Source organism: Aeromonas sp. RU39B, from assembly GCF_900156095.1.
Taxonomy (GTDB): Bacteria; Pseudomonadota; Gammaproteobacteria; order Enterobacterales; family Aeromonadaceae; genus Aeromonas.
The window spans coordinates 282813-513498 of record NZ_FTMJ01000002.1; the positions used below are offsets into that span (position 1 = coordinate 282813).

Below are 230686 nucleotides of genomic sequence, written 5' to 3' on the forward strand. Positions count from 1 at the left end.
GCTCGCGGGCCGAGGTCAGGTGCAATACGTGCAGTTTGGCGCCGTGCTCTTTTGCCAGCTGTACGGCGAGCGAGGAGGAGCGGTAGCAGGCTTCATCACTGCGAATACGGACGTGCTCTTCCATCGGTACCTGCTCGCCCCAGCGCTCACGGGCTGCCTTCTCGTTGGCGGCGATGGTCGGGGTATCCTCGCAGTGGGTGACAATCAACACCGGGCTTTCGCGGAAAATGGCGGCCAGCGTCTCCTGATTGTCGACCAGCATGTTACCGGTGGATGAGCCCATGAAGATCTTGATGCCGCAGTTGCGCTTGGGATCGAGCTGCTTGATCTGCTCGAGGTTGTCATTGGTGGCACCAAGATAGAAGCTGTAGTTGGCGGCTGATGATTTCTCGGCAATGGCGTATTTGGCCTCGAGCGCTTCGATGGTGGTGGTCTGCGGGTTGACGTTGGGCATCTCCATGAAGCTGGTGGTGCCCCCGGCTACGGCCGCGCGCGACTCGCTCTTGATGGTGCCCTTGTGGGTCAGACCCGGCTCTCGAAAGTGCACCTGATCGTCAATCATGCCCGGGATCAGATACTTGTCACGTGCGTCGATCACCAGCGCATCGGCCGGCGCGTCGATCTTCGGGGCAATGCGACTGATGCGCTCACCCTCGATCAGTACATCCGCAGCGTAGATGCGTCCTTCATTGACCAGGGTCGCCTGGGAGATGAGCAGCTTGTTCATGGGGGGTTCCAGTTCCTTTGCTTAAGATCGCAGGCCATAATAGCGCAATACGCGATTTCCCAGTAGGCAAGGCAAACTGATGAAGCTATTTGTAAAAGAGTTGACCGTGATTGATTCCAGCTACCTGTGTGAACGCCGCGGCATGGTGGGCGACAGCTGGCTGGTCGATATCGAAATGGGCGGCGAACTCAACGAGATGAGCATGCTGCTCGACTTTGGTCGGGTGAAAAAGCTCATCAAGTCGATCATCGACAACGAAGTGGACCACAAGCTGCTGGTGCCGGCAGACAATGCCCTGCTGCGCCGTGGCGCGCAGGCGGATGGCGCCCTGACCGTCGACTGGCTGCGCGCAGGCCGCTCTATCCATCTTCATGCTCCGGCCGAGGCGTTTGCCTTTATTCCCGGTCACCAGATCGACAAAGAGAGCCTGACGGCCTATTTGATGGACGTCCTTGCGCGCCATCTGCCAGATAACGTCAACGATCTGACCCTGACCCTGCGCCACGAAAAACTCGATGGTGCGTTTTATCACTACAGCCATGGCCTGAAGAAACACGATGGCAACTGCCAGCGTATTGCTCATGGCCACCGCTCGCCCATCGAGCTCTATGTGGACGGCGAGCGTGACAGCGAGCTGGAATATGCTTTTGCCGAGCGCTGGAGCGATATCTATCTCGGTACCCGCGAAGATGAAGTGGCGCTCGATAGCCTGTCATTGGGCGTCGATGCGGCCGTTGCAACCGCGCAGACCCATATCGCGTTTGCCTATGTCGCCCCCCAGGGGCGGTTTGAACTCGCCATGCCGCGCGGCGACGTGGAAGTGATCGATACCGACACCACGGTCGAGCTGCTGGCTCACTTTATTGCTCGTGAAGTGAAGGCGCAGGTCGGGGAGAAGTTTCTTAAAGTCGTCGCTTATGAAGGGGTAGGCAAAGGCGCGATTGCCTGGGCTTAAATCCTGCTGGCAATATCGGAATGAGGCGCCAATTTGGCGCCTTTTTTGTCGCGGCCGGACATAAAAAAACCATCGCCAATGTTGGCGATGGTTTTTGCTTTTCTCACCCGGATTAGAACAGGGTGGTGGAGAGATCGTAGAGCTCTTGGTCGAACGGACGCTTCATGTTTTCGATGCAATCGATGATGTCATGGTGCACCAGCTCGTTTTTCTGGATCCCGATGCAGCGACCGCCTTGGCCTTCCATCAGCAGTTCAACCGCGAAGGCACCCATACGGCTGGCCATGATACGGTCACGGGCAGTCGGGTTGCCGCCACGCTGGATGTGGCCGAGGATGGTGGCGCGGGTTTCGCGGCCGGTCATGGCTTCGATGCTCTTGGCCAGTGCGTTGACGTCGGTGACGTGTTCGCAGATGGTGATGATCGCGTGCTTCTTGCCCTTGGCTTCCCCTTCGCGGATCTGCTCGAGCAGCTGCTCTTGATCAAAGGCCACTTCCGGTACGATGACGTATTCGGCGCCGCCGGCTACTGCCGCAGACATGGCCAGATCGCCGCAGTGGCGACCCATGATCTCGACGACCGAGATACGGTGGTGCGAGCTGCAGGTATCACGCAGGCGGTCGATGGCATCCACCACCACGTTCAGGGCGGTGTCGAAACCGATGGTAAAATCGGTACCGGCGATGTCGTTATCGATGGTGCCCGGCAGGCCGATGCAGGGGTAGCCCATCTCGGTCAGCTTCTTGGCACCCATGTAGGAGCCGTCACCACCGATGACGACCAGCGAGTCGATACCGTGCTTCTTGAGGTTCTCAATGGCCTCGGCACGTACCTTCTCTTCCTTGAAGGCCGGGAAGCGGGCGGAGCCAAGGAACGTACCACCACGGTTAACCACGTCGGAAACGCTGTGACGTTCCAGCTTCTGGATACGATCCTGGTGCAGGCCCAGGTAACCGTCCTGAATGCCATATACCTCGATGCCATGATGCAGGGCGGCGCGCACAACGGCGCGAATGGCTGCGTTCATGCCCGGGGCGTCGCCACCGCTGGTCAATACACCAATACGTTTGATCTGTTTGGTCATTGTGTGCCTCTGAACTGAGTTTACGAATCAGGATAGCCGCTGTTTGCTGGTTCGGCTTTCCCATCGGCGTCTCCGATGGGAAAACCGTCCATATGGAGGGGGCAGGACGCCCCCTCACACGACTTACTTGGCTGCGCCGGCGATGATTTGGGAGAAATCATCCACCTTCAGGGACGCGCCGCCGACCAGGCCGCCATCGATGTCGGCTTGACCGAACAGGTTGGCTGCGGTCGCGCCAGTCACGGAGCCACCGTACAGGATCTGAACCTTGGCAGCGACGTCTGCGTCGAAGCTGGCCAGATATTGACGGATGTGGGCGTGAACGGCTTGGGCGATTTCCGGGGTCGCGGTCTTGCCGGTACCGATGGCCCATACCGGCTCATAGGCAACGACAGCGTTGACGAAGGAAGCGATGCCGCAACGGTCGATAACAGCCTTGAGCTGGGTCTCAACCACGGTGTTGGTCACACCGGCTTCGAACTGCTCGAGGGTTTCACCGATGCACAGAACCGGGATCAGACCGACTTTCTGGATGGCTTCGTACTTGGCAGCAACGACAGCATCGTTTTCTGCGTGCAGGGTACGACGTTCGCTGTGACCAACCAGGGAGTAGGTGCAGCCGAACTCCTTGAGCATGACCGGAGAGTTTTCACCGGTGAACGCGCCGGCTTCGTGCAGGTCAGCGTTCTGGGCGCCATAGGCGATCTGGGTACCGGCGGTCAGTTGCTCGACCTGGCCCAGGAAGATAACCGGCGGGCAGACGGCGACCTTGACCGAGGGGTGGGCGGCAGCAGCCGGGGCCAGACCCTTGAGGAGGGCTTCAACAGAAGCCTTGGTGCCGTTCAGTTTCCAGTTACCCATTACCAGGGGCTGTCTCATTTTCTCTTCCTCCTGAGATGTTTGACTGCGCGTCATTATAAGAAGTGAACCGAACGCAAGATAGCGTTCCTATTGTCAAATGACGTAATTTTTTTTCGCTTTACCTGATCCAGGTCAGAATCCAACCCTTTGATTGTTCACTCGTTGGTCTGTCCGCGCAGGCGACTCCAGAGCTGACCGATCCACTCGTGCAGGGCCGCCTCCGAATACATTAAATAGCGTCCGCGTGGCAGGTAAGCGTAAAGAGGCAGGGGGAGGCCACTGTCACGGGCGGTGTAGTCGGTCGGCGCCGCAATCGGGCGCAATCCTTGTGCCTGATACAGCGCCATGGCGCGTGGCATATGGGTTGCCGAGGTGACCAGCGCCACATTCTGTCCTTTGAGGACTCGTGCGATGCTAACTGCTTCATCATGGGTGTCCTTGTTGTTTTCAAACAACCGCATGCGCTGGCGGGTAATGCCAAGACTCTCGGCTACCCGGGCGTTCACTTCGGCGTTAGAGAGCGGATCACCCTCGGCATAGCCGGAGAAGATCAGCGTGGCGTTGGGGTAAGCCAGCGCCAGGCGTACGCCTTCCAGCGTGCGTGATTGGGAGATGTTGTTCTGCCAGCTGTAGGGCGGCACGGCCGGATCGCTGACATGGCCGTTACCGAGCACGATGATGGCGTCGAGCCTGGCATGGGCGCTGATGGCAAAGGGCGGATAGGTCTGCTCGAGCGGGCGGGCGAGATCATAGCTGACCGGTTTGGAGGCCAGCAGGCCGATCAGGATAAACGCACCGGTCGCCAGCAGCTTGCCGGTTTTCTGAAAGCGGGTGAACCAGAGCAAAGCAAGGGCAACCAGCAGCAGTGTCAGGCTAAACGGAAGCGGCATCAGCAGGTAACCCAGCCATTTTTTGACGACAAACACAGCAGACGATCCTCGAGTTTTCACAGACCGGCCGAGTATGCCAGAATAAGCGCCCTTTGGAATGGCCCAAAACGGGCTGACTACCGAGAACATTTTTGAAGCACGATCAGAGCTTTGACGGACGAGCTGACAAGTTTGCCCGCAATATTTATGACTCCAGCAAGGGGCGTATTCGCACCACTGTCGTGTGGCGGGATCTGGAAGCGTGCTTGGCACGGTTGGGGCCAAGGCCACTGCGCATCCTCGATGCGGGCGGTGGTTTTGGCTTTTTTGCCCGTCGTTTGGCCGCCCTTGGCCATCAGGTGACGCTGTGCGATCTCTCTGCCGAGATGCTGGCGATGGCTCGCAGTGCCATCGATGAAGAGGGACTGTCAGAGCGCATCACCCTCATCCACTGCCCAATCCAGTCGCTGGCCGAGCAGGTGAGTGGCACCTTTGATCTGGTGCTCTGTCACGCCGTGCTGGAGTGGCTGGTTGACCCCAAGGCGACCCTGCCCACCCTGTTTCCATTCCTGGCGCCGGGCGGCATACTGTCGCTGCTTTTTTACAACCGCCAGGGACTGCTGTTCCAGAGCTTGGTGGTGGGCAATTTTGACTATGTGCGGGCTGGTCTTCGCAAGAAGCGGCAGACGGCCCTGACGCCCACCAACCCCCAGATGCCTGACGAGGTCTATGGCTGGGTCAGCGGGGGAGGGCTCGATATCATTGGCAAAACCGGGGTGCGTGTCATTCATGACTACATGCGCCACAAGGAAGATCAGACCGGTAAGTTCGATGATCTGCTGGCCATGGAGCTGCGCTACTGCCAGGAGGAGCCTTTTGTCTCCTTGGGGCGCTATATTCATGTGCTGGCACAAAAGCCGCGCTAACGCGGCCATCAGGAAGAGATAACAACACGAGATGAACTCATGACCAGTACGTCCCGTCTTGCGCCGGCTAGCGAGCCTTCGCAGCGACCCCAGCCCATGCCCGAGCGTTCGTTGCCGGAAACGGTGGGTTGGGTCCGACAGGAGGGGCTCGCCTTGCAGCTCCCCACCGACCGCCTGGCTTTTCTTGTCGCCATCAAGACCCTGTCGCAGGAAGAGTCCGATCTTTCCGAAGCCGCGCTGCACGATGCCTTTGGCTATGTCAGCAACGCCTTTGGTCAGGTGGATGAAACGGCGACCGCACGCGCGAACAATGCCATCAACGATCTGATCCGCCAGCAGTTGCTGTCGCGCTTTACCACCGACCCGGTGGCCGGTGACAGCCTCTATCGTCTGTCACGGCTGGGTGTCGCCATCGTCGATTTCTTCCTCGACCAGCGTCAGGTTGACTCCATCAAGCTCTCCATCTTGCTTGAACACCTGGCCAGCGAACTCGACAAGGCCTGCAGCGCCGCCCAAGAGACTGACACCCGCGAGCAGTGGGATGCCGAGGTGCTGCCACGTCTGACATTTTCGCTCGAAGAGACCATGGAGCGCATCGATCTGACCCAGCGCGCTATGGATGAGCAGCAAAACAAGGTCAAAGACGAGATTGCTGCGCTGCTGACCCAGAACTGGATGGATGCCATCCACAGCTGCGAAAAGTTGCTGCGGGAAACCGGCCAGACCTTGCGCGAGCTGCAAGACACTCTGGATGCGGCCGGCCACCGCCTGCAAGAGGGCCTGCTCAATATTCAGGAAGCTGCCCAGGGGCGTGATGATCTGTTCCACGTTGAAGAGCTGACCCATGCCCTGCAGGGGCGGCTCGATGTGATCACCAGCTGGGGCCAGCAGTGTATCGAGCTGTGGGCCCGCTACGATCGGCACGTGCACAAGTTTATTCGCACCGCCATCGACATGGATAAAAACCGGGCCTTTAGCCAGCGTCTGCGCGAGTCGATTCGCAATTTCGAGCAGCACAACTGGCTGCTGCGTATTGCCGAAGAGCCGCGTTTGCTGGAGCTGCGCGATGAGACCATCGCCATTCACGACGAAGAGGTGACCGGTGAGGTGCCGACCGAGCTTGAATTCCAGCAGATGGTCGATATCAGTGCCGAGCTGGCCGGGCGTATCGAGCGCCATCTGGTGCGCTACAAAGAGGCCGGCTTGCCGCTCGATTTGGCCGAGGTGCTCAGCGAATACCTGCAGGATTTCCCGGCCCATGCCCACTTTGATGTGACCCGTTTGCTGGTCGATCAGGCCGCCCGTCTCGGCCAGACCAGCGAGCTGATGCCGCATGCCCAGCCGAGCTGGAAACCCGTTAACCAACATGGATCCAAGGTTCAGGCCTATGTCATTGACCAATATTGATTTTCCCCTGCCCGTGCGACTGGCCGAGGCGATCGCCAACCCCTTGTTTCCGCGCCTCGACACGGCCCTGCGCAGTGGCCGCCACATCAGTGCCGATGAATTCGAACAACACTCGGTGCTGGTGGAGTATCACGCCGAGTTCGAGATGTTTTACGGCCGCTATCAAGTCGAGCTTATCAAGGCGCCGGAAGGCTTCTTCTACCTGCGTCCGCGCCCAAGCGCCGACATCGGCACCACGGTGCTCTCCGAGCTCGACATGTTGGTGGGCAAGGTATTGTGTTACCTCTACCTGAGCCCGGAGCGACTGGCCTCGGAAGGGGTGTTTGCCATGGCCGAGCTGCAAGAGGAGATCCTCTCGCTCTCTGATGAAAAGCAGCTGCTGCGTATGGTCAGCAGTCGCACCGGCGGCACCGATCTCGACAAGAAAAAATTGCTCGAGAAAATTCGCACCTCCCTGCGCCGTTTGCGCCGCCTTGGGATGGTCACAGCGCTTGGTAACGGCGACAAGTTCAAGGTCAACGAATCTGTGTTTCGCTTCGCCGCCGACGTGCGCAGCGACGAGGATCCGCGCGCCGTTCAGCTGCGCATGATCCAGGAAGGGGAGGCTATCTTCCACGACGACGAGTTGCCGAGCAGCGAAAGCCTGTTTGATGACATCGAGGCCGATCTCGACGATGAACAACTGGATCTGGAGGTATAAACGGTGAGAGGCAAGTTCAAATCCCTGACCATGGTCAACTGGAACGGCTTCTTTGCCCGAACCTTCGATCTTGACCAGCTGGTCACGACCCTCTCCGGCGGGAACGGGGCCGGCAAGTCCACCACCATGGCCGCCTTTATCACGGCGCTGATCCCCGATCAGACCCTGCTGCATTTTCGTAATACCACCGAAGCGGGCTCAAGCAGTGCCTCGCGCGACAAGGGCTTGTACGGCAAGCTGCAGCGCGGTCACTGCTATTCGATGCTGGAAGTGGTCAATAGCCGTGAGCAGCGTATCTGGGTCGGGGTGCACCTCGAGCAGGTGGCCAACCGTGATAACAAGGTCAACATCACCCCGTTTGCGCTGGTGGATGTGCCAGAAGGGGTGGCGCCGACCGAACTGCTGCTGGAAAAGCTCGACGATGGCAAGGGACGGGTACGTGCTTTTAGCGATCTGAAAGCCGCCGCCGTGCAGCTGGGCTCGCTCAAAGTCGCCAAGTTCAATTCGGTGACCGACTATCACAACTTCATGTTCGAGTTCGGCATCACGCCAAAGAAGCTGCGCGATCAGAAAGATCGCAGCAAGTTCTACCGCCTGATTGAAGCCTCCCTCTACGGTGGCATCTCCTCCTCCATCAGCCGTTCGCTGCGTGAATATCTGCTGCCGGAGAACTCCGGGGTACGCAAGGCGTTTCAGGACATGGAGGCGGCCATCTATGAAAACCGCCGCACGCTGGAGGCCATCAAGGAGACCCAGGGCCAGCGCGATCTGTTTAAAAACCTTATCACCGAGACCACCCATTACGTGGCGGCGGATTATGTGCGCGGCGCCTCGGAAAAGGCGCGCCTCTCCGAGCTGGCCCTCAAGACCCGTCAGGAGCTCTCGGACAAACGCCGCCTGCTGGCTGAAGAGAAGCAGCGTGCCATCTATCTGGCCGATGAGGTGGAGCAGCTGACTAACCGTGAAAAGCTGCTGACCGATGAGCTGGAATCGGCTGCTGAACACCTGGGCAAGGTGCTCGCCGGTGTGGCGCTTGGCAAGAAAATCGAGCTTTATCGCAGCGATCTGCATGAACTGAGCGACAAGCTCGAGCAGCAAAGTGCGGTCGTTGAAGAGATCCAGTGCAATCTCTTGGACGTCGAAGAGCGGCGTGACCGGGCGCTGGCGGAAGTGGACAGCCTCAAGACCCAGCTCGCGGACTACCAGCAGGCGCTGGATATTCAGCAGACCCGCGCCATTCAATACCGCCAGGCAGTGCAGGCGCTCGAGACCGCCCGTGAGCAGTGTGAGCTTGCCGAGCTGACCCCGGACAATGCCGCCAGCACCCTGCAGGCGTTTCGTGAGCAAGAGAGCCGCCTGACTCGCAGCGTGCTCGATGCCGAGCAGCAACTGGCCCTGGCCAGCACGGCCGTCAATGACTACGAGCAGGCGCTGGCGCTGCTGCTGACCGTGGCACCCGGCACTGAGCGCAGCGCGGCTTTTAGCGTGGCCCAGCAGCTCGGCCGTCGCCTAATTGAAGAGCGTGCCCTGTTGTCGCAAGGTGAAGACCTGCGCGCAGCACTGACCCGCCTTGAAAAAGAGCAGGCCGGTCGTGAACAGCTGACCAAGCTGGCTGCCCAGCTCGCCGAGAGCGGTGCCCGCGTGGCCGATAGCGAAGAGCTTGAATTACTGCTCGAAGGGCTGCGCACCCGCCGTGAAGAGCTCGACGAAGAGGCCGAGGGGATTGCCCAGCGCCGCTCACACAGTCGTCATCAAAGCGAGCAGCTTGAGCGCGATATCAAGGAGCTCACCACGTTGGCACCGCGCTGGCTGCAGGCAAGTGACAAGCTCGAGCAGTTGCGTGAGCAAAGCGGTTTGCCGCTGGCCAGTGCCGAGGCGATCTCCCAAGGCATGAGCCAGGTGCTGGCGGACGAGCGGCGCTTTGAGCAAGAGAGCCGCGATATCCAAAGCCGCAAACAGGCCATTGAGCTGCAGGTGAAAAACCTGCAACTGGGCGCCGGTGAGGCCGATTCACGTCTGTCGCGGGTGGCTGAGCAGGTCGGCGGCGTGCTCTTGTCGGATGTGTACGACGATATCTCGATTGACGATGCCCCATATTACTCGGCGCTCTACGGTCCGGCGCGCTGCGCCCTGGTGGTGCTCGATCTGGACGGCGCCATCGAGCGGCTCAAAGCGATCGACGATTGTCCCGAGGATATCTATCTCATTCAGGGCAACCCCGATTCGTTTGATGAAGATCTGGTGGAGGCCGACGAGCTGGGCAACGCCGTGCTGGTTCGCACCAGCAAACGTCAGGTGCGCTACTCCCGTTATCCGTCGTTGCCACTGTTTGGCCGCGCTGCGCGGGAAAAACGCATTGAGCAGCTCGATGCCGAGCGCGATGCGCTGGTTGAGGCATACGCCCGCGCCGCCTTCGAGCAGCAGAAATACCATCGCCTCTACCAGCACTTCAGCGACTTTGTTGGCACTCATTTAGGGATTGCCTTCCAGCCCGATCCGGAAGCCGAGATTGAGGTGAAACAAGCGGCGCTGCGTCAGTTGCAGGGCAGCGCCGGTGACGGGGAGCGTGAATTGCAAGCGCTCAAGGGCGCGCAGGCGCAGGTAGCCCGTCAGCTGCAACTGGCCCAGGCCATGCTGCCGCTGGCGCACCTGTTTGATGAGCCGGTGGCCGAGAAGATGCAAGAGGCCCGCGAGCGCGTCGCCCGTCTCGATGCCGCGCGCGAGTTTGTCGAGCGTCACGGCGTGGCGCTGGAAAAGCTTGAGCCCCTGGCCCAGGTGCTGCGGCAAGATCCGCAAGGCCTCGGCGAGCTGCAGGCAACCTTTGATCGGGAACATGGCGCCCTGAGCGTGCAGAAACAGCGCTGCTATCTGCTCGAGCAAGCGGTGGCCCGTCTGCCGCATCTGGCCTATCAGGACGCGCAGGATCTGCTCGGCCGCGCCTCCGAGATGAGTGAGCATCTCAAAGACAAGCTCAAAGCGGCTGAAGCCGAAGCGCGCAGCACCGGTGAGCAGCACAAGCAGATCGCAGCCCAACATACCGAGGCGCTGCAGGTGCGCACGGCGCTCAACTCCAGTGTCGAGGCCAAGGGCGAGACCCTGCGCGAGTTCGAGCAAGAGTTGTTGGCCATGGGGCTGTCGCTCTCGCAAGACATGGAAGAGAAGGCCCGCAGTCATAAAAAGGAGATCGAGGAGCTGCTGGTTCGCACCCGCTCGCGTCGCACCAGTGCCGAGGCGCAGTTGCAGGTGACCAAGCGCGAAATCGAATCCTTGGGTGGCCGTTTGAAAGTCGAAGGCAAGGATTACTTCACTGCCCGTAAGGCGCTGGTGGGTCATAAAGCCAGTTGGGCCCGGGTGGTGCGACTGGCGCGTGATACCGATGTGGAAAAACGCCTCAATCGCCGCGAGCTGGCCTATCTGGATGCCGATGATCTGCGCTCCATGTCGGACAAGGCGCTGGGCGCCCTGCGCGTAGCGGTGGCTCATGATGACGACCTGCGTGATGCGCTGCGCCGCTCGGAAGGCAGTCGTAACACCGAGCAGAAGGTGGCCTTCTACGTGCTGGTTTATCGCTATCTCAAAGATCGCATCCGTAACGACATCATCCGCTCGGATGACCCGGTCGAGGCGATTGAAGAGATGGAAATTGAGCTGGCGCGCCTTGCCGACGAGCTCAAGCAGCGTGAGAACCATCTGTCGCTCTCGTCGCACGAGGTGGCGGCCAAGATCACCAACATTATCCGCCGTGAGCAGAACCGGATCCGGGTGCTCAACCAGGGCCTGCAGAACATCGCGTTTGGTCTGGTGCGCGGGGTGCGCCTTAACGTCAACATTCGCGAAGCCCACACTCGCTTGCTGACGGCGCTGGCCGATCAGAGTGCCATGCACAACGATCTGTTCGCCGACAAGGAGCTGTCGTTCTCCGAAGCGATGGCCAAGCTGTTCCAGCGCCTCAATCCGCAGATTGAGCAAAGCGATCGCAACTATCAGGTGATGGGGGATGTGCTGCTCGATTATCGCAACTACCTCGAGCTTGAGATTGAGGTACTGCGTGGTGCCGATGGCTGGCTGCGTGCCGAAAGCGGCGCGCTCTCTACCGGTGAGGCGATAGGTACCGGTCAGGCCATTTTGCTGATGGTGCTGATCAGCTGGGAAGAGGAGTCCCGCCGGTTGCGTGGCAAGGATATTGCTCCCTGCCGCCTGTTGTTCCTCGACGAAGCGGCGCGCCTGGATGCCAAATCCATCGCCACCCTCTTTGAGCTGTGTGAGCGTCAGGATATGCAGCTGTTGATTGCCGCGCCCGAGAACATCAGTCCGGAGAAGGGCACCACCTACAAGCTGATCCGCAAAGTGCAGGGCAAGCACGAGCATGTGCATGTGATTGGGCTGCGCGGTTTTGGCTTCACCGACGAGGTGCGCCACAGCGCCTGAGCGGTGCAAGCCGCGCGTGTCTAACCAAGACCCATCGAAAAGCGGGAGGCCACTGGCCTCCCGCTCTGTTTTGACCTATCAGGCAAGGCGAAAGCGTTGAACCAGCGCCTGCTGGGTATCGGCCAGTTGATCGAGCTGGCCGCTGGTGCTGGCGACCTGATCAATGCCCTGATAGTTGTTATTCGAGATCACCGAGATCCGCTGCAGGTTGCTGGCGATGTCGGCGCTGGTGGCTTGTTGCTGCTCGGCGGCGGCCGCAATCTGGCTGGCCATGTCGTTAATGCGGGTGACGATGCCCTCAATCTCCTCCATGGCGCTGTTGGCGAGCGAGCTTTGCTGCATGCTTGAGTCCATCTCTTGCGAGCAGGCGTCCATCACGCTTACCGCCTTGCCGGCAGCCTGCTGCAGAGCGTCGATCATGCGCTGGATCTCGCTGGTCGATTGCTGGGTGCGTGAGGCCAGCGCCCGCACCTCATCAGCCACCACGGCAAAGCCGCGGCCCTGCTCACCGGCGCGCGCCGCTTCGATGGCGGCGTTGAGGGCCAGCAGATTGGTCTGCTCGGCAATGCTTTGAATCACCTCGACAATATTGCCGATGCCATTGCTCATGCTGTCCACATCGCGGATCACGGTGGCGGTATCGGAGAGTCGCGCTGCCAGCTGATGAGTCGTGCTGATATTGCCCGCCATCACCTGACGACCCTGGCGCGAGGCACGCTCGACCTCTTGCACCTGCTCCAGGCTCTGATGGGCGGCGCTGGCCACTTCACGCACCGAGGCCTCCATCTGGGTCATGGCGGTGGCGACCGAGGCGGTTTCACTGCGCTGGCGCTCCAGCTCGCCACGCACCTGCTCGGCCGTGCTACGGTTGCCGTGGGCCACTTCACTCAGCTGCCCCGAGGCGTGGGAGAGCTCGGTCAGCACATCGCCCATCTGGGTGATTAACAGATTGACCTGCCGCGCCAGCTGGCCAAATTCGTGGCGTCCCTGACTGCGCAGACGGCCGGTCATATCACCGTGGGTGACGGCGCCCAGCACGCTAAGTAGCTCTTTGAGCGGATTGCGGATAGCGCGGGTCAGGCCGCGGGCCACCAGCACGGTGATAAGCAGGGCCAGCGCAATGGCCACCCCTTGCTGCAGGCGGCTCTGTGCCAGCACCTCATCGGCCCCTGCCACGCTTTGCCCCATGATGTTCTCGCTGGTGCGATTGACCTGAGCGAGCGTCAGGGTGATCCCCTCCAGCCGCTCGGCGGTGCTGCGACGCAGTTGTTCAAGGGACGCCTGCTCTCGGGTCAGTGCCAGATATTGGGCCAGCAGCCCTTCACCGGCGCTGTCACGCTCGAACTCGCGCAGTTGATGACCAAGATCGTTATCAAAGTCAGGTAACTCGTTACCAAGATCCTTGATGGTGGCATGCAGATCGCCCATCAGTGCCCGGTTGCGCTGCAAGGTGGCATCAATGGGGCCGACGCTGCTCTGGCTCAGCGCCTCCATGGTGGCGACCTCAATGGCGGCGATCTGGGTGGTGAGCTTTTCCCCTAGCATGGTGATAAAGCTGTCGTCGATGCCGGCCATGCGATCAGCTAAGTTCTTTTTCAGTTGCGGCTGGCTGACCTGAAACTGGCTCTTGGCCCGGTTGATGCGCGCGAGCTGATGCAAGGTGGCCTGATGGGCCGGGGGGAGGGCGTCAATCTGCCGCTCATAGTCGGCAAACTGCTCGTCGAGCGTTTGCAGGGAAGCGGTCAGTTGCGGATGTTGCACGGCCAGGGTTTTGAGCGCGTCGAGTGCGTGACCTGCGTCATCACGGCGCTGATCAAGGCGCTCCTGCGCATCATCAAGACGCGCAAGATCGCGCTCATTGAGCACATCCCCGAGCGCACTGTTGGCGGCAAGCAAGGTCACCTGGGTGCGGCTGCTGGCCACCAATAGGGGCATGGATTGTCCGGTGACCCGGGTGAGGGCTTCCTTGAGCTGACTCTGATTGTTGAATGTCAGCGCTGATGCGCCAACCATCACCAGAACGAGGACGCAAAAACCCAGCGCCACCCGTTGCAGGATGGAGAGATTGTCAAATAGCTTTGTCATGTTGTTATTGTCCCGCTGTCTATGATGCCGGTCGCTTCATGAGCTCCGGTCGACCGGCAGTGTAAGCAACAAGGCGTGGCTTGTTGTGTACTCAATGATGAAAAACAGAAGGGGATCACATTTGCGTGGATGACGCCGGCAGTGCTGGCATGCGTGCGCGGATTCCTTTACCCTTTGGCCTCGCCAACCCATTGTTTGCAAGGAGTTATGTCATGGCCGAGGAAACCATTTTCAGCAAGATCATCCGCAAGGAGATCCCGGCGCAGATCCTCTATCAAGATGATCTGGTCACTGCATTTCGCGACATCAATCCCAAGGCGCCGACCCATATTCTGATCGTGCCAAATGTGCTGATCCCCACCGTCAATGATGTGGAGCCCGAGCATGAGCTGGCTCTGGGGCGCCTGTTTACCGTGGCGCGCAAGTTGGCGGCCGATGCAGGCATCGCCGAAGACGGTTATCGTCTGGTGATGAACTGCAACCGTCACGGTGGTCAGGAGGTGTATCACATCCATATGCACCTGCTCGGTGGCAAGTCACTCGGCCCGCTGGTCTGCTGCTGATGCCACAGGTCAGGTCACGCGGCAGATGGGTTGCCGCGCTGCTGCTGCCCCTGCTGCTGGGCGGCTGTGCCAACTGGAAAGACTATTTTGTCACCTATTCCGAGCAGGTCGGTGAGCTTCGCACCCAACTGCGGGCCGGTCACGCCGATGAGGCGCGCAAGGCGGTGCGTGAATCCACCCCGGGTGATAACAACTACCTGCTTGATCGCCTCGAAGAGGGGCGCATCGCCCTGTTAGCCGGTGATATGAACGGCAGCCGCCGTGCGTTTGATGCGGCCGACAAGGCGATCAGCGCCGACGATCTAGCGGCTCGCTATCGGGTGAGCTCGGCATTGCAGCAAGGCGGGAGCCTGCTGACGAACGATCAGACCATCGCCTACCAGCCGGCCGATTTTGAACGCACGCTGCTGCACCACTATCTGGCGCTGGATTATCTGTTTGCCAACGACCGGCAAGGGGCCTTGGTGGAGCTGCGCCGCGCCAATCAGGAGCAGGAGGCGGCGGCTGAACGCCGCGCCCACGACGTGGCCGATGCCGAGCAAGCGGCGCTTAGCCAGCAGTTGTCGCAACAGGCGCCCTCGATGGATCGCCTGATTGGCAGCGCCAAGAGTGGCTTCTGGAACCCTTACACCTTCTTCTTCTCGGCGCTGCTCTATGAAGCCGATGGCAATCTCAACGATGCCTGGGTCGATCTGCAGCGCGCCTACCAGCTCGCGCCCGATCAACCCAGCGTGCAGGATGCCTTGCTGCGTTTGGCCCGGCTGCGTGGCAGTGCCGATGAGCTGGCCGATATCGAGAAAAAAGTGGGCCGCAAGGCGCCGCCTGCCGATCCGACATCGGGCCAGCTGGTGGTGCTCTACGAAGAGGGGTTGATCCCGCTGCGGCGCGAGCTGTGGTTGCCGTTGCCCATATCGACCTCGGCGGGGGATTTTCGTACCTTCACCGTGGCGCTGCCGTATTATGACAACTGGTCCGAGCCAAGCCTGCCGCTGACCATCTCGGCGGGGGGTGTGCACGGCCAAGCAAGTGAGCTCGGCAATATCGAGGCGCTGGCTGCGTATGATCTCAAAGAGCGTCTGCCGGGCATGGTCACGCGTCAGTTGCTGCGGCTCTTTGCCAAAGAGCAGGTGCGCCAGGTCGCGTCCCAGCAGGCCAACGATATCGGCAATCTGGTGGTGGGGATTTTCAATACCCTCTCCGAGCACGCCGACACCCGCAGCTGGAGCACCTTGCCGGCACGTGCATCGGTCTGGTCGACCAGTTTGCCCGCCGGCAGTCAGAGCGTTGAGCTCAATGGCCGACGCGAGCGTGTGGTGATCAACCCCGGCCGTACCACGCTGGTGTGGGTCAACCGTGTGGCGCCGGATCTGCAGATCCGAACCATTTCCCTGTAAATCGGGAGAGGAGTCATCAATGAAAAAGAGTGTGTTAGTGCTGGCGCTGCTGCTGGGTGCCTGCAGCAGTGATACCACCGGCTTATGGATGACCGGTTATGCGGGGGAGGCGGCCAAGGTTGAGCCCGGACACCCGCTGGATCTGGGGGTGGCTGAACGCAGCCGCCTGCGCCAGAACGATCTGCTGACCGTGACGGTTGAGCTGACCAACACCCTGAAAAAAGATCAGACGGTGCAGTGGCAGTTCAGCTGGTTTGATGGTCAGGGTCAGGCGATGGCCGTCGATGGTCAACCCTGGCAGCCCATTACCCTGCATGGTCACCAGAGCCGTACCGTGACCGCCACGGCCCCCAACCCGTCAGTGGTCAGCTATCGTCTGGCCGTTCGTGAAGTCTTGAAGGAGTCCTACTGATGAAGATGAAAACCGCGCTGGCGCTGGGTATTACCGCCTTGATGCTGGGAGGCTGCTCGAGCACCACCGTCTCTTACGGTGATGCCACCGAGACCGAAACCGTGACCGCTGATTATGGCTCCACCGATCTGCAGGGCATTGCCACCAAGATGGTCGACTCCATGCTCTCTTCGCCGGCCGCGGCTGAAATCAGCGCAGCGGGTCGCCCGGTGATGTACATGGACAGCATCCGTAACAAGACCTCCGAGCACATCGATACCGAAGCCATCACCGATACCATTCGCACCAAGCTGCTCTCCTCGGGCAAATTCCGCTTTGTCGATATGAGCAAGGTGGCGGCAGTCAAACAGCAGCTGGAGTATCAATCTTCCAGCGGTCTGGTGGACCCGGCCTCCATGGTGCGCATTGGCAAGCAGACCGGCGCCCGCTACATGATGTATGGCAACCTGTCGAGCATCGTCAAGGATAATGGCAAGGTGAAGGATGTCTTCTACCAGATCACCATGAACCTGATGGATCTGCAAAGTGGCGAGCTGGTGTGGGCTGATCAGAAAGAGATCCGCAAGCAAGCACGCCGCTCCACCTTCGGCTGGTAATGGTTGCGCTGCCGACGCCCTGGCAGGCGGCAACTCGCACGCCGCTTGCCGGGGGATTGAGTAATCAAAACTACCGGTTGCAGCTGGACGATGGCCGACAGGCGTTCCTGCGCATCGGTCATCCGGCGCCAGAGAGTCTTGGCATCGACCGGACACTCGAATGGCAGCTCTATTCGGCTGCTGCCAAGGCGGGCCTTGCGCCCGCCTCTCTTTTTCACGATCTGCCAAGCGGCACCTTGCTGATGGCGTGGTGTGATGAGCCAAACTGGGCGCTGGCGCCGCCTGCGCCGCGTGACGCCATGGCTGCGTTAGCTGGCGTGCTGGTCGCGCTACACCGTCTGCCGCTGCCCACCGGCCAGATGGCGGTGCGCGCCCACAGCGCACGTTATCGCCGGCAGCTCTCATCAATTCCTCCTTGGCTAGGCGCGCTTGAGCGCGCCTTGCTGGCCAGCGCGGCGCCGAGCGATCTTTGGCTCCCTTGTCATCACGATCTCAATCCGGCCAATTTGCTTGGGCCGCGCCCCTGGGTCGTGGATTGGGAGTATGGCGCCGCCGGTCACCCCGGCTTTGAGATTGCCTCCATCTTGCGCACCCATGGCTGGGCAGTGGAAGCCGGTGACCTCTTGTGCGAACACTATCGCAACCAAGGCGGCGTCGCAGAGCACATTGCGTTTCGCCCCTTTTTGCCCTGGGTGGATTACATCGCGCTGCTGTGGACGCTGGTGCGCCGCGAGCAGGCACCAGATGCGGGGCTCGATGAGTGGATTGAGCGCTATCGCCGCCAACTTGAATAAACCCAAGGCGCCCTGTTTGCGTCCACGAGAGGCTGTATGAAACGTGTTCGTGTGTGGCTGGCCGCATTGTGTTGCCTGTTGCTGGTGGGCTGTACGACCCGCCTTATCTATTACTGGCTGGACTGGGTGGTGGCCTGGCAGCTTGATGACTACTTCTCGTTAAGCTCCTCTCAGAGCAAGGCGCTGGATCGCGAGCTACGCGGTTTTATGGTCTGGCATCGCAGCAGTGAAATACCGCGCTATGCCAAAGAGCTGCGACAACTGGGCAAGGCGGTCGCAAGTCCCATGTCCCAAGATCAGGTGTCGCAGGCGCTCAGTCAGCTGGAAGAGGATATCGACCGGGTGATTGGCAACGCGCTGCCGCGCGCAGTGCGCCTTGCCCAGTTGCTTAACGATGATCAGCTGTCGCGTTTTATTCGCGAGCGCCGCGAAAAACTCGAAGATAAGCAGGTGGCGTTTCGCCTCAAGTCACGCGCCGCGATGGAGCGCGAATTTGCCGACAAGATGAACGAGCGGCTCGTCTATTGGCTCGGCTCGGTGGAGCCGGCGCAGCAGCCACTGGTCGCGCGCTGGGTCAGCTGGCAATACGAGCTTTATGGCCCCTGGCTCGATTACCAGCATCAGTGGTGGAATGAGTTTGCCAGCGTTGTGCGCCTTAAAGGCACGCCGGACTTTGCGGTGCGTCTTGGCGCCTTGCTGACCAGTGGTGACGGGTTGATGGGCGGGCGCTACACCGGCTACAGCCAGCAGTCTCGTGAGCGCACCGTGCAGTGGTTATCGGACTTAAGCCAAAGCCTGACATTGGCCCAGCGTGCGCATCTTTATGGTCTGTTCAAAGGCTTCGCCGATGATTTTGCCGTGATGGCGCGCACTAGCGAGCATTAACCCCGGGCTTGTTGCGCTTAGCCATGCCGTGTTATGGTCGGCCGGTTTTCATAAGAGTGATGAATTTGCTGCGTCAGTCCCGTTTTGCCGTCTTAATGTTGTGTGTGCTCATCGCGCTGACCCTGTGGGGTGGGCTGGCGAAGGGCTTGCTGCATGCAGCAAACGGTGACGGTAATGCGGGCCGGGGAGCGGCGATATCACTGCAACTTGAGCAAGCCCTGCAAAGCCAGCTCGATGGCATATTGGCGCAGCAAGGGGCGCTGTTTCGTGCTGATAAGGTGCGCGGCGACAAGGCCAGAGGCGACAGAGCCCAGCGCCATGACGATAAGAGCGATGAGCCGCACTATCAGCTGCTGACAGACTGGGCGCTGCCCCATGTCTTGCTGCTGCTCTCAGGTCTGTTGCTGCTGCATTGCCTGTTTCATCCAAAGCGCAATTTCCGTGAGCGCTTTAGCCATGTTGACCGGCGTCTCGAGACGCGGCGACACCAACAATTTCGCTTCTGCCAGCGCCGCAGGCTGTTGCCTGCGGCCTGATCCTGCCTCGCCAGTGACAGGCCCGGCTTGCCGTGAGCAAGCCTTGGTATTGTCTGCACCGCAGATGATCTCTCCCATGGTTGTTTCGGAGAACTGTCATGACCTCTCTTTTTCGCCCGTCTGCGCGCAGACCGGCTACCTATTTCAATCGCATGAGCCGCTGGAGCTACGCCTTGCTGCTGCTCATGCTGGTGACCTTTACGTTTCACTCCCTGCCCACCTTTTTCGGTGAGCAACCGGCGCTGGGACTGCATGGCCAGCAGGCGCTGACCGAGTCGCAGATTAAGCAGTTGGCTGACCATCAGCTGACGCCACAGCGCGTTAGTCGTGATGGGGAGCGGCTGTTGTTAGTGTTTGCATCCCAAACCGAGCAGCAGCAGGCCAAAGCGTTGCTCGATGGGCAAACGAGCAGCGCTGCCACACTGGAGTTTGCCTCTAACGCGCCCCAGTGGCTCAGTATGCTAGGCGCTGCGCCCATCAAGCTTGGGCTCGATTTACGCGGGGGCAGTCAGCTGCTGATTGGGGTCGATACTGACTTCGTACTCTCGCGCCAAAGTCGGGCGATGGCCGACGAGGTGCGCACACTGCTGCGTGAGGCTAACCTGCGCGGCGCAGCGGTCGCCACCCCATCCCTTGATGCGGTCTCAGTGAGCCTGCCTGCCGGGACCGATGACAGTGCCCTCGTCAGTCAACTACGGCGCCAGAGCCAAGGGCAATGGCAGCTGGATCGCAGTGATGATGCCCTGCGTTTGACCTTGCTGCCCGAGGCTCGCAGTCGGCTGATTGGGGATGCGGTCGTGCAAAACTTAAAAATTTTGCAAAAGCGGCTGCATGAGCTGGGGATTGTTGAAGCCACGGTGCAGCGCCAGGGACTCAATGCAATTCGTATCGAGCTGCCCGGGGTGCACAACCCGAAGCAGGCGCGTGAAGTGCTGGGGGCGACCGCCTCGCTGGCGTTTTACGAAGTGCGCACCGATAGTCACTTCTTGCTGGCCGATCGTCACGGTCAGCCGGTGCCGCTGGCACGAAAAGCGGTGCTGGGCGGTGAGCACATCATCGATGCTCGCGCCAGTGTGGGGGAGACCGGCCAACCGCAGGTGGCCATTGTGCTGGATGGGCAAGGCGGCGAGCTGATGAACCGTTTCAGTCGCTCACGCATTGGCACGCCGATGGCTACGGTGTTTACCGAATACCGCAGTCAGGCTGGCGGCCCGGCGCGGGCCAGCAATCAGGTGATCAATATCGCCACTATTCAGTCGGCGCTTGGTAACCAGTTTCGCATCACGGGCATCAATTCACTGCCTGAGGCGCAGGATCTTGCCATGTTGCTGCGCGCCGGTGCCCTGACCGCCCCCCTTAGCATTATGGAAGAGCGCAGCATTGGCCCGACTCTGGGTGCCCAGAACATTCAGGCCGGCTTTATGGCGCTGGCCTGTGGCATGGCTGGAATGGCGCTGTTTATGATCTGCTGGTACCGCCGTTTTGGCTGGGTCGCTATCACGGCGCTGGTCGCTAACTTATTGATGCAGGTCGGGATGTTGGCGCTGCTTCCTGGCGCTGTGCTGACGCTGCCCGGTATTGCCGGTCTGGTGCTGACCGTCGGGATGGCGGTCGATACCCATGTGCTGATCTTTGAGCGGATCCGCGACCGGGTGAGGGAGGGGGCTAGCCTCGCTGGCGCCATCGACTTTGGTTATCGCTCGGCGTTTCGCACGATTTTCGATGCCAACATCACCACTCTGATCAGCGCAGTGATCCTCTATTCCATTGGCTCGGGCCCACTACAGGGCTTCTCCATCACCCTGATGTTGGGGCTGATGTCGAGCATGGTGACCGGTATCTGGGGCACGCGCGCCATCATCAACCCCCTGTGGGGCAAAAGTAGCCTGACGCTGGCGAGGATTTAACGCATGACTCATCATTTTCATGGTTCCCTGACCCGGGCGCGTTATGTCGGGCTGGGCCTGTCGCTGCTGCTGACACTGGCCTGTCTGGTGTTGCTGGCGACTCGCGGTTTACAGCTTGGGCTCGATTTTACCGGGGGCTCATTGCTGGAGTTTCGTATTGATACCCTGCGCCCGGCCCATGAGCTCAATGCCATGCTCTCGGCGTCACTGCGCTCGGTGGTGGAGCTGCATCCTGCCGGCGCGCTGGGGGAGTGGTTTATCAAGCTGCCTGAGCATGCACTGGCCTGGACGCCGCAAGAGCTGACCAGCCGACTCTCGGATGAGCTGGCGATGTCGGTAGAGCTGCTGCGCACCACGCAGGTGGGGCCGCAGGTCGGGGCCGAGCTGCTTGAGCAAGGGATGCTGGCACTGCTGGCGGCCTCCATCGCTATTTCAGTCTATCTGGCATTTCGCTTTGAGTGGCGTCAAGCCGTCGGGGTGTTGGTGTCGGTGCTGCACGATGCGCTGGTGGCGCTGGGTCTGTTGGCGCTGCTGCAGGTGGAGTTCGATCTGAATATCATTGCCGGCCTGATGGCGGTGATCGGCTATTCACTCAACGACAGCATCGTGATCTCCGACCGGCTGCGCGACATTCTCTGCTCGCGTGAGCCACCGGGCATCCATGAGTGCACCGACCGTGCCGTGGTGGCAACCTTTAGTCGCACCTTGATCACCTCAGGCACGACGCTCTTTACCGTGGGCGCACTGTTGCTGTTTGGAGGGGAGGCGCTGTTTGGGTTTGCCCTGACCTTGTTTGTCGGGGTGCTGGTCGGCACCTGGTCATCGATTGTGATTGCCACGCCGATCCAGGAGCTGCTGGGATTAACCCCGGCGGCCTATCAGGATAAAAAACTGGCTACCGCGTCATGAGCATGACGTAAGAGGCAGGTAAGGCGGGCACAGTCCCGCCTTTTTTCGACCTGCTGCTTGGTGCAACTGGCCCTTGCGATTACCATCCATTCATCGCTATGTATAAGGAAAATATAATGGCAGGCAGTCTGCTTATTCTGCTCGATGATATTGCTACCGTGCTTGATGATGTGGCCTTGATGACCAAGGTGGCGGCCAAGAAAACGGCTGGTGTGCTAGGGGATGATCTGGCGCTCAACGCCGAGCAGGTGAGCGGTGTACGCGCCGAGCGGGAGCTGCCGGTGGTGTGGGCGGTGGCTAAAGGATCGCTTCGTAACAAGTTGATCCTGGTGCCGCTGGCGCTACTGATCAGTGCTCTGGTGCCCTGGCTGATTACGCCGCTGTTGATGCTCGGCGGCGCCTACCTCTGCTTTGAGGGGGCCGAGAAGGTGGCCCATTCGCTACTGCATCGGGGCGAGCAGAGCGCTCATGATATGGCCGAGCCTGAGCCGCCGGTGTTTGATGAAGGGGAGAAAATCAAAGGCGCCATTCGCACCGATTTTATCCTGTCAGCCGAGATCATCGTCATTGCGCTTGGCACGGTACAGGGTGCCTCATTGCCGGTACAGATCAGTGTGGTGGCAGGCATCGCCGTGCTGATGACCTTTGGGGTCTATGGGCTGGTGGGACTTATCGTCAAGCTCGACGACATCGGCTTGCATCTGATCAAACAGGGGGATAGTGGCACATTGGCTGCGCCGAGGCTGGCGCTGGGGCGCTCTCTGCTGGTGCTGGCGCCGCGTCTGATGCACTTGCTGGCATTGGTGGGGACGGTCGCGATGTTTATGGTCGGTGGCGGCATTTTGGTGCATGGCCTGCCGTTGGTCCATCATCTGATTGAAGGGGCGAGCGTGAGCAGTGCCGCGCTGCCGGCCATCGGCGCATTCGTTGCTATGGTGTTACCCAGCGTGCTCGGTGCGCTGTTCGGTTTGCTGGCCGGGGTGCTGCTCTTGGGGGCGATGACACTCATCGCTAAGCTGCGCGATTAACGCCGGTTGCCTTGGTGTCATTGATGACCGTATGGTGATCCATAGCAAGAAAGTACCACGCTGCGGTAGCCGTCACAGGACGCTCTGGAGTAGGGTCAAACGAATGCCATGCCACGTTGTGAAGGAAACAGGCGATGATCATCTATTTGCATGGATTTGATGCAACCAGTCCGGGTAATCATGAAAAGGTGCTGCAGCTGCAGTTTATTGACGATGATGTTCGTTTTGTTCACTACAGCACCGTCCATCCGCGCCACGACATGAGCCACCTGCTTAAGGAAGTCAAAAAGCAGCTGGACATGAGTGATGATCCCAAACCGCTGATTTGTGGGGTTGGGCTTGGTGGTTACTGGAGTGAGCGGATCGGCTTTTTGTGCGGTATCCGTCAGGTGCTTCTTAACCCCAATCTGCATCCGGAAGAGAACATGCAGGGCAAGATTGAGCGCCCCGAGGAGTATGAGGATATTGCCACCAAGTGTGTTACTGACTTTCGTAAGAAAAATTCAGGAAACTGCCTGTGCATCCTTTCCGAAGCGGATGAAGTGCGAGATAATCACGACACTGAACGTGAACTGAAGAACTATTACGACATCATTTGGGACGATCGCGAGACGCACAAATTCAAGAACCTCTCGCGACACCTGCAGCGCATGAAGGCCTTCAAGGAAGGCTGATGCCGGATGACGACCGATTTGTCTTTAGGGAGCCGTTGTGGCTCCCTTTGCTTTTGAGAAACCTAGGAAAACTGCATCATGATGAATATTGTCGTTGTAGGCGGCGGTGCTGGCGGTCTGGAATTGGCCACCGGTCTGGGCCGCAAGCTTGGCAAGAAAAACAAGGCAAAAATCACCCTGGTGGACCGTAACCGCACCCACCTGTGGAAGCCACTGCTGCACGAAGTCGCAACAGGCTCCATGGATGCCGGTATCGATGCACTGAGCTATCAATCTCACGCCAAAAATCACGGTTTTGACTTCCAGCTGGGCACTCTGACCGATATCAAGCGCGACGAAAAGCGTATCGTGCTGTCGCCGATCGTGGATGAGCACGGTGACGTGGTGGTCAAGGAGCGTGAGCTGCCTTACGACTATCTGGTGATGGCGATTGGCTCGGTGTCGAACGATTTCAACACCCCGGGTATCAAGGATCACTGCATTTTCCTCGACAGTCCGTCCCAGGCGCACCGTTTCCATAACCGGATGATGAACCGCTTCCTGCAGTTTGCAACCGAGTTTAAGCCGGGCGATACCGTCAAGATCGCGATTGTGGGCGGCGGCGCTACCGGCGTGGAGCTCTCGGCCGAGCTCTACAATGCGGTCGAGCAGCTCTACACCTATGGTTTCAAAAATCTGACCAGCGCCAGTCTCAAGGTCACTCTGGTTGAAGCCGGTCCGCGCATTCTGCCGGCCCTGCCCGAGCGCATCAGCGGCGCCGCTCATCAAGAGCTGGTGAAGCTGGGTGTGGACGTGCGCACTGCGACCATGATCACCCAGGCGACGGCCGAAGGGCTGCATACCAAGGATGGCGAGCTGATCGAAGCCGACCTGATGGTATGGGCTGCTGGCATTAAGGCGCCGGATTTCATGAAGGATCTGGCTGGTTTGGAAACCAACCGCGTCAACCAACTGGTCGTGCATGACACCCTGCAAACCACCCGTGACGAGAACATCTTCGTTATCGGTGACTGTGCAGCTTGTCCGCAGCCGGATGGCAAGTTTGTACCGCCGCGAGCTCAAGCTGCGCACCAGATGGCCGATCAGTGCCTCTACAACATGCTGGCCAAGATCAATGGTGGCGAGATGAAGCCTTACCGTTATCAAGACCACGGCTCGCTGGTCTCCTTGAGCCGCTTCTCCACCGTGGGCAGCCTGATGGGTAACCTGATGCGCGGCTCCATGATGGTGGAAGGGGCGATCGCCCGTCTGGTCTACATCTCGCTCTATCGGATGCACCAGATTGCCCTGCACGGCTATATCAAAACCGGTCTTATCATGCTGGTGGGCCGTATCAACCGGGTGCTGAGACCGACGCTCAAGCTGCACTGATTTCAGCTGCTGCGATCAGTAAAAGAGAGGGGAAACCCTCTCTTTTTTGTTCTCTGTCATTTCGCCGTCATACTCAGCTTGGTCGAGCCGGCGGCTTTGGGTAAAATCCGCCAATCATTTGTATCGACCCCCTCTATTTTCATGAAACTGATCCAAACCGGCAAATATTCCCGTGTCTATTACGACGCGGCGAGCGAGAGCTTTATCAAGGAGTTCTCCCCCAAGTTTGAAGACAAGCTTCGTTATCTGCTGCGCTTCAAGCCTTATCCTGGGATGAATTTCGCGCACATTGCCCAGCGTTTGGGTCGTCTTGGCGTCGTCACGCCCGAGATCACCGAGGCTAAGCCTTATCGTCTGGTGACGCGGGACGTTCATGCCGATGCGCCCCTTTGTGACGAGATTGCAGACTCTGCAACGCTGCAGCAGCAATATCTCGATGTGCTGGAGTTGTGCTGGCGCAACCGCCTGTTTTGCCGTGGATTGCATACCCGCAACTTTCTGGTTAAGGGTGGACAGCTGGTGGCGATAGATCTTGACGCTTATAAAGATTGCCGCTGGTTACCATTTAATCGCAAAGAGTTCCTCTATTGCTGGGAGAGTGTGCTGGGAAAGAATGAAAAATTCCTTTTTCCTCAATTGCTTATAAGATTGGGGTTGCCAGCTGATTTTATGCACGGCCAATTGAAGGCGGACAAGCGCCATTAATGGTAGGCGACAGTCAGCAGTGAAATGACTAGTCTGTTTCGAGTCTTGTTTCACTCTGGAGAATACCACCATGATTCTGTCTACTACCCCGACCCTGGAAGGCCGTGCCATTCGTGAATACTGCGGTATTGTTGTCGGTGAAGCGATTCTGGGCGCCAACGTATTTAAGGATCTGTTCGCCAATATCCGTGACATCATCGGCGGCCGTTCAGGCGCTTATGAAAAGGAGCTGTCGAAAGCGCGTGAGATCGCCTTTGCCGAGCTCAAAGAACGCGCCGAGGAGTTAGGTGCCAATGCCGTGGTCGGTATCGATCTCGACTATGAAGTTGTCGGTCAAAACGGCAGTATGCTGATGGTCAGTATCAGTGGTACCGCTGTTGTGGTGTGACAGTCCACTGTGTTCAATAGACAGGCTGCCTGCGGGTGGCCTGTTGTTTTTCTAGCATCGGTGTGGTGACAAATTGGGTCTGAAAACAAAAGCAAAGGGCGGTCATTGACCGCCCTTTTGATATTTAGCACATGAATGCCTGTCAGCTTAGCGCTTGTCGAGCGGAATAAATTCGCGCTGGGCTTCGCCGATGTAGAGCTGGCGCGGACGGCCAATCTTGTTATCCGGATCCGAGTGCATTTCGTTCCAGTGGGCAATCCAGCCGATGGTACGAGAGATGGCAAAGATCACGGTGAACATGCTCATCGGAATACCGATCGCCTTCATGATGATCCCGGAGTAGAAGTCCACGTTCGGATAGAGCTTCTTCTCAACAAAGTAGGGATCGGAGAGGGCAATGCGTTCTAGCTCCATGGCAACGTCGAGCAGCGGATCTTTGATCTGCAGCTCTTCGAGCACTTCATGGCAGGTTTCACGCATCACTTGGGCACGCGGGTCATAGTTTTTGTAGACGCGGTGACCAAAGCCCATCAGGCGGAACGAATCGTTCTTGTCCTTGGCACGGGCAATATATTCAGGGATGCGTTCGACCGAGCCGATCTCTTCGAGCATGCGCAGGCACGCTTCGTTGGCGCCGCCGTGTGCCGGGCCCCACAAGGAGGCAATACCCGCCGCGATACAGGCAAAGGGGTTGGCACCTGACGAGCCAGCCAGACGCACGGTCGAGGTGGAAGCGTTTTGCTCGTGATCGGCGTGCAGGGTAAAGATGCGATCCATGGCGCGCTCAACCACAGGGTTGACCACGTACTCTTCGGTCGGCACGGCAAACATCATGTGCAGGAAGTTGCCGGCGTAGGAGAGGGCGTTGCGCGGTTGCATGAAGGGCTGGCCAATCGAGTACTTGTAGCACATGGCCGCCAGGGTCGGCATCTTGGAGAGCAGGCGGAATGCGCAGATCTCGCGGTGCTCCTCGTTATTGATATCCAGAGCGTCGTGGTAGAAGGCGGCCAGCGCACCAACGGTTCCGCACATAACGGCCATTGGGTGCGAGTCGCGGCGAAAACCACGGAAGAAGAAGGCTATTTGTTCATGCACCATGGTGTGACGGGTCACGGTGCGTTTGAATTCGGCAAATTGTGCCTTGGTTGGGGCTTCACCGTACAGGAGGATGTAACACACCTCGAGATAGGTGGCCTCCTTGGCCAGGTTGGCAATCGGGTAGCCGCGGTGCAGCAGGATGCCCTGATCCCCATCAATATAAGTAATGGCCGATTTGCACGAACCCGTGGACATAAAGCCCGGGTCGAAGGTGAAGTAACCGTGTGAACCAAGTTTGCGAACATCAACGACATCAGGTCCCACCGTACCTTCCAAAATAGGCAGTTCGATGGGGTTCTGATCGGGTAGATGCAGGGTGGCTATCTTGTCAGCCATAGCACGTCTCCTTTGCTCTAAGTCTTTAATTTTATTTTTAATGCCAGCACTCACTCTATCCCGAGAGAGGCATGCTGGCAAAGGTTCTGACGCCTTGAAAGGGCATTCGGTTGGCTTAATGCACTATTTGAACCAGAAGCCATTCGAGTTGTCAATTTTGCTCACGATTGGTTAACTCAATGTTAAATCAGTTATGAGATCTGAAGGGTGTTTTTTGTAAAAGTGTGTAGAAGCTTGATTGTCATTGGTTAACAGCGCCGATATACTCCGGCTCGTGGGTGATGGCTGTCGGTGTTTGAAACACTTGTAAAAAAGTGCTGGAACCACGGTCTGCTCCCCAAATCGGGGTCTCACCAGCAATCTGGTCACTTGCAGTGTCAAGGTACCCGTCCGCGCCCAAGTCTGAATCAAGAGAACTATAACTAACGTGCTCAATGGAGCTGAGTGGGCAAGCCGTGAAAAAGAAACAGAGACCGGTCAACCTCGACCTACAGACGATTCGTTTTCCTGCCACTGCCATTGCATCCATCCTGCATCGTATCTCCGGCGTCATTATGTTTGTGGCGCTGTCGATCTTGCTGTGGATGCTGGCCACGTCACTCTCCTCACCGGAGGGATTCGCCCAGGTGACATCCATTTTGGATAACGTCCTGGTGAAACTGGTGATGTGGGGGATCCTGACTGCACTGGCGTACCACATTGTGGGTGGTATTCGTCATCTGCTGATGGATCTGGGTTATGGTGAAGAGCTCGACTCCGGCAATCGCAGTGCCCGTGCGGCATTCGTGATCACCGTGATTCTGGCTGTGCTGGCGGGAGTGCTGGTATGGTAACCAATTCTGCAACCTTCGGGCGCAGTGGGGTGCACGATTTTATTCTGGTCCGTGCCACCGCGCTCATCATGACGTTTTATACCCTCTATCTGGTTGGTTTTATTGCCAGCCACGATGTCACGTACGATGTGTGGGGCGAATTCTTTGCCTCTACCTTCACCCGCGTCTTCACCATGCTGGCCCTGCTGAGTGTGCTGATCCATGCCTGGATCGGACTGTGGCAGGTCTTCACCGATTATGTGAAATCGGCCATGTTGCGCGGCATCCTGCAATTTGCCGTGGTGATCGTATTGCTGGTCTATCTGCTGACCGCCTTTGTCGTGCTGTGGGGGGTATGATGATTCCTGTTCGTGAATTTGATGCGGTCGTAATCGGTGCCGGTGGCGCCGGCATGCGCGCCGCGCTGCAAATTGCCCAGTCGGGCAAAACCTGTGCGCTGCTTTCCAAGGTATTTCCCACTCGCTCGCACACTGTGTCGGCACAAGGCGGCATCACTGTTGCGCTGGGTAATGCCCATGACGACAACTGGCAGTGGCACATGTACGACACCGTCAAGGGCTCCGACTATATCGGTGACCAGGACGCTATCGAGTACATGTGCAAGACCGGCCCCGAAGCCATCTATGAGCTGGAGAACATGGGATTGCCCTTCTCCCGGTTCGATAACGGCACTGTCTATCAGCGTCCGTTTGGTGGTCAGTCCAAAAACTTCGGTGGCGAGCAGGCAGCACGGACGGCGGCAGCGGCCGACCGTACCGGCCACGCTCTGTTGCACACTCTCTATCAACAAAACGTCAAAAACCGCACCACGGTGTTTTCCGAGTGGTATGCCTTGGATCTGGTGAAAAACCAGGATGGCCATGTGGTCGGTTGTACCGCGATCGATATGGAGAGCGGTGACGTGGTCTATTTCAAGGCCAAAGCGACGGTGTTGGCCACCGGTGGTGCTGGCCGGATTTTCCAGTCCACCACCAATGCTCATATCAACACCGGCGACGGCGTCGGTATGGCTCTGCGCGCTGGTGTCGGTGTGCAGGATATGGAGATGTGGCAGTTCCACCCGACCGGCATTGCCGGGGCAGGGGTGCTGGTCACCGAAGGGTGCCGTGGTGAAGGCGGTTACCTGCTCAATAAAGATGGCGAGCGCTTTATGGAGCGTTATGCCCCGAATGCCAAGGATTTGGCGGGTCGTGACGTGGTGGCCCGCTCCATCATGATCGAGATCCGTGAAGGGCGTGGCTGTGATGGTCCCTGGGGCCCGCACATCAAGCTCAAGCTCGATCACTTGGGCAAAGATGTGCTGGAGTCGCGCCTGCCGGGCATTTGCGAGCTGTCGCGTACCTTTGCCCACGTCGACCCGGTTAAAGAGCCAATCCCTATCATTCCAACCTGCCACTACATGATGGGCGGTGTGCCGACCAACGTACACGGCCAATGCCTGATTCAGGACAAAGATGGCAACGATGTACCGGTGACCGGTCTGTTTGCTGTCGGCGAAATTGCCTGTGTATCGGTACATGGCGCGAACCGTCTGGGTGGCAACTCGCTGCTGGATCTGGTGGTGTTTGGCCGCGCGGCTGGACAGTATCTGGTCGATACCCTCGGGCAGATGGAGTTTGGTCGTGACGCCTCGGAATCGGATCTTGATGCGGCACTGGCGCGCTTCAACCGCTGGGAAACCACCCAAAGCGGCGAAGATCCGGTTCAGATCCGCAAGGATTTGCAGCGCTGCATGCAAAACAACTTCTCGGTATTTCGCGAAGGGGCGGCCATGGCCGAGGGGCTGGAGCAACTCAAGGTCATCCGCGAGCGGCTTAAACATGCCCGTCTTGATGACACCTCCAAGGAGTTCAATACCCAGCGTATCGAGTGCCTGGAGCTCGACAATCTGATGGAGACTGCCTTTGCCACGGCGGTTGCGGCCAATTTCCGCACCGAAAGTCGGGGGGCTCATTGCCGTTTTGACTATCCGGACCGGGATGACGAGAAGTGGCTGTGCCACACTCTGTATCACCCTGATACCGAGTCAATGACCACCCGCGGCGTCAATATGGCACCGAAAACCCGTGCAGCCTTCCCACCCAAGGTGCGGACTTACTGATTGCGGAGCAGCTTCAAATGAATGTCACATTCTCGGTCTATCGCTACAACCCGGATATTGATAACGCACCGCACATGAAGGATTATCACCTTGATATTCCTGAAGGTTCCGACATGATGGTGCTCGATGCCCTGATCCTGCTCAAGGAGCAAGATCCCTCCATCGCCTTTCGCCGCTCCTGCCGCGAAGGGGTGTGTGGCTCCGATGGCATCAACATGAATGGGAAAAACGGCCTGGCATGTATCACCCCCCTGTCAGACTTGCTGAAAAAGGGCAGCAAGGTGGTGATTCGTCCCTTGCCGGGATTGCCGGTGATCCGCGATCTCATCATCGACATGACCCAGTTTTATACTCAGTGGGAGAAGGTCAAACCCTTCCTCATCAACAACGATAAGAAACCGCCCGTGCGTGAGCACCTGCAGTCCCCGGAAGAGCGAGCAAAATTGGATGGCCTGTACGAGTGTATTCTCTGTGCCTGCTGCTCCACCTCTTGCCCCTCCTTCTGGTGGAACCCGGACAAGTTCATCGGACCGGCCGGTCTGCTCGCCGCTTATCGCTGGCTGGCAGACAGCCGCGACAGCGCGGCCGCCGAACGGTTAGGTGAACTCGACGACGCTTTCAGTGTGTTCCGTTGCCACGGCATCATGAATTGCGTCAGCGTCTGTCCGAAGGGCCTCAACCCGACCAAAGCCATCGGCCATATCAAGTCGATGCTCTTGAAGCGGGCCGTGTAGCCGGGGCCACAGGCCCGACCTCTGGATAGCCATCCCGAAGGTAGGATGGCTATCTGGCAAACCCTACATGCTGACGACAGTGACAAGAAGTACAAGGGATAGACATGCATAACGGCGTGATGAAGGCCTGGTTGGAGTCATCTCACCTGGCTGGTGCGAATGCAAGCTATATTGAGGATTTGTACGAATCCTATCTTGATAATCCTGACTCCGTAGCCGAGCAGTGGCGAACCCTCTTCGAGGGACTCCCCCAGGTCGATGGCCATGCAGTCGAACAACCCCACTCCCGCGTCAAGGACTATTTCCGTCGCCTCGCCAAGGACACCTCCCGCTTTAGCGCACCGGTGTCTGATCCGGACGTCGATGCCAAACAGGTGCGCGTCCTGCAGCTTATCAACGCTTATCGTTTCCGTGGTCACCAGAATGCCAACCTCGATCCGCTTGGATTATGGCAGCGTGAAACGGTCGCCGAGCTCGATCCTGCATATCACAACCTGCAGGGCGCCGATCTGGACGCCACCTTCAACGTGGGCTCTTACTCCATCGGTCGTGAGACCATGGTGCTTTCCGATTTGCATGCCTCGCTGCGCAAGACCTACTGCGGTCCGATTGGCGCAGACTACATGCACCTGACCTCCACTGAAGAGAAACGCTGGATCCAGCAACGCCTTGAATCCATTGAGGCGCGTGGGACTTACAGCGTGGAAGACAAGGTCCGTTTTCTTGATAACCTGACCGCCGCCGAAGGGTTGGAGCGCTATCTGGGGGCCAAGTTCCCGGGTGCCAAGCGCTTCTCCCTGGAAGGGGGCGATGCCATGATCCCCATGCTCAAGGAGCTGATCCGCCGCGCTGGGGAGCAAGGCTGTAAAGAGGCCGTGATCGGTATGGCCCACCGCGGCCGCCTGAACGTGCTGATTAACGTGCTTGGCAAACAGACGCAGGATCTGTTTGACGAGTTTGCCGGTAAACACGGCGAATCGTGGGGCACGGGTGATGTGAAGTACCACATGGGCTTCTCGTCAGATTTCGCAACCGCTGGGGGCAATGTGCACCTGGCGCTGGCGTTTAACCCGTCGCACCTGGAAATCGTTAATCCGGTGGTGATTGGCTCGGTGCGTGCGCGCATGGATCGTCATGGTGACAAGGACGGTAGCACCGTGTTGCCCATCACCATCCACGGTGACTCGGCGATTGCCGGTCAAGGTGTGGTGGCCGAAACCTTCAACATGTCGCAAACCCGTGCCTATGGGGTGGGCGGCACAGTGCGCATCGTCATCAATAACCAGGTGGGATTTACCACCTCAAACCAGCGTGACGTGCGCTCTACCGAATATTGCACCGACATTGCCAAGGCGGTACAGGCACCCGTGCTGCACGTCAACGGTGATGATCCCGAAGCCGTGGTGCTGGTGACCCAGATTGCGCTCGATTACCGCAACACCTTCAAGCGTGATGTGCTCATCGAGCTGGTTTGCTATCGCCGTCATGGTCACAACGAGGCTGATGAGCCGAGTGCCACCCAGCCTTTGATGTACCAAAAGATCAAGCAGCATCCGACGCCGCGCAAGATCTACGCCGATCAACTGGTCGCTGAAGGGGCTATCTCTCAGGAGAAAGCCACCGAGCTGGTCAACGAATACCGCGAAGCGCTGGATCGTGGCGAGCGGGTGGTCAAAGAGTGGCGTCCGATGACCCAGCATTCGGTCGACTGGTCGCCCTATCTTGGCCATGAGTGGGACATGGAGTTTGAAGGCCGCGTCCCGATGGAAAAACTGCGCAGTCTTGGCGAGCGGGTGTCTCAATACCCGGCTTCCCATACCCTGCAGCGCCAGGTCGAGAAGATCTACGAAGATCGCCGCGCCATGATCGCCGGTGACAAGCTGCTGGATTGGGGGTTTGCCGAAACGCTGGCCTACGCCACCTTGGTTGATGCCGGCTCACGAGTGCGCATTACCGGCCAGGATTCCGGCCGTGGCACCTTCTTCCACCGCCATGCCGTGCTGCACAGCCAAAACGATGCCAGCACCTATACACCGCTTTGCAATATTCACGACAAGCAAGGGCCGTTTGAAGTCTATGACTCGGTGCTCTCTGAAGAGTCAGTGCTGGCCTTTGAATACGGCTATGCCTCGGCTGAGCCGGCCGGTCTGACCATTTGGGAAGCCCAGTTTGGTGACTTTGCCAACGGTGCACAGGTGGTGATCGACCAGTTTCTCTCATCCGGTGAGCAGAAGTGGGGACGGATGTGCGGTCTGACCCTGTTGCTGCCGCACGGCTATGAAGGGCAGGGGCCGGAGCACTCCTCGGCACGCCTTGAGCGCTATCTGCAGCTGTGCGCCCAGCACAACATGCAGGTGTTGGTGCCTTCCACCCCGGCGCAGGTATTCCACATGCTGCGTCGCCAAGTGGTGCGCCCGATGCGTCGCCCGCTGGTGGTGATGTCGCCCAAGTCGCTGCTGCGTCACCCGCAAGCGGTCAGCCCGCTCGAAGAGCTGGCTAATGGTCGCTTCTACAACGCCATCGGTGAGATTGATGAACTCGATCCGAAGGGCGTCAAGCGGGTGGTCTTCTGCTCGGGCAAGGTTTACTACGATCTGCTGGAAGCCCGTCGCAAGGCTGAGCAGAAGGACGTGGCCATCGTGCGTATCGAGCAGCTCTATCCGTTCCCCGAGGCGGAAGTGCGCGCCATTTTGGCTGATTACTCGCACGTCACTGATTATGTGTGGTGTCAGGAAGAGCCGAAGAACCAGGGCGCCTGGTATTGCACCCGTCACCACTACGATGACGTGTTGCCTGCCGGTGCCACACTCAGTTATGCCGGACGTCCCGCCTCAGCATCGCCGGCGGTGGGGTATATGTCGGTGCACCTCAAGCAGCAAAAGGCACTGGTTGAAGATGCCCTGACCCTTGCTTGAACAGAGCCACAGGAACAAGAAGTAAAAGGAACTCAGCGAGATGACTATCGAGATTAAGGTCCCCGACTTACCGGAATCCGTGGCGGATGCCACCGTGGCCACCTGGCACAAGAAACCGGGCGATGTGGTTGCCCGTGATGAGGTGCTGGTTGATATCGAAACCGACAAGGTGGTACTGGAAGTGCCGGCGCCTGACGCCGGTATTCTGGACGAGATCATTGCTGCCGAAGGCGCAACCGTGCTGGCCCGCCAGCTGATTGCCCGTCTCAAGCCTGCCGCCGTGGCCGGTGAAGAGACCCGTGACAAACCGGTTGAGGCAGTCGCTGCCGAAGAGAGCAGCGATCTGAGCCCGTCGGTGCGCCGTCTGGTGGCCGAGCACGGGATTGACGTGAGCAAGCTCTCTGGCAGTGGCAAAGGTGGCCGAGTCACCAAAGAAGACGTGGAAGCCTACATCAAGGGCGCCGGGAAACCGGCTCCGGTGGCTGCCGCAGCAGCGCCGGTTGCCACCGCCTCCGTGGCCCCGTTGGCGGGTCGCAGTGAGAAGCGGGTGCCGATGACCCGCCTGCGCAAGCGTATTGCCGAGCGTCTGCTCGAAGCCAAGAATACCACCGCCATGCTGACCACCTTCAACGAGGTGAACATGGGCCCGATCATGGCCCTGCGCAAACAGTACGGCGAGATCTTCGAGAAAAAGCACGGCATCAAGCTTGGCTTCATGTCGTTCTATGTGAAGGCCGTGGTTGAGGCGCTCAAGCGCTACCCCGAGGTCAATGCATCGCTCGATGGCGATGACATCGTCTATCACAACTATTTCGACGTGAGCATTGCGGTGTCTACCCCGCGCGGCCTGGTTACTCCGGTGCTGCGTGATGCCGACTTGCTGAGCCTCGCTGACATCGAGAAGGTGATCAAGGAGCTGGCAGGTAAGGGGCGTGACGGCAAGCTGACCGTTGATGAGCTTACCGGCGGCAACTTCACCATCACCAACGGTGGGGTGTTTGGCTCGCTGATGTCGACCCCAATCATCAACCCGCCGCAAAGCGCCATTCTGGGGATGCACAAGATCCAGGATCGCCCGATGGCGGTGGATGGCAAGGTGGAAATCCTGCCGATGATGTATCTGGCACTCTCTTATGATCACCGCCTGGTTGATGGCCGCGAGTCGGTTGGCTTCCTGGTGACCATCAAGGAGCTGTTGGAAGATCCGACCCGGCTGCTGCTGGACGTCTGACCCTAATCATAATAAGGGGCCGTTAAGGCCCCCCTTGCCGGGGCTTTGAGAAACACTCCGGCGTATACCAACAAACACGGATAGAGCATCTATGAATCTGCATGAATATCAGGCAAAGCAACTGTTTGCCGAATACGGACTGCCGGTATCAGAGGGCTATGCCTGTGCCTCGGCACAGGAAGCAGCGGAAGCGGCAGACAAGATTGGTGGCAACAAGTGGGTGGTCAAATGCCAGGTGCATGCCGGTGGCCGCGGCAAGGCCGGTGGCGTGAAAGTTGCCAGCAACAAAGATGAGATCCGTGCCTTCGCCCAGCAGTGGCTTGGCAAACGTCTGGTGACCTATCAAACCGACGCTAACGGCCAGCCGGTCTCGCGTATTCTGGTGGAATCGTGCACCAACATCGCCAAAGAGCTCTACCTTGGCGCCGTCGTGGATCGTGGCAGCCGCCGCGTGGTCTTTATGGCCTCCACCGAAGGCGGTGTCGAGATTGAGAAAGTGGCCCATGAAACGCCCCATCTCATTCATAAAGCGGCCCTGGACCCGCTGGTGGGGCCGCAGCCTTATCAGGCGCGTGAGCTGGCCTTCAAGCTGGGCCTTAACGGCGAGCAGATGAAGCAGTTCACCAAGATTTTCATGGGATTGGGTCAGATGTTCGTCGATTACGATCTGGCTCTGCTTGAAATCAACCCGCTGGTGATCACTGCCGAAGGCAATCTGCATTGCTTGGATGGCAAGATTAACATCGACTCCAACGCCCTCTATCGTCAGCCCAAGCTGCGCGATATGCATGATCCGACCCAGGACGACCCGCGCGAAGCGCATGCCGCTCAGTGGGAGCTTAACTATGTGGCGCTCGATGGCAACATCGGCTGCATGGTGAACGGTGCGGGCCTGGCGATGGGCACCATGGACATTGTTAACCTGCACGGCGGCAAGCCGGCCAACTTCCTTGACGTGGGCGGTGGTGCGACCAAAGAGCGGGTGACTGAGGCGTTTAAAATCATCCTCTCTGACAGCAATGTGCAGGCTGTGCTGGTCAATATCTTCGGCGGTATCGTGCGCTGCGACATGATTGCCGAAGGGATCATTGGCGCGGTCAAAGAGGTGGGCGTCAAGGTGCCCGTCGTGGTTCGTCTGGAAGGGAATAACGCCGATCTGGGCGCACAAAAGCTGGCCGAGAGTGGCCTCAATATCATCGCGGCCAACAGTCTGACCGATGCCGCGCAGCAAGTGGTTAAAGCAGCAGCGGAGGCGAAGTAAATGAGCGTACTGATCAACAAGGATACCAAGGTGATCTGCCAGGGTTTCACCGGCGGTCAGGGCACCTTCCACTCCGAGCAGGCGCTGGCTTACGGAACCCAGCTGGTCGGCGGCGTCTCTCCGGGCAAGGGCGGCACCACTCACTTGGGTCTGCCGGTGTTCAATACCGTGCGTGATGCGGTAGACGCCACGGGCGCGACAGCGTCGGTTATCTACGTGCCGGCTCCGTTTTGCAAAGATGCCATCCTCGAAGCCATCGATGCCGGCATCACGCTGATTGTCACCATCACCGAAGGCATTCCGACACTGGACATGCTGGATGTGAAGGTGAAGCTGCAGGAGAGCGGTGTGCGTATGATCGGCCCTAACTGTCCGGGCGTGATCACGCCGGGTGAGTGCAAGATTGGCATCATGCCGGGCCATATCCATAAGCCGGGCAAGGTGGGCATTGTGTCGCGCTCTGGCACCCTGACTTACGAAGCGGTCAAGCAGACTACTGACGAAGGGTTTGGTCAGTCTACCTGCGTCGGTATCGGCGGCGACCCGATCCCGGGCTCCAACTTCATCGATATCCTCGAGATGTTCCAAAACGATCCGCAGACCGAAGCGATCGTGATGATCGGCGAGATCGGCGGTAACGCCGAAGAAGATGCGGCGGCCTATATCAAGGCCCACGTGACCAAGCCGGTCGTCTCCTATATCGCAGGTGTCACCGCACCGCCCGGTAAGCGGATGGGCCATGCCGGCGCCATCATCTCCGGTGGCAAGGGGACCGCTGCCGAGAAATTTGCCGCACTGGAAGATGCAGGGGTGAAGACCGTGCGCTCCCTCGCTGACATCGGCAAGGCGCTGCGTGAAGTGACAGGTTGGTAACACTTGTCACACCACCTAGGGCGGGGAGATCAAGGCGTTGTTATAAACGCAACGACGATTTATCTCCCTATCTAATTGCTAGGGCCCTGCTGGGCCCTTCTTTATTTCAGCTAGGTGAGAGTCTGCTTCCAGATCAAGCTGATAGGGTGGCATGAAAATCTAAAACTGTTTTTTTTGTTGTTTCAGTTGTCCGCATGTCAACTCCAGCCATATTTCACGTTAGCCTGAGACCCTATCTGCTTAAACACTGAGCAAGGTACCTGATGAGTCACATTCCGTAGAATTAATGACTCATTGAATTGTTATATACAGGTAGCTTGCAACCATGCTGCGTCTCATCACCCTGGAGCACAATGTCTCCATCACTAAATTGTCCGGAAAAGCCTTTATTGTCAGTGATGACGGAGAGAAAAGATTACTCAGGGTGGGAGAGGTTTTGCACAAGGGCGCACATATCGCCATCAACCAAGGCGCCATTTTTGAAACTGAAATTCTGGCACCTCATCACACTATTACTGCTGAACACACCCTGTTAGCGTCAGGAGCAGACGCAAGCCGTTACTTAGAAAACCATCCAAAATATGGTCAGACTGAGAATAATTCGCAGCATGCTGCGACGGAAACTGGCCAATCTAAGGAGATTGCGGAGCTTCAGCATCTGGTTCTTGAGGGATTAGACCCAACCAAAATCCTGATGACGGCATCAGGTGGCCAAGACAGTCAACATTCCAGTAGCCGTGGAGAAAGCAACAGCGGCGCTGTTTTGGTTGAGATGCACCTTGATCAGACTATTGCTGAAGCCGGGTTTGATACAACTCATCACGTGCAGCAAGCAATTACAGAGCGAGTACATCAAGGCGACACTATGCCGATGGTGGATGCAACCTTGACGCTCAGTGCTGAGAGCAGTGTCGCCGAGGGTGGAGTTATTCACTTTATCGCAACCGTTGATAACCCCGTGTGGGGCAGCGATCTGCAGGTGCTACTCAGCAATGGCCTCACCCTAGTCATACCTGTTGGCCAAACCACCGGTACTATCACCAGCGCAGCCCCCACGGATGATGTCTATCTCGATGCAAGCCACCAGTTGACTACCATCACTGGCACTCAGGGCGGGGCGTTCGCCCGTCTGGGTTTGCCTTCGCACGGTATTGAAACCGAGATCCCCGATACGATAGATCCCACTCACGTGTCACTGAGTGCCACACCGAGCGTGAACGAAGGGGACCGTATTACCTATAGCGCGACGCTGGACCATGCCGCGCAAGGTCCGGTGACGGTGACGCTCGACAACGGGCAGACCATCACCATTGCCGATGGACAGCAAACCGGCAGTGTCAGTGTGACGGCGGGGAATGATGTGTATGTGGGCCAGCCGTCGGTGTCGGCACATATCACCACCGCGACGGGCGGCAACTTCGAGCACCTGGTGGTGAACAGTGCCCCGGCGGAGACACGGATTGATGACAGTATCGACACCACCACGGTGTCACTGAGTGCCACGCCGAGCGTGAACGAAGGGGACCGTATTACCTATACCGCGACGCTGAACCATGCAGCGCAAGGCCCGGTGACGGTGACGCTCGACAACGGGCAGACCATCACCATTGCCGATGGACTGCAAACCGGCAGTGTCAGTGTGACGGCGGGGAATGATGTGTATGTGGGCCAGCCGTCGGTGTCGGCACACATCACCAGCGCGACAGGCGGCAACTTCGAGCACCTGGTGGTAAACAGTGCCCCGGCGGAGACCCGGATTGGCGATCGTATCGACACCACCCAACTGACGTTGAAGGCGACACTGGCCGTGGCCGAAGGAGGCAGTGTGACCTACACCGCCAGCCTGACCGAGGTTGCTCGTACCGATATGCAGGTAACGCTGTCAAATGGTCATAGCCTAACGATTGCGGCGGGTAGCAGCAGTGGCAGCGTCAGCGTGCCAGTGCCGGATGATGTTTATCACAATCCGCATTTGCTATCAGTGACACTCACCGATGCCCAAGGTGGAGACTTCGAGGCACTGCACCTGGATCGTACACCCGCGGTGAGCCAGGTCGTGGAGACCCTGGATCCGACCCGGGTGAGTTTGAACACCATGACGCCCTCGGTGGCGGAAGGCCATGAAGCCATCATCACAGCCAGCTTGACCCATGAAGCGCACAGCCCGGTCTCGGTGCTGCTGAGTAATGGTATGACGCTGACGATCCCGACGGGCGCGAGCTCAGTGAACATGCCGCTGTTGGCGGGTGGTGAAGATGTCTACCTGGATGCAGGGACACTGAGTCTGACCATTGCCCAGGCCAGCGGAGGTAATTTTGAGCACCTGGTGGTCGATCCGCAGCCGGTTACGGTGCAGGTCAGCGACACCATCGACACGACCACCGTGTCACTGAGTGCCACACCGAGCGTGAACGAAGGGGACCGTATTACCTATAGCGCGACGCTGGACCATGCCGCGCAAGGTCCGGTGACGGTGACGCTCGACAACGGGCAGACCATCACCATTGCCGATGGACAGCAAACCGGCAGTGTCAGTGTGACGGCGGGGAATGATGTGTATGTGGGCCAGCCGTCGGTGTCGGCACACATCACCAGCGCGACAGGCGGCAACTTCGAGCACCTGGTGGTAAACAGTGCCCCGGCGGAGACCCGGATTGGCGATCGTATCGACACCACCCAACTGACGTTGAAGGCGGCACTGGCCGTGGCCGAGGGAGGCAGTGTGACCTACACCGCCAGCTTAACTCATGTGGCTCGTACCGACGTGCAGGTGACACTGTCTAACGGTCATAGTCTAACGATTGCGGCGGGCAGCAGCAGTGGCAGTGTCAGCGTGCCGGTGCCGGATGACGTCTATCACAATCCCCATCTGCTGTCGGTGGCAGTGACCGATGCCCGGGGAGGTGACTTTGAAGAACTGCAGGTGAGTTCTGCGCCGGCGGTGAGTCAGGTGGTAGAGACTATTGACCCCACCCGGGTGAGTCTGAGTACCACGACGCCCACGGTGGCGGAAGGCCATGAAGCCATCATCACAGCCAGTTTGACCCATGAAGCGCACAGTCCGGTCTCGGTACTGCTGAGTAATGGTATGACGCTGATCATTCCGGCCGGCTCGAGTTCGGTGAACATCCCACTGTTGGCGGGGGGTGAAGACGTCTACCTGGATGCAGGGACACTGAGTCTGACCATTGCCCAGGCCAGCGGAGGTAATTTTGAGCACCTGGTGGTCGATCCGCAGCCGGTTACTGTACAGGTTAGCGATACCATCGATACCACCACGGTGTCACTGAGTGCCACGCCGAGCGTGAACGAAGGGGACAGTATCACCTATAGCGCGACGCTGGACCATGCCGCGCAAGGTCCGGTGACGGTGACGCTCGACAACGGGCAGACCATCACCATTGCCGATGGACAGCAAACCGGCAGTGTCAGTGTGACGGCGGGGAATGATGTGTATGTGGGCCAGCCGTCGGTGTCGGCACACATCACCACCGCGACAGGGGGCAACTTCGAGCACCTGGTGGTGAACAGTGCCCCGGCGGAGACCCGGATTGGCGATAAGGTTGACATCACCACCGCCACCCTGACGGCAGACAAGGGCGCGCTGACGGAGGCGGGGGGGACGATTGTTTACACCGCGATGCTGGGCAACCCCGGTCGGGGCGAGACCACGGTACACACGGTGTTGGGCGATATCACCATCGCGAGCGGGCAGACCAGCGGGACGCTGACTCACGTTGTGGCAGCCGGTGAGGATGTGTATGTCGATCCGGGTGTGGTCAGCAATGCCATCACCCGCGTGACCGGTGGCGACTTTGAGCAGGTCAAGGCGGACACCACGCCAGTGACCACGGCCATCACCGATACCACCGACCCTACGACCGTCGCCCTGACGGCAGACAAGAGCACACTGACGGAGGCGGGGGGGGCGATCGTCTATACCGCGACCCTGAGCCACGAGAGCCATGGTGTGACCATGGTTCATACCCAGCTGGGCGATATCACTATTGCTGATGGAGATCGCAGCGGCACGCTGACTCATACCGTACCGACCGGTGAGGATGTCTACCTTGATCCGAGTTCGGTCAGCAATGCGATAACCGGTGCAGAGGGCGGCCATTTTGAGCAGCTGGTGCCTGATACCACACCGGTGACCACAACGATTACCGATACCATCGATACCACCACGATTAGACTGACCGCCCCGAGCTCGGTGGTAGAAGGCCGTACCATCACCTATACCGCACAGGTTGATCATCCGGTAACGGGTAGTGATCTGGTACTGACGCTCAGTAATGGTCAACAGCTCACCATCCCGGTGGGGGCGAGCACTGGATCTCTGGATGTGGCAACGCGACCGGCAGATGTACTGGCACAGGGTGATCGCGAGGTCGAGCTATCTATCTCTGGTACTCAGGGGGGGAACTATGAGCGGCTGGATAGCAGTGCTCATGTGTCGACCACGGTGACGGATAGCGCGTTACCGGTCCAAGTGACGCTCACTGGCTCTGCGGGGGTGAAGGAAGGCGGTGTAGTGACCTGGATAGCGCAGGTGGACCATGCGCCAGCGACGCCGTTGCTCCTCACACTGGATAATGGCTCGGAGATCACGATCAAAGCCGGAGAGTTGACCGGTAGTGTCGAGGTCAAGGTGCATCCGGATACGGTCTATGTGGATGCTGGCACCGTAAACGCCGCCATTACTGCATACACCGGAGGGGGTTACTCCCATCTCGAGTTGCCGAGTGGCTCCAGCACGGTGAGCGTCGGCGACACCATCGACACGACCACAGTGTCACTGAGTGCCACACCGAGCGTGAACGAAGGGGACAGTATTACCTATACCGCGACGCTGGACCATGCAGCGCAAGGCCCGGTGACGGTGACACTCGACAACGGCCAGACCATCACCATTGCCGATGGACAGCAAACCGGCAGTGTCAGTGTGACGGCGGGGAATGATGTGTATGTGGGCCAGCCGTCGGTGTCGGCACACATTACCGCTGCGACGGGCGGTAATTTCGAGCACCTGGTGGTGAACAGTACCCCGGCGGAGACCCGGATTGGCGATAAGGTTGACATCACCACCGCCACCCTGACGGCAGACAAGAGCACGTTGACGGAGGCGGGTGGGTCGATTGTTTACACCGCGACGCTGGGCCATCCCGGCCGGGGCGAGACCACGGTACACACGGTATTGGGCGATATCACCATCGCGAGCGGGCAGACCAGCGGTACGCTGACTCACGTGGTCGCTGACGGCGAGGATGTGTATGTCGATCCGGGTGTGGTCAGCAATGCCATCACCCGCGTGACCGGTGGTGACTTTGAGCAGGTCAAGGCAGACTCCACGCCGGTAAACACGACCATCACCGATACCATCGATACCACCAGCGTGACCCTGACAGGGACCTCTGGGGTGAAAGAAGGGGGCGATATTACCTGGACTGTAACACTCGGTGCGCCAGCACACGGGGAGGTGACGGTCCAGCTCGACAATGGCAAGACGGTGGTGATTGCTGACGGACAAACATCCGGTCAGGTTATTACCATGGCACCGGATGATCTCTTATCTGGCGGCTCTCATGTGACTGCCAGTGTGGTCTCTGCCATGGGAGGCAGCTTTGAGAAGCTGGCTATCGGGGCCACGGCTACTGTATCGGTGGTAGATAATGCTTCTCCAGTCTATGCCCGGTTAGTCAATGTCTCCGGTACAGTGACAGAAGGTGACACCCTGCAACACCGTGTCGAGTTGATCGATAGCAATGGTCATCTCGTGCAGGTGCCAACGGGAGGAGCCGTCACTGTTGCTTTGACTTATGGCCCACAAACCACGTCACCAAGCGATTTTAGTGCGGCATTGATGACGACAGTGACCATACCTGCCGGCCAGAGCAGTGCAGTGATAGAAAACCAGAGTGTGGTGGACTCGCTGTACGAAGGGCGCGAAGGTTATACGCTGACCATTAGCGGGGTAACGGACACTGCTCATAGCTTTGAGTCGTTGGGGGTTGCTAGCGGTACTGGTGCTGCCGTGGATGGTGTGATTACTGATGCGGATTCAGCTCCGGTATTGTCGGTTTCGAGTGCTCAGGTGATCGAAGGTGGTGATCTTATGTTCACCGTTAGCCGCAACGGGGATGCCCAAGCAGCGCAAAGCGTGAAGTTTGCGACATTGGATGGTTCCGCCAATAGTTCGGATTACACCGCAGCCAGCGGGTCGCTCACCTTTAATCCGGGTGAAATGAGCAAGACTGTGACGGTGCACACCACAGCAGATACCCTGTTTGAGGGCAATGAGAACCTGTATCTCACGCTGTCCCAACCCAACTTTGGGTCTGTGGCGCAGGGTAAGGCGATGGGCACCATTATCGATGATGATAGTGCTCCCAGAGTGGCGTCTATCTCGTCGCCGTCTGTAACAGAGGGTCAGTCGCTGGTCTTTGATGTGACGCTGACCAATGCGGCTTCCTCGCTGCAGAGGCTGGCCTTTTCTCTTGGCGGTGGTAGTGCGGGTATTGAAGATTACGGTAAGCCGGTGTTTTCCAACGGGGTGGTCTTGGACCACGGTCATCTGGAGGTACCTGCTGGTATGACCCATTTCTCCGTGACTTTGCCCACCACCGATGATCTGTTGACCGAGCCTACCGAAACTGTGGTGCTGACTATTGGTGGTGTGACGGGAGCTGGCTCTATTCTCGACAACGACGCAGCACCCACTTATACACTGCCGAGCTCACTCGCAGCGGATGAAGATACCCCAAAGGCAGTCCGTGGGATCCAGGTGGCAGACCGCGACAGCACCCATCTGTCAACCACACTCAGTGTTTTGCATGGCACACTCCTGGTAACGGCCGGGCATGCCACTGTGCATGGTAACCATGGGCAGAGTCTGACGATAAGTGGCACGGCTGCAGATATTAATGCAGCACTGGCGACCCTGATCTACACCGGCAAACCCGATTACCACGGCGCGGACACGCTGCAAGTCGAGACCAGTGATGGCGACCACTACGCCACTGGCTCGATACCGATCACGGTTGCATCGGTGGCCGATATAGTGGCGGACTCTTTACATGTTGATGAAGATGCATCGCTTAGTTTTAATCCATTAACTGGCCTGGGCGGCGCATCGGCAGATAACTTTGAAGATAGCGCTCGCCAAGTGACCGGTCATACCAATCCTTCCCACGGCACGCTGACAATTGGCAAGGATGGCGAGGCGCATTACACGCCGGTAACCAATTACTATGGCACAGACAGTTTTACCTACACTGTCAGTGCCGGTGGCAGCACTGAAACCGCAACCGTCACCATTGATGTGAAACCCATCAATGATGCACCTACTTCACCCGAAATCGTGCAGGTTTCAGGTAACGAAGATACGACACTACTTCTAACTTGGGACAATTTCAAAATCAGTGATGTAGACGGTGGCAAGTCGCCAGGCATCAAGATAGGCAGCCTGCCTGCTGACGGTAAGCTGGAGTTTACTGTCGATGGCCAGCATTGGAAGGCTGTTACCGTTGGGCAGGTGATCACCAAGGATATGATGGATGCTGGTCATTTCCACTTTTTGCCAGACGCTAATGAGGCGGGGGATGATGGTTATCACCAGTCTGGGGTGGGTAATATGAAAGACGATTATGCTCAGTTTAATTTCACACCCGTCGACGGTGAGCCGATCAATGGCGAGGGCAAGCTTGCCCATATGCATATCGACATTAGGCCCGAAGTTGATGCTCCACGATTAGCTGTGCACGTGAGTGGGGTGACTCATGAACATGGCCGTACCATTATCGAGATGCATCAGAGTCATGGACTCCAGGGCATCACCATTGCGGATGGCCAGGTTGATTTTGGCCAGAATGCTAAAGTCTGGCATTTGTCAGACATTCAAGGCCAAGGCGGTAATGTTCACGGCACGTCCGACAAATCGGATGTTTTCGTGCTAACCGATGCCAGTGGTGCTATTCGTCCCGAGATGGCTGGAGCCGTGCATAGTTTGGATGGCGCTGGTGATAAGATCGATAGCCCTCAGGATTATATCTATCTGGCCGGCCCCCAGAGTCGATATGACATTAGCTACAGTGCCAATCATGTCAACACGGCTGGTGGTGGTATGGATAATCTATTTATCACCGACACAAGGACCCACCAGACCGTCAGTGTTGGCAACAATATCGAGAACATTATCTTCGGTGATACCCAAGGGCTGATTGGCGGACACGGGCTGATCAGTGCCTCTGGCGCCACCGCATCTACGCGGGTAGAGCCGGGCGTTGATCACTATACCCTGCAGCTTACTGCCGCATTGGTTGACACCGATGGCAGTGAACAGATTTCGGATATTACCTTTAACGGTTTACCGGATGGCAGCACGCTCAATCTGGGGCATCATGGAACGGTTGCAGGAAGCTGGGTCATTACTCATCAGGAGCTTGCGCAAGGCCATCTTGAGTTGACTGTGAAAGAGGGTCAGTCGATTGATGGTATCAACGTAGCTGTTACATCCACCGAGGTTGACGGTGAGCATGCGACATCGACATTAGCGCTTGCCAGAGGCGCTCATGTGTCGGTTAGTCACGATGCTGTCCATGAGGTGCCGGTGGAGAGTGTGGTGCTGCAAGCTGCCCATCATGTTGATGCAGCTCCGGCGCCTGATCATCCGCTGCAGCTTGGCGATCTGATCTCAGGGCAACACGAGCAGGGGCTGTTTGCCGAGTACTCTGGTCAGAGTCACGAACAGGTGCCTCCTGCTGTAAACCCAGTGGATGCCAAGTGGCATATCATGGAACCAACCCCTAATGAGGTGGGCATTTTAGCTAATGCCCATGATGTGGGACATCAGTTGGATGTGTCGACTCATCCAACCAGTCACGCTGGTGCTGATAAAGGGTTGGTACTGGGCGTGCATGATCTGCTTGATGATCACCATCAAGGAAGTGTGTCTTCGTTATTGGGAGGCGATCATCATGAACCAGTGGCCAGTGCCAAGCCTCTCACAAGTTCCGCGCCGCTAGCGCATGGGATGGATTTACCAGGTGCCGCAGATCTGCTCAATCAGGTCGTCCATGAGCTGGTAAATCATCATCTGACGGTGAGCCATCCCTAGGTATATAAGGCCGAGGCGCAATCCTCAGATGTTGTGAGCCGAATGGCAAAAGGCGGGAGCACTCCCGCCTTTTGCTTTTTTCGGTATTCAGTACACCACGTAATTAATTCATTGGTGTTTTACGCACCGATGGCTGCTCGCCGCCTGTGCCTGGGACAGGGGGCAAGGCCGTGACCCCTTGCCAGCCGCCGCCCAGGGCGGCGATAAGCTGGACGCTGGCGACCTGTTGGGTACTGAGCAAAGAGAGCAAGCTCTGCTGCTGGGACAGACTGGTGTTCTGGGTACTGGCCACGTCCAGGTAGTCAATCATGCCGGCCTGATACTGATTGTAGGTCACGCGGGCAGACTCTTTGGCGGCATCAGTGGCCCGGCGCTGGGCGGCGATTTCCTCACTCAGCGTGGCGAGCTGCACCAGATAATCCTCCACTTCACCCATGGCTTCGAGCACGGTTTGCCGGTAAGAGGCCACATCCGCATCATAGCTGGCTTGCGCCTGCGCCACTTCAGCCTTGGTGGCGCCAAAATCCAGCAAGGTGGTACTGAGCGATGGTCCCAGTGACCAGGTGCGGCTCGGCAGGCTCATCAGATTGTGCAATACCGAGCTGGAGACTCCGGCGCTGGCGCTCAGCGTAATATCCGGGTAGTAGGCCGCCTGTGCCACGCCGACAGCTGCATTGGCGGAGGCCACGGTTCGCTCGGCATAGGCGATGTCCGGACGGCGCTCAAGAAGTTGAGATGGCACTATGTTGGGCGGCGTCGGCAGATGCAGATTCAGGGAGCTTGCCACCGGTAAGGAGAACTCGGCCGGCGTCTTGCCCATCAGGATCGCCATGGCATGCTCAAGTTGCGCCCGCTGCCAGGTGAGATCCAGCATCGACGAGGTGGCACTTTCGAGCTGGGTTTGTGCCTGGGCCAGGGTCGCCCGCGACTCGCTGCCAACCGCGTACTTGTTCTCAATCACCTTTAGGTAGCGCTGATACTCCTGCACGCTCTGCTGATAGAGGGCGATGCGCGCATCGAGCACCCGAACCTGAAAATAGTCCTGTGCCAGGGATGACTGGGCGCTGAGGGTGATGTTGGCCAGCTCGGCTTCGCTGGCCTGGGCGCTGGCTTGATACTCTTCGAGCCCGCGGCGCACCTTACCCCACAGATCCAGCTCCCAACTGCTGGTCGCCACATTGGCCGAATAGGTATTGCCGGTGCTGCTCTGCGTGCCGCTGCGGGTTAGCCCCGCATTAGCACTGATAGAAGGGTAGAGGCTGGCGTGCGCCTGGTCGATCAGGGCCTGCGCCTTTTGATATTGGGCTGCGTACTGGGCCACGTTCTGGTTGGAGATCTGCACTTGGGAAAGAAGTTGATCGAGGATCGGATCCTGATAGACCGCCCACCACTCTCCCTTGCTCTGGGTCTCTTGTGGAGTAGCCTTGCTCCAGCCCTTGGCCTCTTTAAACGCCGGGGTCACCTTGATGATCGGCTTGTGATAGTCGGGGCCGACGGCGCAGCCACCCAGCGCCAGGGAGAGGGCTACCATCAGGGTAGAGATTGTCTGTTTACTGTTCATATACATCCTGCACATCAACGGGTCGCAAAACGGTGCCAGAACTGGCGACCGCGCCGACTCATTTCATCGAGATAGAGATACACCACCGGCGTGGTAAAAAGGGTCAGCAGTTGGCTTAACGCCAGCCCGCCAGTGATGGCAATGCCCAGTGGACTGCGCAGATCTGCATCGCCGCCACTGCCCAGCGCCAACGGCAGCGCACCAAAAAAGGCGGCCAGGGTGGTCATCATGATGGGGCGAAAGCGCATCAGGCAGGCTTTGGTGATGGCCTCTTCGGGCGTTAAGTGCTGTGTGCGCTCGGCCATCAGGGCGAAGTCGATCATCATGATGGCGTTTTTCTTCACAATCCCAATGAGCAGCAAGATCCCGATCAGCGCAATCACCGTCAACTGCTGGCCGGTGAGGATCAGCAGCAACAAGGCACCTACCCCGGCGGAGGGCAGGGTCGAGAGGATGGTCAGCGGGTGGATATAGCTCTCGTAGAGCATTCCAAGCACGATATAGACAGCCAGTAAGGCCGCCATAATCAGCCAAGGCATGGCACTGGCGAGCTCGGTATATTGCTGGGCGGTTCCGGCAAAGCCGCGCTGTATGGTATCGGGCAGGCCAATTTGTGCCATGGCCACCTTGATGGCGTTATCTGCGGTCTCCATCGATACCCCGTCTGCCAGATTAAAGGCGATGGTGCTGGCGGCCGACTGGCCCTGATGGTTCACCGACAAAGGGGACGTCCCACCTGAGAAGGTCACAAACGCAGAGAGCGGCACCTGTTCGCCACTGCTGCTGATCACGTAGAGCTGCTTGAGCACCTGCGGATCATTGCTGTACTCGTCGCTTAGGTTCATCACCACGTGATACTGGTTCCAGGTTTTGTAGAGTGTGACCACCTGGCGCTGGCTAAAGGCGTTATTTAAGAAGGTATCGAGCGTGCTCATCGAGACACCAAGGCGGGTGGCCTTGTCGCGGTCAACCGTCAGCATCACCTCCTGGCCGCCGTTTTGTGCATCGGAATCGACACTGGTGAGCTCGGGCAGTTTCTCGAGGACTGCTTTGACCTTGGGGGTCCAGCTTCGCAGCGTGTCGAGATCATCGGCCATCAGGGTGTATTGATACGAGGCATTGGCGCTGCGACCGCCCATGCGCAGATCTTGTACCGGCATCAGAAACATCTGCACACCGGGACTTAAGTGCTGGGTTTTGGCCATCAAGCGGTTGGCGATGGTCGAAGAGTCGGCGCTGCGGTGTGCCACGTCCTTGAGGGCGACAAACAGGGTAGCCGTATTGCGTGAGCCAAAGGCGCCGCTGCCGGTCGAGCCGGTCACCATCTCCACATCCGGGTCGGCCTGCACCACCTGGGTAAAGGCCTGGATATTGGGTTTCATGGCCTGGAACGACACGTTCTGATCGGCCCGCAGCGCCCCCATTAGCAGGCCGGTGTCCTGATTGGGGAAAAAGCCTTTTTGCACCGAGCTGTAGAGAAACACGTTGAGCAGCACGGTCAGTAGCAGGGTCACTATGGTCCAGCGCGGGTGTTTGAGTACCTGATGCAGCCCCTGTTCATAGCAGGCCAGCAGGGCGTTGAGCGCCGATTCGATGGCCTGATAGACCCGGTTGGGCGTGCGCTCGGCGGTCTGTTTTTTCAAAAACAGGGAGCAGAGCATCGGGGTCAATGTGAGCGAGACCACCATCGAGATGATCAGTGCGATGGAGAGGGTAACGGCGAACTCGCGAAACAGCCGGCCGACGATACTGCCCATCAGCAAGATCGGGATAAAGACCGCGATCAGCGACACCGTCATGGCCAGCACGGTAAAGCCCACCTCTTTGGCCCCCTTGAGCGCGGCGCGCAGCGGACTGTAGCCCGCCTCGATATAGCGCATGATGTTTTCCAGCACCACGATGGCATCATCCACCACAAAACCGGTGGCAATGATGAGGGCCATCAGCGACAAAATATCCAGGCTATAGCCAAGCAGATACATAAAGGCGCAGGTCCCAATCAGCGAGGCTGGCAGGGCCAACGCAGGGATGAGCATGGCGTTGACGTTGCGCAAAAAGACAAACACCACACCGATAACCAGGGCGATGGCGATCAGCAGCGTCTCTTCGGTGTCATATAACGAAGAGCGAATCGACTCGGATCGATCAATGACCAGTTTGAGGGTCACATCGGCGGGCAGTGCTTCACGCAGTTGTGGCAACAGCGCCTTGATGGCATCGGCGGTTTCCAGCATGTTGGAGCCGGCCTGGCGGGTGATCATCATCATCACCGCCGGTTGCTGGTTGTAATAACCCTGATTGAACTTGTCCTCGACCGAGTCGTAGACATTGGCCACGTCACCTAAGCGAATGGCCGCGCCATCCTGATAGCTCACCACCAGGGTCCGATATTGCGCGGCCTTATCAAGTTGGCCGTTGCCGGTGATCATCCAGGACTGGCTATCCCCTTGTAAAAAACCCTTCGGCTGATTGGTGCTGCTATTGGCAATGGCGCTACGCACCGTATCGAGCGAGATGCCGTAGTGGGTGAGCTGCTGGGGTTTGAGATCGATGCGCACGGCCGGCAGGGCACTGCCACTTACGCTGACGCTCCCCACGCCGTTCACCTGCGCCACTTTTTGTTGCAGCTTGCTATAGGCCAAATCGTAGAGCTCACCGCTGGTGCGCTGACTGGATGTCAGCACCATGCCCATGATCGGCGCATCGGAGGGGTTGGCTTTGCGGTAGGTGGGCAGCGACGGCATGCTGCTTGGCAGCAGGCTGCGCGCGGCATTGAGCGCCGCCTGCACGTCGCGGGCGGCACCGTCGATATCGCGGCTGAGTTCAAACTGAATGATGATCCGGGTCGAGCCTTGCGAGCTCATCGAGGTCATCTCGGTGATGCCGGCAATCTGGCCAAGCGCCCGCTCCAGCGGGGTTGCCACGGTGGCGGCCATGGTTTCAGGGCTGGCACCCGACAGGCTGGCACTGACCATCACGGTCGGAAAATCGACCTGGGGCAGGGAGGCAACTGGCAAAAAGCGGTATCCCAGGGCGCCAAGCAGCACCAAGGCCAGCGTTAGCAGCACGGTGGCGACCGGTCGCAGGATAAAGGTCCGGGAGATATTCATGCCTGATCCCGCCCGCTGATGCGTTGCCACCACCGCCGGCCGCGCACGGCCAAGCGGTCAAACCACAGATAGATGACCGGTGTTGAGAACAGCGTCAACACCTGGCTAAACACCAGACCACCGACAATCACCAGACCCAGAGGGCGGCGCAATTCGGCGCCCGATCCTTGTGCCAGCATCAGCGGCAGGGCCCCGAGCAGGGCGGCCATGGTGGTCATCAGGATCGGCCGAAAGCGCAGCAGACAAGCCTGATGAATGGCCTCGCGCGGGCTGAGCTTTTGTTTGTGCTCGGCCTCGAGTGCGAAGTCGATCATCATGATGGCGTTCTTTTTGACGATCCCGATCAGCAAGATCACGCCGATGAGGGCAATCAGGCTGAATTCGGTATTGGCAAACAGCAAGGTGAGCAAGGCACCCACCGCCGCCGAGGGGAGGGTAGAAAGAATGGTCACCGGGTGGATGAAGCTCTCATAGAGGATGCCGAGGACCACATACATGGTGACCAGCGCCGCCAGGATCAGCCACAGGGTATTGCCGGTGGCAGACTGGAAGGCCGACGATTCTCCCTGATAGCGCAAGGTGGTGCTGCCGGGCATCGCCAAGGCGGTGGTCAGTTGGCTGATCTTGGCCTGGGCATCGCTCAAGGAGTAGCCGTTATTGAGGTTAAACGAGAGGGTCACCGCCGGCAGCTGGTTCAGGCGCACATGCACCAGCGAGCCGGTTTGCATGCGCACGGTAGCAATCGAGGTGAGCTTGACCATGGGGGTCGTGGTGGTGCTTGAACTCGATGTGCTGGTGCTGGTCGATGAATCGGTGGTCGCAGTGCCGGCCAGATAGATATCATCCAGTGACGCCGGCGATTGCTGGTATTTGGGCGCCACTTCCAGCACCACCCGATACTGGTTGGACTGGGTAAAGATGGTCGAGATCAGCCGCTGGCCAAAGGCGTTGTAGAGCGCCGTGTCCACGTCCGAGGCGGTAATGCCATAGCGAGCAGCGGCATCGCGGTTGAGCTCCACGTAGGCGACCTGCCCTTGATCTTGCAAGTTGCTGGTCACGTGGTTGAACTCGGGCTCCCGGGCCAGGGCGTCAACGAGTTTGGGGGTAAAGCTCACCAGCTTTTCGCTGTCGATGTCATCAAGGGTCAGCTGATATTGGCTCGGTGTCACCTGATCGTTGACCGACAGATCCTGAGAGGACTGCAAGTAAAGCGCGATGCCGCTGACCGCCGCGCTGGTCTGTTCGATCTCATCGATGATCGCGTCGGCCCGTTCGCTGCGCTCATCAAAGGGTTTGAGGGCAATCTGCAGGCGACCGCTGTTCAGGCTGGTGTTGCTGCCATCGACGCCGATGGTCGAGGAGACCTTGTCCACGTTCGGGTTTTGCAAAATCAGCTCAACCAGCTGCTGCTGACGACGGGCCATCTCGGAGAAGGAGATATCCTGAGAGGCCAACGTGACCCCCTGCACCAGTCCGGTATCTTCACTCGGGAAAAAGCCCTTCGGGATCACCACATAGAGCAGCCCAGTCAGTAGCACGGTGCCGAGTGCCACCATCAGGGTGAGCGGTTGGTGATTGAGCACCACCGTCAGCATCCGATCGTAAACCCGGATGATCCGATCAAATACCTGCCCCCCTTTTTTGTAAAAGGTGCTCTGCTTTTCCAGCGGAATATGGCGCAGCAAGTAGGCGCACAGCATGGGCGTCAGGGTGAGGGAGACCAGCATCGAGACAAAGATCGACACCGCCAGCGTGATGGCAAACTCGCGAAACAGCCGGCCGACCACATCGCCCATAAAGAGCAGCGGGATCAGCACGGCGATGAGCGAAAAGGTGAGCGAAATGATGGTAAAGCCGATCTGCTCGGAGCCCTTGAGCGCCGCCTGCAACGGCGACTCGCCCGCCTCCAGCCGCCGGTCGATGTTTTCGACCACCACGATGGCATCATCGATGACAAAACCGGTGGCGATGGTCAGCGCCATCAACGACAGGTTATTGAGGCTAAATCCAGCCAGATACATCACGCCAAAGGTGCCGATCAGCGAAAGGGGTACCGCCATGCTCGGGATAAAGGTCGCGGGCACATTACGCAGGAACAGGAATGTCACCATGATGACCAGTGCAATCGAGAGGCAAAGCTCAAACTGCACATCGGCTATCGAGGCGCGAATGGTCTGGGTCTGATCGGCCAGAATCGAGAGCTTGACCCCTTCGGGCAGCGCCTGTTGCAGGGTCGGCAGCTGTTTTTTGATGCTATCGACCACCTCAATCACGTTGGCGCCGGGCTGGCGTTGCACCTTGATCACGATCGCCGGGCTCTGGTTGGCCCAAGCCGACTGGAAGGTATTTTCCGGTGCTTGCTCGATGGTGGCGATATCGCGCAGGCGCAGCGCTGCGCCATTTTCGTAGGTGAGGATCAGCTTGCCGTATTCGCTGGCATCGCGCAGCTGATCGTTGGCGTCGATGGTGATGGAGTGATAACGACCATCAAAGCCGCCCTTGGAGCCGTTCACATTACTGTTGTTGATGAGGGTGTAAATATCCTCAAGGCTGAGGTGGTGCGCGGCCAGCGCCTTGGGATCGACGCGTACCCGGATGGCCGGCTGATTGCCCCCTGCCAGTGTCACCAATCCCACGCCGGAGATCTGCGAGAGCTTGAGGGCAATCCGGGTGTTCACCAGATCTTGCACCTTGGTCAGCGGCAGGTTGTCGGAGGTGGCCGCCAGGGTGATCACCGCCGTGTCGGCCGGGTTGACCTTCTTGTAGGTGGGCGGATTGGGTAAATCATCCGGCAGTAGGCTGTCGGCGGCGTTGATGGCGGCTTGAACCTCCTGCTCGGCCACATCGAGTGACAAATCGAGGCTGAACGTGAGGGTAATGACCGACGCGCCGCCGGAGCTGGTGGAGTACATCTGGCTTAAGCCCGACATCTGGCCGAGTTGACGCTCAAGCGGCGCCGTGACCGACGAGGCCATGATATCGGGGCTGGCGCCCGGATAGAGGGTGGTGACCTGAATGGTCGGGTAGTCCACCTGCGGCAGGGCCGAGGTGGGCAGCATGCGATAGGCAAACAGCCCAGAGAGCAGCACCCCGAACATCAGCAGGATGGTGGCAACCGGCCGCTGGATAAACAGTCTGGACGGATTCATTGCTGGCCCTTGCTCCCGCTGCTCGCGGTGACGACGCTGACCTTACTGCCGGTATTGAGATTATCGATACCTGCCGTCACCACCTGCTCGCCACCCTTGAGGCCTTCCAAAATGGCCTGTTGATCGGTGCCCAGTTGCGGGCCGGTTTTGACGGCCGTGCGGGTGACCGTGTTATCTGCCCCCACCACATAGACAAAGCTGCCGTCGCTGGAGAGCTGAATGGCCTGGCTCGATACCACCGGCACCTGCCGGTACTGACCAATCTGCAGGCGGGCGTTGACGAACTGGTTGGGATAGAGCGCTTCATCGCTGTTTGCGAACATCGCCTTGAGCTTCACCGTGCCGGTGCTGCTGTCTATTTCGTTGCTGATAAAGTTGAGGCTGCCGCTGGCAAGCTCGGTGGTGCCGTCTTGATCAAGCGCCGTCACTGGCAGGGTAGTGCCTTGATGCAGCGCTTTGAGCAGCGTCTGCACATAGGATTGCGGCACGCTGAAGGTCACGGCAATCGGCTGGATCTGAGTGATGGTGACAAGGCCGGTGGTATCGCTCGAGTGCACGACGTTGCCGGGATCGACCAGACGCAAACCGACCCGGCCGCTGACCGGTGCTGTAATGGCGGCATAGTCAATGTTGAGCTTGGCGGCCGCAATCTGCGCCTGATCGGCTTTGACCGCCCCCTGATATTGACCGACAGTGGCAATCTGACTATCGAGATCCTGCTTGGCCAGCGAGTCTTTGGCGTAAAGCTCTTTGTAACGGGTCAATGTCAGCTTGGCGCTTTTGAGCAGCGCCTGGTTCTGGGCCAGTTCCCCTTCGTATTGAGCCAGCGTTGCCTGGTAGCTGCGTGCATCAAGTTGGGCCAGTAACTGCCCCTTTTTCACCTGCTGACCTTCGCTGAAAAAGACCTTCATCAGTTGGCCGTCCACCTGACTGGTCACGGTCACGCTGGCGTTTGGCACCACAGTACCGAGCGCCGTGACATATTGCGGGACATCGGCAATACCCACTGTGGTGGTTTGTACCGGCACACTGCCGCCCGGCAGCATGGGGCCTCCTCGTTTGCCGCGTCCCATCCCCCCCATCTGGGCGTGTTTGGCGGTTTGGCCGGCGGCAGGCCAGTAGTGAACGATCAATGCGCCAGCAACACCGGTGACGGCGAGCAGAGAGAGGAGGCGCAGGATATTTTTTTTAGTCGTCATCGCGGTGTTTCGCACATTAAAGGAATTTGGATGAAATGAGTGTATGCGTCGTCAATCAATGAGATGGGTCAGGTGAGGCATGGATACCAATATGCGCCGCCACCGTTATCCATTGAGTTAACAGAACGAACCTTAAACCGGGTGTGGGCAGCAGCAGGGATAAAAAACGCAACGGCGATACTGGTTCATTTGGCAATAATGCTCATGTCAGGTGATGCAAGATCTCCAATAGCCGGCGAGACCTTGCAACGACGATATCTGATGGATGCCATGCCAACGAGCGCGCGGGGCCTCTGGCTTTGACGTGCAAAGCCTAGCATCGCAGCGGATAGACGCCTACCGCAGCAAGCGAAAAGAATCGGTAAGGATTGGTGTCAAAGTGTGTCGAGCGCTGCGCTAAATTGGCAGAAACGTTTTTTTATCGCTGCGGCGATTGAATAAAACCGGTGGGATTATTGGTTAACTGGACAATGCGCTTTATTTCAATATGCAGTGAGCGCTGCGGCGTCAATGTATGTCAGAGGGAAATTAAGGCGCGCAGAGCAATAATTTTGATTTGAAGTGGTGATTAATTGTTTTGCATTCGTCACCGCACCGGAAAATAAAAACCCCTCATTAACGAGGGGTCTTATCAATGACAACCTGATAGGTTAATCGCAGGCAACTTGCAGCACCTTGATGGCCAGGCCACCACGGGAGGTTTCACGGTACTTGGAGTCCATGTCCTTACCGGTGATGTACATGGTCTCGATGACCTTATCGAGTGACACCCGCGGCTTGGAGGTGCGGCGCAGGGCCATGCGCGAGGCGTTGACGGCCTTCATGGCAGCGATGGCGTTACGCTCGATGCAGGGCACTTGCACCTGACCGGCCACCGGATCACAGGTCAGACCCAGGTTGTGCTCCATGGCGATTTCCGCTGCTTCACAGACGTGCTCCGGGCTGCCGCCCATCAGCTCGGTCAGACCGGCGGCGGCCATCGAGCAGGAGACACCCACTTCACCCTGGCAGCCGACTTCGGCACCGGAGATGGAGGCGTTCATCTTGTAAAGGATACCGACGGCGCCGGCTGCCAGATAGAAGCGGGCGTACTCGTCACGGCCAACCGGCTGGATGAACTTGTCATAGTAGGCCAGTACGGCCGGGATGATACCGGCAGCACCGTTGGTCGGCGCGGTCACCACACGGCCACCGGCCGCGTTCTCTTCGCTCACTGCCAGCGCAAACATGTTGACCCAGTCAACGATGTTCATCGGATCGTTGGAGAGGCTTTCGTTAGTGGTCAGCTGACGATAGAGCGGCGCGGCACGGCGCGGCACACGCAGCGGACCGGAGAGGACGCCCTCGGTGCGGCAGCCCCGCTCGATGCCTTCACGCATGGTGGTCCAGATCTTGCCAAATTTCTTGTAGATCTCTTCCGGCGTGTTGAAGCACTTCTCGTTTTCCATCATCAGGGCCGAGATGGACAGACCGGTCTGGCTGCTGTGAGCAACCAGTTCAGCCGCGCTCTTGAACGGGTAAGAGACCGGCATGTCGCCGCTGTCGGCCTTGCCGAAGTTCTCTTCATCGACGATAAAGCCACCGCCGATGGAGTAATAGGTCTTGCGATAGGCCGCGTCATCTTCGATGAAAGCGGTCAGGGTCATGCCGTTTTCGTGCAGGGGCAGGGCTTCGTCATGGAACACCATGGCGCTGCGCGGGAAGCTGACAGTGTGGCAGTGCAGGCCGATGGGCAGGCGCTCGGTCTGCTCAACGCGGCTGATAAAGTCGGGAATGGTGTCGATATCGACGGTTTCCGGTAGATTGCCGGCCAGCCCCATGATGATGGCGGTATCGGTGTGGTGCCCTTTACCGGTCCACGACAGCGAGCCGTAGACATCGACCTGGATCCGGGTGATATCACGGATCTTGCCGCTGGCGCGCAACTCATCTACGAACTGCTTGGCGGCCTTCATCGGACCGACGGTGTGGGAAGAGGAGGGACCCACACCAATTTTGAAGATGTCAAACACGCTGATCATGAAATCATTACCTCTGAAAGTGAGGGGCGGACCCGCACTGCTTTTTCTTGTTGTCGTATGACCGGGAGGGGTCAGACATGCCATTCGATACCAACGGAGGCTAGTCTACCTGCACAAAACTTAAAAAAAGTTGAAATAGGTCTACTTTTGTTGAGATTCGGCGCGGAGTATAAAATTAATTTTAGGGTTTCGCCATTTGGCTAAACGTTTTTCATAAAAAAGCCCGGCATCTGCCGGGCTTCTGTATTCAAATGACTCAACATTCGGTGATGTTGACCGCCAGACCGCCGCGCGCGGTCTCTTTGTATTTGGTTTTCATGTCGTTGCCGGTCTCCCACATGGTCTTGATCACCTTGTCGAGCGAGACCTTGTGCTCGCCGGTACCGCGCAGGGCCAGCTTGGCAGCGTTGATCGCCTTGACCGCGCCCATGGCGTTACGCTCGATGCAGGGCACCTGCACCTGACCGCCCACCGGATCGCAGGTGAGCCCGAGATTGTGCTCCATGCCAATTTCGGCGGCGTTCTCCACATTGCCCGGACTGCCGCCCAGTAGCTCAGCCAGTGCACCGGCCGCCATCGAGCAGGCCACGCCCACTTCCCCCTGACAGCCGACTTCGGCGCCGGAGAGGGAAGCGTTCTTCTTATATAAGATGCCGATGGCGGCTGCGGTCAGAAAGTAGCGGACCAGCGCGTCGTCATCGACCTTGTGCACGAAGCGATCATAGTAGTGCAGCACCGCCGGAATGATGCCGGCTGCGCCATTGGTGGGGGCGGTCACCACCCGTCCACCGGCGGCGTTCTCTTCATTGACCGCCAGAGCAAACAAGTCGACCCACTCCATCACCATCAGTGGATCTTTGTTAAAGCCGGTTTCGCTGGTGAGCTGGCGATAGAGCGCCGGGGCGCGGCGTTTAACCTTAAGGCCGCCCGGTAGCATCCCTTCGCTGCGGCAACCGCGCTCGATACAGCTGCGCATGGTTTCCCAGATGCGGCGCAGCCCCTCTTTGATCTTGGCTTCGCTGCGAAACACCTTCTCGTTGGCCAGCATGACGGCCGCCACCGACAACCCCTGTTCATTGCAGTGGGCAAGCAGCTCGGCGCAGGTATCAAACGGGTAGGGAACCGGGTGAGCCAGATCAAAAGCCAACGCGTCGCTGCGCGCGGTGGCAAACTGACTCTCTTCGATAATAAAGCCGCCGCCAATGGAGTAGTAGGTCTGGCTAAACAGCAGGGTCTCACCGGCAAAGGCGCGCAGGGTCATGCCGTTGGTGTGGCAGGCGAGGGTCTTGCGCCGGTTGAAGATGATGGCGCCCTGGCGGGGAAATGCGCTCGGTTGGCTGCCACCGAGCAGCAGGGTTTCGCTGCGATCCAGTTCGGCTAAAAAAGCCGGAATAGCATCGATATCGACCGTGTCGGGTTCAAAACCAGCCAGCCCCAGCATGATCGCTTTGCCGGTGCCGTGGCCTTTGCCCGTTTGGCCGAGTGAGCCGTAGCACTCGGTCTCGACACGGGTCACCTGCGCCAGACGTTGATCGCTACGCAGCTGCTCAATAAACGCGCGAGCGGCCCGCATGGGGCCGACAGTATGGGAGGAGGAGGGGCCAATCCCGATGGAGAAAAGGTCGAACACGCTGATCATGGGCAGAGGCTCCATTATGAGTTTTGTATAATTATTGTAATTTTATTTAACTCGAAAGGAAGCCGGGGGGCGTGAGCGGGGGCGCAAAAAGTAAAGTGGGACCGCCAGGCAGTCCCGCTTTTGTGCGTCAGATCATCAACCTACCAGTTGGAACAGGATGGCAGAGATGGCGATAAGACCCATCACTGTGATGAACACGTTGCTGATTGCGCCTTGATACTTGGCCATCGACGGCACCTTCTTGATGGCGTACATCGGCATCAGGAACAGGATGGTGGCGATGATGGGACCACCGAGAGACTCAATCATGCCGAGGATGGAGGGGTTGATGACCGCCACCGCCCACAGGGTCAGGATGAAGAAGCCGATGATGAACACTTCCAGTTTCTTCTCGTTGACGCTCTTGCCGCTGCTGCGCATCTGCTGCTGCACCAGACCCTTGAGGCCTTCACGGGCGCCAAGATAGTGGCCGAAGAAGGAGGAGACGATGGCCACGAAGGCGACCATGGGGCCGAAGTAGGAGATCACCGGGCTGGCATGCTGGTTGGCCAGATAGGAGAGCACGGCAATGTTCTGCGACTTGGCTTCTGCAAGTTGGGCCGGGGTCAGGCTCATGACGCAGGAGAAGACGAAGAACATCACAAACCCGAGTAGAACCATGGAGGTGCGCTTGAGGATGGCGTCGGTCTTGTGCACAGCCTTGTCACCGTGGTCGCGGCGCTGGGCCAGCGCAAAGCTGGAGATAGCCGGGCTGTGGTTAAAGGCAAACACCAGCACCGGAATGGTCAGCCACAAGGTGGTACCAAAATCCTTGGCGCTCGGCACCTCGGACAGCGCGGCGCCGCTCCAGTCCGGAATGAGGTAGAGCGACAGACCGGCCAGGATAGCGATCAGCGGATAGACCAGAAATTCGGTCACTTTCAGCATCAGCTTCTCACCGGCCAGCATGACCGACATCATGCCCATGATCAGCACAATGGAGAGGATCCAGCGCGGCGGTGCCGAGATGGCCAGCTGATTGACCATGAAGCTCTCAACGGTGTTGGTGATCCCTACGCCATAGATCAGCACGATGGGGTAGATGGCAAAGAAATAGAGCAGGGTGATGAGCTTGCCGGCGCCGGCGCCGAAATGCTCTTCCACTACTTCAGTGATGTCGGCGTTCTTCTGCTTGGAAGAGAGCACGAAGCGGGCCAGGCCACGGTGAGCGTAGTAGGTCATGGGACCAACTAGCAGCGCCATCACGACCAGCGGCCAGAAGCCACCCATACCGGCGTTGATCGGCAGGAACAGGATCCCGGCACCAACGGCTGTGCCGAACAGGCTGATGACCCAGGTGCTGTCTTGTTTCGTCCAACCGCGAGCTTGTACGGAGCGGATCCCTTGCTCCTGACGTTCTGCAATTCCCTGCGCGCTTGTGACGTTCTCGGACATGTGATTCCCCATATTTGGATTGAGTTCGCGGCGCAAGAATACTGATTTTGCTCAGGAAAAAGGTGAGGTGACGCGGGTTTTACCGGATAGACTACGAGCTTAATGACAATCTTGTGATCAGGATTATAAAAATTAAACAAAAATTAAACTTGTTCAATCTTAATTGAATGCCAGCGCTCGGCATCGAGCAGACAAGCAAGCTGCTGGATCATGGCGGCGGTGGCGCCCCAGATCAGTTCATCCTGCCAGGGAATAAACCAGATGGGGTGGCGCTGACCCCGTCGGATCACCACTTTTTGCCGGTAGTGGGCGGGATTGAGCAAGAACGAGAGCGGCACTTCGAACACGCGCGCCACTTCGTCGGGATTGGGGGTGGCGTGATAGGCATGGCTGACGCAGGCCAGCACAGGTTGCACCCAGAAACGCGACACGGTGGGCAGTGCCGGCAGTTTCCCTTGTACCGAGATAAGCGCCGGGGCAATGCCAAGCTCCTCCTGCGTCTCGCGCAGCGCCGTGGCAATCAGGCTGGCATCGGTGCTGTCGCGGCGCCCACCGGGAAAGCTCACCTGGCCGCCATGATGGCGCAAGGTGGCGGCGCGCCGGGTCAGCAGCAGATACCAGCCATCCTGGCGCTTGACCAGCGGCACCAGCACCGCCGCCTGATCCAGCCCCGCAGGATGGGGACGGGCGGCCGGTGGTGGCAGCGTGAGCAAGTAGCGGGTTAACCAGTGGCTCATAGGGATTCCAGCAGCGGTAAAATCCGCGACAGCTTGTCAAAGGTCTCCTGATATTCGCTGTCAACCTCCGAGTCGGCAACAATGCCACCGCCTGCCCAACAGTAGAGCTGTCCGCCTGCGGCAATCAGGGTGCGAATGGTGATGCTGGTGTCCATCCGGCCATGCTGGCTGATGTAACCGATGCTGCCGCAATAGGCACTGCGCCGCACCGGCTCGAGCTCTTCGATAATCTGCATGGCGCGGATCTTGGGTGCGCCGGTGATCGAGCCGCCGGGAAAACAGGCGCGCAGCAGATCGCACGCCAGGTAGGGCGCGGCCAGCTCGCCATGAATGGTCGAGACCAGATGGTGCACCGCCGGGAAACTCTCGATGGCAAACAGATGCGGCACCCGCACCGAGCCCGGCGTGCAGACCCGGCCGATGTCGTTACGCAGCAGATCCACGATCATCAGGTTTTCGGCGCGATCTTTTGGCGCCTGGGCCAGCTCATCGGCTGCCGCAGCATCTAGCAGCGGGTTGGGGTGGCGCGGGCGGGTTCCCTTGATGGGTTTGGTCTCGACGTGGCGATCATCGAGCAGCAAAAAACGCTCCGGCGACAGGCTTAAAATGGCCGCCTCCGGCAGGCGTAAAAACGCAGAAAAAGGGGCGCGGTTGCCCTCCGAGAGGCGCAGGTAAGCCTGCCACTCGCTCCCTTGATAGGCTGCATTAAAGCGCTGGGTCAGGTTGATTTGATAGCAATCCCCGGCCTTGAGGTACTCCTGAATGGCGGCAAATTTCTCGCCATAGGCCTGCCGGCTCATGTTGCTCTGCCAGCCTGAGGTCAGGGTAAACGGGGCCAACGGACCGGCTTGCTGCGCCATCAACCAGTCGTAGCGCGCCTGCCAGGCGGTGGCATCACCGCGTACTAACAACTGGCAACGCTGCGTGGTGCGATCAAACAGCACCGCCCAGTCATAGATCCCCACCGCCATCTGCGGCACGGCAATATCCGCACAGGCCGTGGATGGCAGCGTTTCAAAACGCCGCCCGAGGTCGTAACCAAACAGTCCCATGGCGCCGCCGGTAAAGGGCACTCCCTGCTCTGGCGCATCCTGCTTCCCAAGTAAGCGCTGCTGCCACGCAGCCAGCAGAGCCAAAGGATCGTCGCTACTGTCATGGCGCTGACCGCCATGGGTAATCTCGGTGATGTCGTCCCGGGTTTGCAGGGTGGCGAGCGGATCGGCGCAGAGGATATCGATGCAGTTATCCGGGCCCGGCTGGCCGGCCGATTCCAGCAACATGGCCCACGGCAGGTGTGCCAGTCGTGCAAACAGCTCGCGCGGCGCGCTGGAGGGGAAGGGGGCGATGTGCAAGGGTTGATTCATAATTTTTAAGGAGTTTTTGTCCGGATCGGCAGTTTTGAGAGGTGGTCCCTAGTCCGCCTGGGGGGGGGAGCGTATCATAGCCCGGCAATGTTGAGCAAAGTCGCTGCCTGCCCGCTACATGCCAAAGTAACGTGTGCAAGGTGGTACACCTAGGACGCCCTTGCAGTGCCTGCACCATCACTTAGCAAGGACGAGTGAGGACCACTATGAGCATTATAAAAAAACAAGATTTTATCGACTCTATCGCAGATGCCCTGCAATACATCTCCTGCTATCACCCGCTTGATTTCGTCAACGCCATGAAAGAGGCGTATGACAAGGAAGCGAACCCTGCCGCCAAAGACGCCATCGCCCAAATTCTGCTGAACTCGCGCATGGCGGCCGAAGGCCACCGTCCCATCTGCCAGGATACCGGTATCGTCACCTGCTTTGTGAAAATTGGTATGCAGGTACAGTGGGACAGTGACCTGACCGTGCAGGAGATGGTGGATGAGGGCGTCCGCCGTGCCTACACCCATCCGGATAACCCGCTGCGCGCCTCTGTGGTGGCAGACCCGGTGGGAACGCGCAAGAACACCCGCAACAACGCGCCGGGTGTGGTTCATATCGACATGATCCCCGGTGACAAGGTTGAAGTGAGCATTGCGGCCAAGGGCGGTGGCTCCGAAAACAAATCCAAGATGGTGATGCTTAACCCCTCCGATGACGTGGTTGAGTGGGTGCTGAAAACCGTGCCGACCATGGGCGCAGGCTGGTGCCCACCGGGGATGCTGGGTATCGGCATCGGGGGCACGGCTGAAAAAGCGGCCGTGATGGCCAAAGAATCGCTGATGGAGCACGTGGACATCCACGAGCTTATCGCCAAGGGCGCCGAGACCGCCGAAGAGAAGCTGCGCCTTGAGCTTTTTGACAAGGTTAACCGCCTTGGCATCGGTGCTCAGGGTCTCGGTGGCCTCACCACTGTGCTCGATGTGAAGATCAAAACCGCTCCGACTCATGCGGTCTCCAAGCCGGTGGTGATGATCCCCAACTGCGCCGCCACTCGCCATGTGCACTTTACCCTGGATGGCTCGGGCCCGGCCGAACTGACGCCGCCCAAGCTCTCTGACTGGCCAGAAATCACCTGGGAAGTGGGCCAAAATGTGCGCCGCGTGAATGTCGATGGCATTACCAAGGCCGACATTGCCAGCTGGAAGACCGGTGAAACCGTGCTGCTGTCCGGCAAGATCCTGACTGGCCGTGATGCAGCCCACAAGCGCATTGCCGACATGCTGGCTCGTGGCGAGCCGTTGCCGGACGGGGTCGATTTCAAGAACCGCTTTATCTACTACGTGGGCCCGGTCGATGCGGTGCGCGACGAAGTGGTTGGCCCGGCCGGCCCGACCACCTCGACCCGGATGGACAAGTTTACCGACATGATGCTGGGTCAGGCTGGTCTTATCGGCATGATTGGTAAGTCCGAGCGCGGCCCCAAGGCCGTCGAGAGCATCAAGGAGCACAAGGCGGTCTATCTGATGGCAGTCGGTGGCGCGGCCTATCTGGTCTCCAAGGCCATCAAGAAGGCTCGCGTGGTGGCGTTTGCTGATCTTGGCATGGAAGCGATCTATGAGTTTGAGGTCGAAGACATGCCGGTGGCAGTGGCCGTCGATAGCGAAGGCAACAACGCCCACGCCATTGGCCCGGCCATCTGGTCGGCCAAGATTGCCGAGCTGGATAAAGCCCTCTCCAAGTAAGGTTGTCCCCCTCTTGGCGGATCACCCTCTCCGATCCGCCATGCTCACAGCCGGGCGCTGCTGCCCGGCTGTTTTTTTCCGCGGATTTCCCCACGTCAGTGCACATCACTGGTGCACACTGCGCCAAATTTGACATTTTTGTCACTTTTATATGGCGTTAGAAGGCCATGCCTTGGCAAACGTCGTGCTTGTGCGATGCTGGCATGGGACTTGATTGTTTCCCATCGGTGGTTGGCCGAAAGGGGGTAGGGGATGAGATGGATTAGCGCCACAATCAGACCGTTTAAACTGCATGACGTGCGCCGCTCGCTGGCCGAATACGGCATACACGGCATGACGGTGAGTGACGTGCGCGGGGTTGGCTGGCCGCGCAGTATTCATGATCGCACCCTGGCCAGCGATGATGTGACCGATGGGGTGGCGCGCATCAAGGTGGAGATTGCCGTACCCTACGAGCAGGTGGCCTCGGTGGTGGAGATCATTGTGCGCGAAGCCAACACGGGGCATCACGGTGATGGACGCCTGCTGGTATTACCACTCTCGATGGTGGTGCATATCCGAACCGGTGAGCGCGATCGCTACGCCCTGTAAGCCCATGTGTTACAGGGATGCAGGCTTATCCGGGTAGACGCTGATCTCGATAAGATTCTGGTCAGGATCGAGCAGGTAGACTGAGCATATCTCCCCGGTTGCGCCGGATTTTTTGACCGGACCTTCCACAATCTCAATCTGCTCTTTGGCCAGATGTGCCTGAATGCGTTCCATCTGCCAGTGCGAGATGAGGCAGAGATCCCCCGAGCCCACCGCCGCGCGATTGCGCGGCTCTTGCCCAAGTCGCTGCAAGTTGATTTTCTGATTGCCAAAGCGTAGCGCCCGGCGCCCATTGCCAAAGGTCACCTCCTCAAGCAGTAGCACCCGGCGGTAAAACGCGACTGAGCGTTCAATATCGCTGACAGTCAGCACGATATGGTCGAGATGATCGATCATGGACTCTCCGTGTAGCAATCGGTTGTGCGGATGCGCTCACGCATCATCCAGGGCGCTCTCTTTGGCCGGGGCCGGGCTGCGCGGTGCCATCAACCAGCTGATATGGCGCAGCAGTGCGCGGCGAAAGGCTGCGGCAGAGCCGTCATGCGCTTGTTGCCAGCTTGAATCAAAACAGGCGCGCTCAAGGGCTGTCAATGCCTCGGCCAAACCGGTTGGCTGTGGCACCGAGGCTGGCAGGGCATGGCTCGACCAAGTGCGCCAGCGCGCTCTGGCACTCTCTGGTGTTGCGCCCAGGCTGACAACCAGCCCGAGCACCGAGCCGAGGCGGCGCAGCCGTGGCAGCAGCAGATGCAGCGCCAGTGCCATCAGCAGCACATCCAATACGCCGGGCAGGTGCGCGCTGCCTGCGGCCGGCAGGGCGTTAAAGGTGATGCTTTGGGAGGGGAGGTGTAACTGGCGCACCTCACCGCCTTGGGTATCGAGCCAGCGCAGATCAATGGCGGGCAGCTGATAGTGACCGGGGCGCTCGGCGCTGATGGCCTGACGAATACGCCGCTCGCCGGTCAACTCGCCGCTGGCCAGAAAATGCTCCTCTTCCTGTTGGCCATCCGGCAGCACTTTCAAGCCTGCCACCGACGGCGTGGGTAGCGTCAGAGTAGAGAGATCCCCATCGCGCCAGCGCAAGATAAGGGTGCGGATCAGCGGCTCACCGGGTTGCAGCGGCCGGTCGGGTTGCCGCTCTTCGGTTAATGTCAGGCTGCGGGCCACGGGCAGTGATGGGGTGTCGCGCACGCTCAAGGTCAGATCATTGGCGCGCGATTGGACCGGCAAAGTCGCCCCGCCCGGCAGCGGCTCGGTGGCGGTTAACAGTGGGGCGCTTAAGGTAAACGTGCCGCTGTGCCTTGGTTGCACCAGCCAGCGGCGTATTAACTGGCCGCTGCCGCCGGGTTGCAGTGGGGCGCGCCAGCTGTCTTCTCCCAGACGCCTTATCTGCATGCCATCGACCTGCAACTCATCAAGGCGCGGGGTCTGCAAATTGGCCGGCAGCCACAATACCAGCTGGTAGATAACCGGCTGCCCCACATAGAGCGGGCCCGTCACGCTGAGCGTGGCTTCTTGGGTTATACCCGACAGCGTCTGGCTCTGAGATTGGTCTGCCTGAGGGCTTGGCTGCGCCGCGGGGTTGCCAGCCGGCTGCGCGGCAGGAGAGGGAGTGGGCAAGGAAAGAGGCGCAAGGGTTGCAGCACCGAGTCGCAGCGGCGGGATGCGCTCGGGCGCCGTCCGACCCGGTGGGGTGGCGAGGGGAATGGTCCAGCGATAGAGCGGTTTATCCGGCGCGCCCAATTGTTCTGAGCTGATCTGCCCGACCACAAATTGACGCAGTAACACAGAGGCATCGAGCGAGGCCGGCTCGTCGCTCTCGATTTGCAGCAGCCAGCCATCGGGGGTGGCCAGCACGCTGGTGCGAATGGCCGCCTGAGCGGTAAGGCTCAGCAGCAAGGCGCAGAGCAAGCAAAGCGTGCGCCTTACCATGTCTCCTCCACCCTTGGCGTGGGCCGCTTTTCCGCCTGCTTGCGCAATCGCTCACGCAGCAATACCACGGGAGGGGCCGCCTGGCTGTTGCCCTGCTCGGCCTGCTGTGGGCTGGTGGGGGTGCGCTCGAGAGCGCTTCCCGCAGGTGCCTGTTGCTGCGATTGGGCCGGAGGTTGTTCCAGCAGCGCCAGATTGGCGCGGGCATCCTGATGCTTGGGATCGCGGGCCAGCACGGCGCGATAGGCACTGCGCGCCTCATCAAATCGCCCCTGATAGGCCAAGGCGTTGCCGAGGTTATACAGGGCCGTGATGCTGTCACTGCGTCGGTAGGCCGCTTCGGCTTTGGCATATTCACCGGCGCGATACCAGGCATTGCCCTGCCAGATTGGGTCGGTAAACGCCGCAGCCGCTTCACGGTAGCGCCCTTGCTCGTAGAGCTCGAGCGCGCCTAACTCGCGAGTTTGTGGCAGTGGCTCCGGCTGGGCGGCTGTCTGGTTGACGTTCTCTGCGCTTTGCAGCGGCGGGGGCGTCAGAAGTGGCAGGCAGAGCAGCACCAGCCAGAGCTGACCCCGACGGGCGAGCAGTGCCAACAACAGCAGTGGCAGTAGCAGCCAGGGGCCGAGATCCTGCCAACCGGCGCCCAGTTGGCGGCTGGTGGTTTGGCTAAGCAGCGGCGGCAGCTCGTGGGCGCCGTCATAGAGCTCACCGCCGCTTAGCCGCGCCAGCGCACGCAGCGCGCTGCGATCCGGTGCTGGTAGCAGCGCCAAACCCTGCGCGCCTTCAAGGCGCATCGGGCTGTCGCCCGCCAGCAGCACGATATCGAGCCTGGGGCCATCACAGGGCAACCAGCGCTGCTGACAGGGCAGGGCATGGCGCAGCGCCTTTAACTCATCTTCGCTTACGCCATCGGTGACCAGTAGCAGGCGCGCCGGGCTTTGCCGCGCCAGCGCATCCAGGGCCAGGCGCACCGCTTTGGACGGTGCGCTGCCGGCAGTCGGCATCACATCCGGGCGCAAATCAGGCAGCAGGGCGCGCAGCGCGGCCCGATCATCGGTCGGCGGCAGGGCGAGATAGGCATCGGCAGAGAACAAGATCAGCGCAATCGGCTGGCCGGTGCTGCGAGCAAGCAGCTCTTGCAGTAACAAGCGGGCGCGGGTGGCGCGATCCGGCGCCAGATCGGTGGCCAGCATGGAGGGGGAAAGATCAAGCAGCCAGACATCGAGCGGCGCCTGCATCAGTGGCTGCTGTGCTTGCGGTCTGGCAGGACCGGCCAGCGCCAGAATCATCATCAGGGCCGCAATCTGACGCCAAGGACGTGCCGGCGGAATGCGCGCCAGCAGATAGCGGGCCAAGGGGGGCGCAAACAACGGCGCAGGGCGGCGCGCCTGCCAGCACCACCAGAGCCAAGGTAGCAAAGCCAACAACCAGAGCGGGCGCAGCACGATGATCTCGCTCATGTGGGCTCCTTCGCTGAGCGTGGCCGAAGGCTGCCCGGTAACAGTAACAGCAGGGCCAGCGCCAGTGGCCAGGGATAGAGCTCGAGGGCTTGCGGCAACTGATAACGGGGCAGGGCGGTGGGGAGCAACTGATCAAGCTGGCGCTGCATGTTAGCCAGATCCTCTTGCGAGCGGGCCCGAAAATAGTGGCCGCCCCCCAAGGTGGCCAGTTCACGCAGCAGCGGCTCGTCAAGCTCGGCACTGGGATCGCGTTGATTGGCGGGCAGCAGCGGCGTATCGGGATCGGCGCCAACGCCCAGGGTGTGAATGATCATCCCCTGACTGGTGGCGCGGCGCGCCTCTTCACGCGGATCGGCATTGCCTGAGGTATTGCGCCCATCGGTGATCAGCAGTAGCGCCGCCGGGCGATCACCATCCTGATGCTGGCGCGCCAGTGCCAGCGCCTCTCCGATGGCCGTAGTGCGCCCCACCAGATCAAAGTCGAGCTCATCGGCAAGTTGCAGCAACGCCTGATGATCGCGGGTGAGGGGGGAGAGCAGGTAGGCGTGGTCGGCAAAAACGATCAGCGCAATACGATCCCCCGGCCGCGCCGTGATCAGGGATGTGACCCGTTGCTGTACGGCGCGAAGGCGCGCCTGCTGCTGCCCTCCATCGAGCATGTCCTCGGCGCGCATGCTGTCGGACAGATCGACCGCCACAAACAGATCGCGGCTCTGCTCATAACTGATATGTGGTGGGGTGAGCCACTGCGGCCGGCACAGCGCCAGCACCAGACAACTCCAGGCCAGCAGGGCGATGAGATCGTGGCTGCGCGGGGTGGCCGAGAGAAGGGCCAAACCATCGTGATGCAGGGCGGCCGGGTGGCGCTTGGCGGGCGCGCCGAAGCGGATCAGTAGCGGCAGTGCCAACGCCAGCAGCGCCCAGGGCCAAGCCAGAGAGAGCTGGTTCATCGGCGCCCTCCGCTGGATGCAACCTGGCTGCGCGTGCTTGGCCACAGTGGAAACAGGGCGCGAAACACCGGGCGTAAGGCGCCATCGAGCTGATCGCGGCTAATGGGGCCGGGAGGCATGGGGCCAAAGCGCCAGCCATCCCACTGGGGTTGCCAGCGTTGTAACTGGCTTCCCGTGAGGGTATCGAGTGCCCCTAGCCAGGCCGCGGTAGGCAGCGCGGCAAGCTCGGGCCAGCGTTTGGCGCTCAGTTCGCGCAGTGCATCGTGCAGCTCATCCCAGGGGAGCTCCTGGCTGTGATAACGCCAGTACAGGCGCTGCGTCATCACGCGCAGCAGATGCAGGGCGAGCATCAGCGCCAGCAGGGCCGCCGCGCACATACCCAGTGCCGGCAGCCGGTTCGCCTCGCCCGGCAAAGGGCCCGGATGAATATCGTGCAGGGCTGAGAGCCAGCTCAGATCAGGCGACATGGTCCCTCCTGCCACTGCTCGGCAAACGGTCGGCCGTTATCGAGACGGTAAAGACGGGTCACCAAGGGCAGCAAGGCGGCCAGGGCCGCCTGCTCGCGCGCGTTTGCGGCCTCATGGTAGCGCTTGGCGCGGCCCCCATCGAGCCAGCCGCCACCGTTGTCACGTCGTGCCGGCAGGCGGGCGCCCGCCGGGAGCGCCTCTTCCAGTGGGTCAACTATCTGCCACACATGCAGTGGATAACGGCGACACAGGCGCTGCAACAGCTGGGTGCGCTCATCAGAAGGGGGGCGATGGTCGGTGATCAGATGCAGCGTGGTGCCAGCTGGCAGCCGCTCCAGCGCCGCTCGCCACGGGCGGGTGAGCGGTGTTTCATCCCCGTGTGTGGCCAAGGCACTGCGGTACGCGTCACTAAGATGGCTAAGCAGTGGCTCGGGGCGGCGCCGGTCGTGCTGCAGCGGGCCTGAGCCTGCGCCCAGCCACACCGGTTTGCCGGCCCCTTGCCAGAGCAAGGTGGCGGCTAATTCACAGCCAAGGCGCGCTTTTAGCTGGCAGCGAGAGCCAAAATAGAGCTCGCGGCCAAGATCGACCAGTACTGCCCGAGCGCTGTCACGCTCTTCACTGTAGAGGCGGGTATGGGGCGCGCCGAGGCGTGCGGTGACGCGCCAGTCAATATGGCGCACATCATCGCCGGCCTGATAAGGGCGCAGCTCTTTAAAAGAGAGCCCGGGCTGGCGGCCGCTGGCGCCGTGATGCAGCGGCACCTTGCGATCGGCTGACCAGCGCGCCAGCATGCGTGTCGCAAGGAGTTGCTCAAGGGAGAGGGCCAGCATGGGGTCGGCGAGCAGCGCCGGCTCGCTTAAGGGCATGGCACCCGATCCAGCAGCATATCGACCAGCTCATCACTGCCGAGCTGACGGGCATCGGCCTGATAGCTTGGTAGCAGGCGATGGCGCAGCACCGGCAAAGCCAGCGCGCGAATGTCATCGGGCACCACATAATCGCGCCCCGCCAGCCAGGCCTTGGCGCGGGCAGCCCGCGACAGCCCAAGCGTGGCTCGTGGACTGGCGCCGTAGGCAATCAGCCGATCAGGGTCTTCTCGGCTGGCACACACCAACTCGACGATGTATTGCTCCAGACGCGGCTGCATGGCCACTTTGAGCACTGCCTTGCGGGCGCGCTGCACCTCGTCCTGGGTTAGCGGCTGATCGCGATCGGGTGGCAGCTCACCAAAGCGGTGTTGCTGCAAGATGGCCAGCTCCAGCGCCGGGGTGGGGTAGTTGACGGTGAGTTTCAGTAAGAAGCGGTCCAGCTGGGCCTCTGGCAGCGGATAGGTGCCCTCTTGCTCAATCGGGTTTTGCGTCGCCACCACCATAAACAGCGGCGGCAGGCGCCAGCTCTTCTTGCCCACCGTGATTTGATGCTCGGCCATCGCTTCGAGCAGCGCCGACTGGACCTTGGCCGGTGCCCGGTTGATCTCGTCTGCCAAAATCAGATGGTGAAACAGGGGGCCCGGTTGAAAGACAAAACTGCCATCTTGCGGATGGAACACCTCGGAGCCGGTCAGGTCGGCCGGTAGCAGATCCGGGGTGAACTGAACGCGGGAAAAGCGGGCCTCAAGCGCCGCGCCTAACGCCTTGACGGCCCGGGTCTTGGCGAGTCCCGGCGCCCCTTCAATCAATACATGTCCGTCACAAAGCAGGGCGATCAGTAATCCTTCGATCAGATCCGGTTGTCCCAGGATCTGCCGATTAAGGGTCTCTTTGAGTTGCTGGAAACGGGCCGATGGCATGCGGGGAACTCGTTGTTTTTTATTGAGGTTACTCTTTTTATACTCCAGCCTTGTCAGCTTGGCGAGCCGAGGCGATCACGCTGCAAGAAAATGTTTCAATCAACTGTATGAAACTTGTGAGCGAATTGTTACGATGTGACAAAATGAGGTCAGACCTCTTCGTTATCATCGCAAGGAGCCAGGATGAAACAACCATTGTCACTGACCACGCGCCAGGGTGAGCGGATCGCCGTGGTGACGGGGTTGCGTACACCCTTTGCCAAGCAGGCCACCGCTTATCATGGGGTGCCTGCGGTCGATCTTGGCAAGCTGGTGGTCGGCGAAATGCTGGCCCGTATGGAGCTTGATCCCGCCCTGATTGAGCAGGTGGTGTTTGGCCAGGTGGTGCAGATGCCCGAAGCGCCCAATATTGCCCGCGAGATTGTGCTGGGCACCGGCATGAGTGTCACCACCGATGCCTACAGCGTGTCGCGCGCCTGCGCCACCAGCTTTCAGGCGGTGGCCAATGTGACCGAGTCGATCATGGCCGGCGCCATTGATATCGGTATCGCCGGTGGGGCGGACTCCTCTTCGGTGCTGCCCATCGGGGTGAGCAAGCGGCTGGCGCGGGCATTGGTGGATCTCAACAAGGCGCGCAATCTCTCCCAACGTTTTGCCATCTTGCGCCAGTTAAGCCTTAAAGACTTGTTGCCGGTACCGCCGGCAGTGGCCGAATACTCCACCGGGCTCTCCATGGGCCAGACCGCCGAGCAGATGGCCAAAAGCCATCAGATAAGCCGCGCCGCCCAGGATGAACTGGCACATCGCTCCCACTCGCTGGCGGCCAAGGCGTGGGCCGACGGCAAGCTCGATGGCGAAGTGTTTGCCGCCCACGTGGCTCCCTATAGACAGGCCCTTGAGCGCGATAACAACATTCGTGAAGCCTCCGAACTGGCCAGTTACGCCAAGCTCAAACCGGTGTTTGACCGGGTGCATGGCTCGGTCACGGCCGCCAATGCGACCCCGTTGACCGACGGCGCGGCCGCCGTGATGCTAATGCGGGAAGGGCGCGCGCGCGAGCTGGGTTTTGAGCCGCTTGGCTATATCCGCAGTTTCGCGTTTGCCGCCATTGACGTGTGGCAAGACATGCTGATGGGCCCCTCTTACGCCACGCCGATGGCGCTGGATCGGGCCGGCATCACCCTCGCCGATCTGAGTCTGATTGACATGCACGAAGCGTTTGCCGCGCAAACGCTGGCCAACCTAAACATGTTCGCCAGCCACGAGTTTGCCCGCGACAAGCTTGGTCGCGACCGGGCGATTGGCGAGGTGGATATGGATAAATTCAACGTCCTCGGTGGCTCGCTGGCCTTTGGTCATCCGTTTGCGGCGACCGGCGCGCGGATGATCACCCAGACGTTACGTGAATTGCAGCGCCGTGGCGGTGGTTTGGCGCTGAATACTGCTTGCGCGGCCGGTGGCCTCGGGGCAGCCATGGTTCTCGAAGTGGCGTAAGGAGGCTGAGAATGGAGACCCAAGTAAACAGCTTTACCCTCGAGATCCGTGATGATGGCATTGCCCTGCTGACCATGGATGTGCCGGGCGAGAGCATGAATACTCTCAAAGCCGCCTTCGTCGATGAGGTGCGCGCTGTGCTGGCCAAAGTGCGTGATAACAACGATCTGATAGGCATGGTGATCCGCTCGGGCAAACCCGATTCGTTTATCGCCGGCGCGGATATCAGCATGCTCGATGCCTGCAAGAGTGCGGCCGACGCCGAGCAGCTGGCCAAAGCCGGGCAGACGCTGTTTGGCGAGATCGAGGCGCTGGCCATTCCGGTGATCGCCGCCATTCACGGCCCCTGCCTAGGTGGTGGTTTGGAGCTGGCGCTCGCTTGTCACGGCCGGGTTGCCACCGATCATGGCAAGACGGTGCTGGGTTTGCCGGAAGTGCAGCTTGGTCTGCTGCCGGGCTCGGGCGGTACTCAGCGCCTGCCGCGTCTGATTGGGGTGGCCAAGGCGCTTGATCTGATTTTGACCGGTAAGCAAGTTCGCGCCAAGCAGGCTAAAAAGCTCGGTCTTATCGACGATCTGGTGCCGCCGAGCATCTTGCTGGACGCCGCCCTTAAGCTGGTCAAGCAGGGTAAGCCCAAGCGTCATCTCAAACGGGATCTGCAGGGCAAGCTGCTCGAGACCAATCCACTCGGTCGCAAGGTGCTTTTTGATCAGGCCCGTAAAGGGGTGATGGCCAAGACCCGTGGTAATTATCCGGCGCCGCTGCGCATTCTTGAGGTGGTGAAAACCGGCGTAGAGCAGGGGATGAGCGCAGGACTGGCCGCCGAAGCGCATTACTTCGGTGAGCTGGTGGCAACGGCTGAATCAGCGGCGCTGCGCGCCCTGTTTTTTGCCACCACCGAGATGAAAAAAGAGGTGAACTATCAAGGCGCAGCCCCTGGCAAAGTGAGTCATGTGGGCGTTCTGGGTGGCGGCCTCATGGGGGGCGGTATTGCCTATGTCACCGCCAGCCGCGCCGGTGTGCCGGTACGCATCAAGGATGTGGCCCATGCCGGAATTAGTAATGCCTTGCGCTACAGCTTTGATTTACTGAGTAAAAAGCTCAAACGCCGGCAGATTTTACGTAGTGAGCTGGAAAAGCAGATGAGCATGCTGTCAGGCTCGCTCGATTACAGCGGTTTTCATCGGGTGGATCTGGTGGTGGAGGCGGTATTTGAAGATCTCGCCCTCAAGCGCCAGATGGTGGCTGATATTGAGCAGGCCGGGCAGGGTAAGGTGATCTTTGCCTCCAACACCTCTTCACTGCCGATTGGTCAGATTGCCGAAGGGGCGGCGTATCCGCAGCAGGTGGTGGGTCTGCACTACTTCAGTCCGGTCGATAAAATGCCGCTGGCCGAGATCATCCCCCATGCCGGCACCAGTGCCGAAACGGTGGCCACCACGTTGGCGTTTGCCCGTGCACAGGGCAAGACGCCGATCGTGGTCAAGGATGAGGCGGGTTTTTATGTTAATCGCATTTTGGCGCCCTATATGAATGAGGCCGCGCGCATTGTGCTTGAAGGGGAGCCGGTGGAATCGCTCGATGGCGCATTGCTCGATTTCGGCTTCCCGGTTGGCCCCATCAATTTGCTCGATGAAGTGGGCATCGACGTGGGTGCCAAGATCTCGCCGATTCTCGAGCGTGAACTGGGCGGCGAGCGTTTCCAGGCGCCGGCTGCCTTTGACAAGCTGCTAAAAGCCGAGCGCAAGGGGCGCAAGAACGGCAAGGGCTTCTACCTCTACGGCAAGGCGGCCAAGCGCGGCAAGAAGCTGGTTGATGCCAGCGTCTATGAGGTGCTCGGGATCAAACCAGTGGCCAAGCTGGGCAACGAGGAGATGGCCGAGCGCTGCGTGCTGATGATGCTCAATGAAGCCGCCATTGCCCTCGATGCCGGGGTGGTGGCATCGGCTCGCGACGGTGATATCGGTGCCATCTTCGGCATCGGCTTCCCGCCGTTTTTGGGCGGTCCGTTTCGCTACATGGACAGCATGGGGCTCGATAAGCTGGTGGCTCGCCTTGAGCACTATCAGCAGCGCTTTGGTGAGCGTTTTGCACCGAGCCCGCTGCTCAAACGCATGTCGCTGGAAGGGACGCGTTTCTACCCGAACTAAGTCCGACGCAAACAGCGGGCCGCCAAAAGGTGGCCCGTTGTTTTTTGGGTATGCCGGGGTCAGAAATCCAGCTTTAAAAATTGACCTTGATCAAATGAACATCCGGTTTATTACTTTGGTGGCATGGTGCCAAGTCAGTCTGTCGGGTCAAATGAGCGGGTCACACACAAGGGAGTGTCACCATGAGCGTACTCGAGCAGACTGTCTGGACCATTTTAGGTTACGGGGCCATGCCGTTTATCTTTCTGAGCGGCTTTATCGCCGTGGCCGTTGCCAGCTGCGCCCTGCTGGTGGCACTGGGTGTACAACCGGCTGACGAATAACCCGTTTTTGCTGCGGTGGCGTCGTCACCGCAGCCGCTTTGCAGTACAATAGCGCCACTAAAAAGTCGTTCAAGGTGTGCTATGGCCCTCAAGGCAACCGTATTCAAGGCGCAAATTTCCCTCTCCGACATGGACCGGGGCCTCTATCAGGATTACTCCCTGACCCTCGCGCGCCATCCCTCCGAAACCGATGAACGGATGATGATCCGCCTGGCCGCCTTTGCCTGGCATGCTGCCGAGCGTCTCGAATTTACCAAAGGATTGTGTGCCGACGATGAGCCGGAGCTGTGGCAAAAGAGCTACAGTGACGAGATTGAGCTCTGGATTGATCTCGGCCTGCCGGACGAGCGGCGCATCCGCAAAGCCTGCAACCGCTCACGCGAGGTGGTGCTCTATACCTATGGCGGTCGCGGCGTACAGGTGTGGTGGAAGCAAAATCAGGGCAAGCTCTCCCAATATGATCACCTCAGCGTGATTGACTTGCCCGAGGCGCAAACCCAGGCTCTGGCGGCGCTGGCCGAGCGGACCATGCAGATCACCTGCACCATTTCCGACGGTCAGCTCTGGTTTTCGACCGGGCAGGGTGAAGTCACACTCGAGCCGGTCATCTTGCAGCGCCACAGCGCGTTGGCCTGACCTGACGATGCTCGTCGCCCTGCTTGATATCGTCATCCCGGTGTTTGCCGTGGTGGCCTGCGGCGCCCTTTATGGCCGCTGGCGCCCGGGTGGCGACCTGCACTTTGTCAATCAGGCCAATATTGAGCTCTTTACCCCGGCGCTGGTCTTCTCGGCGCTGGTCAAATACCCGCTGGCGCTCGGCCACTATCTACCTTTGCTGCTGGCTGGCTGCGTGCTGATCCTGCTGCCAGGCCTGCTGCTGCGCGTTTTGCCACTGCCCGGACTGAGCTGGCAGGCGCGGGTCGTCCCGGCCATGTTTCGCAACACCGGTAATCTGGGGATCCCCTTGATGCTGCTGGCCTTTGGCGAGCAGCAATTGGGCGCCATTGTCATGTTGTTCGTGCTCTCCAATCTGTTGCACTTCTCGGTCGGGCTGGCGATTTTATCGAGTGGTCAATCGCGCTGGGTGTGGCTTAAAAATCCCATGCCTTGGGCGGCGTTGGCCGGACTGCTGGTGGCGAATTTGCATATTCCGTTGCCCGGCTTTGTGCTCACTACCGCCTCCATGCTTGGCCAGCTGTCGGTACCCATCATGCTGTTTGCCCTCGGGATCCGGCTGCTTGAAGGGGGCATCGAAGACATCCGGCTGGCGCTGCTGGCTAATCTTGCCTATCTACTGGTGGGCGCCTTGTCGCTCATGCTGGTGTGGTGGTTGCTGCCGCTGCAACCGGAGTGGCTGCCGCTATTGCTGGTCTCGGTGGCGCTGCCGCCAGCGGTGCTTAATTACGTCTTGTGCGAAAAGTACCAGTGTCAGCCCAAGGAAGTGGCCAGCATAGTGCTTGGTGGAAACGCGCTCTCACTGCTGGTGATCCCGCTGGCAGTGTGGTTGGCGCTGCATCTGCCACGTTGAACGTGGCGCATTGGGCCGTGGGCAGCCATAGTGATGGGTAATCTGTTCCCGCCGTACCAAAGAAACAGCATGAAAAAATACCTTGTCCCCCGTTGGCCATTTGGCTCGCTCTGTTTGTTGCTCACGTTATGGGCAATCCTGTGCTCTTCTGCTGTGCTGGCCGATGTGACCGAGTTTCACTATCGGGTGGCGGAAAGCAACAAAGACACGCGCAATGAATATCAGATAGCGGTGCTGCGCCTGGCGCTGGAGAAAACCCGCAAGCAGTACGGTGATTATCGTTTGCTGCCGACTATCCCGATGAATACCGCGCGTGCCATCCAGCAGCTTAATCTCGGCAGTTATAGCAATTTTATGGCGGTCTTTAGCTACAGCCCCGAGCTTATCAATAGCCGGGTGGTGCGCGGTAACCATGATGTCAGCATGGGGGTGACGGGCTATCGGGTTTGCCTGACTCGTAAACAGCTGCTGCCATCGCTGGCCGGGGTGGATTCACTCAAGGCGCTGGGCGCCTTTATCCACGGTCAGGGCGCCGGCTGGGTCGATACCCGGATTTTGCGCTATGCCGGTCAGCAGGTGATGGAGGTGGGCAAGTATGACAGCTTGTTCCGCATGCTCGATTCTGGCCGCTTTGAGCTGCTTTGCCGTGGTCTTAACGAGGTGATGCCGGAGCTCAAAGCCAATGCAGCGCTCAGCTCACTGGTGCTTGAGCCCAATTTGCTGCTGCACTATCCGCTGCCGCGCCTGTTTTTTGCCAACGAGCGTGACCAAGCCGGGTTGGCGCGCGTCGAGCAGGGGTTGGCGCTGGCCATGCGCGATGGCTCGTTGCAGGCGTTGTGGCAACACTTTTTTGCTGAGGATATCGGCAAGCTTGATGTGGCAAAGCGCCGTCTGCTTGAGCTGGAAAATCCGATTCTGGACGGGTACCAGCCCCCGGCCGGGCAGATTTTCTACCATCCGATGAAGCGGACCTTTTCTCGGGCGCAGTGATCAGCGCCGTGGCAGACTGACAATTTCCCGCTGAAACTGGCTGCGTTCACTCAATGCCACCAGATCGGTCCACTCGCGAAACAGGGCAACGGTCATCGGGTTAAACCAGCGGGCCCCGGTGTAGTAGAGGCGCGGATTGAGCGTATCCCGTTCACTGCGTACCACCAGCAAGGTCAGTGCCGTGCGGCTCACCGGCGAGGGAAGTCGCAACTCATCGCCCGGGCGAAAACGGCGCCGGCTGAGCAGGCCCAGGCCGGCCACGCTGATATTGAGCACTTTGAGCAGAGGCGCCGGTCGCAACCAGTCGAGCCAGTGATGAACCCGTCGTCCGTGGATAGCAAAGCCGCGTCCTTCGAGCAGCAGGCGGGGATGATGGCGTTTGTCATAGCCACGGGGAAAGATGTGGCTGACCAGGACCGGTTTACGCAGCGCTTGGCGGGGCATGGGGCGACTCCAGATGCTGGCCACAGAGCCAACCTTTGAATAAATCACGTAATGCCCAGCATGCATCGGGATTTTGCTCGGCAATGTGATCTTGATTAGATTCTTAACCCAATAAAAACCTTGACCCCCAGATTGTCGTGCTGAGAGCGGCAGAGTAGACTCTGCACCAGTTTTAACTCGAGTGGACAACCATGGATCTGATCCTTTATCTCGTCGACTTCATCCTGCATGTGGACGTACATCTTAAAGAGCTGTTTGAGAACTACGGTGTGTGGGTTTACGCCATCCTGTTTCTGATCATCTTCTGTGAAACCGGTCTGGTAGTGACGCCTTTCCTGCCGGGTGACTCGCTGCTGTTTGCCGCCGGCGCCCTGACCGTTGGCTCGGTGCTGGATGTGCATACGCTGGCGGCTGTGATGATCATCGCAGCCGTGCTGGGCAACGTGGTCAACTACACCATCGGCCACTTCTTTGGCGAAAAGCTGTTCCAGAATTCCAACTCCAAGATCTTCCGGCGCGATCATCTGGACAAGACCCATGCGTTTTATGCCAAGCATGGCGGCAAGACCATCATCATCACCCGTTTCCTGCCCATCGTGCGCACCTTCGCGCCGTTTGTGGCCGGTATGGGGGCCATGACCTATCCGCGCTTTCTCGCCTTCAACTTCGTCGGTGGCCTGCTGTGGGTGGTGAGCTTTGTCTACGCCGGCCACTTCTTTGGTAACCTGCCGGTGGTTCGTCACAACTTCACCCTGCTTATTTTTGGCATCATCATCATCTCGCTGCTACCGATGGTGATCGGTGGCATCAAGGCCAAGCTGGCCAAAGCATAATGTTGACCCGATGAAAAGCGCGCCTTTTGGCGCGTTTTTCATTTAGCGGCCATGGCGTGGCGTATCAGGGTAAACAAGCCCTGCAGGGCGGACTGCTGCCGCTCGCTAGCCCGCACTGCGCCATACATATGACGGGTGATCCCGGTGCCCAGTGGCTTGGCCACCAACATGCCCTGCCTGACAAACTCGCTACTGGCCCAATCGGGCAGAGCAGCCACCCCAAAGCCGGCGGCGGCCATTTGCAGCATCACCGAGGTGTTATCAACGACCTTGCAGCGCGCTGGTTCAATGGTTGCCGGTTGCAAAAAGCGGCTGAACACATCCATCCGCGCACGCTCTACCGGGTAGATCAGCAGCACTTCGCGCAGCAGATCGTCAGGCTCAATCTTCGCTGTGGTCGCCAAGGGGTGATCAGGCGCCATCACCAGCTCCAAGCGGTAATCAAACAGCGGCTCGAAATGGAGATCGCCGCGCACCTGCACATCAGAAGTCAGCAGCAGATCCAGCTGTCCGGCCAACAGGCTGGCAATGGTGTCAAAGCCCGGTAGGGATTCGACCTCGAGCTCAATACCCGGCCAATCGCGGCGAAAGGCAGGCAGCAGGGGCAGCAGCCAATGAATGCAGCTGTGGCAATCGAGCGCCAGATGCAGCTCTCCTTGATTCCCGTTTTGCAGCGCCTGCAGCTGCTTTTCCGTCTGGTTGACCAGCGGCAAGACGCTGTGCGCGAGTTTAAGCACCAGCTCACCGGCCGGGGTGAAACACAGTGGCCGGCTTTTGCGCAAATAAAGCTCGCCGCCGAGACGCCCTTCCAGCTCCTTGAGCTGGTGGGAGAGGGCCGACTGGGTGAGGTTTAGCGCCACTGCCGCGCCCGCCAGCGAGCCCTGCTCGGCCAGGGCCGAGATAGTTCGCAAGTGTTTGAATTCCATGCATGCTCCTGCTTGAGAAATCCTTGAGAGCCAGTTGAACAGGATTCAGTAGTCAGCCCCACCATAGCTTGTCATTCTGGATGTGTAAACATCTGGACGGCTAAATAAGGTCGCCAGCCTATAACATGAGCTGATAATCAAGAGAGAAGGCGATGACTCAAGCACACACCCTGGGATTTCCCCGCATCGGCGCGCGCCGCGAACTGAAATTTGCTATCGAGGCCTATTGGCGTGGCGAGATAGATCGCGATGAACTGCTGACCTTGGGCAAGACGCTGCGCACTCGTCACTGGCTGGCCCAGCGTGATGCTGGAGTGAGCCTGCTGCCGGTTGGCGATTTTGCCTGGTACGATCAGGTGCTCGGCACCAGTTTGCTGGTCGATGCCATTCCTGAGCGCCACCGCGCCGGTGACACGGATCTCGATACCCTGTTCCGGGTTGCCCGTGGCCGCGCGCCGACCGGCCCGCACGCCGCTGCTGCCGAAATGACCAAGTGGTTTAACACCAACTATCACTATCTGGTGCCCGAATTTAGCCGCGATCAGCGCTTTAAGCTCGGTTGGTCGCAGCTCTTTGATGAGGTGCAAGAGGCCAAGGCGTTAGATTTGCCCGTCAAAGCGGTGCTGCTTGGGCCTGTCTCATATCTGTGGCTTGGCAAAGAGAAAGAGGCCGGGTTCTCCCGACTCGATCTGCTTGAGCGACTGCTGATCGTTTATCAGGAGATCCTGGCCAAGCTCGCCGCGCAAGGGGTGCAGTGGGTACAGATGGATGAGCCGGCCTTGACGTTGGATCTGCCCGATGAGTGGCGCCTTGCCTACTTGCGTGCCTATGAGCGGCTCGCTGGCCCCTGCAAGCTGCTGCTGACCCCCTATTTTGGCTCGGTCGAGCATCAACGTGAGCTTATCACTAGCTTGAAAGTCGATGGCCTGCACCTGGACCTGGTCGCTGCACCCGAGCAGATCGAGACCCTGATCCCGGCACTGCCGCCGCACTGGGTGGTGTCGGCTGGCGTTATCAATGGCCGCAATGTGTGGCGGGCTAACCTCAAGCGCTGGCAAGAGCGTCTGGCGCCGCTTAAAGCGCGCCTTGGCGAGCGGCTGTGGATTGCCAGCTCCTGCTCGCTGCTGCACAGCCCGGTTGATCTCAATCTGGAAACCACCTTGCCGCCCCAGGTAAAGAGCTGGTTTGCCTTTGCCACCCAAAAATGCCACGAGTTGGGGCTGCTGGCCCGTGCCCTTGAAAGTGGCAATCACGCCGAGCTGATTGCCTACAGCCAGCCGATCATCGAGCGTGAGACGGATAAAAGCGTGCATAAGCCAGCGGTTCAGGCGCGTCTTGCGACCTTAAGTGAGCAAGATTTCCATCGCCAATCGGCGTATGGCGTGCGTGCGGCGGCGCAATCAGCCGCCCTCGGTTTGCCGCTGCTGCCAACCACCACCATCGGTTCATTCCCGCAAACGTCAGCGATCCGTACCCTGCGTCAGGAGTGGCGCGCCGGTCGCATCGACAATGGCGCTTATGAAGCCGGGATCCGCGAGCAGATCAACGACGCGATTAGCCGCCAGGAGGCGATTGGCCTGGATGTGCTGGTGCACGGTGAAGCCGAGCGTAACGACATGGTGGAGTATTTCGGTGAGCTGCTCAGTGGTTTTGCCATCACCCGCTTTGGTTGGGTGCAAAGCTATGGCTCGCGCTGCGTCAAGCCGCCAGTCATCACCGGAGATATTGACCGCCCGACGCCAATGACCGTCGAGTGGACCCGCTATGCCCAGAGCCTGACCGATAAGCCGGTCAAGGGGATGCTGACGGGACCGGTGACCATTTTGTGCTGGTCGTTCCCGCGCGAAGATGTGAGCCGCGAGCAGTCGGCGCTGCAGATTGGTCTGGCGATCCGCGACGAGGTGGCCGATCTCGAGGCGGCAGGGGTGAAAGTGATCCAGATCGATGAGCCGGCCATCCGTGAAGGGTTGCCGCTGCGCCGTCAGGATCATCAGGCTTACCTGGATTGGGCTGTGCGTTCGTTTCGCCTAAGTGCCAGCGTGGTGCGTGATGACACCCAGATCCACACCCACATGTGCTACAGCGATTTTAACCTCATCATCGAGGCGGTGGCGGCGCTGGATGCCGATGTCATCACCATCGAGACCAGCCGTAGCCAGATGCAGCTGCTCGAAGCCTTCGAGCGCTTTAACTACCCCAACGAAATCGGGCCGGGCGTGTATGACATTCACTCGCCCAACGTGCCGAGCCAGCCGTGGATTGAAGGCTTGCTGCGCCGCGCCGCCGAGCTTATTCCGGTCAAGCGGCTGTGGGTGAACCCGGACTGTGGTCTTAAAACCCGTGGCTGGGAAGAGACCGAAGCGGCCTTGACGGTGATGGTGGCGGCCGCAAAGCAGCTGCGCCGTGAATTGCAGGGCGCGTCATCACCGACGCGTTAAGCAGTAAAAAATCGGGGAGGCCAGTGGCCTCCCCGTGCTGTTTTCTGCATACCGTGCGTTTAGAGCGTGACGCCACTTTTGAATATGGCCAGCTCGCGGAAATCGTTGATTTCGTTACGGGCCGGCTTGCCGTTGGCGATATCGACGATGAGATCGACAAACTGCTCAAGCAGGGCGGGCATGCTGACACCTTCGACTAGCGTACCGGCGTTAAAGTCGATCCAGTGCGGCTTGCGGCGCGCCAGATCGCTGTTCGTCGCCAGCTTGACGGTCGGTACCGGTCCGCCATAGGGCGTCCCGCGACCGGTACTAAACAGCACCATGTGGCAGCCGGCACCGGCCAGCGCGCTGGTGGCCACGGCGTCGTTACCCGGCGCGCTCAGCAGGTTCAGACCAGGCTGGCTCAGGCGTGCACCATAGGGCAGCACGTCAATCACCTGACTGTCACCGGCCTTTTGGGTGCAACCGAGGGATTTCTCTTCCAGCGTCGAGATGCCGCCAGCCTTGTTACCTGGCGACGGGTTTTCATAGATGGGCTGGTTATGGTCGATGAAATACTGCTTGAAGTCATTGACCATCTTGACGGTTTTCTCAAACACCGCTTCATCGCGGCAGCGCGACATCAGGATGCGCTCGGCACCGAACATCTCCGGCACTTCGGTCAGCACCGTGGTGCCGCCATGCTCAATCACATAATCGGAGAAGCAGCCGAGTAGCGGGTTGGCGGTGATGCCGGAGAAACCATCCGAGCCACCGCATTCGAGACCAAAGCTCAGCTCGCCAAGGTGGCCCGGGGTGCGGGTATCCTGGCGCATGATAGCCAGCAGCTCTTTGAGCTGGGCCACACCGTGCTCTACTTCATCGTCGTGCTGTTGGCAGACCATAAAGCGGGTGCGCTCGGTATCAAAGTCGCCCAGGGTCTCACGAAATGCCGCGATCTGGTTGTTCTCGCAGCCAAGCCCTACCACCAGCACACCGCCGCAGTTGGGGTGGTTCACCAGGTTTTGCAGCAAGGTACGGGTGTTGAGGTGATCCTGACCCAGTTGGGAGCAGCCGTACTGGTGGCTAAACAGGTGGATACCATCGATGCCAGAGAGATCGCACTCTTGCTCAAAGCGTTGCTTCATCTGCTTGGTCAGGGCGTTGACACAGCCTACGGTTGGCAGGATCCACAGCTCGTTACGCACGCCGACCTGACCGTTGGCGCGGCGATAGATATTGATCTCGCGATTGGGCAGGTGAGTGCTGGCCGAGGTGAGCTCGGGTTGGTAGCTGTACTCATCGAGATCGCTTAAGTTGGTGCCCATGTTGTGGTTGTGCACATGTTCACCTTTGGCAATCGGCGCTTTGGCATGGCCAATGGGCAGACCGTACTTGATGACGTGCTCACCTTGCGCCAGATCGCGCAGGGCCAGCTTGTGACCACGGGCAGTGGTGGCCTTGACCGTGAGGGTGCTATCCCCCAGTTCGAGCTGCTCACCTTCGGCCAGTTCGCGCAGTGTCACCACCACGTTGTCGGAGGGGTGGATTTTGATAAATGAGGGCATGATTGCTCCTTGCTAGGGTGGCGATGGCGGGCTTGTGTCGCCCGCTCACCGTCAGGCGTGGTGCCTGTTGCCACCACGAAAAACGCACAGTGTCAGTGGGGGGAGCAAGCTCGCTCCCACCCGGAATCAATTCACTTCAATGGCAAAGTAGTTGCGGGCATTGTCAAAGCAGATGTTTTGCACCATGCGACCGAGCAGATTGATGTCCGCCGGGGCTTCACCACTCTCGACCCAGCGTCCGATCATCCGGCACAAAATGCGGCGGAAGTATTCGTGACGGGTGTAGGAGAGGAAACTGCGACTGTCGGTCAGCATGCCGACAAAGCGGCTCAGTAAGCCAAGTTGGGCGAGTTGGGTCAGTTGACGCTCCATGCCATCTTTTTGATCGTTAAACCACCAGCCGGAGCCAAACTGCATCTTGCCGGGGATACCATCCCCCTGGAAGTTGCCGATCATGGTGCCGAGCACTTCGTTGTCGCTCGGATTGAGGCAGTAGAGGATGGTTTTCGGCAGACGGTTGTTGCGATCTTGCGCATCCAGCAGACGGGAGAGCGCCTGAGCGACCGGGGCATCATTGATGGAGTCAAAGCCGGTGTCCGGGCCAAGGGTGATCAGGCGGCGGTGATTGTTATTGCGCAGCGCTCCGATGTGATATTGCTGAACCCAGCCGCGCTGATGGTATTGCTCGCCAAGGAAAAGCAGCACGGCGGTCTTGAAGGCGGCCACGTCACGGCGCTCAAGGCGCTCGCCGGCCAGACGGCGGGCCAGCATGGCATCAAGGGCCGCTTCATCAGCCTCTGCATACAGCACTTCATCCAGCGCATGGTCGGCAATTTTGCAGCCGTGGGCGGCAAAATGGTCGAGACGGCGGGTCAGGGCGGTAGTCAGGTCGGCAAAGGTGCGGATCTCTATGTCGCTCACGGCGCCAAGTTGACTCATGTAGTCAGCAAAGCTATCGAGCTCGATGTTGAACGCCTTGTCTGGCCGCCAGCTTGGCAGCACCTGAACGGCAAAGCCCTTATCGGCGGCCAGTGCCGCGTGGTGGCGCAGATCGTCAATCGGATCATCGGTGGTGCCGACCATCTTCACATTCATCTTGGTCATGATGCTGCGGGCCGAAAAATCGGGGCGGGCCAGCATGTCATTGCAACGATCCCAGATCTGGCGAGCAGTTCGCGGGCCGAGCAGGGTATCGGTAATGCCAAACGGACGGCGCAACTCGAGGTGGGTCCAGTGGTAGAGGGGGTTACCGATGGTTTCGGGAACGGTACTGGCCCAGGCTTCAAACTTCTCGTAATCGCTGGCATCACCGGTGCAAAAACGCTCATCCACCCCGTTGCTGCGCATGGCGCGCCACTTGTAGTGATCACCCTTGAGCCAGATGTCGAACAGGTTGGCAAAGCGATGATCGTCGGCAATCAGGGCCGGCGGCAGGTGGCAGTGATAGTCGATGATGGGCTGATCGGCGGCGAAATCATGATAGAGCTGGCGGGCAAAGGCGCTGTCTAGCAGGAAATCATCGGTCATAAAGAGGCTCATGGCTGGTCGCTCCCGAGGGGATGATGTGATATATCACGAAGTTGTTGGACCAATTATTCTTCCTGTCACACCTGTCGTCCAGTTTTCGATCAGCAAAAAATACCAACCAGATCACAGAAATCATGAAATGTTCGGTGTGAATACACATCCGGCAGTAAATATGATTCTCATATGAGCCATTTTATGCTCTGTTTTGGGTGGTTCAAAGAGCACAGACGCGACACCTAACCTGCTGGTGCTAGGGTTTTGGGAAAATTTGTTATACCAATTTGAATGTGCAGCTGCCGCTATTGAAAAGTGCCTGGCGGCCTTGCCGGTGCTGTGGTTAGCCGTGACCCGATCGGTAATCGCGCTGGGTCGGTGGGCCGCGTCGCGGCAAAATGGCCGAATATCAGGCCCGACGTTCCCCTTACTGGTCGCCAGCTTGTTGCTCGGTGGCTAAATTGGTATAACATCTTTACATTGCCGGCATGGGGTTCGGTTCTTTGGCTTATCAGGCGGGAGTGAGTGGCATGGATCTGGAGATGTTCGAGTCAAAACGGCTGTATCAGAAGGTTGCCGCCGACTTAAAACAGCAGATTGCCAGCCAGCGTTACAAGGTAGGGGATAAGTTACCTGCCGAGCGACTGATCGCCGAAGAGATGAATGTCAGCCGTACCGTGGTGCGTGAAGCCATTATCATGCTCGAAGTGGAAGGGCTGGTGGATGTGCAAAAAGGCTCAGGCATTCATGTGATTGCCCAGGAGGGTCAGGCGCCGCAGCATGACTCGACGCTGGATGCCGCGCTGCTCACCGCAGGACCGTTTGAGCTGCTGCAGGCGCGTCAGCTGCTTGAGAGCAACATCGCCGAGTTTGCCGCTACCCAGGTGACCAAGCAGGACATCATGGAGCTGCTGCGCATTCAGGAGATGGCGCGTGGTGAAGATCGGGCGCGCGATTCCGAATGGGACAAGCTGTTTCATATTCAGGTGGCCAAGGCGACCCAGAACTCGGTGCTGGTGCTCTTAATTGAGCAGTTGTGGCTGCACCGCGAGCACAATCCCTATTGGCGTAAATTGCACGAGCATATCGATGACAAGGCCATCGACAGCTGGTGCGATGATCACGACCAAATCCTCAAAACCTTGATCAGAAAAGATTCGCAGGCAGCCAAGCTCGCCATGTGGCAGCATCTGGAGAACACCAAACAGATGCTGTTTAAAGCCTCGATCCTCGACGATGACATGTCCGATGATCGCTATCTCTTCTCGGAAAACCCGGTGGTGCATCTGGGCGTCAAGGACGCGGTCGGGCAATAAATCACCTCTCAATCACAACGCCCTCGCTATGAGGGCGTTGTGATGTTCACCACGCGGCCATCAGGCTGGCGACACCTCTTGAGCGAGTAGCTGGTTTATCTGGCACAGCAAATCGTTCTGATCATAGGGCTTCATCAGCAGCGGATAGTGCAATCGGGCGGCTTGCTCGCTAAAGTCATGACCGCTGACCAGCAGCACAGGCAGTGCCGGGCGCTGCTCGCGCGCCAGATTGGCCACATCAATCCCGCTCATCTGGCCGGGTAGGGCGATGTCGCTGATGAGCAGGTGCACCGATTCGAGCTGCTGCACCCAGCCGATGACATCGGCCGCGCTGGCACTGTCGAGTGTGATAAACCCCAGGTTATGCAGGTAATCGCACAGGGTCTGGCGCACATCGGCCTGATCTTCGAGCACGACGATGAGCGGTGGTTCGCCGGCTACTTGTGGCGGTTCGCTTCCGAGTGGCGATGCGTCACCATGCACCAGCGGCTGCGATGGCGTGTCGGGCGGCGCATCGACCACCACTAATTGAGGCTCCTGGCTCGCCCAGGGCAGTTGCAGGCGAATGCAGGTACCCCGTCCCAGCTCTGACTCAATCTGCACGCGGCCACCGGATTGGCGAATAAATCCGTACACCATGGAAAGGCCAAGCCCGCTGCCTTTACCGGCGGGCTTGGTGGTAAAGAAGGGCTCAAAGACCCGGGCTGCCAGCTCAGGCGTCATGCCGCAGCCCTGATCCATCACCTCAATACTCACCATCTCTTCAATGATGCCGCCGCTGCGCGACACCGTCTGGTTAAACAGGCGCAGACTGATGCGCCCATGGCGACCTTCCATGGCATCGCGGGCATTGACCACCAGATTCATCAGGCAGTTCTCGAGCTGATTGGCATCAATCCAGGCCCGGCGCAGGTGGGGGGCTGCCTCATAGGTTAATTGCAGCGAGTCGGGCAGGGAGTGCTCCATCAGCTCGCGCAGGTTGGCCACCAACAGCTCCAGATCCACCGCCTGCGGCCTCAATGCCTGCTTGCGTGAGAAGGCGAGCAGCCGCTGGATCAGCAAGGCGCCGCGCTCGGCCGCCTTGTGGGCGCGCTCAATGCGCACCCGGGTGCGCTCGCCTAGGCCACTCTCTTGCAACAGGCCCAGATTACCCAGGATGACCGCCAGCAAGTTATTAAAATCATGGGCAATACCGCCGGTGAGATGGCCCACGGCTTTCATTTTCTGATCATGAATCAGCTTGGTTTCGAGGCTTTTACGCATGGTGCGATCAAGCACCATGCTGGCAATGCCTTGGTTGGGCAGCCGGGTTAAGTGCAGCTCGACAAACTGCTCGCCAGGCAGCGCCAGCTCAATGCTTTGCGCCAGGTCGTGATGGTCACCAAAGGCGTGAATTGCCGGCTCATCGTGCAAGGTAGGGTGGGTGCGAAGGCGCGCCAGGACATCGTTAAAATGGCTGCCGGGAGCAATGTCCCCGATTTGCAGCAGCTGGCCATATTGCGGGTTGCTGACCACCAGGGTGCCGTCGGCGGCAAACAGCGCGAAGCCATCTCGGATAGAGAGGAAGGTGGTCTCAAGTTGCCCGCTCTTTTCTCGCAGCAACCGGGTGACTTTCTCAAGCGCCGCTGCATTTTGAGCAAACACGTTAAATGCACGGGCCAGATCGCCGAGTTCGTCTTTGCGCTTGAGTGCCGGCACGTGCACGGTACGCTCGCCTTGGGCCAACCTGGTCATGGCATCGGCAATCGCGGTTAGATGGACCCCGAGGTTGAGGTAGATATAGCGGCCAGCCAGTCCGGTAATAAACAGGGCGAGCAGGGCAAACACCTCGACAGTGCCGGTGCTGGCGGAGAGTTCGCGCTGGGTGTGCGTCGCGCGTTGGCTGGCCGAGTCGGCAACCAGCTGCACATATTGACTGATGCTCGCATCGAGCATGCCGACCAGCGCGCGCACGCGAAAGGTGTGATAGGCAATCGCCAGATCCCGATCTTTCAGGGTTTGATCAAGCGCATGCACCGGTTTCAAGATCTCGGTGAGTTGCAACAGATAGGGGCGGCGCTCGTTATCGGCGCGCTGCGCCAGCCATTGCCAGTCATTGCGCTCGGCGGCCAGTTGTTCGAGCACCACCGGAGAGGCGGGGATCGGCAAGGCCATCGTGATCAGCGTGTTCAATCTTGCCTGATCGCCGCGACTTGGCCAGTGGTCCGCAGGCATGCTGCCAATCAGATCGAGCTGGGATTGCGCCTGGTAGAGCAAGCTGAGTAAGTTGTGGCGGTCGAGATGACGGGCACGGGTGGTGTCGAGCAACTGCTGCACGCTTTGTTGCAGCTCGTTGGCGCGTTGCTGGATTTGCGCAATCAGGGCGGGTTGGCGGCTGGCGAGCGGGGAGACCGCCATCTCGTCAATCGAGGCCTTTTGCGCCTTGAGTGCCAGCTTGAGGCGATCTGACTCGCTCTGATACTCCATGGCGCCAACCACCTGGGTCAGGCTGATGGCAAAGGTGGCCACCTTGGCGGTCTTGACCCCCACCTCCATGCCACTGTTCATCTCCGACAGGGTATTTTCCTGCATTTCACGCAGCAGCCGCCCGGCGTTGGTAAAGCCGTAGTAGGCCACCAATCCGATAAACAGCGCCAGCGACATGGCCAACAGGTTAAAAGAGAGCAGACGCCCACGGGCGCCAAACAGAAAACTGCGATGCGGCTCGACCATACCGGCTCCATCCCGGGGTTTTGCGCATCCTAAACTGTGGCCGGGTCAAACAAAATAGCCGTTCACATTATGACAAGTGTGATTCACAAAACTCATAACCGGTTTATACGGGGGTGTTTCACTGCTGCCATCAACACAGTTTGTGGGGCAGGCAATGAGCGAGAAGAAACCCATCCTACAGATGCGCAACATCGCCAAGCGATTCGGGCAGTTTTATGCCCTCAAGGATGTCAGTCTCTCCATCTATCCGGGTGAGATCCATGCGCTGATGGGAGAGAACGGGGCGGGCAAGAGCACCCTGATGAAGATTTTGGCCGGTGCTTACACTGCCACTTCGGGCGAAATTGTGCTCGATGGCCAGCCCTATAGCATCAATGGCCCGAAAGATGCGCTGCGTGCCGGCATCACCCTCATTTATCAAGAGATTAACCTGGCGCCCAACCTCACCGTGGCCGAGAACATCTTTTTGGGAAGCGAGCTGACCCGTAATGGCATGGTCAATCGCCGCCAGATGGAGGAGGAGACCCAGCAGGTTTTAAACCGTCTGGCGGCTCGCTTTAAAGCCAACGCCACGGTCTCGAGTCTGACCATCGCCGAGCAGCAACAGGTCGAGATCGCCCGCGCCCTGCACCGGAACAGCCGGGTATTGGTGATGGACGAGCCCACCGCCGCGCTCTCATCGCGTGAAACCGACCGTCTGTTTGCCCTGGTCAAGCAACTGCGTGACGAGGGGATGGCGATTATCTATATCAGCCACCGCATGGCAGAAATCTATGAGCTCTCCGACCGGGTCAGCGTGCTGCGCGACGGCCAGTATATTGGCAGCCTGATGCGCGACAACCTCTCTTCGAGCGAGCTGGTGCGCATGATGGTAGGCCGGCCGCTCAACGATCTGTTTAACAAAGACCGCACCATCGAGAAAGGGCAGACCGTGCTGGAGTGTCAGCATCTGGGCGATGGTAACAAGGTGCTGGAAGCCAGTCTGATGGTGCGCGCTGGCGAAATTGTCGGCCTCTCCGGCCTGGTGGGCGCGGGACGCTCCGAGCTGGCCCAGCTTATCTTTGGTGCCCGTCCCCGCACCCGTGGCGAGTTGCTGCTGCGGGGCAACGTGGTGCAGTTTTCCTCGCCCCGTGACGCCATCGATGCCGGTATCGGCATGCTCACCGAAAATCGCAAAGAGCAGGGGCTGTTTCTCGAGATGGCGGTGCACGACAACATCGTGATGGCCACCATCGAGCGCGATAGCCACTTCCATGTGCTCGACGAGGGGCGTAATCGCGCCATCAGCTCGACCGCCATCAAGAGCCTGAATATTCGGGTGCCGCACAGTCAGGTGACGGTGGGCGGCCTCTCGGGCGGTAACCAGCAGAAGTGTCTTATCTCCCGCTGGACGGCAATCCATCCAAGCCTGCTCATCCTCGACGAGCCGACCCGCGGGGTGGATGTCGGAGCCAAGAGCGAGATCTACCGCATGATGACCGACATGGCCCGCAAGGGGGTCGCCATTTTGATGATCTCCAGTGAATTGCCGGAGATTGTAGGCATGAGCGATCGGGTCTATGTGATGCGCGCCGGGGAGATCGCCGGTGAGTTGGCCGACGAGGCCATCACCCAGGAAAACATCATGGCGCTGGCCACCGGGGCAACCCAATCCGCCAGTCAGGTAGCCTGAACACCTTAAGAGAGCTGACATGAGTGACGTTATGACCAAAGCCGATACCCCAGCCGCCGAGCCGCGCGCCGCCCGGCGCGTTAGTGCCAATGGCATCATCCAGCAACTGGGCATCCTGCCAGTGCTTATCCTGATCTGCGTCGGGTTTAGCCTGATGACGCCCAACTTTGCCACCGAGTCGAACCTGCTCAACATTGTTCGGCAATCTTCCATCAACATGGTGCTGGCTGCCGGGATGACCTTTGTCATCATCACCGCCGGTATCGATCTGTCGGTGGGCTCCATTCTGGGCTCCACCGCCGTGGTGGCCATGGTGTGCTCGCTGGACCCGTCGCTGGCGGTGTTCTCGGTGCCGCTGGCCCTGCTGGCCGGTTTGTTGATGGGGACGCTCAACGGCGTGATGGTGGCCTATATCGGATTGCCGCCCTTTATTGCGACACTCGGCACCTACACGGCCTTGCGCGGCGCAGCCTATTTGCTGGCGGGCGGTACCACCGTGATTAACAGCAATATCGGTTTTGAGTGGATTGGTAACGCCTATCTCGGCCCGTTGCCCTGGCTGGTGGTGATCGCCTTTGCCGTGATGGGGATCTGCTGGTTCATTTTGCGCAAGACCACCCTCGGGGTGCACGTCTATGCGGTGGGGGGCAACCTCAATGCCGCCCGGCTGACCGGTATCAAGGTCGGCATGGTGCTCACCTTTGTCTATGCCCTGAGCGGCCTGCTGTCGGGTCTGGGGGGCGTGATGAGTGCATCGCGTCTCTACAGTGCCAACGGCAACCTCGGGGTCGGTTACGAATTGGATGCCATCGCCGCCGTGGTGCTCGGTGGTACCAGTCTGTCCGGCGGGATCGGTACCATCATGGGTACCTTGATCGGGGCGCTGATCATCGCCGCCATGAACAACGGGATGACGCTGATGGGGGTCTCCTACTTCTGGCAACTTGTGATCAAGGGCGGCGTGATTATCGTGGCCGTGCTGATCGACAAGTATCGGACAAGCAAGCACGCCGGCGCATGAGTGCCGGCACAATCTCACCACACCTACCCTACAACCCTCGGGGAGAACAACAATATGCGTTTGAACAAAGTGATGTCCGGTCTGATGGCTGCCGCTGTGCTGGCCAGCGCGCCCATGGTCAATGCCAAGGAGCTCAAGTCGATCGGCGTAACCGTTGGCGATCTGGCCAACCCCTTCTTCGTTCAGATCACCAAGGGCGCGGAGCTCAAGGCGCGCGAGTTGGCTGGCAAGGACGTCAAGGTAACTCTGGTGTCGAGTGGTTATGATCTGGGTCAGCAGGTGAACCAGATTGATAACTTTATTTCGGCCGGGGTAGACATGATCGTGCTCAACGCCGCCGACTCCAAGGGGATCGCGCCGGCCGTGAAGCGTGCCCGTGCTGCCGGGATTGTGGTGGTCGCTGTTGACGTGGCAGCCGAAGGCGCCGACGCCACCGTGACCTCCAACAACACCCAGGCCGGTGAGCTGGCTTGCCAATACATCTCCGACAAGCTGCAAGGGCGCGGTGACGTGGTCATCATCAACGGCCCGCCGGTCTCTGCCGTGACCAACCGTGTCGATGGTTGCCTCTCCACGCTGGCCAAGCACAAAGACATCAAGGTGCTCTCGTCTAACCAAAACGGTAAGGGGAGCCGGGAAGGGGGGCTGGAGGTCATGACCTCGCTGCTGGCCGCCTATCCGAAGATTGATGCCGTGTTCGCCATCAACGACCCGACCGGTATCGGTGCCGATCTGGCCGCCAAACAGGCTCAGCGTAACGAATTCTTTATTGTCGGCGTCGATGGCTCGCCGGACGGTGAAGAGGCGCTCAAGCGTGGCAACACCCTGTTCGAGGCCACCCCGGCCCAGGATCCGCAAGTCATGGCCGCGCGCGCTGTCGAAATTGGTTACGACATCCTGCAAGGCAAGCCGGCTCCCAAAGATCCGGTGCTGATCCCGGTGACCCTGATCGATCGCAACAGCATCAAGGATTACAAGGGCTGGACCGTCAAGTAAGGCGCAAGGCTCCCGCCGTTTGGCGGGAGCTTTTTTCATCGGCTTGGGAGAAGCGACATGTATCTGGGGATCGATCTGGGCACCTCGTCTATCAAGGTGGTGCTGATAGATGAGCAGGAGCAGTTGCTGGCCAGCGTGAGTGAGCCCCTCGATGTCGCTCGTCCCAAGCCGTTGTGCAGTGAACAAAACCCCGCCGATTGGTGGCGCGCACTCGAGAGCCTGATGGATACGCTGGCAGCGCAATACCCGGCCGAGCTTGGCCAGGTGCGCGCCATCGGGCTCAGTGGTCAGATGCATGGCGCGACCTTGCTTGACGCTGACGGCGAGGTGCTGCGCCCCTGCATCCTCTGGAACGATGGGCGCAGTGTGCAGGAGTGCCGCGAGCTGGAAAGTGGTAGTGAGGTGGTCGAGATCACCGGCAACCGCGCCATGGCAGGGTTTACCGCGCCCAAACTGTTGTGGGTGGCGCGCCATGAGCCTGCGTTGTTTGCACGCATCGCCCATGTCCTGCTGCCCAAGGATTATCTGCGTTACCGCTTAAGCGGCGATCTGGCATCGGATTGCTCCGATAGCGCGGGGACGCTCTGGCTGGCTACTCAATCCCGTCAGTGGAGCCCGGCGCTGCTGGACGCCTGTGGCCTGCGTGTGTCCCAGATGCCGCGCGTGTATGAAGGCAGTGAGGTGACCGGCACGTTAACGCGTGAACTCTCTGCGCGCTGGGGCATGGCGTCGGATGTCAAGCTGGTGGCAGGAGGCGGGGACAACGCCGCCAGCGCCGTCGGTTTGGGGCTGACCGAGCCCGGTGAGGCGTTTGTCTCGCTTGGAACCTCCGGCGTGATCTTTGTGGTCAGCGATCGCTATGGCGCCAACCCGGCGCAAGGGGTGCACAGCTTCTGTCACGCCCTGCCGGGGCGCTGGCACCAGATGGCGGTGACCTTGAGTGCCGCCTCATCCCTTGGCTGGCTCGCGACCATCACGGGCATGGAAGAGGCCCGGTTGGCGGCGCTGGCCGAGCAATCCGAGCCGGGCTCTTTGCTGTTTGCCCCCTATCTCAGCGGTGAGCGCACTCCCTGGAACGACCCCGAACTTACCGGTGCATTGTTCGGTCTGACCGGCGAGAGTCAGCGCGGGCAGTTAGCGCGCGCCGTGATGGAAGGGGTGGCCTTTTCACTGGCCGATGGACTTGCCGCGCTGGCCAATGCCGGCTCAGCGCCGCGCCGTTTGCTGGCAACCGGTGGCGGGGCGCGCAGCCGCTTTTGGTTGCAGTTAATTGCCGATGTCACAGGCGTGACGGTGGACGTGCCGGCCCATGCCGAGGTCGGCGCCGCCTTTGGTGCTGCGCGTCTGGCCCATCTGGCGCTGGATCCCACTGCGTTAGCCCGCTGGCGCAACCAGCCCGCGGCGCAATGTACCCTCACGCCCACCGACAATGGGCCACTGCTGGCGCGCTATGCCCGCTATCGCCACCTGACTCACTGGCTATCACGCAAGGAGATCTGATGCAGCGTTCTACCATCAACGCCATTTTGGCCTACACCCATGCGCTCTTTGAGCAGCACCAGGTGGCGTTGCCCCCGTTTGCGTTCTTTACCCCCGAGCAGTGGCGCTTACAAGCCCTTGAGCGTTATCGCGAAGTGTTTGAGCTGGGGTTGGGCTGGGATGTCACCGACATGGGGAGCGATGATTTTGAGCACGAGGGATTGACTCTTTTTACCTTACGCAACGGCTCCGTGGGCGGGCAACCTTACGCCAAGCCCTACGCTGAAAAAGTGATGCTGGTGCGCGAGCGGCAAGTCACGCCGATGCATTTTCACTGGTACAAGATGGAGGACATCATCCATCGCGGCGGCGGCGATCTGATTATCGAGCTCTACAACCGCACTGACGATGAGCAGTGCGCCGACAGTGACGTGGAGGTGGTGCTCGACGGCGAGCGCCAGCGGCATCCGGCCGGCAGCCGATTGCGCCTTCGCGCCGGACAAAGCATCACCCTCACCCAGGGGTTGTATCACTCGTTTTGGGCCGAACGTGCCCCGGTGGTGGCCGGTGAGGTCTCGATGGTCAATGACGATCGCTGTGATAACCGCTTTTTGCGCGCCAGGCCGCGCTTTAGCCAGATAGTGGACGATGCGGCGCCGCTGCATCTGCTCTGTAACGAATACGCCCGTTTTCTTCCCTTGTAAGGAGGTCAATCCGACATGGCTCTTATCTCTTTGGAACAGGGGCTGGCTCACGCCCGCCTGCACGGTTATGCCCTGGGTGCGTTCAACGTGCTCGACACCCACTTCCTGCGCGCCCTGTTTGCCGCCGCTCGTGCCCAGCGCTCGCCGTTTATCATCAATATCGCCGAGGTGCACTTTAAATACGTACCGCTTGAGGCGCTGTGCGCTGCCATTCGTGAAGAGGCTGCTCGCCACGCGATCCCGGTGGTGCTCAATTTAGATCACGGCACCAGCTTTGAGGCGGTGATGCAGGCGATCCGCCTCGGGTTTACCTCGGTGATGTTTGATGGCTCGGCGCTCGATTATGAAGAGAACGTGCGCCAGAGCGCCGAGGTGGTGCGGATGTGCCATGCCTTGGGCATGTCGGTGGAAGCAGAGCTCGGTGCCGTTGGCGGCGATGAGGGCGGCTCACTCTATGGCGAGTGTGACAGCAGCAAATTTACCGATCCGGCGCGGGCCGTCGAGTTTGTCACTCGCACCGGAATCGATGCGCTGGCGGTGGCCATCGGTAACGTACACGGTAAGTATCGCGGTGAGCCCAAGCTCGATTTCCCGCGTCTGGCCTCAATCCACGAGCAGACCGGTATTCCGCTGGTGCTGCACGGCGGCTCCGGTATCAGCGATGACGATTTTCGTAAAGCCATCTCGCTGGGCATTCACAAGATCAACTTTTACACCGGCATGTCGCAAAGTGCGCTGGCGTCGGTGGAGCAGACCATGAGCCATCGCAATCCGGCGTATGACGAGCTGGCACACCTGCTGATGGGCATCGAGTCTGCCGTGCAACAGACAGTCGAGCAGCAGATGCAGGTGTTTGGCTCGAGCGGGAAAGCGCTGTGAACCGCCAGCAGGGGAGTGAGGCGCGCCGGGGGATCCTCGCGGTCGGCACCCTGCTGGTCGATCATGTGCAGGTGATCGATGAATGGCCGGAGCAGGGGCGGCTGGCCACCATCCGCCACAGTGAAGATGCCACCGGCGGCGCCGTGCCCAATGTGCTGCGCACCCTGGCGCGGCTGCAAAGCGGTTTGCCGCTGGCGGCCGCCGGATTGGTCGGGCGAGATGGCGATGGCGCCTTGATTCGGGCAGCGCTCGAGAGCGAGGGGATTGACTGCGCTCGCCTCGAGGCCGTGAGTGAGCCCACCAGCATGACCCAGGTCATCACGGTGCGACGTGGCGGCCAGCGCACCTTCTTTCATCAGGAAGGGGCTAATCGCATGCTCGATGCCGCCTGGTGCGAGCATCTGGTGAGCGATCACAAAATTGTGCACCTTGCTTACCTGCTGCTGCTACCGGCGCTGGAAGCGCCCGAACCTGAATTCGGGGTCGTGGCGGCGCGAGTGTTTGCCCGCTTGCAAGCACGCGGCTATCACACCTCGCTCGATCTGGTATCGGTCGATGAGCCAGCGCGTGCCCGCCAAGTGGTGCTGCCGGTGCTCCCTTTTCTTGATTACCTCATCATCAATGAACTTGAGGCGCAGACGCTAACCGGACTGCCCTTGCGCATTGGCGGCGCGCTGCAAGCTGGCGCCATGGGGGCTGCCGCGCAGCAGCTGCTCGAGGCGGGAGTGCGTCAGGTGGTGGTGATCCACTGCCCGCAAGGGGCCTGGGCGGCCAGTCGCCGTGGTGAGTGCTGTCAGGTGCCTTCTTACTGGCTGGATCCTGCCATGATCGCCGGCACGGTCGGGGCGGGGGATGCCTTTTGTGCCGGGGTGCTCTATGGCCTGCATGAAGGGTGGCCGCTGGCCAAAACGCTGCGCCTTGGTAACGCTTGCGCCCGTTTTAACCTGCGCAGTGCCAACGCCATCGACGGTGCGGCGACGCTGGCCGAGTTGCATGCGTTTATGGCCGAGCAGGCTGTGGCAGAACAGGGCTAAGGGGCTAGGGATGCAGCACTTGCACCTCACGGGAGAGCACGTAGCCTGCGCCGCGAATGGTACGGATAAACTCGGGCTGCTTGGGATTGGGCTCTATTTTGCGGCGAAGGCGCATGATCAGCACATCGATGGTGCGGTCGAACACGTCGAGCGCGTCGCTGTGGGTCATCTCCAGCAACTGCTCGCGGCTAAGAACCCGACGTGCGTTGCGAAGCAGTACGCTAAGCAGGGAATATTCGCCCTGAGTCAGCTCGATGTCTTCGCCTTGCGGGGTGTGCAGCCGGCCGGTGTGGGTGTTGAGCAACCAGCCGTCAAACAGAAAACCGGGGCCACTGGGACGGCTCAGTGGCAGCGGCGTGCTGGCCGGCTCTGGCGCGCGGCGCAGCACCGCTTTGACCCGCGCCACCACGACGCGGGGCACGAAGGGTTTGCCGATGTAATCGTCAGCCCCCATCTCGAGTCCGACCACCATGTCCGATTCGGAGGCAAGCCCGGTCAGCATGATGACCGGCAAGTTGGGGTAATACTGGCGGATCTGCTGCAGCAGCTGCAATCCGCTCATATCGGGCAGGCGCAAGTCGAGCAGCACCAGCGCGATGTCGTTATCGCGTTGCAACTGCTCCAGCGCCGGGCGGGCCGCCATGGCGCTGATCACGTCAAAGACGTGCTCGCTGAGCACGTCTGTCAGCAGCTGGCAGACGCCGGGATCATCATCAACAACCAAGATCTTGTTTTTCATCATGATCGCCCGTGTCAAAGTAAAGTCCCGAGTGTATTAAAAGCGTTGCAGGCAGACTATTGTCCGTATCACGAACTGTGAGCAGCTCGGCTTTCGCTGCCAGTAAAGGCGCGAAACCGGAGAAAAAACGCGACAAAGATCACCATTTTGACCTGGCTAAAACCATTCAGCCGGAATAAATAACAACCTTGAAGGGAGAGTGACGCAGTGCGCATTGGAATCGATCTGGGTGGTACCAAGATAGAAGTGATTGCACTGGCGGATGATGGCAGTGAGCTGTTTCGCAAGCGAATTGCCACGCCACGCCACGATTATGATCAGACGGTGCAGGCTATCTGCTCGCTGGTGCACGATGCCGAAGCGGCCACCGGCGAGCGCGGCTCGGTGGGGGTCGGGATTCCCGGCACCTTGTCCCCTTTTACCGGGCGGGTCAAGAATGCCAACTCGGTGTGGCTCAATGGTCAGCCGCTGGATAAGGATTTGGCCGACGCGCTGGGGCGGCCGGTGCGCATTGCCAACGATGCCAACTGTCTGGCGGTCTCCGAGGCCACCGACGGGGCGGGTGCTGGCGCCAAGGTGGTGTTCGCCGTGATCATCGGCACGGGCTGCGGCTCAGGGGTGGCCATCCAGGGGCAGGTTCATGCAGGTGGCAACGGCATCGCCGGTGAGTTTGGCCACAACCCCTTGCCCTGGATTGACGAAGAGGAGTGGGCATATCAGCAGGCGACGCCCTGCTATTGCGGCCAGCGCGGCTGTATCGAGACCTTTGTCTCTGGCACCGGTTTTGCCCAGAGCTACCGCTTTGTCACCGGTATGGAGCGTAGCGGCGCCGAGATCATGGCTCTGGTCGCACAGGGCGATGCCGAGGCGACCAAGGCGATCAAACGCTATGAGCGGCGCCTGGCCAAATCGTTGGCGCACGTGGTCAACCTGCTTGATCCGGATGTGATTGTGCTCGGCGGCGGCATGAGCAATGTTGAGAGGCTCTATAGCCATGTGCCGGCGCTGATGCGCGAGTATGTCTTTGGCGGTGAGTGTGACACGCCGGTGCGCAAAGCGGTGCACGGCGACTCAAGCGGCGTGCGTGGCGCAGCTTGGCTGTGGCAGCGCGGTGAGCAGTAACGCCGTGCGGCGTTTTGCTGCCAGCTAGAGCGTTTCTATCTCACGCAGCCACTGCTCGGCGCGAGCCAGGGTGGCTGCCTGCTGCTGGGCTGATTGCCCATCCCAATTGGCATAAGGCAGGGCTAGCCTCGGGTTTGCGCCGAGGCGCTCCCGCTGGCGAGCCAGAAAATGCCAATACAGCGCGTTGAAGGGGCAGGCCTCTGCCTCTTCTCTCTTTTTGACATCGTAATGGCACCCCTTGCAGTGATCGCCCATGCGCGCTAAATAGGCGCCGCTGCTGGCGTAGGGTTTGCTCGCCAGCACGCCACCATCAGCAAACTGGCTCATGCCGCGGGTGTTGGGCAGTTGCACCCACTCGATGGCATCCACATAGATGCCTAAATACCAGCGATCCACCTCAGCCGGTGCGATGCCGGCGAGCAGGGCAAAGTTGCCGGTGACCATCAGACGCTGGATATGGTGGGCATAGCTATTTTCGAGCGATTGGGTGATGGCGTGGCGCAGACACGCCATCTTGGTTTCACCGGTCCAGAAAAAACCGGGCAGGGGACGGGTGGCTGCCAAGGCGTTATCGCTTAGTACCTCGGGCATCTTTTCCCAGTAATAGGCGCGCACAAACTCGCGCCAGCCGAGGATCTGGCGAATAAATCCTTCCACCTGTGCCAGCGTGATGGTGTCTTGATTGCGCTGCCAGTGCGACTCGGTGGCCCTGATGACCTCGAGTGGCGAGATCATCTTGCTGTTAAGGGAAAAGGCCAGCCGGCTATGAAACAGGCTCCAGCCACGCTCGCTCAAGGCATCCTGATAGCGGCCAAACTGTGGCAGGCAGTGGCACAGAAAATGGCTGAGTAAGGCTCGGCTCTGTTGGCGGGTAATTGGCCAGGGCAGTGCGCTGGCATCGGCACGGCCCAGGGTGGTGACCCCGTGCCGGGTGAGCATGGCGTCTATCTCTTGCACATCGTTGGCAAAGCAGAGGGGCTCTGGCAGGGCAACGCTTGCTGGCAGGCGGGCGCGATTATCGGCATCGAAATTCCAGCGTCCACCGAGCGGTTGACCCTGCTCATCGAGCAGCACCTTAAACTGGCGGCGCAAGGCGCGATAAAAATACTCCATCCGACTGTGGGGGAGACGCTGCCAGCCATCACGCGGGGTCAGAAAATGTTCGCTCGATACCCGTTTTGATGGGATTGGGAGGGTGGCGGTCCAGTCGTCAAGTTGCTTATCAAGGCGCCACTCATCAGGCTCTTGCCAGGCAAAGGCGCCGGCATGATGTGTGTCCAGCATGGCACTGAGTAACGCCGGCAGATTGGGCCAGGCACGGGTCTCATCAAGGGTGAGATAACATACCTTGTGCCCTGCGTGGGTTAAGGCTTTGGCAAACGAGCGCATGGCGGCAAAGAACGCCAGCACCTTCTGACGGTGATGCAGGCAGTAGTCAGTCTCCTGGCGCAGTTCAGCCATCAGATAGATAACGTCAGGATGGCACTCACGAAACCAGCTGTGGCTGGCGTTGAGTTGATCCCCAAGCAGCAGCCTTAGCTCCATCACGTCCGCTCCTGCAGATGGCGGTGGCGCCGGCAGCGCTCGCTGCAGTAGCGCACAGATTCCCAGTCTCGGGCCCATTTGCGGCGCCAACGAAAGGGGCGCTGGCACACCGGACACATTTTCTCAGGCAGAAGAGGCGATGGCATGGGGTCACTCCACAACAAAGATGCCTATTGAACGAGCGACGCTACCCGGTGGATCACCGCGATTGCCTTTTGACGCCTAGCCCTTTACAGCCCGTCGTGACTCGCTCATGATGAACTTTTGCCTGTTGAGTCAACCTCATGTTCCAGTTTGATGCGATCGCCCCCTCCGGTGCCAAGGCTCGTTTGCGCGTTCAAGCACTGGACTGGTCACAGAGCGGACCGGTGAGCTTTGAGTGCAACGATGATGTGTTTGCACTGACCCTGCTGACCGGATGCCGCTGTGATGCCGTGGGCTATTTCAACCTGCTGGCAGGCTGCAAGCCACTCTATCTTGAGCAGTGGCTCGAATACCTTGCCGAGTCTGGCCATATTGCGCAGCTCGATCAGCACTATCTGCACCCGGACCAAAGCGACTATTTGGCAGGATTCGGGCCGGCGGATGAGCAACTGTCGGATCTGCTCGCCAATATTTACAAGGTGGCAGGCTTTAACCGGCTACAAATCAACCGTTATCTCAAACATCGCAACAATCCGGCCATGTTGGCAACCCGTTACGATGCCGATCAGCTGGCCCGTTACCGGCTCCTCAATGATGTCATTTTGACACTCCTCAAACGAAAACCCGTCGAATCTGTTAAGGACTCGTAAGAAAACACTCTATTATATTGATAAATAAGTCATTTTGACATACCAAATGGTCATAAATGTGAGACCAGACGCTTTCTGGACTGGCCTTAGTAGGCAATATGGAACCAGCTTGTCCTGAAAGAGGTAGTAAAAATGTTGTTAGAGCCCGTCAACACAGCAAAAGCCAGACAGTTGCTGAATGAAACCATGGCATTGGTCCTCGCGGGTGGCAGAGGGAGTCGTTTAAAGCAGCTGACAGATAACCGAGCCAAGCCCGCCGTTCACTTCGGCGGCAAGTTTCGCATTATCGATTTTGTGCTTTCCAACTGTGTAAACTCCGGTATTCGCCGTATCGGCGTTGTCACCCAATACAAATCCCACAGCTTGCTGCGTCACCTGCAATCTGGTTGGGCCTTCCTGCGCTATCAGATGAACGAATTTATCGATCTGCTGCCGGCCCAGCAGCGGGTTGACGAGGTGCACTGGTATCGCGGTACCGCCGATGCGGTGTATCAGAACCTCGATATCGTGCGTGACCATGGTCCCAAGTACATCGTGGTGCTGGCGGGGGATCATATCTACAAGATGGATTACGCCAGCATGCTGCTCGACCATGTGCGTTTAGGCGCCCGGGTCACCGTCGCCTGCATCGAGGTGCCACGTGCTGAAGCATCGGCCTTCGGGGTGATGGCGGTCGATGCGGATCGCAAGATCAACGCTTTTGTGGAGAAACCGGCCGATCCGCCCGCTATGCCGGGTAAGCCCGACACGGCGCTCGCATCCATGGGGATCTACATTTTCGAGGCACAATACCTCTATGAACTGCTCGAAGAGGATATCCGCGATGAGACCTCCCACCACGACTTTGGCATGGACGTGATCCCCAAAGTGGTAGGCGAAGGGGTGGCCTATGCCCACCCGTTTGGCATGTCGTGCGTCGGTGGCACGGAAGGAGTGCGTCCCTACTGGCGTGATGTGGGAACGGTTGAATCGTTCTGGGAAGCCAACATGGATCTGGCATCGGTACTGCCGGAGCTGGATGTTTATGATCAGAACTGGCCCATCTGGACCAGCCAGGTGATGGCGCCGCCGGCCAAGTTTGTGCAAGACCGAAACGGCTCCCATGGCATGACCATCAACTCCCTGTTTGCAGGGGGAACGATTGTCAGCGGCTCGTTCATCATGAGCTCGGTGCTCTTTACCAATGTGCGGGTGCACTCATTTTGCACGCTCGATCAGGCCGTGATCTTCCCCGGTGTGGATATCGGTGCCGGCTGCCGCTTGCGTCGGGTGGTGGTGGACAAGGGGTGCCGCATTCCCGATGGTTTGATCGTGGGGGAGAACGCCGATGAAGATGCTCGCCGTTTCTACCGCTCCGACAAGGGCATTGTGCTGGTTACAGCCGACATGCTGGAGCGATTAGAAAAGAGCTGCCGCTAGTGACATCGAGCGTGTTGCAATAAGCAAGGGGAGCCGTGGCTCCCCCTGTTGTTTTATGGGTAGTTGCGTGATCCGCTTGGATTCAGCAGGTTGATCACGCCGACCTGTGCTGACTTGGGTTACTTGGCGATCACCGCTTTGCCCGCCATGACGGCGGCGGTGCCATGCTTGCCACCGGCGCCGGTCACCTGCGGCACACCATCTTCATCGGTATCACTACCTTGGCCCGCCACCAAGTTTTCACCCGAATCACCGACCCATTCCGCCATCTGCATGCCGCCGTTGACGGTGCCACGGAACCAGCTCACATACTGGTTGGCCAGCTTGGCAAGCTCCAGCTCGGGGGCATTTTCGGCGCCTTCGTTACGCAGGTTTTGCATGGCCGAGCGCAGTGCGCCGGAGATGGCAGCCTGAGTCCAGGGGGTATAAGTGGTTTGCTTGCCGTGGGTCCAGGTGCCGGCCTTCTGGTTGAAGTAGGCCTTGTCGGTGGCGATAAACAGCTCGCGCGCCGCGCTGCGGTACTTGGCATCGTGGGTGGCGAGGAACGCTGCGGTCAGACCGCGTACGGCCGCCAGTTGGGTATCGATGGATTGACCCGCATCGTGCTTGCCACCCAGCGTGATCCCGTCATAGAGCAGACCGTTTTTGCCCTTGAGCTGACCGAGCAGAAAATCTGCCTGCTTGGTGATAAGCTCGAGCGCTTGTTTGCCTTGGGCCGTGGCAAGGTTCAGATCGCCATTGTCACCGGCGGCGTAGCCAACCGGCAGAGCATCCTGGGCGCGCTGGAAGATCTGCAGGGCAACCAGTGCATAGGCGGCGTCATAGGTGGTGACGTGCTTGCTTTGCTTGCCGCTCTTCCAGCTGTCAACCAGGGTGCCGGCTTTCGGCTCGAAGTGCAGGGCAACGAGGTTTTTAAAGGTCAGGTTGGAAAGATTCAGCGCCAGCGAGAATGCATCGCTGCCGGCAACGGCTTTGCCCAGATCGCCAGCTTGGTTGGCGGCCGGTGTTGCAGCAAATGGCTGACCATCAAAAACGGCCTTGAACGCCGCATTGTGCTGGGTGTTGGCGCTGCGCTGATCGGTAAAGGCATAGAACTCGGAGAGCGGCCACAGCAGCATCCAGGCGTCGCGCAGTTGGGCAGAGCCATCTACTACGTCCAGTTTGCCGATGGCACCGACCTCGTTTTGGGTGGTTTCGGTGACCTTGACCTGATGGGGGAAATAGATCGGGCCCTTGGCCGGATCGTATTGCGGCGTGATGGCGGCGCCGAGCTGTTTGCCGTCGTAGCCAAAGCGCGCTTGCAGCAACGCCAGCTTGTCAATGGATTGCTCGGTCAGGATCATGCCGTTAAAGCCGTCGGCAGCAGAGACGCCAAGCTTGTGCTTGCCATCTTGATCCATGGTGCTGGAGGTGGCCGCCACCTCTTCATCACTGGCTGCCACGTGCATACCACCGAGGAAGTCTTGCGACCACATCACCTCTTTGAGCAGGATGCCGCCGACAGCAGCCGGTACCATCAGGTGATCGCTACCGCTCCAGCGCAGGGTGCTGTAGTCACGAAAATAGGCCGGTACCTGGGTTTTAACGCTTTTCTCGGTGCCCTTGGCCGTCTTGACCTTCACGTCGTCGCCGTTAACCGGAGTGGCGTTGACGGCGGCAGCAAACTCGGGATTGGCAGAAGCGTAGGGGAAGGAGAGGGGATATATCCCTTGCGGGATTTCATCTGCCGAGAAACCGACCGCATCGGCCAGCGCCAGTACGCGTTTGCCCAGATCCGCCATGGTGCCACCACGGGCCGTATTTTGCGGGCCGTTGACCAGATGCGGCCCCATGCCGGACTGGTAATTCAGGGCGTACATCGCCTCTTCGGAGTATTCGTAGGATTCAATGCCGGCGGCGAAGTCAAAAGGCGTCGGGGTGTTGGCCTGATTGGCGTCCAGGGTATCGAGATCGAGCCCGAGACCTTCGGCAAGCGGTTCGCCAGAGAGTTCAAATTCGGTATAGGCAAGCATGGCAGCAGCGGTGTTGAAGGTCTTGTCCTCGACCTTGACAGCTGCCTGGGCGGCCTGGCTTAGCAGGGCGCCGGCAATGGCATGGACCAGCAGTCGTTTTTTCATCCGGTTGTTCTCTTCTCACACTCTGATTGTTATCGGGACATTCTCATATGTAACGCAAATGAGAATTGCCCGCATTATGCTTCAGCGATGAGAAGATGAGAAGGGCAGAGCAGAAAAAGGCCAGTCAAATGACTGGCCACAGGCAACGACGTCACAACACGCTAAAGGGGATGACCAGTGCGCCCGGCTCGACGCGAAGCCCGGTGACCTTGTCACGCGCCAGCGCTTCTTGCTTGCTGCGATGGCCATCCAGGCGATAGACCGGTGTCTGCTCGAGGAACTGGCTCAGCGAAAGGCTCAGCATCGGCAGCAGCGGGGTCAGGGCAGAGCCAATGTTGGCCGGCTCGCTCGAGACCGACAGAACTTCCAGATCGCGCAGATAGATAGCGCCCTGCTCGGGCTGGTAGTCCGGACGGGCACGCAGGGCCAGACGCAGCGTCAGGGCCTGCTGACCGATTGGGGTTTGCAAGGTCAGGTGCCCGGCGGCATCGAGATCAACTTTGTCCGGCTGGCTGCGGCCAATATGGCTGGTGAGATCGTTAAAACGGACCTTGGCCGAGAGCAGTCCGGGTAGGGAGAGTTGACGTTCAAAACCGACCTGGGTGGCCAAATAGTCGTTGATCTGTTGCTCGCTCACGCTGTAGCGGGTTAGCGAGGAGCAGGCGGCCAACAACAGAGATAGCAGCAGGGTCAGCATCAGGTTGCGCTGCGGCAGAAAAAGGGTCATGACAGACTCCGGATAGGAAAGGGCGGTCACATCTTAAGGATCTGGCCACGCGCTGCAACTGATGACAGATGCATGTTACGGGTAACTCGGGCATGATGCGCCAATCATAAGACACAGGGAGAGAGCCGTGGAGCACTCAACACTGCGCTGGGGGATTGCCGGCGCTGGCGCCATTGCCCGGCGCTTTTGTCACGATGTAAACCAGTTTGCTACGGCTGGTCGGGTGGTGGCCATCGCCGCCCGCGATGCAACGCGCGCCGCTGACTTTGCGAGCCAACAAGCGCTGCCCCACGCCTATGGCAGCTATCTGGCGCTCGCTGAGAGTCCGGAAGTTGACGCTGTCTATGTGGCCACCATTCATCCGGAGCATGCCGCGATTGCCCGCCTGATGCTCGAACATGGTAAGCATGTGCTGGTGGAAAAACCGGCCGTGCTGCGAGTGGCTGACTGGGATGAGCTAGTGGAGCTGGCCCATCGGCGCGGGGTGCTGTTGATGGAAGCCATGAAGGTGATGTGCTTTCCTGCCTGGCGCGCACTGTGGGAGCAACTGCCGGCGTTGGCGCCGGTGCGCCGGGTGCGCGCTGCATTTGGCTCTTGTGCCGAGCCCGGTGGCAAACTGTTTGACCCGATGCTGGCCGGTGGCGCCGGCTGGGATGTGGGCGTCTACGGGGTGTGGCTCTACGTCGCGTTATGCCATCGACTCGGGCTGGATTGCCCTGCGCCGCGCAGCGAGCTTAGCCGTGGGCCGAGCGGTGTTGATGAGCAGTGCCGGTTTTACTTTGACGGTGCGCTTGGCGGCGAGATAGGCGCCTCGATCGTGGCGGAACTCGACAAGGCCGCTCATTTGGAAGGGGATGACTGGCAACTCGAGATAGCCGGCAAGTGGTGGAACCCGCAGCAGGTGCGCTGGTGGGGAGAAACCGCTGGCGAGATTGCCCGGCCGGTTGAGGGGGGCATGCAGTTTCAGGCCGATCATTTTGCCGCGTGTGTGGCAGCCGGTTTGCTTGATGCGCCCTGGGTGCCGCAGGCGTTGAGCCGTCAGGTGATCGGCATATTGGAATCCGCGCTGACCTGATCGCGACAAAAGGTGAGAAAGTGGCGCATCGGCGCTGACAGGTATTTTTGCCGGTGCCAGACCAGCAGCAGGCGCCGCTCCAGCGTGGTGGCCAAATCGAGCCGCACCAACCGTTTTTGGGCCAACCGCTCACGGGCGGCCCACTCTGAAACCAACCCCAATCCGAGTGCGCATTCGACCGCACTCATCACGGATTCGAGGGTATTGAGCTCGAGGATGGGGCCAATACGGCCGAGTTGTGGCCGGATACGCTGATCAAACTGTTCACGGCTGCCCGATTGTGGCTCGCGCAGCACCCAGCGTTCGCCAGCCAGTGCGGCCACCCGCAGATCAGGCAGGCCACAGAGCTGATGATCAGGGTGCGCCACCACCACCATCTCATCACTGAGCCAGGGCTCGCTGACCAGCTCGGAGAGGTGACACTCCCCCTCAATCAGCGCCAGATCCAGCTCAAAGCGAGCCAACCTGTCGCACAGCTGGTGGCTGTTGCTGATGGTCACCTCCAGACGCTCGCCAGGCATACCAAAACGGGCCAATAAAGTGGGCAGCAGGTAGTTGCCGATGGTCTGGCTGGCGCCAAGGCGCAGGCGGCCGCGCTCCATGCCGTGCTCGGCAAAGAGTCCCTCGATATCATCCAGACGTGACAATAGCTCTTCGGCAAGCGGTTGTAGTAGCCGCCCTTCGCTATTGAGCAAAAGCCTGGGGTGAATACGGTCAAACAGCGGCGTCGCCAGCTGGCGTTCGAGTTCCTGCAGCGCTTGTGACAGGGCGCCGCGGCTTAAAAACAGTGCTTGCGCGGCATCGCCCAAATTGCCGTGGCGAGCCACTGCAGAGAAGACCTTGAGTTGCTTGAGGGTGATGTTCATATAGCTTTTCTATACGATACCTTTAAATCATTTAGATATGATAAACAAGCGAGTGCTCGTAATCTAGCCACCATTGCAACTCCCCGTGACTCAAGGAGAACACCATGATGGCACTCACTCGTCAGCAGCTGGCCGCCGCACCGACCCCGATGGCCGGGTTGGCACTGGGCATCGCCAGTCTGGGCTGGAGCTGCGAGAACCTCGGTGGTTTGAATGGTTGGGCACAGCTGTCAGGGGCTGGGATGGGCGCCATGTTGCTGCTGATCCTGAGCGCCAAGTTTCTCTTGTATCCCAAGCTGCTGTGGCAAGACCTTGCCCATCCGGTGGTAGGCAGCGTGGTGCCGACCTTTGCCATGGCCACCATGGTGGTGGCGCGGGCGCTGGTGCCCTGGCTGCCACAGACTGCCGAAATAGTGTGGTTGGCGGCGGTGGTGCTACATCTACTGTTTCTCACGGCCTTTTGTGTGCACCGTGCCCGTGTTTTTGAGCTGCACCACATGGTGCCGAGCTGGTTTGTGCCGCCGGTCGGGATCATCGTGGCCGCAGTGGCCTGCCCTAATGCCCAGATGCAACCGCTGGCCCAAGCACTGCTCTGGTTTGGCATGGTCTGTTATGCGTTGATGCTGCCGTTGATGCTGTATCGCCTCATCTTCAGCCATGAAGTACCGGATGCGGCCAAACCGACCATCGCGATTCTGGCCGCGCCTGCCAGCCTCTCTCTGGCCGGTTACCTGACGGTTATCGACTCGCCGTCGCCGGTGCTGGTGGCATTGCTGTTTGGCATTGCGGTGCTGATGACCGGGATTATCTGGCTGGCGTTTTTCAAGCTGCTGCGCCTGCCATTTTCACCGGGCTATGCGGCCTTTACGTTCCCGATGGTGATTGGAGCTACCGCGCTGTTTAAGCTGTCGCATCTGATGGCAACAACGGGGTTGCCGATGAACTATGTGGCGCAGGTGCACGCGCTGGCCACTGTCGAGTTGATGGTTGCGGTACTGATTGTGGGGTATGTGGCGCTGCGTTATCTGCTCTTCTTTTTGCCGCGGCATGATCGCCTGCAACTGGCGTAATCCGTTTGCCACCCAATAAAAACCCAGAGCCCGGATTGATCCGGGCTCTGGGTTTGTTGGATTTAAGGAGGATTAACCCAAGGCGGTATCGAGAGTCATCATCAGGGCAAAACCGCCCATGAGACCCAGGGTGGCGAAGGTTTGATGGCCGTTGCGGTGGGTTTCCGGAATCACTTCATGGGAGACCACAAACAGCATGGCGCCAGCAGCCAAGCCCAATCCGATGGGGTAGGCAATCGCCAGCCCGCTGGACAGCCCGACACCCACCAGCGCGCCAATGGGCTCAAGCAGCCCGCTCAAGATGGCAATCAACACGGCCATAGCCGGGCGATAACCCGCCGCAATAATGGCCAGTGCCACGGCCAGCCCTTCCGGAATGTCCTGCAGCGCGATGGCGGTAGTGAGCGGCAGACCAACCCGCATGTCCCCTTGCGAGAAACTCACCCCGATGGCCATCCCCTCCGGCAGATTGTGCAGGGCAATGGCAAACACAAACAGCCAAACCCGCGAGCAGCTCTCATGGCCCGGGCCGCAGGGGCCGGTCTTGTCGTGCTCGTGCGGCGTGAATTGATCAAGCCCGAGCATCAGAAGTACCCCGAGCAGCATCCCGAGCACCACCACGGTGGCCGCCAGAAAGGGATTGCCGGTGAGGGTTTCGGCCGCTTCCAGCCCGGGCAGCAGCAGTGAAAAGGCACTGGCGGCCAGCATCATGCCGGCGGCAAAACCGAGCATGGTGTCTTCGACTTTTTGTGAAATGCTGCGCAGTACCAGTGCCGGCAGGGCGCCAAGGGCCGTGGCGGTAAACCCTGCCAGTCCACCTATCAAGCCATAACGAGCACCATCGGGCAGATCGCCGCTGAGCATGGCCACGATACTTTGCAGCAGCAACAGCAATACACCGACCAGCGCCACCGCCAGCGCCATCGCGACGCGTGGATGGGCGTTGACGTGTTGGCGCAAGGCAGCCTGCCAGCCAAGGGGTGGGGAAGTCAGGGTGTGATCGCTCATTAAAGGCTCCATGAGAAACGGGGACCTTCTCATTAGAGCGTGCCGGATGGCCACTGTCTATGACTGACTGGCGATTGTGTTAATGCGGGAAGTTGATGAAAAGGCGAAAAAAAAGCCGGCCATCAGGCCGGCTTTCATCGGGTGTTATCAGGCGTTGCCAGCCAGCGCGGTGCGGGCACTCTTCTGCTTGAAGAGATACCCGATACCCAGCACTACCAGCCAGAGCGGGATCAGATCAACCGAGATCTGGATGCCCGGGGTCATGTACATGATCACCAGAATGGCTGCCATGAACGCAAGGCAGAGATAGTTACCAAAGGGATACCAGAGAGCCTTGAACTTGGTATCGACCCCTTCAGCCTGCTTGACCTTGCGAAACTTCAGGTGCGCCAGACTGATCATGGCCCAGTTGATCACCAAGGCAGAGACCACCAATGACATCAGCAGGCCAAAGGCTTTACCCGGCATCAGGTAGTTGATCAGCACGCACAGCAAGGTGGCGGCAGCCGAGATGGAGATGGCGACCAGCGGCACGCCGCTCTTGTTGGTCTTGAGCAGTGCCTTGGGGCCGTTACCTTGCTTGGCCAGACCAAACAGCATCCGGCTGTTGCAATAAACGCAGCTGTTGTACACCGACAGGGCGGCGGTAAGGACCACCAGGTTGAGTATGTTGGCGACCAGGTTGCTGTCGAGGGCGTGGAAGATCATCACAAACGGGCTCCCGCCTTCGCTCACCTTGCCCCACGGATAGAGCGAGAGCAGCACGGCCAGGGCACCGATGTAGAAAATCAGGATGCGGTAGATCACTTGGTTGGTGGCGCGCGGAATACTCTTTTCCGGATTATCCGCTTCAGCTGCCGTAATACCGACCAGCTCCAGCCCACCAAACGAGAACATGATCACTGCCATGGCCATGACCAGACCATTGATGCCATTGGGGAAGAAACCGCCTTGCGCCCACAGGTTGGTGACGGAGGCATCCGGGCCACCGTTACCCGAGAACAGCAGCCAGCCACCAAAGGCAATCATGCCCACAATGGCGACGACCTTGATGATGGCAAACCAGAACTCCATCTCGCCGAAGGCTTTGACGTTGGTCAGGTTAATGGCGTTGATCAGCACAAAGAAGAAGGCTGCTGACATCCAGGTCGGGATCTCTGGCCACCAGTACTGTACATAAATGCCGACGGCAGTCAGCTCGGCCATGCTGACCAGCACGTAGAGCACCCAGTAGTTCCAGCCGGAGGCAAAGCCGGCAAAATCGCCCCAGTACTTGTAGGCAAAGTGGCTGAATGAACCGGCAACCGGCTCTTCCACGACCATCTCACCGAGCTGGCGCATGATGAGAAACGCAATAAAACCACCGATGCCGTAACCCAGCAACACGGCCGGACCGGCCATCTTGATGGTGTCGGCAATACCGAGAAACAGGCCGGTACCAATGGCACCGCCCAGGGCAATCAGCTGGATGTGGCGGTTTTTCAAGCCACGTTTGAGCTCTGTCCCTTGTTGTGTGAGATCCATTCTTCTCAATCCCCTGTGCTTATCTGTCAGTTAATGCGGTTGTGTATTGTTATGTTTACAAGGTGCCGTCTCTATCGTTACGTGGTCTTGCCATGAAACATATCGTGCAACTACCAACTGGCCGAGAATAATGCTAAGGGAGCCTTTTTGCACCTCTTTTTAGCCATGCAGAGGGTGTAACCGGCGATTAAATCGCCGGTTGTTGGGGCGCTGTTGCAGTAACGCTGTAGAAGGGTGATTAATGCACAGTTGTGGTGCGGCAGGGTTGACAGATTAGCGAAGTTGTCTTCTAAGCCCGGTGCGTTCGAGGATCTTGGCGCTGATCTCCTCCACCGAATGGGACGTGGTATCGAGAAACGGGATCGCCTCCTGACGAAACAGGCGCTCGACCCGTCCTAACTCCAATTCGCACTGGGCAAGGGCGGCATATTGGCTATTGGCTCGGCGCTGGTTGCGGATGTCGCAGAGCCGGTCGGGCGCGATGGTCAATCCAAACAGCTTGTGGCGGTTGGCCTTGAGCGGCAGAGGGAGGGTGAGATCGTGCATATCCTGAGCGATAAAGGGGTAGTTGGCAGCGCGAATTCCAAATTGCAGCGCCAGATAGAGGCTGGTGGGAGTTTTACCGCAGCGCGAGACGCCAATTAAAATGATGTCCGCTTCATCATATTCCCGCGTCGAGGTGCCATCGTCATTGGAGAGGGCAAAATTGACCGCTTCAATACGCTCGTCATAGAGCGCGGTATTCTCCATACCGTGAGTACGGTGCGAGCGAGCCTCAGCCTTAATACCGAGTTGCTGCTCAAGCGGAGTGACAAAGGTGTTGAGAAAATCGTGGGCATGGGCGTTGGCTTGCAATACTTGCTCACGCACCGCCGGGTCGACGATGGTGTGAAACAGGAGCGGGCGAACGCCACTTTGCACGGCGCACTCATCAATACGCAGGCGAACCTGACGGGCTTTGTCCAGACTCCCCACAAAGGGGATGGTCACCTGCTCGAAAGGGATGGGAAACTGGCTTAACACCGCGTGGCCAAACACCTCGGCGGTGATGGCGGTGCCGTCGGATACATAGAATACGTACTGCACGCTTGTTCTCCCGATATGGAGGAATAAATTTAATTTCTCTAGAAACGATCTTTTTTTGTCAACACAAACTCTGTATCAATGCTGTGATGTTGGCAGCAAATTTCAAAGGTTAATTTATTGTACCGCATTGTAAAATGAGCCTGCCCTGACGCCACCCCCCTTTGCAAGGGGATTTTTTGATACAGACAGGAAAACGTTTTCTTGTTTGTGTGACGCAGGCATTCACCATGTCCCGACCACCTGCCGGCAGGCCGTCTCATGGCCCCGGCTTATCTGGAGATAGGCAAGTGCAACACTATGTGCTCTGGTATGAACAACTCGGTATGCAAGACGTAGATCGGGTTGGCGGCAAGAATGCATCGCTGGGCGAGATGATCAGCCACCTCAAAGGGGCCGGGGTCTGTGTGCCGGGCGGGTTTGCCACCACGGCCTTCGCGTTCAACGAATTTCTCGAGAAAAGTGGCCTCAATCAGCGCATTCATGCGCTGCTCGACAGCCTTGATGTTGAGGATGTGACCGCGCTGGCTGTGGCAGGAAAAACCATCCGCAACTGGGTCATTGATGCGCCATTGCAGCCGGAGCTTGAGCAGGCGATTCGCGCTGCATACAGCCAGCTTTGCGCTCAGGGAGAGGCCTCGTTTGCCGTGCGCTCGTCGGCCACCGCCGAAGACATGCCGGATGCCTCCTTTGCTGGCCAGCAAGAGACCTTCCTCAACGTGCGCGGCATCGATGCGGTATTGACCGCTATCAAGCATGTGTTTGCCTCACTGTTTAACGACCGAGCCATCTCTTATCGGGTGCATCAGGGCTACGATCACCGCGGCGTGGCGCTCTCGGCCGGGGTGCAGCGAATGGTGCGCTCCGATCTGGCTTGCTCGGGCGTGATGTTTACCCTCGATACCGAGTCGGGCTTTGATCAGGTGGTGTTTGTCACCGGCTCCAGTGGCCTCGGTGAGATGGTGGTGCAGGGCGCCGTTAACCCGGACGAATTTTACGTACACAAGCCCACCCTCAATGCCGGACGTCCGGCGGTGGTGCGCAAGACCCTCGGCAGCAAATTGCAAAAGATGATCTACTCGGCAGAGGCCGGTCACGGTCGTCAGGTGCAGACGGTGGATACCAGCACGGCCGAGCGCCAGCAGTTTTGTCTAAATGATGACGACGTGATGGCGCTGGCCCGTCAGGCGCTCATCATTGAGCGCCACTACGGCCGCCCGATGGATATCGAGTGGGCCAAGGACGGGGTCGACGGCCAGCTTTATATTGTGCAGGCGCGTCCTGAAACCGTTCGTAGCCGTCAGGATGGGGGGCAGGTCGAGCGTTTTTCACTGCATCAATCCGGGCTGGTGGTGGCCGAAGGGCGCGCCATCGGCCACAAGATTGGTCGTGGCCGGGCACGGGTCATCAACAGCATCAGCCAGATGAACGAAGTGCAGCCGGGTGACGTGCTGGTGACTGACATGACCGATCCGGATTGGGAGCCGATCATGAAGCGGGCGGCGGCCATCGTGACCAATCGCGGCGGACGAACCTGCCATGCGGCTATTATCGCTCGCGAGCTCGGTATTCCCGCCGTGGTGGGGTGCACCGATGCCACCGCCCGGATCCGCGATGGTCAGAGCGTGACGGTCTCTTGCGCGCAAGGTGACACCGGCTATGTCTATGACGGGTTGCTCGATTTCGCCGTCTCGGTCGCCGATGTCGGCCAGATGCCTGCGCTGCCGTTCAAGATCATGATGAACGTGGGTAATCCCGACCGTGCTTTTGGTTTTGCCCGCTTGCCCCATGCCGGGGTCGGACTGGCGCGCCTTGAGTTCATCATCAACCGGATGATCGGGGTGCACCCGCGCGCCGTGCTGGAATTTGACCAGCAGCCGGATGAGATCAAAGCCACGGTCACTCGCCTGATGGCCGGTTATCCCAACCCGCGCGAGTTTTATGTCGCCAAGCTCTCCGAGGGGATCGCCACCCTGGCGGCTGCGTTCTGGCCGGAGCGGGTGATCGTGCGGATGTCTGATTTCAAGTCCAACGAGTACGCCAACCTGCTCGGAGGGCGCGATTACGAGCCCCATGAAGAGAACCCCATGCTGGGCTTTCGCGGGGCATCGCGTTACATCGACGAGCGTTTTCGGGCCTGCTTTGCGCTCGAGTGCGAGGCGATCCGCCGGGTGCGCGATCAGATGGGATTGACCAACGTCGAAGTGATGGTCCCGTTTGTGCGTACTGTGGGTGAGATTGAGCAGGTGATCGCCATTTTGGCCGATAACGGCCTGCGCCGTGGCGAGCGGGGGCTCAAGGTCATCATGATGTGCGAGATCCCCTCCAACGCCCTGCTGGCTGATCAGTTTCTGCAGCATGTGGATGGTTTCTCGATTGGCTCGAATGACATGACCCAGCTCACCTTGGGGCTCGATAGAGACTCAGGTTTGGTGGCTCATCTGTTCGATGAGCGCAACGATGCGGTCAAAGCGCTGCTGGCGATGGCAATCAGCGCGGCGCGAAAAGCCGGAAAATATGTGGGGATCTGTGGCCAGGGGCCGTCGGACCATCCGGATCTGGCAGCCTGGTTGATGGAGCAGGGGATTGATTCGGTCTCCCTGAATCCTGACAGCGTGGTTGATACCTGGCTCTATCTTGCGGGTAATCGCAGCGCCAACTAAATCTCATTGTTGCGCTGGCAAAAACGCGGCTGCCTCTTCCCGAGGTGGCCGCTTTTGTTAGGCCAGCTTGTTATGGCCCCGAAGGTTATGGTACGGATGGTGCTATGGCGATGTATCACAGCGGTTGATGCGCACGACGTTCAGACAAGGAGAGCCCATGTTCCCGTTACACTGGCAGGATGCCTGCCTGCAGATCCATGCCAGACAAACCCTGCAACTGCCGCAGTTAACGATAGAGGCAGGCCAATGCTGGGCCTTTGTCGGTGGCAACGGCAGCGGCAAAACTGCGCTGGCGCGCGCCTTGTGTGGGGAGCTCAGTTTGCGAAGCGGGCAGCAGCCGCCACAATTTGGCGCGCGCCGTGTGTCGTTTGAACAGCAGCAACAGCTGACCGAAACCGAGTGGCAGTCGCGCAATACCGACATGCTGTACGAAGAGGAGGAGGCGGGTTTTACCGTCGCTTCCCTGATGCTGGAAGCCGGTAGTGAAGAGGCCGCCCGCGCTGCGCTGCGGCTGTTTGATATCGAGCGGTTGTGGGATCGTCCCTACCGGTTTCTCTCCAGCGGCGAGGGGCGCAAGCTGCTGCTGGCCCAGGCGCTGGTTGATGCGCCGCCCATGTTGGTGCTCGATGAACCGTTTGATGGGCTGGATGTTCGGTCGCGCCAGGAGTTGATGGCGCGTCTCGATGCGCTGGTGGCCGCAGGGCAATCGTTGGTGCTGATCGTCAATCGCTTTGATGAAATTCCGGCGGCGGCAACGCACCTGGGACTGCTTAGTGAGCAGCGGCTGATTGTGGCCGGTGTGCGTGAGCAGGTGATGGCCAGCCGTGAAGTGCGCCAGTTGGTGGCCGTGCAAGAGCACCCAATCAGTGCGTTGCCGGCGGCTATCCACGCAGTCGTTGCCCTGGATGGCCCCAAGGTAATCCTCAAACAGCTGCGTATCGCCTATGGCGATCAGGTGATTATCGATGGGCTCGATTGGACCATTGCGCCCGGTGAGCAGTGGCAGATCACTGGCCCCAATGGTGCAGGTAAATCGACGTTGTTATCAGTGATCACCGGCGATCATCCGCAAAGCTATGCCAACGATGTCACCCTGTTTGGCCGTCGCCGCGGCTCGGGGGAGAGCATCTGGGAGATAAAGCGCAATATCGGGATTGTCAGCCCGGCCCTGCATCTGGATTACCGGGTCAGTTGCAGCGTGTGCACCGTGATCCTCTCGGGCTTTTATGACTCCATCGGCCTGTATACCCGCCCGGGGGATCGGCAAACCGATCTGGCCGATGAGTGGCTGGCGCTCATCGGGCTGGCTGGGCAGGGACATCAACCGTTTCACTCCCTCTCGTTTGGTCAGCAGCGCCTGGTGCTCATTGCCAGAGCCCTGGTCAAGCATCCCCCTCTGCTCATTCTCGATGAGCCTCTGCAGGGGCTGGATCCCCTGAACCGCCATTTGGTGCGCTCGGTGCTGTCGCACCTGATTGGACACGGCGAGACCCAGGTGTTGTTTGTGTCGCACCACGCTGAGGACGCGCCTTTGGGACTGACCCATAAATTGGAGTTCGTCCCCGATGGGGAAGGGCACTACCATTACCTCAAGCAGCCACTCTGAATGGTCGATAGGAGACCATAAGGGATCTGTGAGTCGTCAGGTGATGAGGGCAGGAGGTCTGATGAGCGCAAAGGGATGGCGATGGCGGGTTGGGATTGTACTGGGGGTGATCTGCCTGTGTCAGTCAGCCATTGCTGCTGAGGCCGGGCGTGAGACGCAGCCGGTGATTCATCTGGTCAGCTCCATGGACACCCGTCTCTCTCCACTTGGGCGCTGGCTTGAATTGGTCTATCGCGAAGCCTTCTCGCGTCTTGGTTATCGCCTCGATTATCAGGGCTATCCCGGTGGGCGAGCGCCCCTGCTCGCCGAGCGTGGTGAAGTGGACGGGGAAATCCATCGCGCCGCCGAATATCTGCATCAGACCGCTAATCTTATCAGGGTTCCCGAGCCCCATTTTCAGGTGAGCTATGTGGCATATGCGGTAAAACCGGGCTTGGCGGTGCAAGGCTGGCTGGGGCTGGGCCAGCTGCCCGGCTTAAGAGTGGAGTATCGGCGTGGCGCCAAGCATGCCGAGACCATGCTCAACGAGATGATCAAACCCGAGTCGCTCGACAACATCGCCACCACCGAGCAAGGGTTGCGCAAGCTAGTGGTGGGGCGCAGCGATATTTTTGTCGAGCAGGAGTTGGTGCTCGAGCCCATGCTGGCTCGCCTGAGGCAACATAGTCACGAGTTTGATGACGTCTATCGCGCCGGCTTGCTTGAATCCGTCGATACCTATGCCTATCTCTACAAAGAGCATGCAGCATTGGCCCATCAGCTGGCCGATACCCTGCGCGCCATGAAGCAAGAAGGGCTGATTGAGCGCTACCGTCTGCAGGCAATCGACATGGATCAATAAGCTTCTCACTCACACCTCGTCAAACTTGATATCTGTCAATTCAACACCAGTTTCCTTGGTTGCAAGTGGCAAAGTGCTTGCAGCAATGTGGCTCACTCTCTATCGTTGTTGCGATTTCTAGACGATCGGTCATAAATGGTGGCGAGCGCATAGCATCACGCGCTGCCCGTATGCCAGCGGCAGTATGCCCGCTGGTCGCCAATGGAGAGAGACAATGTTCAAGGCTATCTACATCGACAAGCAAGATCAGCAGTATCAATGCTCCGTGCAGCAACTGGATGAGCAGGTATTAAGCGCCGGTGATGTCACCGTGCGGGTGGATTACTCCACTCTTAATTACAAAGATGGGCTGGCGATCAGTGGCAGCTCGCCGGTGGTGCGCAGTTTCCCCATGATCCCGGGCATCGATTTTGCCGGTGTGGTGGAGCAAAGCGATCACCCCGATTTCGCACCCGGCGATCGGGTGTTTGCCAATGGCTGGGGATTGGGTGAAAAGCATTGGGGTGGCCTGACCCAGAAGACTCGGGTAGCGGGTGATTTTCTGCTCAAGGCGCCGGCTTCGCTCGATAACCATACCCTGATGGTGGTGGGCACGGCGGGGTATACCGCCATGCTCTGCGTGATGGCGCTGCAAAAGCAGGGAGTGACGCCAGATCAAGGGCCGGTGCTGGTCACGGGCGCGAACGGTGGGGTCGGCAGCTTTGCGGTAGCGTTCCTGGCTAAGCTCGGCTATCAGGTGGTGGCATCAACGGGTCGCCCCGAAGAGGCTGATCGTCTCAAGGCGCTGGGCGCGAGTGAAATCATCGACCGGCAAACCCTCGCCGCACCGGGCAAACCGCTCGGCCGTGAGCAGTGGGCCGCCGCTATCGACAGTGTGGGCAGCCACACCCTTGCCAACGTCTGTGCTGGAATCCGTTACGGCGGTGTGGTGGCTGCGTGCGGTCTGGCTCAGGGGATGGATTTTCCGGCCACGGTGGCGCCCTTTATTCTGCGTGGCGTGACCTTGGCAGGGGTCGATAGCGTGATGTGTCCTAACCACGTCCGCCTTAAGGCCTGGCAGCAAATTGCTCAACTGCTTGATGACAACATGTTAAGCGGCATCGGGCACGATATCGGACTCGGTGACGTGATTGAGACCGCCCAAGCCCTGCTCGCTGGTAAGGTCAAGGGGCGGGTGGTGGTGGACGTTAACCGCGACTAAATACACCCAGGCTCAGGGCTCGGCGATAGCTGAGCCAGTAATCGGTCATGGGTTGGGCGCTTTGCTGCAACTTGGCGCGCATCACGGCGCCTTCCCAACCTGACCAAAAATGGTGGGCTGCCTGTTTAATATCGGTATCTGCGGGGAGCTCACCGGCTTGAATGGCTTCATCCAGACAAGCGGCCAGCCGCGCTTCCCACTCTTCTAAAATCGCCAGCAGATGTTCCCCCAATGCTTGGGAGAGCTGCGGTACTTCCTGCATCAGATTGCCCACCAGGCAGCCTCGGCGAAACGCAAAACGGGCCATGCCACGGCAGGCATCTTCCACGAATGCTCCCATGCGTGCGAGCGGCGGGGTGTCTTGTCGCTCCAGATGGCGTGCCAGCTTACCGGCAAAATAGACGCCATAGGCTTTGAGCACAGCGTGGCCGAACTCTTCTTTACTGGCAAAGTAGTGATAGAAAGAGCCCTTGGGCACGCCAATCTGCTTGACGATGGGATCAATCCCGGCGCTGATAAAGCCGCACTCGGTAATGATGGCCAGCCCGCTTCGGATCAGCTCCTGACGGGTGTCTTGATAGTCGCGGGCCACTTTTGGCGGGCGGCCGCGCCGTTTCGGTTCGCTCTGCACTGCGCTCATGGGATAAACAGGCTCAACAAGGTCGGTGCCCAGTATAGAACAAAACCGGCGATTCCCGGCACCAACCCGTGAGCTGACTTATACCGAGGCCTGCAGCTGCGCCCCGCTTTGTTCATTCAGCTGCAGTTGATCGCTCTCATCTTTAAGTGCCACCCCGGTCAGGCGGCGGGTGAAGGCTTCACCGAGCAGCCAGCAGAGCTTGTGGCAGGCCTGCTTGTAAGGCAGTCCGGCCGGTCGCACGTTGGAGATGCAGTTGCGCTCTGAGTCCATACGCCCCACTTTGGGTGCCCAGGTGAGATAGACGCCAAGGCTATCGGGTGACGAGAGCCCGGGACGCTCACCAATTAACACCACCACGCAGCGCGCCTTGAGCCGCTCGCCAATCTCGTCACCGAGCGCCACCCGCGATTGCAGGGCAAAGGTGATGGGCGCAACGCGCCAACCGCGCTCGGCAAAGGCAGGTAATAAGAGCGCTAAAAATGGCATGGCCTGATGGCTGATGGCGGTTGAAGAGAGCCCATCGGCCACCACGATGGCGATATCGACCTCATCGCCGGCGGCCTCATCGAGCAGATGTGCGCTCTGTTCATCGAGTTTGCGTCCCAGATCCGGACGGCGCAGATAAATATCCCGGTGCGCGGCAGCGCTGTGCACCGTCAGGTGTGGCACATCCTGCACATCCAGCGCTTCTTGTAGCGGGCGCAGATCAAGCGGTTGGTGCACCGCGTCGCGGGCCTGGGCGTGTGCGAGGGAAAATTGCAGCAATGCATCGGTGGGCAGGCTGGCGCCAGTACGCCCGAGCGCGATGCGGGCATCAGTGAATTGGCGCAGCTGCTGCCAGGGATTGAGTTGAACCAGTTTGCTCATGATGACTCCTTGGCTCAGGCGGCGTGATGGGGCAGGGAGAGGGTGGCTAGCAGCGGATGACGGCTGCCGGCAGCCAGCAGGTGCCCGTCATGATCGGCTAATTGCATCCGCTCCAGCCAGGCACCGAACTCGGGGGCATGTTTCAGGCCGAGCAGCTCACGAATATAGAGCGCATCGTGAAACGAGGTGCTCTGGTAGTTGAGCATGATGTCATCGGCCCCCGGCACGCCGATCAGGAAGGTCAAGCCGGCGGTGGCGAGCAGGGTGAGCAGGGTATCCATATCATCCTGATCGGCCTCGGCGTGGTTGGTGTAGCACACGTCACAACCGAGCGGTACGCCAAGCAGCTTGCCGCAGAAGTGATCTTCCAGCCCTGCGCGGATGATCTGCTTGCCATCATAGAGGTATTCCGGGCCGATAAATCCCACCACAGTGTTGGTCAACAACGGCTTGAAATGGCGGGCGACGGCGTAGGCGCGAGCCTCGCAGGTCTGCTGATCCACCCCGTGGTGAGCGCCGGCCGACAGGCAGCTACCCTGGCCGGTCTCAAAATACATGACGTTGTTACCCAAGGTGCCGCGTCCCAGTGACAGGGCCGCCTGATGGGCCTCTTCAAGCAGCGCCAGCGAGATGCCGAAACCGGCGTTGGCGGCCTCGGTGCCGGCAATCGACTGGAACACCAGATCGACCGGCACCCCACGCTCGATCAGGGCGATGGTATTGGTGACGTGGGTCAGGATGCAGGACTGGGTGGGAATGGCAAAGCGCTGGATCACCTCATCAAGCATGCGGTTGAGATCCCCCAGCACCGCCAGGTTGTCACTGGCCGGATTGATACCGACCACGGCATCACCCGAGCCATAGAGCAGGCCATCGAGCATGGAAGCAGCGATGCCCTGCCAGTCATCGGTCGGGTGGTTGGGTTGCAGCCGTACACTCAGGTGCCCCGGCAGGCCGATGGTATTGCGAAAACGGGTGATGACCTGACATTTGCGCGCCACCAAGATCAAGTCTTGATTGCGCATTAACTTGCTGACGGCGGCGGCCATCTCGGGGGTGATGCCGGGCGCCACGCGCGCCAGCGTGATGCTGTCTGCGGCATCGGATAGCAGCCAGTTACGAAAATCCCCGACGGTCAGATGGCTGATGGGGGCAAACGCGGTGCGATCGTGGGTATCGAGGATAAGGCGCGTTACTTCGTCGCATTCGTAGGGGATCAAGGCCTGGTTTAAAAAGGTCGCCAGCGGTAAATCGGCCAGCGCCATGCGAGCGGCCATCCGCTCCTCAGCTGACTCGGCACCGACACCGGCCAGGTAGTCACCGGAGCGGGCGGGGGTGGCTTTGGCCATCAGGGTGCGCAGATCGGCAAAGCGGTAGGTGTGGTGGGCGAGCGTGGTTTTATACATACGGTCTGTCCCGTTTTTTCAGGTCGCGTGATAACAAAAAGGCCACCGGACCAGCCGGTGGCAAATTTTCAGCACATGCGTGCCGTTGGGTATTGATTAGGCAGCCCGAACCAGCTCGCTGTCACGTTGGGCAATCGAGCTGTCGTGGGTCAGGCGGAAATAGGCATAACCGACCAGCATCAGACCACCGAAGATCATGGCCAGCAGTTGGTTGTAGTAGACCATGGCGACCAAGCAGAGCACGGCCAGACCCAGCGCCAGTGCTGGCGCAAACGGGAACAGCGGGGCTCTGAACGGACGCTCGAGTTTCGGCTCGCTGGCGCGCAGGCGGAACAGGGCGGCCATGGAGATGATGTACATCACGATGGCACCAAAAACCGACATGGTGACGATGTTGGCGGTGAGCGGCATGCCACCAATAACAATCAGCTGATCAGAGAAGATGGCCAGAATACCCACCACACCACCGGCCAGGATGCCCCAATGCGGAGTCTGGAAGCGGGCGTTGACCGAGGCCAGTGACTTGGGCAGAAAGCCGGCGCGGGCCAGGGCGTAGATCTGACGAGAGTAACCCATGATGATGCCGTGGAAGGAGGCAATCAGGCCAAACAGGCCGAGCCACACCAGCATATGCAGCCAACCGCTGCTGTCGCCCACGATCATCTTCATCGCCTGCGGCAGCGGATCGTTGATGTTGGAGAGTTTGGTCCAATCGCCAGCGCCACCGGCAAACACCATCACGCCAAGGGCCAGTACCACCAGGGTGAGAATGCCACCGATAAAGGCCTTCGGAATGGTCTTTTTCGGCTCTTTGGCTTCTTCGGCGGCCATGGAGGCCCCTTCAATGGCGAGGAAGAACCAGATAGCAAACGGAATGGCGGCGAAGATACCGGAAAGGGAGCCGAGGCTGAACTCGCTCTGACCGCTCCAGCCGTTGGCAACAAAGTTGGCCATGCTAAAGCCCGGAGAGACCACCCCCATAAACACCATCAGCTCGAAAATGGCGAGCAGGGTGACAATCAGTTCAAAGGTAGCGGCGATGCTGACCCCGATCACGTTCAGGAACATAAAGACCAGATAGGCGCTCACTGCCACCCATTTGGGATCCAGGCTCGGGAACTGAACGTTAAGGTAGGCGCCGATCGCCATGGCGATGGCGGGCGGGGCAAATACAAACTCCACCAAAGTGGCAAAGCCTGCAATGTAGCCGCCCACCGGACCAAAGGCGCGATAGGCATAGGCAAACGGCCCACCGGCGTGGGGAATAGAGGTGGTAAGCTCGGTAAAGCTGAAAATAAAGGCAGTGTACATGGCCGCTACGATCAGGGCGGTGACCAGAAAGCCGAGGGTACCAGCCTGGGCCCAACCATAGCTCCAGCCAAAATATTCCCCCGAGATAACCAATCCGACGGCAATTCCCCAGAGATGAAATGCGCCCAGAGTGCGCTTGAGCGCCGGGGCCTGATTTTCCTTGTGCATGATGAGTTCCTCTCAATGACTAAAACACTGAGTGAACTTTTGCATGGAGTGTGCCAGATGGTTTTATTCATTATTTTCAATACATTGCAGTGATGGCGCCTCACATTAGAACAAAAGCACTGATTCGTTTCAGCGCAGGGTCACCAAATTGGTGCAGATGAAACCGACGTGGGTACCGCAGAGCTTAGCCGCATCACGTCGGTCTCTTCGAGCTTGGCATCGATGGGACGGGTTTGAGGTCATTTCTAGAAATAAAATACCCTTTGTCACATTTTGCACTTGGCGAAGCGTGGTAAGCCTGTTAGGTTAAAGACGTTCGGACGTCTAAACGTCCTTTTGATGCCCCCATTGATTGATGCCATGTTCCTGATCATGGCGACAAGGAGTGTTACATGAAACGTCGTTCCCTTCTGATTGCTCCGTTGCTGGCCAGTTTACTGCCCTTGCCGCTGTGGGCGGCTGATCCTGCCAAAAGCGAGATCGTAATAGGCACCACGGTGGGGGACTTTGGTGACATGGTGACCGACTCCATCAAGCCGCAACTCGAAGCCAAAGGTTACAAGGTCAAGCTGGTTGAATTTACTGACTACGTGACCCCGAACCTGGCGCTGGCGGATGGTTCGCTCGATGTGAACTGCTTTCAGCACAAGCCTTATCTCGATAGCTTCTCGCAAAGTCGTGGTCTCTCCCTGACCCCGATCACTCAGGTGCCGACCGGTCCGCTGGGTCTCTACTCTGGTAAAAAGAAGAGCCTTGCAGAGCTGGGTGAAGGGAGCTCGGTGGCGGTGCCTAACGATCCGACCAACTTGGCTCGCGCGCTGGTGATGCTGCAAGACATGGGTTGGATCACGCTCAAAGCGGGTACTGATCCGTTCAAAGCCAGTGAGCTCGACGTGGCAGACAATCCTCATGACATCAAGCTGATCCAGCTGGAAGCCGCGCAACTGCCGCGCTCCCGGGAAGACGTGGATTTTTCTGTGATCAACGGTAACTTCGCCGCATCAAGTGGCATTCCCTTCAAGAGCGGTCTGTTTCTGGAGCGTGGCTACACCTTTATCAACTGGGTGGTGGTCAGAAGCAGTGATAAAGACAAACCCTTTGTCAAAGACGTGACCGAGGCTTACAACTCGGCGGCGTTTCGCCAGTATGCGGCCAAGCGCTTTGAAGGTTACAAGTTCCCCAAGAGCTGGGGTGAGCAAGCCAAATAAGGCGAATTGCCAACATCCAAAAAAGGGCCATCAGGCCCTTTTTTGCTATCAGCGCCGATTAACCGGGGTGGTTGGGTGGGGCGGTAATCAGCATGTCCGGGATGGCGAAGCGCTCCTGGCCAGTGTGGATAAGGTAGGCGTGGCGTTCACGGCGCACCACGAAGCGGTTTTCGCCTTGCTCTTCATCGAGATTGGCAGCCAGCGGCTCACCTTGTGCAAACACGATCAGTCGCTCATGGCCATCTGGGAGCTGGATACGCAGTGAGGCATTACCGCCTTGCTCACGGGCTACACCGAAGGCGCAGTGCTGCAAAGGCTGCCCCGGCTCCAAGCTGCAGGGCAGCTCACCAGTATCATCAAACAGCCCCATGCTGGCGCGTTCAGAGTGGCTCTGACGAGCACCATAACTGGTTTCGGTCATGACAAATGCACTGTCGGCGGGCTCACCATAATAGGCACCGCTTAGCACTGGGAGGGACATCCGCTCCCGATATTGCGGCTGAGCATAGGCCGGTAGCGTTAATACCAGCGTCAGGCTGGCGGCAGGGATAGTCAGGTTCATGGTCATCACTCCGGTTAGTCCAAGGGTGGGTGACCGCTCTGGGTGTCAGGTCGGCCACCATGAACGTTAACAAGTCAGTCACAATGCAAACGGTGATACAAGTCTGCCTGGCTAAAAATCAAGCGATGTCATGAAATGAGTGGATAGCAGCGACCGCTTCTGGCGCAGCCAGCCCAGGCGTCAGCAGATAGGAAAAGGGTGAAAATTAAGTGAGTAAAAGTGCATGGATAGTGAGAGGGAAGAGCGAATTGCGTAGTGGAAAAGGGCAAGCAGAGAGGAATATTGAGGATGTCTGTTTTTAGATAAAAATTCTGGCCCACAAGGGCCAGAATGGAATTTTATTCTGATGGGGTCACGCCAGCAGAAGATGCGGATCTGTGAATCCCAGGGAGTGAGCTTCTGCCACTTCTTTGCAGGTCAGACGGCCATCGAGCACGTTCAGACCAGCCAGCAAATGGCGATCTTCCTTGAGTGCAGCCTTCCAACCCTTATCAGCCAACTTGATGATGTAGGGCAGGGTGGCGTTGTTCAGCGCAAAGGTCGAGGTGCGCGCCACGGCGCCTGGCATGTTGGCCACGCAGTAGTGCACGACGCCATCCACAATATAGGTGGGATCTTCATGGGTGGTTGCGTGTGAGGTCTCGACACAGCCGCCCTGATCGATGGCCACGTCCACAATAGCGGAGCCTTGTTTCATGCGTGCGATGTGATCGCGGGTGATAAGCTTGGGCGCGGCAGCTCCCGGGATCAGCACGCCACCGATGACCAGATCGGCCGCCAGAACATGACGCTCAATCGCTTCGGCGGTCGAATAAACCACCTTGGCGGCGCCTTGGAATTCGGCATCCAGACGGCGCAGGGCATCGATGCTGCGGTCAAGAATGGTTACGTCAGCGCGCATGCCGATGGCCATCCGTGCAGCGTTAGAGCCCACCACACCACCACCGATCACCACCACCTTGGCCGGTTCAACACCCGGTACGCCACCGAGCAGCATTCCGCTGCCACCACGGGACTTTTCGAGTGCTTGAGCGCCTGCCTGGATGGACATGCGACCGGCTACCTCAGACATGGGGGCCAGCAGCGGCAGGCCGCCACGGTCATCGGTCACGGTCTCGTAAGCGATGCACACGGCGCCGCTTTTGAGCAGTTCTTCGGTCTGGGGCAGGTCCGGTGCCAGGTGCAGATAGGTGAAGAGAATTTGACCGGGTTTGAGCATCGCACGCTCAATGGCCTGAGGCTCTTTGACCTTAACAATCATGTCGCTTTGACTGAACACCTCGGCAGCCGTGCCCAGGATCTCGGCCCCGGCAGCGCGGTAATCGTCATCGGTAAAACCGATTCCAAGGCCAGCACGGGCCTCAACAAAAACCCTATGGCCTCGGGCAGTCAGTTCACGTACACTGGCTGGCACCATGCCTACGCGATATTCATGGTTTTTTATTTCCTTCGGTACACCGATTATCATGTTTTCCCTCACATCATGGTTGGTGTTTTATGTTGCAGCGGAAGTGTGCGACATAATGCGCCAAGTATACGGAGGAGTTGACAGGATTTGTTACCATTATTATAAAATAACTAGTGATTCTTACCAAAAATTAGCCAAAGGATGGAATAAATGATGGAAGTTAAGAGTCGGCTGAAAGACTTGGACAGGATCGACCGCAATATTCTGAATGAACTGCAAAAGGATGGCAGGATTTCGAATGTTGAGTTGTCCAAGCGAGTGGGCTTGAGTCCGACCCCGTGCCTTGAGCGGGTACGTCGTCTGGAGCGCCAGGGTTATATCGAAGGATACGCAGCTATTCTCAATCCACATTATCTGGATGCATCCCTGCTGGTCTTCGTCGAGATCACCCTCAATCGTGGCGCCCCGGACGTGTTTGAACAGTTCAACAAGGCCGTTCAGGTGCTTGAAGAGATTCAAGAGTGCCACCTGGTGTCCGGTGATTTTGACTATCTGCTCAAGACGCGTGTGAGTGACATGTCTGCCTACCGCCGGCTGCTGGGTGAAACCCTGCTGCGTCTGCCCGGTGTCAACGACACCCGGACTTATGTGGTGATGGAAGAAGTGAAGCAGAGCAACCGTCTGGTTATCAGCACCCGCTGATTGAGCCCGACGGCACTATCTGCAAACGAGCGGCTGGTCCGCTCGTTTCTTCTTTCAGGGCAGCCGCTCGTTTATTCTTCTGTTGATTCAAAGTGGGCTGACTTTCTAGGCCGCTTTCGGGATACTAGACGCCCCGGACATAATGACGACGACAAGGAGCCGGAGTTTGGCTGTCAAACCGCAGATTTTCTCTCCTCTTTCAGGCCTGCAGCGCATTTTTGAGGCCCTTCTGATTGCCATTACCATAGTGGCCGCCTTCCTGATGCTGGCGCTGGTCAGCTACAACCCGGCTGATCCCGGTTGGTCACAAACCGCCTGGGAGGGTCAGGTGCACAATCTGGCCGGTATCACCGGTGCGTGGGCCGCTGATATCACCATGTTCACCTTTGGTGTGTTCGCGTATCTGGTGCCGTTTCTGATGGTGCTGCTGGGTTGGAGCATTTTGTGGAAACCCAAGCGTCTGCTTGATGTGGACTACCTGACGCTGGGAGTGCGCATCATTGGCTTTATCCTGACCGTGTTCGGTATGGCTGCCATCGGCAGCATGAACTTCAACGATCTGCAGAATTTCTCCGCCGGCGGCATGGTCGGTGATGTGATTGCCACTGCTGTGATCCCGCTGTTTGGCCGGGTAGGGGCCAACCTGATGCTGGTCTGCTTTGTGGCCACTGGCATCACCCTCTTTACCGGCTGGTCCTGGCTCACCATCGTGGAGCGTATCGGCGCCACGGCGACCGGTACGGTGACTGGTATCTATACCTTCCCGATGCGGCTTGGTCACTGGTTGACCGGTGGCTGGCGCCGCGATCCCCGAGCCGATGGCCCGGACCCCCTGCTTGATGATGTTGAGCTCTCCGATGAGACCTTCGAGGACGAGCCGCGCCTGCGTCGTCCGGTGGCACCCGCACCGCGCAAGGCCAAAGCCAAGGCCGATGTGCTGCCGGAGCTTGACGACGATACCTTCCAGTTCGACCCCGATTTTGACGATGACGACGAGCCGTTGCCGGCCCCGACGCCGCGTAAAGCCGCTGTGGCCAAGGTCGCCGATGTCGATAATGATGCCTTTGACGATGATCTCGGCGAATTGCCGTGGACTGATGATACCCCGGCGCCGGTGGCCAAACCGGCCTTGCGCGCCTCGGATCTCAAGCCCAAGGTTGCACCCAAGCGGGTGGCCAACCTGCCGCCCTTGCCCTCACTCGAACTGCTTGATCGCCCGCCGGTCAAGAGTCAGTCCATGAGCAATGACGAGCTGGAACGAATGGCCCGTCTGGTGGAAGCCAAGCTGGCTGACTACAACGTGCAGGCCAAGGTGGTCGGTGTCTATCCGGGCCCGGTGATCACCCGTTTTGAGCTCGATCTCGCCCCCGGCATGAAGGCGAGCAAGATCACTAACCTGTCGCGCGATTTGGCGCGCTCGCTCTCAGCCAGCAGTGTGCGGGTGGTTGAGGTCATTCCGGGCAAGACCTTTGTCGGTCTGGAGCTGCCTAACCGGGTGCGTCAGACCGTCTATTTGCGTGAAGTGCTCGACTGTCAGACATTCCGTGATACTGACAATCCGCTGACCATGGTGCTTGGGCAAGACATCGCCGGTACGCCGGTGGTGGTGAACCTTGGCAAGATGCCACACCTGCTGGTGGCCGGTACTACCGGCTCCGGTAAGTCGGTGGGGGTCAACACCATGATCCTCTCCATGCTCTACAAGGCTACGCCCGATGAGCTGCGCTTTATCATGATCGACCCCAAGATGCTGGAGTTGTCGGTCTATGAGGGCATTCCGCACCTGCTGACTGAAGTCGTGACTGACATGAAGGATGCGGCCAACGCTCTGCGCTGGTGTGTTGGCGAGATGGAGCGCCGCTACAAGCTGATGTCGGCAGTGGGCGTGCGTAACCTCAAGGGTTACAACAGCAAGGTCCAGGCCGCCATTGACGAGGGCGATCCGCTGCTCGATCCGCTGTGGCGCCCGGGGGATTCAATGGATCAGACCCCGCCTGAGCTTGAGAAACTGCCGCACATTGTGGTGGTGGTCGACGAGTTTGCCGACATGATGATGATCGTCGGCAAGAAGGTGGAAGAGCTGATTGCCCGTATTGCCCAGAAGGCGCGGGCCGCCGGTATTCACCTCATCCTCGCGACCCAGCGTCCGTCGGTGGATGTGATCACCGGTCTTATCAAGGCCAACATCCCGACCCGTATCTCGTTCCAGGTATCGAGCAAGATTGATTCGCGCACCATTCTCGATCAAGGCGGCGCGGAGTCGTTGCTGGGGATGGGGGACATGCTCTACATGCCGGCCGGCACCTCCGATCCGGTGCGGGTGCACGGCGCCTTTGTGGACGACCACGAAGTGCATCGGGTGGTGGGAGACTGGAAACAGCGCGGCGAGCCGAACTACATCGAGGAGATCCTCTCCGGTGAGTCCGGCGGCGATGATGCTGGCGGCTTTGGTGGCGGCAGCGGCGACGAAGAGCTCGACCCGCTGTTTGACGAGGCGGTGGCCTTTGTGGTGGAGTCACGCCGTGGCTCAACCTCCAGTGTGCAGCGCAAGTTCAAGATTGGTTACAACCGGGCTGCCCGCATCATCGATCAGATGCAGGAGCAGGGCATTGTCAGCGCCCCCGGCAGCAATGGTCAGCGCGATGTGCTGGCACCGCCGCCGATGCGTGATTGACGTGATAATGAGCAGGCCAGCCCACAGGGGCTGGCCCCTTCGATAGAGAGAACACCATGAAAAAAGCCATTGCTGTGGGTGCCCTGATGCTGCTTGCCAGCACCCAGGCCTTTGCCAACGGGGCCGCCGATCAGCTCAAACAGAAGCTGGCCGGGGTCAAACTGTTCTCTGCCCACTTCGAGCAGACCGTCTATGACGTCAAGGGGCAGCAACTGCAAAAAGCCTCCGGTGAGCTGACTGTCTCGCGCCCCAACCGTTTTAACTGGCACACCACTGTCCCTGACGAGAGCCTGATCATCTCCGATGGCAAGGATGTGTGGCTGTGGGACCCGTTTGTTGAGCAAGCGACCGCCATGACCCTGAAGGATGCGGTGGTCAATACGCCATTTATCCTCATTTCCGGTAACGACGATCGCTTCTGGAAAGAGTATGACGTGAGCCGTCAGGGCGACGTGTTTACTGTCACCAGCCGCAAACCGAGCGAGCTGATTGCCTCGTTTCAGGTGACCTTTGATCGGGATGACAACATCAGCCGCTTCGACGTGAAAGAGGCGCAGGGGCAGTGGAGTGAATTCCATCTGAGTAAGTTCAACCGTCAGCCGGTGCTTAAGGGCAACGAGTTTACCTTTACCCTGCCCAAGGGCGCCGAGCTCGACGATCAGCGGCGCTGAGCAGGGCCATGAGCAACCTCTCCCTCGATTTCTCCTCCGACTTTCGCCCTCTGGCCGCACGCATGCGGCCAGAAACGCTTGAGCAGTACATCGGCCAGCGCCACATTCTGGGGCCGGACAAGCCGCTTTATAAAGCCATAAAAAGTGGCCACTGCCACTCGATGATTTTGTGGGGGCCTCCCGGCACCGGCAAGACCACCCTGGCCGAGCTGGTGGCGCGCTATGGTAGCGCCGAGGTAGAGCGGGTATCGGCGGTGACGTCCGGGATTAAAGAGGTGCGTGCGGCCATCGATAAAGCCAAAGAGAATGGCTGGCGCGGCGTGCGCACCATCTTGTTTGTCGATGAAGTGCACCGCTTTAACAAGAGCCAGCAAGACGTCTTCTTGCCTCACATTGAAGACGGCACCATCACCTTTATCGGTGCGACCACCGAAAATCCCTCCTTTGAGCTCAACAACGCGCTGCTCTCCCGTGCCCGGGTCTATCTGCTGAAACGGCTGGAAGAGGATGACATTCTTGCCATGATCGATCAGGCGTTAACCGATCCGCGTGGATTGGCTGATCCGGCGCTCACTTTTGCTCCCGGTGCGCGCGAGGCGCTGGCTCGGGTGGTTGATGGGGACGGGCGCAAGGCGCTCAACTATCTCGAGCTGCTGGCCGACATGGCCGAAGCCGGTAGCGATGGCAGCAAGGTGATCGATGCCACCCTGCTCTCGGCGGTGGTGGGTGAGCACATTGCCCGGTTTGATAATCGCGGCGATCACTTCTATGACCTGATCTCGGCGGTGCACAAATCAATTCGCGGCTCGGCGCCTGATGCCGCGCTCTATTGGTATGCCCGCATGGTCAGCGCCGGTTGTGATCCGCTCTACATTGCTCGTCGTCTGCTCGCCATCGCCTCGGAAGATGTGGGTAACGCCGATCCGCGCGCCATGCAGGTGGCCTTGTCTGCCTGGGACTGTTTTCATCGGGTCGGTCCGGCCGAAGGGGAGCGGGCGATTGCCCAGGCGATTGTCTATCTGGCCTGCGCCCCCAAAAGCAATGCGGTCTACACCGCTTGGAAGGCGGCGCTTGATGATGCCAAATCGCTGCCCGATTTCGAGGTGCCACCCCATCTTCGTAACGCCCCGACCAAGCTGATGAGCGAGCTCGGTTATGGTGCACAATATCGATATGCCCATGACGAACCGGGTGCTTACGCGGCCGGTGAAGAGTATTTCCCCCCCGAACTGGCCGGCCGGCGCTATTACCAACCCAGCGAGCGCGGCATGGAGATCAAGTTCGGCCAGAAGCTCGACTATCTGCGCGAACTGGATGCACAAAGTTCGCGCAAACGCGGCAAATAGGCGCTGTTCGCGGGCGGTTGCTGCTGATACACTGGCAAAGCCCTCCTGTGGCAGCCGCTTGTGCTATTGCGACCTGTCTGCCCGCCGGTGATCTGCCCTTTCACATTCGCGCAGTCCGTCGGCCACACGCCACGGGAGTGGGCGAGCCAACCGAAGGTCTTTTACTGTGGACTCGTGGTTTCATACCGGTGATCGCCGGCCCGGGTCCAGGTTTCATTTCAAGTAGGATAAAAAATGCTGGATCCCAAATATTTGCGTGGCGATATCGAGGAAGCAGCGGCACGTTTGGCCACTCGTGGTTTCAAACTGGACGTCGCTGCATTGACCGCACTGGAAGAACAACGCAAGGATCTGCAGTCCCGCACCCAGGAGCTGCAGGCAGAGCGCAATGCACGTTCCAAGTCCATCGGTGAGGCCGCCCGTCGTGGGGAAGATGTTGCCCCCCTCAAGGCAGAAGTCACCAAGATCAACGATGAGCTGGACGGCTGCAAGGTCAAGCTCGACGCCCTGCTCGAGCAAATCCAGGGCCTCTCTGCCACCATCCCCAACCTGCCGAGCGATACCACGCCGGTGGGCCGTGATGAAAACGACAACGTGGAAGTGCGCCGCTGGGGTACCCCGCGTGAGTTTGACTTCCCTGTGCGCGACCACGTTGACGTGGGCGAGGGGGTCAAGGGCGTTGATTTTGCCAATGGCGTCAAGCTCTCCGGTGCCCGCTTTGTCGTTATGCGTGGCCAGATTGCCCGTCTGCACCGTGCCCTGGCTCAGTTCATGCTGGATCTCCACACCCAGCAGCACGGCTACACCGAATGCTACGTGCCCTACCTCGTTAACCCGGACAGCCTGTATGGCACCGGTCAGCTGCCGAAGTTCTCGGAAGATCTGTTCAATACCGGTATCGGTGGCGAAGGGGATGATGAGGGCAAGGTTCGCAAGTTCTCCCTGATCCCGACTGCCGAAGTGCCGCTCACCAACACCGCCCGCGACGAGATCTTCGATGAGCAGGACTTGCCCATCAAGCTGACTGCTCACAGCCCTTGCTTCCGCTCCGAAGCCGGCTCCTATGGCCGTGATACCCGTGGTCTGATTCGTATGCACCAGTTCGACAAGGTCGAGATGGTGCAGCTGGCTCATCCGGAGAAATCCTGGGAAGCGCTCGAAGAGATGACCGGTCACGCCGAGAAGGTGCTGCAGCTGCTGAATCTGCCGTATCGCGTGATGGCCCTGTGCACCGGTGACATGGGTTTCTGCGCTGCCAAGACCTACGATCTGGAAGTGTGGCTGCCGGCCCAGAACACCTACCGCGAGATCTCCTCGTGCTCCAACTGCACCGACTTCCAAGCACGCCGCATGCAAGCCCGTGTGCGCATTGATGGCAAGCCGCAGCTGCTGCATACCCTCAATGGCTCTGGCCTGGCAGTAGGTCGTACCCTGGTTGCCGTGCTGGAGAACTACCAGCAGGCTGACGGTCGCATCGAGATCCCGGCTGTGCTGCGCCCCTACATGGGTGGTCAGACTCACATCGGTTGAGTGCGATTTCCAATCGACCCCAAAGCCATGGCAAACGCCATGGCTTTGTTTATTTTATCGCCGCACAATCGTTTGCTTTGCGGTTTTTTGAGCTTCAAACGCGTTCGATTCGACGATTTAACACAACTTTCTCAAGCATTGCGCAATCGTTTTTGTTAGACTGCGCCGCAATTTCGCAGGACACCTGATTTCTATGGTCTGGATTGATTACACCATCCTCGGCATCATCGGTTTCTCAGCCCTCATCAGTTTGGTGCGTGGCTTCGTGCGAGAGGCCATGTCGCTGGTCACCTGGTTTGTTGCCTTCTTTATTGCCAGCCGTTTTTACCCTGATCTCGCCATCTATTTCACCTCCTTCACCGATCCTTTGGTACGTAACGGACTCGCTATTGCAGCGCTGTTTGTTGCGACGCTGATCCTCGGCGGGGTGATCAACTACGTGATCGGCCTGCTGGTACAAAAGACCGGTCTCTCTGGCACTGATCGGGTGCTCGGTGTCTGTTTTGGCGCGATTCGCGGGGTGCTGATCGTCAGTGCCCTGCTATTTTTCATGGACACCTTTACCAGTCTCTCTCAAAGCGACTGGTGGAAAGCCTCCAAGCTGGTGCCGGAGTTCGGCATGGTGATCCATTGGTTCTTTGATTTCATGCAAAACTCATCGAGTTTTCTCAAACAGGTAACCTGAACTTCGAGGTAGCAAGGACATGTGTGGCATTGTCGGCATAGTAGGCACCACTCCCGTCAACCAGGCTCTGTATGACGCACTTACGGTGCTGCAGCACAGAGGCCAGGATGCGGCCGGTATCGTGACCGTGGATGATGGTCACTTCCGCCAGCGTAAGGCTAACGGGTTGGTGAAGGACGTTTTTGAAGTGCGCCACATGCAGCGTCTGAAGGGGAACATCGGGATTGGCCATGTGCGCTATCCCACAGCGGGCAGCTCTAGCGCTGCCGAAGCGCAACCCTTCTATGTGAACTCTCCCTACGGGCTGGCGCTGGCTCACAACGGCAACCTGACTAATGCCCATGAACTCAAGGAAGAGCAGTTCAAGCGAGCTCGTCGCCACATCAACACCACCTCCGACTCGGAAGTGCTGCTCAACGTATTGGCCCATGAGCTGGATCTGCTCGATAAGATGCAGCTGGCTCCTGACGATGTGTTCACCGCCGTGAGCCGTACCCATCAGCAGGTGCGCGGTGCCTATGCGGTGGTGACTGTCATTATCGGTCACGGCCTGCTGGCGTTTCGTGATCCGAACGGGATTCGTCCGCTGATCCTGGGTCGCCGTGTCGACGAGAGCGGCCACCTGGAGTACATGGTTGCCTCCGAAAGCGTGGCGCTCGATGCCATCGGGTTTGAAACCTTGCGCGATATCGCTCCGGGTGAAGCCATCTATATCACCGAGCAGGGCCAGCTTTTCTCCCAGCAGTGCAGTGATGCCCCGCAGCACAGCCCCTGCATTTTCGAATACGTCTACTTTGCTCGCCCGGACTCCTTTATCGACAAAGTCTCGGTCTATGGCGCCCGCCTCAACATGGGCCGCAAGCTTGGCGAAAAGATTGCCCGTGAGTGGGATGAGCTCGACATCGACGTGGTGATCCCGATCCCCGAAACCTCGTGTGACATTGCCCTTGAGATCGCTCAGCGTCTGGGCCTGCCTTATCGTCAGGGTTTTGTGAAAAACCGTTATATCGGTCGAACCTTTATCATGCCGGGCCAAACCCAGCGCAAGAAGTCGGTTCGCCGCAAGCTTAACGCCATCAGCTCCGAGTTTAAGGGCAAGCGCGTGTTGCTGGTCGATGACTCCATTGTGCGCGGGACCACCTCCGAGCAGATCATCCAGATGGCCCGTGATGCGGGCGCTGCCAAGGTGTACTTTGCCTCTGCCGCACCGGAAATCCGCTTCCCCAACGTTTACGGCATCGACATGCCGAGCGCCAATGAGCTTATCGCTCATGGTCGCGAAGTCGAAGAGATCTGCAAGCTGATCGGCGCCGATGGTCTGATTTTCCAGGATCTGGACGATTTGCAAGACGCAGTGCGTGAGCTGAACCCTGATCTGCGCCATTTTGAGACCTCGGTGTTTAACGGCCACTATGTGACCTCTGATGTGGATCAGGCCTATCTTGATCACCTCAACGCCGTGCGCAGTGACGATAACAAGGCCGTGCGTGAGTGGAGTGAGAGTAGCGTCAACCTGGAGATGTTTAACGAAGGCAGTTAAACGTTGATAGTCAGTGACATAGACAACGGGGGCTGAAGCCCCCGTTGTTGTTTCTGCCCTCTTGGAGAGGCGCACGGGATTGGGTACGATAGCGCCCCGACTTTGATGCGACGCCCGAGGCTGACAATGACCATGGATGCGCTGCTGGCCCCGGTAAAGGCCTTCTTGCAGTGTGAAACGCCGGATGAATGGATTGCGGTTGCCTGCTTGCCGGAAAATCTGCCGATCTTGCTGATTGATCATGCCAATTGCGAAACCAAGGCGGCCATGACGGCTCACAGCTTGGTGCGCCGCTACTGTCTGCCCAAGGGCAAACGCCATCTGCTGCCCAAACTCGATTTTTACCGTGAGCTCGAAGCCCTGCCGGAAAAAGCCGAGGTGCTGGGCAAGCGGACCATGGCCGAGGGGGATCGCAGTGTGTTTGCCGAGCTTGAGCGCAATCCCTTGCTGTTTCCCATGGTGCGCCTGATCCAAGAAGAGCTGCATCACTTTGAACAAGTGCTCGAGATCATGAACGAGCGAGGCATTGCCTACGAGGCGGTCAGTGCCTCCCGTTATGCCCGTGGCATGATGGGGGCGGTGCGCACCCATGAGCCGGCAACCATCGTCGATAAGCTGATCATCGGGGCCTATATCGAAGCGCGCTCTTGCGAGCGATTTGCCAAGCTAGCCCCCCATTTGGATGAGGCGCTGGGCCGTTTCTATGTCTCGCTGCTACGCTCTGAAGCGCGTCATTATCAGGATTATCTGGCATTGGCAGAGCAGTTTGCTGGCGCGGATATCAGTGAGCGGATCCGGTTCTTTGGTGAGCTTGAGGCAGCATTGATTTGTTCACCGGATGAGCAGTTTCGCTTTCACAGCGGCTGCCCTGTCAAAACTGACAGTTGTTGACGTTGCAGTGACTCCCGTATGGTGTACGTGTTCCTACTACGAGCGACTCAATTTGTGTTTTTTCACTCGAACCCGGCCCATGCCGGGTTTTTTTTCGTCAATAACTTATTGGATTTTTAGTGTTTAATTTATGACTAACAAAATGATGGTAAAAAAGATAGCCAAGCTATCTGCCCATCGTCAAGGCACTGGAAAAGTAGCCGTTCCTATTAAGCGATTAGACATCAGTCCAGACGCTGCTGCCTGATCCGGGTTGCGCTGATCACGGCAGCCAGGGCAGCCATCACTGCAGCAGCAATCAGGCAAACATGAGTACCATGGCCGGGGGAGGCGTTAAACACCAGTGCCACCAGCGCCGCGCCGCTGGTTTGGCCGACCAGTCGCGCCGTGCCGAGCATGCCGCTGGCGCCACCACTGCGATGGCGTGGGGCGGCGCTGACGATGGTGTGATTATTGGGCGATTGAAACAGACCAAATCCGGCGCCGCACAGCGCCATGCGCCACATCACATCCCAATGCGCGGGCGCAGCGGGCAGCAGTGCCAGTGCCAGTAGTCCGCCTGAGAACAGTGCCAGTCCCATTGCCCCGAGCAGCCCCGGGTGTACCCGCTCAATCAAGCGTCCGGCCATGGGGGCCACGATCATGGTGGCTATCGGCCAAGGGGTAAGTAGCAAGCCGGTAGCTACGGTGCTCAGTCCTAACGTGTTCTGGAAATAGAAGGGGAGCGACACCATGGCCAGCATCTGGGCACAAAACGAGGTGATGGATGTCAGCATGGAGAGGCTAAACAGCGGGATGCGCAGCAGATCCACCGGCAACAGTGGCATGGGCTGGCGCAGTTGTCGGCGCACAAACAGGGTGCCGACTACTAAGGTGAGCAGCACTCCCGCCGCCACCCATGACCAGGCATGCTGGTGGGCAATCGCCGAGAAGGTGAGAAAGAACAGGCCAAAGGTCAGGGCATTTTGCACCGCACTGAGTACATCAAAGCGTCCAGCGTGGCTCTTTTCACTCAGCGGCAAGTAACGCAGCCCCAGCAGCAGGGCCACCAGACCGATGGGGACGTTGATGGCAAACAGCCAGGGCCAAGGGGCCAGCGATAGAATGGCTGCGGCGACGGTAGGCCCGGCGGCCGTGGCGGCGGCCACCACGAGCGAGTTGATCCCCATGCCGCGACCCAATCGGGATTTGGGATAGATCTGGCGAATAAGCGCCGTGTTCACGCTCATCAGGGCGGCAGCGCCCAATCCTTGCAGCACTCGGGCCAAGGTGAGACTCATCAGTGAATCGGCCAGTGCACAGTTGACCGACATCACCACAAACAGCACCAGCCCGGCCAGATAGACGCGCCGATATCCCACCAGATCCCCAAGCGATGAGAGCGCCAGCAAGGTCATGGTGATCACCAGCTGATACGCATTCACGATCCAGATGGAAGTGCCGGCCGTAGTCCCCAGCTCGCGGGCAATACTGGGGAGCGCCACGTTCACTATCACCCCATCCAGCACCGCCATGGTGATGCCAAGGGCAATGGTGATAATGGCGCCAAGGCGAGCCGGCATCGCGATGCCATCACTGCTGCCTGAGAGGCGAGGCGGCGTGATCCAGCGGGAAACGTGGGCGGTTATCTGGGGAACAAGTGACATAAAACAGCGCTCCGGCAAAGGGAGACAAGATAAGAAGAGGTTACGCTACGGTGTTCTGTCAACTGGCGCAATCGAATGGTCACTCGGCCTGCGTGCGCTGCCACAGGGTCTTTTGGCCGAAGATGAGATGATTGCTGGTGTGTTTGATGCTCTCGAGCCACAACGCCCAAAACGTGTGGCGACCGACTCTGGCGATAGGATGGCGCTCGCAGAAGATCTCGCGGGCAGCTTTTGCGTCATCGCCGTCAAGGCACTCGGCGCGAGCGGTCAGCTGAATACCGGCAATCTCGCGCCACTGCTCGGGCTGACCACTAATGGTGCCGGCAATCAGAGGATGGCGGTGCATCGCGTCGCCGTGGCGCGTATCGCTGCTGGTCAGCAGAATAAGGCGTGCCTGCGCCAGGTCAGCGGCGTAAAAGCAGCTGGCAGCCCAAGGGCCCTCGGCGGTGATGACTGCCAGTCCTACCACATGATGGGCCAGTAAAAAGTCGCGGATGGGGGAAACGATCGGGTTCATCACGGCTCCACACAATTAAAGAGGCCCGGCGCAGGGCCGGGCCGACAGCATAACGCCCCTTAGTGGATGAAAGTAGCCCACAGGTGCGAGAAGGGCATCACCAGCAGCAGAGCGGGCAGCATGTTGGCAACCGGGAACACCTTGATGCCGCAGATGCGAAGGCCGGTGGCGAACATGATAAGCCCGCCGGCGGCCGAGAAATCGGCCATCATGCTCTCGTTGACCAGCGGCAGGATCAGGGCGGCCAGCGCCGCCAGACCAAGCTGGATAGCCAGTTGCGGCGCCGCGATGGTCGCCACGGCATAGCCCAGAGAGGTGGCAAAAATCGCCGAGGTAAACAGATCGAGGATCGCCTTGATATAGAGGATGGAGGGATCGCCGGTCATCCCTTCGTGCATCGAGCCGAAGATACCGGTACCACTGGCACAAAACAGCACCAAGATGGCGACAAAGCGCTCCATGAACTCTTCATGGCTCAGCCCCTCGGTCGGCGGGAAGATTTTGTCAACCAGGGAGCGAGCGACACCGGCCACCCGGCCAATTCCGCGCTCGAGATAAACCAGCTCACCCAACATGGCCCCAAGCACCATGGCCAGTACCACGGCCGGCATGTGGGTCACCTTGATAATCAGCACGATACCCAGCCCCATGGAGGCGAGGCCGAAGGTCAGGGGCAGGGCTGTACGCAGCCGCTCTGGCAGGCGGGTGCCCATAAAGGCCCCCACCAGACCGCCGACGACCACGGCGGTTCCGTTGACATAAGGTCCAATCAGCATGACAACTTCCTACGTTTGTTATGAGACTGTCGGCTGGGGGGCGGTGATGCCGCCCTCTTCTCCCCAGCGCGGCAGGTGATTGATTTCCAGACCGAACAGATCCAGCGCCCGGCCCACGCTGTGGGTGACTATCTCATCCACAGTGTGTGGCCGCTGGTAGAGGGCCGGAACGGGCGGGAAGATGATCCCGCCCATTTCGGTGACCCGGCGCATGTTATCCAGATGGGCCAGATTGAGCGGGGTCTCCCGCACCATCAGCACCAGCTTGCGCCGATCCTTGAGCGCCACGTCGGCAGCGCGGGTCAGCAGGTTGTCGGTCATGGCATGGGCAATGGAGGCCAGCGACCGCATGGAGCAGGGCGCAACCAGCATGCCCATGGTGCGAAATGACCCGCTGGCGATGGAGGCGCCCAGGTTCTCCAAGGGGTGAACCACGTCCGCCATCTCGAGTACGGCCTTACGGCTGTAGTCGGTTTCCAGATGACGGGTCATCTCTGCCCCTTTGGAGATCACCAGGTGAACTTCCACGTCCATGGGTTTGAGCAGCTCCAGGGCTTTCATGCCGTACTGAAAGCCGGTGGCACCACTGATGCCGATAACGATGCGCCTCGGTTGCATGGCAGCTCCTCGTGATTACTCGAAGTCAGGCAGGAAGCGCTTGACGTCCACGTCCATAAACTTGGAGCGCTGGAAGTGCGACTTCAGGTTAAACGGCACGGTGCAGTCAAAGATGGTTTTGCACGACGAGCCGACCTGACGAATGGTGTGGCTGAACTCCGGCGTTTGAGACGGATCGAGCGGATGGCAACGCACGCCCGGGATAAACACGGTGCTGACATCACCCTGGTAGCGGGTCTGCATCGCCCACAACACATCGTCGGTATCGAAGATATCCACGTCCTCGTCGACCAATATGACGTGCTTGAGCTCGGGGAATGCCGAGAACGCCAGCAGGGCGGCCTGACGCTGACGACCCTCATCGACCGGTGCGGATTTTTTAAACTGCATCACGGCGAGGAACTTGCCACCGCCGGATGTGTGGGCGAAGACGTTCAAGAGCTTGCCGGGCATGGCGCGACCCACCATGTCGAGGATGCTCGCCTCGGTCGGGATACCGGCCATGTTGACGTGCTCTTCGCTCGGGCCGACGGTGGTTTGCAGGATCGGGTTGATGCGATGAGTGACGGCCTTGACCTTGATAACCGGCAGGGCGTTTTTGGACTCGCCGGTATAGCCGGGGAACTCCGGCATGGCTTTGCCGGTGTTGGTGTTCTGATCTTCACGCACCCGCACGTTTGGCAGCAGTTCGCCTTCGATGACCACTTCGGCGTGGGCGATGGCGCGCTCTGAAATGGTCAGGCAGCGGGTCAGTTCGACCGGGCGACCGCGAATTGCACCGGCTACTTGCAGCTCGTCATAGCCTTGCGGTGTTGTCGGCGGCTCAAAGCAGGCGGCAATCTCGATGGCCGGATCAACCCCGATGCTGATCGAAATCGGCAGCGGCTTGCCAGCAGCTTCTGCCTTCATACGAAACGCATCGATATGGCGGCCGGGGGTGAGCCACATGGAGAGCTCGTCACGGCTTTGCACGCACAGGCGGTGAATGGTGATGTCCGACTCGCCGGTTTCCGGATCCGAGGCGTAGCACATCCCCATGGTGAAGTAGGGGCCGGAGTCCTCTTCGGTGTTGGTCGGTGCCGGCAGCAGGGTGCGCAGATCAAAATCAGGATCGCTGGCCAGATGGACCACTTCCTGGCACTGCGCTTTCTCGGCACCCACTTCTATCGGGGCAATCGGGTTTTGTACCGCGTCTTTGAGCAAAAAGCCGAGGCGCTCTGGCTCACAGCCCAGCAGATGACCAACCCGTTTGCGCGAGCCTACCAGGCCGATGGCAACCCGAAAATCGGGATAGCCTTTGACGTTATTGAACATCATCGCCGGGCCATTCTTGCGGGTCGGACGCATGCAGGTGCCACCGGCACCGACAATGCGGTAGACGCCCGACAGCTCGGCGTGAGGATTGACTTCCACATCGGTGCTGACCATTTCACCGGGGATGCTCTGCAACAGCTCAAGGGCTGAGCGCAGATCATGGACTTCTGGTGTTGCCATACTTGCTACCTCTCTATGGATAGATAAGAACAATTCGCTGGCAACTATAGGGAAAGGAGTATGAGAGAAAAAACACCGTTTAAGTTGGGGCTTGTATACCAAAAAGATATGATGTGATGGCTATCACGTTGATTTAAAGACAAATATAACGCCCGATTAATTGTCTTTTCATGGTGGAATAGGTATGGATCTCAAGCGATTGCGTTATTTTTGTACCGTCATGGAGCAGGGCAATATCACCCGTGCCGCCGAGGTACTCAACATGGCGCAGCCGCCCCTGAGCAAGCGGCTGCAAGAGTTAGAAGAGGAGCTGGGGGTCAAACTGTTTCTGCGCCAGGGACGCCGGCTTGAGCCTACTTCCGCCGGCTACTACCTCTATGAAAAGGCGGGCGGGATTTTGCGCCAGGTCGAGCAGGTCGCGCTCGATACCCAGCAGTTCTCGCTGCGTGGCAAGCGGGTGATCCGCCTTGGGCTCACCCATCTGTTTCAGCGCTACTTCTCGCCGCTGCTGTTGGCACTGCGCCAGCGTATTCCCCATGCCGAGTGGCAAATCCAGGTATCGGACTCCAGTCACCTGGAGACATTACTGGGCCATAATCTGCTCGATTTTGCCCTTATTCAGCGCCCCGCCAAGCTCGAAAGTTACACCTGTATCACCTTGCCACCGGTGCATCTCAAGGCTGTGGTACACCGCGCCTTACTACCGGATCGGGATATGCGCACGGCGCTGTCATTTTCTGAGTTGGGGGAGTTGCCGCTCATCATGCTCAAGCGCGCCAGCGGGGCGGGGACCATGGAATATCTGATGAATCAGCTGCGTAAATCCGGGGTGCAACCGGACGTGCTGATGTATATCTCCCAGCCGGAGCTAATCCTCAACTGGCTGGAGGGGGGATTAGAGGCAGCGGCGCTACTGCCCGCCTCGGAAATTCGCGCCGAGCAGCTTAATCACAGCCGCTGCTTTGATATCTTGCCCAGTCAGCAGGTGTTTTATCCCGCCATCGTCAAGCTCACTGCTACGCCACCTCTGCATGAGTTGGTGAGCCTGATTGAGCAGGGCTACCCGTTTAGCGATCCCCTCTGAGCGTGATGCCTGATAGGGGCGTAGGGGTTAACGGCGGTATTCGTTGTCGTAGTTCTGGATCAGGCGCTTGGTGACATCGTGCTGCGGATCGGCAAACACCCGCAGGGTCTTACCGCGCTCGACCACCTGTCCTTCGTGCATCACCAGCACTTCGTCACTGATGTGGCTCACAACGCCTAAATCATTGGCGACCATGATGTAGCTCAGCCCCATGCTCTCTTGCATCTCGAGCAGCAGGTTGATCATCTGCGAGCGCACCGAAATATCCAGGCTGGCCAGGGTTTCGTCCGCCACCACAATCAGCGGATTGAGGATAATGGCCCGCGCCAGTGCCACCCGCTGTCTTTGGCCCGCCGAGAGCATGGAGGGGTAGAACAAGGCGTGCTCGGGCAGCATGCCTACCCTGCGCAATGTCTCTTGCACCCGCCTTTCACGCTCTTGTGGCGTGAGCTCGGTGTTAAGGCGCAGCGGCGTTTCCAGAATCCGCCCCACCCGCAGCTTGGGGTTGAGTGAGGAGTTGGGATCTTGAAAAATCATCCGCAGCAGTTTGCAGCGGGTTTGATAGTCGCCGTGACGCATCAGCTCGCCGTTGATGTGGATCTCGCCGCTGGTGGGGGCCACCGCGCCCGCCAGGATCTTGGCCAGCGTGCTTTTGCCCGAGCCAGCCTCACCGACAATGGCCAGGGTCTGACCCACCTCCAGTTGGAAGGAGAGGGATTTGATCGCCTCAACCCGGTGGCGGCGTAACAGGCCAATCCGGTTGTGGAAGACCTTGCTGAGTTGTCGCACCTGCAGCAGCGGGGTTGCGTCGCTCACTTCTTGCTCTCCTCGATGTTCAACGGGAAATGGCAGCTGAACTGGTGCCCCTTGATTTTGCTCATGCCGGGCGTCTGTACGCAGAGCTTCTGGGCATAAGGACAACGCGGGCCGAGCCGGCAACCGATCGGCAGGTGTTGCAGCGGCGGAATCACGCCGGGCAGGGTGTGCAGCCGCGATTTGTGGCGAACCAGCTCGTCAAAGTCCGGGCTCGATTTGAGCAGCGCATCGGTATAAGGGTGGTGCGGGGTTTCGGTGACTTGATCGCGAGTGCCGACCTCGACCATCTGGCCGCAATACATCACGTTGATGGTATCGGTCAGGTTGGCGATGGCGGCAATATCGTTACTGATCAGCAAGATGGTGGTGTTGTTGAGCTTGTTCATCTTGTCGAGCAGACGCAGGATCTGGGACTGGGCGGTGGTCTCCATGCTGCTGGTGGGCTCGTCAGCGACCAGCAGACGCGGCTGTTTGGCAATGGCCATCGCAATCATCACCTTCTGGCAGATACCGTCCGACAGCTCATGCGGGTAGGCACTCATCACTTTCTTGTGATCTTTAATACCCACCCGGTGCAGCAAGGCGATAGCCCGTTTGCGTCGCCACAGGAAACGCTGCCAGAACTTGCCTTCGAAGGTGTGGGTCGGGATCGCCTCTTCAAGCTGGGCGCCGACCTCCTCAGAGGGGTCGAGACTGCTGACCGGGTCCTGGAAGATCATTGCCATCTCGCGGCCAACCAGTTGGCGGCGCTGGCGTGGCTCCATGGTCAGCAGATCGAGGTCGTTAAAACGCATCCGATCGGCGCGCACCGTCCAGTTGCTCTTGGTCAGCCCCATGATCACCTTGGCTATCAGGCTCTTACCCGAGCCAGATTCACCAACCAAGCCGCGGATCTCCCCTTCGGCCAGGGTCAGGCTGGCTCGGTCGACCACCTTGACCTTGCCGTGCGGGGTGTTGATCTCGATGGTGAGATTACGAATATCCAGAAGTGGCATCAGTCATCTCCCATCTTGAGCGCTTCACGAATGCCTTCACCCACCAGGTTAGTCACCAGGACGCTAAAGAAAATAGCGACCCCGGGCAGGGTGACGGTCCAGGGAGCGAGATAGACCAGATCGCTCGACTCGGCCAACATGGTGCCCCACTCGGGTTGCGGCGACTGGGCGCCCAAGCCCAGAAAGCCGACCGCTGCAATATCGAGAATGGCTGCTGACAAAGCGCGAGTGGTCTGACTGACCAGGGTATCGGTGATATTGGGTACAATCGCCAGCCACATAATGCGCAGCGGCGGAGAGCCGTCGAGCTGGCTGGCGATGATGTACTCCTTTTGCATCTCGGTGTGCACCGCGTTGTAGACGGCGCGGATAAACTGCGGGATCAACGCCAGCGTGATGGCAATCAGGGTATTGGCCAGTCCCGGGCCGAGGATCGCCACCATGATGATGGCCAGCAACAGAGAGGGAATCGACAGCACGGTATCGAGCAGGTGGTGCAAGACGCTGGATTTAACGCCGCGGCTCATACCGCCGACCACGCCGACAGCGGTGCCAAACAGCAGGGCCACCAACACGGCGAGCAGCGCGCAGCCAAAGGTCAGGCGGGCACCGCTCACCAGCCGCGACAGGATATCACGGCCCAGATCGTCGGTGCCGAGGAAGAAATCGATACTGCCTTGCGCCGACCAGGACGGTGGCATCAACAGCGCCGCGCTGTGCTGCTGATCGATACCATAAGGCGCGATCCAGGGACCTATCAGGGTAATCAGACACAGCACCAGCAGACACCAAAACGCAGCCATCGCCAGCGGGTCTTTGCGAAATGAGGCCCAGGTCTGCTCAAGGGGCGAGAGGATCTTGAGCTCGGGATAGAGATTATCTTGCATACAGCTCCTTGCGGCGCACCGGATAGAGCAGGGTGGTCAGTAGCTCGGTCGCCACATTGACCACAATAACGAAACAGGCCACCACCAGGGTTGCCCCTTGGATCGCTGCAAAATCCTGCAGGGCGATGCTGCTAACCAGCCAGCGGCCAATGCCGGGCCAGTCAAAGATGACCTCGGTCATCATGGCAGTGGTGAGTACGCTACCCAGTTGCAAGCCCAGCAGTGGAATAATCGGGGGCAAAGCATTCTTCAGGCCATGACGCCAAACAATATGAGCCTTGGATAGCCCCCGGCTGGCGGCCGCTTTGACATAGTTTTGCTTCATTACCACGATCAGCGAGCTGCGCACATGGCGGATCACCTCGATGGTCGGCACGATGGCCAGCAGCAGGCAAGGCAGCACCATGTGGCGCAGGGCGTCCATCAGCGCGGCTTTTTGCCAGGCAGCGGGCGTGAGCAGAATGTCGATCAGGGTGATCCCGGTGGTAGCCGGCACGTCATAGAGCAAATCCAGCTGACCCGACGAGGGCAGCCAACCCAAATCCAGTGAAAAGAACGACACCATCAGTAGCGCCAGCCAGAAGATCGGCACCGAGTAGCTGACAAGACCTGCCCCCATCACCAGTACATCCAGCGTCTTGCCCTGATGCAGACCCGCCAGGGTGCCAAGGGGAATACCGACCAGCAGCGAGACCACGAACGCCGCTATGCACAGCTGCAGGGTTGCCGGGAAGTAAAGCGTGATCTGGTCAATCACCGGCTGCCCGGAGGCTTGCGATATGCCAAGATCCCCTTGCCAGATCCGCTCCAGATAGTGGCTATAGCCGCTCCAGAAGGGGAACTCGTGGCTGAGCAGGCGATAGCCAAGCAGGTAGGCAACAAAGGTCAGCACCAGAATGGTGATCAGCAGCAGGATGATGCGACGCAAGGTATAGAGCAGCATGATTACTCCCGGTAAGCGCCGTTAAACAGGGTGCCGCCGAGCGGCGAGATCTGCAGCCCCTGGATATCGCGGCGGTTGGCCTGGATCTGCAGGGCATGCACCAGCGGGATGAGCGGCATTTCGCTCGCCAGGATCTGCTGGGCGTAGTAGTAGTTACGAATACGAAAGCCCATTTGCTGGGTGCTGACCGCATCATCGAGCAACTGTTCAAAGCCCGGATCGCACCAGCGGCTGAGGTTGCTGCCGCCACTGATGGCGTGGCAACCGAGCAGTTGGCGAAAGAAGTTATCCGGGTCGCTGTTATTGGCGAGCCAGCCACCGAGAATGGCGTCGTAACCGGCTTGGCTGACACTTCTATCCAGCACCGGGCTCTCCTGCATGCGGATCTTGACCTTAATGCCGATGGCGGCGAGATCGCTTCTGATCAGTTGCGCGCTTTTCATCGGATCAGGGTTGAATGGGCGCGAGCCGGAAGGGATCAGCAGGGTCATGTCAAACCCCTTCTCGTGCTTGGACTCTTTGAGCAGCTGACGAGCAAGTTTAAGATCGGTCACCGGCTGCGGTAAGGAGGGGTCAAAGCCCCAGGAGAGCGACGGCAGCAGGCTGCGCGCCACATCGCCGTTGCCAAAATAGACCGCCTGCAGCAGGTTGCTGCGATTGACGGCGGCGGCGATGGCGCGGCGCACCCGCACATCATTAAACGGCGCCTTGCGGGTATTGATGGCAATAAACGAGACGTTCATTCCGCTTTGCACTGACAGCGCCAGCTCCGGGTGCTCCTGGATGACTTTGACCTGGCTCGCGGCCGGATAGCTCATCACGTCACACTCGCCAGTGAGCAGCTTGGTCAGGCGCTTGGCCGAGCGTGGCGTGATATCAAACACCAGCTGCGCGGTACGCGGTGCGCCGCGCCAGTACGCATCATGGCGCAGATAGCGGATAAACTGATGATCCCGGTACTCCTTGAACTTAAACGGACCGGTGCCGATCGGGCGACTGTCAATGAGTGCTGGGGTGCCGGCGCTGAGCAGCTGCGCGCCATACTCGGCCGACAGCATCACTGCATAACTGCTGGCCAGATCGGCCAGAAACGAGGCGTTGGGGTGGTTGAGCTCAAACACCACGTGACGCTCGTCCACCCGGCTGACCCGTTTGATCAGGTTATCGAGCCCGAGGCTGCGAAAATAGGGGTAGTTACCGCCCGAGACCTGATGATAGGGGTGGCTGGGCTCTAGCAAGCGGTTGAAGGTAAACACCACGTCATCGGCGTTGAAAGGACGGGTCGGGTTGAACCAGGGGCTGGTATGAAACAGCACCTTGTCACGCAGGGTGAAGGTGTAGGTCAGGCCGTCATCGCTGAGCGTCCACGCCGTGGCAAGTCCGGGCTCAATGGCCAGCGTGACCGGATTGACCTCCAGCAGCCTGTCATACAAAGGCAGCGAAATGGCGTCCAGTGTGGTGGCGGCGTGAGTCAGCTGCGGGTTGAAGGTCTGTGGAACCCCTTCCGAGCAGTAAATCAACCCTTCCGGGCGTGCTATCGTCTCATCGGCGTAAGCCGAACCGACGAACAGGGCGCCAGCCAGCAGAAGGTATTTATCGATGGTCATGGTTGAACCGTCACGTCATTGGGCATCAGGCGTCATCGCCTTCCTGCAGTCGATATTTGCGTAGCATGCCACGAAACTGATGGTAACTCAGCCCGAGCAGTTCGGCGGCCTTGCGCTGGTTAAACTGGGCCTGGGCCAGCGCCTGACGCAGCAAGGTGGTCTCGAGCGCTTCAACCTGGCTGCGCAGATCCAGCGGCAAGCTGGGCGGCTCACCCTGGCGCGCCTCGGCAGGCAGAGCCGGACGCTTTCGCCACGGCGACTCGAACGGATCAATAATGATGCGATCGAGAGGTTGCTCGGCGGTGTCGAGGCGATAGAGACTGCGCTCGACCACGTTTTTTAATTCGCGCACGTTGCCCGGCCAATGATACTCCAGCATGGCCCGTTGTGCCCGCTCGGTGAAACCGGCAAACAGTGGCCGCGCCAGTTCGCGGGTCATGGCATGGGCAAAATGCTCGGCCAGCAGCAGGATATCGGCTGCGCGTTCACGCAAGGGCGGCAAGGTTATTACATCGAAGGCCAGCCGATCCAGCAGGTCGTAACGAAATTTTCCATCATCGGCCAGTTGTGGCAGATCTTCGTGGGTGGCACAGATAAGGCGTACGTCAACACGAATGGGCTTGGCACCGCCCACCCGCTCGAACTCGCCATACTCTATCACCCGCAGCAGCTTCTCTTGCACGCGTGGGGAGCAGGTGGCCAGCTCGTCGAGAAACAAACTGCCACCATCAGCGCGCTCAAAACGGCCGCTGTGGCGTTTCGCTGCCCCGGTAAAGGCGCCGGCCTCATGGCCAAACAACTCGGTTTCCAGCAGCGTCTCGCTTAAGGTCGCGCAGTTGAGGGTGACAAACGGCTGGTCCCAGCGGGTGGAGAGATAGTGCAATCGGTGGGCAATCAGCTCCTTGCCGGTTCCGCGCTCACCGATGATCAGCACAGGTTTGCGCAAGGGGGCCAACCGTGACGCCTGCTCGATCACTTCGAGAAAGGCGTTGGATTCGCCCAGCAGGCTCTCCTGAACCGGTTGCATGCAAACTCCTTGGTAAATTTGGCCAACATGTGGCGATAAAGACCACATGGGTGCATTTGTCTCCTCTCATCTTGGAGTGTTAGGCTAGGTAAATCAAGGCATTAACGCTCCTGGCCGGATTGGCACGCCGTTTGCGATAACCTTGGCCGTGTAGCCAGTGCGTGTTGCACGCTGTATCCGTCCCGCGCTATGTAAGGAGTTCATCATGGGCATTTTTTCAAGGCTTGCCGATATCATCAATTCCAATCTCTCGGCCTTGCTCGACAAGGCGGAAGATCCGCAAAAAATGGTGCGTCTCATCATTCAGGAGATGGAAGATGAGCTGGTCAGGGAGCGCTCCAACCTGGCGCGTTATCTGGCCAACCAGAAAGATCTCGAGCGTCAGTGCCAGCGTCATGTGGATGAGGTGGCCAGCTGGCAGGGCAAGGCGGAGCTTGCCATCACCAAGGGGCGTGACGATCTGGCCCGCGCCGCGCTGATTGAAAAGAGCAAGCAGCAGGAGCTGGTGACCTCGCTTGAGCGCGAGCGGGCGGCGGCCGATGCGGCCGTGGCCAAGCTTGGCGAGGAGATTGCTCAGCTACAGGCCAAGCTCGATGACGCCCGTGCCCGGCAAAAAGCCATGCAGCTGCGTAGCGATGCCGCCAGCAGCCGCATTCAGGTGCAAGAGAGTCTGGCTCGCGGCGCCGGTGCGGCCGCTCGCGAGAAGTTTGAGCGCATGGAGCGGCGTATTGACGAGATGGAGGCGCGCGCCGATGTCTCGACGGACCGCTCGCTCAAGGCCCAGTTTGCCGAGCTCGAAGCCGATGACGAGATCAGCCGCGAGCTCGAAGCGCTGCGCAGCCGGATGAGCACGACCGACAAGCAAGGGGAGTAAGCGATGAGTAATGTGCTGGGCGTAATGATGGTTCCCATGATTGTGTTTATGGTGGTGGTGGCGCCGCTGTGGCTGATCCTGCACTACCGCGCCAAGAGCCGAATGGGCGACGGGTTGGCCGAAGGGGAGCGCAGTCAGCTCCAAGCGCTGCTTGAGCGCAGTGAAAAGATGCAGGAGCGCGTCACGACCCTCGAATCAATCCTCGATAGTGAGGTGCCCGGTTGGAGGAGTCGATCATGATTCGTGAGCGTCGTGGACTCTATCGTGATAGCCGACGCGGCAAAATTGCCGGTGTCTGCGCGGGCCTCGCCGACTATTTTGGCGTCGAGCTCTGGATCATGCGCTTGCTGGCCGTGAGTGGGCTGATCTTCGCCGGTTTTATCACCGTTACTGCCTATCTGGCGGCCTGGCTGCTGCTCGACAAGCGTCCGAGCACGGTTGATGATAGCGAGTTGCATATCAAATCGCGCAGCTGGCAGGCGGGCATGACCAGTCATCAGGCGCTGGCCCGTGTCAGCGCCGAGCTCGATAGCCTCGAGCCACGGCTGCAGGCCATGGAAAAGCTGGTAACTTCGCGGGAATTTCACCTTAAACGGGAGTTTCGTCACCTCTGATGAGCATCGAGCAGCAACTGCGCCAGTGGCAGGATAAGGCCGGCGAGCTGGTCCAGCGCGGATTGGACCGACACGTTCGTCTGGCCGTCACCGGTTTGTCACGGGCGGGCAAAACCGCCTTTATCACCTCGCTGGTTAATCAGCTGGAGCATGCGGCAAGCGATGCCCGGTTGCCGCAATGGGATGTGGTGCGCCAAGGTCGGCTGCTCGGCGCGCGCCGGGTGGCGCAGATAAACCACCACATTCCCACCTTTGCCTATGAGCCGGCGTTAGCGGCGCTGCATGGCCCGGCGCCACGCTGGCCAGCGGCGACCCGTGGCGTGGCCGAGATCCGCCTTGAGCTACGCTATCGCAGCCGGCATCTGCTTCGCCGCCAGCTTGGCGATCATCAGACCCTGTTTCTCGATATTGTCGATTACCCCGGGGAGTGGCTGCTGGACTTGCCGCTGCTTTCGCAAAGCTTTGAAGCGTGGAGCGAGCAGGTGCGCCGCCAGCTCGAGCGCCCGGCGCTGCGTGAATTGGCCGAGCCCTGGCTTTCGCAGCGCTGGCAGGCCAGTGACCCCCTTGATGAGTCGCGCGTGGTCGCCGTGGCGGCGGCCTATACCGAGTGGCTGCATCAGTGCAAAGCGCGCCTTGGCCTGCATCTTGTTCAGCCCGGACGCTTTGTGCTGCCGGGCGAATATGCCGGCGCCCCCATGCTGCAATTTGTGCCCTGGGTCTGGGCAGCGCCCGCTGGCGAGTGCGCCGCCGGGTCGCTCTACAGTGCGCTGCGTGAGCGCTTCGAGCACTACAAGCAGCATCTGGTGCGCGGGTTTTACCAGCAGCATTTTGCCGGTTTTGACCGGCAGATCGTGCTGGTTGATTGCCTGCAACCGCTCAATGAAGGGCCGGAGAGTTTTAGCGATATGCAGCTGGCGTTGGCGCGCATTATGGAAAGTTTTCGCTATGGCAAAAGTGGCTGGTGGCAACGGCTGTTTGCGCCGCGCATCGACAAGCTGTTGCTGGTGGCCAGTAAAGCAGATCATGTGACGCCCGAGCAGCATCCGGCCATGGTTTCCTTGTTGCAATCCTTAGTGGGGCAAGGACGTGGACAAGCCCGTTTTGCCGGCATCGAGACCGAATGTATGGCGCTCGCTTCGGTGCGGGCCACGGAAGTGGGTCAGGGGCGCCATGATGGCCAAACGTTCCCGGCGCTGCGCGGAACGACGCTGGATGGTCAGCCACAACTGCTGTTTCCTGGTGAAGTGCCCTCTTCGCCGCCATCCGAGCGTTGGTGGCAGCAAGGCAGCTTTGATTTTCAGGCATTTCGCCCCTTGGTGATGCCCGCGCACGAGGCGCTGCCGCACATTCGACTCGATGCCGCGCTGCAATATCTGCTCGGTGACAAACTTGAGTAACCGCTGTGAGTAAGGATAAACCGATGCCGGACTCATCGTCTGACCCTCTTCATCCGTCGTCGCGGGTGGCCGAGCTGCGCCCACAGGGACGTATTGTGCTCGATACCCTGCAGGTCGAGGAGCCAGCCGCCCGGCCGCGTGGCCCGGCGCTGCTCGATGAAGCCAGCTTTGAGCCCTTGGCCGACGATCTCATTGAGCCGATTGCCAGCGCACCTAAACGAGCTCGCCATCATAGGCTGTTAACCTTGGGCGGCGGCGCGGTTGCCCTGTTGGGGCTGGGCGAGTGGGGCCGCTTTGTCTGGCAATCCTGGCTCGATTCGCCGCTGTGGGGCGGGGCCTGGATGGTTGGCTCGGCGCTATTGCTGCTCGGTGTTGGCCAGCAAGTGGTGCGTGAAGCAGTGCGTCTTCGTCGCCTGCGCCGGCGCGAGCGTCGTCGTGAACAGGCGCAGACACTGCTGGCGCGAGAGGGGATTGGTCAGGCCGGCGCGTTGTGTGAAGAGATTGCACGGGATAGTGATGTGCTTCACAGCGAGGCTTACCGCACGTTTTGTCAGCTGCAAGAGCGCAGCCATAACGATCGCGAGCTACTGACGCTGTATAGTCAGCAGGTGCTGGCAGGCTGTGATCTGGCAGCGCAGCGCCGGGTGATCAAGTGGTCAGCTGAAGCGGCCGTGATGGTGGCAATCAGTCCGCTCGCGGTGGTGGATATGGCGCTGATCTTGTGGCGCAACCTGCGCATGATTGATGATATTGCCGGCGTGTATGGCATTGAGCTGGGCTATTGGAGCCGCATTCGATTGCTGCGTCAGGTGTTTCGTAACATCGTCTATGCTGGCGCGACCGAGCTGGTGACCGACGTGGGGCTGGATGTGCTGGGCGCCGATCTGGCTGCCCGTATCTCGGCGCGCGCCGCCCAGGGCATTGGCGCTGGGCTGTTGACCGCGCGACTCGGTCTGAAGGTGATGGAGAGTTGCCGCCCCATTCCCTGGCAGCGTGAAGAACGGCCCAAGTTATCGAGTTTTCGCGCCGGGCTGCTTGATAAGGTGACCTCTGTGCTTGGGGGGCGCGATCAGGAGAGCCGTTAATCGTTGCGGCTCACGCAATCACCAGAGAAGGCGCAAATGCTCGCTAAATGCCGGTAAAGACACATTTTTCGGCGTGGGCACTCGCGCCTGACGGGGGCAGTCTGTATCATCCGCCATTATTGACATGTCGGTAGGATTAACCCTTGCATGCGTCTTGAAGTGACCTGTGAAGACCGCCTGGGGCTGACCCGGGAGCTGCTGGATCGGTTGGTGGAGCGGCAGATAGATCTGCGCGGCATCGAAATCGACACCAGCGGTATTATTTATCTCAACTTTCCCGAGTTGGCCTTCTCCGATTTCCAGCACCTGATGCCGGAAATTCGCCGTATTCCCGGGGTGCATGATGTGAAGACCATTCCCTACATGCCCTCCGAGCGCGAGCATCATGAAATAGAGGCGCTGCTGCGGGCACTGCCTGATCTCATCTTCTCTCTCGATGCCCGCGGTCGTATTACCCAGGCCAATCAGGCCGCTCAGTCAGCACTGTCTACGACGCTCGAAGAGCTCAGGGGCGGGGCGCTTGGCCACTATATCAAGGGGTTTGCGTTTACCCGTTGGCTCGAATCGGCCGAGCCGCGCCCTCAGACCTGCAAGCTGGCCCTGGGTGGTGAGGAGTATCTTGCTGATCTTATCCCGCTGTTTGTGGCCGAAGATCAGACATTGGCTGGCGCCGTAGTGGTGCTCAAATCGGCGCGCCGCATCGGGATGCACTTTAATGCGCTGCATGCGGACGAAATTGGCGGCTTTGAACACATTCAGTCCCACAGCCCGCGCATGCAGCAAGTGCTGACCGAAGCGGCCAAACTCGCCATGCAGGATGCTCCGCTTTTGATCATGGGGGAAACCGGTACCGGCAAAGAGTTGCTGGCCCGCGCTTGTCATGGCGCCAGCCTGCGCTCAAGTCGCCCTTTTATGGCGCTCAACTGCGCGGCGATGCCCGACAACGTGGCCGAGAGCGAGCTGTTTGGCTATGCCCCCGGCGCCTTTGGTAACAACACCGATGGCAAGCGCGGCGTGCTGGAGCTCGCCAGCGGCGGCACCTTGATGCTCGATGAGATTGGTGACATGTCGCCGCATCTACAGACCAAGTTCTTGCGCGTGTTGCAAGACGGCGTGTTTCGCCGGGTGGGCGACGAGAAGGAGGTGCAGGTTAATGTGCGCTTTATCTGCACCACCCAGAAGAACCTGCTGGAGCTGGTGGGACAGGGCAGGTTTCGTGAAGATCTCTACTATCGGCTCGACGTGCTGACCCTGAATCTGCCGCCGCTGCGTGAACGCAAAGCGGATATCGTGCCGCTGGCGCATTACTTTGTGGCTCGCTTTGCCACCGAGCAGCAGCGCAGCCGGCCGCGGTTTAACCGCCATCTGGCGGACTTTCTGCAGGCTTATCGCTGGCCGGGTAACGTGCGGCAACTGCGCAATTGCCTCTATCGCGCCATGACCCTGCTCGATGGTGATGAGCTCGGCCCCGAGCATATCGATTTGCCCATTGAAAATGAGCCGCTGCCGGTGATCGATGAGTGGTTTGAAGGGGATTTGGAAGAGGCGACCAAACGCTTTGAGCGGCGCCTGCTGGAGCGGCTCTATCCGGCTTATCCCTCCACCCGCCAGCTTGCCAAGCGCCTTGGGGTGTCACACACCGCGATTGCCAACAAGCTGCGCGAATACGGGCTCGGCAAGAAATAGTCCTATAGACAGCCCATAAAACAACAAGGCCGCATCAGTGCGGCCTTGGTCGTTTTAGCGGATCTCGACGATATCGAGTCGCTCCATGCTGTCGATATCAAGCAGCGCCGAGGTGGGCAGCTCGGGCGGATCGAAGGCCTTGTCACCGCCATCGATGATGCCGGAGTCGCGGTTGATGCTCTTGAAATCAAACAGGGAGTGATCGAGCAGGTGGCTCGGCACCACGTCCTGAATGGCGGTAAACATAGTCTCGAGACGGCCGGGGAAGCGGCGATCCCACTCCTGCATCATCTGCTTGATGGCCTGGCGTTGCAGGTTTTCCTGCGAGCCACACAGGTTGCACGGGATGATCGGGAACGCCTTGATCTCGGCATAACGCACCAGATCTTTTTCCTTGCAGTAAGCCAGTGGGCGGATCACCACGTTCTTGCCATCGTCACTGACCAGCTTGGGCGGCATGGACTTGAGCTTGCCACCGTAGAACATGTTGAGAAACAGGGTCTCGAGGATGTCGTCACGGTGATGGCCAAGGGCAATCTTGTTGCAGTTAAGCTCCTGGGCGGTGCGATAGAGAATGCCACGGCGCAGGCGCGAGCAGAGCGAGCAGGTGGTCTTACCCTCGGGGATCTTCTCTTTGACGATGGAGTAGGTATCTTCCTGCACAATCTTGTACTCGATACCCAGAGAGCCCAAGTATTCAGGCAGCACATGCTCGGGGAAACCGGGCTGCTTCTGGTCGAGGTTGACCGCGACTAACTCGAAATGGACCGGCGCGCTTTGCTGCAGGTTCATCAGAATGTCGAGCATGCCAAAGCTGTCCTTGCCACCCGAGAGGCACACCATGACCCGATCGCCCTCTTCAATCATGTTGAAGTCGGCAATCGCTTGGCCCACGTTGCGACGCAGGCGCTTTTGCAGCTTGTTAAAGTTGTACTTCTCTTTGGCGTTGAGCTCTTCTTGCATGACGAACGACCCGGGACAAAAACAGGCGGGTATTATAGCCGTGTCCCGGGTCAGGGCAAGTTACGCCTTGTGGCGGGTCTGCATGGGGCAGACATAGCCGTCGGGCTTCAAGATAAGCAGGTCACAATGGAGCTGGTCAATCACCTGCTCGGCGGTGTTACCGAGCAAGGCGGCAGACAGACCGGTGCGCCCGACACAGCCCATGATCATCAGGCTGGCATTGAGATTGCGGGCAATCTCGGGCAGTACCTCTTCAGGTAATCCCTCTTCCACCCGGGTCCAGGCCTCGCCAATCCCAAAGCGCCCTGCATGCTGTTTCATCAGCATTTGGTGATGCTCCAAAATTGCATCGTTATAGGCCTTGGGATCGAACTCCGGCAACTCGATAGCCACATTGACCGGTGTCGAGGGGTAGCTGTTGACCAGATAGAGATCGGCGCCGAGCAACTCGGCCACTTCGATGCCCTCAGCAGTGATGCGGTCATTGAGCTTTTGTTGCTCTTCGTCATCGCTGGTGCAGTTGATGGCCGCCACGATATGTCCACCACGGACCCACTCGCTCTCTTTGACCAGCAAAATGGGGCAGGGACATTTACGCAGCAGGTGCCAGTCGGTAGGGGTAAAGATGAAGGTTTGCAGGAAACTGTGATGATGGGTGCCCTTGACCACCAGATCATATTCATGGGCCAGCACTTCTTGCAAAATGCACTCGAACGGTCGGCTGTGCCAGACCACCTTCACATCGACAGGGCGGTGCTCGCGATAGGGCGCGACGATGGTGTCGAGCCACTCGCGACGCTGGCCGATCACGCCTTCCTGCATCTCCTTACGCTCGTCGGAGGAGAGCATGGAGGTCATTTCGTAAGAAAAATCGTAGATGGGCAACAGCAGTGTCAGTTTGGCATCCTGCTCGAGAGCTGCGACCTTGACCGCGCGCTCAAGCGCCACCTGACGCTCTTCTTCCGGATTAACAACCACCAGGATATTGCGGTACTTGTCCATGATTGCCTCCCAATGCAAACAGGACCGAAACAGGCCCGGTCAGACACAAGGTTATAACAATGGGAGGGGGCGTTGCGAGCGCCGGATCACCTTTTGGGGGGAGATCCGGCAGCAGGAGATCAGCAGGACTCGGTCTTGGCGTTACCGGCCATTTCAGACAGTGCCTGTTGGTCAAGGATGGAGATGTATTTGCCTTTCACACCAATCAGGCCGGTCTTTTGAAAGCGGCCAAGCAGTCGGCTGATGGTTTCTACGGTGAGGCCCAGATAGTTACCGATGTCGCCACGGGTCATGGAGAGGCGGAATTCACGGGGCGAGAAGCCTCGCTCGGAGAAACGCACCGAGAGGTTATAGAGGAACGCAGCCAGCCGCTCTTCGGCGTTTTTCTTCGACAGCAGCAGGATCATCTCCTGATCGCCCATGATCTCGTTACTCATCAGGCGCATCAGTTGCTGGCGCAGCTTGGGCATCTTGCCCGACAGCTCATCAAGGATATCGAACGGGATCTCACACACCATCGAGGTTTCCAGTGCCTGGGCAAACGAGGGGTGGCTCTGGCGGTGAATCGCATCGAAACCGACCAGATCGCCCGCCAGATGGAAGGCGGTAATCTGCTCGTCACCTTGCTCGGTGATGGTGTAGGACTTGATAGTCCCGGAACGAATGGCGTAGAGCGACTTGAGTTCGTCACCGGCCTTAAACAGCTCCTCACCCTTCTGGATGGGCTTTTTACGCTCGATAATGCTATCGAGCTGATCTAGCTCATTCTCATTGAGGGTAAAGGGGATACAGAGTTGGCTGATACTGCAGTCCTGGCAATGGATAGCGCAACCGCCACTCTGAACGCGTCTACCAACTTTCTTTTCCGGGATCATAGGCGCTTCGAGAGAAATTGATTTATGTCAAAGAGTTTATCATTAACTCCTGTTTGTTGGATAGAGTCTCAAAGTGCTCCCAGCGTTCGCCACAGAGTATGCAATGCCAGCAACATCAGCAGCAGAGCCGATCCGAGCCGTAAACTTTTTAGCGTCAGCCAGTAACGCAGGCGGTCTGCCAGTCCGCCGAGGGCAAACAGGGTTGGCAGCGTCCCGATACCAAAGCAGAGCATAATCAGCGCGCCGCCTGCGGCGCTCCCTGACGCAGCGCTCCAGGTGAGCATCGAGTAGACCAACCCGCAGGGAAGCCAGCCCCAGACCATGCCAAACGGCAGCGCCGCTAGGGGAGAGCGCAGGGGCAGACAGCGGCCCGCCAGCGGTTTGATATAGGGCCACAGCCGCGCACCGAGGCGCTCAATCACCAGCACACCGTGCCACCAACCCGCCAGGTAGAGGGCAATCGCCAGCATCATCAGACCCGCCAGCAGTTGCAGCCAGAGCATCGCGTGGCGGCTTGCGGACAGTGAGACCATGGAGGCGAGCACGCCACCGACCAAGGCGCCGGCCAGCATATAGCTCACGATCCGGCCGAGGTTGTAGCAAAGGAGATAGGCAAAGCGCTGGCCAAGCCTTTGCTGGTGCGGGGCGATGGCCATCGACAGGGCCGCCGACACGCCGCCGCACATGGCAAAGCAGTGGCTGCTGCCAGCGAGCCCCATCAAGAGTGCGCCAAACAGATCAAGGTTGACGGGGGTCATCCTGCGGCTCGCGTTTCACCGTGGTGGGGGGCATCTCTTCATCAAACAGGATGCTGGAGCCTTGCCGGTCCAGATCTTCAAACTGATCGGCGCGAATGGCCCAGAAGAAGACACCCACGGCGATCATCACAAATAAAATGGCGATCGGGATGAGCACAAACACAATGTTCATAATCTGCCCAGCCTCATGGAGTTGAACACCACCACCAGCGAGCTCAGTGACATGCCGGCTGCCGCCAGATAAGGGGGCAACCAGCCGCAGGCCGCCAGTGGTAACACCAACAGATTGTACCCCAGTGACCAGGCAAAATTCTGCCGGATCAGGTGACGGGTAAGGCGAGCGATGCGCCTGGCTTCGAGTAGGCGGTGCAGATCATCCCCAAGCAAAATGGCATCGGCACTGTTTTTGGCCAGATCGGTGCCGCCTGCCATGGCAAACGAGACATGGGCGCCAGCCAGCACCGGCGCATCGTTGACGCCATCGCCGAGCATCAGGGTGATCTCCCCGGCTTTTTGGCGAGCTTTCAGGTAGGCCAGCTTGTCATCCGGGCTGGCGCCTTGCACCAGCTCATCCACCCCCAGCTGCTTGGCAACCAGCGCCGCTTGCGCCGAGCTGTCTCCGGTGAGCAGGGTGACCGAGACGTGGGCGGCCTGCAGGGTGTGCACCAGTGAGGCCGCTTCTGCGCGCAAGCTATCTTCCAGCACAAAGCGGGCGATGGGCAGGCCATCTTCTGCAAGCCAAATGGTGAGTTCACTCGCCCCATCATCATGCACACCAAGCCAGCGCGCGCTGCCCAGTTGGTAGCGATGCCCGGCGAGCGTGGCCGTCACGCCGGCGCCCACCACCAGCTGGTAATCCTCTATGTCCGGGTAGGTGGGCAGGCCATGAAACGCGCGGGCAATTGGATGTTCGCTGCGCGCTTCCAAGGTCGCTGCCAGGGTGGTGAGCTCATCAAGGGGACGAGGCGTCAGCGCGCAGGTGCGCACCAATCGGATTGCACCTGTGGTCAGGGTGCCGGTTTTATCGAGCACGATGCGATCCACATCCGGCAACACATCGAGCACGTGACCGCGGCGCAGCAGCACGCCGCTTCGAGTCAATCGCGCCGTTGCAGAGGTGAGCGCAGTGGGGGTTGCCAGCGCCAAGGCGCAGGGGCAGGTGGCCACCAGCACCGACAAGGTGACCCAAAAGGCGCGCGCTGGGTCATGCAGATGCCAAAAGCCCCATACCAGCGCGGCAATTACCAGCAGCGCGGCGATAAAGTAGCGCGACAGGATATCGGCCAGCACGGCCAGCGTGGGTTTGTCGGCAAGGGCGCTGTCTTGCAACTGGACGATGCGGGCGATGCGCGATGAGTCAAGGGGCGCCGTGACATCAATGAGTAGCGGGCTGTCGGTGGTGATGGTGCCGGCATAGACCAGTTCGCCGCATTGGCGCAAAACCGGCAGATGCTCGCCGGTCAGCATGGCCTCGTTGAGGGTCGCTTGTCCTTCACAAATAACGCCGTCTGCGGGCAGGGTGGCGCCAGCGAGCACCCGGATACGATCGCCTGCCTGCAACTGCTTGGCCACCACCAGCTCCTCATCGCCAGCGGCATTGAGGCGGGTGGCCAGCAGTGGCACTTGGCGCGCCAGATTGGAGCCTGATTCCGAGGCTTTGCGCCGGGCACGCAGCTCTAACAGCCTGCCCAGCAGCAAGAAGAAGACAAACATGGTGATGGAGTCGTAATAGACCTCGCCGGTGTTAAACACCGTGGCCCAGGCCGACGCTAAAAAGGCCGAGATCAGTGCCAGTGACACCGACAAGTCCATCGACAGATGTCGCTGTTTAAGACCTCGCCAGGCATTAACGTAAAACGGCTGCGCCGAATAGATCATCACCGGGGTTGAGAGCAGCAGGCTTATCCACTTGAAGTAGATCAGAAACTCCTCTTCCACGCTCACCAGCAGATCCATATAGAGCGCAATGGCGCACATCATCACCTGCATGGAGGCCAGCCCCGCCAGCCCCATGCGATACAGGTACTGTTTGACCTCGCGGGCGTAGCGCGCTTCCTGCTCTTGAGCCTGGAACGGATAGGCGCGATAGCCAACCTCGGCAAACCCTTTGAGCAGCTCGCTCAATGCAATGCGTTCGGGATCCCAGCGAACTCTGGCTCGGTGGGTGGTGGTGTTGACGTTGATATAGCGCACGCCGGGTAGGGAGAAGAGGTGGCGCTCGATGAGCCAGGCGCAGGCCGCGCAGGTGATGCCTTCGACCGAGAGCTGGGTTTCGCGCTCGCGACCGCTGTCGGTCACAAAATCCTGCTGAACCTCGGTCAAATCGTAGTGAGCCATGGCGGCCAGCTCGACCGGGATCAGTTCACCACGAGCGCCGGGGGCGGTGCGGTGTTCGTAATAACTGGCAAGGCCACAGCCGAGAATCGTCTCGGCCACCGCCTTGCACCCCGGGCAGCAAAACCACTGCTCAATCCCCTTGATCTCGAGCCCGTAGTGATGGTCATTCACCGGCTCAGCGCAGTGAAAACAGCGCGCCATACTCAGCGCCCTGCCGGGTCAAGCACGGTTTCCTGCGCCAGTGGAAAGTGCACGGTTTCTTGCACTCGCCACTCGTGATTAAACGCATCGATACGCACCTGCCATTTACCGTTAAGCGGGGCATCCAAGGTGAGGCGATAGACACCGCGGGCATCGGCGGTAAGCAGATGATCGCTGTCCCGGCCGGGCAGGGTGGGGTGATACAGCGAGAGATGAATAGCCTGATTATCGGTGGTGTCGCCGCTGCGCTTTTGCACCAGCAGCGTGTTGCCGCTGCTTTGCAAGGCGAAGGTGAGGCCAAGTTTGGCGGCGCGGTGAAATTTGCTCAGATCCTGATTAATCTCTTTGCCCTGTTTGTAGTAATCCTCGGCCACCAGATTGACACCGCCACGGCTGGCGATGACGGCGGTATAGACGCTAGCCAGCACGGCGCACAGGGGAAGCGCTATCAGAAACCAGGGCCAGAATTGGCGATACCAGGGTTGCGACATGATACGACTACCGTGAAGCTGGGGTTAACGGGCTGTAACCGGACATTGACCAAGATAACAAAAAGCCCCGGTGAGTCCGAGGCTTTTTGCCGATAAGTCACGCTGCTGTCACGCTTTTTACCTAATGGGAGAGGCTGTAGACATAGGCGGCGAGCAGGTGAACCTTGTCCTCTCCAAGCACCTCTTGCCAAGCGGGCATGACACCGTTGCGACCGTGGGTGATGGTCTCTTCAACCGTTTGGCGTGAGCCGCCATATAGCCAGGTGGTGTTGGTCAAATTGGGGGCGCCAAACGCCTCGCCACCCTTACCTTCCGGTCCGTGGCAGGCGGCACACACGGCAAAGCGAGCCGCCCCCTTGCGCGCCAGCACCGGATCAACGGTGCGTCCCGAAAGGCTCAGCACATGGGCAGTGACTTCGCGTACACCGTCTTTGCCGAGGGTCTCACCCCAGGCCGGCATGGCAGCCTTGCGGCCGCCCATGATGGTAGTCTTGATCTGATCGGGCTTGCCACCCCATTGCCACTCTTCATCGGTCAGGTTGGGAAAGCCTTTGCCGCCGCGCGCATCCGAACCGTGGCACTGGGCGCAGTTTTGCAAGAACAGACGTTGCCCCACTTTCAGTGCCTCCGGATCCTTGGCGATCTGCTCGATGGCCTTGTAGCTCGTGCCATCAGATTGGTAGGTCAGCTCTTTAAAGCGCGCCCCAAACAGGGCATCGGCCTTGGCGTGCTCACGGTCATATTGCACCATCAGCCCTTGGCCCTTGGCCGCATCAATGGCGGCTTTGGACTCGGCCAATGAGCGCACGTCCTGATTCGAGCTTTGCCAGCCCAGCAGCCCCTTCCAGTTACCGAGCCCCGGGTAGGCGGCCAGATAGATGAGGCCAACCAGAATCATGATGAAGAAGAGATAGCTCCACCACTTGGGCAGTGGGTTGTTGATCTCTTCGATACCGTCGAAGGCGTGGCCCATGGGCTTGCCTTCCTCGACGCCCATCTTGTCCTTGATGCACCACCAGAGCAGGGCAAAGCAGCCCAGTATGGTTCCGAGGGTGATGACCGTGACGAAAATGCTAAACAGAGTGCTCATTATCGCTTCGCTCCTGCGTTCTTGTTGTCGGCACTGTGCTCCTCGTCAGCGAAGATAAGATTCGCTGCTTCATCGAAGCTGGCCTTGCGACGCTTGCTAAACGCCCACACCACGATGGCGATCATGATGATGAGCAGAAACAGGGTATAGAGTCCGCGAAAGGTACCGTAGTCCATGTTCTCTGCTCCTTACTTGAGCGCTGTGCCGATCGATTGCAGGTAGGCAACCAGTGCATCGAGCTCGGTTTTGCCTTTGACCGCGTCCCGCGCTCCGGCGATATCAGCATCGGTGTAAGGCACACCAAAGTGGTCGCGAAACAGGGCCAATTTCTTGCCGGTCATGCTGCCGTCGATATCGGTTTTGGCCAGCCAGGGGAAGGCGGGCATGTTGGACTCGGGCACCACCGAGCGCGGGTCGGTCAAGTGGGCGCGGTGCCAGTCGTCGGAGTAACGACCGCCCACACGGGCCAAGTCCGGACCGGTGCGCTTGGAGCCCCACAAGAAGGGGTGTTCCCAAATGCTCTCACCCGCCACCGAATAGTGGCCGTAGCGCTCGGTTTCGGCACGGAACGGGCGGATCATCTGGCTGTGACAGACGCTGCACCCTTCCCGAATGTAGATATCGCGCCCTTCCATCTGCAGCGCCGTGTAGGGTTTAAGACCATCGACAGGCTCGGTGGTCTGCTTTTGGAAAAACAGTGGGGTGATTTCGACCAGTCCGCCCAGGCTGATGGCAAACACGATGGCGATCGCCAGCAGCGGAACGTTCTTTTCGAAGATTTCATGACGGTTGTGGCTCATGGCTATCCCTCTTCAATCAGGCCGGCTGGGCAATGGGTTCAAGGGAGCCTTTTGGCGCCGTAATGGTGCGATAGGCGTTATAGGCCATCAGCAGCATACCGGTCACAAAGAAGCAGCCTCCCAGGAAGCGGACAAAGTAGAAGGGGTAAGAGGCCTGCAGCGCTTCGACGAAGCTGTAGGTCAGGGTGCCGTCATCGTTGACCGCGCGCCACATCAGCCCCTGCATGACACCCGAGATCCACATCGAGACGATGTAGAGCACGGTACCGACCGTGGCCAGCCAGAAGTGGGTGTTGATCAGGCTGACACTGTACATGCGTCCCTGCCCGAACAGGTTGGGGATGAGGTGGTACACAGAACCGATAGAGACCATGGCAACCCAGCCCAGTGCACCGGAGTGGACGTGACCCACAGTCCAGTCGGTGTAGTGGGAGAGGGCGTTGACGGTCTTGATTGACATCATCGGCCCTTCAAAGGTCGACATGCCGTAGAAGGAGAGCGAAACAATCAAAAAGCGCAGGATCGGGTCATAGCGCAGTTTGTGCCAGGCCCCCGAGAGGGTCATGATGCCGTTGATCATGCCGCCCCAGGAGGGCACAAACAGGATCAGTGACATCACCATACCGAGCGATTGGGCCCAGTCAGGCAGCGCGGTGTAGTGCAAGTGGTGCGGACCGGCCCAGATATAGAGGGAGATCAGCGCCCAGAAGTGCACGATGGAAAGGCGGTAGGAGTAGACCGGTCGTCCGGCTTGCTTGGGCACGAAATAGTACATCATTCCCAGAAAGCCCGCCGTGAGCAAAAAGCCCACCGCATTGTGGCCATACCACCACTGCACCATGGCATCCATGGCACCTGAGTAGAGGGAGTAGGATTTGAACAGGGTCAGCGGGACGGACAGGCTGTTGATAATATGCAGCACGGCCACCGTGATGATAAAGGCGCCAAAAAACCAGTTCGCCACATAGATATGGGAGGTGGTGCGTTTCATCAGGGTGCCAAAGAATACGATGGCGTACGCCACCCAGACAATCGCGATGGCGATATCAATCGGCCACTCCAGCTCGGCGTACTCTTTACCTCCAGTCATGCCGAGGGGCAGGGTGATGGCGGCAGAGACAATAATGGCCTGCCAACCCCAGAAGACAAAGGTGGCCAACCCGCCGGCAAACAGCCGGGTTTGGCAGGTGCGCTGAACCACATAAAATGAGGTGGCCATCAGGGCGCTGACACCAAAGGCAAAGATCACCGCATTGGTGTGCAGGGGGCGCAGACGGCTGTATGTCAGCCAGGGCGTGTCGAAGTTGAGCGCAGGCCAGATCAACTGGGCCGCGATCAGTACACCTACCGACATGCCGACAATTCCCCAGACGATAGTCATCACGGTGAACTGACGCACAACGGTGTAGTTGTACTCAGGGTGGGGTGTAGAGTGGCTCATTGTTCTATTCGCTTCCGATGCTGTTGTTGTCGATGTGGGCCTTGCGGCCATGCACAGCCTGTTACTAACAGCCCCATTCGAGCGTTTTGTTTTGGCGAGTTGTTAACGGTTCGCTGCGCAAAAGCAACTCAAATGAAAACTCATCTGGATGATAATTAAGCCCCTCGTAAAATAACAGTACAAACAGTGATATCTTTGAGCCCTGCCACATGCTGGTGGCCGGTTGCTGTCGATTCGGGAGTGTTATGCAAGGAAAGTTGACCAATGTCAGAGTGTTCCAGCTGTTGCTGGTGCTGTTTATCCTGCTGGGACTGGTGCTGTGGCGCACCTTGAGTGCTGGCTCTAGTGTGCCTGCCCAGACCAATCGGATATTGGCCGGCGGTGAGTGCGATCTTTCCAGCGCGGATTGTCGGTTGCCGCCACCTGATGAACTGCTGGTGAGCAGTTCTTTGCGTCCCATTGTGCCTGAAACCCCCTTTACGCTGACCCTTCGTGGCCACCCCTCCATGGCTCCCAAACACGCGTGGCTGGAGGGGCGTTCGATGTTTATGGGGCGCATCCCGCTCTCGTTTTCCAGACAGGGGGACGCGTGGGTGGCCAGCGCCATGGTGGGGGCCTGCAGCGAGCCGGCTATGATCTGGCAATTAACCATTGTGTTGGAAGACGGCCAGCAGCTGACTGCTCCTTTTCGCGTCAATCGCCAGTGATCTCAGTGACAATCCAACGTAAATACGAGAAAAATCGTTGGCATTTTCCCGTTCGACAGTTAACGTTCTGGGGTTTGTGCCAACCGATGCGATTGATTCGCCAAAAAATTCAACATGAGTGATAAAAACGCCTTCTACCAACGTCTGCAGCAGCAGGCTCACGCCCTGATTGACGGCGAGCCTGATCTGATTGCCAACATGGCCAATCTCAGTGCTCTGCTCAACCTCGAACTGAACGACATCAACTGGGTCGGTTTCTATCTCCTGCAAGGGCAGACACTGGTGCTCGGCCCGTTTCAGGGCAAGCCTGCCTGTATCCGTATTCCGGTAGGTCGTGGCGTGTGTGGCACTGCGGTGGCACAAGATGCGACCCAATTGGTGCGCGATGTTCATCAATTTGCCGGTCACATTGCTTGCGATGCGGCCAGCAACTCGGAGATTGTGATTCCGGTTCACCGTGCAGGTGAGGTCATAGCCGTTCTGGACATCGACAGCCCAGTGTTTGCCCGTTTTGATGAGGCAGATCAGGCTGGTCTGGAGCAGTTGGTGAAGGTGTTGGAAGCAACTCTGTCGGCGTGAGAGTTCGCAAACGGTCCCAACCCCTTTATAATGGGGCACTTGTCGTCTGTGAGGCAGTTGCCCCGGTCATTTTTTAATCCAAGGTTATTCATGGAAAACACTGAAAAGCTGAAAAACAGTAAAGAGGTCGTCGCTTACCTGATCGAGAAGTTCCCGGCCTGTTTCGTCGCCGAAGGCGAGGCCAAACCGCTCAAGATCGGTATCTTCCAGGATCTGGCAGAACGTCTGGCTGACGACCCCAAGGTGTCTAAGACCCTGCTGCGTTCAGCACTGCGCCAATACACCTCCAGCTGGCGCTATCTGCATGGCCTCAAGGCTGGCATGGCTCGCGTTGATCTCGATGGCACCCCGGGCGAACCGCTGACCGAAGAGCACGTGGCTCACGCCAAGCAGACTCTTAAGGAGAGCAAGGATCGGGTGTTTGCCAGCCGCCGTGTCAACAACACCAAGAGCGACAAACCCAAGAAACCGCGTCGTCCCGAGCCGCGCAAGGTGGCTGCCGCTGATCTGAAGGTAGAGCAGGGCGTGAAGGTGGTGCTGGGTAAGGCACCGGTTCCGGCGACCATCAAGGAGATCACCAAGGACGACGTGCAGGTACAGCTGCAGACCGGCATGATGCTGCGCGTCAAATTCGAACACCTCGTCCTCTAAGGAGGCTCTTTTTGAAGCCAGGTGTACTTCGTTATTCTCTCCTGACCCTGAGCCTGGCGTTTGCCGGGCTTAGCTGGGCTGTCGAGCCGGTTCTTAAGGAGAGTGAACTGCCCGTGCTGAGTCAGGAGAGTCAGCATGCGACCGCGAGTAAACGGATCACCAATCTGTTCACCCGCTCTCATTACAAGCAGTTCTCCCTCGATGCCGCCTTCTCTTCCCAAATTTTCGACCGTTACCTGGAAGGGCTCGACTTTAGCCGCAATCTGTTCCTGGCCTCGGATATCGAGCGTTTCGAGAAGTATCGCAGCGGATTTGACAAGGACTTGGAACGCGGTCGTCTCGATCCGGCCTATGACATGTTCAACTTGAGTCAGCAGCGCCGCTATGAACGCTACGCGTATGCCCTCACGTTGCTCGATACCCCCTTCGATTTCACCCAGAAAGATGCCTACGTATTTGACCGCGCCAAAGCCCCTTGGCCCAAAGATGAAGCCGAGCTTAACGAGCTGTGGCGGCAACGGGTCAAGTATGATGCGTTGAGCCTCAAGCTCTCCGGCAAACAGTGGCCGGAAATCAAGGAGTTGCTGGCCAAGCGCTACAACAACGCGATCAAGCGCATGGCGCAAACCGAGAGCGAGGACGTGTTCCAGCTCTTTATGAACTCGTTTGCCCGTGCCATTGAGCCGCACACCAGCTACCTCTCGCCGCGCAATGCTGATCGTTTCAACTCCGAGATGAACCTCTCCCTCGAAGGGATTGGCGCCGTGTTGCAGGCAGAAGATGACTTCACCGTTATCCGCTCTCTGGTGCCCGGCGGTCCGGCTGCGCGTTCCAATCAACTCAAGCCTGATGACAAGATCACCGGGGTCGGCCAGGATGATGGCAAGATTGTTGATGTGATTGGCTGGCGTCTTGATGATGTGGTCGATCTTATCAAGGGGCCCAAGGGGAGCAAGGTGCGCCTCGAGGTTCGCCGTGGCAAGGGTGCCGGTACCAAGACCGAGGTGATTGAACTTACCCGCGACAAGGTGCGTCTGGAAGACAGGGCGGCCAAGTCCAAGGTGATCACAGCCCTTGGCAAGAAGGTCGGCGTACTTGAGATCCCCAGCTTCTACGTCAATCTGCATGATGACGTCATCAAAGAGCTGGCGACCCTCAACAAGAACAAGATCGATGCCTTGGTGGTGGATCTGCGTGGTAATGGCGGGGGAGCTCTGACCGAAGCGTCGGCGCTGACTGGCCTGTTTATCAGCTCGGGTCCGGTGGTGCAGATCCGCGATCACATGGGACGCATCACGGTTAACAGCGACGATGATGGCCAGGTGTATTACGGTGGCCCCATGAGCGTGCTGATCGACCGCTACAGTGCGTCGGCCTCCGAGATCTTTGCTGCAGCCATGCAGGACTATGGTCGCGCGCTGATCATCGGTGAGAACTCGTTTGGTAAGGGCACCGTGCAGCAGCACCGTAGTCTTGCCAAGGTATACGACTTCTACGATGAGCCGCTTGGTCACGTTCAGTACACCATTGCCAAGTTCTATCGCATCGATGGTGGCAGTACCCAGAACAAGGGTGTTGTTCCGGATATCGCCTTCCCGACGGCTGTGCCGCACGAGGAAACCGGTGAGAGCCAGGAGCCCAACGCCCTGCCGTGGGACAAGATCCCCTCGGCCAGCTATCAAAAGCTGGGGGATTTCTCTGCCATCGTGCCCAAGCTGGAGTCGGACTACGAGAGCCGCACGGCCAAGGATCCGGAGTTTGCCTATCTCGAGCAGGATATCGCGCTCTACAAGAAGGAGAAGGACAACAAGTCGCTCTCACTTAATGAAGCCGAGCGCCGTGCCGAGCAGGACAAGCAGGATGCACTGGCGTTGCAGCGCACCAACGAGCGTCTCAAGCGGATGGGCAAGCCGCAGGTTAAATCCCTCGATGCCCTGCCGGCTGACTATGAAGCGCCCGATGAGTTTCTCAAAGAGGCGGGTAATATTACCGCCGAGATGGCCGGACTGGTCAAAAAGTGAAAACGTCCATGACAATAAAACGGCCAGCATTTGCTGGCCGTTTTTTTCGCTCATGTCTTGGATGGAATGACTAGAAGATAAGAAAACCTCCCGCAGGAGGTCTTATCTGGCATCAGCGCTTGAGCGGTAATCGGACCGTGCCGACCGGATGACAGCAGCAGGGCAGGCACTCATCTTTGGCAACAAAGGCGAGCGGTGTCTGGCGATAGGCCACACTGCCCGCTAGCAAGGGGGTACGGCAAGCGCCGCAATAGCCGCTGCGGCACTGCACTTCCACCAAAAAACCGTGCCGCTCCAGGGTTGCCAGCAGTGTTTCGCCCGGCTTTGTAACAAGCATGCCATCTTCGGTGTGGATGAGGCTGGCTTCCCGCTCGCTGACGGAAGCTGTTTGCAGAATGCCAGCATCGTGACTCACAGCTCGAAGTCACCCAGATCTTCGTGGCTGATTTCACTGTCAATCTGGCCGACCAGATAGGAGCTGACTTCCACTTCTTGCGGTGCGACCTGTACGTTGTCAGACGAGAGCCAGGTGTTGATCCAGGGAATGGGGTTTTGCTTGGCGGCAAAGGCTGGCTGCAGGCCGACTGCGCCCATGCGCAAGTTGGTGATGTACTCCACATATTGGCAGAGGATGTCTTTATTAAGACCGATCATCGAGCCATCGCGGAACAGGTACTCGGCCCACTCTTTTTCCTGCAGCGCCGCTTCCTTGAACAGATCAAAACAGGCCTGCTCGCACTCACGGGCAATCTCAGCCATGTCTGGATCGTCGTTGCCACTGCGCATCAGGTTGAGCATATGCTGGGTGCCGGTCAGGTGCAGCGCTTCATCACGGGCAATCATCTTGATGATTTTGGCGTTCCCTTCCATCAGCTCGCGCTCGGCAAACGCAAACGAGCAGGCGAAGCTGACATAGAAGCGGATCGCTTCCAGAGCGTTGACGCTCATCAGGCACAGATAGAGCTTCTTTTTCAGCTCGCGCAGGCTGACGGTGACGCGCTGGCCATTGACGTCATGCTCCCCTTCGCCGAGCAGATGATAAAGGGCGGTCGACTCAATCAGTTCGTCATAGAAGTGGCTGATGGACTCAGCGCGCTTGAGGATCTGGTCGTTGGTCACGATGTCGTCGAACACCAGCGCAGGATCGTTGACAATATTGCGGATGATGTGGGTATACGAGCGTGAGTGGATGGTCTCGGAGAACGACCAGGTCTCAATCCAGGTTTCCAGCTCGGGGATCGACACCAGCGGCAGCAGTGCCACGTTGGGGCTGCGGCCCTGAATGGAGTCGAGCAGTGTCTGGTATTTCAGATTGGAGATAAAAATGTGCTGCTCATGGGGCGGCAGCGCCTGATAGTCGATGCGATCGCGTGAGACATCCACCTCTTCCGGGCGCCAGAAGAAGGAGAGTTGCTTCTCGATCAGACGTTCGAAAATGTCGTGCTTTTGTTGATCGTAACGGGCCACATTGACCGGTTGGCCAAAAAACATGGGCTCTTTGAGCTGGTCATTCTTGGTTTGACTGAAGGTTGTGTAGGCCATGATGTGCTTTCTTCGCTCATTGCGGTGAACGTATAGGGTCGTTGCTGCACCAAAGCAGCAGGGCGGGAGTGTCAGCTCCCGCCCGCTTGATTAGATTTTGCATGCTCCGCTGGCGCAACCGTCGTCTTGCAGATCGGTCTGGGTGTCGTCAGCACCGTCGCGGGTGTTGTGGTAGTAGAGGGTCTTGACGCCGTATTTGTAAGCGGTCAGCAAGTCCTTGAGTAGCTGCTTCATCGGCACCTTGTTGCCTTCAAAGCGAGCCGGATCGTAGTTGGTGTTGGCCGAGATGGCCTGATCCACAAACTTCTGCATCACGCCTACCAGCTGCAGGTAGCCATCGACGCTCGGCTGCTGCCACAACAGCTCATAGCTCTCCTTAAGACGACTGTATTCGGGCACCACCTGCTTGAGGATCCCATCCTTGGAGGCCTTGACCGACACCAGACCACGGGGCGGCTCGATGCCGTTGGTGGCGTTGGAGATCTGGCTGGAGGTCTCGCTCGGCATCAGCGCGGTCAGGGTGGAGTTACGCAGGCCTACGGTGCGGATCTCTTCACGCAGGGATTCCCAGTCGTAGTGCAGCGGCTCGTCGCACAGGCCGTCGAGATCCTTTTTGTAGGTGTCGATCGGCAAAATGCCTTGTGCGTAGGTGGTTTCGTTAAACGCCGGGCAGGCACCGAATTCGCGGGCCAGCTGTACCGAGGCTTTCAGCAGGTAATACTGAATCGCTTCGAAGGTGCGATGGGTCAGCGCCAGACCCGAGCCATCAGAGTAACGGGCACCGTTCTTGGCCAGGTAGTAGGCGTAGTTGATGACACCAATTCCCAGGGTGCGGCGGTTCATGCTGCCTTTTTTGGCGGCGGCAATCGGGTAGTCCTGATAATCGAGCAGGGCATCGAGGGCACGTACCGCCAGATCGGCCATCTCGGCCAGATCGTCTAGCTTGTCGATGGCGCCGAGGTTAAACGCCGACAGGGTGCACAGGGCGATTTCACCGCTGGCATCGTCGATGTTGTTGAGCGGCTTGGTCGGCAGGGCGATCTCCAGGCACAGGTTGGACTGGCGCACCGGGGCCACGGCCGGATCAAACGGGCTGTGAGTGTTGCAGTGGTCCACGTTCTGGATGTAGATACGACCAGTACCGGCGCGCTCTTGCATCATCAGCGAGAAGAGATCGACGGCCTTGAGGGTCTTCTTGCGGATAGACGGATCCTGCTCGTACTTGACGTAGAGCTCCTCAAACTTGTCCTGATCGGCAAAGAACGCATCGTACAGACCCGGCGCGTCGGACGGGGAGAACAGGGTGATGTCACCGCCCTTGATGAGGCGCTGGTACATCAGCTTGTTGATCTGCACGCCATAGTCCATGTGACGAACGCGGTTCTCTTCTACGCCACGGTTGTTTTTCAGAACCAGCAGGCTTTCCACTTCGATGTGCCACAGCGGGTAGAACAGGGTCGCCGCGCCGCCGCGCACGCCGCCTTGAGAGCAGCACTTCACCGCGGTCTGGAAGTACTTGTAGAAGGGGATGCAACCGGTGTGGAACGCTTCGCCGCCACGAATGGGGCTACCCAGACCACGAATGCGACCGGCGTTGATACCGATACCGGCGCGTTGGGAGACATAACGCACAATGGCACTGGCGGTGGCATTGATGGAGTCCAGGCTGTCATCGCACTCGATCAGCACGCAAGAGCTGAACTGACGGGTCGGGGTGCGCACACCGCTCATGATCGGGGTCGGCAGCGAGATTTTGAACGTCGAAACCGCGTCATAGAAACGCTTGATGTAGTCCAGACGGGTTGACTTCGGATACTTGGAGAAGAGGCAGACCGCGACCAGCATATAGAGGAACTGCGGGCTTTCGTAGATCTCGCCGGTGACGCGGTTTTGCACCAGGTATTTGCCTTCAAGCTGCTTGACGGCAGCATAAGAGAAGGTCATGTCACGCCAGTGGTCGAGGTGGCCGTTGAGCTCGTCAAACTCTTCACGGGTGTAGTCTTCGAGCAGGTGCTGGTCGTACTTGCCCATGTCAACCAGCTTGGCTACATGCTGGTAGAGGTGCGGCGGCTCGAACTGGCCGTAGGCTTTCTTGCGCAGATGGAAGATGGCCAGACGCGCAGCCATGTATTGGTAATCCGGGCTCTCTTGCGAGATCAGATCTGCCGCTGCCTTGATGATGGTTTCGTGAATGTCAGAGGTACGGATCCCGTCATAAAACTGGATGTGTGACTTGAGCTCGACCTGGGAGACGGAGACATTGTCGAGGCCCTCTGCGGCCCAGTCCAATACGCGGTGGATCTTGTCGAGATCGATGGGCTCTTTGTTGCCGCCCCGTTTAGTCACAAGCAAGTTCATGAGTGATGACCTTTTGTTGAATTCCCGAAAATCCTCACCCCGCTAGTCACGCTCAGTAAAAGGGGATGAGGCACTATATATTGTGTTATTCGTACTGCTGGACAACAAGATAGTGATGTAAAGACGTCTTTGCAATGTATCTACGATTGCACTTCCTGTGGATAAGGTGTGCGTGATGGCGAGGTGTTAGTGTCTGCTAACAGCGAGTGAGGGCTCAGCTCTTCCCTGATCCTGACACTGCTTTCGATCTGTCCGTTAAGAAAATTTCTGATAACTTTTTTTCTTGCACCCGGCCCCCTTTTTTACTAGCCAAAGGTCACTGCTCAAGGGGTGTGCAGTCTGCACAAAAGCAGGTCGCCATCTTGGGCTCAAGAGGGCAAACAGAAGCCAGCTTCAGCCGGCCCGGGGTGACTGTTTGTGCTCCATATAGAGCCACTGATGCAGCGCTTGCACCGTAGCAAAATGAAGATCTGCCTGCCAGCTGGCCGGGTCTTCATCCAGATATCCCCACAGTGCCACGGCGGTGCGCATGCCGGCATTGCGGCCAGCGTCGATGTCGCGCACATGATCGCCCACATAGAGCGCATCTGCAGCCACCACGCCAAGTTGCTCACAAGCATAATAAAGTGGCGCAGGATCGGGCTTTCGCACCGGCAGGGTATCGGCACTGACGGTCACGCCGCAGCGTTTGAATGCAGGTAACGCCGCGAGCAGCGGCTCGGTCAAATAGGCCGGTTTGTTGGTCACCACCCCCCAGGGGATCTGCTGCTCATCAAGCCAGGCAATCAGCTCCACCATGCCGTCATAGGGGCGAGTGCCAACGCACAAATGTGCGGCGTAGTAATCGAGCAGGGCGGTGCGCAGGCGCTCGGCGCCAAGGGCGTCAATCTCATCACCCAGGCCGGCTTTTAGCAGCGCCAGCGCGCCGTGCGAGGTGGTCTTGCGAATGACCTCATCGCTAAGCGGGGCAAACCCTTCATGAATCAGCACATGGTTGGCAGCGGCGCCAAGATCGGGCGCCGTGTCGAGCAGGGTGCCGTCAAGGTCAAACAGCACGGCACTTAAGGTCATTAGCGCTCCTCCGGACGGATGAAGGAGACCATGTAATTGACATCCACGTTTGCACCGAGCTTGAAATCACCGAGCAGCGGGCGGTAGTGCACCCCGCTCATCTGCTTGACCAGCAGACCCGCTTGCTCACCGAGCTGGCACAACTCGGCCGGCATAATGAACTTCTTGTGATCGTGCGTGCCCTTGGGAACCATCTTCATCAGGTATTCGGCACCGACAATCATCATCATATAAGACTTGGGATTACGATTGATGGTCGAAACCACCACGCGGCCACCGGGGCGAACCAGGGTCGAGATGGCGCGCAGCACCGATGCCGGATCGGGGACGTGCTCGAGCATCTCCATGCAGGTGACCACGTCGTATTGCTCGGCGGCTTCGAGGGCATGGGCCTCGGCCGTAATCTGCTTGTAGGTCAGCTCCACGCCTTGCTCTAGGGCGTGCAGGCGGGCAACCCCAAGCGGCTCTTTGCCCATGTCAATGCCGGTGACCACGGCGCCACGGCGGGCCATGCTCTCGGCCAGGATGCCGCCGCCACAACCGATATCGAGCACCTTCTTGCCAAACAGGCCGCCGCACTGGTGATCTATCCACTCCAGACGAACCGGGTTAATCAGGTGCAGGGGTTTGAATTCACCCTCCATGTCCCACCAGCGGGAGGCGATGGCCTCGAACTTGGCAATCTCTTCGGGGTCCACATTGCCGCTTGCGGCTAACTGCTCTGCATTCATGGAAAATTCCTCTGGCCGGGCCGTGGTGGCCGCTCCTTGTTCGCTGGCCGGCATTATAACCAACATACGTAGCGGCATGCAGCACCGGCGCAGATAACTGTTTTTGGCTTAAGGATTTATGTGCGGTGTGTTAACATGACACGCTGTTTAAGCCAAAGAACAACTAAGTTAGGGATTAAGGCTTTCTATGAGCGATCTGGCCAGAGAGATCACGCCGGTCAACATTGAGGAAGAGCTCAAGAGTTCCTATCTCGATTACGCCATGAGCGTTATCGTGGGACGAGCCCTGCCGGATGTGCGTGATGGCTTGAAACCGGTTCACCGCCGCGTGCTGTTTGCAATGAACGAGCTCGGCAATGACTGGAACAAGCCCTACAAAAAATCGGCCCGTGTGGTCGGTGACGTAATCGGTAAATACCACCCGCACGGCGACAGTGCCGTGTATGACACCATCGTCCGTATGGCGCAGGATTTTTCCATGCGTTACATGCTGGTCGACGGGCAGGGCAACTTCGGTTCGGTGGACGGCGACAGTGCGGCGGCCATGCGTTATACCGAAGTGCGCATGGCGCGTATCGCCCACGAACTGCTGGCTGATCTGGATAAAGAGACCGTCGATTGGGTCCCCAACTATGACGGTACCGAGCAGATCCCGGCCGTGCTGCCGACCAAGGTGCCCAACCTGCTGGTCAATGGCTCCTCCGGTATTGCGGTGGGCATGGCCACCAACATTCCTCCCCATAACCTGACCGAAGTGATCAACGGCTGTCTGGCCCTGATCCAGGATGGCAGCATCAGCATTGATGAGCTGATGGAGTACATCCCCGGTCCCGATTTCCCCACCGGCGGCATCATTAACGGTCGCTCCGGCATCCTGCAGGCATATCGTACCGGTCGCGGCTCGATCTATGTGCGGGCCAAGGCCGAGGTGGAAGTGGACGAGAAGACCAGTCGCGAGACCATCATCGTTCACGAACTTCCCTACATGGTTAACAAGGCGCGCCTTATCGAAAAGATCGCCGAGTTGGTCAAAGAGAAGAAGATTGAAGGGATCTCTGCGCTGCGTGACGAGTCTGACAAGGACGGGATGCGCGTCGTTATCGAGATCAAGCGTGGTGAGTCTGGCGAGATTGTGCTGAACAATCTCTACAAGCATACCCAGCTGCAAACCACCTTCGGTATGAACATGGTGGCGTTGGATAACAACCAACCCAAGGTGCTCAACCTCAAGGAGATGCTGGAAGCCTTCTTGCTGCATCGCCGCGAAGTGGTGACCCGTCGTACCGTGTTCGAACTGCGCAAGGCGCGTGATCGGGCTCATATCCTTGAAGGTCTGGCGGTAGCGCTGGCCAACATCGATCCCATCATCGAGCTGATTCGCCGCAGCCCGACGCCGAGCGAGGCGAAAGCTGGCCTGGTAGCAAAAGGCTGGGAGCTCGGTAACGTGGCGGCCATGCTGGAGAAGGCCGGTGGTGATGCCGCTCGCCCCGAGTGGCTGGAGCCGCAATTTGGGATTCGCGACGGTTTCTACTTCCTGACCGAGCAACAGGCCCAGGCCATCCTTGACCTGCGCCTGCAAAAGCTGACCGGTCTGGAGCACGAGAAGATCCTGGAAGAGTACCAGGAGCTGCTCGATATCATTGCCGAGCTGCTGCACATCCTGGCCAGCCCAGAGCGCCTGATGGAAGTGATCCGTGACGAACTGCTGGCCGTGCGCGAGCAGTATGGTGACGAGCGTCGTACCGAGATCAGTGCCTCCAGCGCCGAAATCAATATCGAAGACCTGATCACGCCGGAAGACGTGGTGGTGACCTTGTCCCACCAAGGCTACGTGAAGTATCAGCCGCTCTCCGATTACGAAGCCCAGCGCCGTGGCGGCAAGGGCAAGTCGGCGACCCGGATCAAGGAAGAGGACTTTGTGGAGCGTCTGCTGGTGGCCAACACCCACGACACCATTTTGTGCTTCTCCACCCGTGGCAAGGTCTACTGGCTCAAGGTTTACCAGCTGCCGGAAGCCTCTCGTGGTGCCCGCGGTCGTCCGATCATCAACCTCCTGCCGCTGGACGAGGAAGAGCGGATTACCGCCATCCTGCCGGTCAAGGAGTATGCGGCCGACAAGTACGTCTTCTTTGCCACCGCCAACGGCACGGTGAAAAAGACCTGCCTCTCTGACTTCAGCCGTCCGCTCTCTTCGGGGATCCGGGCCATCAACCTGAAGGATGGGGATGAGCTGATCGGTGTCGATATCACCGATGGCAGTAACGAGATCATGCTCTTCTCCGACGCCGGTAAGGTCGTTCGCTTTAATGAAGGCAGCGGTCGCGCCGATGCGGATGTCAGCGATGACGCCGACGGTGATGACGAGGCGGCCGGCGATGACGAGAGTGCCGACAACGGTGAAGGTGGCGAGAGCAAGGGCACCTTCAAGGGCGTGCGTCCCATGGGCCGTACCGCTGCCGGTGTGCGCGGTATCCGTCTGCCCAATGGTGACAAGGTGGTCTCGCTCATCGTGCCGCGAGGCGAGGGCGCTATCCTCACCGCGACCGAGAACGGTTACGGCAAGCGCACTGCGCTGACCGAATACCCGACCAAGAGCCGTGGGACTCAGGGCGTTATCTCCATCAAGGTGGATGAGCGTAACGGCAAGGTGATCGATGCCATCCAGGTGGATGAAAACGATCAAATCATGCTGATCACCAATGGCGGCACCCTGGTGCGCACTCGCGTCAGCGAAGTGAGCATTATCGGCCGTAACACAGGTGGCGTTCGTCTGATCCGTACCGGTGAAGAGGAAATCGTGGTCGGCCTGCAACGCGTGGCTGAAAGCGATGATGACGACGGTGAAGAGGGCTCGGTAGCAGATAGCTCTGCACAAGAGTAATCATTACCAACGACTGATCGTAAAGAGCGCCGCAAGGCGCTCTTTTTATTCGGTGAGCTATGCGATTTGTCACAGAAATGCCTTGTAGGTTGGTTACACTGTTAAGGTGTTTGTAACCTGTAAGGTGATGTATGAGTAGCTGGTTTATTTGGGATTTATGGACCCTGTTATGGGGCAATGATGAAGAAGAATTTGTAACAACTGCCGATACCGAGTGGCAAGACGAGCCACCTTCCCATCCCCGCCGCCTGCTGCGCGGTGGCCGTGACTAGCGCATCTCGCGCACATTAATCAAACAGATCCAGTTGTCTTGTCTCGCGGATAAAGCGATCAAGACGCAGTGGTGGGCGTGATGCGTCCAGTCCAAGACGGCGGGCCGCCAGCCGAAAGCGCTGGGCCAGCAAGTCGGCAAATTCGCCATGACCACGCATCCGCTCGCCAAATGCCGCACTGTTCAGTTGCCCGTGTCTGCTCTGTCGCAAGATGGAGAGGATGGCTTGTTTGCGTCCCGGATAGTGCTCATCTAACCACTGCTCGAACAGGGTCGTGAGCTCGTGAGGCAGCCGCAGCAGAATGTAGCCGGCGCAATCGGCGCCTGCCTTGGCGGCACCAATCAAGATCCGCTCCAGCTCATGCTCGTTTAAGCGCGGGATCATGGGCGCGGCCAGCACGCCGACCGGTATGCCGTGTGCAGTGAGTTGCTCGATGACCTTCAATCGCCCTTTGCCTGATGCTGCGCGTGGCTCCAGACGCCGGCGCAGCGACTCATCCAGGGTGGTGACCGACACCATGACCCGGCACAGCCCCTCGTTGGCAAGCTCGCTCAATATATCCTTGTCACGTAGCACCAGTGCGCTTTTGGTGATCAGCGTGACCGGGTGGCGATGTTCACGCATGATCTCCAGCAATTGGCGGGTCAGTTTTAGCTGCTGCTCAATGGGTTGGTAAGGATCGGTGTTGGCACCAATACAGATGTTCTGTGGCTGATAACTCGCCTTGGCAAATTCGGTGCGCAGTAACTCGGCAGCATTGACCTTGGCAAACAGGCGGGTCTCAAAATCGAGCCCCGGCGAGAGCTCAAGATAGGCGTGGCTGGGGCGTGCATAGCAGTAGATGCAGCCGTGCTCGCAGCCCTGATAGGGATTAATGGAGACCGAGAAGGGGATGTCGGGCGACTGGTTGCGCGACAAAATGCTGCGGGCATGCACCGGTGTGATCTCGGTGCTGACCGCTACCTCATCATATTCCCAAGGCGCCAGCTCGATGGCATCAATGCGCGCTTTGGTAAAACGGTGATCCACATTGCCACTGCTGCCCCGACCTGCCATCACTGCCCTACGCTGAAATGCACTGTAAATAAATACAGTATATTGAGCAATGTCACTACCAAAGGCAACTGTGGCGTTGCAGACAGTGGCCTTGTGGATCAGCCGCGTTTAGTCGTCTTGCTCTTCGTTGTGCTCTTTGGCCGGGGGCGGCAGCGGTTTTTTCAGCGGCGGCTTTTTGCCATCAACCGGCTTGCTATGTGCCTCTTGGCCCTGATGAGGGGCTGACTTGGGAGCAGGAGGTGTTTTCTGCTCATGGGGTTTTGCATCAGGTTTACCCTGCAGGTGCGCGTTGTGGATCTTGGGGACGCGGTGCGGCTCACAGGTTTTATCGCCTTTCTTGCACGGGGGCGGCGGCTCGGAGGCGGCGTGGGCAGTGAGGGACGCGGCACCGAGCACCAGTGCGGCCAACCAGAATTTGTTCATGTGTGACTACCTTAAAAACGGATACAAACCGCGCCAATGCAGCGGTCAGGCGCATCTTAGTCACTCCATGTCATGCTGGCTGCCACTTTTACCCCATCTTAACCGTGCGCCGAAAAAGCAGGCTAAGTCGCGCTGATTGGGTTGGAGCGCAGATAAAAAAACAGCCCGAGGTTCGCTCGGGCTGCTGCCGGTCATGGGGTTGGTGCCAGTCTTAGACGCCGTGGTATTCCAGCTCAACCTGGCCGAGAGCCAGCAAGGTAGCGCGGGCGTTTTCCCGTTGGCTGATCAACGCCTGCTTGGGTTCGACCAGCACGGCGCGACGGATCTCGTGGAGCGATTCCCCCATCAGCGAGGCGTAGGTGCAGGCCATCTGCAGCGGCGGCAGGCTCGGGTTAAAGGCGGCGTTTTCGGCATAGCGTCCGGTGTAGACATGGCCGTTAGCAAACTCCACCGCCACACCGGCAAAGTTAGCAGTGTAAGGGGCGTAGCTTTGGCGGGCCGCGCCGAGGGCGGCTTGCACCAGCGGATCGCGCGCGTCGCACTGCAGCGGATGCTGCTGCGGGCTCATCAGCGCGTCCTTGATATCCAGATCGGCCGGACCAAACGAGTCAGGCAAAAATGCCTGCAACGAGTTGTGCACATGGGGCAGGGTAATGCGAATCGACTTGGCGGTAGTGAGCTCGTTCATAAACTGGCGGCAGTGGCCGCATGGCGTATGGTTGACCGTCACTTCGCTGATGCCGGTCTCGCCCGACAGCCAGGCGTGTGAGATGGCAGATTGTTCGGCGTGGATGGAGTGGAACAGACCCTGGCCGGCAAACTCCATATTGGCACCAAAATACCAGGTGCCGCTTTGGCCGCTGGCGATGGCGCCGACATAGAAATTGGAGATGGGAACCACGGCGCAGGCGGCTGCCAGCGGCAACAGTGCCAGACGCAAGGCGCGATCATCAAGACCGCTGGCCTGCTTGAGCAGGGCAATCTCATCGACACTGAAACGGGCTTTGAAATCATCGCCCAGCATAGGCGTAAGAGCCGCCTGCAAAGGGGCCGGCAGGTCGGCGAGTGGCTTGATATAACGAGGATGCATGACTCTTCCTTAAGGGCCAATCGGGAGGGCATTGTAGGGAGTGAAAGTGACAAAAAGTGTGACATTTGTCACGTCCATTCAGTGCCCTAGACCTTTGTCTGCAGAGGAAACGTTTGTCAGTGTGAAAGTGTGGGCCAGCTCTCATTGCGTGGGGGCGCAGTGCACTGGCCAAAGGTATTCAGCTGGCTTGTTAATTCAGCAGGCCATAAAGCGCAAACAGCAGCGGGGCGATCAGGGCTGTCAGAATGCCGCAAACCACCATGGCGAGTGATGAGAAGGCCCCCTGAGTGATACCCTGCTCGGCCGCAGCGGCGGTGCCCACCGCGTGGGCGGCAGATCCCATCGCGATGCCTTGGGCTTCCGGGTCGGTGACGCCAAACAGTTTGAGCAGTGGGAAACCAATCAGAGCGCCAAGTACGCCAACCACCACCACGATGGCGGCGGCAATTGCCGGAATACCGCCAAGGGACTGGCTGACACTCATGGCCAGGGGGGTCGTGATGGACTTGGTGGCGACCGAGGCCAGCATCGCGGCATCGGCGCCCATCACACGGCCGATCACCAAGGTGGTGCTGACCGAGATCACCACTGCCACCAAGCAGCAGACCAGGATCGGTTTGAGCTTGGCTTTGATCTGGCGTGCCTGCTGGTAAAGCGGCAGCGCAAGGGCCACCACGGCTGGCTCGAGCAGTGCCTTGATGGGGGCGGTGCCGGTTTCGTATTGATCAAGCGGCAGATCCAGCCAGAGCAGCACGCCTACCAGCACCAGGGTCGGTACCAGCACCGGGTTGATAATGGGCCAGGGTAGGCGGCGGTAGAGCGCACGGGTGGCAAGATAAAGCACAATGGTTAAAGGCAGGGCAAGCCAGATCATGGGCGGTTCATCCTTTGGTAGAGTCGGCCAACGATGGCAAGGATTAGCACAATGCCGCTAACAATCGCGGTCAAAATCAGCGGCAAAGAGGCTCTGAGCGGCTCAAGAAACGCCACCAATCCCACTGCCACCGGCACAAACAGTACGCCCATGTGGCGCAGTAGCAGGCCGGCGCCGAGCTCAACCCAAGAGAGGCGAACGATTTGCAAAGAGAGCAGCACAAACAAGATCAGCATACCGATGATGCTGCCGGGAAACGCGAAAGGGAGCATGGCTGCAATGGCTTTACCCACCAGCAGGCAGGCCACGATCACCAGAAAATCACGCACATGGCGCAATAGCAGGGTGAGCGACATGGAAGGTACCGAAAAATGAGAGGGCGAGCGCAGTGTAACAGATTACGGGTGCAACGAAACATCCAGTGAGGGGACTCGACAAACGCAAACAGGCAGTCAACCACCTAGAGAAAGTACGCCTTAGAAGTGGTGCTCGAACCCCACCGCATAGTTAGCGGAGCCGTAACCCGGGATCTCTTGGGTAGAGGCCAGTGCTCTGACCGAGGTGTATTGATTGATTGGCACGCCGATACCAATGCCGCCAGCCCACTGATCGTAAGGGTGCTCCATCAGGTCGGCACGCAGAATGCCATAGAGCGACTGATCTTGATTAAGGTTCAGATACGCGCGGGAAGATTGGCTATAGAGCTGGGTGAAGAGCTCAAGCTGAAAGCCGTTGCGCTCGGCGATGGCCAGCGGCAACCCGGCAAAATCATAGAGCTCGGAGTGGCTGAAATAGCTGTTGGTCACAGTCGGGGTAAAGTTGGTGGCGCGGTAGAAATCGGCAAAGGTGTGGCTAAGTGACCCATAGGCCTGCTCGGGCAGCGTCAACAAATACGATGGCGGTTCACTAAAAAGCGGAGCTGCCATGGCAGATGACATGCAGAGCAAGGTGGTCAGGCCTGTCGCCAGTCGAAGTGTGCGCATTCTTTAACCCAATCAAACAAGCGGCGGCGTTTACCGCCAACTTGTTGAGTATGCAGGGTTTATCCGAGTGTCGACAAGCTAGTTAATGTGATCAATGTCACGCTACAGGCTTTTCAGATAGAGATAAATCTGCTGCAGCAGCGCAAAACGGCGCTCATCGTCCTGATATTGAGCTGCCAGGGCTTCGAGTGTGGTGACATATTCCGGCAGATGTCTGGCGAAATAGTCACCGCAGTGAGTGCGCCAGCGCCGGCTCTCCTCATCGTTCAAGGTATGCGGCCAGTTGCGCGCCCGGTAGCGAAACAGCAGCTCCGGCAGTCGCTCGTCACTAAATGCAAACGGGCGCTCAGCCAATAGCTCGGGGGCGGTCGCGCGCACCATGTCCATGGCGGCTTTGTCGCCTTGACCAAAAAAGCCGTCATAGAGACGCAAGTCCGGATCGCGCTCGGATGTGCCTTGCCACTCTTCGCTAAACACCTCGACCAGTTTCTCGCGGATCTCCGGGTGCTGGCGCAGCAAATCCAGGCTTTTTCGGCACTGCTCACGGTCGATGCCGAGTGCGTCAGCACGCTCAGGAGTCAGGGTAGCAGCTGGAGCTAGCACCGGGCATTTATTGATATGCACCAACTTGACCGGCACCGAGGCCAGCTCACCCAGTTCGGATTTACGGGTGTAAAGACGTTCGCGTAGCTCACTGGCGCTCAAATCCAGCAGCACCTGCGGGTCGCGGGTGAGATCGACCACGATCACTGCATTTTGGTTGCTCGGATGCCAGGCAAGCGGCGATACCCAGCTGGCGCAGCCCTGCCAGGGAGAGAACATCCCCGACACATGCACCAACGGCTTCATGCTGACCACATCGATCAGGGCTTTGACTTTGTGTTTGCTGCGAAGCTCAAACAGATAGTCAAACAGACGAGGCTGGGCGGTTTTGATCAACTTGGCCATGGCAATGGTGGCTAGCACATCGGACAACGCATCGTGCGCCTGCTCGTGACCAATCTGGTTGGCGCGGGTCAGGTTCTCTAACTTGAAACTGGGTTTACCTTCCTCATCAAAACACCAGGTAATGCCGTCGGGGCGCAGGGCATAGCAGGCGCGCACCATATCGAGAATATCCCAGCGCGAATTGCCATTTTGCCAGCTGTAGGCGTAGGGATCATAGAAGTTGCGATACAGGGTGTTGCGCGTCACTTCATCATCAAAACGGATGCTGTTATAGCCGAGCACGCACGTGCCGGGCGCCGCAAATTCCTGATGGATTTGAGCAATAAAATCGGCCTCGCACAGACCGTCACGCTGCGCCTTTTGCGGGGTAATTCCAGTGATAAGGCACGCCTCTGGCGATGGGAGATAGTCCGCCGGTGGCTTGCAATAGATCACCAGCGGCTCGCCAATCACATTGAAATCCAGATCGGTTCTGATCCCGGCAAACTGCGCCGGCCGATCGCGCGATGGACTGATCCCGAACGTCTCGTAATCGTGAAAGTACAAAGTGGGCTGAGCTGTGTGTTTGGATGTGTGCATGGATCTTGTGATGTTCACGCTTATCAGTGGATGGGATGGCATCTGCGCCTTGGCGGCGATACGCAGACTCTCTCAATCATTCTGTGCACTAGGGTCAGAGACCTTACCGGTCTGGATGAAACGGACAAGTGCGCAAGAGGCCTGCCAGTAGAGTATAAAAAACATTCGCCACCGGTAGGGCAATCCCAGCGACAGCGCTGGGTGAATGGTAAACCATCTGCCGTACTTAGCGAAATCGCCGAAACGCAACGGGTGGCGCGGGCGGGATCTTGGGAGAGGGTGTTGAAGCGTAAAAACCACAAGAAGCCTGAACACCCCAACACATCAGGCTGTGCTGGCATTAGCGGTAAAACAGACTGGGAGGGACGCCGAGCTCACGCTTGAACATGGCGCTAAACGCACTTGGGCTGGCGTAACCAAGTGCCAAGGCCACCTGCAGTACGGATTCTCCCCGGGCCAGATGCTCGCAGGCTTGCAGTAGGCGGCACTGGCGTCGCCACTGCCCCACTGTCAGCCCAGTTTCACGGACAAACCGTCGTTGCAGGGTGCGAACATCCATTGCCAAGGTACGGGCCCATTGTGCCAGTGAGAGCGCGTCGTCACCGTGCTCACGTAAGCCGCGACATAATCGCTGCAAAGCGGGTGATGCAGGCTCTGGGATTGAGAGAGCCAAAGCCGGCATGCGCTTGATTTCATCGAGCAACAACTGCACCAGATGGCCATCGCGCCCATCAGGGGCATAGTCGAGGGGTAAGTCAATGGCGGCCAGGATCAGCTCGCGCAGCAGGGGAGATATGCCGACGACACCACACTCGCTCGGTAACCCCTCGAGGGCGTCGTCACGGATATAGACGGTGCGCATCAGCACTTCTCCCAGCATCAGGGTGCGATGCCAGACACCAACCGGAACCCAAATAGCCCGGGTCGGTGGGACAATCCACTGACCGGCATCGGTTTCCACCAGCATCACGCCCTTCACGGCATAAAGCAGCTGGGCCGTCGGGTGGCAGTGGCGTGGCGACTCTGCGCCGGCAATACGGTCAAATGCGCGGGCTACCACTGGTGCCAATCCCATATCCTGGCGATGAGTGACCCCGGATTCAGCCATGAGATTGTCCTTTTCTCGACGATGATTGCCGCATGGTAGCACGAAGGACATTTTGAGAGTTGGTATTATGACGCCATTCACATTGTTCAAGGTGTCTCATGGCTTCGACTCTGACCGCGGCAGCAACGCGCGGTGATACCCGTTACAAGGTGCTGGCTGCTATCAGCTTGTCACATTTTCTCAACGACATGCTGCAGTCGCTGATCATCGCTATCTATCCGCTGCTCAAGGGGAATTACGATCTTAACTTCACCCAAATCGGTTTGCTGACCCTGACTTACCAAGTCACGGCCTCCCTGTTGCAACCGGTTGTGGGCTGGTATACCGACCGCCACCCCCAGCCGTTTTCGCTGGTGGTAGGGATGGGGTCAACCCTGTGTGGCCTGCTGTTGCTCTCTCATGCACCGAGTTTTCCACTGTTGTTGCTGGGGGCGTCGGTGGTGGGATTGGGCTCGTCAATTTTTCATCCCGAGTCGTCCCGGGTGGCGCGCATGGCCTCCGGTGGTCGTCACGGTCTGGCACAATCCATCTTTCAGGTCGGTGGTAACGGCGGCACGGCGATGGGGCCGCTGCTCGCTGCCATGATCGTTCTGCCATTTGGGCAGGGGAGCCTTGCCTGGTTTGCGCTGGTTGCCTTGCTGGCCATGCTGGTTCTGCTGCGTGTTGGGCAGTGGTATCAGGCGCAGCATCGCCAACAGAGTGTGGTCAAAGCCAGATCCCATGCCGACCTACCACGGCGGCGCGTCGTGCTGGCAGTTGCTGTGCTGTTGATGCTGATATTTTCCAAGCATTTCTATCTGGCCAGCCTGACCAGTTACTACACCTTCTACCTGATGGAACATTTTGGGTTACCAGCCCAATCGGCGCAGTTGCACCTGTTTTTGTTCCTGTTTGCTGTTGCTGCCGGCACCGTGCTTGGTGGGCCGATTGGCGATCGTATCGGTCGCAAGCAGGTGATCTGGTTCTCGATCCTTGGCATCACGCCATTTACGCTGTTACTGCCCCATGTTGGCTTGACCGGCACCACTATTCTCACCTTTATCATCGGATTTATTCTCGCTTCGGCGTTTCCGGCGATCCTGGTGTATGCCCAAGAGTTACTGCCGGGGCGCATCGGCACTATCTCGGGGCTTTTCTTCGGTTTTGCCTTTGGCATGGGGGGGCTTGGCGCAGCGTTGCTCGGTCGTTTGGCCGATCACTATGGCATTGTATATGTCTATCATCTGTGTGCTTGGCTGCCACTTATCGGCATAGTGGCCATCTTGCTGCCCAACATCAAATCGTCACGTTGAGTCTGACCCCCAAGTTCCTCTTTCTGCCGCGGCAACAGTGGGAAGGTCACGGATGGAGAGAGTGACACAATATGCATGTTGGTTCGTTACCCACAGTCGAACACGAGCAGGTATATCTGCGACCCTTGCTGGCTGCAGATATTGTGCGCTGGGTCAGTTATCTGCATCTGCCGGCGGTGTATGAGCACACCAGCTGGAATTTTCCGACGGTTGAGCAGCTTGGCAGTTATCTAGGGTGTGAGCGCAGTACCGATCCGGCAGCGGGGCTGCGACTGGCCATTGCGCTTAAGCAAACTAACGAGCTGGTTGGCACCATCGGATTTCATAGCGTGATGCCACTAAATCACTCGGCGGAGCTGACCTACGATCTGCATCCCACACTCTGGGGTAGGGGAATTATTAGCGCGGTGGGCGCATCAGTGGTGGGATGGGCGCATCACGAAGCCGGTTGTGATCGGGTGCAGGCGACGGTGCTGGATACCAATCTGGCCTCACAACGGGTGATAGAGCGCCTTGGTTTTGCCAAAGAGGGGCTGCTCAAACACTACCGCTATGTACGTGGTACGGCGCGCGATTTCTGGATCTATTCTCATCTCGCCCAAGGGGCATAACGGCAGTGTGATTGCCGCACGGCGGGTTACGACAACCAGCTGCTTATTGCTATGTGAAAGAGCCCTATTGAATCCTATTAATCAATTGTTAATGCTGGACAAGGAATAATCGTGGCTCCACCCCGAGGAGAGTGACGGTATGGCCATCATCAATGTCATCCACACCCGCACGACGTCTTTACATCAGGAGCCAAACACCGGAGACCTCTGCGGCCGTATCGGTTGCAACGCGCCAGCCAACGCGGTGGCTACGGTGCACGAGTATGTGGCACTGCTCACCGGCGGCAAAAACAGTGCGCCACGTTATGCGCTTTCGCTGTGTGACGCGTGTCTTTGCTCGCAAAGCCAAGCGCCGTTTCATGTGCGGCGTACCGACCTTCGCGCCGTCAGCAAGCGATAGGCCATTATCCGCTCACACACTGCCAGACCATCGGCGTCACACACCAACAAGTAGCAACTGCGTTCGGCCAGTCGCCCGTGTCCCCTTCAAGCTCGGTGCCGAAGGGGGCACTACCTTCGTTTCATAGGGCCTTGCTAAGAGCCGCCACTCAACATGGCTGGCCAATCGAGCCCACGAGGCGACGTTGGCCCCATCCCCCTTCAGATATGCCCCCATCCGGGTGCAGTGTCCGCGTGAAATGTGCGTGGTCATCGCTCACCGGTCTTATCTCATCCGCGTTTGTCTCAAGTCACTGGTTCGACCCGGTGGTGCAGTATGGTTGCACGGTCGGTGACAGCAAAAAGGAAGCGTGTGATATAGAAATAATTGATGTTGATTATTTGTCATTACGATTGGTCTTATATCTAGGGCGGCGGCAAGATGTGTCCATCGACGCGATGCCTGTTAACAGGCACGTCTTCCACCCCGCATCGGCAGGCTGAGCGCCACGATGCGCACCATGAGAGAAAGAGCATGCAACACGCAATTGTTTGGCCAGAAGGTTATATCCCGGGTTTTACCGAAAATTTTGCCTCCAACGAGGTGATTGTCGCGGGACTGAGCGTGGCTGATGTCTGGCCGTTCCTGAACATTCCGTCCTTGTGGCCCACCTACTACAGCAACTCGGCAGATATCCGCTTCTATGACAACAAGGGGCCGGAGCTGGAGCAGGATGTGCGTTTTTTCTTCACCACCTTCGACTTTCCAGTCGAGGCGCAAGTGGTAGAGCATGTTGCGCCGGTGGCGGGTCAACCGGCCCGCGTGGCGTGGCACGGCTGGGCCGGTGATGACGCCGAAACCCGTCTGGATGTGCATCACGCCTGGCTGCTTGAAGATTTGCCCGGCAATCGGGTACGCATCCTGACCCAGGAGACCCAGAAGGGGAAACCGGCGCAGGCGCTGGCCAAGGCCGATCCGAACCCGATGATCAACGGCCACCAGGCTTGGTTAAACGGTTTGGTTGATGCTGCCCGAAGCGCCAAGAAATAATCCGAAGGCCTGCCGGTAGAGGGGGGGCCTTTATCTGTGCGTCCCGCGATGCGCCGCAAGGCGCATCGGTTTGATGAGAGAACACCATGTCTACAATCGCATTTATGGGCCTTGGCGCCATGGGGAGCCGCATGGCGAGCAATCTGTTGCTGGCCGGGCACACCCTGCGGGTCTGGAATCGCACTGCTTCAGCCGCCGAGTCGCTGGTAGCAGCAGGCGCCACACTGGCCAGCAGCCCGGCACACGCAGCAGAGGGTGCTGATATTGTCATCAGCATGGTGCGCGATGATGCGGCTTCACGCTTTGTCTGGTGTGATGAGCGTCTTGGGGCCTTCAACACCATAGGGGCCGGGGCGGTTGCTATCGAAAGCGCCACCTTGTCGCTTGGATGGATGCGCGAGCTTGGTCATCTGGCTCTGGCCCGTGATATTAACCTGATTGAAGCGCCGGTGTCGGGTTCGCGTCCTGCCGCGCAAGCCGGGCAACTGGTCTTTTTGGTCGGCGGTGAGGAAAGCGTGCTGGCCAAGGTACAAGGGGCGCTGCAGGCCATGGGCTCGGCAGTGCATCATGTCGGCCCTCTGGGGTCTGGCGCGTTGGCTAAGCTGGCGACCAATGCCCTGCTGGGTATTCAGGTGACCGCCTTGGCCGAGATCACCGGGCTGCTAGCGGCCGGTGGCGCCGATGTGGGCAAAACCCTGCAGGCTATTGCGGGGACGCCGGTATGGGCGCCGGTGGCGCACTATCTGGCTGGCAGTATGTTAAACGGTGATTTTCGTCCCCAGTTTCCGGTCGAGCTTATCGAGAAAGATTTCGGGTATGCTCTGGCCGTGGTGCAGGGGGCTGCGCAGCAGGCGCCGACGCTGAGTGCCGCCCGTCAGGTTTTCCAGCAGGCGATGGCCGAAGGTCTCGCTGGCGATAACATGACGGCAGTGGTACGTCTGTTTGCTGGCAAGTAAGTCCAGGCTCTTTGATGGGTTGACTATAGAGGGGAGAGAAGGGTGCAAGGACGACAATCAACGCAGAAGGCTGACTGGTTGGCCTGGGTGATGTTAGCGCTGCCGCCGCTGTTTTGGGCCGGCAATTTTATCGTCGGCCGGGCGATGCGCGACACAGTTCCCCCCATGGCCCTCTCTTTCTACCGATGGCTGATTGCCTTGGTCTGTTTGTTGCCCTTTGTCTGGCCTGCGTTTAAACGCGATGCTCGCCATTACTGGCGTGTGCGTTGGACTTTGCTCGGGGTCTCGCTAACCGGTGTGGCGGCATTTAATGTGCTGGTCTATATCGGGCTACAAAGTACCAGCGCCGCCAACGGTATGCTGCTTAACTCCTTTATTCCATTGCTGATCGCGGCGCTCGGCGCGCTGCTTTATCGCGAGCGGCTCACCCTTGGCCAGTGGTCCGGCATGCTGCTTTCGCTCTGTGGTGTGATCATCATTGTCAGCCACGGCAGTTGGCAGACGCTGGTTTCCCTGTCGGTGGCACGCGGCGATCTTATCGTGTTTATCGCCACGGTCTGCTGGGCATTTTATACCCTGTGGCTGCGGCAAATTCCGGTGGCCATTGATCGCCGTGGTTTGATGTTGGCGCAGATCCTGATCGGCCTGGTGGCCTTGCTGCCGCTCTATGTGTGGGAGTGGCTACAAGGGAACGTGGCCGCTTGGAATATGCACTCGTTACTGGCCGTGGGGTATGTGGGCATTTTTCCCTCCGTGGTGGCCTTTATGCTCTATGGCGCCGGGGTGATGCGGGTCGGCGCCGCACGGGCAGGGCTGTTTATCCATCTGATCCCGCTGTTTGGCGCCCTGCTGTCGGTCGTGGTGCTGCGTGAAGCGCTGCATCTTTATCAGCTGGTTGGAATGTTAGCGATCCTCTCTGGTGTGGTGTGGGTTAACCGCAAGGCTGGGCATTAACAACTTGGGTGGTGGTGTGACCGGTGAAAAGCCTCTGTTGAGGCTTTTTCCGTTTCTAAGTTAGACCCGCGCTCGGATTTTGTTAACCGTCAGATTGGTGCGTTCAACGGCAGAAAAACGATTCGCAACTGATGAATGATTATTTGGTGTGTGATTTATCAGTAAAAGCCGCTGCAAGGGGTGGCAAAGGCAGTTAAAAAACCGCTTTGTGAGCCTTCTATCAATTTAAAACAATATTCCACTTTGTGTGATCCAGCACGCTGGCAAGCCATTCACAAATCCACGTTTGTAACATTTAATAAATCATCGATTAACCCATGTCCGATCCGTGTTTCGCCCAATGAGTGCTAGGCAGGATGGATGTGGTTGTGTAGTCCGAGGAGTGTTATGGCTGACGATGACCTTATTTTTATCGGTGATGTACATGGTCAATATTACAAGTTGGCTGATCTGCTGGCGCAAATGGAAGTATTCCACGTCGACGTCCAGCGTGCGGGGATGGCACCCAAGCTGGTGTTTGTCGGCGATCTTATCGACAACCGCCTGCAGGCGAGAATTGATCATCGCCGCACCCTGGATCTGGTGCGTTCCCTATGTGATAGCGAACAGGCCTATTGCCTGATGGGCAACCATGAATTTAATGCGGTGGGCTGGTTGTTGCGCCACCCAACCACTTGCCAACCACTGCGCCCGCACAGCGTAAAAAACCGGCTGCAACACCAGACTTTCCTCGATGAAGTCGGGGAGGACAGTGAAGCCCATCGCCAGTGGGTCGCTTGGTTTATGAGCCTGCCGCTGTTTCTCGATTTTGGGGCGGTGCGTGCCATTCATGCCTGCTGGGATGACGAGGTGATTGCCAGACTGCGTCCTTATCTCAATGCCGACAACAGCCTTAAAGCCGAGCATTGGCCTGATGCGTTTGATCCGGCCCATGAGCTGTGGAGCCTGTGTGAAACCTTGCTCAAAGGCCCTGAGCTGGCCTTGCCTAATGGCTACAGCTTTAAAGACAAACACGGCATGTCGCGCCGCCATATCCGCAGCCGCTGGTGGATGCCCGATGCTCGCACTTACCGGGATATCGCCCAGGTGCCGGCGGATGTGACTGATCAGCTGCCGTCCCTGCCGCTGCCTGGCGGCCATCAGCCCCGAGCAATCAGTGTGCCCGTGGTAGTCGGCCATTACACCCTGGATGGACTGCCGGTGGTGCTGAGTGAAAACGTGGTCTGCGTCGATTACAACGCCGCCCATCCCGAGCGACCGCTGGTTTGCTATCACTGGCGCAGCCGCGACGGGGAGACCCTCGATAGCGCACGCTTTGTATTGGCTCCGCAAAAGCAGCTGGCGCGTGAGGTGGATCGGGCGGCGATGCGGGTACTGGAGCACTACGCCGCCTGTTTGTCGGATTATGATCTTGATAATTCGCAGGCGGTGATCTCTGAGGTGTCGCGCTTCTTGCTCTGCCGCTGGGATCCGCTTGGCGTGAAATTTACCGCAGAGGGTGCCAGTCACTATCGCCACTATGTGATGCCAGCCTATAAGTTGGCGCTGCACGGGGAGCTCGGCACACTCGCTTTGCTGCTGTGGCAGGCCGAAACCACTCTGATGGGTTTTTATACTGCCGATCACGAAGAGATGGCGCTGTGCAAGGTGCAAAGCCTGATGTTGGCGCAGCAGTTGATTGCCGAGGTGGCGACCTTGAGCCGTTGGCGCACGGCGCAGACCCTCAGTGCCTGAATCTGGAGCCGGTACCAAGGAGACGTATCGGGTGGGCGGCATGAGCCGCCCTGATCAAGATAGCGGAGGCAAGGAGAGTACCGCATCTGACGGAGAACGTGGTGGTCATGCCCATCGCGTTGTCTCTCATCGGGAGTCCTAACATGGTCAGTCCTGTCAAACCGGGCCGAGCCTGCCTACATTGCGGTGAGCCCATGGTGGTGATCACCCATGCTACGCTGGAGAAAATGCGCAGCGAACTTAACCCGGTGTTTCGCTCCTTAAACAGCCGAGCCCGGGTCAAGATACAGCGTCGTTATCATCTGTGCCGTCACTGCGATGCCCATGCGCTGGGCATCGATCTGGGCGTCGCTTTTCCGTTTTACGATCTGGACGGTGCGATTCGTGACATTCACGGCAATACCCTGGTTGCGGCCAGCGAAGCGCGCTTTGATCCCGAGCCGCTGCGGCGCAAGCGCCGGCGTGGCACCGTGATTGTGGAAACTCATCAGGGCATTTTGCTCACACGCACCGGCGATGAGCGGTTCTTGCTGCCGGGTGGGCAAGCCGAGCAAGGAGAGCCGCGTATTGTCAGCGCCCTGCGTGAGCTGCGTAGCGATATGGATCTGGACGTGAGCAACGTGAGCTATCTGTTTGAGCACGAGAGCGAGCGTCATCGCCATAAGGTGTTTTATGTGCGTGCCGGTGCACTGCCCAGGCCGCGGCTAGTGACCGCCGAGTTTGCCTATTACCATCAGGCGCTGCGCCCGGAGCTCGGTCACAGCGCCCATGCCATCATCACACGCTTTTTGGGGCAGCGTGATCAGTGGATGGCGCGGGCAGGATAAGTTGCGTTGCCGCATGGCAACGCACGGCGCCCGTGCTGCCGCGTTGAGGTCATCGGCTTTATCACGCGGTTTAGCCGGCCGATTGGCAGCGCTCTTGGGCTGGCGAGGTTGCCATCAGCGGCCGCCACCATGGATCGCCACGGCTGGGTGTTAGCAGACTGATGCGCTCGCCCATCTTGGGGGTGCACACCGGCACGCGGGCGGCGTGGGCCAGCGCGCAGATCTGCTCAAACGGGTCAAACCAGCTGTGCATCGCCAGATCAAAGGTGCCGTTGTGAATAGGCAATAACCAGCGCGCATTGAGATCGCGGGTGGCCTGCAGCGTCTGCTCTGGATGCATGTGTACGCTGGACCAGCGCGGGTCATAGGCGCCGGTTTCCATAAACGCCATATCAAACGACCCAAATTGCTGGCCAATGGCCGCAAAGCCGTCGAAATAGCCGCCATCGCCGCTAAAAAAGAGGCGCTGGGCGCTGCTCTCTATCACCCAGGAGCACCACAGGGTTTGGTTGCCATCACGCAGCCCCCGCCCGGAAAAGTGCTGCGCCGGCGTGGCCGTGAGGCGCAGAGCGCCGCACTGGCTGCTTTGCCACCAGCTCAGCTGCACCACCTGCTCTGGCGCAATTCCCCAGGCCATCAGCCGATCACCGACCCCAAGCGGGGCGTAGAAGCGGGTGCCTGTGCGCGCCAGATAGAGCACGCTCTGCTTGTCGAGGTGATCGTAATGATCGTGCGAGAGGATCACCGCGCGGATCGGCGGGAGCGATGTTAATCCAATGGGGGGGGCGTGAAAGCGCTTGGGACCGAGCCAGGAAAAAGGTGACGCCCGCTTGACAAACACCGGATCGGTCAGATACAGCTCGCCGTCGAGCTTTAACAGCAAGCTGGAGTGGCCGAGGCGGTAGACGCTGTGATCGGGCGCCTCCAGCAGTTCGCTGCGAGAGACTGGCACCACCGGGATCGGTGAGGCGGGCACCGTGCTAGCGGGTTTGTTAAACAGTACTTCCCACAATAAAGAGAGGCGCTTGCCAAGGCTCAGTGAGCGGCGTGGCTGGCGATTGCGATAACGACCATCACTGTCTTTCAGGGGCGATTGCGCATTGATGGCGCCGGGTTGCTCTGCTGACACGTCATTCCACTCCGTTGCGAACATGGCTGGTTAGTCGTGTCATTTGGCGGTAGTGAAGCTGAACGGGGTCTTAAAAATGTGAACGCAATCACGCCATTCCCCGGCCACAGCGGGCCGGGGAAGGAGACCGTTTAGCGGGCCAGCCAGCCACCATCGACGGCAATGGTGTAACCGTTGATGTAATCGGACGCGGGCGAGGAGAGGAACACCACCGGCCCCATCAGATCGTCCGGCGTTCCCCAGCGGTTGGCCGGAATACGACCGAGGATCTCGGCGTTACGCTCTTCATCGGCGCGCAGGGCAGCGGTGTTGTTGGTGGCCATGTAGCCCGGTGCGATGGCGTTAATATTGATGCCGTGCTTGGCCCATTCGTTGGCCATCAGGCGGGTAATCCCCATCACACCGCTCTTGGAGGCGGTGTAGGACGGCACTCGGATGCCACCCTGGAAAGAGAGCATGGAGGCGATGTTGACTATCTTGCCGCCATGACCCTGGGCGATAAACTGGCGCGCCACGGCCTGGGACATGAAGAACACGCTCTTGACGTTGATGTTCATCACGTCGTCCCAGTCCTTTTCACTGAAGTTGATCGCATCGTCGCGGCGAATGATGCCGGCGTTGTTGACCAGAATATCGACTCGGCCAAAGGTTGCGACGGCTTGACCCACCAATCCCTCCAGCGCCTCGGTGTTGCTGACGTCGGCCTTGAGGCTCAAAAAACGGCGACCGAGGGCTTCGACCTTGGCGATGGTATCGGTCGGCTCAACGATGTTGATGCCAACGATGTCACAGCCCGCTTGGGCCAGCCCCAGTGCCATGCCTTGACCGAGACCGGTGTCGCAACCGGTGACGATGGCCACTTTGCCGGCCAGATTGAATGCGTGAGAAATCATGTTATCTCCTTAAAAAGGGTTAGCGAAGATCGGTGACGGCAATGTGGTCCATGTCATCAAAGACCTGGTTTTCACCGATCATGCCCCAGATAAAGGTGTAAGCCTGGGTGGCCACGCCGGAGTGAATCGACCAGCTGGGGGAGATCACCGCCTGCTCGTTGTGCACCAGCAGGTGACGGGTCTCCTGGGGCTTGCCCATAAAGTGGAACACGGCCGCATCAGGGGCCACATCGAAGTAGAAGTAGACCTCCATGCGCCGCTCGTGAGTGTGGCAAGGCATGGAGTTCCACAGGTTGCCCGGGGCAAGACGGGTCATCCCCATCGAGAGCTGGCAGGTTGGCAGCACGTCCGGCACCAAAAATTTGCGGATGGTGCGAAGGTTACCGGTCAGCTGATCGCCCAAGGTACTGGTGACCGTCTCGCTCTGGGTAATGGCGCGGGTCGGGTAGCTGGCGTGAGCCGGCGCACTGTTGTAATAAAGCTTGGCGGGTTGGTCGGGATTGGCGCTGGCAAAGCGCACTTCGCGCGCGCCCATGCCGACATAGAGCGCCTCTTCGTTGCCGATTTCAAAGTGCTGACCATCCACCTCGATCAGCGCAGTGCCACCGATATTGATAAGGCCGAGCTCCCGGCGCTCAAGAAAATAGCTGACGCCAAAGGTTTTACCGAGCGCGGCATCAAATGCCAGAGAGTGCTGGGTGGGCATGATGCCGCCGATCACGATGCGATCGATATGGCTGTAGGTCATGCTGATCTCGCCCGGGACGAAGATCGTTTCAACCAAAAACTCGCGGCGCAGGCCGGCGGTATCGAGCTGTTTAGCGTGGTCGCTGTGAATGCTTTGACGAATTTCCATGGTACTCATCCGTTATTGCGGTGAAGTGGGCAGTGCAGGGCGCGATAACGTGGCTATGCGTGGTCTGTACTGAAATTAACGCCCTCGAAAGGGTCAAAACGAGCTCTGATAAGTTCGTTGCCAGTGCCCTCTGGGCTGATTGTTTGGATAGGGCACTCGCAACGACGTTATCGGGGGCGACACGTCGCCCCCGCAAGATCAGTGGTGGTTGCGCGCCATCTGCGAAGCTGGCGCGTCGTCATCAGCAACCTGATGCATTGGAGAGCCAGCCACATGGCGGTGATACAGGGCGGTCAGGATTGGCACCAAAATGGCGGTCACAATCACGCACGTAGCAACCAGCGCCGTGGCCGATTGAGCCACCGGGGCAAACGCCGGGTTCATCTGGGCAATGATCACCGGGTTGGCGACCGCAGCGCCTGCGGTGGAAGAGGCGGCCACGCCGGCTGTGCCGTTACCACCTGCCAAGAACTTGTCTGCCAAGATCAACGGGATGCCGGTGATGACGATCACGCAGACTCCGAGCAGGATGCCAAGCAGGCCGGTGTCGAGGATGACGCCCAGTTTGATGGTGTTACCCAGTGCAAAGCCAAAGAAGGGGATCAGGGTGCCTGTGGCCTTGGCAAAGAAGGCGCGCAGTTCATGATCAAGGTTACCCAGCGCAAAACCGACCAGGAACGGCAATACGGCGCCGAAGAAGTGGTGCGGCGAGAAGGAGGCCATGCCGGCGGAGCCGAGGATCACCATGGTCATCAGCGGACCCGACTCGATGGACATCAGTACAAAGGCGCCAGACTCTTCCTTGCTGCCGTACTGGTTCATCAGGCTGGCGTACAGGCCGCCGTTGGTCATGTCCATGGCCGATACGATAGCCAAGGTAGAGAGCCCTGCCAGCATGCCCACTTCCAGACCGTTTTCTGGCAGTAACTGGGCGGCGATCACCGCCACAATCCAGGCTGTGGCGATCTTGGTCAGCACCAGTACGCCGGATTTACGCAGTACCGTGCCCGTCGCGCGCAGGTCAATCGAGGCGCCGATGCAAAAGAACCAGACCGAGAGGATGGGGACGGTGCCGGTCATGATCCCTTTGGTAAATGAGCCGTAGTACTCGGCCGCACCGGGGAAAAAGGTATTGGTGCAGGCGCCCAACAGCAGCGGAACCAGCATGATCCCGCCGGGAATTTTGTCGATATTTTTCTTGATATTCATGGGTGTCTCTCGGGTTGGATTCAGAGTTGGTGATCGGCGGCGGCAAGCCACTGGCGGTGGATTTTTACCACGGCCTTTTTAATGGGCATGGGCGCATTGACCTGGCACAACGGGCGGTGCAGCTCACGGGGATAAAACGAGGCAAACATACCGGCGCGAAGCGACAGGTGCTGAGTCAAAGCTGGCTCGTCGGTAAAGAAGAGATCCGGATGGGTGGGGGTGACACCGTGCTCGGTGGCAACCAGCGGCCCGCATCCGATCATCTCTTCACCCGACAGCAGGATCTGAATATCGATATAGTGCTCGTGAAATTCACTGCGGCATTCATCGCCCGCCTTGGTAGACGGCGAAGAGATCAGGACAAATACCTGATCCTGATGTACCTCATATTTGCCATCAGCCAGACTCAATAAATGTTGATGGGAAAAGAAATCATCGGCCAATAATGCTTGTAAGCGCGTTGGCAGTAATGAGGACTCAATATCATCCAGATAACCAATAACCACAATATCCATCCTGACTTAGGTTGTTGAAAATAATGCTGAGCCCGTGTGTTTTTATCCATGCAGAGCGATAAATGACGGCAACTATTTCACAGCAGATGCTCTTGATGGCTTTCATTGTAACGGGAGAGCGCAACCCAACAAGATCAATGAAACGTTGTTTCTAAAATTCGTGAAACAGATCCCATAAATCGAAACACACAATTAAATGATTCTTTTGTCATTTGCCTTTGCGTGATGATCGATATCAATTTTCCTGAGTTATTTAATTATTCATTTAATTAAATGGCCTCTTTGGAGTCCTTTGTCTTGCAATGAACTGGACTGAAGGCGTTTTCTGGTTTTAAAAAAGTGCGTATGGCGTGACGGCAGGTTTCGTTTTCTTCGGCTTATGCCATTGCACGCAGTGAACGGCGCTGTCAGTGGGTGAGGTTGACAGTCTGTGACGTTGCTCTGCTGAGATACCACAAAAGGGGTGGTATCTCAGGCGATGAGGGGTAGAATGACAAAACGTGATGTATATCACGTCACTTGGCTTGGACTCGTTGCCGGCCACCGCGCCCATTGAGGGTGGCTGTGCAGCATGGAGAGCGGGGTAAACCCGCTTGGCATGACGCCTTTGCCGATCATTGAATATTGTTGTGTTCACGGAAGAGCGCGCAGGCAGACCGATTCAGGCCTTCGGGTCCAGCACAGGTGTCTGCGCGCAAGATATCAAGGGAGTGAAAATATGTTGACCTATCAGGATGGGCAGAGCGCCCTTAGCGTGTCACTGGTTGCCGAGCAGACGGCGCCCCTCACGGTTGTTTGCCATTTTGACAAGGCGCAAGGTGCCCCTTGGCTGATGCAGGCCGGGATTGGTGGCCGATTACCGGCCGGTGAGCAGGTGGTGGCTCTGCTCGCACTTAATGGCACACTGCAGGCACAACGTTTTGTGTCGTTTTCCGAAGCCCTGCGCTGTATGGCGCTGACCTGGCACCGCGCCACCGGGCAGACTCATCTCAACGTGTCTGCCTGTGAGGCCAGCGAGTTTTCCTATCATGCTTGTTATGGTGCCCATGCCTGTCAGGTGCTGGCGAGTGCGCTCGATGAACCCGATTATTTGGCGCATTGGATGATGGGCACACCGGTGACCAGTAATGAGCCGCTGCCACCTGAATCACTGTGCGGATAATATCTGGTTGCAACACGTCGCAAGGGCGCCTCATGGCGCCTTTTAAATATAAACAATATCGACATGACAATATTTTATTGCTGCGGCGTAGCTGCGTCGCTATTTAACGAGTGTCACGCCAAGTTATTCGCTCACAAAAGTCATATGTCGCCATTTTTTAATATCGGGTGCGCGCGATCACAAAACAAAGCAGAAGCGCAATTCTCCATGTGATTAGCAGAAACGGACATGTCTGACGATTAATATCGGCGCTACCGTTGATGGCGGTATTTCACTCAATCTCCTTGAGGTGTCTATGAAAAAAACGCTGCTGTCCGGTTTATTTACTGCAGCCATCATGGGCGCGGCCTGCTTTTCGACCGCGACTCTGGCTGAACAAAAGGAGGTGGTTAACATCTCCAAGGTCGATGGCATGCCCTGGTTTAACCGTATGGGCGAAGGGGTGGCGATGGCAGGCAAGGCGTATGGCCTGAATGCCTATCAGATTGGTCCTTCCAGCACCGATGCCCCGCAACAGGTCAAAATTATTGAGGATCTGATTGCCAAGAAAGTCGATGCGATCTCGATTGTGCCCAACGATGCCAATGTGCTTGAACCGGTATTTAAGAAAGCCCGTGACGCAGGCATTGTGGTATTGACCAATGAATCGCCGGGACAACCCAGTGCTAACTGGGATGTGGAGATCATCGATAATGAGAAGTTTGCCGCCGAATATGTTGAGCACATGGCAAAACGCATGGATGGCAAAGGCGGTTATGTCATCTATGTCGGTGGTTTGACTGTGCCACAACATAATTTGTGGGCTGACCTGTTGGTGAAATATCAAAAGGAACACTATCCGCAAATGTTTGAGGTGACCAAGCGAATGCCGGTGGCCGAAAACGTGGATGAGGCGCGCCGAACGACCCTCGATCTGATGAAAGCCTATCCCGAGTTGAAAGCCGTCGTCTCGTTTGGTTCGAATGGACCGATTGGCGCAGGGCGTGCCATCAAAGAAAAACGGGCCAAAAACAAGGTGGCAGTGTACGGCATGATGATTCCGTCTCAGGCCGCCAGCCTTATCAAGAGTGGCGACATTACCGAGGGAATCACCTATGACCCGGCTTCGGCTGGTTATGCCTTGACGGCGGTCGCCAATAGCCTGTTCAAGGGCGAGGCCATTGGGCCTGGCTATGAAGTCCCCACTCTGGGTAAGGCCGATGTGGATGTGGACAAGCGGATTATCCGTTTCCACAAGGTGCTGCTGGTCAGTAAAGAGAACATCGATTCGCTCCACTAACAGCGTGGTGGCGCCAAGCTGGCGCCACCCATTCTTTACAAGGAGCGAGTGATGGAGCCATTCATCTCACTCAGTCAGGTGAGCAAAACATTTCACGGAACCGTTGCTCTTCGCGATATCGAACTTGATTTTCGCCCGGGTGAAGTGCACTGCCTTGCCGGTCAAAATGGCTGCGGTAAGTCCACCTTAATCAAGATCATGTCTGGGGTATATCAGCCCGATCCGCGTGCCCGTATCATGTTGGGGGGCAAGATTTGGCCCAAGTTGACACCGCAAGCCTCGATTGCCGAGGGGATCCAGGTTATCTATCAGGATCTCTCCTTGTTTCCCAACCTGACAGTGTGGGAAAACATCGTTATCCATCATTACCATTCACCTGGTTGGGTGCATCCTGCCGCGCTGCGGGAGCGGGCACGGCAAGCGCTGGCAAGCATTCAGGTTGATTTGCCACTTGATACCTTGCTAGGCGAACTCTCGGTGGCGCGGCGTCAGCTGGTGGCTATCAGCCGGGCGCTGGCGCAAGATGCGCGCCTTATCATCATGGACGAGCCGACCGCCTCGCTGACCCATCAGGAGGTGCAGGGGTTGCTTGGCGTGGTGCGTCAACTGCGTGATAAGGGCCTCTGCGTGGTGTTTGTCAGCCACCGTCTTGAGGAGGTGATGGCGGTCTCGGATCGCATCTCGGTACTCAAAGATGGTGAGTTGGTCGGTACCTATCCGGCGGTTGGCATGACTGCCCGTCAGCTCGGCGTTTTGATGACCGGTCAGGCATTTGACTATCGGGTACATGCGCCTTTTGACGCGGCTCAAGCGCCCAAGCTCGAAGTGCGGCACTTAAGTCGCCGCGCTGAATACGACGATATCTCCTTTTCCTTGCACGCCGGTGAGATTGTCTCGCTGGTGGGACTGCTCGGTGCCGGGCGCACCGAGCTCTGTTTAAGCCTGTTTGGTATGACCCGGCCTGATCACGGAGACATGTTGCTCGATGGTGAGCCACTCACGCTTGCCAGCAATCGTGATGCTATCGCGCGCGGTATCGCGTATGTCTCAGAAGATCGCATGAGCCGTGGGCTGGTGATGAGCCAATCGATCGGTAATAACATCCTCTCGACCGTGTTTGAGCAGGTGTGCAGCCGACTTGGCCTGATTCATGAGCCCAGTGCGGCGGCACTTGTTGAGGCGCAGATCCGTGCTCTGGCCATCAAGGTGGCCGATCCGGCGCTGGCAGTAAACACCCTCTCCGGTGGTAATGCCCAGCGGGTGTCGATCGCCAAATGGTTGGCCACCGAGCCTGCGGTGTTGATCCTCGACAGTCCCACCGTCGGGGTCGATATTGCCAATAAAGCGGGGATCTACCACATCATCAAGCTGCTGGCTGCGCGCGGTTTGGCGATTTTGCTGGTGTGCGATGAGCTCGATGAGGCGTGGTATCAAAGCCATCGGGTACTGGTCATGCAGCATGGCCGGCTGGTCGGTGAGTATGTGCCGGCCCGGGATGACGAGCAGCAACTGGCGGAGGTGGTTAATGGCTAATCTGTCCCGTTTTCGTCACGAGATCACGCTCGCCCTGCTGATTATGTTGCTGGTCGCCGCGCTTGGCTGCACCACGCAAGAGTTTCTGACGTTTGGCAACCTGTTTGATCTGGCCAACAACTACGCCATGTTGACCATTTTGGCCTGCGGCCTGTTTATGGTGCTCATCGCCGGTGGTATCGACATCTCTTTTCCGGCCATGACCATCATCGCCCAATATCTGATGGTATTGGGTTTGGCTCACCTTGGCGGCAACTTTGTGGTCGCGTTCTTGCTCGCCGGCATGGTTGGGCTGGTGTTGGGATTGATTAACGCGCTGTTGGTCAACCGCCTGCGGGTACCCGCGATCATCGTGACCATCTCCACCCTTAATATCTTCTATGGCTTGTTGCTCTGGGGGAGTCGGGGCGTCTGGCTTTACGACTTTCCAACCTGGTTTGAACAAGGGGTCACACTGTTTCGATTTACCGCGAGCGACGGGTATGACTATGGCCTGACCTTGCCGCTGCTTGCCATGCTGGCCACGGTGGCTGTGACCGCCCTGATCATGAATGCCACCACGGTGGGGCGCAGCCTGTATGCGCTAGGGGGCAATCAGGAGGCCGCTTCGCGCCTTGGCTTTAACGTGTTGCTGCTGCAGATGTTTGTCTATGGCTATATGGGGGTGCTCAGTGGCGTGGCCGGGGTGGTGCAGTCTTATACCGTGATGACGGTGGCGCCAGATTCGCTGCTCGGTTACGAGCTGACCGTACTGGCTGCGGTGGTGCTGGGTGGTACCAGCCTGATGGGCGGGCGGGGCACTCTGGTCGGTACCCTGCTTGGGGTGATCTTGCTGGCGGTGATGCAAAACGGTCTTAACTTGCTGGGTGTTTCTTCTTATTGGCAGACCCTGATCACTGGTTTGGTCATTGTGGCCAGTATCAGTATCACGGCCTGGAATCAGCATCAGAACAGGAGTCTGTTATGAAGCAAGAGTGGCGGGGACGGGTTGAGTTTTACCTGTTGGGCTTACTGATGCTGACCGTGGTGGGTTTTAGCTTGCTGATGCCTGGTGTGTTCTGGTCGGCCAACAACTTCCAGTCGATCGCCTCGCAAATGCCCACGCTGGGACTGCTTGCTCTGGCCATGGCGATCACCATGCTTTGTGGTGGGATCAACCTGTCGATCATCGCCACAGCCAACAGCTGCTCTCTGGTAATGGCCTGGGTGGCCGTTCAGTTGGCGCCATCCTTGTCGGCGGTTGCGTTAACCCTATTGGCCGGCGTGCTCACCGCGCTGGTGATCGGTGCGGCTAATGGTCTTCTGATCGCCGGGCTGCGCGTTTCACCCATTCTGGCCACCCTCGGCATGATGACGCTGCTCAAGGGGGCCAATATTTTGCTCACCGGCGGCAGTGCCATTGCCAACTATCCGGATTGGGTGCTTTGGCTAAACCGGGCGCAGTGGTTTGGGGTGCCGCTTCCCATGTGGCTGTTTTGCGCCGTGGCGGCGCTGCTGTGGCTGGTGCTTGAACGCAGTCGCCTCGGCCGTTTCATCTATTTGATAGGCGCTAATGAGCGCGCTTGCCATTACGCCGGTATCAACACCCGCCGCGCCTTGCTGATGGTGTATGTGCTCTCGGCGCTGCTTTGCTGCGTGGCTGCATTCTTGATGATGTCCAAGCTCAACTCGGCCAAGGCCACCTACGGAGAGTCCTACCTGCTGGTGTCGATTTTGGCCGCAGTACTCGGCGGGGTGAACCCGGATGGCGGGGCAGGGCGGGTGGTGGGGATGATCCTGGCGCTGGTACTGCTGCAGCTTATCGAAAGTGGTTTCAATATCCTGGGCGTCAGCCCCTATCTGACCATGGCGCTCTGGGGCGCCCTATTGCTGGCCTTTATCTGGCTGAAAGGACGCGGGGATCCGCAGCACGCCTAGCATCATCACATTGGATAAATTGGGGCCATATTGGCCTCTTTTTTATGCAACCAGGAGCGCGCTAACACTCACTGCTGGATAAATCGCCATCCGGAAGGCGAGCAGCCTATAAGGGGTTGATTGATATTGATAATGACTCTCATTGGGAGTAGAGTGTCGTTCTTCATAAAGCTCGGTTAGTCAGTGGCGTACGAGGTAGTGGTAATGAGTGGCATGGCAGAACGGGCAACCAAGTTGATGTGTGGCGGGGTTGCGCTCGCGCTGCACGGCGCAGCTGCGTTTGGGCTCTACCACGGATCGGAAACATTGCCCGAGCCTATTCCCCAGCCAACCGTGTTGTCTGCCCGTTGGGAGGCCCCACCGGCACCTGTTGAAAAACCAGCGCCTCCTGCTTTGGCGCCAACACCTGTGCCGGTTAAACCGGAGCCCAAGGTTGAGCCGGTGACACCGCCGCCGCCCAAGCCCCCCAAACCGGTAAAACCGATAAAGCAGCCCAAGCCTAAGGTGCAGAAGCTTGCCTCAACCTCGACGCAGCCACACCGCGAGCTGGCGCAAGTGGAGTCCAAGGCACCGGTGGCAGCCAAGCCCGCCCCGGTCACGCCGGTTGCCGCAGCATCGGCGCCGGCCAAGACCAGCGCTAGCGGCACCAGTGCACCCATTGGGCGCTCGGCGGCACTCAATAACCCGGAGCCGGGTTACCCACCGGCCTCACGGCGACTCGGTGAAGAGGGCAAGGTGGTGCTGCGGGTACAAGTTTCCGCTGACGGTGAACCGCTGGAGGTAGACGTTGCCACCAGCAGTGGTTTCCGCCGGCTTGATATCGAGGCGCGTCGCACCATCGCGCGCTGGCGTTTTATACCGGCCAAGAAGGATGGCAAACCCATTCCTGGCTCGGCCAATGTCACCATCATCTTCAAACTGAGAAAGTGATTCATGGATATGACCTCTACAAGTGCAGCGCTTGCGACTGCTCCGCTCTCCACTGCGAGCTCAGCCCTGGCAACCGCGCCGGTCACCCAGCCGGCCACACCCTTGATGGGGTGGGAGCACCTTGTCAACCAAAGCTCCCCGATTGGACTGACCCCGCTGGTGCTGCTCTGCCTTATGTCGGTCGGCACCCTCTATTACGTGCTTTACAAGGTGTGGGTATCCAGTCGTGAGCGTCATCATGGTCGCCGTTTCTTAAACGCCTTCTGGCAATGTCGCTCGGTGGAGGATGTGCGTGCGGTGGTCTCCTCCCAGCATGCCTACGGTCGCCTGACCCAGGCGGCATTGAGCGCAGCCGATCAGCTTAGCACAGCCCAGAGCGAGCAGACCGCCGTGGCGCTGGGCTCGAGTGATGAGTTTTTGTTGCGGGCGCTGCGTCAAGCCATTGCCGAAGAGCGTCTGCGCAGTGAGTCCGGTCTGACCTTCCTTGCGTCGGTCGGCTCGGCGGCACCGTTTGTCGGTTTGTTCGGGACCGTATGGGGCATCTACCACGCCCTGCTGGCCATTGGGGCCGCCGGTCAGAGCAGTCTCGATAAGGTGGCCGGTCCCGTGGGGGAAGCGTTGATCATGACCGGTTTCGGTTTGGCAGTCGCACTGCCGGCAGTGCTGGTCTACAACGCCTTTGTGCGTCGTAACCGGGTGTTCATGGCAACCCTCGACGGGTTTGCCCATGACCTGTTTGCCCTGCTGGCAACCGGCTTTCAGCCAGCCACAGGCAACAAGTAATCCAGGAGGATCGTATGGCATTTGGCAATCTTTCTAGTGATGGTGGTGAAGAGGGCGGTCTGCAGTCCGAGATCAACATGATCCCGATGATTGACGTTATGCTGGTGCTGCTGATCGTCTTTATGATCACGGCGCCGCTGCTGACCAATGCGGTCAAACTCGAGTTGCCGCAGGCCACCAGCCAGGTCAATGAAGTGCAGCCTAAAGACATCACCTTGTCGGTGACCGCGGATGGCGTGCGGCACTGGAATGGCAAGGAGGTGGATGAGGCGCAGCTGCTCACCCTGATGCAGGCGGCAGCCAAAGAGAACCCGCTGCCGGAGCTGCAACTGCAGGTAGACAAGAGCGTCGAGTATGGCGAAGTGGCCATGCTGATGGCGCAGGCCTCCCAGCAAGGGCTCGACAAGCTGGCATTTGTCAGCGCGCCGAAGGAAACCCAGTAAGCGCTTGTATCACCAAGTTTGACCATGAGAGCGGGGCCGCAGTGCGGCCCCGTTGTTGGTTTAACAGATGCCAGCCATCAGACCCGGAATTTTTTAACCCGTCCCGAGAGTTGCCCGGTCAAGGATTCCATCTGCTGACCGCACTGGCTGACCGAGTTGGAGATGCGGTGCGCCTCTTCGGTCAATTCGCTTAACTGTGACATCCCCTGATTGATCTCGTTCATCACCAGGCTCTGCTGCTCGGTGGCAGAGGCAATCTGCACGTTCATCTCCTGCACCTGGCCAACCAGACCCTGAATGTCGCTGAAGGTGCCGCGCATCTGGCCGGTCATCTTGACCGACGCCTGCATCTGCTCAAACCCGCTCTCCATGGCGGCTACCGCATTGGCCACCTGCTGCTTAAGTGAGCTGATCATCTTCTGGATATCTTCCGTCGAGTTCTGGGTGCGACCGGCCAGAGTGCGTACTTCATCGGCAACCACCGCAAAGCCACGACCTTGATCGCCCGCTCGGGCGGCTTCGATGGCTGCATTAAGGGCCAGCAAGTTGGTCTGCTCGGCAATGCCGCGAATCACATCGAGCACCGAGGTGATGCGCTCGGACTCGGCCGCCAGCTGGGTAACGATTTGCCCGGCATTTTGCACACTGGCAGATAAACGGTTATTCATTGCGATGTTCTCTTCGAGCAGCTCCATCCCCTGATTGGCGGCGGCTTGGGCATCCTGGCTCTGGGCGGAGGTTTGCTGGGCATGCTGGGAGATATCGTTGATGGCATGACCGATTTCGGTAAAGGCGGTCACCAGGGTATTGAGCTGGGCATGCTGGCGGTCACTGATGACTTCGGCATCGTGCACGATTCTGCCAAGGCCGCTACTCTGATCGCCAAGATGACCCACATCGCTTATCACATCGCGGATCAGGTGCTGCAGCTGATCAAGCAGACGGTTAAGGCTGCCAGAGAGCTGGCCAAGCTCATCCCCGGTCTTGATGGGAATGCGGCTCACCAAATCCCCTTCGCCTTGGCTGATATCGTCAATCTTGCCGCGCACTTCATTGACGGCGGTGACGATCATGCGCGGGTTGACGTAGCTCAAAATGAGGCCGATCAGCACTGAGATGGCGGCGATGATCAGGGTGATGTGTTGACGGCTGTCGACCACAGCTTGAGAGTCTGACTGCATCTGTTCAGTCAGTGTGCCAGCCAGTTCACCTGCGAGGTTGTACTGCTCGCGCAGGGTCGAGAAGGGATCGGACATCGCCTGCTGCTGTGCCACTGCCTCGGCCTGTTTTCCGGCTTGCAGCAAGGTAAAGACTTCACTTGCCCCTTTGTTCCAGCTCGCAAACAAGGTTTCAAACGATGTGAGTTGACCCGCGACGCTCGGATAGGGCGTAAGCAGGTCGAGGAACTTGTGCATGCGGTCATAGGCCTGTTTGACGTTCTCGTCATAGTCTTCGCGTGCCTTGGCCAAGGCATCGGCGTTGTTGAGTAGCAGGGCCTCCTGCACGGCGGTCAATGCCTGATACAGGTCGCGGTCTGCGTTAAGCACCGCCTCTTCGGCCGGGAACATACGAACGGCGATATTGGCCGTGTTAGCCTCAAGGGCCGTCATGGCCCGGTAGTTGATGACGCTGCTAATGAGCAGCAGCAGGGTGAGCAGCACCAGGCCTGCGCCAACCTTGATGCGGATGCTGGTTGATTTTTGCATATAGCTACCTTTCAGTGTGGTGGACCCTGCTGTCTCACTGACTGGCTGACAGCCTGACAATGAGAGTGAATCAATGTTCGTGCCAAAATACAGACGCATATGAGAAGGGAGTGCCATCCGGGCTTGAGCATGGGCCAGAAGGTCTGCCCACTGTGGCAAATATCACTCTGGCCCCAGTCAGAGCAGGTGACGGCGGACATCCTGCTGCGAGCCCTGAGGAGCAGGCAGACTGAGAAAAGGTGAGGGGGTTGCAGCGCAACACAAGTTTACTGTATATATATACAGGCAATATGCGTTGCAATTTGAGAGGACACGATGAAAATTGAAATCATCCTGGATCGACGCCAATCGATTTCTCCTGCCGTGCAGGAGGCACTTTATCAAGCCCTGCTTGAGCGCCTTAGCGAACGTTATCCCGATATCTCGCTGCGCATTGCGGTCGGCAGCGCCATGGCTCTGAATGTCTCGCGCGCAACCAGCGATGATAAAGAGGCCGCCATTGAGTTGGTGCAATCGGTCTGGGAGGATGCCGATAGCTGGATGCCAGAGGCCGAGCTGGCATGATCGTGCTCTGGCCGAGGGCGTCGGGTAAAGAGTGAATCGGATAAAGAGCGAATCGGATAAACAGTGGGCGGTATCAATAGACTAAAGGCGCTGTGACAGCGCCTGCATGATTACATCCCGGCCCACTGCTTAAGGCTGCCAGCTTGCACCCGCAAGGGGGCAGCATCAATCTCTCCCTCTTGGCGAAGGCGGGCCAGCACGGCGGGTAGCGCCTTTTGCACGGCCTTGACATCCATACCGCTTTTTAACTCAGGGGCATAGAGGATCCGCAGCAGCAGGTAGTCGAGTGGAGAGAGAAAACTATCGATACTGTGGTCGTTGAAGACCGAGGGGAAGACCTGATCCGAGTCGTTAGGCAGCCCCATCACCTGAGTGATCTCCTCGACGACACAATCTAAAAAGCGTCCCTTGTCGCGGGCTCGATCAGTGGGGATCAGCACGCTGGCTCTACTTAGCGCGCCACGCTTACCGACTTTGAACTGTCCAAGACACAGCCCATCACCGAGCGCAGCACTCACCTGATGACCTTGGCCCATCAGGGTTTGTGCCCAGCGAGGGATCTCTGCTTGTCGGGTCATGACGATCACCAGATTGGCACTTTCCCGTGCACTTACCGGCTGAACGGGGACGCCAGTGATGCGCGATAGATGCTCAAGCTGCACGCGAACCACCTCTTGTTGCAGCGACAAATCGCCACTTTCGTTGACCAGAAAGTAGCGCACCGGTTGCTCCCAACGCGTCAGGCGCGCCATGGCGCCGGGCTGGTATTCGCGTTTAAGCGCCACAGTTAAGAAACTGTTCGCCAGATAGCTCTCTTGCTGCCAGTGTTCGGTCGCGCTTGCCATGGAAAGGGGCAATAGCAAAAGCCAGAGCAGTGCCCGCATGATTACTCCTTGGTGAGGGCACGCCAGGTAAGCCACAGGCGCGCATCAAATTCCCATTGATGATAATCGGGCGCCATGTGTTGGCACAGTTGGTAAAAGGCCTTGTTGTGCTCTTTTTCACGCAGGTGTGCCAGCTCGTGCACCACGATCATCTCCAGAAACTGTGGTGGCGCCTCGCGAAACAGGCTGGCGATACGAATTTCGTTGCGCGTTTTAAGTTTGCTGCCTTGTACCCGATTGACGTAACTGTGCAGGCCCAGAGCGTCTTTGAGAATGTGGATCTTGCCGTCATAGACCACTTTGGCCAAGGGGGCGGCACTTTTCAGATAACGGGATTTGAGCCCCTGGGTGTAATCGGCCAGTGCCCGATCACTCTGGATTTGGTGGCGATCAGGGTAGCGTTTGGTAAGCACCGCACCGAGCTTATCGTGTTCAATCAATTGGCGCACCTGCGCCAGCAGGGATTCAGGGTAACCGGCAAGATAGGGAAGTTGCATAGAGAGTATCAGGGCCTGCCGTAGCAAGCCCTGCCTGGATTAACGGCGTTCGTACAGTCCATCGGCTACCTGCTGGTAGTGATCGAGCACGTAGAGATAGAAAGATTGGGTAGACGGCGGTTGCTTGGCCAATGAGGCCACAATCTCGTCGAGTTTTTTCTGGTTGGTAATGATAAAGCGCGGCTGGGTCTGTTTGAGCTGATCCAGCACCCGGGAGCGCACATCATACGGTGGATTGACGTTGGCAAAGAACAGGTAGGCCGAGGCCGGGGTTTGGTCCGTCCACAGATAATATTGCGGCCAGGTGCCATCGACCCAGAGGGTATCGCCAGGCGTGCTCTTCTCGAGGATCTTATCCACGCGCACCTGAGCCGGCGGATTGAAGGGGCGACCACGTTCGGTACCGTCCCAGACGTTGTCGGCGATAACCAGCAGCATAGCGAGGCTTGCCAACCAAGGCATCAGGTTACGTACATCCCACGCGCGCCAGAGCGGCACCACCACCAATACAGGCAGTGCCCACAGCAGACTCACACCAAGGACTTCACGCACCCGCTCCAAAGACCACTCCTTGGTGCTCCAGCCAAAACCCAGTTGCTGCGCCATCAGCCAGGCGGCGGTAAGAGCCAGACTGCCGACACACAGCAGTGCCAGACCGTCGGCGTTATCTTTACTGCGCTCGAGCAGGCAAGCCAGTGGCAGCAGGCCCAGTTGCAGATAGAGCACATCGTAGTGATCGAACACATGGCCCGATACCGAGTTGGCTACCAGCGTAAACAACACGCCGAGCAACGTAGCCATCATTACCGGCATACTCCAGTGCCACTGGCGGGTCAGCATCAGCACCACATAAGCCGGCAGCAGCATGATAAGACCGGTACGAAACAGGCCTACTGCGCCCACGGCCAGCGAGTTGCCATTGCCGTAACTGCCTTCAAAGAAGATGGCGAAGGAGTAGTAGCGAAACGCCTCAAGCACGCCGTGGTAGTGGAAGTAGGCGAGCAGCGGCCCACCGACCAATGCCAGACCGAGCAGGCTCGAGAGCAGCAGTAACAGTGCGCTGCGCCATTGCTGCTGGCTGACCCAGAGCATAAACAGTACCAGATACCAGGCACCCCACAGGCCGCCATTATTGAGGCGCATCCAGGCCACCAGTGCAAAGGTGACGGCGGCGACCAGTGCCGGGAAGGGGCGAAAACGGCCATCAAGCAGCAGGGTAATGAAGGCCCATTGACCGATCAGGGCCAGATGGAACGTCCAGTCCTCGGTCATGTTGCCGTAGTAATAACGGGTGCCGTAGAGGGCTATCAGCGCCAGCAGGGCGCCAAAACGCGGCCGGTTAGACAGGCCCAGCTGTTCAAGGGCGTGCCAGCTTGCCATCAGCCCAAGCCAGCAGGTGAGCCACTCCAGCCCCCAGATCCCGCGAAAACCACCCAGCAGATAGCCAAGGGCATCAATGGCGAAGATCATCGGGCCCTTGATATCAATCATGTCCCGATAGAGCACACCGCCTTGCGCCCACATCTTGCCCATGACGGCAAACAGTGAGGCATCAAATCCCGGCGCCATGCCATAAAAAAGTGGATTGCGCAGACAGAACAGCAAAGCCAACAACGCGGTGCCGATCACGGCGGTGGGCGTCAGGATCGGGTTATGACGGGGAGGGGCAAGACGCATCGGGCGATTCATGGGGCGGTATGCTATCCATCAAGGCTTGAAAGGTGCGGCTATCTTGCCGATCCTGGCCCCGTGTGACAATGGGGATCCCCCCATTTCTTCCTGCTTTTTCTACCCCATCGCCCATAGCTGGGTGGGTCTATTGTGTTTTCGGTTGATAATGCAGCAGTGCTGGGCGCGGCCGCAGGGTTTGCTGGTGGCGGGCCCAATGGGTGAACGCCTCGGCCAGGGTCATGCCAAGCTCGCGGCGTTGATGAGACAGGGTTCGCCGCAGTGCCGTGTACCCCTCTTTTCCCGATGCGGTGTAGGCACTGGATACGCCGCGATATAGGGTCGCGGGCTCTACCTCTTGCCATTGACCGTTGGCGCGCTCCACCTTGAGTGACACGATGCGCTTTCCCCGCGGGGCATTGGCATCAAAGCGGTATTTAAGACCCGCCACATAGGGAAAACTGCCGTTGCCATTGCTGCTGCCATCGAGATTGGTGGCGTTGTTGATAGCGCCCTCCAGTGCATCGCTAAGCTCCTGACCATATACCTCATAGAGGATCAGCGGGATGGCAAAGGGAAGTAGGCGCCCCGCCACATCGGCTTCGGTCAACGGGCCGGTTTCCAGTGAGCAGCGCACGCCCCCTGCGTTATGCAGCGCAAAATCGATGGGACCGCACTGTTTTTGCGTGCTCCAGCGCATCGCCTCGGCCACCAGCGGGGCGAGTTCGCTGCCGTGGGGGTAGTGGCTATCGGGCAGTCGTTGATGATGCAGGGTGGCAGGTAGATAGGCGAGGGTCTCGGCGGCCATCTTGGCCAGTGCCGGTCTCAGGTTATCCGCCAGATAAGCTTCGAGCGCCGCGTCGGGCTCGACCACGGTCAGCGCGGGTAGTCCATCGACCGCTTCCCACACCAGCCATTCGGTGTGGCCGCTGTGGGCAACGATTTTGCCCTGTTCGTTAAACGTCAGGGTGGCAACTCCGAGCGTCTGGGCGCTGTGGCCGGCATGAAACAGTGCCACATCGCCCACCCACAGCGGATAGCTGCTCTTTTCCGCGATCCCAAGATGGGTGAGATCGCCGAGCAGGCTATGAGTGTGCCCCCCGACAATCAGGCTTATCTGTGGAAACTGCGCAGCGAGCCACTGATCTTGGTCCAGCCCCAGGTGACTGAGCACAATGATGTGCACGATGCCCTCTGCCTTGATATCGCTAAACACCTGCTCGAGGGTCTCGACCACCGGTAAAAAGCGGGTCCAGGGATCCGGGTTGGCGATATCGGCCATCTGCGGCAAGGTAATGCCCACGAGCGCAAATCGCACGCCGCCCACGTTTTTCTCCAGCCACGGGCGCTCACAGTCATACAGATTGGGTAAACCGCGCAGCGGCGCCTGACAGTCGGCGGCTTCCATGCGGTTATCCATATTGGCCGCCAGCACCGGAAACGGAACCTCCCGCAGAAAATGGCCAAGCGCCTCGTTACCCAAATCGAACTCGTGATTGCCGATGACCATGGCATCGGGCAAGAGCGCGGTGAGCATGGTCGCATTGGCCTGCTCTTTGAACCGGTTGAAGTAAAGCGAGCCTTGGAAGGTATCGCCGCCGTGTAAAAACAGGCTCGGCTCACCGGCCTTGGCGGCGGCTTCTCTTAGTTGAGTCAAACGGGTTTTCAGGCGCGGATAACCGCCACAGTGTCGCATCACACTCTTGCCATCAGGGGTATGCAGGCGCAGCGGCGCACCATCGAAGTGGGAGTGACAATCGCTAAGATGGGCGAGATGAAGGGTAACAGGCATGGCGCCACCTCCTGACACGGCAAACCGGAAAACGACCAGTCTAACGCGCTTGCTGAGTGAGGGCCAGCGTGCATGCAGAAATGAAAAAGGCCGGCGAGCCGGCCCTTGAATAACCGCAAGGTCAGTGTCAGGCGGGAACCATGATCTCGGTGGCAATGATCACCACCAACAAGCCGACGGCAACCGGTACCGAGGTGCGCTTGACCACCTCAAACGGTGATAGCTTGGCCATCCCCGAGCAGGCGACCACCACACCGGAGACCGGGGACACGGTCCGGCCCAGGTTGGAGGCTTGCAGCATCGGGATCACCAGATAGGCCGGATTGATGCCAAGGCTGGTGGCCAGATTCGGGATCAACTCGACAAAGGCATAGAACGGCGCATTGCCTGAGCCCGTGGTAAAGGCAGCCAGGGTGGTGATCACCACAAGCGATAGCATGATGATCATGCCGCCAGTGCCGAGATCCTGAACGTGGGTGAGCAGGTTGGCGATAAAGCCGATGGTCATCAGGCCTTGGGCAAACACACCGGCACCGACTAGCAGCATCACCACGCCACTAAAGGCATCAGCCATATTGCGCCAGCAGACAGTCAACCCGTCTAGCAACAACTTGCTGCTGCGAACCCGGATCAGCTCCAGCGCACAGGCCAGCACCATGCAGATCACGATGATGGTCACGATATCCAGTTTCGGACCCCATTTGCCGTCGAAGATCAGCACGCCGATGATCGGCGTAAACGGCAGCAGGGCATAGAGCGCCGGGGCGTTGGTCTTGATCTCGCCCTCTTCCATGCGGTGCATGGTTTCACCAGAGCGGCGGTCGAGATAGCGCTGCCAGAAGAAGTGGGCAATGGCCATGCAGGCGATGGCCGCCAGCGATACCGGCAGCGTCAGCTTGAAGGCGAAATCAATCAGCTCCATGTTGGCGGATTTTGCGGCCAGCACCACGTCACCCGAGGTCGGGGAGAGGATGATGGCGGCTGGCGAGGCGCACACCGCCGCAGCCGCACCGCGAGAGATGCCCATGTTGACCATCAAGGGGAACAGGGTCGCCATCAGCAGTACGCCAAGGCCGGTGGCCGAGCTCACTGCCAGCGACATGGCGCAGGCCACCAGATAGGCCGCAACCAGCAGCAGGTAGGGGGATTTGATCACCTTGAGCGGCTTACTGGCGAGCAGCACCAACTTGTCATTGGCGCCGATGTGGCTCATGTAACCGGCAAAACCGCACAGCACCATGATCATCATACCGAGGCCACCGCCACGGTCGTTGAGCAGGAAGCGGATGTATTCAAAGATATCGGTGGCAAGATAGCCGGTGCTGGCGACCTTGGCCGGAAGCACCGGTTTACCCATCAAGGCGGTGATAGCCAGCAGCAACAGGCCACCACCAAGCAGTACACCGGTGGCGGAGTAACCTTTAAAAATGGCGCGGCCAACCAGCACGGTGACCGCTGCGCCTATAAGCAGTTCCAACATAGAGAAACCTGTCAGTAGTATTATTGGGAGCGCGATTCTATTCCCAAAGTGATAGGTTTCGTGAGGGGCATATTTGCATATTGTGATAAGACTCATTTTTTCCCAAGGTGACAGACGTGGGCGAGAGTGAGACGCTAAGGAACAAGAATCGATTGGCGCCACTCAAAAGAGCGTTACATCGAAGAGAGAGGAAGTGACGATGCGAGCGACTGGACGCGTGGCATTTTGCTGTGTTTTTGTGCTGTCGGTTTTCTCAATACCGAGTTGGGCCGCCCTGCCTGCTGTGCAGGTGAACAGCACCGTCAATTTGCGCATGCTCGATGTGGCTGCACCGACCTGGCAAGCATTGGGTCCGGTATTCGCAGAGCGTATCAAGCAGCATGCGTTCGGGCTTGGTCAGGCCAGTTATCGGGTCAATTGGAAACTGGATACCCGCCAGGTGGGTGTGCTGTGTCGCATCTCGGGGGTAACGGTGAGCCTCAATGCAACCGTGATGCTGCCACGCTGGCTGCAGCGCGCGAACGCGACGCGCTATGATCGCCAGCGCTGGGATACGCTGGTGGGGGGCGTGCTCGATTACGAGTGGCATCATCGCGAGCGGATGCAACAAGGGGCTAACGAGATAGGGCAGGCCTTGGCCCGGGTGGCTCCGATGAGCAGTTGCTCGGCGCTGGAGCAAGCGGCGTGGCTGGCAGGGCAGCGTGAGTTGGTGAAAATCAATGAAGAACTCGAGCAATACCGCCGTCAGACCAACAACGGCCTGACGCTCGGCATTGACTGGCCCTCCTGAGCGCACGATATGCTCAGAAAGGCTTTTCGCCTGTTAGAGCGGTTTTCCTTTTAATAGCTTACGCGTCCAGGTGCGGGCCGGATGCAGGGCAGCGAGTAAGTCTGCATCAAGCCCCAGTGGCTCGCCGCAGATCTCGGCGGCCAGCAACTCACCACACAATGGCGCCGAGCAGAGCCCTCGGGAGCCCAAGGCCCCAATCACAAACAGTCCCGGCCAGGTGGGTAAGGTCCAGGATCTATCGCTTGCGTGATCACGCCACTGCATCTCTAACTGATCAAGGATGGCGACCGGCCCGACCACGGGCAGGTGATCGCGGGTGGCGCTGCGAATACCCACGCGTGCTTGCCCATCCGACACATCCACGGCAGTTGGCCAGTCTTGATCAGGCAGGCAGGCAATAAGGCGCGCCCGGTTGTCTGCTTGCTCTTCCTCGCGATAGGTCAGCTCGGTCTGATTGCGGCCATAACTGGCACCAATGCAGTGGCTGCCAGCATGGGCCGGTGTCAGGTAACCGTCGTAGCAGAGCACCTGCTTAAGCGGCTGTAAGGTCTGGTTGGTCCGGATATGGCTGACTTGTCCGCGTACCGGATAAAGTGGCAGCTGAGCAAAGGGGAGCAATTCCCCCAGCCGATGACCAGCGGCAACCACCAAATTGGGTGCTTGCCACGATTGCACCGTGCCTTGGGCTTGCCATTTTTCACCTTGCTGGGTCACCGATTCGATAGTCGTATTGACATGAATCGTCAGAAGACCTGTTGCGCTCGCTTCAGCCAGGGCGGCGCGGGTCAGATCCGCCGGACAGAGCCAGCCTCCTTGCGTATAGGCAACGCCATCGCAGCCGGTTGGCAGACCCACGACCGATGCCATTTCTGCAGCGTCGATACGCTGGACTAACTCAGCCGGGAAGGGACCGGTCAGCATCTTGGCAAGCTTTTGCGACGATTTATCGTCATAACCGAGTTGCACCACACCACACAACGCGTGCGCGATGGGGTGTTTTTCGGCCAAGTCACGCAAGCGGGCGCGGGCATAAGGAAACGCGGCGGCATAAAAGCGCGACAGGAGATCGTGCTCACCGCCAAGCAGTGGATAGAGCGCCCCTTGCCGATTACCCGATGCGCCTTGTGCCGGCGCTGCGTCAGCGCACAGCAACGTGACTTTGCGGCCGCGGCGCACCAATGAGAGCGCTGTCATGGCCGAGGCAATGCCGCCGCCGATGATCAATACCTCACCATCGCGGCCAGCCGGACGCGGATACCCTTTGCCAAAACTGCCCTGCGGCGGCTTGTGTTGACGCTGGCCGACCAGCATTTCGCGCTTTTGGCCATAGCCTTTGACTTTTTGCATGGCCCAGCCGGCGTCAATCAAGCCGCGGCGCACAAAACCGGCGCAGGTAAAGGTAGCCAGCGTGGCATCCTGACGAGCCAGACGGGCCAGCCCAGCAAAGAGCTCAGGGCTCCACATCTGTGGGTTTTTAGCCGGAGCGAAGCCATCAAGAAACCAGGCGTCCACGATGCCGTCTTGATTGTGCGCAACCAAAGGCAGGCAATCCTGGATATCCCCGAGCCACAGATCGAGCGTCACCTGACCGCCTGCAAATAGCAGGCGGTGGCAGCCGGGCAAGGGCAGGGGCCAAGCTGCAATCAGTGCCTGGCTAAAGGTGGCCAGCTCGGGCCAGGCGGCGAGCGCCTTGGCAAGATCGCCTCGGCTTAATGGAAATTTCTCGAAGCTGATAAAGTGCAGGCGCCTTACACCGCTCGAACCGGTGGTCAGATGCTCGCTAAACGCTTGCCAGACGGCCAGAAAATTGAGGCCGGTTCCAAAACCGGTCTCGCCGATAACGAACTGCTCCCGCAAATGGTGTGAAAAGCGCTCGGGCAGGCCGTTTTGCTGCAAAAAGACGTAGCGGGTTTCGTTTAGCCCATTATCATTGGAAAAATAGACATCCCCGAAATCGCTGGAGACCGGTGTTCCGGCGTCGTTCCACTCCAGCCGGGCGAGATGTAGCGATGTTTGGCTCACGTTGACTTCAACTCCCGTCACAAAACGCGGGCATTCTACGTGAAAGCAGACCAGTTGGGCAGCCGAAAGCGAGTAGACTCGGTGCCAGTTTTACCAGACGAGATGGATTAATGAGAAGAGCAGTGATCACCGGTATCGGCGTCATCTCCAGTATCGGCAATAATAAGGAAGAAGTACTGGCCTCCCTGAAAGCAGGCAAGTCCGGCATTACCTATTCCGAGCAGTTCGAGCAATACAACCTGCGTAGCCGTGTCTGGGGTAACATCAAACTCGATCCGTCTGAACTGATCGACCGTAAAGTCATGCGTTTCATGGGCGACGCTGCGGCCTACGCCTATCTCTCCATGCAGCAGGCCATTGAAGACGCCGGTTTGCCGGATGAGATGGTCTCCAACGAGCGTACCGGCATCGTGACCGGTTCCGGCGGCGCCTCCGGCAAGAACACTTCCGAATCTGCCGATATTGCCCGTGAAAAGGGCGTCAAGCGGGTGGGACCCTACATGGTGCCGCGTACCATGTCCTCAACCACCTCCGCCTGTCTCGCAACGCCGTTCAAGATCAAGGGTGTCAACTACACCATCAGCTCCGCCTGCGCTACCTCTGCCCACTGCATCGGTCACGCTCTGGAACTGATCCAGCTTGGCAAGCAGGACATCATTTTTGCCGGTGGCGGTGAGGAGCTGGACTGGTCTTCCACCATCCAGTTCGACGCCATGGGCGCACTCTCCACCAAGTACAATGACACCCCGGAAAAAGCGTCCCGTACCTATGATGCGGATCGCGACGGCTTCGTGATCTCCGGTGGCGGCGGCATCGTCGTGGTCGAAGAGCTCGAGCATGCCTTGGCGCGCGGCGCCCATATCTATGCCGAAATCACCGGTTACGGTGCGACGTCTGATGGCTATGACATGGTGGCGCCAAGCGGTGAAGGCGCCGTGCGTTGCATGAAGATGGCGATGCAGGGTGTCGGCAAGGTGGACTACATCAACACCCACGGTACCTCCACCCCGGTTGGTGATACCAAGGAGCTGGAAGCGATCCAGACCCTGTTTGGCAGCAATGCTCCGAAGCTCTCCGCCACCAAGGCGATGACCGGCCATGCGCTGGGCGCCGCTGGCGTGCACGAGGCTGTCTACTCTCTGCTGATGATGGAACACGGCTTCATTGCTCCCAGCATCAACATCGAGAATCTGGACGAGAAAGCCGTGGGCCTGCCCATTGTGCGTCAAACCGAAGAAGCGCAACTTGATACCGTGATGTCCAATAGCTTCGGCTTTGGCGGTACCAACGCCTCTCTGGTGTTCAGCAAGTTCAAGGGCTGATCAACGCTTGAATAGCAGAAGGGCGCCTTGGGCGCCCTTCTTGTTTTTGTCTGACCGCATAGGCTGCGTTAAAACGCATTGACCGTATTGTGTAAACGCCGGGTCATATAGCGGGCTCCGCTGCCGTATTCATCCAGCGATTTGGGGCAGGGCGTCTCGTTAAAGCCTTGCTTTTGCCAAAACGCTGGCGCGTTTTGTACCGCAACCAGCGCCGCTTTGCTAAAGCCGTTGGCCGTGGCATAACTTAGCGCCCGATCCAGCAGCGCCATGCCGGCGCCCATGCCTCTGGCCTTGCTGGCAATGGCAAGATCGTGAAGGTAGAAGATCTCTGCCTCGGTCATCGAAGGAAGCGGCGTATCAAGCGGTGGGGGGGATGCATGTGGCCAAGGGTGGCATAGCAGATAGCCCAGCACCTCGCCGTGAGAGGTGGCGACCCAACAGCTTGTGGGGGAGCGCTTTACCTTGTCTTGCAGCACCGCAAGTGATTCGGGCTCAAGGGCGTGATAACACTCATCCTGAATGGTCAGAATGGATGGCCAGTCGTTAGGCTGGACCGTGCGGATTGTCAGCGGCATAACACAATTGATGGCACCGAGCTGCTCGGCGGGAGGCACATGGTCGCTGATGGTGAAAAAAAACACAACGGGAAAATAATAAAGGAGCCAACGGCCCCTTTATATTGAGAAAATGGTAATCAGAAAACAGCAAACGCGACGATTACTTCAGAAATTCGCACAGATACGCGGTGGCATCTTTGACGTCCAGCTTAAACGAAGAGCTGGCCGGCACAATGAATGCCTCACCAGCCTGATAGGTTTGCCACTCGGTAGCACCCTGTTGCTGGATGGTTAATGCACCTTTGACTACGGTCATACGCTCGGCCGCAGCCGTATTGAATTCATAGCTACCCGGCGCCATGACGCCGACAGTGGCTTGTTCACCCTGATTGTCAAAACCGATGGATTTGACCTTCCCATCAAAATACTCATTACTTTTTAACATTTTTACATCCTTGTCATAGTCACCGGATGCAACTTAGCACGCAAGTACCAGCTTGCCAATCCCACCGCAGCGGGATGGAACGGTTGTTGGACTCTTTTGGACGCACCAAAGTGTCGTTTTTATAAAAAATGGCCCTCAAGCATTTTAAACAGCATATAAATGTGCGATAAAACGTACCCTCAGAGGGTTAGGTTAATATTTAACCCTCAAAAAGCTCAATAACCTGTAGTTATTGTTAAATAAAACAAGAAATAGGAAAACCGACGGTGACAAAAGGACTCGTTAAAAACGTAGGCTTCCAGGTAATGGTAGCCATGGTATTGGGGGCTGGCGCGGGCGTGCTGATGGGGCAACAGGCGACCATGTTTGCTCCTTTAGGAACGCTGTTTATTCAACTCATCAAGATGCTGGTGATCCCGCTAGTCGCAGTAGCGATTGTCTCCGGGGCCGCTAACCTGGGCGCGAGCCCCGCAGCCGGTAAGATTGGTGCGACCACCTTGGTGTTTTTCCTGGTGACGTCTGCGCTTGCCGTATTGCTGGCGCTGGTGATGGGACAGGTGTTCAAGCCGGGCGAGGGGGTTGATCTCTCTGGCGTAAATGGCATGTTCTCCGGTGATTATTCTGACAAGGGTGCGCTGCCCGATGCCGTCAGCACACTGCTTGGGATGATTCCGACCAACGTGTTTCAGGCACTCAACGAAGCCAATATTCTGCAAGTGCTGGTATTCTGCCTGTTCCTTGGTATCGCCATTGCCAAGCAGCCGCCTGCGCGCTCCAAGCCGCTTATCGACGGCCTCAATACGCTGGTGGATGCCTTTGTCTGGATGATCAACAAGGTCATGCTGATCGCGCCGCTCGGCGTGTTTGGCCTGATGGCTGATGCCATCGGCACCTACGGCTTTAACGTGCTGACCGTGGTGATGAAGCTGTTCGTGGTGTATGTCGCCGCGATTTTGATTTATGGCTTTGTGGCCTATCCGGCCATGGTGGCCGCATTTTCCAACACGCCGGTTCTGCGTTACTTAAGCGCCATGAAGAAGGCCCAGATTGTGGCGTTCTCGACCGCGTCGTCGATGGCCACCTTGCCGGTCAACATGGAAGTGGTGGAAAAAGAGCTGAAGGTGACCAATGCGACCGCGTCGTTCGTGCTGCCACTCGGTGCCACCATCAACATGAGCGGTAACGCCATCTATTACGGTCTGGTTGCCATCTTCTTTGCCCAGATCTTCCATATCGATCTGAGCATGGGAGCGTGGGCGGCCATCATCCTGACCTCGACACTGGGTGCCATTGGTCAGGCCGGTGTGCCGGGACCAAGCTTCCTGGTGGTAGCGGTGTTGCTGGCGGCCGGCATCCCGATCGAAGGTTTGCCCCTGCTGTTTGCACTGGATCGTATCTTTGACATGATTCGTACTGCACTCAACATCACCGGTGATGCTGCCTGCGCGGTGATCGTGGATAAATACAGTCCTGATTACGATCCCAAGCGCTGGGAAAAAGCATGATAGTCAACAGGGGCCTGCGGGCCCCTGTGTTGTTTAATGTGTCTTACTGGGCTTGTGTGAGGGCACTGACCCACTGGGCGGCCTCGCGATAGAGAATAGAGACCTGCTCTTCTTCGAGCTTGAGCTCGTTGGCCAGCTGCGTGATGGCCATCCAGTCTGCCCGCTCATAAAGCTCTACCAGTTTGAGGGTGTGGCCCAGCTCGCCACGACGTGACAGCAAGGCGGCCTTGATACCATCGGCCAGCGGAATGCTGTAGAGCAGCTCCGGCATCGATTGCTCCATCAACACATCCAGCAGCGAAAAGAGCCCAACCATAAATGCTTCCGCGCTAGGGCGCCGTTTACGCTCGGCGAGCAGCTCGCAAAAGCGGGCGCGCACCAGCGACATCTGGTAAAGCTCCTCACTCTTGCCAGCACCGGCCGTGCTGGCGGCCACCAGTGAGACAAAACGGCGCAATTCAACATTGCCAAGGTAAACCGCCGCTTGTCTGAACGAGGAGATCGGCTGGCGCGTCCCCTTATGGAAATTCACATAGCGAAGCAGCTTGAGTGACAGGGAAACATCCTGACCGAGCAGCTTTTCCACTTTGGCAATATTGATCTCGGCTTCATTGACTGCCTGCAGCAACTGCATCACGACAATCTTAGCGGGGGGCAAAGAGAGGCGTTTGACCATTTCGGGGCGGCTGAAAAAAAATCCCTGAAACAGTTGGACCCCGGCTTTGCGCGCCTGCTCGAACTCCTGCTGATCCTCTACCTTTTCAGCAAGATATTGCAGTTTCAGGTGGCGATGACGGGTAATAAATTGGCGGATGGCTGGAACCGGGGTGGCGCGTAAATCAAATTTGATAATCGAGATATGGGGAAGGAAGCGTTCCCAGTCGGGCGAGAGGGTGAAGTCATCAAGCGCCAGTCGATAACCTAATTTACGCAGCTGCTTGACCTTGGCAAACAGGTCGTCGTCTGGTGGCGCATCTTCAAGGATCTCGATGATCACCTTCTCTTTAGGCAGGCATTCGGCTAATCCACCAAGCAGGAGATCGTGGCCGAAGTTGATAAGACCCAGACGCCCACCTAACAGCTGGTCGATATTTTGCTGGAGAAACTGTTCGACCACCAAGCGAGAGGTCGCTTCGGAGGAGGAGACTTGCGGAAAGACGTTTTGCAGACTGTCACGAAATAGCAGCTCATACGCGAAGGTATGCTGCTGCTCATCGAGGATAGGTTGCCTGGCTACATAGGAATACATGCGCGCCTCCAGCGGGAATCTCACTGAATTGTAAGGCGCTTTTTAAAGGACTACCAGCACGGTGGAGTCCGTACTGGTAGTGTACTGGTCGAAAGGGGAGCGCGTCTTTAGAAGGTATAGCTGGCTTGCAGACCAGCCAGCCACGCATCTCCCTCGGAAGTGCCATCAAAGGTGGAGGAAAGTGTGCTGAGATTCTCGTGTACCGGTACTTTCTTGCCATCGATAAAGGTCAGCCCCAGATCCAGATTCAGCTGAGGGGTAACCTGATAACCGACCCCTGCGCTATACCAAATCCTATCAGCATCCGGAATCGAGATGGTTCTGTGCTCAGCCGAGACGGGACTGCGGTCATAGGCGATACCACTGCGCAGTTGCCACAGCGGGGTCAGCTGATAAGTCATCCCTATGGCATAACGCCAGTTATCTTCCCAATTTTCATCCTTGATATGCATGGTGTTATAGCGATCAAGTTTGGCTTCCAACTGGGTAAACTTGCTCCAGTCGGTCCAATTGATGCTGGCGTGCATGGCAAAAGATGGGGTGAGCTGATGATAGAGAGCCAATTCAGCGGTTGCTGGAAGTGGCAGAATAAGCTCTCCGGTATCCTCGAGCCCAACGTAGGTTGAGCCGATTTTTTGACCCAGTTTGGCGTCACCTTTGAGTTTTAAATCAACGCCATTGCGATAACTGATGCCGATTCGGGTTTTTTCACTAGGCGAAATCAAGATCCCGGTATTCCAACCCATCGCCCAGCCATCACCTTCAAGATGTTTGGCAATAAGATTTCCAGAAGGATAGGTTCCACCCACTTCACCTTCACCGCGAATAGCGGAAATGCCCATTCCGGCAGAGAGCCAAGGGGTTAATTGATATGCCAGTGCCAAGCCAAGATCATAGGTTTTGATATCAGAGACGTTACCAAAGTGACCCGCATTGTAATTTGAGGGCATCTCCACACCGAGCCCATAATAGGAGGTGGCACCGAACCCCATACTCAAACGATCATTAATCGGGGTGACCAGATAGAGGTTGGGTACCCAGGCATCATCGGCGATATCACGGGCATCGGCATTAAGTGTATGACCCCCGACCACCGTGGTGCCTTTAATATTGACATCTGGCTTGATATAGACAGCGCCCACCGACAAGGCGGTGTGTTCAAAGCGAGTGATGGCTGCGACGTTTCGCCCCAAGACGCTGGCGTTATCAGCAATGGCCGCTTCACCGGCAAAGGCTCGGCCCAGACCAGTGGCGGATTGCTCGGCCAGTTGGTAGCCTGCTGCCATGGCGTGGCTGGCAAACAGCGCGGTAGTCAGTATCGACAGTCTGAAGATGGATTTCATCGTTCTCCCCTGATTGTTTTTCTATTTTTGGTAAAGTGGCAGGATTTTATCTGGTCTGACTTGTTCAGCAACCGCTTTGCCTAGCGGCGAGATAAAACGTGATTTCCTGCTGGGGAAGGGCACTTTAATAGCTTGATAAAAAAGGAAATGTGAACAGGTGTGTGCTACAGCTGTGCGCTGAAACCGAGTGTGCAGAGATAAAAAAGGCGCCAATAGGCGCCTTGGATAGAAGATCTATTATCAGAACTTCATATTAAATTGGGCTGCGGCCAGATAGGCATCTCCATGAGAAGTCCCCACCCAACGAGGTTGTCCAGTGTGAGTTGAGAGTCCCTCACTTACACTAACCTCTTTGCCATCAATATAGGTCAGACCAAAATCAACACTCATATCCAGGTTGATATGGTAGGTTGCACCGGTGCTATACCAAACACGGTCGGAGTCAGGAATACTCAGGCTACGATATTCGGCCTGGATCGGGCTTTGGTCATAGGCGAAACCAACACGCGCTTCCCAACTTGGGTTGATATACCAAGTACCGCCGATGGCATAGCGCCAAGCATCTTTAAATTTCTCATCTTTTTGCAGACATACACCGGCCTGACCTTTAAATGAGCAAGAAGAACCGGTTGCTTTAAGCTCTTCAAAGGCACTCCAGTCAACCCAGTTAACGGAGTAGTGAACGGCGAACTGTTGGTTAAGACGGTGGTAACCGGCGAACTCAGCCATGGCAGGCAAAGTTATATTAAGGCCAGCCGAAACCGATTTTCCTCCCATTGGGTTTAAACCATTGCTTGTTGTCGCAGCATGAACAGGGAGATCGTTGCTGTAATCACCTTTAAAATCAAGATCTACTTTTGAACGATATGTCAGTGCAAAACGATGGTCTTTATTGACTTCGTATAGCGCGCCAATGTTCCAACCAAATCCCCAGTCATCCCCCTTCAGGTGGGAAATTTGTGTATCACTCTTAACACCTAAAGCAGAAAGAGAATTAGCAGTATAGCCTGCATAACGATTCAGTTCAGCTTCGGCATAGACAAAGTTAACACCAGCACCGAGACTGAAATTAGGCGCTATTTTATATGCTAGGTTAGGATTAATATTGAATGTTTTTAGTTCGGTATCACCAGCTATTGTTCCTGCACTAAAGTCAGTAGGATATTCGGTTGATAGACCGTAGTTGGAGAACATGGCAATACCCCACGCCAAGTCTTCCTTCAGCGGTTGAATAAAATAGGCGGCCGGCACAAAGGCACTTGGTGCGATATCTTTCTCGCTAGAAGAGGCCAGCTTGGTCGAATTGTTATAAACACTGCCATCCACTTCCACATCCGGTTGGATATAGGTGCCGGCGACCGAAACGGCCATCTTGTCAAACATGGTCATGGCCGCAGGGTTGCGTGCCAATACCGAGGCGTTGTCAGCAATGGCGGCTTCACCTGCAAAGGCCCGTCCAAGACCTGAGGCGGAGTGCTCATTAAGCTGGAATGCGGCAGAGTGGGCTTGGCTGCTGGCAACGGCGATGGCCAGGGCGACAAGGCTCTTCTTGAGGTAGGCGTTGTTCATAATCGTCTCTCTGTAGTTGCGATCTTTTTGCGGCAAGTTGCCTGCAAGATCTTTGTTATTTAGCTTCATACCCTATTGATAACCGGCGTGATTCTATGGATCTGGTAAGAGGTAAGAAATCAGACCAGTGAGGTGAGAATACACAAAAGATACAAAAGTGTTAATTATTTGTTCTGTTTAGTGTGATAAATAACCATAAATGGGCATAAAAGAGGTAAAAACTGCGATATCAATGATTAATTTGTGGGAAAAATTGTGAAGGCGCTCAAATTCCATGAAATATGCGGAAATGTGATGACTGTCTCTTAACACTTGGCCAGCGCAGTCAAGAAATCGCTAATGAGATGAGGTGGACAGCATAAAGACCTCCTGCCAGTAAGGAGGTCTTTTGAACATTCAGTGGTTGTGACAGCCAAGGGCACGATGACCCGCCAGAGGAGAGGAAAGGGGAAATAACTGTGCGCGTGTGCCACTGGTGCGTGAAAGGTGCTCAATGCGTTGCCAGTCGATCGTTACATGTTCGGGCGGCCAGCCGAGCACAGCACTGAAACAGCCATTTCCTAAGCTGGTTTCCAAAATGGTTTGCCAGTTTTTGATGCGACCGGCTGGCAGACACAATACCCGTGCAGGATCGATGCCCTGAGCCAACAAACTATCGTGGGTCGGATTGCCGGGAGGGGCGAGCAACAGGATCCAGCCACTCTTGCCTTTATCTGTGCCTGAATGCTGGCGTTGGGTTGTCGGTGTTTTGGCTGTGTGATGGCACGGCAACCGCACCGGCCAGTGGGAACGGATCGTGCTCACATAAGAGGAGGCTGGGAGGATGTGTTGCCGCATATGTCACCTGTATGTATCAACATGCTGTATACGCATACAGTATTTTGTTTAGGTGGGCTGTGCAAGGGGAATGGTAAAAAAATGATCGATTTTGTGATGGTTGCGGTAAGGTGAAAGAGGTAAGCGATGCCTTGTTCTCAGGGTGTCTCTGATAACCAACAGTGAGGAGAAGAGTGATGGATGCAAGTCAACTGCAACGTCTCGATGCCAAGATCCTGCTGGGCATCGTCAATGAAAAGCTGCGTCTGGAGTGTGGCTCACTCAATGAGTTACTGGCCTATTACGACGTGAGCGAGATGGCGCTGGGGGAGAGAATGGCCACCATTGGTTATCGCTATGATCCTTTATGCAACCAGTTTCGTCACCAAGAAGCTGAAAACGTTTTCTGATTCTGGTTGACAGCGTCATTTTCAGGGTTTGATCAGAACAACACAACCGTTGAAAACATATTCACTACGATATTGATGTGTTTGTTATTTTAAGGTGTTGAATATAATCAATTTTACTTTTTTGTTATGGAAATAAAAAAGAAAGGGTTTTCATTATTTCCGTACTGGCAAGGCCCTTGAAGTGTGATTTTGATTCACTTTTTGGGCCTTTGCTTTGGATAGTATGCCCACAACCTGTTTTCCCCTACTCATAACAAGATGCCCCTCTGGGCACAGGAACACAGTTTGCAACCTTTGCATCATTGCATTTAGTAACGAAGGAAAAAGGCTTATGGCAAGCAAGAAGAAAACCGACATCCCGCTGCTGAACAAAGATCAGCTCAAGGCCAGTATTGTTCGCCACCTGCGTTCCACACTGGGAACCAGCGAGGAGAAAGCATCCCAAGAATCTTGGTGGAAGGCCACAGCCGCTGCCATCAATGAAGAAGTGTACGAGCGGCTCACCCGCACTCAGCAAACCCACCTGAAAAAAGATACGCGCGCGATTCACTACCTGTCGGCTGAATTTCTGATGGGCCGCCTGACCTCCAATAACCTGCATAACCTCTCTCTGTACAAGGTCTGCGATGAGGCGCTGGCAGAGCTTGGCCTTAATCTGGCCGATTTGTGTGAATGCGAGCCGGATATGGCGCTGGGTAATGGCGGCTTGGGCCGTCTGGCGGCCTGTTTTATTGATTCGCTGGCTACGCTGAATTACCCGGCCATTGGTTATGGCATTCACTACGAGCACGGTCTGTTTCGCCAGGAGATCCAGGATGGCCGGCAGATTGAGCGTCCTGACTCGTGGCGTGAATATGGCAACCCGTGGGAGATCTGCCGTCCTGAATCGGTTCAGGAAGTGCCTCTGTACGGCTATGTGGAAACGGTGTTTGCCGATGACGGCACCATGAAAAAGGTGTGGCACGCCGGTCGCAAACTCAAAGGGGTTCCTTGGGATATTCCGGTGGTCGGTTTCGGTGCGCACACCGTCAATATTCTGCGTCTGTGGGAATCTCGCGCCTCGGAGTTTTTTGACTGGGACGTGTTTAACGCCGGCGGTTATATCGATTCGCAGGCTGAAAAAGCGCAGGCCGAAACCATCTCCAAAGTGCTCTATCCCAATGATGAGACGGAGGCTGGCAAAGAGCTGCGCCTTATCCAGCAGTATTTCTTCTGCGCCTGCTCGATTAAGGACATCATGCGCCGTTACAAGCGCGCCCATGATCACGATTTCTCCCACTTTGCCGAGCAGATTGCCATTCAACTCAACGATACCCACCCGACCATCGCCATTCCTGAGCTGATGCGAGTGCTTATCGATGAAGAGGGTCTGGAGTGGGATGCAGCTTGGAACACCTGCTATCAGGTATTCTCCTATACCAACCATACCTTGCTGCCGGAAGCCCTCGAAAAATGGTCGGTCGCCCTGTTTGAGCGGGTGTTGCCGCGCCATCTTGAGATCATTTACGAGATCAACGGCCGGTTCTTGGATGAGCTGGTTGAGCCGCGCTGGCCGGGTGATGATGCCATCAAGGCCAAGCTTTCCATCATTGAAGAGGGCAGTGTACGCCGCGTTCGCATGGGTAATCTCTGTGTGATTGGCTCTCACAAGGTCAACGGTGTGGCAGAAGTACACTCGCGTCTGGTGAAAGAAGATCTGTTCCCTGAATTTGCCGCCATTTGGCCGGATAAGCTTTGTAACGTGACCAACGGGGTAACCCCGCGCCGCTGGTTGCTGGCCTGCAACCCGGATTTGGCCGCGCTTTATGACGAAGTGGTCGGCGAAAACTGGCCGCTTGAGCTCAATTTGCTGCGTAATGTGGTGAAGATGGCCGATGACACCGCATTCCAGCGCCAGTTCATGTCCATCAAGCATCGTAACAAAGAGAAGCTGGTGGCCGTCATCAAGGCGGAAACCGGGATTGATGTGAGTGCCGATGCGATTTTTGATATCCAAATCAAGCGGTTGCATGAGTACAAGCGTCAGCAGCTCAACTTGCTGCACATCATGGCGCTCTATCGCCGCCTGCTCACCAACCCCGACTATGATATGCACCCGCGGGTGTTCATTTTCGGCTCCAAGGCAGCGCCCGGTTACAAGATGGCCAAAGACATCATCTATGCCATCAACAAAGTCGCCGAGCGCGTCAACAACGATGCGCGCATTCAGGGCAAGCTCAAAGTCGTGTTTATGCCCAACTATCGTGTGAGTCTGGCTGAAAAGCTGATCCCGGCAGCCGATGTCTCCGAGCAGATCTCTACGGCAGGGTATGAAGCTTCCGGCACCGGTAACATGAAGATGGCTCTAAACGGTGCCATCACCATCGGTACTCTGGATGGCGCCAATATTGAGATTGCTGAAGAGGCCGGTGAAGAAAATTGCGCCATCTTCGGCTTGACCGTGGATGAGGTGAAAACCCTTAAATCGCGTGGATACCATCCGTACGATTTCTACTACGGTAACCCCGAGATCAAGGCGGTGCTCGACTGGTTTGATACCGACTACTTCACGCCGGGGCGCCCTGGCGAGCTCTCGTCTATCAAGCGTGCTCTGCTCGATGGTGGCGACACCTACCTGGCACTGGCTGATTTTGCAGCCTACAGCGAGGCACACAAGAAGATTGATAGCTGGTATCGCAATCCGGCGTTGTGGGCCAAGAAAGCCATCATCAACTCGGCGACCATGGGTAAATTCAACTCTGATCGTTCGATTGAAGATTACGTGGCCAACATCTGGTCGCTGTCGCCCTGTAAAGTGGGTTGACCGCCGGGTGAGTCAACATGGTGTAAAAAAACGGGAGGCAACCAGCCTCCCGTTTTTTATGACGCGATTTAGTGAAGAATATCCCCCACAAAGTAGGCCAGTGCGGTCACCAGCAGGGTAAAGACCATGTTGAGTGCAAAACCGGCCCGCATCATTTCGCGCTGGGTGATCTGTCCGCTGGCAAAGACGATGGCATTGGGTGGTGTGGCCACCGGCAGCATAAAGGCGCAGGAGGCCCCCACGGCAATTAATACCGATACCACCACAGGGGAGAGTCCGAGCGCCTCGGCCACTCCAGCAAACAGCGGCACCAGCAGGGCGGCGGTGGCGGTGTTAGAGACCAATTCAGTTAAAAAGATCACGAACGCCGCCAGGCAGAGCAGGATGACGAAGATGGGCATCGTCGCCAGCGCGTCGGAGAGGTGCTTAGCCAAAAAAGCATTAGCACCGGTTTGCTTGAGGATGGCGCTTAAGGTCAGACCGCCGCCAAAGAGCATCAGTACGCCCCAGTCGGTATTGCTATTGATGTCATCCCAGCTGGCTACCCGAGTCACCGCAATGGCAATAATGGCTCCCATGGCAATCAGGGTGTCGAGTTGTCCAATCCCGATCGCCTTTGCGATGGGTTGCGACAAGATCCACAGCAGCACGGTGGCAAGAAAAATGGTGAGCGTCATTTTGCGCTCAGAGGTCCAAATGAGGGTGATTTTGTCACTGGTCACTGGGTGGGAAAGATTGGGACGGATCACCCAGTAGAGCAGGGCAATGCCAACGGGCATAAAAATCAGCACCACAGGCAGACCAAACTCCAGCCAGTCAGTAAACCCCAGCCCCATCTGCGCGGCAGCGATAGCGTTAGGCGGGCTGCCGACTAGCGTCCCGATACCACCGATGCTGGCACTGTAGGCGACACCCAACAAGACAAACACCAGGGTTCTGCGCTCTTTATGTAGATCGAGTCCTTTGAGCATGCCCAATGCCAGCGGCATCATCATGGCGGCGGTTGCCGTATTGCTTATCCACATGGATAGCGCCCCCGTGAGCGTAAACAGCACTATGGCGCCCCAGCCAAGATGGCCTTTGGCAAGCTGCATCACCTTGGCGGCAATTTGGGTATCCAGCCCCTGTTTGGACAAGGCAGCCGCCAAGGCGAACCCACCAAAGAACAGAAACAGCACCGGGTTGGCAAAATCAGACAGGGCCGCAGCCATAGGGAAGATGCCAAGCAGCGTTGCCAAGACCGGAATACTTAAGGCGGTGATGGTGATATGAACGGCCTCGGTTAGCCACAGAATGGCGACAAAAGCCAGAATAGCCAGCCCTTTGTTTACATTGGCATCGAACGGAAGCCAGGCCAGCATGGCAAAAAGCAGCAGCACATCGGCCACCAAGATGGCCAGTTTAACGGCGCCCCCTTTCCGGGGGGATGCAACAATGGTGTGCTCGGGGTCGGTGGTGTAGTGCGTAGGGGAGATCGGTTGCATAGTCAGCCTCACATCCTGTTGATGATGAGCCTGAAATATTAATCAAATGTAAAATACATCGATATGATATGTATCGAAGACTATGCACCGCCTCACAATAAAACCTGGATTAAATATCCATTATTACTTAGTTACTTGCTGTTCCAACACGCTTTGCAGCCACATCTTGAATACCGACGCTGGCAGTGACCCACTGCGTTGGGCCAACAGCTTGCCACCGGCAAACACCAACAAGGTGGGAATGCTGCGAATGGCAAAACGTGCCGCCAATGCCGGCTCTTGTTCGGTATCGAGCTTGGCAAAGCGCATGCGTGGCTCCAGCTCTTGCGCCACCTGGCTAAATACCGGGGCAAATTGCAGGCAGGGACCACACCAACTTGCCCAGCAGTCGATCACAACCGGAACGTCCGATTGCAGCAGGGATTCGATATTGCTTGCGCTGGCGGTGACCGGCGTATGCGCAAACAGGGGGTGTTGGCAGCGGCCGCAACGTGCTGAACTGAGGTCATTTTCCTGCCCTAAGCGGTTCTTGGTAAAGCAGTGACTACAATAGGTAATGGGTTGCGACATGTTCAGCTCCTTA

195 protein-coding genes and 1 pseudogene (1 of these 196 running past the window's edge) are annotated in these 230686 nt (G+C 58.5%); 100 read left to right on the forward strand and 96 right to left on the reverse strand.

Annotation, left to right across the window (positions count from 1 at the left end; genetic code table 11):
* Nucleotides 1-727, reverse strand: partial view of a dihydroorotase gene (locus BW958_RS04110; RefSeq protein WP_076574456.1) — the 5' portion only. Its footprint begins 620 nt before the window's first position; 727 of the gene's 1347 nt are visible here — the first part of the coding sequence; its start codon is at nt 725-727; the stop codon falls past the left edge of the window.
* A 79-nt stretch (nt 728-806) separates the two neighbouring features.
* On the opposite strand from BW958_RS04110, the gene BW958_RS04115 reads away from it, so the two are divergent.
* Nucleotides 807-1682: a 6-carboxytetrahydropterin synthase gene (locus BW958_RS04115; protein WP_076574457.1), complete on the forward strand. Its 876-nt coding sequence runs from the start codon at nt 807-809 to the stop codon at nt 1680-1682.
* Nucleotides 1683-1794: 112 nt separating this feature from the next.
* Here BW958_RS04115 and pfkA read toward each other — a convergent pair whose 3' ends face one another.
* The 3 genes from pfkA to elyC form a co-directional block, all read right to left on the reverse strand.
* Nucleotides 1795-2766, reverse strand: coding sequence for a 6-phosphofructokinase (gene pfkA, locus BW958_RS04120; RefSeq protein ID WP_076574458.1), 972 nt, complete (start codon nt 2764-2766; stop codon nt 1795-1797).
* A 123-nt stretch (nt 2767-2889) separates the two neighbouring features.
* Nucleotides 2890-3645: a triose-phosphate isomerase gene (gene tpiA / locus BW958_RS04125; protein WP_076574459.1), complete on the reverse strand. Its 756-nt coding sequence runs from the start codon at nt 3643-3645 to the stop codon at nt 2890-2892.
* 137 nt (nt 3646-3782) lie between these two features.
* Nucleotides 3783-4553, reverse strand: coding sequence for an envelope biogenesis factor ElyC (elyC, locus tag BW958_RS04130; protein WP_076574460.1), 771 nt, complete (start codon nt 4551-4553; stop codon nt 3783-3785).
* A 95-nt stretch (nt 4554-4648) separates the two neighbouring features.
* On the opposite strand from elyC, the gene BW958_RS04135 reads away from it, so the two are divergent.
* The 4 genes from BW958_RS04135 (at nt 4649) to mukB (ending at nt 11957) form a co-directional block, all read left to right on the forward strand.
* The gene (locus BW958_RS04135) at nt 4649-5422 is read left to right on the forward strand and encodes a methyltransferase domain-containing protein (protein ID WP_076574461.1); all 774 of its coding nucleotides are present in this window, start codon (nt 4649-4651) and stop codon (nt 5420-5422) included.
* Between the two features lie 96 nt (nt 5423-5518).
* Nucleotides 5519-6829 carry a chromosome partition protein MukF gene (gene mukF, locus BW958_RS04140; RefSeq protein ID WP_076574677.1) on the forward strand — a complete coding sequence of 437 codons (1311 nt, stop codon included), beginning with the start codon at nt 5519-5521 and terminating at the stop codon, nt 6827-6829.
* Nucleotides 6810-7529 (forward strand): chromosome partition protein MukE, encoded by a 720-nt coding sequence (gene mukE / locus BW958_RS04145; protein WP_076574462.1) that lies wholly within the window; start codon nt 6810-6812, stop codon nt 7527-7529. The genes mukF and mukE overlap by 20 nt, the downstream gene beginning before the upstream one ends.
* Before the next feature lie 3 nt (nt 7530-7532).
* Nucleotides 7533-11957, forward strand: coding sequence for a chromosome partition protein MukB (gene mukB, locus BW958_RS04150; protein ID WP_076574463.1), 4425 nt, complete (start codon nt 7533-7535; stop codon nt 11955-11957).
* A 78-nt stretch (nt 11958-12035) separates the two neighbouring features.
* On the opposite strand, the gene BW958_RS04155 is transcribed toward mukB, so the two are convergent.
* Complete coding sequence (locus BW958_RS04155; RefSeq protein WP_076574464.1) at nt 12036-14042, reverse strand: methyl-accepting chemotaxis protein; 2007 nt, start codon at nt 14040-14042, stop codon at nt 12036-12038.
* Between the two features lie 212 nt (nt 14043-14254).
* Between BW958_RS04155 and hinT the strand changes: the two genes are divergently transcribed.
* The 14 genes from hinT to BW958_RS04225 all read left to right on the forward strand — a co-directional run bounded on the left by hinT (nt 14255) and on the right by BW958_RS04225 (nt 26204).
* Complete coding sequence (gene hinT / locus BW958_RS04160; protein WP_076574465.1) at nt 14255-14605, forward strand: purine nucleoside phosphoramidase; 351 nt, start codon at nt 14255-14257, stop codon at nt 14603-14605.
* Nucleotides 14605-15999 carry a COG3014 family protein gene (locus tag BW958_RS04165; RefSeq protein WP_076574466.1) on the forward strand — a complete coding sequence of 465 codons (1395 nt, stop codon included), beginning with the start codon at nt 14605-14607 and terminating at the stop codon, nt 15997-15999. Before hinT ends, BW958_RS04165 begins: the two co-directional genes overlap by 1 nt.
* Before the next feature lie 19 nt (nt 16000-16018).
* The gene (locus BW958_RS04170; RefSeq protein ID WP_076574467.1) at nt 16019-16411 is read left to right on the forward strand and encodes a YcfL family putative periplasmic lipoprotein; all 393 of its coding nucleotides are present in this window, start codon (nt 16019-16021) and stop codon (nt 16409-16411) included.
* Nucleotides 16411-17007 (forward strand): penicillin-binding protein activator LpoB, encoded by a 597-nt coding sequence (gene lpoB, locus BW958_RS04175; RefSeq protein WP_076574468.1) that lies wholly within the window; start codon nt 16411-16413, stop codon nt 17005-17007. The genes BW958_RS04170 and lpoB overlap by 1 nt, the downstream gene beginning before the upstream one ends.
* On the forward strand, nt 17007-17801 hold the full coding sequence (locus BW958_RS04180; protein WP_076574469.1) for a phosphotransferase: 795 nt from the start codon (nt 17007-17009) through the stop codon (nt 17799-17801). The genes lpoB and BW958_RS04180 overlap by 1 nt, the downstream gene beginning before the upstream one ends.
* Nucleotides 17802-17837: 36 nt before the next feature.
* The gene (locus tag BW958_RS04185) at nt 17838-18686 is read left to right on the forward strand and encodes a DUF6279 family lipoprotein (protein ID WP_076574470.1); all 849 of its coding nucleotides are present in this window, start codon (nt 17838-17840) and stop codon (nt 18684-18686) included.
* A gap of 59 nt (nt 18687-18745) precedes the next feature.
* Nucleotides 18746-19222 (forward strand): hypothetical protein, encoded by a 477-nt coding sequence (locus BW958_RS04190; protein WP_076574471.1) that lies wholly within the window; start codon nt 18746-18748, stop codon nt 19220-19222.
* A 98-nt stretch (nt 19223-19320) separates the two neighbouring features.
* Complete coding sequence (gene secD, locus BW958_RS04195; RefSeq protein ID WP_076574472.1) at nt 19321-21129, forward strand: protein translocase subunit SecD; 1809 nt, start codon at nt 19321-19323, stop codon at nt 21127-21129.
* A gap of 3 nt (nt 21130-21132) precedes the next feature.
* Entirely contained in the window at nt 21133-22038 is a 906-nt protein-coding gene (gene secF, locus BW958_RS04200) for a protein translocase subunit SecF (protein ID WP_076574473.1), read from the forward strand.
* 116 nt (nt 22039-22154) lie between these two features.
* A complete protein-coding gene (locus BW958_RS04205; RefSeq protein WP_076574474.1) occupies nt 22155-23066 on the forward strand; it encodes a DUF808 domain-containing protein in 912 nt (303 codons plus the stop codon).
* 134 nt (nt 23067-23200) lie between these two features.
* Nucleotides 23201-23740: an alpha/beta hydrolase YcfP gene (gene ycfP / locus BW958_RS04210; RefSeq protein WP_076574475.1), complete on the forward strand. Its 540-nt coding sequence runs from the start codon at nt 23201-23203 to the stop codon at nt 23738-23740.
* Nucleotides 23741-23818: 78 nt separating this feature from the next.
* Entirely contained in the window at nt 23819-25111 is a 1293-nt protein-coding gene (locus BW958_RS04215; protein WP_076574476.1) for an NAD(P)/FAD-dependent oxidoreductase, read from the forward strand.
* 141 nt (nt 25112-25252) lie between these two features.
* Complete coding sequence (locus BW958_RS04220; protein ID WP_076574477.1) at nt 25253-25816, forward strand: BUD32 family EKC/KEOPS complex subunit; 564 nt, start codon at nt 25253-25255, stop codon at nt 25814-25816.
* 70 nt (nt 25817-25886) lie between these two features.
* Entirely contained in the window at nt 25887-26204 is a 318-nt protein-coding gene (locus tag BW958_RS04225) for a heavy metal-binding domain-containing protein (RefSeq protein ID WP_076574478.1), read from the forward strand.
* A gap of 147 nt (nt 26205-26351) precedes the next feature.
* Here BW958_RS04225 and BW958_RS04230 read toward each other — a convergent pair whose 3' ends face one another.
* Nucleotides 26352-27638, reverse strand: coding sequence for a citrate synthase (locus tag BW958_RS04230; protein ID WP_076574479.1), 1287 nt, complete (start codon nt 27636-27638; stop codon nt 26352-26354).
* 434 nt (nt 27639-28072) lie between these two features.
* Here BW958_RS04230 and sdhC point away from each other — a divergent pair, with 434 nt between their 5' ends.
* The 10 genes and pseudogenes from sdhC (at nt 28073) to BW958_RS04275 (ending at nt 46701) form a co-directional block, all read left to right on the forward strand.
* On the forward strand, nt 28073-28471 hold the full coding sequence (gene sdhC, locus BW958_RS04235; RefSeq protein WP_076574480.1) for a succinate dehydrogenase cytochrome b556 subunit: 399 nt from the start codon (nt 28073-28075) through the stop codon (nt 28469-28471).
* Complete coding sequence (sdhD, locus tag BW958_RS04240) at nt 28465-28809, forward strand: succinate dehydrogenase, hydrophobic membrane anchor protein (protein ID WP_076574481.1); 345 nt, start codon at nt 28465-28467, stop codon at nt 28807-28809. The genes sdhC and sdhD overlap by 7 nt, the downstream gene beginning before the upstream one ends.
* On the forward strand, nt 28806-30572 hold the full coding sequence (sdhA, locus tag BW958_RS04245; protein WP_076574482.1) for a succinate dehydrogenase flavoprotein subunit: 1767 nt from the start codon (nt 28806-28808) through the stop codon (nt 30570-30572). The genes sdhD and sdhA overlap by 4 nt, the downstream gene beginning before the upstream one ends.
* Before the next feature lie 17 nt (nt 30573-30589).
* Complete coding sequence (locus BW958_RS04250; protein WP_076574483.1) at nt 30590-31306, forward strand: succinate dehydrogenase iron-sulfur subunit; 717 nt, start codon at nt 30590-30592, stop codon at nt 31304-31306.
* A 104-nt stretch (nt 31307-31410) separates the two neighbouring features.
* Complete coding sequence (gene sucA / locus BW958_RS04255) at nt 31411-34221, forward strand: 2-oxoglutarate dehydrogenase E1 component (protein ID WP_076574484.1); 2811 nt, start codon at nt 31411-31413, stop codon at nt 34219-34221.
* Between the two features lie 40 nt (nt 34222-34261).
* Nucleotides 34262-35452 carry a 2-oxoglutarate dehydrogenase complex dihydrolipoyllysine-residue succinyltransferase gene (odhB, locus tag BW958_RS04260; RefSeq protein ID WP_076574485.1) on the forward strand — a complete coding sequence of 397 codons (1191 nt, stop codon included), beginning with the start codon at nt 34262-34264 and terminating at the stop codon, nt 35450-35452.
* Between the two features lie 91 nt (nt 35453-35543).
* Complete coding sequence (gene sucC / locus BW958_RS04265; RefSeq protein WP_076574486.1) at nt 35544-36713, forward strand: ADP-forming succinate--CoA ligase subunit beta; 1170 nt, start codon at nt 35544-35546, stop codon at nt 36711-36713.
* The gene (gene sucD / locus BW958_RS04270; RefSeq protein ID WP_076574487.1) at nt 36714-37586 is read left to right on the forward strand and encodes a succinate--CoA ligase subunit alpha; all 873 of its coding nucleotides are present in this window, start codon (nt 36714-36716) and stop codon (nt 37584-37586) included.
* Nucleotides 37587-37911: 325 nt separating this feature from the next.
* A pseudogene (locus BW958_RS20775) lies at nt 37912-38394 on the forward strand (retention module-containing protein); the annotation flags it as partial.
* Nucleotides 38395-38451: 57 nt separating this feature from the next.
* Nucleotides 38452-46701, forward strand: a complete 8250-nt coding sequence (locus tag BW958_RS04275; RefSeq protein ID WP_256701822.1) for an immunoglobulin-like domain-containing protein — start codon at nt 38452-38454, stop codon at nt 46699-46701.
* 103 nt (nt 46702-46804) lie between these two features.
* On the opposite strand, the gene BW958_RS04280 is transcribed toward BW958_RS04275, so the two are convergent.
* The 9 genes from BW958_RS04280 to pabB form a co-directional block, all read right to left on the reverse strand.
* On the reverse strand, nt 46805-48262 hold the full coding sequence (locus BW958_RS04280; protein WP_083687233.1) for an efflux transporter outer membrane subunit: 1458 nt from the start codon (nt 48260-48262) through the stop codon (nt 46805-46807).
* A 14-nt stretch (nt 48263-48276) separates the two neighbouring features.
* Complete coding sequence (locus BW958_RS04285) at nt 48277-51372, reverse strand: efflux RND transporter permease subunit (protein WP_076574489.1); 3096 nt, start codon at nt 51370-51372, stop codon at nt 48277-48279.
* On the reverse strand, nt 51369-54521 hold the full coding sequence (locus BW958_RS04290; protein WP_076574490.1) for a multidrug efflux RND transporter permease subunit: 3153 nt from the start codon (nt 54519-54521) through the stop codon (nt 51369-51371). The genes BW958_RS04285 and BW958_RS04290 overlap by 4 nt, the downstream gene beginning before the upstream one ends.
* A complete protein-coding gene (locus tag BW958_RS04295; RefSeq protein WP_083687234.1) occupies nt 54518-55720 on the reverse strand; it encodes an efflux RND transporter periplasmic adaptor subunit in 1203 nt (400 codons plus the stop codon). Before BW958_RS04295 ends, BW958_RS04290 begins: the two co-directional genes overlap by 4 nt.
* A 650-nt stretch (nt 55721-56370) precedes the next feature.
* Nucleotides 56371-57741, reverse strand: coding sequence for an L-serine ammonia-lyase (locus BW958_RS04300; protein WP_076574491.1), 1371 nt, complete (start codon nt 57739-57741; stop codon nt 56371-56373).
* 256 nt (nt 57742-57997) lie between these two features.
* Nucleotides 57998-59380 carry an L-serine ammonia-lyase gene (locus tag BW958_RS04305; RefSeq protein WP_076574492.1) on the reverse strand — a complete coding sequence of 461 codons (1383 nt, stop codon included), beginning with the start codon at nt 59378-59380 and terminating at the stop codon, nt 57998-58000.
* A 135-nt stretch (nt 59381-59515) separates the two neighbouring features.
* Nucleotides 59516-60814 carry an HAAAP family serine/threonine permease gene (locus BW958_RS04310; RefSeq protein WP_076574493.1) on the reverse strand — a complete coding sequence of 433 codons (1299 nt, stop codon included), beginning with the start codon at nt 60812-60814 and terminating at the stop codon, nt 59516-59518.
* 143 nt (nt 60815-60957) lie between these two features.
* Nucleotides 60958-61551, reverse strand: a complete 594-nt coding sequence (locus BW958_RS04315) for a CoA pyrophosphatase (protein ID WP_076574494.1) — start codon at nt 61549-61551, stop codon at nt 60958-60960.
* Entirely contained in the window at nt 61548-62915 is a 1368-nt protein-coding gene (gene pabB / locus BW958_RS04320; protein ID WP_076574495.1) for an aminodeoxychorismate synthase component 1, read from the reverse strand. Before pabB ends, BW958_RS04315 begins: the two co-directional genes overlap by 4 nt.
* Before the next feature lie 206 nt (nt 62916-63121).
* Here pabB and BW958_RS04325 point away from each other — a divergent pair, with 206 nt between their 5' ends.
* A complete protein-coding gene (locus BW958_RS04325) occupies nt 63122-64648 on the forward strand; it encodes a fumarate hydratase (RefSeq protein ID WP_076574496.1) in 1527 nt (508 codons plus the stop codon).
* Between the two features lie 252 nt (nt 64649-64900).
* A complete protein-coding gene (locus tag BW958_RS04330) occupies nt 64901-65239 on the forward strand; it encodes a P-II family nitrogen regulator (protein WP_076574497.1) in 339 nt (112 codons plus the stop codon).
* 9 nt (nt 65240-65248) lie between these two features.
* Here the strand turns inward: BW958_RS04330 and BW958_RS04335 are convergent, their stop codons facing one another.
* Genes BW958_RS04335 through BW958_RS04365 form a run of 7 tightly spaced genes read right to left on the reverse strand, consistent with a single transcriptional unit; the run spans nt 65249 to nt 71831 of the window.
* Nucleotides 65249-65635: a VOC family protein gene (locus tag BW958_RS04335; protein ID WP_076574498.1), complete on the reverse strand. Its 387-nt coding sequence runs from the start codon at nt 65633-65635 to the stop codon at nt 65249-65251.
* 36 nt (nt 65636-65671) lie between these two features.
* A complete protein-coding gene (locus BW958_RS04340; protein ID WP_083687235.1) occupies nt 65672-67168 on the reverse strand; it encodes a BatD family protein in 1497 nt (498 codons plus the stop codon).
* A complete protein-coding gene (locus BW958_RS04345; RefSeq protein ID WP_076574500.1) occupies nt 67162-68625 on the reverse strand; it encodes a VWA domain-containing protein in 1464 nt (487 codons plus the stop codon). The genes BW958_RS04340 and BW958_RS04345 overlap by 7 nt, the downstream gene beginning before the upstream one ends.
* A complete protein-coding gene (locus BW958_RS04350; protein ID WP_076574501.1) occupies nt 68622-69575 on the reverse strand; it encodes a VWA domain-containing protein in 954 nt (317 codons plus the stop codon). Before BW958_RS04350 ends, BW958_RS04345 begins: the two co-directional genes overlap by 4 nt.
* Nucleotides 69572-70042: a hypothetical protein gene (locus BW958_RS04355; RefSeq protein ID WP_076574502.1), complete on the reverse strand. Its 471-nt coding sequence runs from the start codon at nt 70040-70042 to the stop codon at nt 69572-69574. Before BW958_RS04355 ends, BW958_RS04350 begins: the two co-directional genes overlap by 4 nt.
* A complete protein-coding gene (locus BW958_RS04360) occupies nt 70027-70908 on the reverse strand; it encodes a DUF58 domain-containing protein (protein ID WP_076574503.1) in 882 nt (293 codons plus the stop codon). Before BW958_RS04360 ends, BW958_RS04355 begins: the two co-directional genes overlap by 16 nt.
* Complete coding sequence (locus tag BW958_RS04365; RefSeq protein ID WP_076574504.1) at nt 70899-71831, reverse strand: AAA family ATPase; 933 nt, start codon at nt 71829-71831, stop codon at nt 70899-70901. The genes BW958_RS04360 and BW958_RS04365 overlap by 10 nt, the downstream gene beginning before the upstream one ends.
* 183 nt (nt 71832-72014) lie before the next feature.
* On the opposite strand from BW958_RS04365, the gene fadI reads away from it, so the two are divergent.
* From fadI to BW958_RS04395, 6 genes are all read left to right on the forward strand, one after another.
* Nucleotides 72015-73325, forward strand: a complete 1311-nt coding sequence (fadI, locus tag BW958_RS04370) for an acetyl-CoA C-acyltransferase FadI (RefSeq protein WP_076574505.1) — start codon at nt 72015-72017, stop codon at nt 73323-73325.
* 11 nt (nt 73326-73336) lie between these two features.
* The gene (gene fadJ, locus BW958_RS04375) at nt 73337-75475 is read left to right on the forward strand and encodes a fatty acid oxidation complex subunit alpha FadJ (RefSeq protein ID WP_076574506.1); all 2139 of its coding nucleotides are present in this window, start codon (nt 73337-73339) and stop codon (nt 75473-75475) included.
* A 182-nt stretch (nt 75476-75657) separates the two neighbouring features.
* On the forward strand, nt 75658-75798 hold the full coding sequence (locus BW958_RS04380; RefSeq protein ID WP_076574507.1) for a TIGR02808 family protein: 141 nt from the start codon (nt 75658-75660) through the stop codon (nt 75796-75798).
* Between the two features lie 81 nt (nt 75799-75879).
* A complete protein-coding gene (locus BW958_RS04385) occupies nt 75880-76434 on the forward strand; it encodes a YaeQ family protein (protein ID WP_076574508.1) in 555 nt (184 codons plus the stop codon).
* 7 nt (nt 76435-76441) lie between these two features.
* Nucleotides 76442-77326 (forward strand): AEC family transporter, encoded by an 885-nt coding sequence (locus BW958_RS04390; RefSeq protein ID WP_076574509.1) that lies wholly within the window; start codon nt 76442-76444, stop codon nt 77324-77326.
* 69 nt (nt 77327-77395) lie between these two features.
* Nucleotides 77396-78316, forward strand: a complete 921-nt coding sequence (locus tag BW958_RS04395) for a hypothetical protein (RefSeq protein ID WP_076574510.1) — start codon at nt 77396-77398, stop codon at nt 78314-78316.
* Here BW958_RS04395 and BW958_RS04400 read toward each other — a convergent pair whose 3' ends face one another.
* On the reverse strand, nt 78317-78760 hold the full coding sequence (locus BW958_RS04400) for a hypothetical protein (RefSeq protein ID WP_076574511.1): 444 nt from the start codon (nt 78758-78760) through the stop codon (nt 78317-78319).
* A gap of 191 nt (nt 78761-78951) precedes the next feature.
* Between BW958_RS04400 and BW958_RS04405 the strand changes: the two genes are divergently transcribed.
* Nucleotides 78952-79593 (forward strand): DedA family protein, encoded by a 642-nt coding sequence (locus BW958_RS04405; RefSeq protein WP_076574512.1) that lies wholly within the window; start codon nt 78952-78954, stop codon nt 79591-79593.
* A gap of 38 nt (nt 79594-79631) precedes the next feature.
* Here the strand turns inward: BW958_RS04405 and BW958_RS04410 are convergent, their stop codons facing one another.
* The gene (locus tag BW958_RS04410; protein ID WP_076574513.1) at nt 79632-80519 is read right to left on the reverse strand and encodes a LysR substrate-binding domain-containing protein; all 888 of its coding nucleotides are present in this window, start codon (nt 80517-80519) and stop codon (nt 79632-79634) included.
* A 152-nt stretch (nt 80520-80671) separates the two neighbouring features.
* On the opposite strand from BW958_RS04410, the gene metE reads away from it, so the two are divergent.
* A complete protein-coding gene (gene metE, locus BW958_RS04415) occupies nt 80672-82957 on the forward strand; it encodes a 5-methyltetrahydropteroyltriglutamate--homocysteine S-methyltransferase (RefSeq protein ID WP_076574514.1) in 2286 nt (761 codons plus the stop codon).
* Nucleotides 82958-83016: 59 nt separating this feature from the next.
* Here the strand turns inward: metE and BW958_RS04420 are convergent, their stop codons facing one another.
* A complete protein-coding gene (locus BW958_RS04420; RefSeq protein ID WP_076574515.1) occupies nt 83017-84504 on the reverse strand; it encodes a UxaA family hydrolase in 1488 nt (495 codons plus the stop codon).
* A gap of 126 nt (nt 84505-84630) precedes the next feature.
* Nucleotides 84631-86043, reverse strand: coding sequence for a glucuronate isomerase (uxaC, locus tag BW958_RS04425; protein ID WP_076574516.1), 1413 nt, complete (start codon nt 86041-86043; stop codon nt 84631-84633).
* A 512-nt stretch (nt 86044-86555) separates the two neighbouring features.
* On the opposite strand from uxaC, the gene exuR reads away from it, so the two are divergent.
* Complete coding sequence (gene exuR, locus BW958_RS04430; RefSeq protein ID WP_306169658.1) at nt 86556-87341, forward strand: transcriptional regulator ExuR; 786 nt, start codon at nt 86556-86558, stop codon at nt 87339-87341.
* A 60-nt stretch (nt 87342-87401) separates the two neighbouring features.
* Here the strand turns inward: exuR and BW958_RS04435 are convergent, their stop codons facing one another.
* Nucleotides 87402-90053: a hybrid sensor histidine kinase/response regulator gene (locus BW958_RS04435; RefSeq protein WP_076574517.1), complete on the reverse strand. Its 2652-nt coding sequence runs from the start codon at nt 90051-90053 to the stop codon at nt 87402-87404.
* 154 nt (nt 90054-90207) lie between these two features.
* Here BW958_RS04435 and BW958_RS04440 point away from each other — a divergent pair, with 154 nt between their 5' ends.
* Genes BW958_RS04440 through BW958_RS04470 form a run of 7 tightly spaced genes read left to right on the forward strand, consistent with a single transcriptional unit; the run spans nt 90208 to nt 97838 of the window.
* Nucleotides 90208-91725, forward strand: coding sequence for a sugar ABC transporter ATP-binding protein (locus BW958_RS04440; RefSeq protein ID WP_076574518.1), 1518 nt, complete (start codon nt 90208-90210; stop codon nt 91723-91725).
* A gap of 19 nt (nt 91726-91744) precedes the next feature.
* A complete protein-coding gene (locus tag BW958_RS04445; protein WP_076574519.1) occupies nt 91745-92746 on the forward strand; it encodes an ABC transporter permease subunit in 1002 nt (333 codons plus the stop codon).
* A 54-nt stretch (nt 92747-92800) separates the two neighbouring features.
* Nucleotides 92801-93742, forward strand: coding sequence for an ABC transporter substrate-binding protein (locus BW958_RS04450; RefSeq protein ID WP_076574520.1), 942 nt, complete (start codon nt 92801-92803; stop codon nt 93740-93742).
* A 57-nt stretch (nt 93743-93799) separates the two neighbouring features.
* Nucleotides 93800-95242, forward strand: coding sequence for a xylulokinase (xylB, locus tag BW958_RS04455; protein ID WP_076574521.1), 1443 nt, complete (start codon nt 93800-93802; stop codon nt 95240-95242).
* Nucleotides 95242-95925 carry a D-lyxose/D-mannose isomerase gene (locus BW958_RS04460; RefSeq protein WP_076574522.1) on the forward strand — a complete coding sequence of 228 codons (684 nt, stop codon included), beginning with the start codon at nt 95242-95244 and terminating at the stop codon, nt 95923-95925. Before xylB ends, BW958_RS04460 begins: the two co-directional genes overlap by 1 nt.
* A gap of 15 nt (nt 95926-95940) precedes the next feature.
* Nucleotides 95941-96804, forward strand: coding sequence for a ketose 1,6-bisphosphate aldolase (locus BW958_RS04465; RefSeq protein WP_076574523.1), 864 nt, complete (start codon nt 95941-95943; stop codon nt 96802-96804).
* Nucleotides 96801-97838: a carbohydrate kinase family protein gene (locus tag BW958_RS04470; RefSeq protein WP_076574524.1), complete on the forward strand. Its 1038-nt coding sequence runs from the start codon at nt 96801-96803 to the stop codon at nt 97836-97838. Before BW958_RS04465 ends, BW958_RS04470 begins: the two co-directional genes overlap by 4 nt.
* A gap of 4 nt (nt 97839-97842) precedes the next feature.
* Here BW958_RS04470 and BW958_RS04475 read toward each other — a convergent pair whose 3' ends face one another.
* Nucleotides 97843-98580: a response regulator transcription factor gene (locus BW958_RS04475; protein ID WP_256701829.1), complete on the reverse strand. Its 738-nt coding sequence runs from the start codon at nt 98578-98580 to the stop codon at nt 97843-97845.
* Between the two features lie 204 nt (nt 98581-98784).
* Between BW958_RS04475 and mak the strand changes: the two genes are divergently transcribed.
* Nucleotides 98785-99699, forward strand: coding sequence for a fructokinase (mak, locus tag BW958_RS04480; protein ID WP_076574526.1), 915 nt, complete (start codon nt 98785-98787; stop codon nt 99697-99699).
* A gap of 24 nt (nt 99700-99723) precedes the next feature.
* On the opposite strand, the gene BW958_RS04485 is transcribed toward mak, so the two are convergent.
* Together BW958_RS04485 and BW958_RS04490 are read right to left on the reverse strand one after the other, a co-directional pair.
* Nucleotides 99724-101244: a cryptochrome/photolyase family protein gene (locus tag BW958_RS04485; RefSeq protein WP_076574527.1), complete on the reverse strand. Its 1521-nt coding sequence runs from the start codon at nt 101242-101244 to the stop codon at nt 99724-99726.
* The gene (locus tag BW958_RS04490) at nt 101244-101390 is read right to left on the reverse strand and encodes a DUF2256 domain-containing protein (protein WP_076574528.1); all 147 of its coding nucleotides are present in this window, start codon (nt 101388-101390) and stop codon (nt 101244-101246) included. Before BW958_RS04490 ends, BW958_RS04485 begins: the two co-directional genes overlap by 1 nt.
* Nucleotides 101391-101528: 138 nt before the next feature.
* On the opposite strand from BW958_RS04490, the gene BW958_RS04495 reads away from it, so the two are divergent.
* Together BW958_RS04495 and glgC are read left to right on the forward strand one after the other, a co-directional pair.
* The gene (locus tag BW958_RS04495; RefSeq protein ID WP_076574529.1) at nt 101529-102038 is read left to right on the forward strand and encodes a hypothetical protein; all 510 of its coding nucleotides are present in this window, start codon (nt 101529-101531) and stop codon (nt 102036-102038) included.
* Between the two features lie 132 nt (nt 102039-102170).
* Nucleotides 102171-103457 carry a glucose-1-phosphate adenylyltransferase gene (glgC, locus tag BW958_RS04500; protein ID WP_076574530.1) on the forward strand — a complete coding sequence of 429 codons (1287 nt, stop codon included), beginning with the start codon at nt 102171-102173 and terminating at the stop codon, nt 103455-103457.
* 119 nt (nt 103458-103576) lie between these two features.
* Here glgC and BW958_RS04505 read toward each other — a convergent pair whose 3' ends face one another.
* The gene (locus BW958_RS04505) at nt 103577-105574 is read right to left on the reverse strand and encodes a hypothetical protein (RefSeq protein WP_076574531.1); all 1998 of its coding nucleotides are present in this window, start codon (nt 105572-105574) and stop codon (nt 103577-103579) included.
* Between the two features lie 151 nt (nt 105575-105725).
* A complete protein-coding gene (locus BW958_RS04510; RefSeq protein WP_076574532.1) occupies nt 105726-106301 on the reverse strand; it encodes a lipoprotein in 576 nt (191 codons plus the stop codon).
* Between the two features lie 127 nt (nt 106302-106428).
* On the opposite strand from BW958_RS04510, the gene BW958_RS04515 reads away from it, so the two are divergent.
* Nucleotides 106429-107376, forward strand: coding sequence for a Gfo/Idh/MocA family protein (locus BW958_RS04515; RefSeq protein WP_143233008.1), 948 nt, complete (start codon nt 106429-106431; stop codon nt 107374-107376).
* On the opposite strand, the gene BW958_RS04520 is transcribed toward BW958_RS04515, so the two are convergent.
* A complete protein-coding gene (locus BW958_RS04520; RefSeq protein WP_076574534.1) occupies nt 107340-108242 on the reverse strand; it encodes a LysR substrate-binding domain-containing protein in 903 nt (300 codons plus the stop codon). The two genes, BW958_RS04515 and BW958_RS04520, sit on opposite strands and share 37 nt — an antisense overlap.
* A gap of 104 nt (nt 108243-108346) precedes the next feature.
* On the opposite strand from BW958_RS04520, the gene BW958_RS04525 reads away from it, so the two are divergent.
* Complete coding sequence (locus tag BW958_RS04525) at nt 108347-109312, forward strand: TDT family transporter (protein ID WP_076574535.1); 966 nt, start codon at nt 108347-108349, stop codon at nt 109310-109312.
* 72 nt (nt 109313-109384) lie between these two features.
* On the opposite strand, the gene BW958_RS04530 is transcribed toward BW958_RS04525, so the two are convergent.
* The 3 genes from BW958_RS04530 to BW958_RS04540 all read right to left on the reverse strand — a co-directional run bounded on the left by BW958_RS04530 (nt 109385) and on the right by BW958_RS04540 (nt 112930).
* Entirely contained in the window at nt 109385-110320 is a 936-nt protein-coding gene (locus tag BW958_RS04530; protein WP_076574536.1) for a ZIP family metal transporter, read from the reverse strand.
* A gap of 147 nt (nt 110321-110467) precedes the next feature.
* Entirely contained in the window at nt 110468-111844 is a 1377-nt protein-coding gene (locus tag BW958_RS04535) for an amino acid permease (RefSeq protein WP_076574537.1), read from the reverse strand.
* Between the two features lie 273 nt (nt 111845-112117).
* Complete coding sequence (locus BW958_RS04540; RefSeq protein ID WP_076574538.1) at nt 112118-112930, reverse strand: posphoenolpyruvate synthetase regulatory kinase/phosphorylase PpsR; 813 nt, start codon at nt 112928-112930, stop codon at nt 112118-112120.
* 287 nt (nt 112931-113217) lie between these two features.
* On the opposite strand from BW958_RS04540, the gene ppsA reads away from it, so the two are divergent.
* The 4 genes from ppsA (at nt 113218) to BW958_RS04560 (ending at nt 119238) form a co-directional block, all read left to right on the forward strand.
* Nucleotides 113218-115590: a phosphoenolpyruvate synthase gene (ppsA, locus tag BW958_RS04545; protein ID WP_076574539.1), complete on the forward strand. Its 2373-nt coding sequence runs from the start codon at nt 113218-113220 to the stop codon at nt 115588-115590.
* 157 nt (nt 115591-115747) lie between these two features.
* Nucleotides 115748-117196 carry a molybdate ABC transporter ATP-binding protein ModF gene (gene modF, locus BW958_RS04550; protein ID WP_076574540.1) on the forward strand — a complete coding sequence of 483 codons (1449 nt, stop codon included), beginning with the start codon at nt 115748-115750 and terminating at the stop codon, nt 117194-117196.
* Between the two features lie 61 nt (nt 117197-117257).
* Nucleotides 117258-118037 (forward strand): type 2 periplasmic-binding domain-containing protein, encoded by a 780-nt coding sequence (locus BW958_RS04555; protein ID WP_076574541.1) that lies wholly within the window; start codon nt 117258-117260, stop codon nt 118035-118037.
* Between the two features lie 214 nt (nt 118038-118251).
* Nucleotides 118252-119238 (forward strand): acrylyl-CoA reductase (NADPH), encoded by a 987-nt coding sequence (locus BW958_RS04560; protein WP_076574542.1) that lies wholly within the window; start codon nt 118252-118254, stop codon nt 119236-119238.
* Here BW958_RS04560 and BW958_RS04565 read toward each other — a convergent pair.
* The 4 genes from BW958_RS04565 to eat all read right to left on the reverse strand — a co-directional run bounded on the left by BW958_RS04565 (nt 119225) and on the right by eat (nt 123630).
* A complete protein-coding gene (locus tag BW958_RS04565; RefSeq protein ID WP_076574543.1) occupies nt 119225-119878 on the reverse strand; it encodes an acrylate utilization transcriptional regulator AcuR in 654 nt (217 codons plus the stop codon). The genes BW958_RS04560 and BW958_RS04565 overlap by 14 nt on opposite strands.
* A 78-nt stretch (nt 119879-119956) precedes the next feature.
* Nucleotides 119957-120745 (reverse strand): ethanolamine ammonia-lyase subunit EutC, encoded by a 789-nt coding sequence (gene eutC / locus BW958_RS04570; protein WP_076574544.1) that lies wholly within the window; start codon nt 120743-120745, stop codon nt 119957-119959.
* Between the two features lie 14 nt (nt 120746-120759).
* Entirely contained in the window at nt 120760-122151 is a 1392-nt protein-coding gene (locus tag BW958_RS04575; protein ID WP_076574545.1) for an ethanolamine ammonia-lyase subunit EutB, read from the reverse strand.
* Between the two features lie 96 nt (nt 122152-122247).
* Nucleotides 122248-123630 (reverse strand): ethanolamine permease, encoded by a 1383-nt coding sequence (gene eat, locus BW958_RS04580; RefSeq protein ID WP_076574546.1) that lies wholly within the window; start codon nt 123628-123630, stop codon nt 122248-122250.
* 392 nt (nt 123631-124022) lie between these two features.
* Here eat and BW958_RS04585 point away from each other — a divergent pair, with 392 nt between their 5' ends.
* Nucleotides 124023-124838, forward strand: coding sequence for a MetQ/NlpA family ABC transporter substrate-binding protein (locus BW958_RS04585; RefSeq protein WP_076574547.1), 816 nt, complete (start codon nt 124023-124025; stop codon nt 124836-124838).
* A gap of 58 nt (nt 124839-124896) precedes the next feature.
* On the opposite strand, the gene BW958_RS04590 is transcribed toward BW958_RS04585, so the two are convergent.
* Together BW958_RS04590 and ald are read right to left on the reverse strand one after the other, a co-directional pair.
* Nucleotides 124897-125400: a hypothetical protein gene (locus BW958_RS04590; protein ID WP_076574548.1), complete on the reverse strand. Its 504-nt coding sequence runs from the start codon at nt 125398-125400 to the stop codon at nt 124897-124899.
* Nucleotides 125401-125752: 352 nt separating this feature from the next.
* On the reverse strand, nt 125753-126868 hold the full coding sequence (gene ald / locus BW958_RS04595) for an alanine dehydrogenase (RefSeq protein WP_076574549.1): 1116 nt from the start codon (nt 126866-126868) through the stop codon (nt 125753-125755).
* 150 nt (nt 126869-127018) lie between these two features.
* Here ald and lrp point away from each other — a divergent pair, with 150 nt between their 5' ends.
* The 8 genes from lrp to BW958_RS04635 all read left to right on the forward strand — a co-directional run bounded on the left by lrp (nt 127019) and on the right by BW958_RS04635 (nt 136847).
* On the forward strand, nt 127019-127510 hold the full coding sequence (gene lrp, locus BW958_RS04600; RefSeq protein WP_076574550.1) for a leucine-responsive transcriptional regulator Lrp: 492 nt from the start codon (nt 127019-127021) through the stop codon (nt 127508-127510).
* 142 nt (nt 127511-127652) lie between these two features.
* On the forward strand, nt 127653-130184 hold the full coding sequence (locus tag BW958_RS04605; RefSeq protein WP_076574551.1) for a DNA translocase FtsK: 2532 nt from the start codon (nt 127653-127655) through the stop codon (nt 130182-130184).
* Nucleotides 130185-130240: 56 nt separating this feature from the next.
* Nucleotides 130241-130855, forward strand: coding sequence for an outer membrane lipoprotein periplasmic chaperone LolA (gene lolA / locus BW958_RS04610; RefSeq protein ID WP_076574552.1), 615 nt, complete (start codon nt 130241-130243; stop codon nt 130853-130855).
* Nucleotides 130856-130863: 8 nt separating this feature from the next.
* Complete coding sequence (locus BW958_RS04615) at nt 130864-132201, forward strand: replication-associated recombination protein A (RefSeq protein ID WP_076574553.1); 1338 nt, start codon at nt 130864-130866, stop codon at nt 132199-132201.
* Nucleotides 132202-132435: 234 nt separating this feature from the next.
* Nucleotides 132436-133731: a serine--tRNA ligase gene (gene serS / locus BW958_RS04620; RefSeq protein WP_076574554.1), complete on the forward strand. Its 1296-nt coding sequence runs from the start codon at nt 132436-132438 to the stop codon at nt 133729-133731.
* A gap of 193 nt (nt 133732-133924) precedes the next feature.
* On the forward strand, nt 133925-134416 hold the full coding sequence (gene cvpA, locus BW958_RS04625) for a colicin V production protein (protein ID WP_076574555.1): 492 nt from the start codon (nt 133925-133927) through the stop codon (nt 134414-134416).
* A gap of 19 nt (nt 134417-134435) precedes the next feature.
* Nucleotides 134436-135956, forward strand: a complete 1521-nt coding sequence (purF, locus tag BW958_RS04630) for an amidophosphoribosyltransferase (RefSeq protein ID WP_076574556.1) — start codon at nt 134436-134438, stop codon at nt 135954-135956.
* A gap of 132 nt (nt 135957-136088) precedes the next feature.
* Complete coding sequence (locus BW958_RS04635) at nt 136089-136847, forward strand: tRNA isopentenyl-2-thiomethyl-A-37 hydroxylase MiaE (RefSeq protein WP_076574679.1); 759 nt, start codon at nt 136089-136091, stop codon at nt 136845-136847.
* Between the two features lie 224 nt (nt 136848-137071).
* Here the strand turns inward: BW958_RS04635 and BW958_RS04640 are convergent, their stop codons facing one another.
* The 5 genes from BW958_RS04640 to BW958_RS04660 all read right to left on the reverse strand — a co-directional run bounded on the left by BW958_RS04640 (nt 137072) and on the right by BW958_RS04660 (nt 141898).
* Nucleotides 137072-138493: an MFS transporter gene (locus BW958_RS04640; RefSeq protein ID WP_218641736.1), complete on the reverse strand. Its 1422-nt coding sequence runs from the start codon at nt 138491-138493 to the stop codon at nt 137072-137074.
* Nucleotides 138494-138572: 79 nt separating this feature from the next.
* Complete coding sequence (locus BW958_RS04645) at nt 138573-139010, reverse strand: PNPOx family protein (protein WP_076574558.1); 438 nt, start codon at nt 139008-139010, stop codon at nt 138573-138575.
* A gap of 59 nt (nt 139011-139069) precedes the next feature.
* The gene (locus BW958_RS04650) at nt 139070-139786 is read right to left on the reverse strand and encodes a DUF554 domain-containing protein (protein ID WP_076574559.1); all 717 of its coding nucleotides are present in this window, start codon (nt 139784-139786) and stop codon (nt 139070-139072) included.
* An 18-nt stretch (nt 139787-139804) separates the two neighbouring features.
* On the reverse strand, nt 139805-140404 hold the full coding sequence (locus tag BW958_RS04655; RefSeq protein WP_076574560.1) for a UbiX family flavin prenyltransferase: 600 nt from the start codon (nt 140402-140404) through the stop codon (nt 139805-139807).
* A gap of 15 nt (nt 140405-140419) precedes the next feature.
* The gene (locus tag BW958_RS04660) at nt 140420-141898 is read right to left on the reverse strand and encodes a UbiD family decarboxylase (RefSeq protein WP_076574561.1); all 1479 of its coding nucleotides are present in this window, start codon (nt 141896-141898) and stop codon (nt 140420-140422) included.
* Nucleotides 141899-142082: 184 nt separating this feature from the next.
* Here BW958_RS04660 and BW958_RS04665 point away from each other — a divergent pair, with 184 nt between their 5' ends.
* A complete protein-coding gene (locus tag BW958_RS04665; RefSeq protein WP_076574562.1) occupies nt 142083-142982 on the forward strand; it encodes a LysR family transcriptional regulator in 900 nt (299 codons plus the stop codon).
* Nucleotides 142983-143009: 27 nt separating this feature from the next.
* On the opposite strand, the gene BW958_RS04670 is transcribed toward BW958_RS04665, so the two are convergent.
* Genes BW958_RS04670 through pspF form a run of 6 tightly spaced genes read right to left on the reverse strand, consistent with a single transcriptional unit; the run spans nt 143010 to nt 149257 of the window.
* Nucleotides 143010-143798 carry a peptide ABC transporter ATP-binding protein gene (locus tag BW958_RS04670; protein WP_076574563.1) on the reverse strand — a complete coding sequence of 263 codons (789 nt, stop codon included), beginning with the start codon at nt 143796-143798 and terminating at the stop codon, nt 143010-143012.
* A complete protein-coding gene (locus tag BW958_RS04675) occupies nt 143795-144793 on the reverse strand; it encodes a peptide ABC transporter ATP-binding protein (protein WP_076574564.1) in 999 nt (332 codons plus the stop codon). The genes BW958_RS04670 and BW958_RS04675 overlap by 4 nt, the downstream gene beginning before the upstream one ends.
* The gene (sapC, locus tag BW958_RS04680) at nt 144793-145680 is read right to left on the reverse strand and encodes a putrescine export ABC transporter permease SapC (protein WP_076574565.1); all 888 of its coding nucleotides are present in this window, start codon (nt 145678-145680) and stop codon (nt 144793-144795) included. The genes BW958_RS04675 and sapC overlap by 1 nt, the downstream gene beginning before the upstream one ends.
* Nucleotides 145670-146623 carry an ABC transporter permease gene (locus BW958_RS04685; RefSeq protein ID WP_076574566.1) on the reverse strand — a complete coding sequence of 318 codons (954 nt, stop codon included), beginning with the start codon at nt 146621-146623 and terminating at the stop codon, nt 145670-145672. Before BW958_RS04685 ends, sapC begins: the two co-directional genes overlap by 11 nt.
* Nucleotides 146624-146625: 2 nt before the next feature.
* Nucleotides 146626-148230, reverse strand: coding sequence for an ABC transporter substrate-binding protein SapA (sapA, locus tag BW958_RS04690; protein ID WP_143233010.1), 1605 nt, complete (start codon nt 148228-148230; stop codon nt 146626-146628).
* 25 nt (nt 148231-148255) lie between these two features.
* Complete coding sequence (pspF, locus tag BW958_RS04695; RefSeq protein ID WP_076574567.1) at nt 148256-149257, reverse strand: phage shock protein operon transcriptional activator; 1002 nt, start codon at nt 149255-149257, stop codon at nt 148256-148258.
* Nucleotides 149258-149462: 205 nt separating this feature from the next.
* On the opposite strand from pspF, the gene pspA reads away from it, so the two are divergent.
* The 6 genes from pspA (at nt 149463) to tyrR (ending at nt 154913) form a co-directional block, all read left to right on the forward strand.
* Nucleotides 149463-150131 carry a phage shock protein PspA gene (pspA, locus tag BW958_RS04700; RefSeq protein WP_076574568.1) on the forward strand — a complete coding sequence of 223 codons (669 nt, stop codon included), beginning with the start codon at nt 149463-149465 and terminating at the stop codon, nt 150129-150131.
* A gap of 3 nt (nt 150132-150134) precedes the next feature.
* Entirely contained in the window at nt 150135-150371 is a 237-nt protein-coding gene (gene pspB, locus BW958_RS04705; RefSeq protein WP_076574569.1) for an envelope stress response membrane protein PspB, read from the forward strand.
* The gene (gene pspC / locus BW958_RS04710; RefSeq protein WP_076574570.1) at nt 150368-150745 is read left to right on the forward strand and encodes an envelope stress response membrane protein PspC; all 378 of its coding nucleotides are present in this window, start codon (nt 150368-150370) and stop codon (nt 150743-150745) included. Before pspB ends, pspC begins: the two co-directional genes overlap by 4 nt.
* Nucleotides 150745-152142, forward strand: a complete 1398-nt coding sequence (locus BW958_RS04715) for a YcjX family GTP-binding protein (protein ID WP_076574571.1) — start codon at nt 150745-150747, stop codon at nt 152140-152142. The genes pspC and BW958_RS04715 overlap by 1 nt, the downstream gene beginning before the upstream one ends.
* A 23-nt stretch (nt 152143-152165) precedes the next feature.
* Nucleotides 152166-153227 carry a YcjF family protein gene (locus tag BW958_RS04720; RefSeq protein WP_076574572.1) on the forward strand — a complete coding sequence of 354 codons (1062 nt, stop codon included), beginning with the start codon at nt 152166-152168 and terminating at the stop codon, nt 153225-153227.
* Between the two features lie 147 nt (nt 153228-153374).
* Nucleotides 153375-154913 (forward strand): transcriptional regulator TyrR, encoded by a 1539-nt coding sequence (tyrR, locus tag BW958_RS04725; RefSeq protein ID WP_076574573.1) that lies wholly within the window; start codon nt 153375-153377, stop codon nt 154911-154913.
* Between the two features lie 54 nt (nt 154914-154967).
* On the opposite strand, the gene ttcA is transcribed toward tyrR, so the two are convergent.
* From ttcA to ccoN, 11 genes are all read right to left on the reverse strand, one after another.
* On the reverse strand, nt 154968-155876 hold the full coding sequence (gene ttcA / locus BW958_RS04730) for a tRNA 2-thiocytidine(32) synthetase TtcA (protein WP_076574574.1): 909 nt from the start codon (nt 155874-155876) through the stop codon (nt 154968-154970).
* A gap of 60 nt (nt 155877-155936) precedes the next feature.
* A complete protein-coding gene (uspE, locus tag BW958_RS04735) occupies nt 155937-156878 on the reverse strand; it encodes a universal stress protein UspE (RefSeq protein WP_076574575.1) in 942 nt (313 codons plus the stop codon).
* 119 nt (nt 156879-156997) lie between these two features.
* The gene (locus BW958_RS04740) at nt 156998-157753 is read right to left on the reverse strand and encodes a fumarate/nitrate reduction transcriptional regulator Fnr (RefSeq protein WP_076574576.1); all 756 of its coding nucleotides are present in this window, start codon (nt 157751-157753) and stop codon (nt 156998-157000) included.
* A gap of 68 nt (nt 157754-157821) precedes the next feature.
* Nucleotides 157822-158511: a sulfite exporter TauE/SafE family protein gene (locus BW958_RS04745; protein WP_076574577.1), complete on the reverse strand. Its 690-nt coding sequence runs from the start codon at nt 158509-158511 to the stop codon at nt 157822-157824.
* The gene (gene ccoS / locus BW958_RS04750; protein ID WP_076574578.1) at nt 158492-158683 is read right to left on the reverse strand and encodes a cbb3-type cytochrome oxidase assembly protein CcoS; all 192 of its coding nucleotides are present in this window, start codon (nt 158681-158683) and stop codon (nt 158492-158494) included. The genes BW958_RS04745 and ccoS overlap by 20 nt, the downstream gene beginning before the upstream one ends.
* Nucleotides 158680-161049 carry a heavy metal translocating P-type ATPase gene (locus BW958_RS04755; RefSeq protein ID WP_076574579.1) on the reverse strand — a complete coding sequence of 790 codons (2370 nt, stop codon included), beginning with the start codon at nt 161047-161049 and terminating at the stop codon, nt 158680-158682. The genes ccoS and BW958_RS04755 overlap by 4 nt, the downstream gene beginning before the upstream one ends.
* 2 nt (nt 161050-161051) lie before the next feature.
* Nucleotides 161052-161540: a FixH family protein gene (locus BW958_RS04760; RefSeq protein ID WP_076574580.1), complete on the reverse strand. Its 489-nt coding sequence runs from the start codon at nt 161538-161540 to the stop codon at nt 161052-161054.
* 121 nt (nt 161541-161661) lie between these two features.
* Nucleotides 161662-162630, reverse strand: coding sequence for a cytochrome-c oxidase, cbb3-type subunit III (ccoP, locus tag BW958_RS04765; protein WP_076574581.1), 969 nt, complete (start codon nt 162628-162630; stop codon nt 161662-161664).
* Nucleotides 162630-162806 (reverse strand): cbb3-type cytochrome oxidase subunit 3, encoded by a 177-nt coding sequence (locus BW958_RS04770; protein ID WP_076574582.1) that lies wholly within the window; start codon nt 162804-162806, stop codon nt 162630-162632. The genes ccoP and BW958_RS04770 overlap by 1 nt, the downstream gene beginning before the upstream one ends.
* 12 nt (nt 162807-162818) lie before the next feature.
* Entirely contained in the window at nt 162819-163430 is a 612-nt protein-coding gene (gene ccoO, locus BW958_RS04775; protein WP_076574583.1) for a cytochrome-c oxidase, cbb3-type subunit II, read from the reverse strand.
* Nucleotides 163431-163446: 16 nt separating this feature from the next.
* Complete coding sequence (gene ccoN, locus BW958_RS04780; protein ID WP_076574584.1) at nt 163447-164871, reverse strand: cytochrome-c oxidase, cbb3-type subunit I; 1425 nt, start codon at nt 164869-164871, stop codon at nt 163447-163449.
* Nucleotides 164872-165116: 245 nt separating this feature from the next.
* Here ccoN and BW958_RS04785 point away from each other — a divergent pair, with 245 nt between their 5' ends.
* The 4 genes from BW958_RS04785 (at nt 165117) to prc (ending at nt 168829) form a co-directional block, all read left to right on the forward strand.
* A complete protein-coding gene (locus BW958_RS04785; protein ID WP_076574585.1) occupies nt 165117-165578 on the forward strand; it encodes a hypothetical protein in 462 nt (153 codons plus the stop codon).
* A gap of 114 nt (nt 165579-165692) precedes the next feature.
* On the forward strand, nt 165693-166157 hold the full coding sequence (locus BW958_RS04790; RefSeq protein WP_076574586.1) for a GAF domain-containing protein: 465 nt from the start codon (nt 165693-165695) through the stop codon (nt 166155-166157).
* Nucleotides 166158-166247: 90 nt separating this feature from the next.
* Nucleotides 166248-166808: an RNA chaperone ProQ gene (proQ, locus tag BW958_RS04795; RefSeq protein ID WP_076574587.1), complete on the forward strand. Its 561-nt coding sequence runs from the start codon at nt 166248-166250 to the stop codon at nt 166806-166808.
* 11 nt (nt 166809-166819) lie between these two features.
* Nucleotides 166820-168829: a carboxy terminal-processing peptidase gene (gene prc, locus BW958_RS04800; protein WP_076574588.1), complete on the forward strand. Its 2010-nt coding sequence runs from the start codon at nt 166820-166822 to the stop codon at nt 168827-168829.
* 112 nt (nt 168830-168941) lie between these two features.
* Here prc and yfaE read toward each other — a convergent pair whose 3' ends face one another.
* From yfaE to ubiG, 5 genes are all read right to left on the reverse strand, one after another.
* Nucleotides 168942-169244: a class I ribonucleotide reductase maintenance protein YfaE gene (yfaE, locus tag BW958_RS04805; RefSeq protein WP_076574589.1), complete on the reverse strand. Its 303-nt coding sequence runs from the start codon at nt 169242-169244 to the stop codon at nt 168942-168944.
* Nucleotides 169241-170371 carry a class Ia ribonucleoside-diphosphate reductase subunit beta gene (gene nrdB, locus BW958_RS04810; RefSeq protein ID WP_076574590.1) on the reverse strand — a complete coding sequence of 377 codons (1131 nt, stop codon included), beginning with the start codon at nt 170369-170371 and terminating at the stop codon, nt 169241-169243. The genes yfaE and nrdB overlap by 4 nt, the downstream gene beginning before the upstream one ends.
* Nucleotides 170372-170461: 90 nt before the next feature.
* On the reverse strand, nt 170462-172729 hold the full coding sequence (gene nrdA, locus BW958_RS04815; protein WP_076574591.1) for a class 1a ribonucleoside-diphosphate reductase subunit alpha: 2268 nt from the start codon (nt 172727-172729) through the stop codon (nt 170462-170464).
* Between the two features lie 393 nt (nt 172730-173122).
* A complete protein-coding gene (locus tag BW958_RS04820; protein WP_076574592.1) occupies nt 173123-173800 on the reverse strand; it encodes an HAD family hydrolase in 678 nt (225 codons plus the stop codon).
* The gene (gene ubiG, locus BW958_RS04825; RefSeq protein WP_076574593.1) at nt 173800-174531 is read right to left on the reverse strand and encodes a bifunctional 2-polyprenyl-6-hydroxyphenol methylase/3-demethylubiquinol 3-O-methyltransferase UbiG; all 732 of its coding nucleotides are present in this window, start codon (nt 174529-174531) and stop codon (nt 173800-173802) included. Before ubiG ends, BW958_RS04820 begins: the two co-directional genes overlap by 1 nt.
* 187 nt (nt 174532-174718) lie before the next feature.
* Here ubiG and gyrA point away from each other — a divergent pair, with 187 nt between their 5' ends.
* Together gyrA and BW958_RS20485 are read left to right on the forward strand one after the other, a co-directional pair.
* Nucleotides 174719-177412: a DNA topoisomerase (ATP-hydrolyzing) subunit A gene (gene gyrA, locus BW958_RS04830; RefSeq protein ID WP_076574594.1), complete on the forward strand. Its 2694-nt coding sequence runs from the start codon at nt 174719-174721 to the stop codon at nt 177410-177412.
* A gap of 131 nt (nt 177413-177543) precedes the next feature.
* Nucleotides 177544-177684, forward strand: a complete 141-nt coding sequence (locus BW958_RS20485; RefSeq protein ID WP_179078815.1) for a hypothetical protein — start codon at nt 177544-177546, stop codon at nt 177682-177684.
* A gap of 15 nt (nt 177685-177699) precedes the next feature.
* Here the strand turns inward: BW958_RS20485 and BW958_RS04835 are convergent, their stop codons facing one another.
* From BW958_RS04835 to BW958_RS04870, 8 genes are all read right to left on the reverse strand, one after another.
* Entirely contained in the window at nt 177700-178740 is a 1041-nt protein-coding gene (locus BW958_RS04835; protein WP_076574595.1) for a PA0069 family radical SAM protein, read from the reverse strand.
* Nucleotides 178741-178848: 108 nt separating this feature from the next.
* Nucleotides 178849-179163 (reverse strand): hypothetical protein, encoded by a 315-nt coding sequence (locus tag BW958_RS04840; RefSeq protein ID WP_076574596.1) that lies wholly within the window; start codon nt 179161-179163, stop codon nt 178849-178851.
* A gap of 211 nt (nt 179164-179374) precedes the next feature.
* Nucleotides 179375-180253, reverse strand: coding sequence for a cytidine deaminase (gene cdd, locus BW958_RS04845; RefSeq protein WP_076574597.1), 879 nt, complete (start codon nt 180251-180253; stop codon nt 179375-179377).
* Between the two features lie 190 nt (nt 180254-180443).
* On the reverse strand, nt 180444-181127 hold the full coding sequence (locus BW958_RS04850; RefSeq protein ID WP_076574598.1) for an LrgB family protein: 684 nt from the start codon (nt 181125-181127) through the stop codon (nt 180444-180446).
* Nucleotides 181124-181483: a CidA/LrgA family protein gene (locus BW958_RS04855; RefSeq protein WP_076574599.1), complete on the reverse strand. Its 360-nt coding sequence runs from the start codon at nt 181481-181483 to the stop codon at nt 181124-181126. Before BW958_RS04855 ends, BW958_RS04850 begins: the two co-directional genes overlap by 4 nt.
* 120 nt (nt 181484-181603) lie before the next feature.
* Nucleotides 181604-182110, reverse strand: coding sequence for a hypothetical protein (locus BW958_RS04860; protein ID WP_076574600.1), 507 nt, complete (start codon nt 182108-182110; stop codon nt 181604-181606).
* A 102-nt stretch (nt 182111-182212) separates the two neighbouring features.
* Complete coding sequence (sbcB, locus tag BW958_RS04865; RefSeq protein WP_076574601.1) at nt 182213-183637, reverse strand: exodeoxyribonuclease I; 1425 nt, start codon at nt 183635-183637, stop codon at nt 182213-182215.
* A gap of 340 nt (nt 183638-183977) precedes the next feature.
* Nucleotides 183978-184745 (reverse strand): AraC family transcriptional regulator, encoded by a 768-nt coding sequence (locus BW958_RS04870; RefSeq protein ID WP_076574602.1) that lies wholly within the window; start codon nt 184743-184745, stop codon nt 183978-183980.
* Nucleotides 184746-184843: 98 nt separating this feature from the next.
* Here BW958_RS04870 and BW958_RS04875 point away from each other — a divergent pair, with 98 nt between their 5' ends.
* From BW958_RS04875 to BW958_RS04910, 8 genes are all read left to right on the forward strand, one after another.
* Complete coding sequence (locus tag BW958_RS04875) at nt 184844-186037, forward strand: MFS transporter (RefSeq protein WP_076574603.1); 1194 nt, start codon at nt 184844-184846, stop codon at nt 186035-186037.
* 71 nt (nt 186038-186108) lie between these two features.
* Nucleotides 186109-186648 (forward strand): GNAT family N-acetyltransferase, encoded by a 540-nt coding sequence (locus BW958_RS04880; protein WP_076574604.1) that lies wholly within the window; start codon nt 186109-186111, stop codon nt 186646-186648.
* A gap of 139 nt (nt 186649-186787) precedes the next feature.
* Nucleotides 186788-187048, forward strand: coding sequence for a hypothetical protein (locus BW958_RS04885; RefSeq protein ID WP_076574605.1), 261 nt, complete (start codon nt 186788-186790; stop codon nt 187046-187048).
* A 513-nt stretch (nt 187049-187561) separates the two neighbouring features.
* Nucleotides 187562-188077, forward strand: a complete 516-nt coding sequence (locus BW958_RS04890) for an SRPBCC family protein (RefSeq protein ID WP_076574606.1) — start codon at nt 187562-187564, stop codon at nt 188075-188077.
* A gap of 86 nt (nt 188078-188163) precedes the next feature.
* Entirely contained in the window at nt 188164-189033 is an 870-nt protein-coding gene (locus BW958_RS04895; protein WP_076574607.1) for an NAD(P)-dependent oxidoreductase, read from the forward strand.
* Between the two features lie 42 nt (nt 189034-189075).
* Nucleotides 189076-189987: a DMT family transporter gene (locus BW958_RS04900; protein WP_218641737.1), complete on the forward strand. Its 912-nt coding sequence runs from the start codon at nt 189076-189078 to the stop codon at nt 189985-189987.
* Nucleotides 189988-190374: 387 nt separating this feature from the next.
* The gene (locus BW958_RS04905) at nt 190375-191721 is read left to right on the forward strand and encodes a metallophosphoesterase (protein WP_076574608.1); all 1347 of its coding nucleotides are present in this window, start codon (nt 190375-190377) and stop codon (nt 191719-191721) included.
* Nucleotides 191722-191864: 143 nt separating this feature from the next.
* On the forward strand, nt 191865-192548 hold the full coding sequence (locus BW958_RS04910) for an NUDIX hydrolase (RefSeq protein ID WP_076574609.1): 684 nt from the start codon (nt 191865-191867) through the stop codon (nt 192546-192548).
* Between the two features lie 70 nt (nt 192549-192618).
* Here BW958_RS04910 and BW958_RS04915 read toward each other — a convergent pair whose 3' ends face one another.
* The 5 genes from BW958_RS04915 to BW958_RS04935 all read right to left on the reverse strand — a co-directional run bounded on the left by BW958_RS04915 (nt 192619) and on the right by BW958_RS04935 (nt 197150).
* Nucleotides 192619-193677 (reverse strand): MBL fold metallo-hydrolase, encoded by a 1059-nt coding sequence (locus BW958_RS04915; RefSeq protein ID WP_256701837.1) that lies wholly within the window; start codon nt 193675-193677, stop codon nt 192619-192621.
* A 131-nt stretch (nt 193678-193808) separates the two neighbouring features.
* Nucleotides 193809-194570, reverse strand: a complete 762-nt coding sequence (gene kduD, locus BW958_RS04920) for a 2-dehydro-3-deoxy-D-gluconate 5-dehydrogenase KduD (protein WP_076574611.1) — start codon at nt 194568-194570, stop codon at nt 193809-193811.
* 19 nt (nt 194571-194589) lie between these two features.
* The gene (kduI, locus tag BW958_RS04925; RefSeq protein WP_076574612.1) at nt 194590-195426 is read right to left on the reverse strand and encodes a 5-dehydro-4-deoxy-D-glucuronate isomerase; all 837 of its coding nucleotides are present in this window, start codon (nt 195424-195426) and stop codon (nt 194590-194592) included.
* A gap of 198 nt (nt 195427-195624) precedes the next feature.
* Complete coding sequence (kdgT, locus tag BW958_RS04930; RefSeq protein WP_076574613.1) at nt 195625-196635, reverse strand: 2-keto-3-deoxygluconate transporter; 1011 nt, start codon at nt 196633-196635, stop codon at nt 195625-195627.
* A 20-nt stretch (nt 196636-196655) separates the two neighbouring features.
* Entirely contained in the window at nt 196656-197150 is a 495-nt protein-coding gene (locus BW958_RS04935; protein ID WP_083687236.1) for a NanQ anomerase/TabA/YiaL family protein, read from the reverse strand.
* A gap of 718 nt (nt 197151-197868) precedes the next feature.
* On the opposite strand from BW958_RS04935, the gene BW958_RS04940 reads away from it, so the two are divergent.
* The 8 genes from BW958_RS04940 to BW958_RS04975 all read left to right on the forward strand — a co-directional run bounded on the left by BW958_RS04940 (nt 197869) and on the right by BW958_RS04975 (nt 205197).
* A complete protein-coding gene (locus tag BW958_RS04940) occupies nt 197869-198312 on the forward strand; it encodes a hypothetical protein (protein WP_076574615.1) in 444 nt (147 codons plus the stop codon).
* Nucleotides 198313-198607: 295 nt separating this feature from the next.
* A complete protein-coding gene (locus BW958_RS04945) occupies nt 198608-199591 on the forward strand; it encodes an autoinducer 2 ABC transporter substrate-binding protein (protein WP_076574616.1) in 984 nt (327 codons plus the stop codon).
* Nucleotides 199592-199642: 51 nt separating this feature from the next.
* On the forward strand, nt 199643-201124 hold the full coding sequence (locus BW958_RS04950; protein WP_076574617.1) for a sugar ABC transporter ATP-binding protein: 1482 nt from the start codon (nt 199643-199645) through the stop codon (nt 201122-201124).
* Nucleotides 201117-202091 carry an ABC transporter permease gene (locus BW958_RS04955; RefSeq protein ID WP_076574618.1) on the forward strand — a complete coding sequence of 325 codons (975 nt, stop codon included), beginning with the start codon at nt 201117-201119 and terminating at the stop codon, nt 202089-202091. Before BW958_RS04950 ends, BW958_RS04955 begins: the two co-directional genes overlap by 8 nt.
* Nucleotides 202088-203041: an ABC transporter permease gene (locus tag BW958_RS04960; protein WP_076574619.1), complete on the forward strand. Its 954-nt coding sequence runs from the start codon at nt 202088-202090 to the stop codon at nt 203039-203041. Before BW958_RS04955 ends, BW958_RS04960 begins: the two co-directional genes overlap by 4 nt.
* A gap of 213 nt (nt 203042-203254) precedes the next feature.
* Nucleotides 203255-203971, forward strand: a complete 717-nt coding sequence (locus BW958_RS04965; protein ID WP_076574620.1) for an energy transducer TonB — start codon at nt 203255-203257, stop codon at nt 203969-203971.
* Between the two features lie 105 nt (nt 203972-204076).
* Nucleotides 204077-204754, forward strand: a complete 678-nt coding sequence (locus BW958_RS04970; protein WP_076574682.1) for a MotA/TolQ/ExbB proton channel family protein — start codon at nt 204077-204079, stop codon at nt 204752-204754.
* 14 nt (nt 204755-204768) lie between these two features.
* Nucleotides 204769-205197, forward strand: a complete 429-nt coding sequence (locus BW958_RS04975) for an ExbD/TolR family protein (RefSeq protein ID WP_076574621.1) — start codon at nt 204769-204771, stop codon at nt 205195-205197.
* Nucleotides 205198-205274: 77 nt separating this feature from the next.
* Here BW958_RS04975 and BW958_RS04980 read toward each other — a convergent pair whose 3' ends face one another.
* Nucleotides 205275-206903: a methyl-accepting chemotaxis protein gene (locus BW958_RS04980; protein ID WP_076574622.1), complete on the reverse strand. Its 1629-nt coding sequence runs from the start codon at nt 206901-206903 to the stop codon at nt 205275-205277.
* A gap of 315 nt (nt 206904-207218) precedes the next feature.
* Here BW958_RS04980 and BW958_RS04985 point away from each other — a divergent pair, with 315 nt between their 5' ends.
* On the forward strand, nt 207219-207467 hold the full coding sequence (locus BW958_RS04985; protein ID WP_076574623.1) for a DinI-like family protein: 249 nt from the start codon (nt 207219-207221) through the stop codon (nt 207465-207467).
* A 110-nt stretch (nt 207468-207577) separates the two neighbouring features.
* Here BW958_RS04985 and BW958_RS04990 read toward each other — a convergent pair whose 3' ends face one another.
* From BW958_RS04990 to dcuC, 5 genes are all read right to left on the reverse strand, one after another.
* Entirely contained in the window at nt 207578-208351 is a 774-nt protein-coding gene (locus tag BW958_RS04990) for a DUF2927 domain-containing protein (protein ID WP_076574624.1), read from the reverse strand.
* Between the two features lie 2 nt (nt 208352-208353).
* Entirely contained in the window at nt 208354-208848 is a 495-nt protein-coding gene (locus tag BW958_RS04995) for a M48 metallopeptidase family protein (protein ID WP_076574625.1), read from the reverse strand.
* A 39-nt stretch (nt 208849-208887) separates the two neighbouring features.
* A complete protein-coding gene (locus BW958_RS05000; protein ID WP_076574626.1) occupies nt 208888-210537 on the reverse strand; it encodes a hypothetical protein in 1650 nt (549 codons plus the stop codon).
* 127 nt (nt 210538-210664) lie between these two features.
* Nucleotides 210665-212308, reverse strand: a complete 1644-nt coding sequence (locus tag BW958_RS05005; protein ID WP_076574627.1) for a bifunctional metallophosphatase/5'-nucleotidase — start codon at nt 212306-212308, stop codon at nt 210665-210667.
* Nucleotides 212309-212435: 127 nt separating this feature from the next.
* Nucleotides 212436-213788 (reverse strand): anaerobic C4-dicarboxylate transporter DcuC, encoded by a 1353-nt coding sequence (gene dcuC, locus BW958_RS05010; protein WP_076574628.1) that lies wholly within the window; start codon nt 213786-213788, stop codon nt 212436-212438.
* A gap of 199 nt (nt 213789-213987) precedes the next feature.
* On the opposite strand from dcuC, the gene BW958_RS05015 reads away from it, so the two are divergent.
* Complete coding sequence (locus BW958_RS05015; RefSeq protein WP_076574629.1) at nt 213988-214578, forward strand: DUF922 domain-containing protein; 591 nt, start codon at nt 213988-213990, stop codon at nt 214576-214578.
* A gap of 33 nt (nt 214579-214611) precedes the next feature.
* On the opposite strand, the gene mnmC is transcribed toward BW958_RS05015, so the two are convergent.
* Entirely contained in the window at nt 214612-216621 is a 2010-nt protein-coding gene (gene mnmC, locus BW958_RS05020; protein WP_179078816.1) for a bifunctional tRNA (5-methylaminomethyl-2-thiouridine)(34)-methyltransferase MnmC2/FAD-dependent 5-carboxymethylaminomethyl-2-thiouridine(34) oxidoreductase MnmC1, read from the reverse strand.
* 89 nt (nt 216622-216710) lie between these two features.
* Between mnmC and fabB the strand changes: the two genes are divergently transcribed.
* The gene (fabB, locus tag BW958_RS05025) at nt 216711-217922 is read left to right on the forward strand and encodes a beta-ketoacyl-ACP synthase I (RefSeq protein ID WP_076574631.1); all 1212 of its coding nucleotides are present in this window, start codon (nt 216711-216713) and stop codon (nt 217920-217922) included.
* A gap of 68 nt (nt 217923-217990) precedes the next feature.
* Here the strand turns inward: fabB and BW958_RS05030 are convergent, their stop codons facing one another.
* Together BW958_RS05030 and BW958_RS05035 are read right to left on the reverse strand one after the other, a co-directional pair.
* Nucleotides 217991-218497, reverse strand: coding sequence for a GNAT family N-acetyltransferase (locus BW958_RS05030; protein WP_076574683.1), 507 nt, complete (start codon nt 218495-218497; stop codon nt 217991-217993).
* A gap of 142 nt (nt 218498-218639) precedes the next feature.
* Nucleotides 218640-218924, reverse strand: coding sequence for a pyrimidine/purine nucleoside phosphorylase (locus BW958_RS05035; RefSeq protein ID WP_076574632.1), 285 nt, complete (start codon nt 218922-218924; stop codon nt 218640-218642).
* Nucleotides 218925-219229: 305 nt separating this feature from the next.
* Between BW958_RS05035 and BW958_RS05040 the strand changes: the two genes are divergently transcribed.
* Complete coding sequence (locus BW958_RS05040) at nt 219230-220429, forward strand: dicarboxylate/amino acid:cation symporter (protein ID WP_076574633.1); 1200 nt, start codon at nt 219230-219232, stop codon at nt 220427-220429.
* 43 nt (nt 220430-220472) lie between these two features.
* Here the strand turns inward: BW958_RS05040 and BW958_RS05045 are convergent, their stop codons facing one another.
* The 3 genes from BW958_RS05045 to BW958_RS05055 form a co-directional block, all read right to left on the reverse strand.
* On the reverse strand, nt 220473-221678 hold the full coding sequence (locus BW958_RS05045) for an EAL and HDOD domain-containing protein (protein ID WP_076574634.1): 1206 nt from the start codon (nt 221676-221678) through the stop codon (nt 220473-220475).
* A gap of 107 nt (nt 221679-221785) precedes the next feature.
* Nucleotides 221786-223021, reverse strand: coding sequence for an outer membrane protein transport protein (locus BW958_RS05050; protein WP_076574635.1), 1236 nt, complete (start codon nt 223019-223021; stop codon nt 221786-221788).
* Nucleotides 223022-223261: 240 nt separating this feature from the next.
* A complete protein-coding gene (locus tag BW958_RS05055; RefSeq protein ID WP_076574684.1) occupies nt 223262-224590 on the reverse strand; it encodes an outer membrane protein transport protein in 1329 nt (442 codons plus the stop codon).
* A gap of 1013 nt (nt 224591-225603) precedes the next feature.
* Between BW958_RS05055 and BW958_RS05060 the strand changes: the two genes are divergently transcribed.
* Together BW958_RS05060 and BW958_RS05065 are read left to right on the forward strand one after the other, a co-directional pair.
* Nucleotides 225604-225816: a DUF4250 domain-containing protein gene (locus BW958_RS05060; RefSeq protein ID WP_076574636.1), complete on the forward strand. Its 213-nt coding sequence runs from the start codon at nt 225604-225606 to the stop codon at nt 225814-225816.
* 331 nt (nt 225817-226147) lie between these two features.
* Nucleotides 226148-228619 (forward strand): glycogen/starch/alpha-glucan phosphorylase, encoded by a 2472-nt coding sequence (locus BW958_RS05065; RefSeq protein ID WP_076574637.1) that lies wholly within the window; start codon nt 226148-226150, stop codon nt 228617-228619.
* 68 nt (nt 228620-228687) lie between these two features.
* Here BW958_RS05065 and BW958_RS05070 read toward each other — a convergent pair whose 3' ends face one another.
* Both BW958_RS05070 and trxC read right to left on the reverse strand, forming a co-directional pair.
* The gene (locus BW958_RS05070; protein ID WP_143233014.1) at nt 228688-230103 is read right to left on the reverse strand and encodes an SLC13 family permease; all 1416 of its coding nucleotides are present in this window, start codon (nt 230101-230103) and stop codon (nt 228688-228690) included.
* Between the two features lie 123 nt (nt 230104-230226).
* Nucleotides 230227-230673 carry a thioredoxin TrxC gene (gene trxC, locus BW958_RS05075; RefSeq protein ID WP_076574638.1) on the reverse strand — a complete coding sequence of 149 codons (447 nt, stop codon included), beginning with the start codon at nt 230671-230673 and terminating at the stop codon, nt 230227-230229.
* Nucleotides 230674-230686 lie beyond the last annotated feature (13 nt).

What these genes read in the sequence shown, in the direction of transcription:
- BW958_RS04115 (WP_076574457.1), top strand. Translation starts at nt 807, where the DNA reads ATGAAGCTATTTGTAAAAGAGTTGACCGTGATTGATTCCAGCTACCTG.
- pfkA (WP_076574458.1), bottom strand. Translation starts at nt 2,766, where the DNA reads ATGACCAAACAGATCAAACGTATTGGTGTATTGACCAGCGGTGGCGAC.
- tpiA (WP_076574459.1), bottom strand. Translation starts at nt 3,645, where the DNA reads ATGAGACAGCCCCTGGTAATGGGTAACTGGAAACTGAACGGCACCAAG.
- mukF (WP_076574677.1), top strand. Translation starts at nt 5,519, where the DNA reads ATGCCCGAGCGTTCGTTGCCGGAAACGGTGGGTTGGGTCCGACAGGAG.
- mukE (WP_076574462.1), top strand. Translation starts at nt 6,810, where the DNA reads ATGTCATTGACCAATATTGATTTTCCCCTGCCCGTGCGACTGGCCGAG.
- BW958_RS04155 (WP_076574464.1), bottom strand. Translation starts at nt 14,042, where the DNA reads ATGACAAAGCTATTTGACAATCTCTCCATCCTGCAACGGGTGGCGCTG.
- hinT (WP_076574465.1), top strand. Translation starts at nt 14,255, where the DNA reads ATGGCCGAGGAAACCATTTTCAGCAAGATCATCCGCAAGGAGATCCCG.
- BW958_RS04165 (WP_076574466.1), top strand. Translation starts at nt 14,605, where the DNA reads ATGCCACAGGTCAGGTCACGCGGCAGATGGGTTGCCGCGCTGCTGCTG.
- BW958_RS04170 (WP_076574467.1), top strand. Translation starts at nt 16,019, where the DNA reads ATGAAAAAGAGTGTGTTAGTGCTGGCGCTGCTGCTGGGTGCCTGCAGC.
- lpoB (WP_076574468.1), top strand. Translation starts at nt 16,411, where the DNA reads ATGAAGATGAAAACCGCGCTGGCGCTGGGTATTACCGCCTTGATGCTG.
- BW958_RS04180 (WP_076574469.1), top strand. Translation starts at nt 17,007, where the DNA reads ATGGTTGCGCTGCCGACGCCCTGGCAGGCGGCAACTCGCACGCCGCTT.
- BW958_RS04185 (WP_076574470.1), top strand. Translation starts at nt 17,838, where the DNA reads ATGAAACGTGTTCGTGTGTGGCTGGCCGCATTGTGTTGCCTGTTGCTG.
- BW958_RS04190 (WP_076574471.1), top strand. Translation starts at nt 18,746, where the DNA reads ATGAATTTGCTGCGTCAGTCCCGTTTTGCCGTCTTAATGTTGTGTGTG.
- secD (WP_076574472.1), top strand. Translation starts at nt 19,321, where the DNA reads ATGACCTCTCTTTTTCGCCCGTCTGCGCGCAGACCGGCTACCTATTTC.
- secF (WP_076574473.1), top strand. Translation starts at nt 21,133, where the DNA reads ATGACTCATCATTTTCATGGTTCCCTGACCCGGGCGCGTTATGTCGGG.
- BW958_RS04205 (WP_076574474.1), top strand. Translation starts at nt 22,155, where the DNA reads ATGGCAGGCAGTCTGCTTATTCTGCTCGATGATATTGCTACCGTGCTT.
- ycfP (WP_076574475.1), top strand. Translation starts at nt 23,201, where the DNA reads ATGATCATCTATTTGCATGGATTTGATGCAACCAGTCCGGGTAATCAT.
- BW958_RS04215 (WP_076574476.1), top strand. Translation starts at nt 23,819, where the DNA reads ATGATGAATATTGTCGTTGTAGGCGGCGGTGCTGGCGGTCTGGAATTG.
- BW958_RS04220 (WP_076574477.1), top strand. Translation starts at nt 25,253, where the DNA reads ATGAAACTGATCCAAACCGGCAAATATTCCCGTGTCTATTACGACGCG.
- BW958_RS04225 (WP_076574478.1), top strand. Translation starts at nt 25,887, where the DNA reads ATGATTCTGTCTACTACCCCGACCCTGGAAGGCCGTGCCATTCGTGAA.
- BW958_RS04230 (WP_076574479.1), bottom strand. Translation starts at nt 27,638, where the DNA reads ATGGCTGACAAGATAGCCACCCTGCATCTACCCGATCAGAACCCCATC.
- sdhC (WP_076574480.1), top strand. Translation starts at nt 28,073, where the DNA reads ATGGAGCTGAGTGGGCAAGCCGTGAAAAAGAAACAGAGACCGGTCAAC.
- sdhD (WP_076574481.1), top strand. Translation starts at nt 28,465, where the DNA reads ATGGTAACCAATTCTGCAACCTTCGGGCGCAGTGGGGTGCACGATTTT.
- sdhA (WP_076574482.1), top strand. Translation starts at nt 28,806, where the DNA reads ATGATGATTCCTGTTCGTGAATTTGATGCGGTCGTAATCGGTGCCGGT.
- BW958_RS04250 (WP_076574483.1), top strand. Translation starts at nt 30,590, where the DNA reads ATGAATGTCACATTCTCGGTCTATCGCTACAACCCGGATATTGATAAC.
- sucA (WP_076574484.1), top strand. Translation starts at nt 31,411, where the DNA reads ATGCATAACGGCGTGATGAAGGCCTGGTTGGAGTCATCTCACCTGGCT.
- odhB (WP_076574485.1), top strand. Translation starts at nt 34,262, where the DNA reads ATGACTATCGAGATTAAGGTCCCCGACTTACCGGAATCCGTGGCGGAT.
- sucC (WP_076574486.1), top strand. Translation starts at nt 35,544, where the DNA reads ATGAATCTGCATGAATATCAGGCAAAGCAACTGTTTGCCGAATACGGA.
- sucD (WP_076574487.1), top strand. Translation starts at nt 36,714, where the DNA reads ATGAGCGTACTGATCAACAAGGATACCAAGGTGATCTGCCAGGGTTTC.
- BW958_RS04275 (WP_256701822.1), top strand. Translation starts at nt 38,452, where the DNA reads ATGCCGATGGTGGATGCAACCTTGACGCTCAGTGCTGAGAGCAGTGTC.
- BW958_RS04280 (WP_083687233.1), bottom strand. Translation starts at nt 48,262, where the DNA reads ATGAACAGTAAACAGACAATCTCTACCCTGATGGTAGCCCTCTCCCTG.
- BW958_RS04285 (WP_076574489.1), bottom strand. Translation starts at nt 51,372, where the DNA reads ATGAATATCTCCCGGACCTTTATCCTGCGACCGGTCGCCACCGTGCTG.
- BW958_RS04290 (WP_076574490.1), bottom strand. Translation starts at nt 54,521, where the DNA reads ATGAATCCGTCCAGACTGTTTATCCAGCGGCCGGTTGCCACCATCCTG.
- BW958_RS04295 (WP_083687234.1), bottom strand. Translation starts at nt 55,720, where the DNA reads ATGACGACTAAAAAAAATATCCTGCGCCTCCTCTCTCTGCTCGCCGTC.
- BW958_RS04300 (WP_076574491.1), bottom strand. Translation starts at nt 57,741, where the DNA reads ATGATCAGCGTGTTTGACATCTTCAAAATTGGTGTGGGTCCCTCCTCT.
- BW958_RS04305 (WP_076574492.1), bottom strand. Translation starts at nt 59,380, where the DNA reads ATGATCAGCGTGTTCGACCTTTTCTCCATCGGGATTGGCCCCTCCTCC.
- BW958_RS04310 (WP_076574493.1), bottom strand. Translation starts at nt 60,814, where the DNA reads ATGTCCGAGAACGTCACAAGCGCGCAGGGAATTGCAGAACGTCAGGAG.
- BW958_RS04315 (WP_076574494.1), bottom strand. Translation starts at nt 61,551, where the DNA reads ATGAGCCACTGGTTAACCCGCTACTTGCTCACGCTGCCACCACCGGCC.
- pabB (WP_076574495.1), bottom strand. Translation starts at nt 62,915, where the DNA reads ATGAATCAACCCTTGCACATCGCCCCCTTCCCCTCCAGCGCGCCGCGC.
- BW958_RS04325 (WP_076574496.1), top strand. Translation starts at nt 63,122, where the DNA reads ATGAGCATTATAAAAAAACAAGATTTTATCGACTCTATCGCAGATGCC.
- BW958_RS04330 (WP_076574497.1), top strand. Translation starts at nt 64,901, where the DNA reads ATGAGATGGATTAGCGCCACAATCAGACCGTTTAAACTGCATGACGTG.
- BW958_RS04335 (WP_076574498.1), bottom strand. Translation starts at nt 65,635, where the DNA reads ATGATCGATCATCTCGACCATATCGTGCTGACTGTCAGCGATATTGAA.
- BW958_RS04340 (WP_083687235.1), bottom strand. Translation starts at nt 67,168, where the DNA reads ATGGTAAGGCGCACGCTTTGCTTGCTCTGCGCCTTGCTGCTGAGCCTT.
- BW958_RS04345 (WP_076574500.1), bottom strand. Translation starts at nt 68,625, where the DNA reads ATGAGCGAGATCATCGTGCTGCGCCCGCTCTGGTTGTTGGCTTTGCTA.
- BW958_RS04350 (WP_076574501.1), bottom strand. Translation starts at nt 69,575, where the DNA reads ATGAACCAGCTCTCTCTGGCTTGGCCCTGGGCGCTGCTGGCGTTGGCA.
- BW958_RS04355 (WP_076574502.1), bottom strand. Translation starts at nt 70,042, where the DNA reads ATGTCGCCTGATCTGAGCTGGCTCTCAGCCCTGCACGATATTCATCCG.
- BW958_RS04360 (WP_076574503.1), bottom strand. Translation starts at nt 70,908, where the DNA reads ATGCCCTTAAGCGAGCCGGCGCTGCTCGCCGACCCCATGCTGGCCCTC.
- BW958_RS04365 (WP_076574504.1), bottom strand. Translation starts at nt 71,831, where the DNA reads ATGCCATCGGCCCGTTTCCAGCAACTCAAAGAGACCCTTAATCGGCAG.
- fadI (WP_076574505.1), top strand. Translation starts at nt 72,015, where the DNA reads ATGAAACAACCATTGTCACTGACCACGCGCCAGGGTGAGCGGATCGCC.
- fadJ (WP_076574506.1), top strand. Translation starts at nt 73,337, where the DNA reads ATGGAGACCCAAGTAAACAGCTTTACCCTCGAGATCCGTGATGATGGC.
- BW958_RS04380 (WP_076574507.1), top strand. Translation starts at nt 75,658, where the DNA reads ATGAGCGTACTCGAGCAGACTGTCTGGACCATTTTAGGTTACGGGGCC.
- BW958_RS04385 (WP_076574508.1), top strand. Translation starts at nt 75,880, where the DNA reads ATGGCCCTCAAGGCAACCGTATTCAAGGCGCAAATTTCCCTCTCCGAC.
- BW958_RS04390 (WP_076574509.1), top strand. Translation starts at nt 76,442, where the DNA reads ATGCTCGTCGCCCTGCTTGATATCGTCATCCCGGTGTTTGCCGTGGTG.
- BW958_RS04395 (WP_076574510.1), top strand. Translation starts at nt 77,396, where the DNA reads ATGAAAAAATACCTTGTCCCCCGTTGGCCATTTGGCTCGCTCTGTTTG.
- BW958_RS04400 (WP_076574511.1), bottom strand. Translation starts at nt 78,760, where the DNA reads ATGCCCCGCCAAGCGCTGCGTAAACCGGTCCTGGTCAGCCACATCTTT.
- BW958_RS04405 (WP_076574512.1), top strand. Translation starts at nt 78,952, where the DNA reads ATGGATCTGATCCTTTATCTCGTCGACTTCATCCTGCATGTGGACGTA.
- BW958_RS04410 (WP_076574513.1), bottom strand. Translation starts at nt 80,519, where the DNA reads ATGGAATTCAAACACTTGCGAACTATCTCGGCCCTGGCCGAGCAGGGC.
- metE (WP_076574514.1), top strand. Translation starts at nt 80,672, where the DNA reads ATGACTCAAGCACACACCCTGGGATTTCCCCGCATCGGCGCGCGCCGC.
- BW958_RS04420 (WP_076574515.1), bottom strand. Translation starts at nt 84,504, where the DNA reads ATGCCCTCATTTATCAAAATCCACCCCTCCGACAACGTGGTGGTGACA.
- uxaC (WP_076574516.1), bottom strand. Translation starts at nt 86,043, where the DNA reads ATGAGCCTCTTTATGACCGATGATTTCCTGCTAGACAGCGCCTTTGCC.
- exuR (WP_306169658.1), top strand. Translation starts at nt 86,556, where the DNA reads ATGGATCTGGAGATGTTCGAGTCAAAACGGCTGTATCAGAAGGTTGCC.
- BW958_RS04435 (WP_076574517.1), bottom strand. Translation starts at nt 90,053, where the DNA reads ATGGTCGAGCCGCATCGCAGTTTTCTGTTTGGCGCCCGTGGGCGTCTG.
- BW958_RS04440 (WP_076574518.1), top strand. Translation starts at nt 90,208, where the DNA reads ATGAGCGAGAAGAAACCCATCCTACAGATGCGCAACATCGCCAAGCGA.
- BW958_RS04445 (WP_076574519.1), top strand. Translation starts at nt 91,745, where the DNA reads ATGAGTGACGTTATGACCAAAGCCGATACCCCAGCCGCCGAGCCGCGC.
- BW958_RS04450 (WP_076574520.1), top strand. Translation starts at nt 92,801, where the DNA reads ATGCGTTTGAACAAAGTGATGTCCGGTCTGATGGCTGCCGCTGTGCTG.
- xylB (WP_076574521.1), top strand. Translation starts at nt 93,800, where the DNA reads ATGTATCTGGGGATCGATCTGGGCACCTCGTCTATCAAGGTGGTGCTG.
- BW958_RS04460 (WP_076574522.1), top strand. Translation starts at nt 95,242, where the DNA reads ATGCAGCGTTCTACCATCAACGCCATTTTGGCCTACACCCATGCGCTC.
- BW958_RS04465 (WP_076574523.1), top strand. Translation starts at nt 95,941, where the DNA reads ATGGCTCTTATCTCTTTGGAACAGGGGCTGGCTCACGCCCGCCTGCAC.
- BW958_RS04475 (WP_256701829.1), bottom strand. Translation starts at nt 98,580, where the DNA reads ATGATGAAAAACAAGATCTTGGTTGTTGATGATGATCCCGGCGTCTGC.
- BW958_RS04485 (WP_076574527.1), bottom strand. Translation starts at nt 101,244, where the DNA reads ATGGAGCTAAGGCTGCTGCTTGGGGATCAACTCAACGCCAGCCACAGC.
- BW958_RS04490 (WP_076574528.1), bottom strand. Translation starts at nt 101,390, where the DNA reads ATGCCATCGCCTCTTCTGCCTGAGAAAATGTGTCCGGTGTGCCAGCGC.
- BW958_RS04495 (WP_076574529.1), top strand. Translation starts at nt 101,529, where the DNA reads ATGTTCCAGTTTGATGCGATCGCCCCCTCCGGTGCCAAGGCTCGTTTG.
- glgC (WP_076574530.1), top strand. Translation starts at nt 102,171, where the DNA reads ATGTTGTTAGAGCCCGTCAACACAGCAAAAGCCAGACAGTTGCTGAAT.
- BW958_RS04505 (WP_076574531.1), bottom strand. Translation starts at nt 105,574, where the DNA reads ATGAAAAAACGACTGCTGGTCCATGCCATTGCCGGCGCCCTGCTAAGC.
- BW958_RS04510 (WP_076574532.1), bottom strand. Translation starts at nt 106,301, where the DNA reads ATGACCCTTTTTCTGCCGCAGCGCAACCTGATGCTGACCCTGCTGCTA.
- BW958_RS04520 (WP_076574534.1), bottom strand. Translation starts at nt 108,242, where the DNA reads ATGAACATCACCCTCAAGCAACTCAAGGTCTTCTCTGCAGTGGCTCGC.
- BW958_RS04525 (WP_076574535.1), top strand. Translation starts at nt 108,347, where the DNA reads ATGATGGCACTCACTCGTCAGCAGCTGGCCGCCGCACCGACCCCGATG.
- BW958_RS04530 (WP_076574536.1), bottom strand. Translation starts at nt 110,320, where the DNA reads ATGAGCGATCACACCCTGACTTCCCCACCCCTTGGCTGGCAGGCTGCC.
- BW958_RS04535 (WP_076574537.1), bottom strand. Translation starts at nt 111,844, where the DNA reads ATGGATCTCACACAACAAGGGACAGAGCTCAAACGTGGCTTGAAAAAC.
- modF (WP_076574540.1), top strand. Translation starts at nt 115,748, where the DNA reads ATGTTCCCGTTACACTGGCAGGATGCCTGCCTGCAGATCCATGCCAGA.
- BW958_RS04555 (WP_076574541.1), top strand. Translation starts at nt 117,258, where the DNA reads ATGAGCGCAAAGGGATGGCGATGGCGGGTTGGGATTGTACTGGGGGTG.
- BW958_RS04560 (WP_076574542.1), top strand. Translation starts at nt 118,252, where the DNA reads ATGTTCAAGGCTATCTACATCGACAAGCAAGATCAGCAGTATCAATGC.
- BW958_RS04565 (WP_076574543.1), bottom strand. Translation starts at nt 119,878, where the DNA reads ATGAGCGCAGTGCAGAGCGAACCGAAACGGCGCGGCCGCCCGCCAAAA.
- eutC (WP_076574544.1), bottom strand. Translation starts at nt 120,745, where the DNA reads ATGAGCAAACTGGTTCAACTCAATCCCTGGCAGCAGCTGCGCCAATTC.
- BW958_RS04575 (WP_076574545.1), bottom strand. Translation starts at nt 122,151, where the DNA reads ATGTATAAAACCACGCTCGCCCACCACACCTACCGCTTTGCCGATCTG.
- eat (WP_076574546.1), bottom strand. Translation starts at nt 123,630, where the DNA reads ATGCACAAGGAAAATCAGGCCCCGGCGCTCAAGCGCACTCTGGGCGCA.
- BW958_RS04585 (WP_076574547.1), top strand. Translation starts at nt 124,023, where the DNA reads ATGAAACGTCGTTCCCTTCTGATTGCTCCGTTGCTGGCCAGTTTACTG.
- BW958_RS04590 (WP_076574548.1), bottom strand. Translation starts at nt 125,400, where the DNA reads ATGAACCTGACTATCCCTGCCGCCAGCCTGACGCTGGTATTAACGCTA.
- ald (WP_076574549.1), bottom strand. Translation starts at nt 126,868, where the DNA reads ATGATAATCGGTGTACCGAAGGAAATAAAAAACCATGAATATCGCGTA.
- lrp (WP_076574550.1), top strand. Translation starts at nt 127,019, where the DNA reads ATGATGGAAGTTAAGAGTCGGCTGAAAGACTTGGACAGGATCGACCGC.
- BW958_RS04605 (WP_076574551.1), top strand. Translation starts at nt 127,653, where the DNA reads ATGACGACGACAAGGAGCCGGAGTTTGGCTGTCAAACCGCAGATTTTC.
- lolA (WP_076574552.1), top strand. Translation starts at nt 130,241, where the DNA reads ATGAAAAAAGCCATTGCTGTGGGTGCCCTGATGCTGCTTGCCAGCACC.
- BW958_RS04615 (WP_076574553.1), top strand. Translation starts at nt 130,864, where the DNA reads ATGAGCAACCTCTCCCTCGATTTCTCCTCCGACTTTCGCCCTCTGGCC.
- serS (WP_076574554.1), top strand. Translation starts at nt 132,436, where the DNA reads ATGCTGGATCCCAAATATTTGCGTGGCGATATCGAGGAAGCAGCGGCA.
- cvpA (WP_076574555.1), top strand. Translation starts at nt 133,925, where the DNA reads ATGGTCTGGATTGATTACACCATCCTCGGCATCATCGGTTTCTCAGCC.
- purF (WP_076574556.1), top strand. Translation starts at nt 134,436, where the DNA reads ATGTGTGGCATTGTCGGCATAGTAGGCACCACTCCCGTCAACCAGGCT.
- BW958_RS04635 (WP_076574679.1), top strand. Translation starts at nt 136,089, where the DNA reads ATGGATGCGCTGCTGGCCCCGGTAAAGGCCTTCTTGCAGTGTGAAACG.
- BW958_RS04640 (WP_218641736.1), bottom strand. Translation starts at nt 138,493, where the DNA reads ATGTCACTTGTTCCCCAGATAACCGCCCACGTTTCCCGCTGGATCACG.
- BW958_RS04645 (WP_076574558.1), bottom strand. Translation starts at nt 139,010, where the DNA reads ATGAACCCGATCGTTTCCCCCATCCGCGACTTTTTACTGGCCCATCAT.
- BW958_RS04650 (WP_076574559.1), bottom strand. Translation starts at nt 139,786, where the DNA reads ATGCTGATTGGACCTTATGTCAACGGAACCGCCGTGGTCGTCGGCGGT.
- BW958_RS04655 (WP_076574560.1), bottom strand. Translation starts at nt 140,404, where the DNA reads ATGCAACCGAGGCGCATCGTTATCGGCATCAGTGGTGCCACCGGCTTT.
- BW958_RS04660 (WP_076574561.1), bottom strand. Translation starts at nt 141,898, where the DNA reads ATGGCAACACCAGAAGTCCATGATCTGCGCTCAGCCCTTGAGCTGTTG.
- BW958_RS04665 (WP_076574562.1), top strand. Translation starts at nt 142,083, where the DNA reads ATGGATCTCAAGCGATTGCGTTATTTTTGTACCGTCATGGAGCAGGGC.
- BW958_RS04675 (WP_076574564.1), bottom strand. Translation starts at nt 144,793, where the DNA reads ATGCCACTTCTGGATATTCGTAATCTCACCATCGAGATCAACACCCCG.
- sapC (WP_076574565.1), bottom strand. Translation starts at nt 145,680, where the DNA reads ATGCAAGATAATCTCTATCCCGAGCTCAAGATCCTCTCGCCCCTTGAG.
- BW958_RS04685 (WP_076574566.1), bottom strand. Translation starts at nt 146,623, where the DNA reads ATGCTGCTCTATACCTTGCGTCGCATCATCCTGCTGCTGATCACCATT.
- sapA (WP_143233010.1), bottom strand. Translation starts at nt 148,230, where the DNA reads ATGACCATCGATAAATACCTTCTGCTGGCTGGCGCCCTGTTCGTCGGT.
- pspF (WP_076574567.1), bottom strand. Translation starts at nt 149,257, where the DNA reads ATGCAACCGGTTCAGGAGAGCCTGCTGGGCGAATCCAACGCCTTTCTC.
- pspA (WP_076574568.1), top strand. Translation starts at nt 149,463, where the DNA reads ATGGGCATTTTTTCAAGGCTTGCCGATATCATCAATTCCAATCTCTCG.
- pspB (WP_076574569.1), top strand. Translation starts at nt 150,135, where the DNA reads ATGAGTAATGTGCTGGGCGTAATGATGGTTCCCATGATTGTGTTTATG.
- pspC (WP_076574570.1), top strand. Translation starts at nt 150,368, where the DNA reads ATGATTCGTGAGCGTCGTGGACTCTATCGTGATAGCCGACGCGGCAAA.
- BW958_RS04715 (WP_076574571.1), top strand. Translation starts at nt 150,745, where the DNA reads ATGAGCATCGAGCAGCAACTGCGCCAGTGGCAGGATAAGGCCGGCGAG.
- BW958_RS04720 (WP_076574572.1), top strand. Translation starts at nt 152,166, where the DNA reads ATGCCGGACTCATCGTCTGACCCTCTTCATCCGTCGTCGCGGGTGGCC.
- tyrR (WP_076574573.1), top strand. Translation starts at nt 153,375, where the DNA reads ATGCGTCTTGAAGTGACCTGTGAAGACCGCCTGGGGCTGACCCGGGAG.
- ttcA (WP_076574574.1), bottom strand. Translation starts at nt 155,876, where the DNA reads ATGCAAGAAGAGCTCAACGCCAAAGAGAAGTACAACTTTAACAAGCTG.
- uspE (WP_076574575.1), bottom strand. Translation starts at nt 156,878, where the DNA reads ATGGACAAGTACCGCAATATCCTGGTGGTTGTTAATCCGGAAGAAGAG.
- BW958_RS04740 (WP_076574576.1), bottom strand. Translation starts at nt 157,753, where the DNA reads ATGATCCCGGAAAAGAAAGTTGGTAGACGCGTTCAGAGTGGCGGTTGC.
- BW958_RS04745 (WP_076574577.1), bottom strand. Translation starts at nt 158,511, where the DNA reads ATGACCCCCGTCAACCTTGATCTGTTTGGCGCACTCTTGATGGGGCTC.
- ccoS (WP_076574578.1), bottom strand. Translation starts at nt 158,683, where the DNA reads ATGAACATTGTGTTTGTGCTCATCCCGATCGCCATTTTATTTGTGATG.
- BW958_RS04755 (WP_076574579.1), bottom strand. Translation starts at nt 161,049, where the DNA reads ATGGCGCGCTGTTTTCACTGCGCTGAGCCGGTGAATGACCATCACTAC.
- BW958_RS04760 (WP_076574580.1), bottom strand. Translation starts at nt 161,540, where the DNA reads ATGTCGCAACCCTGGTATCGCCAATTCTGGCCCTGGTTTCTGATAGCG.
- ccoP (WP_076574581.1), bottom strand. Translation starts at nt 162,630, where the DNA reads ATGAGCACTCTGTTTAGCATTTTCGTCACGGTCATCACCCTCGGAACC.
- BW958_RS04770 (WP_076574582.1), bottom strand. Translation starts at nt 162,806, where the DNA reads ATGGACTACGGTACCTTTCGCGGACTCTATACCCTGTTTCTGCTCATC.
- ccoO (WP_076574583.1), bottom strand. Translation starts at nt 163,430, where the DNA reads ATGAGCCACAACCGTCATGAAATCTTCGAAAAGAACGTTCCGCTGCTG.
- ccoN (WP_076574584.1), bottom strand. Translation starts at nt 164,871, where the DNA reads ATGAGCCACTCTACACCCCACCCTGAGTACAACTACACCGTTGTGCGT.
- BW958_RS04785 (WP_076574585.1), top strand. Translation starts at nt 165,117, where the DNA reads ATGCAAGGAAAGTTGACCAATGTCAGAGTGTTCCAGCTGTTGCTGGTG.
- BW958_RS04790 (WP_076574586.1), top strand. Translation starts at nt 165,693, where the DNA reads ATGAGTGATAAAAACGCCTTCTACCAACGTCTGCAGCAGCAGGCTCAC.
- proQ (WP_076574587.1), top strand. Translation starts at nt 166,248, where the DNA reads ATGGAAAACACTGAAAAGCTGAAAAACAGTAAAGAGGTCGTCGCTTAC.
- nrdB (WP_076574590.1), bottom strand. Translation starts at nt 170,371, where the DNA reads ATGGCCTACACAACCTTCAGTCAAACCAAGAATGACCAGCTCAAAGAG.
- nrdA (WP_076574591.1), bottom strand. Translation starts at nt 172,729, where the DNA reads ATGAACTTGCTTGTGACTAAACGGGGCGGCAACAAAGAGCCCATCGAT.
- BW958_RS04820 (WP_076574592.1), bottom strand. Translation starts at nt 173,800, where the DNA reads ATGACCTTAAGTGCCGTGCTGTTTGACCTTGACGGCACCCTGCTCGAC.
- ubiG (WP_076574593.1), bottom strand. Translation starts at nt 174,531, where the DNA reads ATGAATGCAGAGCAGTTAGCCGCAAGCGGCAATGTGGACCCCGAAGAG.
- gyrA (WP_076574594.1), top strand. Translation starts at nt 174,719, where the DNA reads ATGAGCGATCTGGCCAGAGAGATCACGCCGGTCAACATTGAGGAAGAG.
- BW958_RS20485 (WP_179078815.1), top strand. Translation starts at nt 177,544, where the DNA reads ATGAGTAGCTGGTTTATTTGGGATTTATGGACCCTGTTATGGGGCAAT.
- BW958_RS04835 (WP_076574595.1), bottom strand. Translation starts at nt 178,740, where the DNA reads ATGGCAGGTCGGGGCAGCAGTGGCAATGTGGATCACCGTTTTACCAAA.
- BW958_RS04840 (WP_076574596.1), bottom strand. Translation starts at nt 179,163, where the DNA reads ATGAACAAATTCTGGTTGGCCGCACTGGTGCTCGGTGCCGCGTCCCTC.
- cdd (WP_076574597.1), bottom strand. Translation starts at nt 180,253, where the DNA reads ATGCATCCTCGTTATATCAAGCCACTCGCCGACCTGCCGGCCCCTTTG.
- BW958_RS04850 (WP_076574598.1), bottom strand. Translation starts at nt 181,127, where the DNA reads ATGATCTGGCTTGCCCTGCCTTTAACCATTGTGCTTTATCTTGCCACC.
- BW958_RS04855 (WP_076574599.1), bottom strand. Translation starts at nt 181,483, where the DNA reads ATGTCGCTCACCCTGCTATTGCGCCATGTGCGTGATTTTCTGGTGATC.
- BW958_RS04860 (WP_076574600.1), bottom strand. Translation starts at nt 182,110, where the DNA reads ATGCGCACACTTCGACTGGCGACAGGCCTGACCACCTTGCTCTGCATG.
- sbcB (WP_076574601.1), bottom strand. Translation starts at nt 183,637, where the DNA reads ATGCACACATCCAAACACACAGCTCAGCCCACTTTGTACTTTCACGAT.
- BW958_RS04870 (WP_076574602.1), bottom strand. Translation starts at nt 184,745, where the DNA reads ATGGCTGAATCCGGGGTCACTCATCGCCAGGATATGGGATTGGCACCA.
- BW958_RS04875 (WP_076574603.1), top strand. Translation starts at nt 184,844, where the DNA reads ATGGCTTCGACTCTGACCGCGGCAGCAACGCGCGGTGATACCCGTTAC.
- BW958_RS04880 (WP_076574604.1), top strand. Translation starts at nt 186,109, where the DNA reads ATGCATGTTGGTTCGTTACCCACAGTCGAACACGAGCAGGTATATCTG.
- BW958_RS04885 (WP_076574605.1), top strand. Translation starts at nt 186,788, where the DNA reads ATGGCCATCATCAATGTCATCCACACCCGCACGACGTCTTTACATCAG.
- BW958_RS04890 (WP_076574606.1), top strand. Translation starts at nt 187,562, where the DNA reads ATGCAACACGCAATTGTTTGGCCAGAAGGTTATATCCCGGGTTTTACC.
- BW958_RS04895 (WP_076574607.1), top strand. Translation starts at nt 188,164, where the DNA reads ATGTCTACAATCGCATTTATGGGCCTTGGCGCCATGGGGAGCCGCATG.
- BW958_RS04905 (WP_076574608.1), top strand. Translation starts at nt 190,375, where the DNA reads ATGGCTGACGATGACCTTATTTTTATCGGTGATGTACATGGTCAATAT.
- BW958_RS04910 (WP_076574609.1), top strand. Translation starts at nt 191,865, where the DNA reads ATGGTCAGTCCTGTCAAACCGGGCCGAGCCTGCCTACATTGCGGTGAG.
- kduD (WP_076574611.1), bottom strand. Translation starts at nt 194,570, where the DNA reads ATGATTTCTCACGCATTCAATCTGGCCGGCAAAGTGGCCATCGTCACC.
- kduI (WP_076574612.1), bottom strand. Translation starts at nt 195,426, where the DNA reads ATGGAAATTCGTCAAAGCATTCACAGCGACCACGCTAAACAGCTCGAT.
- kdgT (WP_076574613.1), bottom strand. Translation starts at nt 196,635, where the DNA reads ATGAATATCAAGAAAAATATCGACAAAATTCCCGGCGGGATCATGCTG.
- BW958_RS04935 (WP_083687236.1), bottom strand. Translation starts at nt 197,150, where the DNA reads ATGGATATTGTGGTTATTGGTTATCTGGATGATATTGAGTCCTCATTA.
- BW958_RS04940 (WP_076574615.1), top strand. Translation starts at nt 197,869, where the DNA reads ATGTTGACCTATCAGGATGGGCAGAGCGCCCTTAGCGTGTCACTGGTT.
- BW958_RS04945 (WP_076574616.1), top strand. Translation starts at nt 198,608, where the DNA reads ATGAAAAAAACGCTGCTGTCCGGTTTATTTACTGCAGCCATCATGGGC.
- BW958_RS04950 (WP_076574617.1), top strand. Translation starts at nt 199,643, where the DNA reads ATGGAGCCATTCATCTCACTCAGTCAGGTGAGCAAAACATTTCACGGA.
- BW958_RS04955 (WP_076574618.1), top strand. Translation starts at nt 201,117, where the DNA reads ATGGCTAATCTGTCCCGTTTTCGTCACGAGATCACGCTCGCCCTGCTG.
- BW958_RS04960 (WP_076574619.1), top strand. Translation starts at nt 202,088, where the DNA reads ATGAAGCAAGAGTGGCGGGGACGGGTTGAGTTTTACCTGTTGGGCTTA.
- BW958_RS04965 (WP_076574620.1), top strand. Translation starts at nt 203,255, where the DNA reads ATGGCAGAACGGGCAACCAAGTTGATGTGTGGCGGGGTTGCGCTCGCG.
- BW958_RS04970 (WP_076574682.1), top strand. Translation starts at nt 204,077, where the DNA reads ATGGGGTGGGAGCACCTTGTCAACCAAAGCTCCCCGATTGGACTGACC.
- BW958_RS04975 (WP_076574621.1), top strand. Translation starts at nt 204,769, where the DNA reads ATGGCATTTGGCAATCTTTCTAGTGATGGTGGTGAAGAGGGCGGTCTG.
- BW958_RS04980 (WP_076574622.1), bottom strand. Translation starts at nt 206,903, where the DNA reads ATGCAAAAATCAACCAGCATCCGCATCAAGGTTGGCGCAGGCCTGGTG.
- BW958_RS04985 (WP_076574623.1), top strand. Translation starts at nt 207,219, where the DNA reads ATGAAAATTGAAATCATCCTGGATCGACGCCAATCGATTTCTCCTGCC.
- BW958_RS04990 (WP_076574624.1), bottom strand. Translation starts at nt 208,351, where the DNA reads ATGCGGGCACTGCTCTGGCTTTTGCTATTGCCCCTTTCCATGGCAAGC.
- BW958_RS04995 (WP_076574625.1), bottom strand. Translation starts at nt 208,848, where the DNA reads ATGCAACTTCCCTATCTTGCCGGTTACCCTGAATCCCTGCTGGCGCAG.
- BW958_RS05000 (WP_076574626.1), bottom strand. Translation starts at nt 210,537, where the DNA reads ATGAATCGCCCGATGCGTCTTGCCCCTCCCCGTCATAACCCGATCCTG.
- BW958_RS05005 (WP_076574627.1), bottom strand. Translation starts at nt 212,308, where the DNA reads ATGCCTGTTACCCTTCATCTCGCCCATCTTAGCGATTGTCACTCCCAC.
- dcuC (WP_076574628.1), bottom strand. Translation starts at nt 213,788, where the DNA reads ATGTTGGAACTGCTTATAGGCGCAGCGGTCACCGTGCTGGTTGGCCGC.
- BW958_RS05015 (WP_076574629.1), top strand. Translation starts at nt 213,988, where the DNA reads ATGCGAGCGACTGGACGCGTGGCATTTTGCTGTGTTTTTGTGCTGTCG.
- fabB (WP_076574631.1), top strand. Translation starts at nt 216,711, where the DNA reads ATGAGAAGAGCAGTGATCACCGGTATCGGCGTCATCTCCAGTATCGGC.
- BW958_RS05030 (WP_076574683.1), bottom strand. Translation starts at nt 218,497, where the DNA reads ATGCCGCTGACAATCCGCACGGTCCAGCCTAACGACTGGCCATCCATT.
- BW958_RS05035 (WP_076574632.1), bottom strand. Translation starts at nt 218,924, where the DNA reads ATGTTAAAAAGTAATGAGTATTTTGATGGGAAGGTCAAATCCATCGGT.
- BW958_RS05040 (WP_076574633.1), top strand. Translation starts at nt 219,230, where the DNA reads ATGGTAGCCATGGTATTGGGGGCTGGCGCGGGCGTGCTGATGGGGCAA.
- BW958_RS05045 (WP_076574634.1), bottom strand. Translation starts at nt 221,678, where the DNA reads ATGTATTCCTATGTAGCCAGGCAACCTATCCTCGATGAGCAGCAGCAT.
- BW958_RS05050 (WP_076574635.1), bottom strand. Translation starts at nt 223,021, where the DNA reads ATGAAATCCATCTTCAGACTGTCGATACTGACTACCGCGCTGTTTGCC.
- BW958_RS05055 (WP_076574684.1), bottom strand. Translation starts at nt 224,590, where the DNA reads ATGAACAACGCCTACCTCAAGAAGAGCCTTGTCGCCCTGGCCATCGCC.
- BW958_RS05060 (WP_076574636.1), top strand. Translation starts at nt 225,604, where the DNA reads ATGGATGCAAGTCAACTGCAACGTCTCGATGCCAAGATCCTGCTGGGC.
- BW958_RS05065 (WP_076574637.1), top strand. Translation starts at nt 226,148, where the DNA reads ATGGCAAGCAAGAAGAAAACCGACATCCCGCTGCTGAACAAAGATCAG.
- BW958_RS05070 (WP_143233014.1), bottom strand. Translation starts at nt 230,103, where the DNA reads ATGCAACCGATCTCCCCTACGCACTACACCACCGACCCCGAGCACACC.
- trxC (WP_076574638.1), bottom strand. Translation starts at nt 230,673, where the DNA reads ATGTCGCAACCCATTACCTATTGTAGTCACTGCTTTACCAAGAACCGC.